Consider the following 230,686-nt stretch of genomic DNA (forward strand, 5'->3'; position numbering starts at 1 on the left):
GGGTCAAGCAGCTCATCGATCAACAACCTGAAGTCACCTTTCCAACGCAGTCGGTATCGGGGCCAGAGCGGCAAACCCAAGCCTCACTGCAACTGAGTGAAATCACCTTTACCTATCCCAATCAACCGATAGCCGTGTTGAACAAAGTGACCTTGAATGTGGCTGCGGGCGAACAAATTGCCTTGCTGGGGCGCACGGGCTGCGGCAAATCTACCTTGTTGCAACTCCTTACCCGTGCCTGGGATCCAGACAGTGGACAGATCCAACTCAATGGTCAACCGCTGAGCGCTTATGATGAGCCCACCCTGCGTGCCATGACCAGCGTGGTTAGCCAGCGAGTTCATATTTTCAGCAGCACATTGCGTGACAATCTGCGCATTGCCGCCCCTGATGCCAGCGATGAGGTTCTGAGTGATATGCTGCAACAGGTCGGGCTGGGTAAGCTACTGGCTAACGAAGGGTTGAATGCCTGGCTGGGTGACGGGGGGCGCCAACTCTCTGGAGGTGAACAACGCCGTTTAGGGCTTGCCCGCGCGTTACTGCATCAAGCCCCGTTATTGCTACTCGATGAACCTACCGAGGGGTTAGATGCCGAGACCGAGCAACAAATCCTGGCTCTGTTACGCCAGCATTGTGCTGGCAAAACCTTGATTTTGATTACCCACCGTCTCTCTGGATTGGAGTATTTCGACCGTATTTGTGTGATGGATGGTGGACAAATCGTCGAGCAAGGAAATCATGTTGAGCTAATGAGCCAGCAGGGGCGCTATGCACAATTTCAACAGCGGCTGGGGAATCTGCCCCTTTGATACGGCCTGATACTGACTGGATCTGTCCTTAATGACACTCAGCAACCTCGCTGTTACTTGAATAAACCGAGATTTATGCAACTTTTTACTCTGTCACCGCAATCCATACTGTTTCCATCCCCGGAGCACGCACTGCGTGACCCTAATGGCCTGCTAGCTATTGGTGGTGACCTGGCACCGCCTCGGTTGATCGCCGCCTACCAGCAGGGCATCTTCCCCTGGTACTCGCCAGGGGAGCCGATTCTCTGGTGGTCACCAGACCCTCGGGCAGTGCTGTTTCCCACGGAATACCATCTTAGCCGCAGTTTTAAGCGTTTTCTGCGCAGTAATCCGTTCCGTATCACGCTTAATCAGGCTTTTGCTCAGGTCATCACCGCCTGTGCGCAACGTCCTGATGAAGGTACCTGGATAGGTGATGAAGTCCAGCAGGCTTATTTGCAACTGCATCAAATGGGCTACGCACACTCAATTGAAGTGTGGTTAGGCGATAAATTGGTTGGGGGGTTGTATGGTGTCGCACAAGGGGCACTGTTTTGTGGCGAGTCGATGTTTAGCCTGGTGACCAATGCATCAAAATGTGCCTTATTGGCTTTTTGCCGCCATTTTGTGGCATATGGTGGAGAATTGATTGACTGCCAGGTACTTAACCCTCACACTGCCGGGCTTGGAGCGAAAGAAATCCCGCGCAACCATTTTTTGCAGCAACTTGCTATACTTCAGCGCCGGGTTTTAGCGCCAGAATGTTGGTTGCCACAAGATATCAACCCTGATTTATGTAAGCACCTCCTTAAATCAAATGGTGATGAATATGGCCTCACAGTAGGTTAATGACCTCTTTCAATCACTAATTTTACGGAAACGCTGCATTATTCAGCGGCATTTCTTTACATAATGTAGGTTTTTCGGCATTATCTTGCCGGTTAAAAACTAAGGTAGTAACACCTAGAGGACTCAATGGCCAAAGAAGACAATATTGAAATGCAAGGCACCGTTCTTGATACGCTGCCAAACACCATGTTCCGCGTTGAATTGGAAAACGGGCACGTGGTAACCGCTCATATCTCCGGTAAAATGCGTAAAAACTATATCCGCATCCTGACGGGTGACAAAGTCACTGTAGAGCTGACCCCGTACGACCTGAGCAAAGGCCGCATTGTCTTCCGTAGCCGTTAATCGGTTCATCCATCACCTGCCAGTGGTGATTGCGAGGATGTGATCCCTCTTAGCGATAATTCTGTTTACCTAAGCAGCAAGGTTCAGTATCAAGTTCTCTTGGTGCGGGTAAACTGAGAGGGGGCTTTTCCATTCCCAGCACTGATTAAATTCAGACGTAAAAAAAGCGATGTCTAAACATCGCTTTTTTGTGTTTTATGCCTACCTATCACTTAGTGCATGGCACTTTCATCCGCTTTACGCTTCTGAGCACTGAGGAAGCCGTAAGTGAGCTTGTTATTCTCTTTATCCAGTTCGACTTTCACCGAACCACCATCAACCAAGGAACCAAACAGCAATTCATTGGCCAACGGTTTCTTCAGGCTTTCCTGCATGACACGCGCCATTGGACGAGCCCCCATCGCACGATCATAGCCTTTCACTGACAGCCAGTCACGGGCTTCGGCACTCACTTCCAGCGATACCCCCTTGGCATCCAATTGCGCTTGTAGTTCGACGATAAACTTGTCGACCACCTGCTGGATCACCGCGGTAGACAAATGGTTGAACCAGATAATGTTATCCAGACGGTTACGGAATTCTGGCGTAAACACTTTCTTGATCTCTTCCATAGCATCAATGCTGTTGTCCTGGGCGATCAAACCAATAGATTTACGTTCTGTTTCACGCACACCGGCGTTAGTGGTCATCACCAGAATAATATTACGGAAATCCGCTTTACGGCCATTGTTGTCAGTCAGCGTGCCGTTATCCATCACCTGCAATAGCAAGTTGAACACATCCGGGTGTGCTTTCTCAATTTCATCGAGTAACACCACCGCATGGGGATGCTTGATCACCGCATCCGTCAACAACCCCCCTTGGTCGTAACCGACATAACCCGGAGGCGCACCGATCAAACGACTGACGGTATGACGTTCCATATATTCGGACATATCAAACCTCAGTAATTCAATATCCAGTGCCTTGGCCAGTTGTACCGTCACCTCAGTTTTCCCGACGCCGGTTGGCCCTGCGAAAAGGAAAGACCCTACGGGTTTATGATCCTGCCCCAAACCGGCACGACTCATTTTAATGGCTTCGCTCAGCGCTTCAATGGCAGGATCCTGACCAAATACCAACATTTTCAGGCGATCGCTCAAGTTTCTCAATACGTCTCGATCACTGGCTGAAACTGTTTTCTCTGGGATACGAGCAATGCGCGCAACCACAGACTCGATATCTGACACATTAACGGTCTTCTTGCGTTTATTGGCCGGCAGTAAGCGGCTACGAGCCCCGGCTTCGTCAATGACGTCGATCGCTTTATCAGGCAGATGACGATCATTGATATATTTCACTGACAGCTCAACCGCTGCGCGGACCGCTTTCGCCGTGTAACGCACATCATGGTGCGCTTCATATTTACTTTTCAGGCCATTGATGATCTGAATTGTCTGTTCTGGCGTCGGCTCAGTAATATCTATTTTCTGGAAGCGACGCGCCAACGCGCGATCTTTTTCGAAAATACTGCTGAACTCCTGATAGGTGGTGGAGCCAATCACCCGGATCTTGCCACTGGAAAGTAATGGCTTAATCAGGTTGGCGGCATCCACCTGCCCGCCAGATGCCGCACCAGCACCGATGATGGTATGTATCTCATCAATAAACAGGATACTTTTTTTATCCTGTTCAAGCTGTTTCAGCAGCGCTTTGAAACGCTTTTCAAAGTCGCCACGGTATTTGGTACCCGCCAGTAGTGAACCGATATCTAACGAGTAAAGTGTGCATTCTGCCATCACCTCTGGCACATCGCCCTGAACAATCCGCCAGGCCAACCCTTCGGCAATCGCGGTTTTGCCCACCCCCGACTCCCCCACCAAGAGTGGGTTGTTTTTACGGCGACGACACAGGACTTGAATCGTCCGCTCCAGCTCACTGTCTCGGCCAATCAGTGGGTCGATGCCACCGACACGAGCCAGTTGATTCAGGTTAGTGGTGAAGTTTTCCATACGGTCTTCCCCCCCTGACTGATCTTCATTACTGGCCGAATTCTCTTCATTCGGCGCCTGGTCGGGCTGATCTTTACGCATACCATGTGAAATGAAGTTCACCACATCCAAGCGGCTGACATCATGTTTACGCAACAGGTAAGCGGCCTGAGATTCCTGTTCGCTGAAAATAGCCACCAGGACATTAGCGCCAGTGACTTCACTACGGCCAGAAGATTGCACATGGAATACGGCACGCTGCAATACGCGCTGGAAGCTGAGTGTTGGCTGTGTATCACGCTCCTCTTCGTTAGCAGGCAACGTTGGCGTGGTCTGTTCAATAAAGGCTTCCAGTTCCTGACGTAATGCCGCCAGATCCACCGTACAAGCCTCAAGGGCTTCTCGCGCGGCAGGGTTGCTGAGTAACGCCAGCAACAGGTGCTCCACGGTCATAAACTCATGTCTGTGCTCACGCGCTCTGGCGAAAGCCATGTTGAGACTGAGTTCCAGTTCTTGATTGAGCATAAGCACCTCCCCAATAGATCGCCTGTTCAGGCTTTTTCTTTCGTACAAAGCAACGGAAACTCATTCTCCCTTGCATAACGGTTCACCTGAGCCACTTTGGTCTCCGCCACTTCAGCGGTAAAAACACCGCAGATAGCTTTGCCATGATAGTGAACCGTGAGCATCAATTGTGTTGCACGTTCAGTATCATAAGAAAAGAACTTTCGCAGAACGTCAATCACAAATTCCATCGGCGTGTAATCGTCGTTGTTAAGTATCACTTTATACATTGATGGCGGCTTTACCGCATCAATCTGTTTTTGTTCGGCTAAATGTTCAAGATCCAGCCAACCATTACTATTGCCCATTGCTGATCATCTTCTCTGGTGCTCCATCGTTCCTCCTCGTTTGGCTGCCTGAGGCTTCCATGGCCTGGTGACAGCAATTGACACGAACTTGAGTCTATATGGAGACATCTTAAGGTTGTTCAAAGTAGTATCCCTTGATACTTCTATTTTATCATCATCATACTGAAGCTGCTGCATCACCTACCGAATTATTTCGCAACTTATTTGTTACTAAATGATGTCGGCAATGTTAACCAGATCAAATTTTAGTAAACCACTGCCTGCTGTCAAAGCCGATATCTTGACGTGACGACCATTTGCTCTAGAGTGTAAATTCGTGAGTTGCTGCTCTTTTGACCAAATAACACTCACCTGAATCAGTTATTCATCTCATCTGAAAAATAATTATGTTGCGAGGGATGTAAAAGCATGGAAACCGGTACGGTTAAATGGTTCAACAACACCAAAGGGTTCGGTTTCATCTGCCCTGAAAGCGGTGGTGAAGATATTTTTGCTCATTATTCAACGATCAAAATGGATGGTTATCGAACGTTGAAAGCAGGTCAACAAGTCAGATTCGATGTGCATCAAGGGCCGAAAGGGAATCATGCCAGCGTTATTATGCCTGTGGAAAACGAGGCATTGGCCTGATTGCGCCACCAGCCCCACCCTGCACTGTCAAACTAAACTGTCAAACTAAATGCAAATGCCAGCGGTCATTCGGCTGGCATTTTACTTAATGAACGTAGGTCTCGTTTACTCACGCGCCAGCGCATCAATCGGGTTCAGTTTGGCTGCTCGCTGTGCAGGTAAATAACCGAATATCACGCCAATCGCTGTAGAGCAGAAAAAAGCGCTCAGCAGAGCCGCCATTGAAAAGCTGAACTGCCAGCCGGGTAGCAACCCTTGTGCCAGCAAGCAGATAGAGAACGACAACAACATCCCCACTCCACCCCCGATCAGGCACACCAATACCGCTTCGATTAAAAACTGCTGCATGATGTCACCAGAACGCGCCCCTACCGCCATACGGATGCCAATTTCACGGGTGCGTTCTGTTACCGAAACCAACATGATATTCATCACACCAATCCCGCCAACCACCAGTGAGATCACCGCCACCAGGGTAAGGAATAATTGCATCGTATAGGTGGTTTTCTCCACCGCTTGTACCAGGCTGTCCATGTTATCAGTAAAGAAATCTTTCTTGCCATGGCGCAATGTCAGCAGTCGCGTAAGCTGCTGCTCCGCCTCTTGGCTATTATAGCCATCGCGAATACGCACCGTAATCGAATCAAAATAGTTGTTGCCCATGATCCGATTGCTCATGGTGGTATAGGGAAGCCACACTCTCAGCGAGCTGCTACCACCAAACATTGACTGCTTTTCCTGCGCGACACCAATCACCGTCGCAGGCATATTGCCCACCAAAATCACCTCACCCACCACATTCTCTTGATAGGGAAACAAGCGGCGTTGCGTATTGGCGTCAATCACCACCACCTGCGCTTGCGATTGCACTTGTACGGCATCTATACCTGAGCCTTGAGAAAAAGCCATCCCGTAAACCCGGAAATACTGCTCACTGACGCCAGCAACATTGGCTGCCACGTCTGTCTTGCCAAAACGCACGCGCATGCTACTGCTAATATTGGGTGAAAGTGCACGGACGTAAGGCTGTTCACGCAGTGCCTCAAGGTCGTCATATTTCAATGCTTGCCGATAGATAGGGTCATCATCACCAAAATCCTTGCCGGGATAAAGCTCCACCGTATTAGTACCAATAGATTTGATATCTGCCAGCACCTGCTGTTGAGCCGCATCACCAATCACCTTGATTGAGGCTACCGATGCAATACCGATGATGATCCCTAACATGGTCAATGCGCTACGCATCTTGTTAGTCGCCATAGAGCGCCACGCCATCACCAGCGCCTCGCGCCAACGCCCGGCCATCTGCCGCCAAGAAGCAACGGAGGTGGTCAACTCAAGCGTTTTAACTGGCCGCTTGCCTTGAAGCCGCGAACCAGAATCAGCAATGATTTCTCCATCACGGAGCTCAATAATTCTTTCAGCTTGTTGGGCGACAGACAAATCATGCGTAACAATAATCACCGTGTGCCCCTGCTCGCGCAGTTGCTTGAGCACCAGCATCACCTCTTCCCCGGAGTGGCTGTCCAGTGCCCCGGTAGGTTCATCAGCCAGGATCACCTGACCGCCATTCATCAGTGCCCGGGCGATACTGACACGCTGCTGCTGCCCACCGGAAAGTTGGTTAGGCCGATAAGTAACGCGCTCCGCCAAACCTAGGCGCGTTAACAAAGCGATGGATCTGGCACTGCGCGCAGCCTTACCCAACCCAGCGTACACTGCGGGTACTTCAACGTTCTGTGCCGCACTCAGATAGGGCAGTAAATGATAACGCTGAAAAATAAAACCGAAATGCTCACGCCGCAATTCCGCGAGTGCATTACTATCCAGTGTTGCCACATCCTTCCCGGCAATACGGTAAGTGCCACCAGAAGGTTTATCCAGGCAACCGAGAATGTTCATCAGGGTTGATTTGCCTGAACCAGAAGCCCCCATAATGGCCACCATCTCCCCCGCGTCGATACGTAAACTGATACTTTTCAGCACATCTACCGATTGCCCCGCAGAAAGATAGCTACGCCGAATATCACTCAGCTCTAGCAATACCGCCATCAGTTATTGCCCTCCGCAGCGCCACGGCTGACAATCACCTCCTCGCCTGCTTGCAATCCGCTGAGAATCTGCACCTCCAGGTTATTACGTATGCCGATCGTCACTTCCCGTTTCACTTCTTGGTTATGCTGCAATATCGAAACGTAATAGCGGTTTTCGTCAATTTGTTCCCCCAATGCGGTGAGTGGTATCACCAAGGCATCGCTGACTTCATCAAGTAATATATGAACCAGTGCGGTCATTTGCAGACGAAGTAAACCTTGCGGGTTAGGCACTGCAAAACGCGCATAGTAGAAAATAGCATTATTGATTTTCTCGGGTGTGGGTTGAATATCTTTCAACACACCTTCAAAGCGTTTGCCGGGGTCGCCTAATATGGTAAACCAAGCTTTCAGGCCGGGTTTCAGGTGAATCACATCCGCTTCTGAAACCTTCGCTTTCACCAACATGGTGCTCATATCTGCCAGCGTCAGGATATTGGGTGCCTGTTGTGCGGCAATCACCGTTTGCCCCTGCAAGGTGGTGATCTGTACCACATCGCCGTCCATCGGAGCCTCAATGCGCGTATAGGCTAACTTAATTCTGGCAGTGTCCAGACTGGCTTGATTTTTAGCTATTTGGGCCTGGGTGGTTGCAACTTGCGCCTTTTTCACTGCCAGTTCAGTGGTGAGCTTATCCAGATCCTGGCGTGACACCGACTGGGATTTGACCAACTGCTGGTTACGTTGCAGGGTCAGTGTCGCCAATTGCAGTTCTGCGTGCATTTGCTGCAACTGAGCGTGCAACTGCTGCAACGTTGCTTCACCTTCACGAATGCTGTTTTGCTCTTGCTGTGGATCAATGGTGGCCAGCAGTTGGCCCTTCTTCACTTTGTCGCCAATTTCAGCCTTTAGGCTCTGCAACTGTCCACTGACCTGTGCCCCGACATCCACCTTGCGCATCGCATCCAGCTGTCCTGTCGCCAAGACGCTTTGTTGCAAATCGCGCTTCGTCACCTTCACGGTTTTAAAATCCACTGGCGCAGGATGTGAGAAATGCCAATAGCCAAAAATAGCCAGCAGCACCAGAATGGCCCCTGCCCCCCACCAATACTTGTTACGCCCAATTAACTGCATCAATACTCATTCCCACAAAGGTGACCTGCAATGACTGAATGCACCATATAGTAACGCGATGAAATTACCACTGTTGATTTTTAATTGCCTAATCCATACTTATCAGGCCACCAATGTGTGAAGTGTAAAATTTAAAACAGAACATTAACTTACTCTTAAAAGGGATGTTACTTCTCTTTAAGGTTATTAAAACAGCAAACAAGCATATATTGGGCAAACAGAGATTTGTTGGGTACAAAGCGGCAAAAACATAATTTTTGACTTTTTTGCCGCTCTCCTTATCCCCTATACTACGTTTTGCTACTGCAACTGACGCTGTAGTGGCAAAGCATACCTCGGTCCATCCTGTCTGCAGTTAGCAGGCCGGTGAGCAAAGTCCATGCATAGGCCTGCTCATCACGCCAAGCTCTCTGCAACCTGGCAGGCCGTGAGTATGCTCGACAATTTTGTTCATCTGGGATTGGTTAGCCTTACGCTGCTAACGCTTCTGGACCGTCGAAACGTAATGAAAATGCTTTTGATCTACTCATTTTTAGGGCGTTTTTTAACTTACCGTGCTTTTGTGCCGCTATACCCAAGTTAAATCAAGTTACCATCAGGGGGTAACGGGTATGGAGAGCTACACATGGTACATAAAAATAATAGATAGGTTATTGAATGAGCAAACACACACCAAGCACCACTCCGCCGACAGATGCGGATTTTATGTTTTCTCCTATTCCACTCTCTGCCCGCCGCCCCACCTGGAAACAGGTGCTGGTCTGGGTTGGCTTTGGTTATGTTGCCACCGGGTTATTTATTGGTGGTGCATTAGCCGGTGTCGGCGGTAAACCCGGCTTACCCTTTCCCCAAGCGTTAATGGCCATTGCCATTGGGATGAGTATTTTATTCGTCCTAACCTCGCTGCTGGGCATTATGGCGCAAAAAACCGGGTTAAGCCTGGCGTTGATCAGCCGTTACTCTTACGGTCGGTTAGGGGCTAATTTACCGATGATTGCCATGGGGTTATTAACCTTGGGATGGTTTGCCGCCATTACCGGTATGGTTGGTGATATCTGGGGCTCTTTCCTCGGTAACCCTTCCGGGATCACTGTGTTTGATCCTGCACTTCATGGTTTTCAAGGCAGTGCCATTACATTAGAAGTCTTTTTAGCCTGTCTCATTTCCGGTCTGCTGTTTACCCTCACGTCACTCTATGGCATGAAAGGGTTGGAGATCATTGCCATACCGGTTTCACCGATCATCATGTTGATTGCGGTGACCACCGGTATCGCCATGCTGAATGAAGGGGGAGGATTAGCTGAGTTTATCACCCGTTCAGATCAAAATAGCGGATTACCTCTCTCCACCGCGATTACCATGGTGATCGGTAGCTGGATTGCTGGTGCCGTGATGGGCGTGGATCTGTTTCGTTTCAATAAATCAGTCGGAGCCGTGTTATGGGGAGCCGCCGCCTGCTTTATCTTCACCAATCCGTTATTGAACATTGTGGGTTATATCGGCACGGTCACCGTGGGTATGCCTAACTATGTCACCTGGATGCTGGGTAAAAGTGTGATATTAGCCAGTATCGGGGTACTCACCTGGACATTGTCCCTGTGGACGACCAACGATGCCGAACTCTACTGCAATTCACTTTATACCGGCCCGGTGCTGGATTCTTGCGGGATTAAAGTGAATAAGAAAACACTGATATTGATTGCCGGGATCCTGGGTACGCTGCTGGGTTCTCTGGGCTTTTATCAAATCCTGTTCTCTCAGTTTATCAACTATCTGGGCGTTATGGCGCCACCACTGGCAGGCCCATTACTGGCGGATTACTATCTGCATCGTCGCGGTAACTACGCCCTTGATCAGTTGCACCAGCAGCCTCGCTTTAACTGGGCTGGGGTGATCAGTGCGGTTTTCGGTATGGGCATCGGGTTAGCCTTTTCACTGCTTAATATCTTGGCAAACTGGCCTACCGGATTATTGGCTCTGCTGATCACCATCGTCACCTATACACTCATCCAGGCAGTATTTGGTCAAAAACAGTGCGCCACCAATTGAACAGAAGGGAAAAAAGATGAAAAAAGTCATGCTCAATGAGTTCAGCACCGCGGAGTTGGAAACATTATTTCAGCAAAAGCAAATTGACAGTGTAATTGCTATTTTCGGTAGTTGTGAAAGCCATGGTGGGCATCTGCCCCTCGGCCCCGATCTGTTTGTGCCAACCGAAGTGGCCAAGCAAGCGGCACAACGCCTGGATCGCACTCTGGTGTTGCCAGGCGTTCCCTATGGAACCTCCATGCACTATAACGCCAACCCGATGGCCATCACGCTCCGTTTTGAAACGGTTATCGCCCTGGCGGAAGATATGTTTGAAAGCCTGATTCAATATGGCATCAAGCATATCTTTGTCCTCAATGGTCATGATGGCAATATTGCCGCCCTTGAAATTGCCCAGCGTAAAGTCAAGGCGCGCCATAAAGAGGTGGTATTTGCCTTTTTACCGGCTTGGTGGTCTATCCTTGGTGATCGTCTGGGGCCAGACTTTTTCGCCAGTTGGGATGGCTTGGGCCATGGTGGTGAAGGGGAATCATCAATTACCGCTGCCGTTTGCCCTGAGTTATGCGACCTGTCTAAAGCAGTGCGCCAAATGCCTGAAGATGCGCTGCGCTACAGTAAGCATATCCAGCTAATCTGGGATATCGCTGAAGTTTCAGCTACCGGTGCGACAGGCGACCCAACATTTGCCAGTATCGAAAAAGGCCAGAAAATGCTGGCGGCACTGGTGGATATCGTCGTAGAGAACATCCAGGAACTGGAGAAAACTGACTGGAATTATGACCGCCGCTGTGACTAAACAAGTGTAGGTTTATCAGTTATGCAAACGGCAAGGTGCTAGCACCTTGCCGTTTGATTAGCAGCTTGCTGAAGGCAGCATCGTGCCCCCAACTAAAACTTAATCTGCCCGCCCCCTAGCCAACCAAATGACACGGGAAAACAACTTTTTCAACAGCGGCGGTATTGAACTGGTACCCCACTCCCCCGCCTGCATCGCCACTTCAAGCGCCAGATCGGGTTTTGATGAGTGATGCACTGCTTTGATGATCACTTTGCGTGCTGGCATCTGAACTTTTAACGGTACCGAGGCCACCCGATGATAAACGGCACTGAACCCCTCACGATACATAAAATGCTCCATATCCAGCGCTGGCAGCGGCGTCAAACGGTCACGCTCACTATCTTCATGGCTATCCAGCAAGCTGCGCACGGTATTGGCATATTTCTTTCCTGCGTCATCACCGTCAACTAAGGCATGCCATTCAATACCCATGCGCCGGGCAAATTTCAGCAGGGGTTTTAAGCCACATTGGGCGAATTCGATCACTCTGATCCCTTCAGCTTCAAAGTGATAACCACACTGACGTGCCAATTCATTGAGCAACCAAACTTCCGTTTCCCCCTCTACCAACAGCCAGCAACGGGCAAACAACGACGCCGGGCGATTAAAACGGATATGGAAGGCAATACGCCGCCCATCTTCCACACTTAACCCCTGCGGCCCAAGGCGGTAGGTTGCCACACGCGCAGATTCACGCACCAGCCGGCATATGTTTTCTACCGGTACCAGTGAAACCAGCGCGCTGGAGTTGGTGGTGGTAATACGTTGCAATGGCATCAGGTTAAGCAGATTCCAGGCCACTGACAGCATAATGGGGTGCAGACGCGTTTCCGGATCCTCCACCAATAACAGTGGCCGGGTATGCGGATCGAGTTTTAAGTTACCTTTGGCTTGCACCAACGTAGAGAACATCCCTAACAAGATCAGCCGCATGCTACGGCTATTGGGTTCTCCAATCATGCGGTTAATGCTATCCAGCGAGCGCCATGCTTGCTGTTCAGACCGTTGCCGATGGCGATGCGTTCCAACCGCCTGCGAGCCCAGTTCAGCAAAATAGTGCTCAAGTAGTTGCTGCATGGCAGTCAATCCCTGACGCAGCTCTGAATTGGTCAATTTTTGTGGATTACGCACCAGTTCCCGTGTGAGTTGCTCTAGTTGTTGCATCAAAGCGCTATTATCGGCAGCAAGATGTTCATTCAGCGGGCTGGGGCGCAAACGTCGAATAAAGCGGGCATCACGCAAACGCAATACCGGGTGAATACGGATCAACGCATGAACCAACTGGTTGATATGATGCAAATGCAAAGCATTGCCACGGGTGTCGAGGAAACGACGCCAGGTACACACCGTGCCATCGTCCGCCAACTCGCCGGCACAACTGAAGTAAATACGGTTGAGGTTATCGTCCCCTTTCGACCAGAGTGGTGCAAGTTGGCGATAACGTGGCAGGTGGGCATGACCGATATCTTTTTCACAAAAGGTAAAGATAACCTGCAAATGACGCTCTTTTGCCGCTTCATCGCCGGGTGGAAAGTAAAAATCTCTGGCTTCAAAGTGATAAAGCGTCTGCTCCGGTGCCAGTAAAAAGGTCATGGCATCCAACAGGCTGGACTTACCCCAGGCATTCTCACCGATTAATACCGTGTTATCATTTAACTGCAATGAAAGCCGATTTATGCCTCGAAATCCTACAATTTCAACTCGTTCTAAGAACATCTAGCGGCTCCTGTGCACACCATGGTTATTGCCAATACTGCCAAGGTTGACGCGTTGGTGACCTACCTGCATCTTGCTGCACCTTAATGACCCAGTCTATGCGAGTTGCAGATAAGCGGCAAATTGAATGAACTTGGGTATAATCCGCCAGCCTCTGATAAACTCCTATCAAAATTACCAGGCTCGTATTTAATTATGTATTCAGGACTGCTGATTATTTTATTACCGCTGATCGTCGGTTACCTTGTCCCACTACGCAGCAACACCCTGATTCAGGTTATTAACCGTCTGCTCGGATGGATGGTGTACGTTATTCTGTTTTTTATGGGGATCAGCCTGGCGTTTCTGGAAAACCTGGCCATTAATCTGGTTTTGATCTTTCAATACACTGCGGTGTTTTTCCTGTGTATCTGCTGCGCCAATCTCCTGTTACTTTCTGTGTTGGAACGCTATCGTCCATGGCGGCACCCCAACAAACAGTTAAAACCCCCCTCTCGCCTGCATATGGCACTGGAATCACTGAAGCTTGGTGGCGTGGTTCTCGCGGGTTTTGCGCTAGGGTTAACCCAGTGGCACTGGCTGCAACTGGCGGGTAAAGGCAGTGAGTATGCCTTGATTTTCCTGCTATTACTGGTGGGGATCCAACTACGCAATAATGGCATGACCCTGCGCCAGATAGTGCTAAACCGTCGTGGTCTGGTGGTGGCGGTGGTGGTGGTAGTCAGTTCATTGGCTGGTGGCGCGTTAGCGGCACAATTGCTGGGGCTTTCGCTAAAAACCGGTTTAGCAATGGCATCAGGGTTTGGCTGGTATTCACTTTCCGGTATTTTGATCAGCGATGCCTACGGCCCGGTGATGGGCAGCGCCGCTTTCTTTAACGATCTGGCGCGGGAACTGGTGGCCATTATGCTGATCCCGACACTGGCTCGCCGCAGCGGTTCTACCGCCTTGGGATTATGTGGCGCGACATCCATGGACTTCACCTTACCGGTGCTACAACGCAGTGCCGGGCTGGACATGGTGCCTCCGGCAATTGTACACGGGTTCCTGTTAAGCTTGTTAGCCCCGATACTTATCGCGCTGTTCTCTTAATGATGCCGTTCAGCGCCGCCGGCGCTAAAAGAGAATGATTCCTGTTTTCAGGTTAATTTGTTCTAAATCAAATTAAGTTAATATTGCATTAAAAATGCCTTTTTAAGCCACGCCTGCCGATCTATGCTCATAAACAGGTATATAAAATGCAACTTTAAAAAGGAAGCGATCATGTTTTGTGTGCAATGTGAACAAACCATCCGGACATCTGCAGGCAATGGCTGTTCTTACGCTCAAGGTGTATGTGGAAAAACAGCTGAAACCTCTGATCTGCAAGATCTGTTGGTTGCCGTGTTACAAGGGCTATCTGCATGGGCTTTACAAGCGCGGGCGTTAGGGATTATCGATCATGACATCGACCATTTTTCACCCCATGCCTTCTTCTCGACGCTGACCAACGTCAACTTCGATTCTCAGCGCATTATCGGCTACGCTCGTGAGGCTGTCGCGTTGCGCGAATCACTGGCGGCACGTTGTCGTCTGCTTGATGCCAGTGTCCGGATTGATCACCCGCTGGCAGCACTGCAACTAGCGGGAGACGATATGTCCGCTCTGCTACAGCAGGCGGCACAGTTTGCACTCAATAGCGATAAAGCTGGCGTCGGTGACGATATTCATGGGCTGCGCATGCTGTGTCTGTATGGGCTGAAAGGCGCCGCCGCTTATATGGAACACGCTCATGTATTGGGGCAGTCGGATAGCCAAATCTATGCCGATTATCATGCTTACATGGCTTGGCTGGGCGCACTGCCGACCGATGTTGATACCTTGCTAAACAACGCCATGGGCATCGGCAAAATGAACTTTAAGGTGATGGAGATGTTGGATCAGGGGGAAACCCTGGCGTTTGGTCATCCACAACCCAGTTCGGTCAATGTTCGCCCTGTTGCCGGCAAAGCGATTCTGATTTCCGGTCACGACCTGAAAGACCTGCAACTGTTACTGGAACAAACCGCAGGCTCTGGCATCAACGTCTACACCCATGGTGAAATGCTGCCCGCCCATAGCTATCCAGAGCTGAGTAAATATCCCCATTTGGTGGGGAACTACGGTGGCGGTTGGCAGAATCAACAAGTTGAGTTCGCCAAATTCCCTGGCCCAATCGTCATGACCTCCAACTGTATTATCGATCCCAATGTCGGTAATTACGCGGATCGTATCTGGACGCGCAGCATGGTCGGCTGGCCGGGCGTTAATCACCTGGATGGTGACGACTTCAGTACCGTTATCAACCAGGCACAACAGCTTGCGGGTTTTCCCTACAGTGAGATTGAACAGCAGATCACCATCGGCTTTGGTCGTCAGGTGCTCCTCAATGCGGCGGATACCGTTATTGACCTGGTGGCACAGAAAAAACTGCGCCATGTCTTCCTGGTTGGCGGCTGTGATGGTAGCCGTGATGACCGCAGCTACTTTACCGATTTTGCCCGTAATATTCCGCAAGACTGCCTGATTATGACCTTGGGTTGTGGCAAATATCGCTTCAACAAGCTGGAGTTCGGTACGTTGGAAGGCTTGCCGCGCCTGCTGGATGTGGGCCAGTGCAACGATGCCTATTCAGCGGTGATGTTGGCGGTGAAGCTGTCAGAAAAACTCGGTTGCAGCGTCAATGATCTGCCACTCAGTCTGGTGCTCTCCTGGTTTGAGCAAAAGGCGATTGTTATCCTGCTGACGCTACTGTCACTGGGGGTTAAAAATATCCTGACCGGCCCCACCGCTCCGGCGTTCTTGACCGATAACCTGTTGGCGATCCTCAACGATAAATTCGCCATGCGCCCAATCACCAGCGTTGAACAAGATTTGCAAGGTATTCTCGGCTAATGCTGCTTCCCCGGGGCTGCCAGTTGCGGCCCCTCTATTTTTAAGGTGATTGAAGTGACCCAACCCAGCCCATTTTGCCCTAATCAGATGCAAGTACACTCCCTGCAACAGGAAACTGCTGACGTTTGGACACTGAATCTGATCACTCCCGGCGTTTATTCCTATCTTCCCGGCCAGTATGCCTTAGTCAGTATCCGTAATAGTGAAGAAATATTGCGCGCCTATACGCTCTCTTCCTCCCCTGGTTTAAGCCGTTTTATCAGTATCAGTGTCCGCTGCCTGCCAGACGGTACCGCTTCCCGCTGGCTGACTCAGGAGGTCAAACCGGGTGATCAGCTCTGGCTATCAGATGCTCAAGGGGACTTCAGTTGTGCGCTGTATCCCAGTGACCATTACCTGATGCTCGCTGCTGGTTGTGGCGTTACACCAATAATCTCTATGTGCCGCTGGTTAGTCAGCAACCGCGCGCAATGCGATATCCGCGTGATCTTTAATGTTCGGAGCCCATCTGAGGTCATTTTTGCCGATGAGTGGCAGAAATTAGCGGCTCAACACCCACAATTGCAGTTAACGCTGATGGCTGAGCAAGAGGCAACTCCGGGTTTTCTCACCGGCCGCATCAATGAGCAGGTGCTGCGACAAGTGGCACCGGATATTGCTTCACGTACCGTGATGACCTGTGGCCCCGAGCCTTATATGCAACAAGTGGCGCAACTGTGTCAGCAACTGGGGGTTCCGCCGGCTCAATTTCATCAGGAACAGTTCCATACTCCATCAGCACACACTGACCCACTGGCTGATCAATTGATACTGCGTATCAACCAGCCACTCCGTGAATTCCGTATTCCCGTGGGCAGCACCCTGTTGGCCGCCTTGGAGATGCATCAACTACCGGTCAATGCAGCCTGCCGCGCTGGGGTATGCGGTGCTTGCAAAATCCGCATTCTCAGCGGCAAATACAGCACCACCAGTACGATCACGCTAACGCCCAAAGAGATCGAAGCAGGTTATGTGTTAGCCTGCAGTTGCCTGTTGGAGGGTGATACCACACTGGCCTAATGCGTATCCGTCGTCAGGCGATTTGATAAGTAGGATCAGGATGCAACCACACCCTTTATACTCGTTATACTTCAAGCTGCCTGGGTGTTGGCTGCCCTCGTTCACCCTAGTCACATAGTTAGCTATGCTCCTAGGGATTCGCTCAGTTGCCGCCTACATGCAACTCGAATTATTTTGCGTATATACTTCAAGTGGCTTGGCTGTTGACGGCAGTTACTCTGCTCATCACTGAGGCTTAGCGCATCAGGGCCGCAGTAGCCTGATTAATGACGGCTAGACAACAGGTTGAATCAAACGGGCTACTGGCGTGCTTGCCGACATTTTCTTCACGCCAAACAAGAAAAAACCATTTTATTTTCTGCTTTTCCCTCTCGGCAATCGGGTTATTATAACTATTCACCCATCATCAAACGTTCAAGGTTCCCTATGTTCATCGATTTACGCAGTGATACCGTTACCCAACCCAGCGCAGAGATGCGTAGCGCCATGGCACGTGCCGATGTTGGCGATGATGTGTATGGTGACGATCCTACCGTTAATGCTCTACAAACCGAAGCCGTCAGGCTTTCAGGCAAAGAAGCCGCGCTGTTCCTGCCCACCGGAACCCAGGCTAATCTGGTGGCTTTATTGAGCCATTGCCAACGCGGTGAGGAATATATTGTCGGCCAGCAGGCACATAACTATAAATATGAAGCCGGTGGTGCCGCAGTCCTCGGCAGTATTCAGCCACAACCTATCGAAGCCGCGCCGGATGGTACGCTACCATTGGATAAAGTCGCAGCCGCCATCAAGCCCGACGATATTCACTTTGCCAGAACCCGTTTATTGAGCCTGGAAAATACCATCAGTGGCAGAGTGCTACCGTTAGCCTATCTGCAACAAGCCTGGCAATTCACCCGTGAACGGCAGTTAGCCCTGCACATTGACGGGGCGCGCATCTTCAACGCTGCCGTGGCACTGAATGTACCGCTAAAAACTATCACCCAATATTGCGATACCTTCACCATCTGTCTGTCAAAAGGCTTAGGTGCACCGGTTGGTTCGTTACTTTGCGGTAGCCAGGAGTTTATCCAGCGCGCGACTCGTTGGCGCAAAATGACCGGTGGCGGTATGCGTCAAGCCGGTATCCTGGCAGCGGCTGGGTTGTATGCTTTAGAACACAATGTTGAACGGCTAAAAGAAGATCACGATAACGCCAAATGGCTGGAACAGCAGTTACGTGCTATTGGATTAGATATTGCCGAACCCGGCGCACAGACCAACGTATTATACCTGCACCAATCGCCGGAACTGGCAGCCAAACTGGGGCCATGGATGCGAGAGCGTGGGGTGCTGATCAGTGCCGGGCCATTGACCCGTATCCTCACTCACCTCAACGTCAGCCGCCAAGACCTGCAAAAAGTGGTCAATCTGTGGCAGGAATTCTTGCAGCAACATGCCTAAAATCGCCTCAACCCGGCAAGTTACCGCGTAATTGCGGTAACTGGTTGCCAACTGAGCTAAGACGCCCTGATAAAATATCAGGGCGTGCTATTCAGCCGGTTATCGCCGCCACAAAGCGGCGGGTAATTTGCTGAGGGCGGGTGATCGCCCCCCCAACCACCACCGCATGAGCCCCTAATGCCAGACAACGAGCGGCCATTTCTGGCGTTTCAACATTCCCTTCGGCAATCACCGGCAAGTTCACCGCAGCCACCACCTCGCGCAGAAAACGGAAATCCTCTTGCGCCAGCTTTTTCCCGGCAGTTTCTTTGGTATAACCATGCAGTGTGGTTCCCACACAATCGAAACCTAACTCACTGGCAATTTTTGCCTCTTCCAAGGTGGCAATATCCGCCATCAGCAATAGCGCCGGGTATTTAGCACGAATGGCAGCTATCAAGGCCGGTAACTGCAACGCCCCTGGGCGTGGATAGAGTGTGGCATCCAAGGCAATCATCTGCGGCGCCACCGTCATCAATTGATCAATCTCCGCCAGGGTTGGCGTAATATAGACCTCACTACCCGGGTAATCCTGTTTGATAATGGCAATTACCGGTAACGCCACCGCCTGCATAATCGCTTTGACATCTGCTACGCTGTTGGCGCGGATCGCTGCCGCCCCGCCCTGCTCGGCAGCCAGCGCCATACGCGACATAATAAAATCACTGTGTAGAGGTTCATCTGGCAAAGCCTGGCAAGATACCACTAGCTTCCCTTTAATCTGCTGCAAAATCGATACGGTCATAACCCCAATAACTCCTCTACTTCATTTTTAATAATGGTGACATGGGGCCCATAAATCACCTGTACCCCATTGCCACGGATAATCACCCCGCGGGCACCCGAGGCTTTTAAAGCCGCTTCATCAATGTGATCACTCTGTTTAAGCGTGATACGCAAGCGCGTGGCACAACAATCCAATTCGACGATATTCTCTTTGCCCCCTAACGCAGTCACTACCTGTTGTGAACGGTCACTGGCGGGTTGAAGGGTTTCCGTTTCCAACTCATCACCGCGCCCTGGGGTTTTGAAATTAAAGCGAGCAATCGGAAGCGGAAAGTGAAGTAATAGAGGAAGAACCAAGGGATGCCGACCAAGGGGACGTACATCCAATGGGTTTTGGCTTCCCCTTGCAAAACACCGAACAGGATAAAATCGATAAAACCACCGGAAAACGTCTGGCCGATAGTAATGTGCAGGATATGCGCCAACATAAACGCCAAACCATCAAAGATGGCATGAACTACATACAATGCCGGGGCAACAAACAGGAACGAAAATTCAATAGGTTCAGTAATCCCGGTCAGAAAGGAGGTTAACGCCGCAGAAAGCAGCAACCCGCCAACACGTTTGCGGTTTTCAGGCTTGGCACTTTGATACATCGCCAGGCAAGCCCCTACCAACCCGAACATCATGGTAATAAAGCGGCCCGACATAAAACGTGCAGTACCAATGTAGAACTGTTGGGTATTGGGATCCGCTAACTGAGCGAAGAAAATACGCTGCGTGCCCTCAACCAGTTGCCCATTAACCACTTCACTTCCCCCAAGGGCTGTGGTCCAGAAAGGCAGATAAAAGATATGGTGCAAACCAAATGGGCCCAGCATACGCAGGACAAACCCATAGATGAACGTCCCCAGATAGCCGGTGGCATCCACTAACCCGCCGAGACTGAAAATCACTTTCTGGAAGTGCGGCCAAATTAGGGTCATCACCGCGCCGACGCCAATGGCCGCAAAGGAACTGATGATAGGAATAAAACGTGAACCGCCAAAGAACCCGAGAAACTGCGGCAAAGCAATTTTGTTATAGCGGTTATGCAGATACCAAGTCACCAACCCAATGATGACACCACCAAAAACCCCGGTTTCCAGCGTCTGAACCCCGAGGATCATGCCTTGACCTACGGCACTCGGGTTATCAATGGCCAGGGTGCCACTGATCTTCAGCAACGCATTAATCGTGGCATTCATCACCAAATAGGCAATTAACGATGCCAGCCCGGCCGTACCTTTATCACTTTTGGCTAAGCCAACCGCCACGCCAACAGCAAACAGCACCGCCAAATTAGCAAATACCGTCGCCCCGGCACTGGCCATTACCGTGAAGAGCCCCTGTAACCAGCCGATATTCAGAAAAGGGTAAGCTTCAACGGTGTTCGGGTTGGAAAGCGCGCCACCAATCCCTAACAGTAACCCGGCCGCCGGTAGTACGACGATGGGTAACATAAATGACTTACCAAAAAGTTGGGCTTTTTCAAACCAACTTCCTGATGTTTTTCCTCCTGGCCTTGACATAAATTTTCTCCTTTAATATTTATTTTAGATAAAAATTATTACCACAAATAAATATAAAGTATGAAAATAAAATTCAAAACAATGATGTGCTTCACAAGCTGCGGATTTTGCTGGCGGGAAGGGAAGATCTTCCGTCACAATAGGGCAGAGATAGCCAACTAGGTAACGTGATGAATACTGGAAATTTGTTATTACGTCTTAAGCAGAATTTGACGAGTTACAGTCCTACACTGCAAAAACTCGGCAATTTTGTTATTGAAGAGTCTTCCAGGGTGCTCTACTTTACCATCACTGAGTTGGCCCGTGAGAGTGGAGCCAGCGAAGCCAGTGTTACCCGCCTCTGCCGCCATCTGGGCTGCAAAGGCTACACCGAGTTTAAAATGGCGCTGGCACTGTGTGTGCAGCAAAATCAACCGGAAGTGGCGTCAGACCTCAGCTCAACAGAAAGTTTGATCGAAGAAAGCGTACAAGCGCTGCGTGATACCGGGGCGCTACTTGACCATCAGGCATTACAACTGGCAGCCCAAGCTTTGCACCAGGCAAAAGCCGTGCAAATTTATGGCGTCGCCGCCAGTGCGATCATTGGTGATTTCCTGCAATACAAGTTATTACGTGTGGGTAAACCGGCACTGCTTTTTAGCGATATGCATCGTGCCGCAATGAATGCCACCTCACTGGGCCCACAGGATGTGCTGATTGCCATTTCCAGTTCAGGCTCCACCAAAGATATTTTACATGCGGTCACCTTAGCCAAACAGCAACAGGCCCAGGTGATTGTTATCAGCAACACCCAACGCAGCCCTTTGGCTAAACTGGCGGATATTTTACTGGTAGCTGCCAAACCGGAAGGCCCACTCAACGCGGGCACATTGCCAGCCAAAGTGGGGGCGATGTTATTGGTGGAGTTTATGGTGGCAGAACTGACCAAACAGGCTGCGGGCTATAACCAGGCCATTGAGAATACCGCCCGTGCCACCTTCCCATTGCTGTTGTAAGGTCACACCACCATACGGCCATAAAGCCAATATCCTGCGGCCAACATCGCCAGCAGATTAACCACTACACTGAGAATAAAATACGTTTTAAAGGGCTGTTTTTGCGTTTTATGCCGGAAAAGCTGTTGCCCAAGAAAGCCCCCTATCCAGCCCCCCAGTATCCCAAACAGTAACAGGGTGAACTCTGGCAACCGTTGCCACCCCTTGCTGGCAGCCAGTTTGTCGCCACCATAGAGCAACAGGGTCAACACATTGACCAGCAACAGCCACCCCCATAATGGATGGGGAATAAACTGGCAGCCAATAAAAATCAGCAACAGCATCAAATAACAAAAATAATTGATTTTCATTGGCATAGGCTCAAATGGATGTAAGGTGTAATAAGGAACACATTGAAATGATAGCAAGTATAACTGCTGCAATTCATCAGCAAATTTGGCATTCTGTAACGACCGCTTATATTACTGACAAATTGACGACAAGGCAGCAATAATGACTCCCCAACGTATTTTGGTTCTTGGTGCTAGTGGCTATATCGGTCAGCATCTGATCCCCTGCTTGGCTCAACAGGGTCATGAAGTCACCGCTGCCGCACGTCGCATCGAATGGTTGGAGCAACAAAACTGGCCGCAGGTGAACTGCCGCTATGTTGATGTTTATCGCCCTGCCACCCTGCCCGACGCTTTATGGCAAATCGATACCGTCTATTACCTGATCCACGGAATGGGTGATGGCGAGCATTTTATCGAAAAAGAGCGTCAAGCCGCAGAAAACCTGCGTAATGCGCTGCGAGATTCTCAGGTCAAGCAAGTTATTTTCCTCGGTGCTCTGCAACCAACAGGGGAAAGCTCCCCGCACCTGGTGGCGCGTAAACTGACCGGTGAGATCCTGCGGCAAAGTGGGATACCGATAACAGAACTGCGCGCCGGTATTATTATCGGCCCAGGTTCCGCGGCTTTCGAGATTATGCGCGATATGGTTTACAACATGCCGGTCCTGACCCCGCCACGTTGGGTACGCTCCAAATCCTCGCCGGTCGCCTTGGATAATCTGCTCACCTACCTGACCGAGTTATTACAGCATCCTGCAACAGAAAGCCGGATTTTCGACGTTGCTGGCCCGGAGTACATCAGCTACCAAACCATGTTTGAACGTTTTATTGCCATCAGCGGTAAAAAACGTTGGTTGATCCCAGTTCCTTTGCCGACGCGCTTTATCTCAGTCTGGTTTATCAGCATGATTACCTCGGTGCCGCCGTCCATTGCCAAGGCCTTGATTCAGGGCCTTAACCATGACTTACCCGCTAATGGTCAACCGCTGCAAACGTTAATCCCACAGCCACTACAAACCTTTGATCAGGCAGTCACCCTCACCCTACGCCGCGAAGAAGAAGTTACCGACTCTGCAGACTGGGGTTACGCCCCTGAAGCCAGAGCCCGCTGGCGCCCAGGCTACGGCTTCTACCCCAAACAAGCTGGCTGCGCAGTGGAAACCGCCGCCTCCAGTGAAGCCTTATGGCATGTGGTTCAACAATTGGGCGGCAAAGAAGGCTATTTCTATGCCAATATCTTATGGGAAATCCGCGCCCGGATGGACGATATGCTGGGCAACGGTGTCGTCTATGGTCGACCACAGCGGGAAACCTTAGCGCTCGGCGATGTGGTGAATGGTTGGAAAGTGATCACGCTAAAACCGTTGCAACAATTAGCCTTGTTGTTCGGCATGAAGGCTCCAGGGCTTGGGCGCTTGACCTTCACCATCAAAGATCTGGGTGATCGTCGCCAACTTGATGTCCGTGCCTGGTGGCATCCTGCTGGTTTTCGCGGGTTGCTTTACTGGTTTGTCATGATGCCAGCCCATCTGTTTATTTTTCGTGGTATGGCCAAACGCATTATTAAGCTAGCAGAACAAAAAGATAATTTATCTCACTGAGATTGAGATGAGTTTGGTTTTTATTGGTGCAAAAATGAAAAACAAGTGGCGTCTGCTCTGCTCGACCGCACCATTTGCTGATACAGTTATACTCTTCATACTTCAAGCTGCTTGGGTGTTAGCTGCGCGCTGTCACCCCAGTCACATAGTTAGCTATGCTCCTGGGGACTCCATCGCTGGCCGCGTTACTCGCCCCAAGCTGGGCCTCGCCCTAAAGGGCCAGCGCAAGCGCTGTTCAAAACGCTCAGCGTTTTGTCAAGCAACTCGAATTATTTTGGGTATAGCTTCTTTCCGATTGCATAGCGCTTCAAATCACGGAACAATGGCGCACATTGGGTAATCGCCTCCGGCAAGCAAAACAACCGCTTGATTTTGGGTAAAATAGAGTTCGTTATGAAGGTATTGGTCACTGGTGCAAGCAGTGGGTTAGGCCGTAGCGCCATTGAATATCTTTGCCGTCAAGGCATCGCGGTACGCGCCACCAGCCGTAATCAGGCGTTGGGTTCTCTGCTGGAAAAAATAGGCGCGGAGTTTATTCATGCCGACCTTAGCAACCTGGTTTCTACGCAAGCTAAAGCCATGTTAGCGGGGGTGGATGTGCTATGGCACTGCTCTGGTTTTACCTCTCCGTGGGGGACTGAACAAGCCTTTGAACTGGCTAACGTCCGCGCCACGCGTCGTTTGGGTGAGTGGGCGGCGGCTTATGGCGTCTCACAGTTTATCCATATTTCCTCACCGGCAATTTATTTTGACTACCGCCATCATCACCATCTGCAGGAAGATTTCCGCCCACAGCGCTATGCCAATGAATTTGCCCGCAGCAAAGCAGCAAGCGAACAAGTGGTACAGCACCTGGCGTTATCCAACCCGCAAACTCACTTTACTATTTTGCGGCCCCAAGGGTTGTTTGGCCCACACGATAAAATATTGTTACCGCGCCTGCTGCAGATGATTAAGCAGTGCGGCAACCTGCCGTTGCCCCGTGGCGGTGACGCGCTGGTGGATATGACCTATCAAGAAAACGCGGTACATGCGATGTGGCTGGCAACCCTGAAAACAGACACCCCATCAGGGCGTGCCTACAATATCACCAATCAACAAGTGTGCCCGCTGAAGCATGTGATACAGCAATTCATTGATCAGCTCGATATAAAATGCCGTATCCGTTCAGTGCCTTATCCGCTATTGGATCTTATCGCCAGAGCCATGGAAAAGCTGAACAGCAGCAACAACAAAGAGCCACTGTTCACGCATTATGGCGTTGCTAAACTCAATTTTGACCTCACGTTGGATAACACGCGGGCACAACAAGAACTGGGTTATCAACCGCTGATCTCACTGGAAGAGGGCATTACTCATACTGCTCGCTGGCTGGCAGAACACGGCAAACTGCACGGCCTGTGATTAGCGCCCCTGCCCATATTTGCTGAGCAAGGCATCAATAATCGCTTCACTTTCGGCATCCGGCTTACCGCGATGATCGCCAGGTCGGAAATGCATCTGAAACGCCGCCACCAAGTGCTGCTGCTGATTTCTATCCCACGTGGGATCAACACCGTAACCATAGCGTTGCAGTTTGGCCAAAAACGGCGCCATCGCTACCGGGGCCTGCTTATCACGACCCGCCAGATAGTATTCAACCTGTTGCTTATCCGGCCAAGCGCCAATACCCGCCTGCGCCAATTGCTGCCAAGGGAACAGCGGCCCCGGATCCTGCTTGCGCTGTGGAGCAATATCACTATGGCCAACGATATCCATCGGCTGAATATCGTAACGCTTTATGATATCGCGGCTCAGTAGAATCAATAGCTCGATCTGTGCTGGGGAATACGGGGGCCAATGCTTGGCCTGCAACAGGTGACTAAACCCCGGGTTGACGAGCTCAATACCGATCGAAGTATCATTGAGATTATTGCGCCCACGCCAATAGCTGACGCCGGCGTGCCAAGCGCGCATCTCTTCCGGCACCAATTGGTAAGCCACGGGTTTGCCCTTTTGCAATGACGGCTGCTCAGGCAACAAATAATGAGCACTAACATTTTCATCTGTCAGTGTCTTCAACGACGCGTTAAAATCCGACGCAGTATAATGCATCACCAAAAAACGAATTCGCTGATCTGCCCCCCGGGCCTGATGCAAGGTTTCCAAGCGATAGCTGCCCTGCTCCATAATGGTACTGGCACTGGTACTGTGCTGCTGGGTTTGGCACCCGGCCAATAGTACACTTGCTAATATCACCGCTGCTCTGATACTCACCATCCCTCCAATATACCCTTCGCCATTCAAACTGCTGGGGCCATAATCGATGTTTGATGACTGGCGAACCTATGCCAAGAATCCCTCACCTCGCATACCTTCACCCCAAACACCCTCGATTTAAAAAGAATATCTATCAATATCACATACGACGAGGGAAACAACCGATAAGAATATCAATCTCACTATATTGTGCTACCTCCGTCGCGTTATCCTGCTCAGTGATAAATTTTAACTCACAAAGATTGCATAAGTATTCTATGGAAGTTAACATTCGCCGCATCAATGTCTATTCAACTCCTACGCATGAGTATTCAACTAAAAGATATCAATTGCTTTTACGGCGCACACCAGGCGCTGTTTAACATCACTTTGGATTGCCCTGCAGGGGAAACGTTAGTATTGCTTGGGCCAAGTGGTGCCGGGAAAAGCTCCTTGCTACGGGTACTTAACCTGCTTGAGATGCCACGTTCAGGGGTACTGAACATCGCTGGCAACCAGTTTGATTTCAAACAGGCACCTGGTGAAAAAGCCATCCGCGAACTGCGCCAGAATGTCGGCATGGTATTTCAGCAATACAATCTCTGGCCGCATCTTAACGTACTGCAAAACCTGATAGAAGCCCCTTGCCGTGTACTTGGCCTAACCAAGGCTCAGGCGATGGAACGGGCCGATAAGCTGTTAACGCGTCTGCGCTTGACTGATTTTGCTGATCGTTTTCCGCTGCATCTTTCCGGTGGTCAACAACAACGTGTTGCTATCGCCCGTGCACTCATGATGGAACCGCAGGTGTTGTTGTTCGATGAACCGACTGCCGCACTGGACCCGGAAATTACTGCACAAATTGTCAGTATCATCAATGAACTGGCAGGTACTGGCATCACTCAAGTGATCGTTACCCATGAAGTTGAAGTCGCACGTAAAACCGCCAGCCGAGTGGTCTATATGGAAAATGGCCGCGTCGTTGAACAGGGGTCTGCGCTTCATTTTGCTCAACCGCAAACCACAGAGTTTGCTAACTACCTGTCACACTAATACTTTTATTTGCTGTTTTAGGGGAATTTGCGATGAAAAAACTACTTATCGCCGCCGTTCTGGCTGGCATCAGCGTTTCTGCCACTGCCGCTGAAACTATTCGTTTCGCTACCGAAGCGTCCTATCCTCCGTTCGAGTTTGTCGCGGCAGATAATAAGATCCAAGGTTTTGATATCGATCTGGCTAATGCCCTGTGTAAAGAGATCCAGGCCGAATGTACTTTTACCAATCAAGCCTTCGACAGTTTAATCCCAAGCCTGAAGTTCAAACGCTTCGATGCCGTAATTGCAGGTATGGATATTACCCCTGAGCGTGAGAAACAAGTGCTGTTCAGCAAGCCTTATTATGATAACTCAGCGCTATTCATTGCTGAGAAAGGTAAGCTGGCTGACGTTGCCGCACTGAAAGGTAAAAAGGTAGGTGTACAAAATGGCACCACTCACCAGAAATACCTGACCGATAAACACCCGGAAATCACCACCGTGCCTTACGACAGCTATCAGAATGCAATTCTGGATCTGAAGAATGGCCGTGTTGATGCGGTGTTCGGAGATACTGCCGTGGTTAACGAATGGTTGAAGCAGAATGCTGCTCTGGCCGCGGTGGGTGACAAAGTGACCGATAAAGGCTATTTCGGCACCGGTCTGGGGATTGCGGTTCGCCAGCAAAATACCGAGCTACAAGGGAAATTCAACGCAGCTCTGGATAAAATCAAGCAAGATGGCACCTACGAAACCATCTACAAAAAATGGTTCCAACAGTAATCATCACCCATGAATGAAATTCAACCTCTAGCAAGCGCCGCCGGCATGACCGTTGGCCTTGCCGTTTGTGCCTTGGTGCTCGGGTTAATCCTGGCGATGCTGTTTGCCGTCTGGGAAACCTCCCGTTGGAAAGTGGTCAGTTGGCTCGGAACCGCTTGGGTGACGCTATTGCGTGGCTTGCCGGAGATCCTGGTGGTGCTGTTCATTTATTTCGGCTCATCACAGCTGTTACTGCTGCTGTCGGACGGCTTTACCCTAAACTTTGGCCTGTTCCAACTACCGGTACAGTTGGCTATCGATAATTTCGAGATCAGCCCCTTCATGTGCGGCGTCATTGCCCTCGCCCTGCTGTATGCTGCTTACGCCTCGCAAACCTTGCGTGGGGCGCTGAAAGCCGTGCCGCAAGGCCAGTGGGAATCGGGCCAGGCATTGGGGTTGAGCAAAGCGGCAATATTTTTCCGTTTAATCATGCCGCAAATGTGGCGCCATGCCTTGCCGGGGCTAGGTAACCAATGGCTGGTGTTATTGAAAGATACCGCACTGGTTTCGCTGATCAGCGTTAATGACTTGATGCTGCAAACCAAAAGTATCGCCACCCGTACTCAGGAACCGTTTAACTGGTATGTCATTGCCGCAGCCATTTATCTGCTGGTGACATTACTCAGCCAGTACATCCTTAAACGGATTGAACTCCGTGCCACACGTTTTGAACGGAGGCCATCCTGATGCTTGAGTTCTTACCTGTCATTCTTAAAGGATTACATACCAGCTTGACGCTGACGGTGGCGGCATTGGTGGTTTCCCTATTCCTGTCATTGTTCCTGACGGTGGTACTGACGCTAAAAACGCCGCTATTGACGCCGTTGGTAAAGGGCTATATTACGCTGTTCACCGGCACCCCCCTGCTGGTACAAATCTTCCTGATTTACTATGGCCCGGGCCAGTTCCCCGCCATCCGTGAGTATCCCTGGTTGTGGAGTCTGTTATCACAACCTTGGCTCTGCGCCATGATCGCCTTGGCGTTAAACAGTGCGGCTTATACCACCTTATTGTTCCACGGTGCGGTACGTGCTATCCCGGAAGGTCAGTGGCAATCTTGTGAAGCCCTTGGCATGTCGCGCAAGCAAACATTGCGCATTCTATTACCGTTCGCCTTTAAACGCGCCTTGTCCTCCTATTCCAACGAAGTGGTCTTGGTCTTCAAGAGTACCTCGCTGGCCTACACCATCACGCTGATGGAAGTGATGGGGTACAGCCAACTGATGTATGGCCGAACTTATGATGTGATGGTGTTTGGTGCTGCAGGTCTTGTTTACCTGTGTGTTAACGGGTTACTGACATTGATGATGCGCCTGATTGAACGCCGTGCGCTGGCGTTTGAACGCCGCAACTAAGCTAGCTGGCTAGCGAAACTGCTTGCTTCAAGCCCTGCCCTGCAGGGCTTTTTTATTCCACCAAATAAATTTTTAATCATTCATATTGCATATTAATTCACTAAATGGCATGTTTAGCGTCCTAGCCACTCACCATGCCGGCGTTATTGGCAGTAAAATCAAAGGTGGCGAAATAAAGAATCTCATTTTTGACAGGAGTATTACGCATGAAAAAGCTGTTACTTGCCGCCACCCTTCTCGCCGGGATGACCTTTAACGCCGCAGCGGCAGAGAGTATCCGTTTTGCCTCTTCTGCCACCTATCCCCCTTTTGAATCCCTGGATGCCAACAACCAAATCGTCGGCTTTGATATCGATTTGGCCAAAGCCTTATGCAAACAGATGCAGGCCGAGTGTACTTTCTCCAACCATGCTTTTGATAGCCTGATCGCCGCACTGAAATTCAAAAAATATGATGCAGTGATCTCCGGTATGGATATCACCGCAGAACGTAGCAAGCAGGTCTCTTTTACCCAGCCTTATTATGCCAACTCCGCTATCGTGATTGCCCCAAAAGGCAAATTCACCTCACTGGCTGATTTAAAAGGTAAGAAAATCGGTATGGAGAATGGCACTACTCACCAAAAATATATGCAGGATAAACACCCAGAGATTAATACGGTGGCTTATGACAGCTATCAAAACGCCATTCTGGAAGTGAAAAATGGCCGTATTGATGGTGTGTTTGGGGATACCGCGGTGGTGAATGAATGGCTGAAAAACAACCCGGATCTGGCCCCTGTGGGTGAGCATGTTACCGATGCCCAGTACTTTGGCACAGGTTTAGGTATTGCCGTACGCCAAGATAACCAGGCGCTGTTAGCCAAGTTAAACGCTGCGCTGGATGCCATCAAGGCTGATGGAACTTATAAAGCTATTAACGACAAGTGGTTCCCGCAGTAAGTGACGTGTCAGTGATCAGTGCTTAGGGCTTGAACCCTGCCCAGACCCATTCAAGTTACCACTTGAGTGCGATGGGCAGTTCGAGCCCTGACAATTTACGTGCTATTTATTTACGTACCAATAGCGTCAACACTTCATAATGTGCCGTATACGGGAACATATCAAACAACTGCACACGCTCAACGCGATAGTCAGGCAACTGGGTGATATCCTGCGCCATAGTCACCGCATTACAGCTTGAATAGAGAATATAGCCCGGTGCCATTGCATTAAGGTACTCACAAAGTTCTTTGCCAATCCCCCGGCGTGGTGGGTTAACCAGCACCAGTTGTGGTACCGCCCCTTCAGCAAGAGCAAAACCGGTGGAATCCAACGCTTGAAAATCAACCTGTTGTAAACCCAGTTTTTGGGCTGACAATTTGGCACAGGCGATCGCTTCTGGGTTAATTTCAATCCCGGTCAACCGTGTTTGCGGTTGCGCACAGTGCAGACCAAACCCCCCGACACCGCAGAAAAGATCCCACATACTGCTGATGCCCAATGCCTGCACCCAATCCCGTGCGGTAGCGTACAACTGCCCCGCTAGCTGTGGATTGGTCTGGAAGAAACTCTGGGGGCGAATATACAGCGGTACCTGATTAAATCGTTCCTCCAATACCTGCTGTTCGGTGAGCGGGATTTCACAATCGCTCTCCATAATCGCCATATGCACTGGCTGAATATTGGCAGAAATGACGGTCAACTGGGGTAATTGCTGCTGCAACCAGGGTAATGCCGCACGTAACTGAGCTAATTTCTTCTCAGAACGGAGCACAAAGCGCAGCATAAAACCGGCGCTGTGGGTACTTTCGGTTAATAACAGATACTTCAGTTCACCCCGTTTGCGGGCAACGTGATAAGGGGTCAACCCGGCACGAGGGATAAATTGCTTAAGTACAGCAAAGACCTCAGCAAAGCTGGCGGGGTACAGTGGGCAAGCACATAAATCAACCGGGGTTCCATCCCGGTGCAACATGCCAAGCAATGGGCGTTCAACGCTGCCGCTAACCACCATTTTTGCCTTGTTGCGAAATGCGCGTGGTTCACTCGCTACCGGCGCTAACCAATCGACCTGCGGGTGTGCCGCTAACAAGGATTGTAAGTGATGCTGTTTCTCAGCCAACTGCTGCGGATAGGGCTTTTCCAACCACTGACAGGAACGGCAGATATTCGCCTGATACAACGCGCAATGCATAAAGGGTAACCATCAAATCCGCAACACGAAGGGGGCAGATTGTAACACTTTACCGCACACCGTCGCTATTCAAGCTGCCGTTAGCGCTAGGATAAAGATATTTTCGTGGTGGTAAACGGAAACAGGAAATTGGAGGAGTTTGATCAACCAGTGAACACGATTTAATGCAACATCGGCTGACGGGTGACCACTGGCGCGGCTTCTTCTTCATCGCCCATAAACAGCAGATCGTTGGCTCGTGCTTCCAGGATCAGCATGGAAATCTGCTCTTCTCCCTGCTGCATAAAATGGGCAAACTGTTCATAAGTTACCCCGACAGCAATGCTCAGCACTTGGCAAACAATCAGCTTAGGCAGATTGTCGTCCTGAATATCAACGAATGCCTTGATGGTCAATGAGCTGGCATTAATCTGGCTCAGATCAGCCACCAAGGGGATCAACGCGGTGGGCTTGACCTCTGCCAAGGCAGAAAACAGAATCACACCATCAATCAGATCAATCTTGGCATCAAAGACACCATCAAAATTTTGCATATGTGGCAAGTGTAAGGCCTGACAAGAGTCACATTCAAAAAAAGAGACACCCAATTGATCCAGCCAACGTCGTAACAACGCCAAATCGGGGACAATGAGCGAATCCATAAATTACCAGCCTCACAAGCTTTAAAAACATAAACGGCGCATAGCTTACGGAATATTCAATCGATATGCCACGCCCAAAGGCGATAAATTCACAGATTTGATCATTTTTCTACGCCAACACGCCCAACTCGCCGCTGCGGTAACTTGAGCCAAACGTGCTTTAATTTCCTTTAAAACCACTAAATTCACTATATTTCAACCGCCTGACTTCAGGCAAAAGCCCGGGCGGCCACACTGCTCAATATATTCGACCATGATCCCGGCGATATCCAACCCGGTGGTATTTTCAATACCTTCCAACCCCGGCGAGGCATTGACCTCCATCACTAACGGGCCGCGATCAGCACGCAGAATATCAACGCCAGCCACATCTAGCCCCAGTGCGGCGACAGCCTTGATCGCCGTAGCACGTTCTTTGCTGGTGATCTGCACTCTGCGGGCGGTACCGCCACGGTGCAAATTTGAACGAAAATCGCCGGGTTTTGCCTGCCGTTCAATCGCAGCGATCACCCGCCCACCGACCACTAAACAACGAATATCACGCCCCTGTGCTTCGTGAATATATTCTTGCACCAAGATATGGGCATTCAAGCCACGGAACGCATCAATCACGCTCTCTGCCGCTTGGCGGGTTTCAGCCAAAACCACGCCGATCCCCTGCGTGCCTTCCACCAGTTTGACCACCAACGGTGCGCCCCCCACCAATTCAATCAAATCCCCGGTATCATCTGGAGAATGGGCAAAACCGGTAATCGGCAGATCAATGCCTTGGCTGGCCAACAATTGTAGCGAACGCAGTTTATCGCGCGCGCGGGTGATGGCCACCGACTCGTTCAATGGGTAACTCCCCAATAACTCAAACTGACGCAGCACCGCCGTACCGTAGAACGTAATAGCAGAACCGATGCGTGGAATAACGGCATCATAATGTTCCAGCTTACGCCCACGATAATGAATGGCTGGCGCTGCGGGGTTGACGTTCATATAGCAAGAAAGTGGGTCAATGATATCGATCTGATGCCCACGTTGCTCCGCCGCTTGGCGCAATCTTTTGCATGAATACAGCGAACCATCACGGGAAAGAATGGCAATTTTCACGGATCACTCCTGGAAACGTTGGTCAGTTACCCTGATCTTTTTTATCGTCATTGGGCAAAGAGCGCTGATCATGCTTGGGCGGCTTATCACCCAGCAACAGGAAGCTCCCACCATGTACCACACGCCAGACCAAAAATACCGCCGCAGGCACCATCAGGGCCACACCAAGAAAAATCATCCCTACCGCCGCTTGCTGCGATGCCAGCATACCCGGTAAATGCACCCAATCATGGATGCTCATATAAGAGAGCACCAGCAACACCATGCCTAGCGCTTCAAGCAATAAAACAGTACGTGGTAACTTGCGGATTGAACGCATATATCGTCTCCTGAATGGTTGCACTCAGTGTAGTGAATTTACCCTCTTGGCAATAGCCCCACTGATTAATCGGTTCGATAAATCGAATTAACAGGCAGAAGCTGCTTTTTTTTGCCACTGACAACAGGCATAGTAAACGGCAGTTTACTTTGCTAGATCTCAGTTATTACCCTAACAAACCAGGAGTATCATATGTTTGCTGTAATCTTCGGGCGTCCGAACTGTCCTTATTGTGTCCGTGCTAAAGAGTTGGCAGAGAAGTTGACTGAAGAGCGTGACGATTTTAATTTCCGTTACGTTGATATCCATGCAGAAGGTATCACCAAAGCCGATTTGGAAAAAACCGTCGGTAAGCCAGTTGAAACCGTGCCGCAGATTTTTCTTGATGAACAGCACATTGGCGGCTGCACCGACTTCGAAGCCTATGCCAAAGAGCATCTGGGCTTGTTTAAGTAATCGGCTGTTCTAAACTATTGCCGCTTTCGCTGACGCAACTGCTCCAACGTTTGCGAAATCATCCGGATAAACAGGTATAGCATGGCACCCAGCACGCACCAGAATACGGCACTAACGGCATAAGCCAGTTCCTGCCAGAGTGAATAGCCAGGCAACAACCCGATATAACGGATGATCAAACAGAGCGGCAATGCAATCAATGCACCCAGCAGCGGGCACAAAATGTGCTTATTTATTGAAAGATAACTGGCAATCAGCCCCGGTATAACAAACAGCAACAAGCCGATCTCGCTTTGATGCTCAACAGCAGAATGGTTGACCGTGACAGTTTTCTGGCTAAGAAAAACCAGACTAAACAGCAAGAAACTACTCACAATCCCCAGCCAATAGCGATAATTTGCCATGCCCTTCTCCCCTTTAAACCAGTCACTACACTGCAGAAAAACAGCCTGACCACCCATCAAGTCATATGCCGCCGGCGTGGGCTGGCTGCACTAGCTGAAACTTTTCCCTGGTAAAAAAAAGTGAAATACATTAGCCGTTAAAATGGACTACTTATCCCCTGGCTTTACCACTTAGCGTGCTCTTATTGAAACAACTCGGCTATACGCTGGCTGTTACTCATCATACCAGCTAGAATAAGCCCCGCTGTTCAATAGTTATACTCATCACTAATCGAGCGGCAGTTATATTGGCTAGCCTTTGCATCAATCTGGGTCGGTATCGGTTTTATCCCTATATTATAGGGTTAAATCTATACCTTAAAGTTTTCTATATCAATAATTTACTGGTAAACAATAAGTTATCCTCCGTGAATATAAACGTCGCTAGTTTGTTAAACGGTAACTATATTCTGTTACTGTTTGTGGTTCTCGCTCTAGGGCTCTGCCTTGGAAAAATCCGCTTGGGCTCCATTCAATTAGGTAATGCGATTGGTGTTTTGGTGGTTTCACTGTTGCTGGGCCAGCAACACTTCAACATCAATACTGAAGCATTAAGCCTCGGCTTTATGTTGTTTATTTTTTGTGTTGGTGTCGAAGCTGGGCCCAACTTTTTCTCCATCTTTTTCCGTGATGGCAAAAACTATTTTATGCTGGCACTGGTGATGGTCGGTACCGCCATGCTGACAGCCATCGGGCTTGGTAAATTGTTCGATTGGGATATCGGCCTGACTGCCGGTATGCTGGCAGGCTCCATGACCTCCACCCCGGTATTGGTCGGTGCGGGGGATACGCTACGTAATACCATTAGCGATGGCCCCACACTGTTGGCCGCCCAAGATAATCTCAGCCTGGGCTACGCCCTGACTTATCTGATTGGCCTCGTCAGCCTGATTTTTGGCGCTCGCTACCTGCCCAAACTGCAGCACCAGGACCTTTCGACCTCCGCCCAGCAAATCACCCATGAGCGTGGCCTTGATACCGACAGCCAGCGCAAAGTTTACCTGCCAGTGATCCGCGCCTATCGGGTTGGCCAAGAGTTGGTGGCCTGGGCTGATGGCAAAAATCTGCGTGAACTGGGCATTTACCGGCAAACTGGCTGTTATATCGAACTCATTCGTCGTAACGGTATTCTGGCTACCCCAGACGGTGATGCCGTCCTGCAAATAGGGGATGAAATATCACTGGTCGGTTACCCTGATGCCCATGCCCGGTTGGATCCCAGCTTTCGTAATGGTAAAGAAGTCTTCGATCGTGACCTGCTTAACATGCGCATCGTGACCGAAGAAATTGTGGTAAAAAACAGCAATGCGGTCGGTAAACGCCTGAGTCAACTGAAACTGACTGATAACGGTTGTTTCTTGAACCGCGTGATCCGCAGCCAGATTGAAATGCCAATTGATGACAGCATCGTGCTCAATAAAGGTGATGTGCTGCAAGTCAGTGGCGATGCTCGCCGGGTGAAAAGTGTGGCCGAGAAGATTGGTTTTATCTCGATCCACAGCCAAGTCACCGATCTGCTGGCATTCTGTGCCTTTTTTATCATCGGGCTATTAATTGGCCAGATCACTATCCAATTCAGTAATTTTTCGTTTGGTATTGGTAATGCCGCTGGGCTATTGATGTCTGGCATTATGCTAGGCTTTCTGCGTGCCAACCACCCTACTTTCGGTTACATCCCCCAGGGGGCACTGAATATGGTGAAAGAATTTGGCCTGATGGTGTTTATGGCAGGTGTTGGCCTAAGTGCCGGAGCCAGTATTGGTCACAGCCTGGGAGCCATTGGCGGGCAGATGCTGATTGCCGGGTTAATTGTCAGCTTGCTACCTGTGGTGATCTGTTTTTTATTCGGTGCCTATATTCTACGCATGAACCGCGCCTTACTGTTTGGTGCCATTATGGGTGCTCGCACCTGCGCCCCAGCGATGGACATCATCAGCGATACTGCCCGTAGTAATATTCCCGCTCTGGGTTACGCGGGCACCTACGCCATCGCTAACGTGTTGTTAACCTTGGCCGGTTCACTCATCGTAGTGATATGGCCGGGGATAATGGGGTAAAGCACGCACCAGAAAACACCCCTAAGATAAAATATTTATGACATTTCGATTATTAAGCAGAACTTTTCCAAATACTGATAGTCTGAGTTAGTGCCACTGCTTTTCTTTGATGTCCCCAATTTGTGGAGCCCGTTAATCCCGCCTTTTTAGGTTCAAGATTATCGGGTTTTTTATTGCCTAAAATTTATCGCCATAGTTATCAATAAACTCGACACTCCATCGCCCTCTGGATCCCTGTTTAGCAGGGGTGATAACTAACCTGAGCTCTGGATAAAAAATTGAACTAAGTGCCTGTTCCCAGATCCGAACTTTTGATGAAAAAACAAACGGATCAATCGAGCGGGGAACAGGCATGAACAAATTAGTAGAACTCTTCTGTGATGTGGATGATTTTTGCAGGGTCTTCATCCCATTATGGGAGCAGCAGTGTCTGGAGAACGGTAGCCGCAAACGCCGGCGCTCTTGCCGGATGAGTCCCAGCGAGATAATGACCATCCTTATCGCTTTTCATAAACCTGATCACTGGCATACGCAAGAACATGAAGGCAAAAGCCCTATCTTTATGGGACAAGCTGATGTTATCAAAACGCTTTATCATAGAGACTATCAATGATCAGTTGAAAAACATCTCACAGATAGAGCACACACGGCACCGGAGCTTGCACGGTTTTATGCTGAATATGGTGTGCGGACTGGTCGCGTACTGTCTCAAGGAGGATAAGCCATCAATCAAAGTGACCCGTTCAGAAATGACGTCGCTGATAATGGCTTAACCAGATCTCAGGTTAACTATCATTTTTACCACAATCAGTATTTTGGCATAGCTCAGCGATACCCGTTTTTTAGGTATGTTGTCATCTGTCATGGTGACGTCAGCGGCGTGTGCATATTTTTATGCTGAATATGATGTGTAGATTGACCGCATATTGTTTTAAGGGGGTTCAACATAACCCAGTTATAAACAGCAATCGTTTGCCCTGAAATTAGGTTATTTACGCTGTATCTTTTAAGCAAAAAACTGCTTAAAAAACCGATAAAAACCATAGAGTATGTGTGGATTATTTGCTATAACTTCCGTTCTATTAGCTATTAGTCTGCGTGTTCATGCAAGTTGCAGGTAAGCGACAACTAAGCGGATCTCTAAAAGCATAGCCAATTATGCGCCAGGGTGACGACAAATAGGTCAAAGGTTGGTTTGAACGCTACCCTGTCAGGGACGAGTACGCAGCCAACAACCCTGCAGTTTGAATGGGGACGGATACATTCAAAAGGAAATATGATCATGGCAAGTTACAATGCTGTATTACCAAGGAATATAGAGCACGCACCAAAAAGTATAGGTCCATATTCACAAACAGTTGCTTTTTCACATTATAATAATATTTCCGCACAATTACCTATTGATGCAAAAACAGGTCAGATAGTTACTGGTGGAATAACGCAACAGGCAGAACAATGCTTTAAAAACATAAAAGCCATTGTAGAGGGCATTGATCATCTGATGAGCGATGTTGTTCGGATCACTATATTTATCAAAAATATTAAAGACCTGGATGTTGTAGAAGGCATTTATAAAAGTTTTTTTCCAACTTATGTTCCTACTCTTACCACAACCGTTGTCGCTGCTTTGCCTATGGAGGCTTTAGTGCAAGTTGAAGCACTTATCTCTAATGGTGAAGGTACCATTCCTAATGCTCCACAAGCAGGCGATCTTATTAAACTTTGTAATAACACAGCTCATGCTCCCATGAGTTTATTATCTACCCAATCCGTCTCTTTTTCTCATTACAATAATATTTCAGCACAATTACCTATTGATCCTAAAACCGGTAGATTAGTCATTGGTGGTGTGAAAGAGCAAACGACACAATGTTTAAAAAATATTAAGGCAATTTTAGCAAGTATTGATGTTCCCTTTGATGATATTGTTAAAGTTAATATATTCCTTAAAAATATTTCCGATATTGATTATGTCAATCAGGTTTATAGTACCTTTTTCCCAGATTCAGCTATTGCCCGAACTGTCTCTTATCTGCCAGCACGAACAATCATAGCCTCTTGTGCGTTACCGATGGATGCTTTAGTGCAAATTGAAGCCGTGGTTTCCCATGGAGATGGCACACCGCCACAAGCGATTGAAGATCGACATGGGCTAATCATTGAAGCAAATAACACAGAAAAGGCACCTATAAGTGGTTTTTCTACCCAAACTGTTGCATTTTCTCACTACAATCATCTTTCCGCCCAATTACCTTATAATCCTGTCACCGGAAAAAAAGTTGAGGGCGGTATAAAAAAACAAGCCGAACAATGTTTAAAGAATATTAAAGAAATCGTTGAGAGCATTGATCATGCTTTGGAAGATGTAGTGAAAGTCAATATTTTTCTAAAGAATATAGCAGATATTGCTGATGTGGATGATGTTTACACAACATTCTTCCCTAAAGGTATTCCAGCACGAAGAACTGTGGGCGTATCTGCTTTACCAGAAGATGCATTGATCCAAATTGATGTTGTGCTCGGCAACGAAGAAGGAACACCGCCAATAATTTAACCGCAACAACAAAAAAGCATAAGAGCTTTCTTGTGCAACTGTCACTCTAGGGTTGAATTCTATTGTGTTTAAATATTAATCAAATAGCCATTCAGCCCTAAATTCATCGTTCCAATCAGCCCGATTTAGATTACCTGAGCTCCTCAGTTACACCCGCTTTTTAGTCGTCATGTCGTCGGTCATGGTGCCCTTATGTAGCTCTTTTTCGTCGATTAGGTGTGCGAACTGGTCGCGTACTGTCTGAAGGAGGATAAGCCATCAATCAAAGTGGCCCGTTCAGAAATTACGTCGCTGATAATGGCTTAACCAGATCTCAGGTTAACTATGCTGATGCTGACGCTCCTTCTCTAGCATAAATCCAACTCACCTAGTCACTTACATCCGCCAATAACCCCGGTTAACACATTGCTAGTAATTGATAAACCACCATCCACATGTAAACTAAATACACCTAACCGTTTAACTTCTGCTTCTAAGCAATAAACGCAACCACTCTCTGTGCTAATCTTGCCTGTATGGGCCAATACGATAATTTAACCTTTATGAAAGAGCATATAGATTTGGCTGGGTATATGCAGTTAGCCAAGCAACTTCAATCATTAACCGAATCTGAAACCGCCTTAAATGCTTTTATTATCAAGCACTTTGAAGAGCTCGCTTATTACGGCATCATTGATCTGGCGCAAAAAGCCAAAGTCAGTAAAGCGACAATTGGTCGCTATCTGAACAAGCTCGGCTTTACCGGCTATGCTGAATTTAAAACTGCATTAAAGAATAATTTGCGCACTCATAACATCATGATTGCGCCGATTGAAGCCAGCAGAGTGAAGAATCAAAGCCAGGATGACAGTATCCAAGAGACGGCGCTCCGTTACATCAGTAATGTCACTCAGCTGATTCAACAATTCTCCGATGAGTTGGATGGCGATGCTCTGAAAAAACTGGCTAAGATGATCGCAGAAAAGCAGCGTACTATTTACGTTGTCGGCTCAGCCTCATCACGGGCGCTAGCCACACATTTTTCAACATTGCTAAAATACAGCCGTACTGAAGTGGTGCTGCTTCCTTTAGACAAAGCAGAACTCCCTAAAGCGTTACTTGGCGTGTCACAACAGGATATTTTAGTGGCTTTTTCTTACTATCGCTTTAATCCAGTGGTTTTGGAAATAACCAAATATTTCAATAGTATAAAATCCAATGTGGTGGTGATAAGCAATACCCACTCCAATCCTTATGGTATCTATAGCGATATGCAGTTTATTTTGCCAAGTGATGTTGATTCAATCTTCCATAGCCGTACGATTGGCTTTTTGTTTATTGAGTTATTGCTGTATTTACTGCAAAAAGAGTGTCGAGATGATGATAATTTCGAGGATTTAGAAACGTTATTTAAATTCTTTGGTACTTACTCATGCACCGAATAGCTTAAATAGACGCTTACTCAATGGTCGTAACTATGCTTACTGATTGTCTGGTGATGAGCCAAGTTCTGCTCATCACCAGAGTGAATACTTTAAGCTGCCAGTTGCTGCAATATCCGCATTAGTAATCGAATTCGCGGCTCGATCGATTCGAGTAACAGGTACTCTTTATCACTGTGAAAATGGCCACCTATTGCCCCCAAACCATCTATGGTAGGTATCCCTAAAATCGCCATGTGGTTGGCATCGGAGCCGCCGCCAGCAGAGTGCCACTTGATATCAATTTCGAGCTCTTGTGCCAGTGTTTCAACCAGTTTCATCAATGATTCGGTGCGCGCAGAGGGCATCATCGCTGGCTTATACACTTCCCGCTCTACTACCACCGATACCCCATCAATAAATGGGTTGGCTTGCATGCGTTTCAGCGCTGCATCAACCTGTTGATATTCTTCGTTACTCCAAAAGCGAACTTCAACAGCAGCATCGGCATACTCAGCTACCGTATTACTATTTGTGCCACCTGACACAACCCCAACGTTTAACGTTGTACCCGAATCAAAGTTGGTCATCCCATTGATGGCGACAATCCAATGTGCCAATTCTGTAATCGCACTACGACCATTTTGCGGTTCATTACCGGCATGGGCAGCAACGCCATGAAAATTGAGTTGATAGCAAGCTCGCCCTTTGCGTGCCTTTACTAAACCGCCATCCGCTCGTGCCGCTTCAACCACCAATGCATGCTTGGCATGTTTAGCCACTGACTGAAGCCAAGCAACCGAATCTGCAGAACCGACTTCTTCATCAGGATTCATACACACGCAAATAGAACATTTATTGATCAAATCAGGCTCAAGATGACGTAGCGCATATACAATGTTTAGTAGCCCTGATTTCATATCAGCGACGCCAGGGCCATACGCTTTCTCATTATCATGAGACATAGGGCGCTGCGCCGCCGTGCCTTTTGCAAACACCGTGTCAAGGTGACCAACCAACATGATATCAATTTGTTCAGTATCTGGCTTATTGCGAATTTCCAGACCAACACCCGCTTTAGCACAATCGACACGTTTAACATACCAACCAGTCATGGCTTGAAATTTTTGTTCAAATTGACTGGCGACACATTCAATGCCTTCAAGGGTATAGGTACCGCAATCGACGTTGATCAGCGGTCGTAACTCTTCAAGATACTCCGCTAGATTAAATTTCATTATTCACTCCAAAATCCTAGATACGAGCTGTCACGGTGCGATATGGCTCTACAGTTTCATTGAGTAACGCATGATTACCACCAAAACAATAAGTAGGTTCACCAGCTGTATTAAGCTCATCTGCGGTTAATCTTGCTAAAACTGCAGGATGTTGTGGTCAAATTCCTCTCAAATCATCTTACTCAGTGGCATTTTCAACGGGGCCTTTACTTGATAATAGGCCGCTCTTCTCTACAGCAAACTTTTCTGCGGACTTTATCATCACCGCTTGCGACATAAGCACCTGAGGTGATGCTGAAGAATTAGCATGCATTCTTTCAGCATCAACGATTTGATGAGCAAGCAACCGCGCTGCCCGCTCTAGCCAAGTGACTACTGCAAATGAATCTTCAATCCAAGATGCATGTTAGCCCGGCCTATTAGTCGCCTTACGCCCCGATAAAAGTAATGATAAGTACCGTCAGCAACCCGCCTATCATCGGAATCGCGGTGCGTTTTACCAGTTCGAATGGCGGAATACCTGCCACCCCTGCACAAGCAATCACCACCCCAGCCACAGGAGAGAAAGAGCGGAAAATACCAGCAGAAAGTTGCATCGGTAACGCTAACGCAGCGGTGGAAACACCAACGTGAGCAGCAACATCAGGTGCTAAGTTAGAAAAACTAAAGAAGGCCGCATTGCCAGAACCTGACATAAGCGTTGTGATACCAATAATTGCCACAAGCACGATAACCATCATGATGTAGCCAAATCCAAGGTGGGCGGAGACACCCAACATGCCAGAAATAAAGCCTATCGCATCAAGACCAACCACAAAAGTTTGTGCAGCAATGATTAACGATACAACGCTAGCGAAGACATCCCCCATCCCTTGTAGGTAGACTTTCAACGAATCGGCTACTGCCTTGCCGTTTCGAGAATAAATAAAGTCACAGACCATTGCGACCGCAAGGCTAATAAACATCGCGGTGACCACGTCAATTTTAATCGAGGTAATCGCAAATTTACTGAATGTTAACAGCAATACCAGTGGCAAAACCGGTAAGATTGCAAACCACTGTGGTGCTTCGCGCGCGGTATCCTCTTTGGCTTGCAGCTCGTAAGAGACACCTTTAATCTGATCTCGTTTATCAAACCACTTCTGACAAACAAAATGCAGCACAGCAATAACAAGTGCCGAGCAAATGCCAACAAATAATTGGTGTTCAATAAAATATGAAGCGGCATCAATGCCAATCACTTCTGCCGCTTTGTTCGCAGCACCAGAAGCTGGGCCTAAATCTAAACATGCTGTGGTCGCCAATACCGCAGCAACAGAGGAGGGAGTGCAACCGATACCGACCAATACTGGATATAATGCAACCAGCAACAACATTGCTAATCCAACGGCACTTGGTATGAAAACGTTTAAAAACTGACCTAAGATGTACCCCAAGGCAAGAACTATATAGGGGTTTTTAATTGTAGAAAGCGGCTTAGTGGTCACTTTTACCAAAGCATTGGCTGCACCGATGTGCCCCATATACTTAGAAAAACCACCGACAGCCATAATAATCAGGCCTAAGTTGGCCAATGTTGAAGAAGTGATTGTCTGAATAACAAAGAAAAAATCTACCAATACCGAACCCGTTGGCTTTGTCCCTTTTGGCAAAAAATCAGGCTCAGAAAAAAGGACACCGATCATCATCATCAAGAGACCAGTCCCAAATAATACCGCTTGGGTGTTATATTTCTTTATAATTAAGTATCCCGCACCAAACACTATGGGCAAGGCAAGCAGCGCAACCATATGCTTCTCCATAAGAAAACAGTTAATAACGCCTATCTTGAATTTATCCAGCTTGAAACGACATGAGAAGTGATCTTTCCCTAAAAAAACTGTGATATAGCGTGTAGTAACCGCATTTTCATACTGGATTTACATCTCAAAACAATAATCACTCCAATGTCACCCTGATATGCAGAATTTAATCCCACAGCGTTACTAATCAGTACACTACTATGGTGCTGTGGTTGAAGGTTCAGTGTAAAAACTAGCATTTTGAGCTAAATCTAAGCGGTAATATATGGAATTGATTGAATAGTCATGAGAAATACCATTTCCCATTAACCGGTTTTAAATCACGACCCACACGCGGTTAACCATAAGAACGACCAAAACTCTATGGATGGCGTAGAAATCTGATTAGATACCTTACCAACCTGCCCATGCCTTATGGGCAGGTTTGCTTTACCCAGCGAGCATTATTTTATCACTGCACGACCCATCGTTTCACTGGCTGACCATATGCGGTAGCGCACTTCAACGTCTTTGGGGACATAAACCACGATAGGTAGGCGGCTGTTATAACGCTGCATGGCCTGTTCACCTAAATTGGCGGCAATAAACTCCTGGCGCTTGGTGTCGTCGGCACAGGCCATCATGCTGGACGCCAGCGGCGAAAGTTTGGTCAGGACAAAATAGTTATAACCCCATCCCTCCAATGTTTTACTATCCAGCGCTCCCCCCATCATATGGCGGTTACAATCCACTTCCAGCGTTTTACCAATCAGTAATTCAACCTTAAAGTTTTCTTCATTCTCCTTCTGGGGTAAATAGATGACCTGCCGAGTCATGCCTTTCTCAGCTTTAGGGAATGGCGCTACTTTTTCCAGCGGTTGCTGCTGAAGATCTTCCTGTGTGGGTGTTGCGGCAATAGTTGTTGCAGCAAGAGCATTAGCAGAAGCAGCCATCAGCAAGCTGCTAACAAGCAAAGAGATTTTGTTCATTTGTTATCCTTTTAAAACAGGGTGTCACATGCGTTCGATTAACGTAATTTATATCATAATAGCCTGAAACTGACAGATTGTTGTCTTCCCCCCCACGAAGCTCGTCATAGAGGAGCATCTGGTCATCTCAGCGACCGTCGCCGAGTCTCACTTGAATCAATCATCAACAACAATACAAATTATTACCCCGCCAAAGCAACATGACACTCCACTCGGATACGCTCACTTCGCCAGTGTTATTTAAATAACATTAAAGAGCAGGCCATGAAATCAACTGATAGAAAATAACCCTAATCAGTCGAAATACGGCGATTCAAGCACTATTAATCATCACCCCTCAATGTTAGGATAATAACATTGCTGATTGTTTCATTGCTTAAACCTGAGCCAAACAGGGTTATTGCGGCCACCAACTGCCGGCAAAAACCTGGCTATATCACTTCCTTTGAGGAACCAACATGACTGATTATGCTCGTTATATTGACCATACTTTACTGGCGATGGACGCGACCGAAAGCCAGATCGCCAAATTGTGTGAAGAAGCACAACAACATAATTTTTATGCTGTCTGCGTGAACTCAGGTTATGTACCGCTAGCAGCCCACCTGTTACAAGACTGCGAAGTTAAAGTATGCTCAGTCATCGGTTTCCCACTGGGTGCCGGTTTGAGCGTCGCAAAAGCTTATGAAGCCAAAGCGGCTATTGCTGCTGGTGCACAAGAAATTGATATGGTTATCAACGTCGGCTGGCTGAAAAGTGGCTTGCTGGATCAGGTCAGCGCCGATATTGCCGCCGTACGTGAAGTTTGTGCCGCCATCCCATTGAAAGTCATATTAGAAACTTGCCTACTCAGTGATGCTGAAATCGTTCAAGTGTGTGAAATATGTCGCCAGCTTGATGTCGCTTTTGTTAAAACCTCTACGGGTTTTAGCACTGGCGGTGCGCGTGAAGAGCACGTCAAACTGATGCGCGCCACGGTGGGCAGTGAAATGGGGGTTAAAGCTTCGGGCGCGGTGCGTGATCGGGCTACCGCAGAGAAAATGATTGCCGCAGGAGCTACACGCATTGGTACCAGCTCCGGCGTTGCCATTGTCTCCGGCGACAGTGCCAAGGCCGGGAGTTACTAATTTTCGCCCCCCGTGGGAACGCGGTTTATCGTGCCCCGAAGCGGAATGAAGCCCAAGGATGGGCAGAACAACTTACTCAATAGGCTGTGGCTTTAAGTAGCGATGGATATCACTGATGGAAACACCACGGGAAACACGCATTAACCAATTAACGCAAGCGTTAAAGCGTGCAGACAAAATCCATTTGAAAGAGGCCGCCATACTGCTAGGCGTTTCGGAAATGACCATCCGTCGTGACCTGAGCAGTGAACCTGCGGCAATCGTCTTGTTGGGGGGCTATATCGTCGCCGACCCACGGATCAATAACGTCAGCCAATATCTGGTTTCTGACCAACAAAACCGGCAGGTAACCGAAAAGCAACGCATTGGTATGTTGGCTGCCCCGCTGATCAACGAAAATGACACCGTGTTCTTTGATTGCGGCACCACGATCCCAGCGATCATCAACACCATTGACGATGCCCTGCCCTTTACCGCCATCTGTTACTCACTCAATACCTTTCTGGTACTGCAGCAGAAAGCCAACTGCAAAGTGATCCTGTGCAGTGGTGAATTCAAACCCAATAACGCTATTTTTACCGCCGTAGGCCAGCATAATGAGCTGGACCATATCTGCCCCAATATCGCCTTTATCTCTGCCGCAGGTGTTAGCTTGCAGCAAGGTGCCACCTGTTACAACTTTGATGAATTACAAATGAAGCACAAAGCATTAGCCAGGGCACAGCAAAAAATTCTGGTGGCAGATCACAGCAAATTTGCCCATACCAAACCTGCCTGCATTGGGCCGCTCACGCTGTTTGATCGTGTCATCACCGACCGCCAGCCTGAGCCTGAATTTATCCATTACTTCACTGAACAGGGGATTAGCTTGCGGTTTTAAATTTCCTTTATCGAATTGATGGCGCCCATTAATTGCATCAGGCAAATTAACAAATAGACTTGTCATGTCTCTGAATAACAAGAATTAAGATCTTATTAATAATGATAAGCAAACATGTCATTGATTCATAGAAATGACATCCTGCTTTTGCTGCACAATCAATAATTTATTTACCGATAAATCTCATTTTTGCCCTCTTCGATATCAGTATGATTCTGTTGAAAAATAAGCAAGACTATTTTTATCAGATAGCAAGATGACTATCTTCACATTAAACAGTTCAACCTCACCTTCTCTAATTCAACAAAAAATACCTTAAAAACAATATGTTATTAATAATGCATAAAATATAAAACGTGATCCAAGTCATCAAATTAAATTATTTCGATTTTTTAGCTAGATCAATCCATAAAGATAAAATATATTGCCACCCCTAATCACAGAGGCAGACGTTTATCTTGTAAAATCACCACAAAGCAACACAAACATTAAAATAACAAAAATCAAACAAAATGCACACAATGTTATTAATTATCACAATAATCGCACAAAACATGAGTCATAAGACAATTAATAGCACAATTCACGCATTTGAGAGTGAGATCACGGTAGAAAATGCTAACAAGCGTTATCTTGCCGCCAGCAAAAATCGATGGGTAGCCGCCTAACAGTGATAATAATATCTCGCAGCCATATAGCGACCAAGTTTCATTTAGCTGATACCGCTATTTATGCCTAATCGTTATCATCCTAACAAATAACCAAGGGGAAATTTGACTCTAACGACTTTCAATAAATTCAGGGTTCATCTCAACAGCTAGGCACCGCCCCGCACGGACACATCAGGCATAAGATTAATAATTCGCCAGGGACATAGAGATTAACGATGTAACTGGTGCAAACAAACATGCAGCTAAACCCATGACGACGTTCCAGAACATCCCAATTTATTGTGGATGTCATGTCTATTATTTCGCCCATGGATTTAACCTTACGTTTTATTGCAAATTTTAAATTAATTGCTTCACCTCGGAGATATTTATGGATTCTGTAGAAATTGGCACTGTAGCCTCTGCGGCATCGCCTTCCAGCAAAACCTGGCGCAAAACTGACACCATGTGGATGCTGGGTCTTTATGGTACCGCTATTGGTGCTGGTGTGCTTTTCCTACCGATCAATGCGGGTATTGGTGGCTTGATCCCTTTGATTATTATGGCGATTATCGCCTTTCCAATGACCTTCTTTGCTCACCGGGGCCTGTGCCGTTTCGTGCTGTCCGGCAAAAACCCCGGGGAAGATATCACTAAAGTGGTTGAGGAACATTTTGGTATCAGTGCCGGTAAGCTGATCACGTTGCTTTACTTCTTCGCTATCTACCCAATTCTACTGGTTTACAGTGTTGCCATCACCAATACCGTTGACAGTTTTATCACCCACCAATTAGGCATGACACCGCCACCGCGCGCCATTCTGTCACTGATCCTGATCGCCGGGCTAATGACGATTGTCCGCTTCGGTGAAGAAGCCATTGTTAAAACCATGAGTATTTTGGTGTTCCCGTTTGTCGGCGTACTGATGTTACTGGCGTTGTACCTGATCCCAAACTGGAGTGGGGCCATTTTCGAAAATGTCTCACTGGCTGGCTCTGGCGATGGCTTAAGTCATGGTTTTGTGATCACCCTGTGGTTAGCTATCCCAGTAATGGTATTCTCATTCAACCACTCGCCGATTATCTCTGCGTTTGCCGTCGCCAAACGTGAAGAATACGGCGTAGATGCTGAGAAGAAATGTTCACGCATCCTGGCTTATTCCCACATCATGATGGTGCTGACCGTGATGTTCTTCGTCTTCAGTTGCGTGCTGAGCCTCTCCCCAGCGGATCTAGCGGAAGCCAAAGCGCAGAACATTTCTATTCTCTCTTATCTGGCCAACCACTTTAACAACCCGATGATCGCCTACATTGCACCGGTGATCGCCTTTATCGCCATTACCAAATCGTTCTTGGGCCACTACCTGGGTGCCCGTGAAGGCTTTAATGGCATGATCAGCAAATCGATGAAGAGCCGTGGCAAAACCATCAGTACCCAGAAACTGAACCGCATTACAGCAATCTTTATGCTGGTGACCACCTGGATCGTTGCCACCATGAATCCAAGTATTTTGGGGATGATTGAAAACCTCGGTGGCCCAATTATCGCCATGCTGTTGTTCCTGATGCCGATGTATGCAATCCGTAAAGTGCCGGCCATGCGCAAGTACAGCGGCCCTATCAGCAACATCTTTGTGGTCGTGATGGGGTTGGTTGCGATGTCTGCCATTCTCTACACCTTGTTTAGTTAATCAGGTTTGGTTAATCAGGTTTAGTTAATCACATTCAGCCGATGCCCTAAGGGGCATCGGCATTCTCGAATCATTTCCCCTTTCCTCACCTAACCACTGCGACGCCCTATGTTCCAGGCAGTGGCGGATAAAAGGGTATTAACTTGAAGAAGGCAGCGAAACTATGGTCAGCGTTTTCGATATTTTTAAAATTGGTATCGGCCCATCCAGTTCCCATACCGTTGGCCCGATGAAGGCAGGCAAACAGTTTGTCGATGATTTGATTAATGCCGGGCAACTCCACACCACCACCAGAGTGGTGGTTGATGTTTATGGTTCACTGTCACTGACAGGTAAAGGCCACCATACCGATATTGCTATTATCATGGGGCTGGCGGGTAATCTACCGCACGATGTGGATATCGATAGCATTAGCAGTTTTATCCACAATATAGAACAGAGTGGCCGTCTGTTGCTGGCTAACGGCACACATGAAGTTGATTTCCCACCTTCTGGAGGGATGAACTTCCACAACAGCAATTTGCCACTGCACGAGAATGGGATGCGCATCAGCGCTTATGCTAGCGAGCAGTTACTGTATAGCAAAACCTACTACTCCATCGGTGGTGGCTTTATTGTTGACGAAGAGCATTTTGGTCAACCCGCCAGTGATAACCAAACTATCCCCTACCCATACCGCTCGGCACAAGAGCTACAACAGCACTGCAAAGAGAACGGGCTTTCCCTTTCCGGCCTGGTGATGCAGAACGAACTGGCATTACGTAGCAAAGAAGAGATCGAGGAACATTTTGCCAATGTCTGGCAGGTGATGCGCACCGCGATTGAGCGAGGTATGAACACAGAAGGTCTACTGCCTGGCCCAATGAAGATTCAGCGCCGGGCTGCCTCATTACGCCGTATTCTGGTCACGGGGGATAAAAACAATATCGACCCGATGAACGTGGTGGATTGGATCAATATGTTTGCCTTTGCGGTTAATGAAGAAAATGCCGCGGGGGGCCGAGTGGTGACCGCGCCTACCAATGGGGCTTGTGGCATTATTCCGGCAGTGCTGGCCTACTATGATCAGTTTATCCGCCCTTTGAACACCAACTCCTACAGCCGTTTCTTCCTCACTGCTGGTGTCATTGGTACCTTGTATAAAATGAATGCCTCCATTTCTGGTGCCGAAGTGGGTTGCCAAGGTGAAGTGGGCGTTGCCTGTTCTATGGCCGCTGCTGGGCTGGCTGAATTGATGGGCGGCAGCCCGGCACAGGTGTGTATCGCGGCAGAAATAGCCATGGAACATCACCTGGGTTTGACCTGCGACCCTCTGGCTGGACAGGTTCAGGTGCCTTGTATTGAGCGTAACGCCATTTCTGCCGTAAAGGCGGTTAATGCGGCCCGCATGGCACTACGCCGTACCAGTGAACCGCGCGTCTGCCTGGATAAAGTGATCGAAACCATGTACGAAACCGGTAAAGATATGAATGCTAAATACCGTGAAACATCACAAGGCGGTTTGGCAATCAAAGTGGTGGCCTGTAATTAATCTTGCCGATTATTAACCTTGCCAGTCTTTAATCTTTCCTGTCATTAACATTTCCTGTCATTAACAACGAAAAGGGCAGACCAAACTGTCTGCCCTTTTTTGCTAACTCGCCTCGCTAGCTGATTCAGCCAAAGATGCCGCCAAACCACTGGCTCAGTTTCATCATGACAAAATCCCATATACGGCTGAAGAAATTCCCTTCTTTGACTTCCTGCATCACCACCAGCGGGTACTGTGCAATGGTTTTACCATCCAGTTGGTAATCGATGGTGCCAACAACCTGATTTTTCGCCAACGGCGCTTCCAGTGTCGGCGGGTCAAGTTTGTAGCTGGCTTTCAGGTTTTTCATCTGCCCTTTAGGCAGAGTAACAGCAGCATCTGTCGCCACACCGAGTGGTACATCATTCACATCACCAAACCATACCTTTTGCGTTACAAATGCTTTATCCGCCTTGATAGGTATCGCCGTTTCATAGAAACGGAAGCCCCAGGTCAATAATTTTTCACTTTCACTAAAGCGAACACTGTCATTCGGTGCCCCTAATACCACTGAAATCAGGCGCATTGGGCCATCGACCGCCGAGGCCACCAAGTTATGCCCGGCACCACTGGTATAACCCGTCTTGATACCATCAACTGCCAGATTGCTATTCCACAACAGTCGGTTACGGTTTACTTGGCGAATTTTGTTAAATGTGAACTCTTTCTCTTTATGCAATGCATACTCGTCCGGTACATCACGGATCAGCGCCTGACTCAACAATGCCATATCGCGCGCTGTACTGTATTGCCCCTCCGCATCCAGGCCATGTACCGTTAGAAAGTGCGTATTTTGTAAACCTAAGGATTTGGCATAATTATTCATCAAGCTAACAAAGGCATCCTGGCTACCCGCAACAAAATCTGCCAAGGCAATGCTGGCATCATTACCGGATTGGATAACAATCCCTTTATTCAATTCAGAGACCGGCACCCGGTCACCCGGCTTGATAAACATTAACGATGAGCCACGTAAGGTCGGGTTCCCCGTGGCCCAGGCATCTTTCCCCACAGTAACCAGAGCGTCCGGTTTGATTTTACCGGCTTTCATCGCCTGACCAATCACATAGCTGGACATGATTTTAGTCAGGCTCGCGGGGTCCAGCCGGGTATCGGCATTACCCTCTGCCAGAATCTTGCCACTGCTATAATCCATCAGCACATAAGCTTTAGCATTAATTTGTGGAATTTCAGCAGGTTCTGCCGCATAGGCAGTGGGAGCTGCCAATAAGATGGCACCGACACTGAAGGCCAGTTTATAAAAAGAGACAGATAAGATTTTATTTCTCATAATGTTGCCAGAGTACCCATTAAACTCATGAAATAACTTTAATTTTCAAATAAAGCTATCCGTTCTATCAACCGACGAGAACGACCGAATGCCAACCCTCATCATCTATGTACCTGTTGTAGCCCCCGCCAACTTGAATGGCAATGGGCAGCGGCAATTGATTTTATTCTGGCAGGGGTCGGTCAAATTTTCTTAGTTTTTACATAACTGTACACAATCACCCGAACCTGGGTTGATATTCTCAGTTTGTACAATTTGCCGTGGGATAAGGCTAAAATGGTTAGCGCCATCAGGCTGACAGGTGACAAACCACATTTTCTAGCGTAGATAAGAGTCTATTTTATAAAATTGATGCAGGAGCACGTTATGCTAACCATTTGGGGCCGAAAAAACTCAAACAATGTCAAAAAAGTACTTTGGTGTGCTGGCGAGCTGGGACTGAATTTCACCCATATCAATGCCGGGGGCGCTTACGGTAAAGTTAATGAAGCCGCCTATCGAGCCCTCAACCCTAATGGGCTGGTACCCTTGTTGCAGGACGACGATTTTGTGCTGTGGGAGTCGAATACCATTGTTCGCTATCTGGCAGCAAAATTTGGTCAGCCCCCCTTTTACCCGCAAGATCTGCAAGCCCGCGCCGCTGCAGAAAAGTGGATGGATTGGCAAATTGCCCCGATTACGACCCCGTTCCGTACCCTATTTTGGGGCATCGTTCGTACCGAGCCGGCGCAACGTGATAATCAACAAATCGAAGCCGCCATTAAGGAAATGGAACACCACCTCGATATCGTGGAACAAACGCTGGCAAATCAACCCTATCTTTCAGGTGAAACCTTCGGCATCGGCGATATTCCGTTAGGCGCCTTTATTTATGCCTGGTTTGAAATGCCCATCAAGCGCCAGCCGCGGCCACATATGGAGCGCTGGTATCAGCAACTATGTGCCCGACCTGCTTACCAAAGTACGGTGATGCTGCCACTCAGTTAAGTGAATAGGGTATGGAGGAGTATACTCTAAATAATTCAACTGATTGCTCCATCACTGATCAATAGGTAATGAAATGGAAGCCCCAAAAATGGTTGTCAACAGCGTCGCTTACCGAGCGGGTAAACGCCTGAAAGATATTACGATCGATGATATCAGTGAAGTGGTGAAAGAACCGGATACCTTTGTCTGGCTCGGGTTATGGCAACCCGAAGATAGCTTTATGCGCAAAGTCCAGGAGGAGTTTGGCCTACACGAGCTGGCGATTGACGATGCGTTACATGCCCACCAGCGCCCCAAAATAGAAACCTATGGTGATTCCCTATTTATTGTGGTGAAAACCGCACAATGGATAAACGATGAAGTGGAATACGGTGAAACACATTTCTTTGTGGGTAAACATTTCCTGATTAGTGTACGCCATGGTGCATCTTCCAGCTATGTTCCTATCCGTGCCAAAGTGGAGGAGAACCCGAAACACCTCAGCCTAGGACCGGGTTTTGCCCTGTACTCGGTACTGGATTTTATCGTCGACAATTACCGCCATATTGTTGGTAAATTTGAAGAGATGATCGAAGATATCGAGTCCAGTATGTTCCGTTCTGATTTTGATGAAACCGCCATTGAGAACGTCTACACCTTGCGCCGCCATCTGCTCGGTCTGCGTAATGCAGCCCTCCCCATGGATGAGATCTGCAACCAGCTTATCCATCTGCATGAAGATGTGATCCCCAAAGAACTACGTGCTTACGTTCGCGATGTGCAGGACCATGCCCGGCAAGTGGTTATTACTTCAGACGATATGCGTGAAATGCTGACCAACGCCATGCACGTTAACTTGGCACTGGTGACGGTAAAACAGAACGAAGTGGTGAAAAGACTGGCGGGCTGGGGGGCAATTTTGGCTATTCCGACGGTGATTTTCAGCTTATATGGGATGAACTTTGCCGATATGCCAGAACTGAAATTCCCCTGGGCATATCACGCAACATTAGGTGTCACTGCAGTTGGCTGCATTTTCCTTTACCGGAAACTGAAACGAGCAGGTTGGCTATAGCCGGTTCCGGCCTGCCCACACAGGGCTATGGATGACCGAGCCCTGTGTTGCGCGCAGTATCCGACTTGTTTGGTAAAGACTGATTTGGTAAAGACTGATTTAGCAGGAACTGAAATTATTTCCTCCAGCAAGGGTAGCTAAATGTTTAAAAATATCTTGGCATTAGCGATAACAGTGGCTTTGACTGCCACATTATCCGGTTGCAAAACGGAAGAAGAAAAAGCGGCCATACAGGAAAGCCAGGACTACATCAAACAGTCATATTCAAAATATGTTCAATCATTTACCTTTGAAAACCTGGCCGCCTATACCCAGGTTGCTTACCTAGATGGCAAGCTGATGAGTAAGGCGATTTATGTCTGCGGGGAGTTTACTGATGAAAAAGGTCAGACTCGCCCATTTGTTTTCAGCAATTCAATTTTATGGCAAGGCATCAAAGGTTCTGGTGAAGGGGTTTTTATTGATAAGAACGAGGGGAATTACCCGCCTTTTATCAAAAATCAGAAAAATAGCTGTCGAGATAACCAAACCCAGATAAAAGTCGTTGATTGTAAACTGGGTCAAGAAAGTGAGCCCGCAGAGCCCGGTGTGGAATATATGTGCCAGGCATTATTAGACGATGAAAAAAATAAACGCTAGCCGTTGGGTGACGACGCCAGTTCATCTTGCAAACAACCAGTATCTACTCCCCTTGGGCGCGGTATAAGCGCGCAAACAGAGATAGCAGTACAAATTCCCTGCCAATCTCTGTAGAATCCCTGCCCTGAACACACCCAAACCGAATACTTTTTAACCTATGAATAATGTCACCCAACAGCCCAGAATCGGCTTTGTTAGCCTCGGTTGCCCAAAGAATCTGGTTGATTCTGAACGCATCTTAACCGAACTGCGTAACGAAGGTTACCAAGTCGTACCGCGTTATGATGATGCGGAACTGGTGATCGTCAACACCTGCGGATTTATTGATAGTGCCGTACAGGAATCACTGGAAGCCATCGGTGAAGCATTGAACGAAAACGGCAAGGTGATTGTGACTGGCTGCCTGGGCGCCAAGGAAAATCAGATCCGCGAAGTGCACCCCAAAGTGCTGGAAATTTCCGGCCCGCACAGTTATGAACAGGTTTTATCCCATGTTCACCAATATGTACCGAAGCCCGTGCATAACCCCTTTACCAGCCTGATCCCGGCTCAAGGGGTTAAACTGACACCGAAACACTATGCCTACCTGAAGATCTCCGAAGGGTGCAACCACCGTTGTACTTTCTGCATCATCCCTTCCATGCGCGGGGATCTTGATAGCCGCCCGATTGGTAGCGTGTTGGATGAAGCCAAACGCCTGGTTGAATCCGGGGTAAAAGAGTTACTGGTGATTTCACAAGATACCTCGGCCTATGGTGTCGATATCAAGCACCGCACCGGCTTCTGGAACGGTCAACCGGTGAAGACCAGTATGGTTAGCCTGTGTGAGCAACTTTCTAGTTTGGGTGCTTGGGTACGTCTGCACTATGTTTACCCTTATCCTCATGTCGATGAAGTGATCCCACTGATGGCGGAAGGTAAAATCCTGCCTTATCTGGATATTCCGCTGCAACATGCCAGCCCCAAAATTCTCAAGCTGATGAAACGCCCTGGCGCGGTAGAACGCACACTGGAGCGAATCAAACGCTGGCGCGAAATCTGCCCGGACCTGACGCTACGTTCCACCTTTATCGTTGGCTTCCCTGGGGAAAGCGAAGAAGACTTCCAGATGCTGCTCGATTTCCTGAAAGAGGCGAAATTGGATCGCGTCGGTTGCTTCAAGTACAGCCCGGTAGAGGGTGCTGCAGCCAATGAGCTGGCGGATCAAGTGCCGGAAGAGGTCAAAGAGCAGCGCTTCCACCGTTTTATGCAGTTGCAACAGCAAATTTCTGCGCAACGTTTGCAAGATAAAATTGGCCGCGAAGTATTGGTGCTGATTGACGAAGTGGATGAAGAAGGCGCAATTGGCCGCAGTATGGCAGATGCGCCGGAAATTGATGGTGCGGTTTACCTTAACGGTGAAAGTAAAGTTAAGGTGGGTGATATTGTCAAAGTGAAGATTGAAAACGCTGACGAGTATGACCTGTGGGGCTCTAAAGTCTGACGGACATGACCACCTGCCCAAGGTGATGCTTTGGGTATCAGCGCGGTTCGCATTTTAAGTGCTTTTAACACTAAAGGGGCATCAGAGCCCCTTTATCATACTCTTCACTTTTGAATACGCTTAACTGATTGGCATCCGTGTCGGGTCAGGATGTTGGTAGGCAAAACCCAACTCACGGCAGATACGGCTACCGTCCACCAGCCGCCCTTCCTGCTCCCCCTCATCTGCAAACTGTGGTGGTTGCAGGTGCAATTGCTTAGCCAGCAGCGGGTAGAACTCACGCTTGGTGGGATGGATTGGCGCGCAAATATTATAAACGTGCCCCCCGGTAGGCTGCTGGAGCAACAATTGAATGGCGGAAATCACATCATCCTGATGCACCAGATTCACCCCTTGTGCTCCCCCTTTCACCCCCACTTTACCGGCAAGAAAACGCCCAGGGTGGCGATCTGCCCCCACCAACCCAGCCAAACGCAGGATATCTACCGACGTATGCGGTAATTGATGCAGCCAAAGCTCCAGTTCTGCCAATACGCGCCCACTGGAAGTCACCGGATGCAGCGGTGAATCTTCATTCACACTACCGCTGGCCTCGCCATAGACCGAGGTCGAGCTAGTAAAAATAATACGCGGAACCGCATAAGCGATGGCGCTATCCACCAGCATCTGCACCGCATCAAAATAGCCGCGACTCCCTTCGACAGTACGGCTCGCTGGCAAAGTGATCACCAACGCATCCACACGCAATAACTGCTCTAGATCATCGGGCTGACAAAGCAGTTCTGGAACGACTTCAAGCTGATAACACTCAACGCCACTCATCCTTGCGGCTTCGACCCCGTCCGGTGTGGTTTTACTGCCAACCACTTTATAGCCACGGCTCATCAATGATAAAGCCAGCGGCATACCTAACCAACCCAGACCAATAATGGCGACTTTTTTCATCAGCTTCCTCTCAAGAAGATCATAGCGTTGACGTTTTCCCTTTATCGAGACACTGGCGCGTTCAGTATGGCTTATCTGCACGATAGCAGTTAGCGGGTAAATTTTAGCATAGCTCCAGCGGAAAGCCGTGTCTCAAATCCCCGCAGAGATAACCGAGCGTGACAACGCTCGTTGACTTGCCAAGAGCGATAAGGGAGTCATTATCAGGCTGAAAAACGAATATCTATGGCGATTATCCTGACTATTTAGCTTAAAGAGAGACAATAGACCTCACCTTGCAGTAGCTTATAAGATACAATGTACCCTATGAAGGTGATAAAGCACTACTTGACCCCAGACGGCAAAGACTTGTATGCCGAGTACTTCAAAACACTACGTGACTCGGTTGCTAAAGCCAAAATTGCATCAAGAGTTAACCGCATGGCTAGCGGAAATTTTGGTGACCATAAACCGTGCCGCGATGGTGTTTGGGAACTACGAATAGACCAAGGCCCAGGGTATAGAGTGTACTATAGCGTCGTTGATGGGGCGGTGGTGTTATTGCTCCTCGCGGGTGATAAACGTACTCAGAATGCGGACATTGACGAGGCAGTTCGCTGCCTTAAAGATTACTTAATAAGGTGATATATGGCTAAGGCTCGTTTACATGATGATGCGATGGTTGAAATCCTTCGCGAAGATCCTGCATTTGCTCAGGCCTATCTACATCAGGCATTTCTCGATATCGATGAGGAAGGGGGGCAAGAAGCCTTTTTGATGGCATTACGCCATGTTGTTGAAGCCCGAGGGGGAATGGCCACCATCGCACAGAAAGCGGGCGTCTCGCGCGAAACACTTTACCGGACGCTATCACCAGCAGGTAACCCAACACTGAAAACATTACGCCGTGTCATTAACGCTACGGGTTTTCAGTTTTCAACCCTGGCGATGGCTTGAGATCACGCTATCAATCATCAGATTAAAAATTTCATCTATAGCCGTCGCCATTCAAGCTGTATTTTTTTGCTTTTATCGTAAAAATTTCGGTCGCCATATGCTTTCCATCTTCTGAACTGATTGCGCCTGCGACCGAATTAGGGGTCCTTAATAACCCACGCCTTTGCCAAATCAGGCGGTTGTTGCGCGAGAGTTACTCGGCCCTCAGGGAAGAGGCGAATAACTGTGGTCAACAACCGAACAATTTGCAGTATGACAAGCATAAATTCACAAAAAATAGTTGCATGTGATAGCACAGATAGTTTAGCTTAATCAGCAGTCCAGCATTGGCTGGTTTAATGTAAAGAGAATTATCATGACACGCGTTCAGTTCAACCACCATCATCACCATCATCCTGACTAGTCTTTCAGGCGATGTGTGCTGGGAGACGGTTCTTGAATCTTCCAGTGGCGCGTAGAACGTAAAAAACGCAGGAGAAAGCCCTCGGAAGATATCTTCCGAGGGTTTTTTTTTGGTTTCAGACTGACATAAATAATTTTTTTACAACAAATTCAATTCATTAAGATTTATACAGAGGTCACTATGTTGGATAAAACACGTTTACGCATTGCCATGCAGAAGTCAGGTCGCTTGAGTGAAGATTCGCAAAAACTGCTGGCCCGCTGCGGTATCAAGATCAATCTGCAACAACAACGCCTGATCGCCTTCGCCGAGAATATGCCGATTGATATCCTGCGGGTGCGTGATGATGACATCCCCGGGTTGGTGATGGATGGCGTGGTTGATCTCGGTATCATTGGCGAAAACGTGCTGGAAGAAGAGCTGCTCAATCGCCGTGCTCAAGGGGAAGACCCGCGTTACTTAATGCTGCGTCGTCTGGACTTTGGTTCTTGCCGCCTGTCACTGGCAGCCCCATTGGATAGCGAATATAGCGGCCCACAATGTTTGCAAAATTCCCGCATCGCTACCTCCTACCCACACCTGCTTAAGCAATATCTCGATAAACAAGGGGTTAATTTCAAATCCTGCCTACTGAACGGTTCTGTGGAAGTCGCCCCACGCGCTGGCTTGGCAGATGCCATTTGTGACCTGGTTTCCACCGGTGCCACGCTGGAAGCCAACGGCCTGCGTGAAGTGGAAGTGATTTACCGCTCCAAAGCCTGCCTGATCCAACGTGATGGCGCAATGTCTGAGCCAAAGCAGCAGTTGATTGACCGTTTGATGACCCGTATTCAAGGGGTTATTCAGGCGCGTGAATCCAAATACATTATGCTGCACGCCCCGAGTGATCGCCTGGATGAAATCATCGCCCTGCTGCCCGGTGCCGAACGCCCCACTATTCTGCCATTAGCCGGTGCGGACAGCCGTGTTGCCATGCATATGGTGAGCAGTGAAACCCTGTTCTGGGAAACCATGGAAAAACTGAAAACCCTGGGTGCCAGCTCCATTCTGGTACTGCCCATTGAGAAGATGATGGAGTAACACCATGCAGAACTTCAATACGGTGGTCAATTGGGGCAGTTGTAATGCCGAGCAACAGGCTGAATTGCTGATGCGCCCGGCTATTTCCGCCTCTGACAGCATCACCCGCACCGTGCGTGAAATACTGGAGAATGTAAAAACCCGTGGTGACAGCGCACTACGTGAATATAGCGCCAAGTTTGACCACACCGAAGTGACTGCACTGCGTGTTACCGCCGAGCAAATCGCGCAAGCCAGTGCCCGCTTGGGGGAGGAAATCAAACAGGCAATGGCGGTGGCTGTCGCTAATGTGGAAAAATTCCACAATGCGCAACAATTACCCCCAGTGGATATTGAAACCTTGCCCGGCGTGCGTTGCCAACAGGTAATCCGCCCTATCGATTCGGTCGGGTTATATATTCCCGGCGGTTCTGCCCCGCTATTCTCCACCGTATTGATGCTGGCCACCCCGGCACGTATTGCGGGTTGCCGCCGCGTGGTGCTCTGCTCACCGCCCCCCATCGCTGATGAAATTCTCTACGCAGCACAGCTTTGTGGGGTGCAGGAAGTGTTTCAAGTGGGTGGCGCTCAAGCCATTGCCGCCTTGGCATTCGGCACCGATTCCATTCCGCAAGTAGATAAAATATTTGGCCCGGGCAATGCATTTGTTACCGAAGCCAAACGCCAGATCAGCCAACGCCTGGATGGTGCCGCCATCGATATGCCTGCGGGCCCTTCCGAAGTATTAGTGATTGCTGACGCGGGTGCTACGCCGGCATTTATCGCTGCTGACCTGTTATCACAAGCGGAGCATGGCCCAGATTCACAGGTGATTCTACTGACGCCCGATCAAGCCTTGGCCGAAGCAGTGGTAGTGGCGGTTGAACAACAGTTGGCACAATTGCCACGGGCGGCCACTGCGCGCCAGGCATTGGCCAGCAGCCGTTTGATCGTCACCAAAGATTTAGCTGAATGTATCGCTATCAGCAACCAGTATGGGCCTGAACACTTAATTATCCAGACCCGAGATGCACGCGCTTTGGTAGATAGCATCACCAGTGCGGGTTCGATCTTCCTTGGCGACTGGTCACCAGAGTCGGCCGGTGATTACGCCTCGGGCACCAACCACGTGCTACCCACCTACGGCTATACGGCCACCTGCTCAAGCCTGGGGCTGGCGGATTTCCAAAAACGCATGACGGTACAGGAACTGACACCGCAAGGCTTTATGACGCTGGCCCCCACCATTGAAACGTTAGCGGCTGCCGAGCAACTTATCGCCCACAAAAATGCCGTGACCTTGCGTGTCGCTGCGCTGAAGGAGCAAGCATGAATATTGAAGCATTAGCGCGTAAAAACGTGCGTGAACTCACCCCTTACCTGTCTGCTCGCCGTTTAGGGGGCAAAGGGGATGTGTGGCTGAATGCCAATGAATACCCACTGGCACCAGAGTTCCAACTGACCAGCCAGAGCTTAAACCGCTACCCAGAATGCCAACCCGCACAGGTGATTGAGCGTTATGCCGCGTATGCCGGGGTGGATAAAGAGCAGGTAGTGGTGTGCCGTGGTGCAGATGAAGCCATCGAACTGCTGATCCGTGCTTTCTGTGAACCAGGCAAAGACGCCATTCTTTATTGCCCGCCCACCTATGGCATGTATGGCGTCAGCGCGGAAACTTTTGGCGTGGAACGCCGCACCGTGCCAGCCAAGCAAGATTGGCAACTGGACCTGCCAGCCATTGCCGCCAACCTGGATAACGTCAAGCTGATTTATGCCTGCAGCCCGAATAACCCAACCGGTAATCTGCTGAACCCTGACGACTTGCGCCAACTGCTGGAAATGGCACAAGGCAAAGCGCTGGTGGCCGTGGATGAAGCCTATATTGAATTTTGCCCGCAGGCTTCCGTTGCTGGCTGGTTAAAGGATTACCCACACCTGGTGATACTGCGCACCCTGTCAAAAGCCTTTGCGTTGGCCGGTTTGCGCTGTGGTTTTGCCTTGGCGAACCCAGACGTCATCAACCTGTTGTTAAAGGTAATTGCCCCGTATCCCCTTTCTGCCCCAGTGGCGGATATCGCCGCCCAGGCGCTAAGTAGCGAAGGTATTGCGGTTATGCGCCAACGCGTGAGCGAACTTGCTGCCAACCGTAGTTGGTTACAACAGGTATTGCCGGAGTGTGCTGGTGTGGAGCAGGTGTTCCCCAGCGAAAGCAATTACCTGCTGGTCCGAGTCACTGCCGCCAGTAATGCGTTTAAAAGTTTGTGGGATCAAGGCATTATCCTGCGCGACCAAAATAAACAGCCTAGCCTGGCTAACTGCATACGCATCACCATTGGTACCCGTAGTGAATGCCAGCGCGTTGTTGATGCCCTCAATTGTTTGCCCACAGCCTAAGGAGCCGATGTGAGCCAGAAAATTCTTTTTATTGACCGCGATGGCACGCTGATTGCTGAACCACCGGAAGATTTTCAGGTTGACCGCCTGGATAAACTGGCGCTGGAGCCGGAGGTGATCCCTTCCCTGCTGGCACTGCAACAAGCAGGGTTTACCCTGGTGATGATCACCAATCAGGATGGACTGGGGACGGCCAGTTTCCCACAGGAAACTTTTGATCCCCCACACAACCTGATGATGCAGATCTTCGATTCTCAGGGGATTAAATTCGCACAGACCCTGATCTGCCCGCATAAGCCAGACGATCAGTGCGAATGCCGTAAACCGAAGATTGCCATGGTTAAAGGTTACCTGGAGCCGGGCGTGATGGATACCGCCAACTGCTACGTGATTGGTGACCGCCAAACCGATATCCAATTAGCCAACAATATGGGCATTCAAGGGCTGCTGTATCAGCGCCAAAGTTTGGGCTGGGCGGCCATTACCCAACAGCTGACCAAACGCGACCGCCATGCTCAAGTGACGCGAGTGACCAAAGAGACCCAGATTGAGGTCAATGTCTGGCTGGACCGCGAAGGTAACAGCAAGATTAAAACCGGTCTTGGCTTCTTCGACCATATGCTGGATCAGATTGCTACCCATGGCGGCATCCGCATGGATGTCCAGGTGAGTGGCGACCTGCATATTGATGACCACCACACCGTGGAAGATACCGCGCTGGCACTGGGTGAAGCCCTGAATAAAGCGTTAGGCGACAAGCGTGGGATTGCTCGCTTTGGCTTTGTGCTGCCGATGGATGAGTGCCTGGCCCGTTGCGCGATGGATATTTCTGGTCGCCCGCACTTGGAATACAAAGCTGATTTCAACTATCAGCGTGTGGGTGATCTCAGCACCGAGATGGTGGAACACTTCTTCCGTTCATTGTCTTATGCCATGGCTTGCACCTTGCACCTGAAAACCAAAGGCCGCAATGACCATCACCGGGTTGAAAGCCTGTTTAAAGCCTTTGGCCGCACCCTGCGCCAGGCGATCCGCGTGGATGGCAACACCTTGCCCAGTTCGAAAGGGGTGCTGTGATGAAAGTGGTGATCCTCGACACCGGCTGTGCCAACCTGGCCTCCGTCGCTTACGCGGTAAAACGGCTGGGTTACCAACCTGAAGTCAGCCGCACACCCGAAGTGGTACTAGGTGCTGATAAACTGTTCCTGCCTGGCGTAGGGACAGCGCAAGCCGCCATGGAACAATTAAAACAGCGCCAGTTAATCGACCTGATCAAAGCCTGCACCCAACCGGTGTTGGGCATCTGCCTGGGGATGCAACTCTTGGCAGAAAGCAGCGAAGAAAGTGGCGGTATTAAAACCCTAGGGCTGATTGATACCCCAGTAAAACAGATGACCGACTTCGGCCTGCCCCTGCCCCATATGGGCTGGAACCAGATCGTTTCGCACGCGGGTAATCCGCTGTTCCGTGGCATCGACAATGGTGCCTACTTCTACTTTGTTCATAGCTACGCGCTGCCAATATGTGCAAACACCATCGCTCAGGCGAACTACGGCGAGCCCTTCACCGCCGCCGTACAAAAAGACAACTTCTTTGGCGTGCAGTTTCATCCAGAGCGATCTGGCAGCGCTGGGGCCCAACTGTTGAAAAACTTTCTGGAGATGTAGCTAGCATGATTATTCCCGCTTTAGATTTAATCGACGGCAATGTAGTGCGCCTGCACCAAGGTGACTACGGTCAACAACGTGATTATGGCAACGATCCGCTACTGCGCTTGCAAGACTATCAGCAACAAGGGGCACAGGTGCTGCACCTGGTGGACCTGACCGGGGCTAAAGATCCCGCAGCCCGGCAAATTCCCCTGCTGCGCAAACTATTGGCAGGCATCAATGTCCCGGTACAAGTGGGGGGCGGTATCCGTAACGAGCAAGATGTAGCCGCCCTGCTGGCCGCCGGTGCCAGCCGTGTGGTGATCGGCTCAACAGCAGTAAAACAGCCGGAGATGGTACAGGGTTGGTTTGAGCGTTACGGTGCCGATGCCATGGTACTGGCGCTGGATGTGCGCATTGACGCCCAAGGCCGTAAACAGGTCGCCATCAGTGGCTGGCAAGAGAACTCTGACGCCACACTGGAACAAGTTATTGAACAGTACCTGCCTTTCGGCCTGAAACACGTGCTTTGTACCGATATTTCACGGGATGGCACGTTGAAAGGCTCCAACGTGGCGCTGTATCAGGAAGTGTGCCAACGCTACCCACAAATCGCCTTCCAGGCATCAGGCGGCATCGGTAACTTGGATGATATCGCTCAATTACGTGGTAGCGGTGTTGAAGGGGTGATTGTTGGGCGCGCCCTGTTAGACGGTAAATTCAGTGTTGAGGAGGCTATCGCATGTTGGCAAAACGGATAATACCTTGCCTGGACGTTAAAGATGGGCAAGTGGTGAAAGGCGTTCAGTTCCGCAACCACGAAATTATTGGTGACATCGTTCCGCTGGCTCAACGCTATGCCCAGGAAGGCGCCGACGAACTGGTATTTTACGATATCACCGCCTCTAGCGATGGCCGGGTGGTGGATAAAAGCTGGGTATCGCGGGTAGCAGAAGTGATCGATATTCCGTTCTGTGTCGCCGGAGGGATTAAAAGCGAGGAAGATGCCAGCCAGATCCTCTCCTTTGGTGCGGACAAAATTTCCATCAACTCACCAGCACTGGCAGACCCAACGCTTATCAGCCGCCTAGCGGAGCGCTTTGGCGTACAGTGCATTGTGGTGGGAATAGACACCTGGTTTGAAGCCACCACCGGCACATATCATGTTAACCAGTATACTGGCGACGAAACCCGCACCCGGGTGACGCAGTGGCAAACCCTTGATTGGGTACAGGAAGTGCAACGCCGTGGTGCTGGGGAAATTGTGCTTAATATGATGAACCAGGACGGCGTGCGCAATGGCTATGACCTGGAGCAACTGCAACGAGTACGGGAAGTGTGCCAGGTACCACTGATTGCCTCTGGCGGCGCCGGTACTATGGAACACTTCCTGGCGGCCTTCCGTGATGCCAATGTCGACGGCGCACTGGCTGCTTCGGTGTTCCATAAACAAATTATCAATATCGGGGAGCTGAAAAAGTTCCTGGCAAAGAATGGTGTGGAGATTCGCCTGTGTTAACAGAACAACAGAGAAGTAAACTGGATTGGGAAAAAACCGATAACCTGATGCCGGTGATCGTTCAACATGCGGTTTCTGGCGAAGTGCTGATGCTGGGTTATATGAACCCACAAGCACTGGCAGAGACCGAACACAGCGGCAAAGTCACCTTTTTTTCACGCACCAAACAGCGCCTTTGGACCAAAGGTGAAAGCTCCGGCCACTTCCTCAACGTGGTGAGCATCACGCCCGATTGCGATAACGATACCCTGCTGATCCTGGCCAACCCCATCGGCCCCACCTGCCACTTGGGCAATAATAGCTGCTTCCACCCGGCAAGCAGTGACTGGGGGTTCCTATATCAGCTTGAGCAGTTACTGGCCGAGCGCAAAAACGCCAGCCCAGACAGCTCTTACACCGCCAAACTGTATGCCAGCGGCACCAAACGCATTGCACAAAAGGTAGGGGAAGAAGGAGTAGAAACCGCTCTGGCTGCCACAGTGAATAACCGTGAAGAACTGACCAATGAAGCAGCAGACTTGATCTATCACCTGCTGGTGCTACTGCAGGATCAGGAACTGGATCTGAGTAAAGTGATTAGCTGCCTGCGGGAGAGGCATGAGAAGAAGTAGCGTTAGGAGTTGAGTTGTAGCAGTAATTGTAGCAGTAAGAGTCTATCCCATAGACTCTTACTGCATCGTTATACCCCCTAGGCGCCCTGCTTTAGAAAGTCCAATCATCTTGCTACTTTGACATCCTCCCCGCCCTAAAGGGCGAGGATCCCTACAGCGTTCAGGCCGAAGCCTGACTCGCCTCGGTGGGTTCCTGCTTCATCGAGCGGCCTAAAGCTGCCATCTCTCCACAGGCTAACGCGGCGTGCCCCGCCGCTAAAATATTACGAGCGCCGTTTATATCGGCGTTCTCTGTATATCCACATTCCAGACACTCGAACTGACTTTGTGACTGGCGGTTTTCTTTCGCTGTATGACCACAGCAAGCACATTTCTGACTGGTGTAGGCTGGATTAATCGCCAGCACCTGCCCACCGCGCCAGAGCTGTTTGTACTCAAGCTGGCGGCGAAGTTCGTACCACCCCTGATCTAATATCGAACGGTTTAAGCCTGATTTTGCACGGACGTTGCGCCCATGCCGGATTACCGTACCCGCTGCCGACTTTGACATGTTGGCAACTTTCAAGTCTTCAATGACGATCATTGCGTGGTTTTTGCTGATTGTCGTACTGACTTTGTGAAGGTAGTCGCGGCGAATATTTGCGATACGAGAATGCAGGTTTTGTACTTTGCGTTTTGCCTTCTTCCAGTTGTTGCTGAACTTCACCTTACGGCTCATTTCACGCTGAAGTTTGGCAACTTTCTTCTGATTGGTTTTAAAGCTGTTTACAGGCTCAAACACAGTGCCATCAGAGAGCGTAGCAAGTTTTGCTACGCCAGCATCAAGACCTACCATCGATGTTGAGGTATGAGCCGGTTCAGTGACTACGTATTCAGTCTGAATACTCATGTACCACTTACCGCATGACTGGCTAACCGTGACGTTTTTCACCTCGCCAACAACCTCACGGCTGTTGCGGTAGCTTATCCAGCCCAGTTTTGGCAACGATATACGGTTATTTTCCTGATCGAGCTTCACACCTTGCGGATAGCGGAATGAATCACTTTGACCACGTTTTTTAAGCCGTGGGAATGAGGCTCTTTTTTGGAAGAAGTTTTTATAGGCTCGCTCAAGGTCTTTTAACGCCTGCTGTAAAGACTGAGAAGGTGACTCTTTCAACCAGTGAGTTTCAGGTTCTTTTTTCCACTCAACCAGCCATGCGGCCATTTTTACATAGGGAAGGTATTTGTTTCCCGCCTCATGATTTTCATTCTGTAACGCCAGTGCGCGGTTAAAAACAAAACGACAAGCCCCAGAGAAGCGCCGCATATCACGCTCTTGCTGACCATTGGGTCTTAACTGGAATTTAAAGGCTTGCAGTCGCTTCATACCCACAATTATACTCTTGGCCTATGACAAAAGAAATTGATATTCGTCGAGGAAGACATTGTACTTTCCTGATGCATGTTCACTTGGTCTTTGTCACCAAGTATCGACGCAGAGTATTTGATCAGGATGCTATCGAGAAGCTACGAAATTACTTTGCCAGTGTATGCGCTGATTTCGAGGTTGAACTGGTCGAGATGGACGGCGAAGGCGATCACGTTCACCTGCTGATTAACTACCCACCAAAGTTAGCGGTATCAAATCTTGTTAACAGCCTCAAGGGTGTGTCTAGCCGATTACTTCGTCGTGATCGCCCTGACATTGCAGCTCAGTATTACTACAAAGGTGTTCTGTGGGCGCCGAGCTACTTTGCCAGTAGCTGCGGCGGATCGCCAATATCCATCATCAGGCAATACATTGAGCAACAGCAAACACCAAGTTAGGTAGAAAACCGTGCCTTATATCCTCGCCCTGAAGGACGGGGTTTTACGGCACACCGGATAAATCCAAACAATAAAGGCATGACTCTCCAGTACACTAAATTCTTTTTTTTCATAGGGATAAGCTGAAGCTTAAAACGACTTCATGTGTAAGAAAAGTGACTAGTGATATGGTCACCTGTATCAAATCCAACTCAGCGCGCCTCAAACAAAAAGGATATGTAATCAACTGAGTCAGACTGTTCAGCGTAACAACGTTCAAAATAGTACAATATTTGGTGAAGTTAACTTGATATATAGATACTATTGATATCTTAATTTTTTTTGCTGAATATACTTTTTTATCAAAAAATGTTTAAAAAAGTGAATGATATGCTATGAAAAAAAAGATTGTTATCGTAGGTGGTGGTTTTTTCGGCATGTATATTGCCGAATTTTTTGCAGAGCGGGGGCATGATGTCCAACTGTTTGAAAAAGAGTCAAACTTTATGTCTCGGGCATCATTTAACAATCAAGCACGCGTTCATAATGGTTACCATTATCCTCGTAGCATTTTAACCGCCTTAAGGTCTCGCGTATCTTTCCCTCGTTTTGTGGCTGAGTTTCGTGATTGTATCGACTCCGACTTCGAAAAGTACTATTTAATCAGCAGCAAACTAGGAAAAGTGACAGCTAATCAGTTCACCAAATTTTGTGAGCGTATTGGCGCATCTTGTGAGTCCGCCCCCTCCCACTTACAAAAGCTCACTAATCCGGCCATGATAGATGCCTGTTTTTCTGTTACCGAATATGCTTTTGACTCGTGGAAACTTCGCGATGCCATGCTAGAGCGAGTGAAAACATCCTTAGCCAATTATCAGACAAATGTTTCAGTCGATAAGGTATGCCAGCACCAAGACGGTTTAATGGTTACCTACACGAATACCCAGTCTGGTGAAATTGCAGAGATGTATGCTGATCATGTATTCAACTGCACTTACTCTCATATCAACTACATGTTGCAAAATTCTACTCTAGAGTTAATCCCTCTTAAGCATGAAATGACAGAAATGTGCCTTGTGGATGTACCGGATGAGTTGAAAAAAGTTGGCTTGACGGTGATGTGTGGTCCATTCTTTTCCGTAATGCCCTTCCCCTCTGCTAAGTTGCATTCTTTTAGTCACGTTCGTTATACCCCACATTATGAATGGTTCGACAAAGACCATATCACTTATGTTGATGCTCATAGAAAATTTGATGAAGACGAAAAAAATAGTGCTTGGCACTATATGAAGAAAGATGCCATGCGCTACTTACCCATTCTAGAAGATTGTGAGTATAAGCGCTCTCTCTGGGAAGTGAAAACCTTGCTACCTCGTAGTGAATCTGATGATTCGCGCCCAATATTATTTAGAGCTAATCATGGTTTATCTGGGTTCCACTGCATTATGGGGGGAAAAATAGACAATGTATATGATGTAATCGATGCGATTACTAAGCAGCATATTGTAGATTGATAGGAGTGTTAACGCCGTGAAAAGTGACTCTTTTGTTTCAGTAGTATTAAATATTGACCAACAGTTAGTTGGGATAGAAGAAAAAGTAAAACAAATTCAAGTTTATTTGGATAGCTTGTATTCTGATTATGAAATAGTCATTATAATTCAAGGGCCTTGGGTAACAAATAGCCCAGGATATGATATGGAAACGATGTTACGCCATATCCCCAGCGTTCGTTATATTCAACTTGCCGGCTACGTTCACAATGATGTTGCTTGGGCTGCTGGTCTTGAAAATGCCATCGGTGATTTTGTGGTACTTTTCGATCTTCAAACTGATCCAATCAGTGCTATTTCAGGTACCGTTGAGTGCTGCAAATCAGGTATGGATGTCGTAGTGGGTGTTGCTGAACAACCTATTTCATTAGCTTATCGCTTGTTTCGTTCAATCTCAGATAAAATCCTGCAAGCTATCGACTACCACTTACCGCCACAGGCAACCAGCTTACGTTGTCTTAGTCGGCGAGCGGTTAACTCAGTCACCAGTACCGGCCGTTTCCATCACCAATTTTATTTAAGAATACAAAAAACTGGCTATCCTAGTGGTTCATACTGTTACGTACTACAGCCAGACAGCTCGCAAAAAAAATCCTTCTGGTGTGGTTTTCGATACTTGGTGCGTTTGATGGTATTCAACTCATCTCGACCACTACGCTGGATGTCTGGAATCGGCATGATAGGAAGTTTAGCTGCATTCATTTTTGCAGTATACAGTGTGACTATCAATATTATTAGTGGCCACGTAGTTGAGGGGTGGACAACAACTGTTCTCTTTATGTCTCTGTTATTTATGCTACAATTTGTCATGCTGGCTTTTTTTGGTGAGTACCTTGGCCGCTTATTAGATGATCGCAGTGAGCAGGCTGATTACTCAATTGTATTCGAAAAGAACAGTGCTGTTATGGTCAACCAGGATCGTGTTAATGTTCTCAGCGACTCTAGCAGTACATACAAAAATAAAGTTCAAACGGGCCGTGACCGATAAACAATCGGCAACCAATAGCAAAGATAAGCAGGTGGAAGATAATGCAAAATGCCTTAATTGGTTTTTCTGGGTTTGTTGGTAGTACCCTACTGAAACAAACAAAGTTTGACGCACTTTATCGTTCTAACAACATTGGCGATATTGATAATAATATTTTTGATACCGTTGTATGTGCAGGCGCACCTGCGCAAAAATGGTTAGCCAACAAAGATCCAGAATCTGACCGTAAAAAAATAGACAGCCTGATTGCACATTTAAAAACAATAAAATGTAAAACGTTCATCCTTATCAGTACTGTGGATGTTTTTAAATCACCAATTGGCGTCAATGAGTCAAGTTTAGTTGACACCACCGACCTCCATGCTTATGGTCTTAATCGTTATCGTTTGGAGCAATTTGTCGAACATAATTTTGAACAGTTTTTGATAGTTCGATTACCTGGATTAGTTGGCCCAGGGCTACGCAAAAACATCATTTTTGATTTTCTTAATAGCAACAACCTACATTCAATCGATAGTCGCGGTGTATTTCAATTTTATCCGATGGTCAACTTGTGGTTCGATATACAAGCTTCATTGAAAGCCGAATTAAAGCTCGTTCACTTAACAAGTTCACCGCTAAGTGTGGCGCAAGTTGCTCAGCAAGGCTTTGGCATCAGTTTTGAACAGCAGTTTGACGGGGATGCTGCCACATATGATATGCAATCTCAATATGCATCTATACTAGGTGGCCAAGATAATTATCAATATAGTGTTCGTGAAACGATACAAGCGATTCGTGCTTATGCTCAGTCCGAACCTATCTCGATGAAATCTGCAACTGAGGAAAAAAATGAGATTATCCATTTCTAATATTGCTTGGGATGTAGCAGAAGATGATGCCATTGTAGAGCTTTTACATAAATATCAAGTAGATGCTATTGATATTGCACCTGGGAAATATTTCGCTGATCCTATTAGTGCATCAAGTACTGATATTGCTAAAGTAAAAAATTGGTGGGGTGACCACAATATTGAGATTGTTGGGATGCAGGCCCTATTATTCGGCACACAAGGGTTGAATGTATTCGGTTCTGAAGAGAGCCAGCAAGCTATGCTATCCCATTTAACTGCAGTTTGTCGTATTGCAGCGGGTTTAGGTGCAACTCGTCTCGTTTTTGGTTCGCCACGTAATAGAGACTGTTCAGGACTCAGTGAGCAAAAAACCATCGAAACTGCGCTATCTTTCTTTCAACAACTCGCGGACATTGCACAACAGCATGGTGTAATTATTTGTCTAGAACCAAACCCGACGCACTATGGTGCCAACTTTATGACCACCACTGCAGAAACAGCACGTATCGTTAAGTTAATCCAACACCCATCAATAAAAATGCAATTGGATACCGGCGCGATGGCAATTAACAGCGAAAATGTTAATGATCTACTGCCTTGTTATTCAGATTTAATTGGTCATATCCATATTAGTGAAGCTGACCTGCTACCAATTGGTGATACGACTACAAACCACAGCGCAATCCATCACGCATTAGCTCAATATTTGCCCATGCAGGTGGCCACTATTGAAATGGTAGCAACAGCAAGTGAGCCTCATTTATGCTCTATTGAACGAGCACTGCAACACACAATCACCAATTATCGCCCTGCATTGCAGGTGAATAACATATGAAATGGTTGATTCTATTGCTAGGTATCGCATCTAATGCATCAGCCAGTGTATTAATCAAGCTAGCCATGATGCCACCACGTAAATTTCCGAGTTTTACCGATCCGTTGGCTGCACTAACTAATTGGCCATTCTGGCTAGGATTAATTTTATATGGGGCAGCATTTTTACTTTATGCAGCGGCCTTAGCCTATCTTCCATTAAACGTAGCACATCCAATATTGACAACGGGTGCTGTTGCTTCCGTTGCGTTACTTTCAGTGCTCATTTTCAATGAACCATTACACTGGACTACTGGCGCTGGCATAGCTCTGGTTATCGCTGGAGTTGCACTGATCACTGCGCGCGTAGCTTAAAATAACAACAGAATGAAACTATTATGAATACATTGACAAAGCAGCAAGATTCATGGCAAGTCCCATCGTTCGATATTTCCTTATGGCTTGGAAAAAAGAGTGACTATTGTGTCATTATTCCAGTCATCAATGAAGGAGAACGAATTAAAAGCCTGCTCAGCCGTATGGCTGCACTGGCAATTGCTGATATGGCAGATATTATTATCGTTGATGGCGGTAGTAGTGATGGTTCTTTAGAACTGACCAGCTTGCGAGATTTGGGTGTTCGTGGGTTATTATTGAAAACTGGGGAAGGAAAATTAAGTGCGCAACTACGTTGTGCATATGCATTTGCCTTGAAACAGGACTATGAAGGTATTATCACGATCGATGGAAATGATAAAGATGATCCCGAAGCCATTCCAAATTTCATTACTGCATTAAAAAATGGATTTGATTTTGTTCAAGCCTCACGCTTTCTTAACGGTGGTATTGCAGAGAACACACCTAAATCACGTGATTTAGCCATACGCTTTATGCATGCTCCGGTATTAAGTATCGCGTCAGGTTTCAAATGGACAGATACTACCCAAGGCTTCCGTGCCTATAGTAAAAAAATGTTACTTGACCCGAATATGTCTATATTCCGAGATGTATTTATGACATATGAATTATTAGCTTACCTATCTTATCGCGCACCGAAGTTGGGGTACCGTTGCATTGAACTAGCAACAATACGCCGCTATCCTAAAGGAGAAGTACCAACTAAGATAAGTAGTGTAAAAGGTAATATTTCTGTTCTTCTCGTATTATTTAAGGCAAGTTTTGGCTTATATAATATAAAGTTAAAAAAATAATTAACATTTCCACATTAAAGCAATATAGGTTAGTAGGTGAGTTTTGATGTAAGTAAATATTCAATGATTCATTATTTCAACAGTCACAAACTGTCTCAGACAGTACTAGAGCTTAGAGATGATAATATGAAAGACGTAATGAAAATATTATTCCTATTCTTTTTGGGCTTTTCAATCCTATTTTTTCGCGAGCCCTATGCATTCCTAGATGCTAACGTTTATGCAGAAGATGGTATATGGACAGCAAAAGCATTGCGTGATGGCTGGATATCCACATTTTTACATGCACGCTCAGATTATTATGTTTTCTTCAACATTGCTTTACTTTTTATTTCCTCAAAAATTAGTTATATAGTCAGTGGCAGCCCTCTTTCTTTTTTACCACAAGCCATAGCGATAGTTTCATATTCTTTCTATTCTGTTGTTGCTATATTAATCTATAAATGCTTGAGAATTTATTCTAATCGTTTCTTTTCAATGGCAGGGTTTCTATTTTCTATATTAGTTCCCCTTGGCGGATCTACCAGTGAGAGTATAGGCACTTTAGTCCAAGTTGGATTTTACATGCCAATCATCTCGGTATGCCTCCATTTATTAAGAGGCGAGTGCAGGGTAAAATATTGCAAATACATTTTTGATATATTTATATTTCTTGCAGCTGCAACAAATCCAGTTTGTTTTGCTGTTACTGGCATTTATTTGGCTTTACGGATAAAATATTTTATAAAAAATAAACATGCCCTGCTTGAATTCCTGCCTTTAATTACATCATTATCGTTACTTTTTTTAATCATTATTCCTAATATGGATGGACACGGAGGCATATTAGGCACTCCAAATCCGAAAAATATTATTGAAATGGTTACGGCAAGATCTATATTATATAATTTCATATTCCCTTGGTACAGTGAATTTAATGATTTAGCCTCTATTTTGTTTAGCTTTCTATTCCTCTCAATGTGTATCTTTGCATATATAAGCACTAAAAATGATAAAGCTAAAAATGCTATAATATTTCTATTCTCTGTAATGGCAGTGTACACTATAGCCACTATAAGTGGGCGGTATGGATTAACGGGCATTCTTAATAATTATACGGCAACATATCCTGATAGATATTTTATGGGTATAAATGTAATTTCATCTACTCTCTTCGTTATAGTATTGTCTCAATTATCCAATATCTATTTTTTAAATAAAATTTCATATGCATTGGTTATAATTGTTTTAATTCTTCATATAATGAATGTACTGAACGGCTCCGTTATAAGTAATTCGACACTAAAATATAATTCTTCAAATAAATTTAAAAGTAGTTTATGTCACCCAGAAATAGCAACTGACGGGTTTTTATTAATACAAATTGAACCGCCTGTGCCTAAATTTAAAATGAAGGTACCAGCTAAATATATTAATGATATAAACTGTACAGATTAATACTCAGGGCAAGATTACGAAACACCGCCCCGCCAAGGACAGACGCTAGGTACTCAGTGTCTATCCTTGCTCGGTGCATCTTTTTTCGTAATCCTGCTTTAAACGACTTTTTTGCGTTAATATATTAACTACAATATATCTTATTTCTGATAAATTCTCTGCTATATTTGTAAATACAGAAACTTAAATTCCATGTTGTTATTAAGAATCCTACACTATAATTTCTCAGCCAATACTCTCTCTGTGTCAGATTGTTCAGCGATTGATAGAAGGATTACCTTGGTGTAATAATTACCACTTCGTGCAACGAAGTGGTTTAATAAATATAAAATAATGGATGCTAGATTCAAAAAGTATTGGATTTAATCCAGTGCAAATTAAATCCTCAGTTTAAGTTCACTTCATCCATTCGGTATGAAATACCCCGTCTTTATCAATACGCTTGTAAGTATGCGCGCCAAAGTAGTCACGCTGCGCCTGGATCAGGTTGGCAGGTAACACAGCAGAGCGGTAGCTGTCGTAGTAGGCGATGGCGGCAGAGAAGGTTGGCGTTGGAATGCCATTCTGCACCGCATAGGAAACTACATCACGCAGTGCCTGCTGATAATCATCGGCAATCTGTTTGAAGTAAGGCGCCAGCAATAGATTAGCAATGTCGGCATTTTCAGCATAAGCATCAGTAATTTTTTGTAGGAACTGAGCGCGGATGATGCACCCAGCACGGAAAATCTTGGCAATTTCACCGTAATGTAAATCCCAATTATTTTCCTCAGAGGCTGCTTTTAACTGAGAGAAGCCTTGCGCATAAGACACGATTTTGCCTAGATACAGCGCCCGGCGCACTTTTTCCGCAAACTCGGCTTTATCACCGCTAAATGGCGTTACTTTAGGGCCAGTTAGCACTTTAGATGCCGCAACACGCTGGTCTTTCAATGAAGAGAGATAACGCGCAAACACTGATTCCGTGATCAACGACAGTGGTTCGCCTAGATCCAGCGAGCTCTGGCTGGTCCATTTACCGGTACCCTTATTAGCAGCCTCATCCAAGATCACATCAACCAGGTATTTACCCTCATCATCTTTCTTGGTGAAGATATCCTTCGTGATATCAATCAAATAACTGCTCAATTCGCCTTTATTCCACTCGCTAAAGGTTTCCGCCAGTTGTTGATTGCTCAAGTTCAATGCTTGTTTTAGCAACGAGTAAGCCTCTGCGATCAGTTGCATATCGCCATACTCGATACCGTTATGCACCATCTTCACATAATGCCCGGCACCATCAGCGCCGATATAGGCAACGCAGGGCTCGCCTTCAGCTACAGCGGCGATTTTCTTCAGGATAGGAGCAACCAGTTCATAGGCTTCTTTCTGGCCGCCAGGCATGATAGAAGGCCCTTTCAAAGCTCCCTCTTCACCACCGGACACTCCGGTACCAATAAAGTTGAAGCCCTGAGCAGACAGTTCACGATTACGGCGAATGGTGTCCTTATAGTAGGTGTTGCCACCATCAATCAGGATATCGCCCTTTTCCAGATGCGGGGTCAAAGAAGCAATGGTCTTATCCGTCGCATCACCCGCTTTTACCATCAGCAAAATGCGGCGTGGCTTTTCCAACGATTCGACAAATTCTTCCACGCTGTAGTATGGCACTAAACTTTTGCCTGGATTCTCGGCAATCACTTCATCAGTCTTGTCACCGGAACGGTTAAAGATGGAAACGGTATAACCACGGCTTTCAATGTTCAGTGCCAGATTGCGGCCCATCACCGCCATGCCGACAACGCCGATTTGTTGTTTGGACATTAGGAACTCCTGTTTTAAAAAACTTTAACGTTGAAAACAAAAGAGATAATTGATTAAAGTTAATAAATATAAAACCATATCATAACGTGAAGATGAGTATTGTACAGATAAATTAGCGGGTCAGGGATTGTTCAGTGATGTGAGATCTTTGCGGAATAAATCGAATTTTTGCCGCGTATATACCCGCGATCTTTCAAGTTGATTAACCAATCTTGATATTAGGGAAAGGGTGTGTTGCGGCGTCAGCCACCGACAAATTTGCCAGAAGCGAATATGAACGACATTAAGTCAGTCCGTAGGTTGTGATACAGGGATGTATCTCATCATAGCCCCTCAGAACGATTGCCCAAGGTATCTCGGTCTTAACGAGCGTTTCAAGCAACTTGAAGTATGGCGGGTATTAATCAACCTTTTAATAGTCTGCTACTCATGTAAATAATCAGTGCTGTAGCCAAAAATTCAGTAAACACCAATGAATATGACGCTCCAATTGCACCGAACATGTATGTCGTAAAATAGATATGCATGCAATGAGTTGCAGCGCAACAGATGTAAATCCGTTGCAAAGTACGATCATGATGATTAGCCAGCAAGAACAATTGGGCTAGCACAATTGCCGGCGGGATAATCAACAGCATCATTGAAAGTACGGCAAGAATAGGGGCCGCTTCAATAAATTTTTCACCAAATAGTAAAGTAATAATTTGAGCTGAAAACTGGTTAATAAACCAAAAAGCGCAGACACCAAAAAGTGTGCTGAAGACAAGCACTCTTTTTATCAGTCGATTGCGCTTGACACTTTCGTTCTCGCGATAGCTGCAAATAATCGGATAAGCAGCTTGGCATAAAGGGGCCATCACTGCTAGACCAGAACGCACTAATCTTTCTGCTGCTCCGTATAACCCAGCAGAAACTGGACCAGCAATTATTCCCAACAAAATAGTATTACTGGCTGAGTACACCATCGTTATTGAATTGGCGATGAATACTGGCCAACCTTCACGTAAATTAGCCACAACACTTGGTATCACGAGTTTTGGGCAACCCAACTGATAACGTTTGATAACCCACATTAGCATAACGACTGCTGCCAAAAAATTGGGGAAAGCAAGCAGCAGTGCCGCGCTTGTAGCGGTGATAGGAAACAGCAAAAAAGTTACTAACGTGACAACCCTTGCCAACAGCGTGATCATCGCTCCCCAGGCCATCTTGCCCACCCCTTGCAATAACCAGTAAGGTGAAAGCATTGAGCCAACAATAAGTAACGAGGAGATCAGTATGTAATCACTCAATACTGCAAGTTTCTCCCAATTGAATGTCATCAATGAGATAACTAATAGGGCCACCAGTGTTAAAAACAGTTTACTAAAGGCTACCGCATAAAAGCTACGTGATAACTCATAGTGATTGTCCATTTTTGCAATAGTACGCACTGCTGAAAAGTTGAAGCCATAATCAACAAATATGGAAAGATAAAACGCTATCATGTAGCAGAACATGATATCGCCAAATAGAGCGACACCAATATTACGACCAATTATAGGAAAAACCAGCAGCGGGAAAATAAAATTCCCGCCCTGTACCATCAGCAGTGAAAGGTAGTTACGAACAACGGGGTGATTAACGTATTTAATCATCCGACGCTTCCTGCTTTATATGGCCACTCTGCGGGCTGGATATCTTTAAAATAGCTAACCAATCTCGGCGCATAAAACTCAAGAAGAGAAGTAAAATCACAACGTTGACGATTATCGTAGAATAATAGAAGTGATTATCAAAAATCATAAATACCGTTGCCATACAGAAATAACTATAAAATAGTGTGTTAGCCACTGTTTTCTGCTGCTGCATACGTTTATATAACGTCATGCCAATACTGGTAAATAATAACATAAAACCCGCCACCCCATACATACCAAAATCCATATATGGTTTTTGCATAAAGGTCATGATGTTGATCCAGTTATATCCTCCCATTTTTTCCAGATCAAGGGTTTCATCCTGCATGAAAAATTTAGTCGCAAAGCGGAAGGTTCCTGTTAATAACATGCGCCCATTACGGAAGTCTCCCGTATTATCAAGATAGATAACCAATTTATTAAAGGCATGCATCTCGGTACTCAAATTAATCCAAATGGACATTATTTTAGGCGGCAATACCATGGTGGGTTTGAATTCTTCCTTCTCTAACTCGGCCTCTAATTCTTTTGTGGTTTCTGAATCATGAGCTTTTGAATTTACCGCCACATCATTTAAAGGCTTACTATTTTGATTTGGAGTATTATAAATAGCCTTGTAATAATCTGTGCTGCTAACTCCCGGCTGTTGATTATTTAAATAAACCTGAGTTCTAAGGATCGGTATAGAAACCATCAGTATGACGACAGCCATTAAAGTTAAAAAGCCCGTAAACAAAAGTGATAGTTTATTTTTTTCAAAAAAATAATATTGAATAAGTATGTAAAATAGACTAGTCACCACGGGAATAAAAATATTGATGCGTCCACCCAGTAACAGCAGTAACAGCAAATAATATGCACTGAAAATAAGATAACCATATTTCCGTGTTTCGGTGACATATATTGTATTAAAAATAATAAAGAAAATAGGCAGCACTAGCAATACCATAAGATAGTTACTAATCACTTTAGGCATGATATTTGCGCGTGCATTGTCATCAAAAAGAGGTATTGCGCCAATTTTATCAATTGCAAACCAGTAAAGCCCAGTTTCCACAATAATACAGATTAGGTTAGCCCAGAACAGTGTCCTACCACAGATCCAATACTCACCATTCATCTTTTTACTATTTTCGATCCGCCTATAGCGCAGCATAAACCAGAATACCACTGCGTAAAAAACAACAATGACACTAATCAAGGCATTCCAAGTTGATTGGCTGAAACTATCCTGTTCAATTAGTGTCAGACGTGCTTGACTGCATCCGATCATAAATAAAAACATACTCATAAAGATGGATGGTAGATTATAAAAATTTTTGAAATAGTAGGTGAAAAATGCAAAATTAACTACTGCGGCTACTGCAAATGACTTACTGACAGCATTAACCGGCAATAATAAAATAGCAATTATAGAAATCGTACAAAATACAGCTAGAAAAGATTTATTCACAAATCCACTTGTCAACATTTTACTGATTTTCCTTTCTCACTTGAACAGTGATAGATGGTAATTGGTCCAAGCATTTTTTATTAATATTACTGCGTTCTGAATCAATGAACCATCCCCATTTATTAAAATAATGGATGGCAGATTGAATATGGTAGCCTAACAGTTTGTAGTTTTTATAGGAGCCTTTTGCGAAACCATGCTTCACCGTTGCGCCTGCGCAAAATATTGGCTTAGTGTACGCCAATACTTTACGACACAAATCAACATCCTCAAGGTACATAAAGTATCGTGAATCAAACCCTTGTACTTTCTTCAGTAAATCGGTTTGCGCAAATATAAAGCAACCGGAAATAAATGGGGCAAAGAAATTTTGTGTATCGTCGACACCATGCAGTTCATACTTTTTATCAAAAAATTTTGCAAAAAAAGGCACAAAGCGGCGTAATAAAAGGTTTGCTGGTGTTGGAAGCAGCCGGCAAACACGCTGTTTTTCACCGTTTGGGTAGATAACATTCGGTGCAAGAAAGGCATGTTGGTTTTGTTTGGCAAAACGATATAACGTCTCTACCGTGCCGACATCAAATTCAATATCTGGATTGCAGATAATAAAATATTCACATTTATCAAGGAAGGCAGCCATCGCTTGGTTATGGCCATGGCCAAATCCGCCATTTTTGTCAGACTTGATGTAAACGATACGCGGGTTATTGATGTGTGCTGCCCATTCACAATCAGCATTATCAACTAAAATAATGGTTTCTACTAAAGCTTCACTTAATAATGAATCTATTGTAGGTTGTAGCTCTTGTTGCGTATGTTTATACAACACAATAGACGCTACAACAGGCATTTTTTTTTCCATTTGATTCCCTTCACTCATTTTGTGCTTATTCCATCTTTAAAAGCACGATACCATGTTCTGAAGTGCGTTTTTTTATTTGGTTGGGACATAATCAATAGCAACTGGTGAATGGTGTTAAAAACGTTTTCACGAATTTTTACCAGCGGAGGAATATGCGGCATTCTGGTTAATAAAAAACCATTACGTATCCGATAATATCTTCTGAAATCAGAATGCATAGGAACATGCCAAGCTAAGACTTTCATCGTCCTATCACCAATAGCATGGGACATTCTTGCCGAAGTTGAAGCATAAATCTTGTAACCCATCGCGACGGCACGTAGACACCATTCGGTATCAACATAGTCAATAAAGAAAGATTCATTCATCAAACCTACGTCGCGCAATACACTGACAGGAATCAGCGAACCAGAAGAGATGAGCATACTGACTTCAAATGGGGCGTGTTGTGTCTCCGGCCGTAATTTTGTACGCCATCCCAATGCATTGACTTTGATGAGTGGATAGTGAAATCCATAACGTGAATCGGTAAAGATGGGGCCGATCGCAGCCAGTTTTTGGGTCGCGGCAATAACGTGGAAATCATGCGACAGATTTGCCATAAAACCATCATTCACATTGCTGTCTTGATCAAAAAATACAATCATATCAGCCTGATGGCATTGACATGCTTGCTCAATACCTATGTTCTGCGCCTTCGCAATCCCGACGTTTTCTTCAAGTCTGATAACGGTTGCCAAACGCGACAACTGCTCAACCACCTCTGGCGCTAACGTGCCATTATCCACCAAGACACAAGAAACTTGTTGCTGAGTTAGACTGTCGATCAGCCTGGTAAGGTTGCCTAACTCAGGGTGATAAGACACAATCACTGCAGAAATCTTATAATGCATAGGGGAAAATTCAGTTACGGAAGGGAGTTCACTACAAGTTTGTTGCTCTGACACTAACCACCCCAAATAGTAAGCAATCTAATGACACCAACAGAGCGAGATATCGACACTCAGCGCATCGTTTTTCGTAAGCCTGCTCTATACTCTTCATACTCCAAGTTGCTTGGTTATATAACAAATTTCTGCGAATGTAGACCGCAGCCAACCAACTCAAAGTATGACGGATATGGTCTTAGGGTTGCATGTTTGCGCGCACAATAGCATCAATTCTGTCTCGCCAGCAAGATAGAGCGATACCCTGTTGCTTAATTTTGTCACAGTTAAGTACTGAGTATTTAGGTCTTCTCGCTGGTGTTGGGTACTGCTCTGTCCCTATCGCTTTCACCACAGGCAATTTAGGCAATTGCTTCATCTTTAATGCAGATGTAAATATTGCCTCTGCAAACTCATTCCATGCGACTTGGCTGTCACCACAGAAGTGATAAATTCCCCCATCAGCATTCTTTTTTAATAATTCTATGATTGCTACGGCAATATCACCCGCATAGGTTGGGCAGCCGAACTGATCCGCCACCACATTTAACTCATCCCGCTCCTTCCCTAAGCGCAGCATGGTCTTCACAAAATTATTACCATACTCACTAAACACCCAAGCGGTGCGGATAATCAAGGCATCAGGTTGAATCTGGCTAACGGCAATTTCACCGGCTAACTTGGTTTTGCCATAAACTCCTAGTGGGTTAGTTATGGCTGTTTCTATATAGGGTGTATTGGCCTCACCATCAAAAACATAATCCGTAGAGACATGGACCAAACGAGCACCAACTTCATTCGCGGCTAATGCCAAGTTTTTAGGGCCAATTTCATTAATCAAGGTAGCAATTTGCTGGTCAGACTCAGCTTTATCAACCGCAGTGTAAGCTGCCGCATTGACAATCACATCTGGCCGATATTCAATTACCTGCTGTTTAACCTTAGCCAAATCTGTGATATCGAGAGTATCAACATCAGTTGCCAGTACATGCCACCCTGCCGGAAGGCGGTCACAAAAGCAATTACCTAATTGCCCTTTAGAACCGGTCAATAACACTTTCATTGGCCTAACTCCTTAAATAATCTACCCAGTTTATCTTTTTCAGACAGTGTCGGGCTCTTAATTGGCCACTCGATACCTACAGCAGGGTCATTCCATAGCAGGCACCCTTCATGTGCTGGGTTATAATAATCGGTGCACTTATACTCAAAATCTGCCATATCAGAAAGTACAACAAAGCCATGTGCCAAACCCGGTGGAACCCAGAACTGGGTTTTATTTTCTTCAGAAAGGAGCACACCCTCCCAAACACCGTACGTGGGTGAATCCTGGCGTATATCAACCACCACATCAAACACTTCACCACGCACTACTCGCACTAGTTTACCCTGGGGATTTACCTTTTGAAAATGCAGCCCACGCAACACACCATGGGAAGAGCGCGAATGGTTATCCTGCACAAAATCCAGTTCAATATTTAGCATTTCCTGATAGCGTTTTTTTTCAAAGGTCTCCAAGAAAAAACCGCGCGCATCGCCAAATACCTTTGGTTGAATAATCTTCACACCATCGATTTTGGTATCCAAGACTTGCATCCTACTTCTCCATAATTAGTTGTGATAGGTACTGCCCATACAGGGTTTTTCCAAGCAATTTAGCTTCAGCTTCAACTTGTTCTCGACTCAACCACCCTTTACGGTAAGCTATCTCTTCCAAGCAAGCCACTTTCAAGCCTTGGCGGCTTTCGATAGTATGAATAAACTGCGATGCTTCAATCAGGCTGTCATGGGTACCGGTATCCAGCCAAGCAAAACCGCGACCGAGCAACTCAACATTAAGTTCGCCTCTTTCCAGATACATTTGGTTGAGTGTGGTGATTTCTAATTCTCCCCGGGAAGATGGCTTAACCTGTCTCGCCAATTCGACAACATTATTGTCATAGAAATAGAGCCCAGTTACAGCCCAGTGAGATTTAGGTTTTACTGGTTTTTCTTCCAGTGAAAGTGCACGGAAATTATCATCAAACTCCACAACACCAAATCGTTCAGGGTCCATCACCTGGTAACCGAATATTGTCGCACCTTGGTTACGCTCCACTACGGTTGTTAGTTTTGGCCCAAAGCTCTGACCAAAAAAGATGTTGTCCCCCAGCACTAGGGCACAACTATCACCATTGATAAACTCTTCACCAATCAAGAAGGCTTGTGCCAAACCATCCGGGCTTGGCTGTTCTGCATAGCTTAACGAAATACCTAGCCTACTGCCATCCCCAAGCAGTCGCTTGAACGATGGCAAGTCCTCCGGGGTGGATATAATCAGAATGTCTCGAATTCCCGCCAGCATCAATACTGAAAGCGGGTAATAGATCATCGGTTTATCATATATAGGCAATAACTGCTTTGATATACCCCGAGTAATAGGGTAAAGACGTGTACCACTCCCCCCCGCTAGAACAATACCTTTCATTTTTATATCACCAAATTAGTGGGTTAAACCCAAACGCTCAGCTGCATATACTCATGATACTTCAAGTTGCATGTGTGTTGGCATTATTATGAGGTCCATCCATGGCCCTCGCCCCTTCGGGGCCGCCGCAAGCGGCGTTCAAATCCGCTCTAGGCGGATTTGTCGCTCCCCCAGTCACTTACCAGTGTAAGCTCCTGGAAATTGTCTGCGGTGCTGCCTTCCTGCAACTCGAATTATTTAGTGTATAGAAGCCATCTTTTACTCGATGCCACCAAGATTCATTAGCCAAGTACCATGTAATGGTTTTCTAATAACACATTCAAACACTTCCATAACCCCTAGGATTCTTACTCTGCCAGTTCCAGGTATCACGCATCATGGTGGCAATACCGCGGGATACCGCCCAACCGAGCTCTTTCTCGGCTAGTGTGGCATCCGCCCAGAATGCTGGCAGGTCGCCGTCACGGCGGGGCAAAATCTGGTAAGGGATCGTTACACCTGAGGCTTTTTCGAACGCATGAACCATTTCAAGTACTGAGTACCCTACCCCAGCACCAAGATTGTAGGCCTTAAAGCCGCTGATTTTGCGTAGGTGGTCCATCGCCATCAAGTGCCCTTCCGCCAAATCCATTACATGGATGTAATCACGCACGCCGGTGCCATCTTGGGTTGGATAATCACCACCAAAAATACCCAGCGTCTCCAATTTGCCAATAGCAACCTGTGAAATGTAGGGCAGCAGGTTGTTAGGGATGCCATTCGGATCTTCACCAATCAGGCCGGACTCATGCGCGCCCACCGGGTTAAAATAGCGTAAGGCAATAATGGAGAATTGCGGTTCAGCTTTGGCGAAATCCTGCAGGATCTGCTCAACCATCAGTTTAGATGTGCCATAAGGGCTGGTGGTACCACCAATCTGGGTGGTTTCAACATAGGGGACAGGGGCATTAGCGCCATACACCGTAGCTGAAGAGCTAAAGATAAATTTGTGTACACCGGCACGGCGCATTTCATTCAGCAGTACCAATGTCCCAGTGACATTGTTCTGGTAATATTCCAAAGGGTTGCGGGTTGACTCACCAACAGCTTTTAGCCCGGCAAAGTGGATCACGGATGAGATCCTGTGTCCATCAAAAATACGGTTTAAACATTCGGCATCTTGAACATCGCCTTGATAGAAGATCGTCGCCTTGCCGGTGAGTTGTTCTACTCGCCGCAGTGACTCTTCTGAGGAGTTAGAGAGGTTGTCCAGGACCACAACGTCCTCACCTCGTTCCAGCAATGCCAGAACAGTATGGGAACCAATATAACCTGCCCCCCCAGTGACTAAAATCGCCATTGTTACTCCTTAATCTCTCTTTCCGAGGTCTAGATGCAAGAACCTGTAGTGCCCTACGCCTAAGTGGAATCATGTTGTCGCCGGACAACCCTTTGAACCCACTTCGGCTAAAATTTTCCGTTTGCTCGTAAGCTTATACTGATTTTCACACGCTACCGCCCTTGGCTTTCAGCTACCAATGCGCTGTAGAAATATTTAATTACCGGCTTGTCATACAACAAGTTACATGTAGCCCATAAACAGCGTGAGATCCCCATTGTTTTGGCTGAGACCTATCGACCTGACACATGCAAGGCAATAAGTATATACCGTTCTTCGATTTAAGAAACTACGTTAGCTCAATATACAATGTTTCCGCCTGTATCTTGAGCGACAATGAGTGATATTCCACGTTTTTAACCACTGTCGTTAATCTGTGATTAAAAGTTGAAATCCCCGCCTTCAACCTCCATCATGCTGAGTGCGGCATTTGCCGTTTAACTGTTTACCGTTTAACTACAAGGTGAAATTAGGCGTATGGAATGGATCGCAGATCCAACAATTTGGGCTGGCTTAGCCACATTGGTTGTGTTGGAAATTGTCTTAGGGATTGACAACCTGATATTCATCGCCATTCTGGCGGAAAAATTACCCAAAAAACAACGTGATAAAGCTCGTGTCATCGGTTTATTACTGGCGCTGCTGATGCGTTTGGCGCTGTTGGCCTCAATCTCCTGGTTGGCTACGCTAACCAAACCACTCTTTTTTACTGTCGGCCACCATTTCAGTGGTCGCGACCTGATTATGCTGATTGGTGGGCTATTCCTGCTGTTTAAAGCCACTATGGAGTTAAACGAGCGGCTAGAAGGCAAAGATGATAACCACCACGGCCCACAGAAAGGTGCGCGTTTCTGGCCGGTCGTGGCACAGATTGTGGTGCTGGATGCAGTATTTTCACTAGATGCCGTCATTACAGCTGTCGGCATGGTGGAAGAATTGGCAGTGATGATGATTGCCGTCTGTATCGCCATCGGCTTGATGTTATTGGCCAGTAAACCACTGACCCGTTTTGTCAATGCTCACCCCACCATCGTTATTCTCTGCCTGAGTTTTCTGCTGATGATTGGCTTTAGTCTGGTTGCTGAAGGGTTTGGTTACTCTATTCCCAAAGGCTATCTCTATGCGGCCATCGGTTTCTCGGTAATGATCGAAGCATTAAATCAGCTTGCCCAATTTAATCGCCGCCGTTTTCTGTCAAAAGTGCGGCCGCTGCGTGAACGTACAGCTGAAGCCGTGTTACGGATGTTAAGTGGCAAACATGAAGAGGCAGAAGTCGACAACCATTCAGCTAACTTGTTGGCGGACAGCAACAGCGACAATGGCGAAATCTTTAACCAGCAAGAGCGCCATATGATTGAGCGTGTGCTGGGTATGGCCCAGCGTACTGTCAGTAGCATCATGACCTCACGCCATGATGTTGTGTATCTTGGACTAAACGATCCGCAAGATAAACTGACCAAACTGCTGGAAAAGAACCAACATACGCGCATTGTCGTCACTGAAAACCGTGCCAGAGATGAACCACTCGGGGTGATCCATACTATTGATGTATTAAAGCAGCAGTTGCAGCAACCTCAGTTGAATTTACGCACGCTGGTACGTCAACCGCTGATTTTCCCTGAACAATTGACGTTACTCTCCGCACTGGAGCAGTTCCGCCAGGCTAAAACCCATTTTGCGTTTGTCGTCGATGAGTTTGGCTCTGTCGAAGGGGTGGTAACGTTGACGGATGTGATGGAAACCATTGCCGGTAATTTGCCAGAAGCGGATGAAGAAATTGATGCCCGCCACGATATTCAACAAACCACCGAGGGCTGTTGGATTGCCAATGGGCATATGCCGATGGAAGATTTAGTGCTGTATGTTCCACTCCCCCTTGAAGAAAAGCGCGAATATCACACCCTGGCGGGGTTGTTGATGGAACACTGCCAACGCATCCCAAATAAAGGGGAACAATTCAAAATTGGTGATTACCTATTTGAACCGTTAGAAATTAGTAGTCATCGTATTGTGAAAGTAAAAATTACGCCGCAACTCCCGGTCAATGAAGACGAGGATCTTTGATCCTCCCCTGGGAAGGATAGGTATCTACACATCTCTAAGCTGGCCCAGTGCGCTTGCCGCTTGCTGGGTCAGCTCCCAGGTACACTCCGATAACAACCGCAACGTATTGAGCAAGCTTGATAAACCCGCCAGCAAGGTGAGTTGCCCGGATGTTTACAATTAGTATGCTCCATCTCTTTTCAAGACGACATTTATTGTTTTAAACAATATTGCAATATCATTCCATAAAGACCAATTCTTCACATACCAAGCGTCAAAATATACACGAGTGTCATAATCCACATCATTTCTGCCACTAACTTGCCATAACCCAGTCATGCCTGGTTTTACCATCAGGTAATAGTCTACATCGCCAGCATAGCGTTCCAATTCCAGTTCGATAACCGGACGAGGGCCAACTAAACTCATCTCACCTTTTAGGACGTTAAAAAGCTGCGGTAACTCATCCAAGCTGGTCTTCCGTATGAAACTTCCAACACGTGTAATACGTGGATCATTTTTCAATTTAAAATCTTTTTCCCACTCTAGTTGAGCCTCAGCATCATTTTCTAACAGTTTCTGTAATACTTCTTGAGAATTAGTAACCATCGAGCGGAACTTAAGACATTTGAATTTCTTTCTATTTCGGCCTATTCGTTTATGTCCATAAAAAGCCGCTCCACCATCTTTAGAAACTAAGTAAGTTAAAACAAGAAGAATTGGCGACAATAAAATAATAATTGAAATAGCCCCCAAAATATCAAACGATCTTTTTAAAAAGCGTGACGTTCTCTTAGCCAAATTATTATTAACACGTAGAATCATTACTTCATGACTGTAAATAAAAGACATTTCAGTTCAGTAGATAGGAACTCCTCGTAATGAAGGTATTACAGAAACAGAACGGCATGTACGGCTTGCCAGTTTCTTCAACCATAAATCCCGCAAGGCATGTTCTTCATACTCGAGTGCAACAATAAATTGTGTGGTTTCAGGATCACACTTATTCCATAGCTCATCTTCATCAGAAATTACTGGAAAACCAAAAATTTCATTTTCATATTTCCGCTGGCAGGCATAAAAGCCCCGAATTGCGAATCCAAGTACTTCTTCACTTTGAAGCGCAGAGTAAGCATCACGAGCATTTTTTCCTGAAGCAATAATTATGGTATATTTCTTCCACATTCCAAATTTATTTATCAACCTATTAACTATAGATCGAGAAAGAGGCACTAATATTAAGGCTGAACTCCACGTTAAGAACCAAACATAACGAGAGAATTCCCACTTTGAGAATGCGACTAAAGCTAGATCAAGAATTGAAAAAATTAAGAGTGTTCTAAGTATTTCTTTTAATTAAACCAGAAATGTTTTCTATAACTATAATGGCGTAGGTGAACCCAAAACCAAGTAACACAAAGTAAAGCAAGCATAACGTGGGTTAGTATTCGCGCTGGCATTTCAGATATTGGTAGATACTTATTTGCATCTGGTTCTAGCACATTAATAGTTACTATCGCTAAAACTAAAGATAATACAAAAAATATAAAATCTGATAGTACCAAAAAAAAACCTAACAACATTTAATTTCTTTGAGTTACTATGAGCACTCATATTGATATTCCTTTATAGAAATAATCAACCCCAATAACGCTTATGCATACTAAATGCTCGTCTTAATCTAGCTGGTAATCTAGTGTAATTCTGCCCTAGCTTATAACCCAATATTTTTGCAACATTATTGACTATCGCATTAGGTATAAATCTCGGAGAATTCTTTAATAAATATTTAAATTCAGAAATAATGAATCTTATCCCTTCACCACCAGCACTTCCAAATGACTCCCTTATCCATTTTTCATTGCAATGGAAAACACCAATATCAAAATAACGCTTAAACTCTTCTGCAAATGAGTAATTATGTGAATGACGTACTTCAGCATCGGCTATATAAGCTAATTTATATCCTGCCATGATTAATTTGGCAGCAAAAAACATATCTTCGCTAAGGATTGTGTTGTCCGGGAAACCACCAAGCTCTTTGAAAATTGAAGACCGGTAAGCTGAAAAAGAGTTAGATATAAAGGCAGCTTTAATACCAATAGTTGGAATGGACTTTTTCTCGCTTATATAACTATTTTCTTTATAATTAAACAAGCGCGCATGTGCAGCAATAGGAGTGGCTCCATGATGCGGTAATTGTCTGCCAAATGCTGCACCTACTTTTTCATCCTCAAAACATTCAACAATCCTGCTCAGTGAATCTGGGGAAGCTAAAACTGCATCTTGTGTTAAGAAAATAATTAACTCTGCGCGATAAGTATCGATACAATAGCGAGCTGCAATATTTCTCGTGCCACCATGGTTAAATTCTGTACGATTAACACCTAATACCTCTAAACCATACTTTTTGGATGTTTTTACCGTTGAATCAGTAGATTCTGAATCAATTGTAACAATAGATACACCTTCATTTTTGAGCAATGAGAGTTGTAATGCTGCTTCCTCCCAGATTTTTCCGCCATTACAAGTAGGCACAATGACGCAGATATTCTTAAACATAAAGCTTACACTTTTTTAAAAGTAAAAATTTGTAGATGCATAGGAAGATTAAAGCCAATACTTGGCCCACAGCCACACCATATACACCATAATAGTATGCACCTATTGGCATAATAGCCACTCCAATCACAGCAGCCCAAATGGAAGAAATGATTATTTTTTTATCTTTATCATTCGCATACAGCTCATAATGAGGTAACAATGAAAAACTATAGATAATACTACTTAACATCAGTATACCCAGTAGTGGGAAGTATTCCAGATACTCTGGCTTTTTTAGCCATAGCAACAGTACATAGACAGCTATCGGTAGTAAGAACAATAAAATCAAACTTAATATTGATACTGATTTTATAAATTTCTTTTTGTAAAAAATCAACCCATCAAAGTCATTTAGTTTAACAGAACTCACTATTTTAGGATATATTTGCATTATCACCACAGCATCAACAAAAGCGAGAAGCACATTAGCAAAGCTAGAATAAAAAGAATATATCCCAACAATAGAAAGATCACTAAAATAATTTAAAGAATATCGATCAACAAGATAAATAGAGCGTAGAGCCAATGTTCCAATAAGTAAAGGAGCAGCTATTTTTATCCCTTGCCACATCCATACATAATCAATCTTTCGCGCAACGACACATTTTCTTTGCAAGCGAAATAGCTCAGGAATAACCAGCAAGATCGATAAACTAGAACCTATCAACCACAACGTTAGTATTACAGATACATCACGTGAACCCTCATTAAAAAACATAATGATTACTGCAGCATACACCCAGATCCCTGAGCGGATGAAGAGTGATATATTTGCAAGAAATACTTTATTGAGTACAACCAGTAAGCGCATCGATTCTTGGGCCAAATGCTCTGCAATCAGAATCAAATAAAACAAGAGAATGTACTTCTTTGGAAGAATACCTAAATAAAAAAAACCATATATCAGTGGAAGTCCAATTAGATAGAATAATATATAAAATGCAAATTGATTCTTAACAATTCCATACCATAGCGACTTATCGACTGAAAGAATTTCTCTTGAAGAGAAGGTATAAAAATCCATTCCTACGAAAAACAATGCATAGGCGATCGATGTAGCAAATAATGAATAAGAGCCAAGTTCCTCAGCAGATAAAAACTTAGCAATAAAAATGACCAGAATGAAGCGACTAGCTAGCGTAGCTCCACGAATAAATAAGTTATATATATTCACAATTAAAGCTTAGATTTAGCAACCAACTTCGTTACTTCCAGAAAAGATTTCCCCATTTTCTCATCTGGTTCAAGATGACAACCCTCTGCCCACTCATTCCAGGCATTGATGAAAACAAACTGCTGGTCCTTATTGTATAACTCTGTAGATTTTACGGCATATTCAAGCCACTTCTGATAGTCTTCAGGATCATTATTTTGGATAACGGTAGGCGTTTTCCTTCGCGCAGTATTATCCCATGATGGAAATACCGCAGGATATTTCACATAGTTTGTTGGCCAAACCTGCGAAGTTTTTTCTGCAACTAACTGCTTATAGTTAATTCTGTTCACCGCAGAAACACGCCCTTTCAACGAGTGGTAAAATGACGCAGGAAGAAGTTTTCGTGCCATATCTACAAGCATTTGTGAAGATGATTTATTTTCTTTTGGAAAATCATTTCGATTAGGCTGAAAATCCATAATAGCATCAAATCCCAGTGATATAATCTCATCATCACTAAGTTCAACGAAGCCATTTTTTACCGCAACTAGGTGTAATGCAGGTATACCATTATCTGCTGCATACTTTCTGATAAGCTCTATATAGTCCTTCGGCTGTGGAATATTATCCACACGATATATTAAAAATACTGGTTTATCATTGACTTTGATATGACGCGGATCTGAAAAATAGGGGGCAAGGTATTTCATATGCGACTCAGCATCAGCATCAGAATAATTCTGCTCAATCAGGACTTCTTTCTCCATGCCATCCCAGGCTCGTGTCCAGTTCTCATTCGCCCAACATAAGCAAAATGGAAAGTCAGGCACACCAGTGCTCAACATCTCCTCCACCGGCTGTTCTAATAACAGTTCACCATTGAACCAGTAATGATAATAACAAAAACCATGAATACCATATTCTTTAGCCATTTGCGCCTGTCTGTTTCTCGTGTCTGCAAGGCGTAAATCATAATATCCTAGGTCTGCTGGGAGTTGCGGTTGATGATGACCTGAAAAACGAGGCTTTGCCTTAACAACATTATGCCATTCAGTAAAGCCTTCACCCCACCATTCATTATTCCGCTTTATTGGATGGAATTGAGGTAAATACATGGCTATTATCTTGTGCATTATTGAACCTTATTTTAGAAAAAAACACTAGCAGTAAAAAATAAATAATAAATTTCACATCGATTACATTAGATATATTACCCATATTAAAAGCATGCGTTTCGATCAGTAATACCTTAGCTGAAAGAAATAGAGAAATGATATTAGGATACTCTAAGGAACTCTTAATAAGAGATAGTGTAACACCGACTAGAACAGCAAATAATAAATTAAAAATATAACCAATGAAATATCCAACTGAAAAGATCAGTATAGATGGATATCCCATTGTAAATGTTATACCACGATCACAATATGAATCTACAAGACTAGTAGGAGCAATCTGATACATCAATGAATATAAACCACCAATTAATGTACAATCATTATTATCGGAATACAAATAAGATAGCCCTTTCCCTATCGGGTCATCTCTATCAATAGCCCACCACACCTCTCCCTGCAAATTAAGAATGCGAATTTCAATAAATGAATATACACTTCCTGATAACTGGTGTATATATTTATATTGGTAATACACTAAACCATATAGAAGCAAAGATATAATTACTATGAATAAAATCATCTTAAAATTTATTTTTCTTACACTTTTATAAAGTGCTAAAGTTCCAAATCGGCCAATAAAATAATATAAAAGAGTAAGAAAAACACCAGTAAATTTTTCACCATACAAAACGTTAAATAAACAAAATAAGAATACAATATAATTAAATAAAACCATCCCTGTAGAAGAATTTAATTTAGCCTTGGTATGATATACACCTAGAATAAAAGAAAGCATATATCCTTGGTACAATAAATTACGAATAGATGGGTAAGGATGAGCAGCCCAATAGTCGAATCTCTGGATCCCCATGAGTAAAGGACTTCCCCAAACTAGTAAACTTATAGCAAGAATAATAAAAATTATCATTAAAAATAAAATAAGAGCCAAATTTTCTAATCGCGTATAATCTCCTTTGACCCTTATAAAATATCTATTAGCCCGAAAGCTATTAATTATTTTACAAGTAAGTAATGCAATCATAAAAAATGAAAGTACAAAAAAAACTAAACGAGTAACTCCACCTGTTGCATGGGACATGACCTTCAGTTCTTCAATATACCCACCTGTTTCAATAGAGAAATTAGAAATGATAGCGGTAAAGTGAGGAAATATAAATGGCATTAACAAAAAAAAGAAATATTGCTCATGTTTATATAAATACATACAAAACATAAAAAAACACAAAAGACTAATTGCTCCCCAAAAAACATACCCTCCTGGACTAATGGCCACAATCATTACAGTTAGCAATGATACAATAAAAATTATTAATGGATGTAACCGGAAACTAAGATATCCCTTCACACGCTCACCATTGTAAGTTTTTTTATTTGACATACTAAATTGTTAAAATCAGGCATATTAGGTATCAAAGGCGTTTTTTTAATCATACTCAGAATATATTCTTCAACATCTTCACTTTTAATTGAGTAAGAGTATCCAAGTTTTTCAAAATTATCACATGCAAATTGTCTATCAAAAATCTGTATCGCAACCTTTCCAGCCATCGAAACTTCAAGTAATGCTGTTGATGTGAAAGAAATGAAAACATCATATTCCATTATGGCATCATTCATATTGCCATCAAATATGTTATCCATTAATCGAAGATAAGGAGCGTCCTTTTCCCAAGGATGTGGTTTAAAACTATACTCTACACCATTTTTCTTAAATTTATCTGAAAGAATACCAATAATATTTATATACTTTTCTTTATATTCATCTCCATATTTAAACCATGGCTGACCGAGAAAACATACTTTATTAAGCTTTACATTCGGCCTGTTATATTTACTTATTATTGGTTCATAAAAACCACCAACAATTATTTTTTCATATTTAATCCCGAGACCTGATATTATAGCTTCCTGATTAATGTCATAACAAATAAAATAGTCACATTTCCAGCCATCGATAATTTTTGCATCAGTCTTTGATTGAAATAATCCATGCTGGACACAAACGGTTTTAATACCAGCAGCATTAGCAATATTACAGAAAGCTCTTTGGATAGGTAAGGAATCATTCTCAACTACTAATAGTGATTGCGCAGATGGATCAGTTAAACTCATCAAATAATTTTTCATCTTAAATGATATTTTGAGTAACTTATTAGATATATCGAGATTGAATCCTAAACTTAAAATTTTCCAAAAATCACCATTAGGTATATATTTTAAATTATTTCTTATACAAAAAAACAACTGCCGTGGGCCACCAACAATGCAAACTTCTTCTTTAGGTAAAATTAATATTAAATGAGAAAATCTATTTCCCAAAAAAAAATACTTCACCTTTTTATTTGGGCGAAGCCAGAAAAAAACAAACCTAGATAAAATATCATAGAATGGCAAAACAAATTTTGCATTATTTTGATAAAGTTGTAAAATATTTCTTTTGAAGTTATGATCCTTCTGATTCCTCCCATCCACATATTCATATATATCATCTATCTTCAAAATTCCACCTCATAAAAACTATTTAATGAATTCAAACTTTAATGGCTCACCAAAATCAATATCACAAACAGACGTTTTACCAATAAATTGGTCATAGTACTTAGGTGCTACGCCATAACCAGGTCGAATACTTTTAATATTTCCATGTGTAAATACTTCACCAGCTTTAATGTCCTTAACCGCATAAAGCGAGCGACGAAATTTAACATTTCCTTTCTCGCTCTCTTTACGTTCATAGTTTACAAAACCTAATGCTCTCCAAGCAGTTTTTGTATCTCGGCACAGATCAGCCAACTCATTAGGTTCTAAAGAGAAGCTGTCATCAGGGCCACCGCCATTACGATCCAGCGTAACGTGTTTTTCAATAACATTTGCACCAAGCACCACAGAAGCTACAGCAGTAGTATTATCAATAGTATGGTCAGACAATCCTGTAATAACATCAAATCGCTCTGCTATATCAGGAATGGTTGCTAGATTATAGTCTTCAGCTGGTGCAGGATAACCACTTACGCAATGTAATACGACGAGTTCCTTGCAACCCCCTTCTCTAGCTGCAGTAATAGCTTCCTTGATTTCCTGCTCATTAGCCATCCCGGTAGATATGATCATTGGCTTCCCTGTCTTGGCAACGTACTTGATCAGCGGTATATCGATAGCTTCGAATGAAGCAATTTTATATGCAGGGGCATCTAACCTTTCAAGGAGATCAACTGCAGTAAAATCAAACGGACTACTAAAAATAGTGATCTCTAGCTCTTTAGCTTTCTCGAATAAAGGCTCGTGCCACTCCCATGGCATCTGGGCACCTTTGTATAAATTGAAAAGTGTTTTCCCATCCCATAGCCCGCCATGAATCTGAAAATCCTCACTGTCACAATCAATAGTGATAGTATCTGCACGATAAGTTTGTAACTTTATTGCATCTGCCCCTGCAGCTTTAGCTTCTTCCATGATTTTGAATGCGCGATTAATATCACCATTATGATTCGCAGAAAGTTCAGCAATAATATAAGGAGGATAGTCCTTACCAATTTTATGACCATCAATTACTATAAATTCATTCATTAATTTTTCTCACTAATATATTCACTGGGAGAAACCTTTAGAAATCCAAGGCGCTCAAATAACTGATGTGAAGCATGATTCTCTGGCAAGACGGTCGCCAATATAGTGATACCATTATGCAACATTAGTACTCTTTTTATAGCTGCACTAGCAATTCCATTACAATGATAATGAGCAGTCAGAAAAATCGAAATTTCATATTGTGCATAATTATGTTGGTGAGGATCAAGCCGCAGAACACCGCACCGATCATCATGTTCAATGATATAAAAAAAGGCCCCATCATCTTTTAATTTAAGCTGCATCCACTCAACATGTTCTTGATAGGAAGGAATGCCAGGATTGCGCGCATGCTGCCGGGTCTGAGGCTCACATTGAAGCTGATAAACAAAATCAATATCAGCGGAAGTCGCAAGGCGAAGGGTAATGTTTCTTCCATCTTTGGCTGGTATAAGTACCATTTCTTGAACATCTCTGGAGAGTCCCTGTCCATCGCAAATGCCCATTGCCAGGACACGCTGCTTATGATAGTTATTGATTAAATTATGCAGCGCATCGCAAAGCTGATCCTTACTAAAGTGCTCCGCATGTAAAACAATAGCACCACCTCTGGCGAGGTTTCGCGCGATGGTATTCTGGTTATCTGCAATCGCAATATTTACAGCAGGTAATCCCATTGCACAACGTTCCCAAGTAGTTCCCCCCATAGCGCCAATCGCAAAATCGTGCTCAAGCATAAGCTCCGCCATATTGGTAACATTAGTGAGCACATCGATGTTGTATTTAGTATTTGCTACAAGAGCATCTATTTCAGCGCTATATGAGTAAGCACTACCTAAAATAACTGTTATCTTTTCTATATTTTCAAAAAAAGAGTGCTCAAGATATTGTAGTACTTTGCCTGTGATGTTATGTGCATCAACGCCCCCCATAGTCAGCATCAAGGTCTTCGGAATAGCTAGTCCGGCTTTACGCTCTATTGATTTTTCTCTTAATTGTGAAAAAACTGGATCAAGTAAAGCAAATTTCGTCCCTACTAAAATTTTACCATTATTCTTATTCAAATAGGCATATTCATCCGCTCTACGCTGATATGTCTGATCAATCAATAGATCACAATTATGTGGACGGTTACACAGATCATCAATGACAACTAACTTTACATTTGGAAAGCTTGTTTTGACAAGGATTTCCCATTCACTGTCCATTGAGTAATGGTCGACAATGATAATATCAGGCCTATCACATAATTGTTTTACCAATGTGATAAACTGCCAAGCATCATCTTGCTGGTTACCATTTAGCCAATACTTTTCATCCCGAATATAATCATCTGACTCAGATGAAACAGTGATTATCTCAGCTGGAAAGTTCTCTTGCTTAATCTTTTCAAGGATATTACCTTGGTGATTCTTTGATATAAAAAAACACTGAGCCCCCCCCTTCTTAAGGCTTTTGCCAAATTGATACATCTAATAATATGACCAGAACCAATTGAAAGGGATGAATCAACCCGAAGAAACACTTTCATTTTTAAACTCCATGGCTTTAAACAACCACTCTGCTACTCGCCAGTCTTCTGGAGTATCAATATCCTGGACACGTTCACGAGGAAGCTCAATAGAATAGGAGTCCGCACTAAATATCGGCTTTTTATTCAACCATGCAAAAGATGTCCCCCAATAAAACTGCCCTGCATCGTGCCATGACTCTTCTAGATCCTGAGACCTTATATTGAACATCTCAGGTGAGAACATTCTAATATGCTGCCCTTGGCTCACTTTAAGTGCACGTTGAATCGGATAAGGAAATCTTGTCACAGTGAAAGCGTAATCACCTTTTTTTTCACATAATATCTTCAGACCACAAATAATATCTTCAGAACGGATAAAAGGTGCCGTTGCATAGATACAGCAAATATGCTCTGCAGCACAACCGTTATGCAACAGCCAATCAGTAGCATGGTGGATTACGGGGATCGTTCCAGCAAAATCGTTCGAGAGTTCTTCCGGTCGTATAAACGGTATTTCTGCACCATATTGGCTTGCAATCGCAGCTATCTCTTCATCATCCGTTGAAACAATGACTCGCTCAAAGACACCGCTCTGACGAGCGGCCTCAATTGACCAGGCAATCATTGGTTTCCCACAAAATTCTTTAATATTTTTTCGCGGTATACGCTTGCTACCACCACGAGCAGGAATGATTGCCACATTCATTTAAAAGAACTCCCGTATGCATTTGATAACGTAGATCTGCTCTTCATCAGTCAGCGTGGAATAAATTGGAATACTAATCGTGCGTGAATAATAATCCTCAGCAATAGGGTAATCCCCGACTTTATGCCCTAATTGCTCATAATATGGTTGCATATGAACTGGGATATAGTGGACGTTAACACCAATACCTTGTTCACGTAAGTGAGCAAACAGAGGCTCACGCCGCGAAGAATCGTTAACAGTCAGCGGATAAAGATGAAGGGCGCTATAGCCGCTTTCTGACTGCTGTGGAACTGAAACTGGGATACCATCAAATGCACTGTGATAACGTTTTGCCAGCTCATGACGGCGGTCAACGAAACCATCAATGCGTTTCAATTGGCTTACACCTAATGCTGCTTGCATTTCGGTCATGCGGTAGTTTAAGCCGAGTTCGACCTGCTGGTAATACCAACCGCCTTCAGACGTCTTGGTCATTTTATCGCAGTCGCGAGTGATACCATGACTGCGGAAGAGCTGCATTCTTTCAGCTAAAATATCGTTATTAGTCAGCGCCATTCCACCTTCAGCGGTTGTTATGATTTTAACCGGGTGGAAGCTGAGTATAGTAATGTCTGCAAATTTTGAACTACCAATTTTGGCGTTCTGGTAGCTACCACCTATCGCGTGTGATGCGTCTTCAATAATGGCGAAACCATACTCTTTTGATAGCTTATAGATAGCTTCCATTTCACACGACTGACCAGCAAATGCCACCGCCACAACCACTTTTGGCAGCACACCATTCGCTTTAGCAACAATGAGTTTTGCTTCCAATGCACTGATACTCATATTGTAAGTCTGCGGTTCGATATCAACAAAACTCACATTTGCATTGCAATAAAGCGCACAGTTTGCAGAGGCAACAAAGGTATTTGGTGAAGTCCAAAGCCAGTCACCATTCTTCAACCCTAATGCCAGACAAGCAATGTGGAGGGCTGACGTTGCGCTGTTTACCGCAACAGCATGCTTAACTGCAACATAATCAGCAATGGCCTGCTCAAATTGAGGCACGCAGGGCCCTTGAGTCAAGAAATCAGATTTGAGTACTTCCACTACTGCATTGATATCTTCATCGGAGATATCCTGCCGTCCATAAGGGATAAATTTCATTAAATATTGCCTACCTTTTCACGATTATCATCGATCCACTGACGCAGATCTTCAATGCTCATCCATTCAGCATTGCTGTCGCTTTCGTATATAAAACCTTCTGGTACTTTCTTACCATCTTTTATTCGTTCTGGAGAGTCACACCAGTTGTTGATCGCGGGCAGAATTTTATAGTGTTCGGGGTATTCATAGGTATAGTAGGCATCTTCAGCACTGATCATCTGTTCATGCAGTTTCTCACCAGGACGAATGCCGATCACTTTCTGAACAGCACCAGGGGAAACTGCCGTAGCAACATCAGTCACTTTCATCGAAGGGATTTTCTTAACGTAAATTTCACCACCAATCATATCATTGAACGCATTCCACACCAGTTCTACACCCTGTTCAAGCGTGATCATAAAGCGGGTCATACGATTGTCAGTGATTGGCAATTCACCTTTATCTTTAATAGATAGGAAGAACGGAATAACTGAACCGCGAGACCCCATGACGTTACCGTAACGAACAACAGCAAAGCGGGTTTTGGTTGCACCAGAATAAGAGTTAGCGGCTACGAAAAGCTTATCAGACGCCAGCTTTGTTGCACCGTATAGGTTTGCCGGGCTGCTTGCTTTGTCGGTAGACAGTGCGACAACACGTTCGATACCTTTATCAATACATGCGTCGATGACGTTCATGGCACCATTAATGTTGGTTTTAACACATTCGAATGGATTATATTCCGCAGTTGGTACAATTTTAGTCGCTGCGGCATGCACAACATAATCAACACCATCTAATGCGCGGTACAAGCGGTCTTTATCACGGACATCACCGATGAAGAATCGAATACGGCTTTCATCTTTAAAATGCTTCGCCATTTCCCATTGTTTCATCTCGTCACGGGAATAAATAATAATCTTTTTAGGATTATACTTTTCCAGAGTCATTCGAACAAACTTATTACCAAAAGAACCTGTGCCGCCTGTAACAAGAATTACTTTGTCATTAAACATGATATTACACTCTAATTAAAAATGTTAGCCGATTTACCAATAATCGATTCAATAAAAAAACTCGTTTTATTCCAAATAAGGTTACACTTGGCATTTTCAGTGAAATAAATTCACCGACAAAAAATCTCATTGAAAAATAATATAATTTTAAACTTCGATACTAGCCTACAATTTACGTTAATCTTCATGATCCTGGCAGGGCAAGATTACTAAACCCCACACCTCGCAAGGAGTGACGCGAGGTAATTTCTGTCCATCTAAGCTCGGCGCATCTTTCTTCGTAGCCCTGCTTTAAATGATTTGTTTTGCGTTAATATATACTCGTCATCCTTCAAGTTGCATGGGTGTTGGCTACATTCGCTCGCACCAGTCACATAGTAGCCTATGCACCTAGCGACTCTCGAACTTGCCGCCTGCATGCAAAACGAATTATTTAGTGTATATGCCCGTTATATCTTGAATGACTTAGGCATTGGCCAGTTCTGCCCATCAAATAGTTACTTAATACTCAGATATATTCTCAGGCTTACCATCTATAAGTAAACAGAATCATATTTTCTCCATTGGCTACATTTTAAATATTTTTATAACCTACTAGTATGCAGCTTTATTTACAAATCCTTTGAAAATAGTCAAGGTGATTATCTTTAGATCAAGCCATACGCTCCAATTTTTTATGTAAAAGAGGTCATATTCAACTCTTTTCTCCATTTTATCGAGTGTATCTGTTTCACCACGCCAACCATTTACTTGCGCCCATCCAGTTATTCCTGGTTTCATTTTATGACGAAGCATATACCCTTTAATCATCTTCCTGTACTGCTCATTATGAGCCACTGCATGTGGTCTAGGTCCAACGATTGACATATCACCTAGAATAACATTAAAAAATTGTGGTAATTCATCTAGTGATGTCCGACGCAAAAAACCACCAATTGGTGTGATGCGTACATCATTTTTTTGTGCTTGTTTTACTTCATCACCATTTTCCATAACAGTCATGCTTCTAAACTTCCACACTCTTATCGCTTTACCATCCATCCCATAGCGGGTCTGCTTAAATATAATCGGCCCAGGTGAAGTGGTCTTCACCAATAACGCTATTAACAATAGAATGGGAGAAATTAATATTAATATAGCACAAGAAAAAATAATATCTTCAATACGTTTTAAAAGCATATTAATGCCAGTCATTGGAGAATCGAATAATGAAAAAACCGGAATCCCATTTATCATTTCACCGTGTGACTGCAATAAATTATATGTAAACACATCAGGAACAAGCATCACTGTACAAGTAGTGTCTGATAACTCGGATAATATATGCTCTATTAAATTACTGTTCTCCATTTTTAATGCTATATATACTCTATCAAAAAGACCTTCTTTTGCATCCTTGATCAGATTATCTACTTGCCCGCGATACTGGATGTTGATGTAATTATTTTTCGATTGTCCTAGATTCGGAAGATAATAACCTACTAAATTGAAACCCAACCATGGTGCTTTAATAATGCTATTAGCCAAATGCAAAGCGGATTGACCATCCCCCATAATAACAATCTTACGTGTATTATAACCAAGAGTTCTTAGATACTTTACCGCTGAACGGATAAAAACCCGACTAAAAACAAACAAAACTATCGATACCACATACCATACTACATAATATGTATTAACGGAAAAAAAATTAAAAAAAGAAAAAACACCTGTAGAAAATATAATACTTAGCGTCCAGTTCCTAATAAAAACCTGTAATTCTAAATATATACTCATTCCTCGCCATGACCGATAAAAATCGGTAATGCCACCAATCATCTGAAAAATAACCAATACACTCAATGTGATAATGTAATGGGATTCATTAATATTCCCTTTAGTTACATAGACTGAAAATATCATGCCTATGAACATAATTAGAGTATCAGATAATCTTTGCGCAATGGAAATTAATGAGGCATTAGTTTGTAGAATTCCTTTTCGTAAAGTATTCATAATTTTATCTCTAATGATAGTAAATCTATCTTATCCTAATTAATTCTGCTAAGTTTTATTATTAACGTTTATTCTTAAGACACTTAAAGTTACTTGGATGTCAGCCCTGAAACATAGTTATCTATGTTTCAGGGGATTCCATCGTTTGCTACCGACAAGCAACTTGAATTATTTTGGACATAGAACCTATCGCACTAGGTCCTTAATATCAGGACTTATAACTATAATCATAATGGTCATAGCTATAATAGTTGGTGGCTTTCCTGATAACCCCATTTAAAATCACCCCTTTGATTTCGACGCCATTCTGTTCAAAACGTCTAATACTGACTTCAACTTCTTTTGGAGTATTTATTTCAAAGCGCGCCACCAGTAATACAGCACCGGCAAGTTTACCTATAATCGCCGCATCAGTAACAGCGAGAATCGGCGGAGTATCCACCAACACCAGGTCATAATTTTCTGATGCCTCATTGATTATTTCCGAAAAATGTTTATGCATCAATAATTCAGACGGATTCGGTGGTATTGTCCCGCGGGCGATAAAATCCAGCCCGGTCTGGGTGGTGTGTTGAATAACAGAAGCAATGCTAACTTTGCCGGAGAGTAGATCAGAAAGCCCCTTCCCTCCCTCCATACCAAGCAGTTGGTGTGCGTATCCCTTACGCATATCGCCGTCGATAAACAACACTTTCAGGCCTGCCTGGGCGACCACAGCAGCCAAGTTAGCGCTAACAAATGTTTTACCGATGCCAGGACTAGCACCAGAGATCATTATTATATTATTTTTGGCTTCAATCATCGCGAAGTGCAGGCTAGTACGCAGGCTGCGAATTGCTTCAATCGCTGAATCTGTCGGATTATGTAACGACAACAGTGAGTTTGAGTCAGTATTTGCTTTTTTACCTTTGGCCCTATTTTTAGATTGAAACTCGATATCTTTCTTTTGTTGCCACTCTGACAGCGGAATACTGGCGTAGACATTAATCCCTAAATCTTCCAACTGCTCTGGGTTTTCAATGCCGCGATGTAAGAATGAACGCAATAATACATAACCGATGGATAACATGGCTCCCAGCACCACACTGAGTAAAATCACCATCAGCCTTTTAGGTTGTATCGGCTTTATTTGTGTCACCGCCTGATCGATAATGCGCACATTACCTATGGTGCTGGCCTTGGAAATACTCAGCTCTTGTTCTTTATTCAACAACTGCATATACACTTGCTGCCCTGACTGAACATCACGACTTAAGCGTAATATCTCCTGCTGCGTTTTTGGCATCGCATTAACGCGCTTATTGAATTTGTCACGTTCTGTTTCCAGGATTTTACGTTTCTCAAGCAACGCTCGGTAGGAGGGGTGTTCCTTGGTGTACAGCTTGGAGATCTCAGCCTCTTTAAAGGTTAACTCATTAAGTTGAGTATCCACTGCTACAATCGAGTCCAAAACGGATTTAGCTTCCAGCGATAGATCCACCGAATCTTTCTGTTGCCGGTATTGATTGAGCTTACTTTCTGCAGCATCCAGTTCACTGCGCACTTTCGGTAATTGAATCTTTAAAAAATCCAGACTTTTCGCATCTTCTGCCGATTTTCTTGCTATGTTCTGTGTCAGATAGTTGTTACTGATAGTATTCAGGATATTTCTTATCAATACTGGATCGGCTCCGGTCAAACTTAAACCCAGCACTCCAGTATTTTTACCTTTATCCGCAACCTGAAAATTGTCGAGTAATTTAGTGATCGCGTCCAATTCATTGATTTTAGTGATTTTAAATTCAGTGCCTGGAGCAGCCTGAATATCACTAATTAATATGGAGAATCCGTCTTTTTCCAGCAAATTACCAATCTTGCCATTGGCATAATGCTCACCATCTCTTGAAATGATGTAACTATTATCCGTACCGACCCTGAGGGTAACAACCGGTTCATCAATCCAGGAAGAAGGTAATGCAAATTTCGAAATCACTAGGTTTCCAGGCGCCTGTTTGGTTAGACGCGCGAAACCCTTACCAAAAATTGGGAAATATTGCTGTTCAACGATGGTAGTGAGTGCCAAGTCCTCAATTGTTTTACCTATAATCATTCTTGATTTGAGTAATTCGATTTGCGGTGCTGAATCGGGCTGACTATCGGGTAACACCTGGCTAATGTTGTTAAGTAAAGAGTTACCACTATTTTGTTCCACCTGAATCAATGCATCAGCACGGTAAATCGGGGTGGCAAACAAAGAGTATAAGATCCCCAAGATCAAGAATGCTATCGTAACCGCCATAATTAGCCAACGGCTATCAATTAACTCCCTGATCAAACGCCCTAGATCAATCTCATCTGACCTGTCATTACTGGAATTATTGACTTTGTATTTTTCTGACATTAGTAATCCTGACTGATTAGCGGCTTAATGCTTGCACCCATTTTTGGGCAGAATCATTGAGTAGACGGTAGACAAACTCAAAGGCTTCACGACTCTTGCGGTAAGGATCACTAATTTCACTTTGCGCCAACCAGTGACCAAAAAGCATGGTTTTGCCCCTTACCTCCGGTGCTAACCGGCACACAGCATCTATATGTTTCTTTTCCATCACAAGGATCAGATCATACTGCCGGCACATAGCTGCGGTTAACTGTTTACCCTGATGCCCACTAAGAGATAGCCCATGCTGATTTGCTACCTCGATTGCGCTGGCATCCGCCGGTTTACCCACCAAGGCGCTGAGCCCGGCAGAGTCAATTTTCTTATCAGGCAGTGCCCGCTGCAACAGGCGCTCCCCAGTTGGGGAGCGGCATATATTGCCAATACAGACAACGAGTATCGAGCTAAACATCATAAAATCCTAAGGCCAGTTTCTTATACGTAAGATACCTTCAGTAAGTTCATTAAACCCTGAAATTGTAGGTACTAGCTGGCTAACTACACGGTTCCAACGCGTAACAGGCGCGGTTGTAACATACACAATATCATAAGGCTCTAAATGGAACTCGGTTCCCATCACTAATGCCGTTGCGTCAGAGGCATTTAGCTGATAGATGCTGGCCAGCTTGCTTCCCTCGCTGCCACGTAGAGGGCGAATCACAAATATTCCCGTTGCATCAGCGACTAACTGGTCTATACCGTCTGCATTTCCTAGGGCTTCAGTTAACGTCATACCGCTGCGGTCCATTTTCAAGGTCGCTTGTTTTTTAACTTCACCCATCACGAACACTTTTAGATCGTCGTTACGTGGAATGTAGAGAATATCACCTGGGTAAAGCAGGCGGTTTTGCTTCAAGTCGCCTTTTTGCAATAACGCCTGCAAAGAAATACGCTGCTCTTTGCCATCGTGTGTGAGCACCACGTTACGCCAGTCTGCATTTTCAGCAAGACCACCGGCATTATTAATAGCATCCATAACGGTTAGCGGCACGTTAGTGATTGGCTGCTGGCCAGATTTGGCAACCTCACCAGTTATATAGGCTTTTTGTGAACGGAAAGCTGCAATACTCACGTCCACCTGCGGGCTTTCGATATACTGCGCCAAACGGTCAGCAATATCATTACGTACCTGGCTTGCCGTTTTGCCAACGACGGACACTTTGCCAATATACGGATAAAAGATGGTGCCATCGGCATTAACCCAGTTACCGGTGTCACTGGCGCTGCGGTATTGGCCTGCAGGGGTGGTCAGCTCAGGGTGGTCCCAAACCGTAACCATCAGCACATCACCCACCCCAATGCGGTATTCATACTTCTGCAAGGCCAGTTCAAGTTCGGGGTTGTTCTGTGCTACTACCGGTTTTGGTCGCAATTTTTCAACCAGGCTCGGCGTCATAGGGTAGATATTCACCAGCTGGTTAAGGTTAAAATCGCTGTCGTCTTGGCGGATAACGTTTTTGCCGCTAGTAGAAAGGTTGGTACCAGGAACGACAGTACAACCGCTGATTGCAACGAACAATACCAGTAGTGGTATTCGTTTCCATTGTTTCTTTGCCATCGAGTTTTATCACTTCCAATGTAGTCAATCTTTAACGCTAAGCAACTGGCCGACCATGGTCGCCTAGTAACATGCTTAACAAATTTTATTTTGGGGTAGGTATGCCGTTATCTCCACACCTTTATATTCGTTATAATTCAAGTCGCCTGAGTGTTGGCTGTATACGTTCGCACCAGTTGTATAGTGGACCTTGCTTCTGCTGGCTCTCAGCCTCAGCGCCTAGATGCAACTCAAATTATTTTGAATATAAACACACCCATTGAGCAAACGTTAAGACTGAGCTTGCGAATATACTATTGTCAAAGTCGAAATGCATTGCCGCTTGCACTATGGCTGTATTCATATGTGGGTTATCTAGGTAGGTCAAAGACCCTCAGAGCATTTTCCGCAGGACCATAACTATAAAGATTATTTATTTTGATTGCAGCAAAAATTGCTAAAGAATTAGCCACTATCCCATTCTCGGAAGGCTTTGCCCCAGGTTGGCTGCCATAAACCATCGGTCACAGAGGCACGCAATTTGATACGTCTTCTTCCGGCACCGGCTCCACCATAATCTTGCTGAAACCAGTCCACACAAAACGCTGGATCATCCTGGTCAGGTTTTCTTTACTCAGCTCGGCAGTCGTGTCGTACAGCAATACATCCTGCAGCAACACAATAAAAGGGTGATCGCCAACCATCAGTTTGGCACATAGCATCGAATGACCAAGTCCTTTAGCTTGCCCCTGCCGCACTCATATTTTTAATCAATAGATTACCACTGTGTTAAAGCACTTCAGGCACGCTACCGCCCTTGGCTTTCAGCTACCAATGCACTGTACACGATGTTTGAATCAGAAGAATTGTGGCAATCACCACTAATGCAGATTAACCGGGGGTCTGTTCGGGATTTTACGAAAGACAAGCCGTGAAAGCTGTAATAAACCCGGATTTTATTGCTAAGAGAGGTTGCCAAAATAATATTATACCATTGTTCTAGTAAAACAAGCCTTAAATAGGCATTAAATGCTTTTTCAGAATAATATTACCTAGCGAATTTCGGGGCCAGGCATCACGGCCGGCTGCTACAGACATATGGACGTTCCCGATAAGGCTGCCTGTTATCCACAAATGCAATAGGCTGTCAGACCGAGAGCGCCTCAACCATCATCAAGGGCGGTGGTGATTACTTGTTGGCGGTTAAAGGTAACCACCCCACACTGCCTGATGCTGTGCGCACGGCATCAGGCAAGGTTCCAGTTGCATAACGAAAGGCAGGAATTTATCGCGAGTCAGTTTTTTTCAGGACCGTATTGCCATTGTGATCAACACCATAAAGCTGGAAAACATTTTTTGCCAAGTCGATACCGAGGGTAGATACTTTCATTTGGACGCTCCTTGTTTTGAGTTTTCACGCTCACATTTTGGCACTTTGATGCCGTAAAAGTTGGAGCGTCCATCTCATTATCTCTGGCGTTTTTACCTATGCTTCGTGCCTACGTTCGGCTCCTTCAATGGCGTCAACTGCCGTGCTCACCACAATAGTGGTCTTGTCTGCTGACCCGCTATGTTTGATAGTACTCCCTCAGGTTAGGTAAAAAACTTACTGCACTGGCACCAATAGCTCAGTCGCCACTACCACCACAATCAAACCCACAATTACCGGTACTGAAGTGCGTTTTACCACTTCGAATGGGGAGATTTTCGCCATCCCGGAAACCGCTACTACCACACCAGAAACCGGTGAAATTGTGCGGCCCAAGTTAGAAGCTTGCAGCATCGGGATCACCAAATAAGCCGGGTTCACGCCCATCTGTGTGGCCAGTTTTGGAATCAACTCCACAAAAGCATAGAATGGCGCATTACCGGAACCGGTCATCATGGCTGCTAGCATGGTAATCACCACCAATACCAACATCATAATGATGCCGCCGGTGCCAAACGACTGTGCAGTGTTAATCAGGGCACTGATAAAGCCCACGGTGCTTAGCCCTTGCGCGAAAACCCCAGCCGCAACCAACAACATCACCACGCTGGTAAAGGCATCTGCCATGCCACGGTAAGCCACTTCCAGCCCGGTAAACACCGTTTTGCCATTGAAGGTGCGGATAAATTCAATCACCGCCGCCAGGAACATGCAGATCACCAGTATGGTAATAATATGCAGTGAAGGCCCCCATTTACCGTCAAACACCAACACCCCAATAATCGGCGTAAACGGTAAAATAGCGTAGAAACCAGGCGCATGGGTGGTGATTTCACTCACGTCCATGATGTGGTGCTCTTCATTACTTTTCTTATCCAGATAACGTTGCCAAAAGAAATGAGCAATCGCCATGCAGATAATGGCCGCAATGGAAATGGGCAGTGTGGTTTTAAATGCGAAATCCACCAACGGCATTTCCGCCGCTTTGGCCGCCAGTACCACGTCACCCGAAGTCGGGGAAAGGATAATTGCCGCTGGTGAGGCGCAGATGGCTGCTGCCGCGCCACGGCTGATGCCCACATTCACCATCAGTGGGAACAGGGTCGCCATTAACAGCACCCCCAACCCGGTGGCAGAAGACACCGCCAATGACATCAGGCAAGCCACAAAATAAGCAGCAATCATCAGTAAATAGGGGGAGTTGATCATCTGCAATGGGCGTGATGCCAACTTGACAACCACATCATTGGCACCAATGTGTGACATATAGGCAGCAAAGCCACATAGCATCATAATCATCATGCCGAGGTCGCCACCGCGACTCATCAGCAGGATTTTAACGTATTCAAAGACATCGGTAACTCGCCAGCCAGTTGACGTGGCGCTGGCAGGTAATACGCTTTTGCCCATAATGGCGCTCACTGCCAACAGCAGTAATCCGCCAACCAGCAATACCCCTGTCGCTGAGTACCCTTTGATAATATATCGGCCTACGCCCACGGCCACCAGAGCACCGATTAGAAGTTCGATCATAATTCCTCTGCTTATTATTTATTTAAGTTCAATGCTTTTCTGCCCAATAACGCCATACCTTGCCGAAAGTCTGCATAAGATATTATGACATCAATCAAGGTCGCACGCGGCGTCATCAGGAAATAATTAAAATTTATGGCGGGAGTAACAGTTTCAGCTTAGGCAAAGTTGGGCCCATGCAAGTTGCAGTCTGTCTGCAACTTGCATGGCTATAAGTCTAAATAACAACGATTACAGCTTATCCAACAGCTTGTTCACATCACGGCCTGTCTGATTGGATTTATTTTTTTCCGCCCATTTATTCAGTGCCTCTTTGGCACGATCCTGCAACATTTTACGCAGCAGTTGATCGAGCTGTATCTGGTAATTGAGCTGTTGCCACGGGCCATAAACACGTAGTGGGATAGGTGTTTTAATCAGTTGGGCGATCAGGGCGTTATTACCTTGCCACCCCTCTTTTACCAACACATTCATCATGATGTCACACTGCCGACCCGCTATATCCAGCCGGCCCTCCCCAGTCAAGCTGAGCAATGGCGATTCTGCGCTCAGCGTACTGAGTGTCAGTGTTCCTTTACTCAAACTGCCTTTGGCCGTCATCTGTTTGATTTCGGTATGCCGTTGGTAGTTGTCTTGCCCACGTACACTGTTGTCATTACGTGCTACTGCTTGCTGGATCAACTGCTGAATATTAAATTGTTTCAGTTGGGCATTCTGCAAACTCAACTCTGCGGTGCCTTGCCAGTTATGCTCGAAAGAAGCAGCGTTTAATTGGTCTCCACTTAAATTACCTTGCATGCTGAATGCGCCAGTTAATGCCAAAGGCATATCAAACGCTTTAAGCAAATCACCTAACTCAATTTGCCGCAATACCGGCTGGACTTTGATCAATGGCCGGTTTGTTCGAGCATCTAACGAACCTGGCAGGGCAAAATCCCCCGCCGCCAACTTGCCAGACAGCACGTTTACTGTCAGTAACCCCTGCTGATTGTTGGCGTCCGCCACCAATTGAGTGATGTTCATTCCACGGTAAGTAACCTGATCCACCTGCAGGTTAATTTGTGCCTTGAAATTGCGTAATGCCCGCAGACTCTGTTGCGGCCCATCTATCTGATTGGCGATAACTGGTGCGGCGGCCACCGCTTGTTGCGGCGCCGTGTTATCAGAAACCGCAGTCCGCCAACCGGAAAGTGCATCCATATTCAGTTGCGCCGCGCTGAGGTTTAATTTATAGGCTGGTATCGGCCCAAACTGAGCACTGGCATCACCAGTCAGTTGGCTGTCATTGGCGCTGAGCAACAATTGGCTAAGCACCCACTGCTGTGTAGGCTGGTGATAAACCGCTTGTACGCTACCCTGCCCCTGGATCCCTGCAGTGGGAATATCTGCCCCCTCCAACTGGTAGTTGAACTGGCTAACCTTGGCAGTAATCTGCTGGGGGTACTGCAACAAATCAATATCTGCAGCCAAGGTAAAGGCCAAATCACGCTGGTCACGATTCACCCGGCTGGAAAGATCCATTTTTGCCTGATGCTGCCCAGTGCGTTGCAAGTTTAAATTAATGTCACGAACATTAATCTGCTCATTGTTGACTCGCTGCCAAATCAGCAAGCTATCGACAATCTGCAGATTATCAATTTCAAACTTCCACAGTGATTCACTGATTTCATCCAACTGATTTGCACCGGGGGCAACTGGCGCATTGGGCTGGTTCTGCTTTTCACTATCAGCGGTCAACCGGAACACTGCATTTTTAAGCATCACCTGTTTGATATCAAGCTGATGAGAAAGTAGCGGTAGCAAGCGGACATCCAGGCGCATATTGTCAGCACTGACCAGCGGTAGCGCAGCACCGGGCGCGGTCACCGTCATCCGCCCGGCAAGAATGCTTAATTGCGGCCAAACATGCCAACGCAGGTCACCCTCTAGCGTCAAATGGTAGCCACTGCGCTGCTCAACCTGCTTGACCATATAGGCACGAAAATCGTTCGGATTCACCAACAGCACCAATGCAGCCATCCCAGCTATCAGTACCACCAGCAAAATGGCCAATGTTGTTAGCAATCTTCTCATACCAACCTCTTGTCTATACTAATCTGGCTTACTTTCTGCATTTCTGCACTGTTAGTCCTTATCAATACGGCTGGCCACTGCCCCTTGCTGATCTTTATATTTCGCATCCTGGCGACGATTATAGGGGCGTGCTGCAGGCCCGGAAAGCGGCTCAAAACTCAGTGCACCAATCAGCATACCTGGGCGCAATGCTAACGGCAGCTTACCTGAATTATAGAACTCCAGCACAATTCGGCCCTGCCAGCCGGGATCAATTCTGTGTGCCGTTACGTGCACCATCAAACCCAGGCGTGCCAAAGAAGAACGGCCATCAAGCCAACCCACCAGATCGTCTGGCAGTGTCACCGACTCCAGTGTCACGGCCAAGGCCAGTTCACCGGGGTGCAGAAAAAAGGCTTCTCCCTCCGGCAGGACAATCTCATCGCTCATGACGCGATCAAGTGCCTCGCTAACTTCATCTTTTGGCCCGCTAAGATCGATAAATGCCGCGGTATGGCCACGAAATACACGAAACTGGTTGCCCAAACGGACATCTACAGTGGCCCCATTAATACGCTCCATAGGTGGGCGTGGGGAAATTACCAATTTGCCATTGTCCAACCAGGCTTCTATATCGCGGTCGCAGAGTCTCATTATTTTATCTCCATTCCATACTCTTCATCTTTCTTGAGTATGGGTGCGTAATCGGCTACAAAAACTGCCATATAATCACTAAAAGGTCTATGCCAGGTTGTAAATAACCCGTCGCCATTCAAACTGCAGCGGTGTTGGCTGCTCTCGCTCACCCGAATCACTTACTGGTGTAAGCTCATCGGGATTCTCTCGTTTGCCGCCTACCTGCAGCATGAATGTACTTGGGTATTATTCACCAAAGATCACTGAATTTTTAATCAGTTACTCAAAAAACTGGCTGATTTTAGCCTTCAAGATATCAATTGCAATGCGGTTTTTACCCCCGCGCGGGACGATGATATCGGCATACTGTTTGGAAGGTTCAATAAACTGCAGGAACATCGGACGAACCGTTTTCTGATACTGCGCTATAACGGACTCCATCGAACGTCCACGCTCATTCACATCACGCCTCATACGGCGCATCAGGCAGATATCTAATGGCGTGTCGACAAAAATCGAAAAGCTCATTTCCTGGCGTAAGCGGCTATCCGTCAATAGCAGAATGCCTTCCAGAATAATCACCCTTTTCGGTTCCAGATGGATAGTCTCTTTTTTGCGCGTATACTCGTTGTAGCTGTAGAGTGGTAATTCAATCGATTGACCTGCTTTCAACATTTGTAGATGCTGAAACAACAGATTGTGGTCCATGGAACTTGGGTGGTCATAGTTGGTTTTCACCCGTTCTTCCATGGTCAGATGCGTCTGGTCTTTATAATAACTGTCTTCCGGGATCACACCGATATGTTGATCACCCACTTGTTCACGCAACTCACGATACAAGGTACTGGCGATCAGGCTTTTACCCGAAGCCGATGCACCCGCAATACCAATAATGACACACTGATGTGACTGGTCAGTCATAACTTAACAACCTGATTTGATAGTCGATAATGGGCTCTTCAAGCTGCAGCCATCAGAACTGCAGCTTGATGACTTAAAGACAGTTACAGCGCGCGGAAAGCGATCTCCGTGGGGATCGTGTCCCCTAGCCAGTACATTTGCGCAGCAACGCGCCCAGCCAGTTGCCGGTAAATCTCGGCAAACTCGCTATCAGGGCGGCTGACCACCGTCGGTTGACCACGGTCGAGATCTTCACGCAGCGAAATATGTAACGGCATTTGCCCTAACAGGGTGCTGTTATATTTCTTCACCAGCTTATCGGCGCCGCCAGTACCAAAAATAGGTTCATGGTGGCCACAGTTGCTGCAGATATGCACACTCATGTTCTCCACAATACCCAACACCGGCACATGCACTTTCTCAAACATCACAATGCCTTTTGCCGCATCCAACAAAGCAATGTCCTGCGGTGTGGTCACCACTAATGCAGCGGTCACCGGGATGTTCTGTGATAGCGTCAACTGAATATCCCCGGTACCCGGCGGCATATCCAACACCAGGTAATCCAGGTCAGGCCATATAGTATCCTGCAACAGTTGTAGCAGTGCCTTGCTGGCCATTGGACCACGCCAAACCATGGCATTATCGTCAGTCACCAGATAACCAATGGAGTTAGTAGCCAGGCCGTGAACCATAATTGGGGCCATATGTTGGCCATCTGGCGAGGTGGGCCGCTGGTGCTCGGTGCCCAGCATATTGGGGATCGACGGGCCATAAATGTCCGCATCAAGAATGCCCACCTTGCTGCCCTCTGCCGCCAGTGCCAACGCCAGATTCACCGCCGTGCTGGATTTACCGACACCGCCTTTACCAGAACTAACCGCGATAATGTTACGTACGCCGTTAATACCTGCCTGTTCGTTGGCACGTTTTAAGGTGGCAATATCATGCTTGAGTTTCCAGTCGATAGCCTTGGCACCGGTCACGCGCAGCAGTTCATCGCTAACGCTCTCTTGCAAAGCGGCGAAACCACTCTGCCAGGCAAAAGGCATGGTCAACTCAATGTGCAATACATGGTCCAGCAACGCACAATGGTGGATGGCTTTCAGTGTGGTCAGGTTGTTTTTTAGTGTTGGGTGTTCAAAGGTGGCCAATACGCCGGTCACCAGGGCACGCAGAACTTCAGGATTGCTCTGCTCAGGGGATTTTGCGTTCATCCCGGCTCCTTGATTTTTTTATATGGATAGCATGATGACAAGCATAACAGAACTCAGTAGCAACTCGCGCATATAACAGCAAGAAACCACCCTAGCAGCAGACAGCATGATCAGGTAACATCAAAGACCCTTTTATTACTCACTACAGAAAGCAAGTTCTCACTATGGCTCAAGTCGCGAAAAAATTACTGGTGACGTGCGCGCTACCATACGCAAATGGTTCCATCCATCTCGGCCACATGCTCGAGCACATCCAGGCAGATATCTGGGTGCGTTACCAACGAATGCGCGGCCATGAGGTTCATTTTATCTGTGCGGATGACGCGCACGGCACCCCAATCATGCTGAAAGCACAGCAGATGGGGATCAAGCCGGAAGAGATGATTGCGGAAATGAAGCGTGAGCACCAGCAGGACTTCGCTGGTTTTGGCATCAGCTATGAAAACTATCACTCCACCCATAGCGAAGAGAACCGTGAACTGTCGAGCCTGATCTATCGCCGTCTGAAAGAAAACGGTTATATCAAGCAGCGCGTCATTTCACAGCTTTACGACCCGGAAAAAGGCATGTTCCTGCCGGATCGTTTTGTCAAAGGTACCTGCCCTAAATGTAAAGCACCGGATCAATACGGCGATAATTGCGAAGTATGCGGTGCTACTTATAGCCCAGCAGAACTGATCGAACCCAAATCGGTGGTGTCCGGTGCTACGCCGGTCATGCGTGACTCCGAACACTTCTTTTTCGATCTGCCCGCGTTCAGCGATATGCTGCAAGCCTGGACTCGTTCGGGTGCATTACAAGAGCAGGTCGCCAATAAAATGCAGGAGTGGTTCGAATCGGGTTTACAGCAGTGGGATATCTCCCGCGATGCGCCCTATTTCGGCTTCGAAATTCCGGATGCTTCCGGTAAATATTTCTACGTCTGGTTAGATGCCCCTATCGGTTATATGGGTTCGTTCAAGAACTTGTGTGACAAACGTGATGACCTGGATTTTGACGAATTCTGGCGTAAAGAGTCCACCACCGAGCTGTATCACTTTATCGGTAAAGATATCGTCTATTTCCACAGTCTGTTCTGGCCAGCCATGCTGGAAGGCAGCAACTTCCGCAAGCCAACTAATCTGTTTGTTCACGGTTATGTCACGGTGAACGGTGCCAAGATGTCAAAATCACGCGGCACCTTTATCAAAGCCAGCACCTACCTGCAGCACCTGGATGCGGACTGCCTGCGTTATTATTACGCCGCCAAGCTCTCTTCACGCATTGACGATATCGACCTAAGCCTGGAAGACTTCGTGCAACGCGTTAATACCGATATCGTCAACAAAGTGGTCAATCTGGCTTCCCGTAACGCTGGCTTTATCAATAAACGTTTTGCCGGGCAATTGGCTGACCATCTGGCGGATCCTGCGCTGTATCAGACCTTTGTTGATGCGGCGGAAAGTATTGCCCAAGCCTATGCCAGCCGTGAAACTAGCCGGGCCATCCGCGAAATTATGGCGTTGGCAGATCTGGCCAACCGTTATGTTGATGAGCAAGCACCTTGGGTTGTGGCAAAAGAAGAAGGGCGCGATGCTGACCTGCAAGCCATCTGCTCAATGGGGATCAACCTGTTCCGCGTGCTGATGAGCTACCTGAAACCGGTACTGCCTGCCTTAACTGAACGGACCGAAGCGTTTCTTAACTGTGAACTGAGCTGGGACAGTATCCAGCAACCGTTACTGAGCCATCAGGTTAATCCATTCAAGGCACTGTTTAATCGTATCGACCTCGATAAAGTTAATGATATGGTTAATGCGTCTAAAGAAGATATGGCAGCCCCCAAAGTGGTCACTGGGCCGTTGGCCGACGCTCCGATTCAGGAAACCATCAGCTTCGATGATTTCGCTAAAGTGGATATGCGTATTGCGCTGATCAAAAGTGCCGAATTGGTAGAGGGTTCCGACAAGCTGCTGAAATTGCAACTTGATCTGGGTGGTGAATCACGCCAGATTTTCTCTGGTATCCGTTCTGCCTACCCAGACCCAGCACAACTGGTGGGCCGTTTAACGATCATGGTGGCCAACCTGGCACCACGTAAAATGCGCTTTGGTGTTTCGGAAGGCATGGTGATGGCCGCAGGCCCGGGCGATAAAGAGATCTTCTTACTGAGCCCAGATAGTGGTGCGCAGCCAGGTATGCAGGTGAAGTAAACTTTATTCCTGTTACCCTAGTGATGGGCGCACCGGCGTGTGCGCCCATGGCTGATGTGCCGCTTGAAGTTGAATGGTGAAAGGTACATTTAAACAGGATGATTTATGAAAGGATTCCCCCCGCTCATTAAGTTCTTACTGGCCAGTTCATTAGTGCTGACCATTGGCCGTGGTATTACACTTCCTTTTATCACCATTTACCTCACCGAACATTTCCACTTGCTACCGAAAAGCGTAGGTGCAGTGCTGGGTATCAGCCTGGGTATTGGCATTATCAGCAGTTTTTATGGTGGTTATCTGGTAGATCGTTTCAATAAAAACTACCTGATACTGTTGGCCATTCTGCTATTTTCCCTGAGCTTTTTTGCTATTCCCTGGGCGCCAGGTTCAGTTGGCGTCATTATGGTGATGGCCATTCTGCACGCCGCTTATGCCATACTCGGCATCGCTATCAAAGCCTGTTTCGCCAGTTGGCTACCGGTCGCGCAACGTATCAAAGCGTTTTCACTCAATTACACGCTAGTCAATGTGGGCTGGGCGATTGGCTCATCACTGGGGATGATGGTCGCCGGTTATGGACTGTTGTTGCCTTTTTACTTGTCTGGCGGCCTGGCGTTACTGGTGGTGATCACGCTGAGTTTGCGTTTGAGATACTATCAGTCCCCTCCGTCAGCAGAAATCAGCGGTGCTCCGCTGACCATACCCAGTTTCCGCCAGACCATCGCTATTTTGCGTGGTGACCAACGGCTGATTTACTTCACCATTGGCGGCACCTTGGGGGCGGTGGTATACGGTCAGTTCGCCGGCTATCTGTCGCAATATCTGATTACGGTTGCCAATGCGGAGTTTGCCTATCAAGTGATTGGCGTGGTGATGATCGTCAACGCCGGTATCGTTATCACCCTGCAATATCTGTTCAGCCGTGGTATGCGCCAAGACAATATGTTTCGCTGGCTAATGCTGGGTACGCTGTTCTTTGTGCTGGGGTTGATCGGCTTTTGGCTGGCCGGGCAATCCATCCTGTTTTGGGCAGTGGCGATGGCGATTTTCAGCCTTGGGGAAATCATCGTTATTCCGGTGGAATATATGTTCATCGATTTCATCGCCCCAGCCCACCTGAAAGGCAGCTACTATGGGGTGCAAAGCCTCGGTAATCTTGGGGGAGCCATCAACCCGGTGATCTGCGGTTTCTTGCTCAGCTATAGCTCACCCGCAGTGATGTTTATGATGCTGATTGCCACAGCGTTACTCAGCCTGCTGTTTTTCTTTTTTGGCCATCGGTTGGCGGTACAGCAGCAACCCCTTGCCAGGCACAATACGGTGCAATCAGAAAACGCCTAGTACATGTTGTGGTGTGGCTCACAGTTTAATTGTATGATGAATGTTTCGCGTTAGCTGGGAAATACTATGGGCAACCTTCTTCTCGTGGGCTGGAAGTACATCAGAGCCATCGCACTGATCTACCTCTGTCTATTTATCGGTAATACCATCGCATCACTGTTACCAATCGCCATTCCCGGCAGCATTATTGGTATGCTGGTGCTGTTTGTCCTACTTTCCTGGCAAGTTCTCCCTGCCAACTGGCTCAAGCCCGGTTGTCATTTGTTTATCCGTTATATGGTGCTGTTGTTTGTGCCCATAGGTGTCGGCGTGATGAAATATTACAATCAGATCGTTGACGACCTGCTGCCATTGGTGGTCTCTTGCCTGGTCAGTACCCTGCTGGTGTTTGTGGTTGTCGGCTATAGCTCACACTATTTCCACCGGGAGCGCAGGATTAGCGGGCAATCCCCAAACCAGGGGGAAGAGAAATGATCCACACTATCTGGTGGTCTCTGCCACTGACATTGTTAGTTTTTTTCGCCGCACGTAAGTTATCACAATGGCTGAAGATATCCCTGCTCAACCCGTTGTTGGTTTCGATGGTGGTGATTATTCCCTTTTTACTGCTGACGGGTATTCCCTATGCAGACTATTTTCAAGGGAGCAAAATTCTCAATGACCTGCTGCAACCGGCGGTGGTTGCCCTCGCCTTTCCGTTGTATGAGCAGATCCACCAAATCCGCGCCCGTTGGAAGTCGATCATTACCATCTGCTTTATCGGCAGTATCACCGCGATGGTCACCGGGGGAGCTATCGCCCTGTTATTAGGAGCAAAACCCGATATTGCCGCCTCAATCTTGCCTAAATCGGTCACGACCCCGATTGCCATGGCGGTCGCCGACTCGATTGGTGGTATCCCGGCCATCAGTGCAGTCTGTGTGATATTTGTTGGTATGTTTGGTGCGGTTTTGGGGCACTCGCTGCTTAATCTGCTAAAAATCAATACCAAATCTGCACGCGGTCTGGTAATGGGTACCGCCTCGCACGCATTAGGGACTGCGCGCTGCGCGGAAATGGACTACCAGGAAGGGGCATTCAGTTCACTGGCATTGGTTATCTGCGGGATCATCACCTCGTTGACCGCCCCCTTTATATTCCCGGTGCTGCTGCGTCTATTTGGCTAATATACCCGTCGCCATGCAAGCTAAGCGCTTGCTGGCAGTCTGCTTAACGACAAAACCTGCGACAGCTCTCGCAATTACTGTTTTCATTGCATTAATTTCATTACAAATAAGATAAATGTCACATTTTGTTGTTAGCAAGCTGCCTAAAATGTTGCCTCGTCAACTTGTAGAGAGACTTGCTATGCACCCGCGCTTCCATGCTGCCTATCAGCAACTACCGTCTGTTTTGCAATCAGCTCTATTACCCTACCTTGATGCGGCAGATTTCTCAGCTATGTTCAAGGCGGACCAAGTGGCGACGCTCAAACAAGTTTGCGGGTTAAATGGCAGCACGTTGGCATTTGCCCTGCTCCCTTTGGCTGCGGCCTACTCATTAACACCCATTTCGCATTTCCAGGTAGGGGCCATCGCCCAAGGTATTAGTGGCAATCTCTATTTTGGCGCCAATATGGAATTTAGTGGCGCGCCTTTGCAGCAAACGGTGCATGCGGAACAATCAGCCATCATCCATGCCTGGCTGCGCGGGGAGAGCAAACTAAGTGCTATCACGGTTAACTACACGCCTTGCGGTCATTGCCGGCAATTTATGAATGAGCTAAACAGTGGCAGCGCACTGCAAATCCAGTTGCCGACACGGGCTGCTGCAACACTGGGTGATTACCTGCCGGACTCTTTCGGGCCGAACGACCTTGCCATTAGCAATTTGTTGATGGATCCGATTGATCATGGCTGCCAGTTGGCACTGAATGATCCATTGGTCAACGCTGCTCTGGACGCTGCCAACCGCTGTCATGCCCCTTATAGCGAAGCCTACAGTGGTGTCGCCTTGGAGGGTGAAGATGGCGCAATCTATGCCGGCCGTTATGCAGAAAATGCCGCATTTAACCCTAGCTTGCCGCCGCTACAGGCAGCACTGGTGCTGATGAATCTCTCCGGCGCTGATTGCCAAAAAATCCGTCGTGCCGTATTAGTTGAAGGCCAAAATGCGCTACTGTCACAATGGGATGCAACCCGGGCAACCTTGGCATCATTAGGCTGTCAGCAGGTAGAGCGGATCACTTTCTAGTACCATCATTAGCAATGGTTACAGGCAACCCCTTGCATTTTTAACAACGTATACGGCCTTAACTAACGGGGAAAGGTACTTTTCCAAACGCGACCCTGTATGTCTCCAAAACCGAAAATGACGACTGGCCGAGCGACGAAAAAATGTGCAAGACACCGGGCGTGATTAAAGTCACGTTTACCTTGGCACAAACGTCTATTGCTCCTTATACAACACAGGGTCGTCTGAAGTTTTATTTTCCAAATTCTACGTTGCTCCCAAGCATAGAAGTGCTTGCAACACCAAGATATACGCCAAGCCATACTGCACATCTGTTCATCTCTGAAGGTCAACATATTTTACTCTGGATAGAACTAGTGCATAATCGTGCGCTAACGTTTATCAAATCTGAGATACCACTTGAGTTCGGCTCCAACCGCAAACAAGCAGTCACCAGACGCTTAAAAACCTTTGCAGATCTCGCGCAAAAACAGCTATGGGTTGACGATGCACATTGGCTCGCCACCCCATTGACCAAGTCACTAAGCGTGAAAAAGACTATCGCTGGGTACGTATAGAGTACCCACCGTTCATGCTACCGTAACCGCGATCAAGCAGACGACCCGTTAAATAATATACCGTGGGCAGGTTCTTTACTCACGTTGACCTTAAAGGCCATAGTTATGGATGATATTCAAAATCAACAAAAAACTGATTCCCCGCTCTCATTCTATCGCGTCGGTGATGTAAACTTCCTGCTCACTGCTGGCCCCGACATGATTAATGAACATCTCCGTGAAGGGAAATTATGGGAGCCCGCCACATTACAAATATCACAGGTCTTAATTGAGGGTATTGAAAAGCCAGTAATTGTCGATATAGGGGCAAATATTGGCGCTTATGCGGTTCCTATGGGGAAGAGTATCTTAGCTCAAAAAGGGAAATTATTCGCCTTTGAACCTCAGCGTCAGGTGTTCTACCAACTCTGCGCCAATTTATTAAGCAACAATCTGAGTAACTGCTTTGCTTACCAGATGGCCATTGGGGATATTGATGGTGAGATTGAGGTCCCTGTACTGGATATTTTAACCGAGAAAAATCTAGGAGCACTGTCGCTGGATGCCAATATTCGCATGCAGCAAAATCTCCTCAGTTCAACTATTGAAGAGTACGAACAGGTAAAGATATCGACGCTTGATTCATTGTCATTACCCAAAGCAAATCTGGTTAAAGTAGATGTTGAAGGGCTAGAGCTCGAAGTCTTTAAAGGCGCTCGCAAATGGTTAGTCGAGTCGGGTCATCCAGCGATTCTCTTTGAAGTTTGGGGAGACTACATGAAAGATATGATAGCCAAACGTAACCGTTTAATGAATTTAATGACCAGAAACTTAGGTTACGAAGTCATATTGTTTGGTGAATTGTGTATCGCTCAACACCCAAGTAATAAACGTCTTGAAATCAACCGCACAGCGGAAGGGTTAGAGCTTCGTCGACTTTAAGTACAGGTTAGCTCATGGGGATGACGTCGCACATTATCCGGTCTTCCCCTCCTCAAGGGCATAGGTATTAATTATAGTTATACGCAAAATAATTCGAGATGAACCTCTCCGGCGCTGATTGTCAGAAAATCCGTCGAGCCGTATTGGTTGAAGGCCAAAATGCCCTACTGACACAATGGGATGCAACCCGGGCAACCTTGGCATCATTAGGCTGTCAGCAGGTAGAGCGGATCACTTTCTAGCGACATCCCTTTGCAACTTGCAGGTGAATATCCACCTGCAAGTTGAATAAATGTCACTATTACCCACAAATTTACCCACTCTTTACTAACAATTGCTGTACATATTTTTCGTATCTCTTAAGCTGTGCCCCTCAATTAGCGCTGAAGGTAGCCCGACGTTAGGTGTTTATCCTCGGATACCTGATCAGCACCAAAAAAACTATCTGATACGTTGAAGAGCAAAGTTGATGGAACTTGAACACGAAAGCAAACGTCCCCTCTATATTCCCTATGCTGGCCCCATTCTGCTGGAATTTCCCCTGTTAAACAAAGGCAGTGCTTTTACTGAAGAGGAACGTAGTCAATTCAACCTGCACGGCCTGCTGCCGGAAGCGGTAGAGACTATTGAAGAGCAGATGGAACGCGCTTATCGTCAATATCAGGATTTCACCAACGACAACGATAAACACATCTATCTGCGTAATATTCAAGACACTAACGAAACCCTGTTTTATCGGTTATTGGACAGCCACTTAAGCGAGATGATGCCCATCATCTATACCCCGACGGTAGGGGAAGCCTGTGAGCATTTTTCCGATATCTACCGCCGAGCTCGTGGCTTATTTATCTCTTATCCCAATCGTGAACATATCGATGATATGTTGCAAAACGCCACCAAGCAAAATGTCAAAGTGATCGTCGTTACCGACGGCGAACGTATTCTTGGCTTGGGTGATCAAGGTATCGGCGGTATGGGGATCCCGATCGGTAAGCTCTCGCTCTATACGGCTTGCGGGGGGATCAGCCCAGCTTATACCTTACCGGTAGTGCTGGATGTGGGGACCAACAATCCACAACGTTTAAACGACCCGCTGTATATGGGGTGGCGTCATCCGCGTATTTCAGGTGACGAATATTATGCGTTTGTTGATGAGTTTATCCAGGCGGTTAAACGCCGTTGGCCGAATGTGTTGCTACAATTTGAAGACTTTGCCCAGAGCAATGCCACACCACTGCTTAACCGCTACCGCGATCAATTATGCTGCTTTAACGACGATATCCAAGGCACAGCTGCCGTCACGCTGGGCAGTTTAATTGCCGCCAGTCGCGCTGCGGGTAGCCAATTACGCGACCAGACTGTCACCTTTCTCGGGGCTGGTTCCGCCGGTTGTGGCATTGCCGAGCAAATCATCGCCCAGATGAAATCCGAAGGGCTGAGCGAAGAAGAAGCCCGTGCCAGGGTCTTTATGGTGGACCGTTTTGGTCTGTTAACTGACAAGCTGCCAAACTTGCTCGATTTCCAAAGCAAGCTGGTACAAAAAAGCGAAAATCTGGCTGGGTGGCATACTGAGAGCGATGCTATCTCATTGCTGGAAGTGGTACGTAATGCTAAACCTACCGTTCTGATTGGTGTATCCGGTCAGCCAGGGCTGTTTACCGAAGAAATTATCCGTGAAATGCATCAGCATTGCCCACGCCCAATCGTGATGCCGTTGTCCAACCCGACCTCCCGCGTGGAAGCCCGGCCGGAAGATATTATCAACTGGACAGAGGGTGCGGCGCTGGTAGCCACCGGTAGCCCATTCCCGCCAGTTATCTATAAAGAGCAGCAATTCCCGATTGCCCAGTGCAATAACTCCTATATTTTCCCGGGGATCGGCCTTGGGGTGCTGGCATCAGGGGCAACACGGGTGACCGATGCCATGCTGATGGCGGCCAGCCGCGCATTGGCCAGTTGTTCACCACTGGCAACCGATGGCCACGGTGCCTTGCTGCCGAGTATCGAAAATATTCAACAGGTCTCCCGGTGTATTGCCATAGCAGTAGGTAAAGCGGCCCAGCTACAAGGCGTCGCGATGGTCACCTCGGAAAAGGCCCTCACCAATGCGATTGAACATAACTATTGGCACCCACGCTACCGCAACTATAAGCGGACTTCGTTTTAACTAGTCGCGGAGTCAATCCGCTGAATCTCTGGGCAGGCAATCGGTTCTGCCCGGAGAGATACCCAAGATTGCTGAAAAATAACGCATAACGCCCGCTGTCTGCTGCACATCGCTTGCGTCTACGGTACAGGTACAGTAGCCTTGAAATTATCCCGATAACCCCGCGCATAAGGCATCGATATGTTGAGACGCCTAATAATTGGCCTGTTAACCATCATTTCAATACTGATGCTGACAGCTTTTGCGCTCGATCGCTGGATAAGCTGGAAAACGGCCCCTTATATTTACGATGAACTGCAAGCGCTACCATCACGTCAGGTGGGTGTGGTTCTCGGTACCGCCAAATATTATCGCAGTGGTGTGATCAACCAATATTACCGCTACCGTATTCAAGGGGCGATCAACGCCTATAACAGCGGAAAGGTAAAGTACCTGCTGTTAAGCGGCGATAACGCTCAACAAAGCTATAACGAACCCATGACCATGCGTCGTGATCTGATTGCTGCCGGAGTGCCCCCAAGCGATATCGTGCTCGACTATGCCGGGTTTCGTACCCTCGACTCCATTGTGCGTACCCGTAAAGTCTTTGACACCAACGATTTCATTATCATTACTCAACGCTTCCATTGCGAACGCGCCCTGTTTATTGCCTTGCATATGGGGATTCAAGCGCAATGCTATGCGGTGCCCTCCCCCAAAAATATCATGACGGTACGTGCACGGGAGCTTTTCGCTCGCTTGGGCGCATTGACTGATCTCTATATCCTCAAGCGTGAACCACGCTTCCTTGGCCCGTTAATCCCCATCTCTGCTCTGCACGAGGTACCTGAAAATGCACAGGGCTACCCTGCCGTATCGCCGGAACAGTTAGTGGAATTAGAACAAAAACTAGCAGCAGAAAAGCAGAGCACCGCACCGGTAGAAAAAAAGAACTGAGCAGTTGATCCTTTATGGCTAGACTCTAATTGTCGGTATTATTAGCACGCATTGCGCCAGTTTTAATGGCAATGCTATTCCCCACCAAGGAGAGTGACTCTTATGACTGCACATAGCCAACCGGTACTGATTGTGATCGACTTACAGAATGATTACTTCCCACAGGGTAAATTCCCGCTGTGGAACACGGAAGTGGTATTGGAAAATATCAAAGCGGCCATCAATAAAGCCAATCAGGCAAATATTCCGGTGATTGTGGTACAACATATTGCTGATAGCAGTAAAGGGATTGCGCCATTCTTTAATGAAAATACCCCCGGTGCCGATAATCATGCTGAAATTGTTGCTGCGGCCCCTAATGCCATTGTGGTCAAGAAAGCCTTTGCCGATAGCTTTTTCGCCACGACGTTGGAACAAGAGTTACAAAAGTTGGGCGCAACAGATCTGTGGATTTGCGGCATGATGACGCAGAACTGTGTCACCCATACTGCCATTTCAAAATCAGCGGAAAAATATGCGGTTTCAATATTACCGGACTGCTGCACCACCGTCAGTGAAATACTGCATCTGATCGCCTTAAATGCCGTATCCACCCGGGTTCCGCTGGTGAATTCAACAGCACTGCTGTAACGTCATCCCCCGCTCTAAACATTGGGCGGGGCGTTTTGACGCGCCAAGCCAAAACATCCATGCATGCCATACTCCATCACATACCGACGCTTTTATTCCACTGTGGGCGCGCCGGGCTTCCCCACGGCCAGAGAAGTCAACTTTCGCCATAGCCACTCAACTGGCCCTTGCTTGAAATAGCGTAACCAGAATGCGGAAAACAACAGATTAACCAACCAGACCAAGGGCACGATCGCCAGCAGTTGTAAGCGGTCAAATTGCTGATAAAACCCTAAACGGTAGAACAGTGTGGTGCAGACCACGGTTTGCAGTAGGTAATTACTCAACGCCATGCGCCCAACCAGTGCTAACCCCGCGCTGATACGCAATTTTGATAACTTGGGCCAATAACCATAAATCAGTGCCAAATAGCCCATCGCCTGCAAGGGTGAGCCGAGCTCCCGGGGAACTTGCAGCAGAAAACCACTCCAACGGTAATCCCAATTTAACCGCCATTGCAACGCTACAGCGGGCAGTTGTAATAACAATGAGAGGGGAATCAGCCAAGCCGCTTGACGTAAATAGTAGGCTGGGGGATAAGCGTGACTCAGCCAACCACTGCGCATCAAAACGGCCCCCAGCAGCATCAGACCCGCTAGTTGCCAACCATATTGCACCCCCATCGCCAACAGGGTAGAAGAGAGCTGATCGAGGCGGTTGCGCCAGGCTTCTACGCCCCCTTGGAGTTTCCAGAATTTCTCATATTGCAATTCGGCAGCACTGGGCAACCAGAAACTACTCGGTTCACCGTGGGGCAGTAAACCCAGCAGCAACAGTAGTGCCACACCAATCAGATACAGCACTACAGCGGTTTTCAGCAGGCTATAAGTATCTGCGGCATCTCGCACCATCCGCCAGCACACTAGGCCAATCAGCCCATAGGCCAGCAGAATATCGCCATCCCACATAAAGATGCTGTGCGCCAAACCAAACAGCACCAACCAGGATAAGCGGGCACGGATCCACTGCTTACCCCGTGGCAGTAACAGTTGTAATCCAGCACCAAATAGCAGGGCGAACAAAGTCAGAAACTTGACCTGTACCAGCAGATCCAACACCGCCCAAGTCCAGGCATCAGGCGTTGAGGGGGTACCAAGATAAGCGGGATTCAGGTAGGCGGCTTTCGGTAAACCAAAGGCCGAGATATTCATCAATAAAATACCGAGCACAGCAATACCGCGTGCGTAATCCAGCGTGGCAATACGGGGGCGCGGAGGGATGGGGTTAGTGGTGTTCATTGTATACCGCGGTGCCAGGTTCACTAAAAAGGCGCCTATTGGCGCCTGACTTTATACCCTTATACTAGCATCATAATTAATGATGGCGTACCGCACGCAGAAATTCCTGCCGGGTATTTTGGCTGGACTTGAACAATCCGCCCAATGAGGTGGTGGTGGTGGCACTGGTGGCATCACGCACGCCTCTGGCTTTAACACAGTAATGCACGGCATCAATCGACACTGCCACATTGTTGGTACCCAACAGGGTTTGCAACGCCAGCAGGATCTGCTGAGTCATCCGCTCCTGCACCTGAGGGCGCTGCGCAAAGAACCGCACAATGCGGTTAATCTTCGACAAGCCAATCACTGAATCTTTAGGGATATAAGCCACCGTGGCTTTACCATCAATAGTAACAAAATGGTGTTCACAGGTGCTGGTCAGCGTAATATCACGCACCGTCACCATTTCATCCACTTTCATCTTGTTCTCGATCAGCGTAATTTTCGGGAAGTTGGCATAATCCAAACCGGAAAATATTTCATCAACATACATTTTCGCAATGCGCTTCGGAGTTTCAGCCAGGCTGTCATCGGATAAATCGAGATTCAGCAACTGCATGATTTCCGTCATATGCTCTTGAATACGGCGCTTGCGTGTTTCACTGTCCAGCATTTCCCCGCGCAGTGGGGTTTCCAACCCATGCGACTCAAGTGCAGCATGAACCAGTGCAGCTTCTTTGCTTAATAATGTCATGGCGATATCTCTCCAGCAGACGGCTTGACCCTACCTATACTCATTTCGATCCAAACTGTCTGCGTGTTAGTTCCATTTGAATTATTTGGGTATAGAACGTGAGCCCGATCATATTTCGTTCCACTCTAAATGAGAATGCGTCTTTTATCCAGTGATTGTATTTCATCCTGGAATGAAATTTCTGCAATCAGTTCACAGTAGATTGATATGAGCCCTTCTGATTGAATTGAATTCAATCAGGGCAATGTTGACTTGCATGCCATGGCACGTGTTGGTGTATTAATCACTAACAGACCAGCAATTACCAACCCAGCCACTGCCACATATAAGGCCGGCTCGAGGCTGTGGGTCAAGACCGTGGACAGTGCTGAAAGCATCGGACCCACCAGTTGCCCAACCGCATATCCCGTGGTTAGTAATCCAGCCATATAACGGGCATGATTAGGTGCCAATTCCCGGCCATGTTGAATCGCCAGTTGTACCACACTCATCATCCCTCCCCCCGTTAACAGCGCCCCCAGAACCAGGCCAGAGATCCCCGGTACAACCTCCGCACTCAACACTCCCAATGCCTGAACCCATAAAGTGATGGCCAAACGGGTTTGCGTGGTCAGTTGATGACGAGTCAGAACACCAATAATAATGCCCAACACCGCAGCAGCACCAAAAACTGGCCAAACAAACTGAGCAAACAGACTGCCAGGAAAACGAACCGTAGCCATTTGTGAGAGAAATGTCGCTGGCAAGATATAACCGAAACCCGCCAGACTATAGCTCCATACCAAGCGCTTCAGCGCAGGGGTCAATACCAGTGGAACTACAGGCTCATCAGGACGGTGCCACTCGCCCGCCCGTGGCAGATTAACGCTAATCATCCCCGCCAATACCAAAGCCAATCCGCCATAAACCAACCAGGCTTGTGAAGCACTCAGGGCCAAACTATGGATTGCTACTGCTAACATACCGCTGATAAAGATCCCGGTGCCAGGACCAGCGAATACCACAGCACTCAGCGCCGGATGACCATAATGAGCCAAGCGCTCGTTAGCCCAGGCAGCCACCAGTACCAGCGACCAGCCACTTGCCCAACCCACAGCAAAACGCACCGCACCATGCCACCACACGCCATCTATCACGGCAGAAAACAAGGTCAGCCCTACCGCTCCCCCTATCCCTAACCACAAACGGCGCTCCACATGATGACTGGCACGCATGGCGTCATAAGCCCCGAACAGATATCCCAGATAGTTCAGGGCCGCCACCAACCCGGCCCCCGTCAGGCTGAACTGATGCTCTGCAATCATCAACGGCACCTGCGGCGTAAAAGCAAAGCGGCCAATACCCATTGCCACAATCAATGCAATAAAACCACTCAAAGCAATTCTTAACGCCATGAATATCCCTAATCGGTTAAAAAAAGTTGCCGCCATCATGCCACAGCGCTAATTCCGCAAAAAATGAATCATGTTAGAGAGTGAAATACCTCACTATACCCTGCATACTTATCGCTTAAACCTGTTTTAGTTAGCGACCACAACGCCAAGCAACGTGAGTTGGTGTTTATACCCAAGTACATTACACAAGGAAATAAGAATGGACATGATCAAAACCCGTGCAGCTGTGGCTTGGGGCCCAAACCAACCACTGACAATAGAAGAAGTCGATCTGATGCCGCCGCAGAAAGGTGAAGTGTTGGTGAGGATTGTGGCCAGCGGTGTTTGTCACACCGATGCCTATACCCTGTCAGGCAAAGATCCTGAAGGCGTATTCCCGGCGATCCTCGGGCATGAGGGTGCTGGCATCGTCGAGGCGATTGGTGAAGGGGTCACCAACGTCGCTGTGGGTGATCATGTGATCCCGCTGTACACACCGGAGTGTGGCGAATGCAAATTCTGTAAATCCGGCAAAACCAACCTTTGCCAAGCGATCCGTGCCACTCAAGGTAAGGGATTGATGCCCGATGGCACTACCCGCTTCTTTAAAGATGGCAAACCCATTTTCCACTATATGGGCACCTCAACCTTCGCTGAACGCACGGTAGTCTCTGAAATCTCACTGGCAAAAATCAGCAAAGTGGCCCCGCTGGAAGAGGTCTGTCTGCTGGGTTGTGGGGTCACCACCGGGATGGGCGCAGTGCTCAACACCGCCAAGGTAAAAACAGGCGATACGGTGGCCATTTTCGGTTTGGGTGGCATTGGGCTTTCGGCGATCATCGGTGCTCAAATGGCCGGTGCCAGCCGCATCATTGGCATTGACATCAACACCAGTAAGTTCGATTTGGCTCGCAAACTGGGTGCCACCGACCTGATCAACCCGAACGATTACCCTAAGCCAATTCAGGAAGTGATCGTAGAACTGACCGACGGTGGCGTCGATTTCTCATTTGAGTGTATCGGCAACGTCAATGTGATGCGTTCCGCGTTGGAGTGTTGCCACAAGGGATGGGGTGAATCGGTGATTATCGGTGTCGCCGGCGCGGGCGAAGAGATCGCTACCCGTCCATTCCAACTGGTCACCGGGCGCGTGTGGCGCGGTTCCGCATTTGGCGGTGTGAAAGGCCGTAGCCAGTTGCCGGGTATCGTGCAACGTTATCTGGACGGTGAGTTCGCGCTAAATGATTTCATTACTCACACCATGGGGCTGGATGAAATTAACCACGCGTTCGAGCTGATGCATGAAGGCAAATCGATCCGTTCAGTGATCCATTTCGATAAATAAGCCATTTCGATAAATAAGCCAGGAGGCTGAGGGTGAACACATCACTAGAACTTCTTGAAGAGCACCGACTGTTCGGTGGCTGGCAACGACGTTACCGTCATACAGCGCAGAGTCTGAATTGTCATATGAACTTCAGCCTCTATCTGCCGCCACAGTATGATAATAGCCCAGCGCCACTGCTGTACTGGCTTTCTGGGCTGACCTGCAATGATGAAAACTTTACGCTGAAGGCCGGTGCCCAACGTATTGCCGCCGAGTTAGGATTGGTCCTGGTGATGCCAGACACCAGCCCACGTGGTGATGACGTACCCAATGATGAGAACTACGATCTGGGCCAAGGCGCGGGGTTCTATCTCAATGCCACCCAAGCTCCGTGGGATCGGCATTTCCACATGTATGACTACATCAGTGACGAACTTCCGGCGTTGATTAAGCAGCATTTCAACATCAGTGATCGGCAGTCGATTGCCGGTCATTCGATGGGGGGACATGGGGCGCTGATGATAGCCTTTCGCCATCCGCAACGTTTCCGTTCCGTGTCCGCTTTCGCCCCAATCGTCAATCCTTCTCAGGTGCCCTGGGGGCGCAAGGCATTGGCGGCTTATCTGGGGGATGATGAAAGCCAGTGGTTGCAGTACGACAGTTGCCATCTGCTGGCCAATGGTGCGGAGAAACTACCGGTGCTGATCGACCAAGGCGATGCCGACCCGTTTCTTACCGAACAACTGCAACCCGCCACGCTGGTTAAATTGGCCCAGCAGCTTGACTGGCCATTAACGCTACGCATGCAACCCGGGTATGATCACAGCTACTTCACCATCGCTACTTTTATCGAAGATCATCTGCGCTTTCATGCCAAGCACCTGATCAAATGATGGCGTTTCCCCTCTGCAAAGAGGGGAAATACAACAAATGGCTCACCCTTTCAATTTAGGATCCAACGCATCTCGCAAGCCATCACCCAACAAGTTGAACGCCAACACGGTAAGGAAAATTGCCAAGCTTGGGAAAATCGCCACATGAGGGGCAATCACCATATCTGCCCGCGCCTCATTAAGCATTGCACCCCATTCCGGGGTCGGTGGCTGAGCCCCCAGCCCAAGAAATGACAGACTGGCCGCAGTGATAATCGACGTACCGATACGCATGGAAAAGTAAACCACAATTGACGAAATGGTACCGGGCAAAATATGCCGCAACATAATGGTCCAGTCAGAAGCACCAATACTGCGGGCAGATTCAATATAGGTCAGGTGCTTCAACACCAAGGTATTACCACGCACCAAGCGGGCAAACGCCGGGATACTAAAGATAGCCACCGCGACAATCACATTTGCCATGCCGCTCCCCATAATTGCCACCACACCAATGGCCAGCAAAATACCCGGGAAGGCAAACAGTACATCGCTGATGCGCATCACGATACGATCCCACCAGCCTTCGTAATAACCCGCCAACAAGCCGAGCACGGTACCGATCACGCCCCCCAGCAATACCGAGAAGATACCGGCAGTTAAGGAAATTCGTGCCCCCATCAGGATGCGGCTGAAAATATCCCGACCCAATGAATCAACCCCCAGCCAATGGGCCAGCGAAGGGCCTTCGTTAAGCCGGTCATAATCGAAGTAGTTTTCCGCATCGTAAGGGGCCAGATAAGGTGCCAACAAGGCAGCAATAATCATTAACAGTACAAACACCCCCGCCGACATAGCCAGTGGCTGGCGCTGAAAACGACGCCAGAATTCGTGCCACGGTGTACGCACCCTATCAGGGTTGATAGTCGGCATCGCCTTAAGTGCAGCATTACGCCGCCAATACTTCATCATGCGGCCTGCCTATTGATAGCGAATTGAAGGGTTGATTGCCGCATACAGCATATCCACCAACAGATTGATCAAAATAAACTCCAGCGAAAACAGTAATACCTCCGCCTGAATCACCGGATAATCACGCATTTCCACCGAGTCCACCAGTAAACGCCCTAGCCCCGGCCAGTTAAATACTTTTTCGACAACAATCGAGCCACCAAGCAGAAAACCAAACTGCAACCCCATCATGGTGACTACCGGGATCATGGCGTTACGCAGCCCATGTTTGACGATCACCAACGACTCTCGCACCCCTTTGGCACGAGCGGTACGCATATAATCTTCCTGCATCACTTCCACAAACGAAGCACGGGTAAACCGGGCCATCACTGCCGCCACCGCCGCACCCAGGGTGATAGAGGGTAAAATATAATGCCGCCAGCTATCGGCCCCCACGGTAGGCAGCCAACCGAGATTAACCGAAAACACCTGCATCAACAGCATGCCCAAAGCAAAAGCCGGAAAAGAGATGCCAGAAACGGCCAGTGTCATCCCCAAGCGATCTGGCCAACGGTTTCGCCATACCGCAGAAACGATACCAATCGCCATACCCAGGATAACCGCCCACATCATGCTGGCCAGCGTGAGCCAGAAGGTTGGCATAAAACGCGAAGCAATCTCTTCACTCACTGGGCGCTTGGAGACCATCGAGGTACCAAAATCCCCTCGCACTATATTGGCCAGGAAATGCACAAACTGCTGGGGCAATGGCTTATCCAGCCCTAGATCCTGACGCACCAATTGGACCACGGTTTCATCGGCATCTTGCCCCGCCACCAAGCGTGCCGGATCCCCCGGCAGCAGATGCACAAACAAAAACACCAACACCGCTACGATCAACAGTGTTGGGATCAAGCCCAGCAGGCGTTTTATAAAATAATTAAGCATTACGCATATCCAGATTCAGGCCATCACTCCCTCTGGGCTTTCCAGCCCAAGAGGGAGTGCCCCGCGCTATTTCATATCTGCCTGATCAAAGTTGAATGAGGTATCTGGCATCACGTAGAAACCGCTCAACTGCTTGTTATTGGCCGAGAGCAAACGTTCAGTGACCAGGAATATCCATGGGGCATCAGCCCAGATATGATCCTGCGCATCTTTATACAGCGCCTGTTTTTGCGTGCGATCAGTGGTGGCCAAGGCATCAGCCAAATCTTTATCTACCTGTCGGTTACTGTAGAAAGCGGTGTTGAACTGTTTGGGTGGTGCCGCCTGGGTAGAGAACAGTGGCGAAAGTGCCCAATCCGCCTCACCGGTGGAAGCCGACCAACCGGTATAGAACATCCGCACCCCAGTATCCTTCACTCCTACACTTTCCACCTGTGCTGCGCGTTGACCGGCATCCATCGCCGTAACGCTCACTTTCACCCCCACCTGCGCCAGTTGTTGCTGGGCAAACTGCAGCACTTTCTGCGCGGTACTGTGGTTATGGGAGGACCATAGGGTGGTGGTAAAGCCATCGGGATAACCGGCCTCTTTTAATAGTTCACGTGCTTTGGCTGGGTCGTATGGCCAAGGCTGATAGCGGGTAGCAAAATCGATGGCCGGGGGCACTGGCCCTTCTGCTGGCACCGCATAGCCTGAAAAAGCCACTTTAATCAGTGCATCTTTATTGATGGCATAATTCAGCGCCTGACGTACTTTCGGGTTATCGAACGGTTTCTGCGTCACATTCAGGCTGATATAACGTTGCAGGATGGAGGGCGCGGCCACCAGATCCAACTTGTCGTTTTTCTCCAGCACCTTGGCCTGCTCATAAGGAATCGGGAAAGCAAAGGTGGCTTCACCGGTTTGCAGCATCGCCGCTCGGGTGTTGTTATCCACCACTGGACGCCAGGTGATGCTATCGAGCTTCGGCAAACCAGCTTGCCAATAGCCATCAAACTTTTTCACTTTGACAAAATCGGTCTGGTTCCAGGTTTCAAACTGGTATGGCCCGGTACCCACCGGGTGGAAACCGATCTCTTTACCATACTGCTGAAGGGCTGCAGGTGAAATCATCACTGCTGCCGGATGTGCCAGGTTGTTGATAAAGGCAGAAAATGGCGTTTTCAACACGATGTTCACCGTGCTGGGATCCACCACTTCGGTTTTATCAATCATTTTGAACAGATTGTAGCGCTTAAGGTGGTTATCAGGATTACTGGCGCGATCGAGATTCACTTTCACTGCGGCGGCATCAAAAGCACTGCCATCATGGAATTTCACCCCGGGATGCAACTTGACGGTGTAGGTCAGGCCATCGCTGCTCACCTGATAGCTGTCTGCCAGCACATTCACCAGTTTCATGTCTTTATCAAAGCCAAACAGCCCCTGATAGAAGGATTTGGCTACTGCCTGCGACAAAGTATCGTTAGCATCGTAGGGATCGAGAGTGGTGAAGTTGGACGCCACAGCAATGACCGCATCTTTGGCGGCCCAAGCTGGGCCTGCAGTCATCGCCAACAGTACCGTGGCTAGAAGATGACGCTGGAATTTTTGCTTATTCATAAGGCTCTTCCTCTTGAGCAAGGCTAAAATGCACCGGCGATAGGGTGCCGAGCCACAAAATGCCCGGGCCCCACCTGCACTAACGGTGCAGTAACGGGTTCATCCCCCAGCGCGCGGATCGGGCTGGGTATTTCATCCACCAGCAGTGGCTGGGGTTGACGTTCATAAGCCGGATCAGCCACCGGCACCGCCGCCATCAACTTACGGGTATAGGCGTGTTGTGGGTTATCAAACACCGCACGACGTGGGCCAATCTCAACTATCTGCCCCAGATACATCACCGCCACGCGGTGGCAAATACGCTCTACCACTGCCATATCATGGGAAATAAATAGAAAGGCAATCCCCAGTTCACGCTGCAAATCCAGCAGTAAATTGGCGATTTGTGCCTGTATGGAAACATCCAATGCGGACACCGCTTCATCAGCAATCACCACTTTCGGATTAAGCGCCAACGCTCGGGCAATGCAGATACGCTGGCGCTGCCCGCCGGAAAACTCGTGCGGGTAACGCCGCGCATGTTCAGGTTTCAACCCGACACGCTCCAATAACCAGGCGACGCGTTTTTCTGCACTCTCCCCCCGAGCAACGTTATGCACCAACAACGGTTCCATAATCGAAAAGCCCACCGTCAAACGCGGATCAAGGGAAGCGTAAGGGTCTTGGAAAATAAACTGAATATCACGCCGCAGATGCTGCAAGGCCGAACCTTGTAATTGATTGATCTGCTGACCATTGAAAATAATAGTGCCGTGCTGACTCTCAACTAACTTGAGTAACGAACGGCCGGTGGTGGATTTGCCACAACCCGACTCCCCCACCAACCCCAGGGTTTCGCCAGGGTAGAGATCAAAACTGACATTCTCCACCGCATGGACACGGCGTGTAACACGGTTGAAGATGCCGCTACGTAAATCGAAATGCGTGCTTAACGCTTTTACCTGCAGGATCGGCGTAGCACCAGCCGGTATGGTATCTTGCGGCTGCCCTGCCTGTTGGTCCCCCAGCAAAGGGAATTTTTCCGGAAAGTCTTTCTGCGCCATCGCCCCTAAACGAGGTACCGCCGCTAGCAGTTCACGGGTATAGCGTTGCTGGGGTGCGGCAAACAGCGAACCGACATTCCCTTGTTCCACCTTCTGCCCCTGTCGCATCACCAGGACGCGATCAGCGATTTCCGCCACCACCCCCATATCATGGGTAATGAAGATCACCCCCATCTGCATCTCTTGCTGTAATTCGCGGATCAACTGCAGAATCTGCGCCTGAATAGTGACATCCAGCGCCGTGGTGGGTTCATCGGCAATCAACAATACCGGTTTGCACGATAATGCCATGGCGATCATCACCCGTTGACGCATGCCGCCAGATAGCTGGTGTGGGTAACGATCCAGTACATTTTTTGCTTCAGGAATACGCACCAGGTCAAGCATATGCAATGCTTCTTGCCGGGCGCTACGGTGATTCATTCCCTGATGTAAACGTATGGATTCCGCAATCTGCTCGCCAACCGGAAATACCGGATTAAGTGACGTCATCGGTTCCTGAAAGATCATCGCCATATCAGCACCACGTAACGTCCGTAAGGTGCCTTGTTTTGCCTTGGCCAGATCCAGCACCTGCCCGTTACGACGGCGGAAATAGAGACTCCCTTGGGTTAACTCACCGCCACCCTGCTCCACCAAGCGCATTAATGCCAGGGAAGTGACCGACTTGCCGGATCCCGATTCACCGACAATCGCCAAGGTCTCCCCACGATCAACCTCAAAAGAGAGATCATGAACCGCCTCGACGATTTGATCTTCCTGACGAAATTGCACCCCAAGATGACTCACTGCTAACACGCGCTGTGGCGGTAATATCAGTTCACTGGTGCCCAATGGTAAAATAACGGTGTCGGTCATGTCCCTTTCCCGATAAACGTTCAGTGGTAGGTACCCATTACATGTATATCAATGAGAGCGCCAACGCGTTGGTCGTGAACGCCATGGCCAGGTTAAATGCCCTATGAGAAACAGGGAGATAATAATTATTCGCCGTTTTTCGACTATATTTAGCGCGGCAAGGGATGTAAAGCACAAACTTGTCAGCAAGGGTTAAAATGAGTCTACTTAGAATTTTTTGTGCATTGAAATAACTGAATAGAATAAAAACAACGTATTATCAGTCTGTTAATAAGCAGTCAACCTGGTTAGGCGCTGTAGCACCAACACCTCTCCCCGTTTGCACCCCCTCAAAAAAGTAGTTAGCCTAAGCATTAGTTCCGCCATCATCAACGTGAAGTTCAAAGGAAGTGACAATGTCAATATTATTAAATGATCTGAAAAAATGCATTGCCGATACTCAATTAGCCATTCCAGCTGAATTATCGCTCTTGTATCGCTGGATTGAAGACAATGGCGATATTCAATATATAGATGATGACATAACGGATGGCATGGCACATGGCCGAATTAATAAGGATTGGTCATTTAGTCCTGATGTCACATTCTGCCCGGTATCTAAAGAGTGGATGGTGATCGGATGGGTGACAAAACCCGCCCTGGTGGAAGAAATGACTCGCCGCTTACGTATCATTGCCGAGAGTGGGATGGATGGTTCGCGCCTTGGCTTATGGCTAAACGAAGAAGGGAAAACCGTTTTCATTCATCTTGGTTCAGGTTCTGGCTCAGATTTAGCCTGTGTGATAGCAGAGAATGGCATCGACTTTATGCGCCTGTTAGGTATTGGCTATTTGTCTTTAGGTGATGCCCATGATCTTAGTCAGCCGCCTCACTATACTGATGAAGAAAATAAAACCAACCCAGACTTTTGTCATTGGGTAGAAAAAACCTTCAACACCACAATACCGGAGACCGCTGCTGAGATTATAAAACACCCTAGCCATTTCTTATCTGACGACCCGCAAACCGATCCATTCTGCCGTTGGATAATCGATTTATGTAATCAAGAATATTCATAAGCAGGTTAAACCGTTAAAAACCCGACCCCGGTTGGCGCAGAAATTCCAGTTCCTCAGGCGTTGATTCACGGCCTAATATCGCGTTACGGTGGGGGTAACGACCAAAGCGGTCAATGATCGCTTTGTGGCGTATCTCATACTCCAACTGATTAGCATTATTTAATTGGCGAAAGAGCAATAAAGCCTGCTGGTGAATCAGCGCAGATTCAGAGTGCATAAACGGCAAATAGAGAAAACCGCGTTGTACATCAGGCAACGTGGTGTCTAATCCGCTGGAGATCGCTTCTTGCGCCAGCACCAACGCCATACCGTCACAGGAAAAGGAGCGCGGCGTGTTGCGAAACAAATTCCGACTAAATTGGTCAAGGACAATAATTTCCGCCAATCGCCCAGTAATAGTCTCACGCCAATGGGCCAGTTCCCCCTGCGCTGCCGCGTGCCACAACTGGCCGAAGCGCTGATGCAACAAGCGATCAAACTCATCATCTTTCTTAAACCACATGCGCGGGTCAATTTCTTCAAACCAAAAATCCAATACCTGCTTATGCTCCAATATCTGCTTATGCATAGTTGCTCCTGTTAGTTACTCTCACACAGTTATTGTCAGACAGTCATTGCCACACGGTTGTTGGCCTCACTTGGCTTATCTTACATTCTCCCGTTCGACGTTATCTGCCATAATAACGCCACTTTGCCGGAAAGTTCGCCTACGTTGATTACGGAGTCCCTGTTATGGATCATTGCACTACTTCTGACCTTATTTCTCTTGAGCAAGCCCTAGAGAAAATGCTCTCGCAGATTATGCCTTTGCAGCAGACTGAATCCGTCGAACTGACCAATGCCGCAGGGCGTATTACTGCCACGCCGGTGATTTCACCCATTGATGTCCCCCCCTTCGCTAACTCGGCAATGGATGGCTACGCAGTACGTGTTAACGAATTAAACGCTAATACAGCGTTACCCGTTGCAGGTAAAGCCTTTGCCGGTGCCCCATTCACCGAACAATGGCCAGCTAATACTTGCATCCGGATTATGACTGGTGCCCCTATTCCCGCCGGTGCTGATGCGGTGGTAATGCAAGAACAGGCGGAAGTGAGCGACCAGGGTGTCTGCTTTAATGCGCCAGTGGTCGCCGGGCAAAATATCCGCCTAGCGGGTGAAGATATCCTGCAGGGTGCCCATGTGCTGCCTGCCGGCGTAAAACTAGGGCCTGCCCAATTGCCATTACTGGCTTCGCTGGGGATAGCTGAACTTCAGGTAATACGCAAACTGAAAGTGGCGCTGTTCTCTACCGGTGATGAGTTGCAGCGGGTTGGTCAACCATTACAAGCCGGGCAAATTTATGACACCAACCGTTTTGCGGTACGCCTGATGCTGGAACAACTGGGTTGCAGCGTTATTGACCTGGGTATTATTCGCGATGATCAGGCGGCTTTGCGTGCCGCATTTATTGAAGCAGATCAACAAGCAGACGTAGTGATCAGCAGTGGCGGCGTTTCTGTTGGTGAAGCGGACTACACCAAAAAAATGCTGGATGAACTTGGTGAAATCAGTTTTTGGAAACTGGCAATCAAACCAGGTAAGCCGTTTGCTTTCGGTAAGCTTAACCATGCCTGGTTCTGCGGCCTGCCCGGTAACCCGGTTTCTGCCGCCCTGACCTTCTACCAACTGGTGCAACCTTTGCTGGCGAAACTGGCCGGTCACACTGAATGGCAGCTACCACCACGCCTGAAGGCTCGTGCCTTAACCCCACTGAAAAAATCACCCGGTCGCCTGGATTTCCAACGTGGCATTTTCAGCAGCAATGCCGATGGTGAGTTGCAAGTCAGCACCACCGGGCACCAAGGTTCCCATATTTTCAGTTCCTACAGCCAAGGCAACTGCTTTATCGTACTGGAACGTCAGCGTGACTCAGTAGCGGCGGGTGAAATGGTGGAGATTGAGCCGTTTAATGCCCTGCTGAGGAGTTGAACATGTTGCCGGAATTAACTGATGCGGAAACACTGCGCTATAACCGCCAGATTGTGCTGCGGGGGTTTGACTTCGAGGGGCAAGAAAAATTAAAAGCCGCCCATGTGTTGATTGTTGGCCTCGGCGGCTTAGGCTGTGCGGCCGCCCCCTATCTGGCGGCGGCTGGCGTCGGTCATCTGACCTTGGTTGATTTCGACACTGTCTCACTGTCCAATCTGCAACGCCAACTTTTGCACCGTGATGCACGTATTGGTATGGCCAAAGTGGACTCTGCATGCATCGAACTCGGCGCAATCAACCCACATATCCAGATTGATACACTCCATCATCAATTGGATGAGCAGCAGATGGCAGCGCAGATTGCCGCTTGCGATGTGGTGCTGGATTGTACCGATAACGTGCCCACCCGCGACCTACTCAACCGCCTTTGCCATGCACAACGTAAACCGCTGGTTTCAGGGGCTGCTATTCGCATGGAAGGGCAACTTAGTGTATTTACCTATCAGCCCGATGAACCCTGTTACCACTGCTTAAGCCGGTTATTTGGCGATAATGCGCTGACCTGTGTTGAAGCTGGGGTGATGGCGCCACTGGTGGGGACTATCGGTACCCTGCAAGCCATGGAGGCCATTAAGTTGCTGGCAAGTTATGGTCAACCCCTGTTGGGCAAGTTGTTGCTGTTTGATGCCATGAGTATGCAGTTTCGTGAAATCAAACTACCGAAAAATCCACAATGTGCGGTATGTGGCGCTAATAGCTGAGGCCCTATACTTTGGTTTATTCAAGCGGTACTGCAGATAGAGCGGCGACTGATTAGTCACCAGGCAGGATTAAATCATGGGCCATCAATAATGGCCCATGTTAGTCACCGTCAAATCAGACAATCCCTTGGCTACGCAGGTAGTCTTCATAGTTGCCGGTAAAATCGATCACCTTGTTTGGCGTCATTTCCAGAATACGGCTGGCCAATGAACTGACGAACTCACGGTCATGTGAAACAAAGATCAAGGTGCCTTCATACAATTCCAGCGCCATGTTCAATGACTCAATGGACTCCATATCCATGTGGTTGGTAGGTTCATCCATAATCAAAATATTCGGGCGGTGCATCATTAGTTTGCCAAATAACATCCGCCCCTTCTCACCACCGGACAGTACCTTCACCCGCTTTTTAATGTCATCCTGGCTAAACAATAGGCGGCCTAATATACCGCGCACGGCCTGCTCATCATCGTTTTCCTGTTTCCACTGACTCATCCATTCAAATACCGTCAGCGTCTCATCAAACTCGTATTCATGATCCTGAGCGTAATAGCCAATACTGGCATTTTCAGACCACTTAACACTGCCGTGATCTGGGGCTAAATCACCCACTAATGTTTTCAGTAAGGTTGATTTACCAATACCGTTAGCACCCAGAATGGCTATTTTCTCCCCTACTTCGACCATCAGGTTGAGTTTCTTGAACAACGGGCCATTGTCGAAGCCTTTGCTCAGTCCTTCCACTTCCAGCGCGTTACGGAACAGTTTCTTATTCTGTTCAAAGCGGATAAATGGATTCTGGCGGCTAGAGGCTTTAACCTCTTCCAGTTGGATTTTATCAATCTGACGGGCACGGGAGGTGGCCTGCTTAGATTTAGAGGCATTGGCACTAAAACGGCTGACAAATGACTGCAGTTCGTTGATTTGTGCCTTTTTCTTGGCATTATCCGCCAGCAACCGTTCACGAGATTGAGTGGCCGCGGTCATATACTCATCATAGTTGCCTGGGTAGACCCGCAATTCACCGTAGTCCAGATCCGCCATATGGGTACACACCATATTCAGGAAGTGACGGTCGTGGGAAATGATCACCATGGTGCTGTTACGCTCATTCAGCACCTGCTCCAACCAGCGAATGGTATCGATATCCAGGTTGTTGGTCGGTTCGTCGAGCAGCAGAATTTCCGGATTGGAAAACAACGCCTGTGCTAACAAAACACGCAGTTTAAAGCCGGGAGCGATCTCGCTCATCGGGCCGTAATGCTGTTCCTGTGGAATACCCACACCCAGCAACAGTTCGCCAGCGCGTGCTTCGGCGGTATAACCGTCCATCTCGCCATAGGCTACTTCCAGATCAGCCACTTTATAGCCATCTTCTTCGCTCATCTCTGCCAAGGCATAGATACGATCGCGCTCTTCTTTCACCGCCCACAGTTCGGTATGGCCCATGATCACGGTATCGAGTACGCTGAATTGTTCAAAAGCGAACTGATCCTGGCGCAATTTACCCAAGCGCTCATTGGGGTCAAGAAACACGTTACCCGCCGTCGGCTGCAAATCGCCACCGAGAATCTTCATCAATGTTGATTTGCCACAACCGTTCGCCCCAATCAAACCATAGCGGTTACCGCCACCAAATTTGATAGAGATGTTTTCAAACAACGGCTTACTGCCGAACTGCATAGTAATATTGTTAGTGCTTAACACAGCGCTCGCTCTTCATGTCATTAAAATGTGATTTGGCGCGCATTATGCCATAACCCGGCAGCGAGATGTGGGAAGTTTTGCTGATGATTTGCTCAACCTGAATGAAACCTGACCCGATGACTATCGGCGGCCACTAATACGATGTTGTTAAGTTTATAACTTGGTGGTCTAACCATGAAAATGGCGGCTATCAGTAGGAGCCTGTTCTCGCGGTTCCAGCCCATAATCACGTACCACCTCGGCTACCCGTAACCGATAATGTTTCAGGACCGTTTGCCGACCACAAGCCTGAGCCTGGCGGTGTTGTTCCAGGTTACGCCACTGCTCTACCGCAGCTTCATCGCGCCAGAAAGAGAGTGATAGCAACTTTTCTGGGTCATTCAAGCTCTGGAAGCGTTCAATGGAGATAAAACCGTCAATCTCCGCCAACAGTGGCTTTAACTGCGCCGCCAGCTCAAGATAGCTTTCCCGCTGCCCGTCTGCTGCCTGCAATTCAAAAATCACCGCGATCATCATTTGCTCCTTAAAGAAACCCTCCCCCAGCAGGTCACTTGGGGAGGGTTCATGATTACTTTATATCGACCTGATAAAAGATATGTTTGCCAAAGGGATCGATTTCATAACCAGAGACTTCTTTACGCACCGGTTCAAAAATCGTCGAGTGAGCAATCATCACTGCAGGCATTTGGTCATGCATCATCTGCTGTGCTTCTTTATACAACACCGCTCGCTGTTGCTGATCAGTGATGGATTTGGCTTTAGCGATCAATTGATCAAACGGCGCATAACACCACTTGGCCGAGTTTGAACCATTGTTGGCTGACTGGCAGGTAAACAGTGGGCCAAAGAAGTTATCTGGGTCACCGGTGGCGGTGGTCCAACCCATCAATGCCGCCTGGTGTTCCCCCTCTTTTACCCGTTTCAGATATTCGCCCCACTCGTAGGTGGTGATCTTGGTCGTCACGCCAATTTTTGCCCAATCGGTCTGGATCATCTCCGCCATACGTTTGGCGTTCGGGTTATAAGGGCGTTGTACCGGCATCGCCCATAAATCGATGGTCATTCCATCGGCGAAACCGGCCTCTTTCAACAGCTCTTTAGCCCTTTGCGGATTGTAATCGTAATCCTTCAACTCACTGTCAGCACTCCAGATACCTGGCGGCAACAGGTTTTTTGCCTCCGTACCGGTCCCGTGGAATACCGCTTCAATAATCGACGGTTTATTAATCGCCATCGCCAACGCCTGGCGCACTTTAACGTTATCCAATGGCGCTTTCTGGGTATTGAACGCCAGGAAACCGGTATTCAGCCCCGCTTTGCTCATCAGGTTGATGTTGGCATTCTCCTTGATACGCGGTAAATCCGCCGGATTGGGGAATGGCATCACCTGGCACTCGTTTTTCTCGAGTTTGGCATAACGCACCGAAGCATCTGGCGTAATGCTGTATATCAAGCGGTCGATTTTCGCTTTACCCTGCCAATACTCCGGGAACGCGGTAAACAGAATGCGCGAATCTTTCTGATATTGCGCCAATTTAAACGGCCCGGTGCCAATTGGGTCCATATCGACTCGCTCTGGTGTCCCCGCTTTAAGCATCGCATCAGCATATTCCGCTGACAGGATTGAGGCGAAGTACCATGCCAGATCAGCCACAAATGGTGCCTCTGCATGGGCCAGAGTAAAGCGCACGGTATGGTCGTCCACCTTGTCGATAGCGGTAATCAGTTTACCGAACTCGAGGCTTTCAAAGTTTGAGTAGTTGCCGTTAGAAACATTATGGTATGGGTGAGCGGGATCTTTCTGGCGCATAAACGAGAAGATCACATCGTCTGCATTAAAATCGCGCTGTGGCGTAAAATATTTATTGCTCTGAAACTTAACCCCTTGGCGCAAATGAAAGGTGTAGACCTTGCCATCTTCGCTAATGTCCCAGCTTTCCGCCAGGCTGGGCTGCAGTTCGGTCGTCCCTACCTTAAAATCCACCAAACGGTTATAGACCGGTACGGCACTTGCATCAACACTGGTGCCTGCGGTATAGAGTTGCGGGTTAAAGTTTTCCGGAGATCCTTCTGAGCAGTACACCAGGGTCTTCGCTGCGATAGTGGTGCTTACAGTAAGTGCAGCCATCGCCAGAGCAAGTGTGGTCAATTTGCTTTTCATGTCCATTTCCTGTTCTTATTAGTTCAGTCCCACATAAATAACATCAAATTTAATTTGCAACCAACTGATTTTATAACCAAGTTCAATGAAGTTGCAGATAGGCGGCGACGCAGCGAAGCCCCAGGAGCTTACACGAGTAAGTGACTGGGGTGAGCGAGGAAAGCTAACAACCCTGTAGCTTTATTGGCGCCGGGTATATTAATAAAGAAGGAATCACTATGAATACCCCACTCTCCAGTCAATTAACCCAACGCTTCTTTCGTTACTTGGCAATCAGCAGCCAAAGTAACGCCAGCGCGACTACGTTGCCCACCACTCCCGGCCAATTCGCCATGGCCCAAGCGCTGGCAAAAGAGTTGATGCAGTTGGGGCTGGAGGAGATTGTCATTGACGAGCAGGCAACGGTAACTGCGGTTAAAAAAGGGAATGTCCCCTCGGCACCACGGGTTGGCTTTATCACTCATATCGATACCGTTGATGTTGGGTTATCACCGGATATTTATCCACAAATTCTGCGTTTTACTGGGGAAGACCTCTGTCTCAATACGGAGCAAGATATCTGGCTACGAGTGGCAGAACACCCGGAAATTCTGGCCTATCAGGATCAGCAGATCATCTTCAGTGACGGTACCAGTGTGCTCGGTGCCGATAATAAAGCAGCGGTCACCGTGGTGATGACCCTGCTGGAAAACCTGACCGCAGAACAGCGTCATGGGGATATTGTGGTGGCGTTTGTCCCGGATGAAGAAGTCGGTTTGCGCGGAGCAAAAGTACTGGATATTGAGCAACGGTTTAATGTCGACTTTGCCTGGACCATCGACTGCTGCCAACTGGGTGAGATCGTTTATGAGAACTTCAATGCGGCGGCGGCTGAAATCCATTTCACTGGCGTCACCGCCCACCCCATGTCATCAAAAGGGGTACTGGTTAACCCGCTGTTAATGGCGACCGATTACATCAGTCATTTTGATCGCCAGCAAACACCGGAGCACACCGCCGGGCTTGAAGGTTATATCTGGTTTAATGGTATGGAAGCGGGGCAGAGTGAAGCGGTACTACAAGCCAGTATTCGTGACTTTGACAAGGCCAATTTTGAATGCCGCAAACAGCAGATTGCCGAGGTAGCAGAGAAAATTGCCCGTCAATATCCCACTGCAAAAGTGACCTATCAGATCGAAGATATTTATAGCAATATCAGCAATGCCATCGGTGAAGACCGCCGCGCCATTGACCTGTTATTTAAAGCGATGGAAACCCTGGGCATTACCCCAAAACCCACGGCCATGCGCGGTGGTACCGATGGTGCAGCGCTATCAGCCAAAGGTCTGCTAACCCCCAACTTCTTCACTGGCGCCCATAATTTCCACTCGAGATTTGAGTTTTTACCGCTGAAATCCTTCGAAGCCTCTTATCAGGTCGCCTTGCAGCTCTGTTTGTTGACGGCAAAAAATGATGTTTAGTTAGCTATTATAGGCCAGCGTTTATTAAAGGAACGCTGGCCTGGTAGGCTACAATTCCGCCCCTGTAAGGGCGGATTTATTTGTATAACAAGGCAGTACCATAAATCCGCTTTTCGCTCTCCGACTCCTGCAAGTATTTTCGCGATCAGTTCCCCAAGGCCTCACACAAAGTTAAATAAAATGTGATCACTCTGATGTTGGCGGTTGTGTAGACTGCAATAAGGTAAATAAAGAGCGGTGATATAGCATGCAAAAAACAAAACGTATTCTGATTGTCGAGGATGACGCTAATATCGCCGAACTTTTGCAATTACATCTGCGCGATGAAGGCTATGACATCAGTCATGCTGCTGACGGTAATCTCGGTATGGCGATGCTGGAACAAGGGGGCTGGGATGCCTTGATCCTTGACCTGATGCTGCCGGGCATTGATGGCCTGGAGATCTGCCGTCGCGCCCGCAATATGACGCGTTATACCCCGATCATCATCATCAGCGCACGTTCCAGTGAAGTGCATCGGATATTGGGGCTCGAGTTGGGGGCGGACGACTATCTGGCCAAGCCATTTTCTATGCTGGAATTGGTCGCCCGGGTAAAAGCGCTGTTCCGCCGCCAAGAAGCAATGACCCATAACCTACGCATGGAGGCAGGAACATTACGTTGTGCCGGGCTGACTATTGACCCTATCGCCCGCGAAGTTCATCTGAATCAACAGCAGATAGAGCTGACACCGCGTGAATTCGACCTGCTATACTTTTTTGCCCGCCATCCCGGCAAGGTATTTTCTCGTCTCAACCTGCTCAACCAAGTCTGGGGCTACCAACATGAAGGCTATGAGCATACGGTTAATACCCATATCAACCGCCTAAGACTAAAAATTGAACGTAATCCGGCAGAGCCCGAACTGATTATCACGGTGTGGGGCAAAGGCTATAAATTCGTGGCGTCACCGCAAGGATAGATGATGAAAAACCTCACACTAACACAACGCCTGACGCTGGTTTTTGCCCTGCTACTGTTACTTTGCTGTTCACTCTCTGGCCTGCTACAGGTGCGCAGCAGCACGCAATATAGCCATGCAGTGATCCAACAACTTTCGGGCAATCTGGCGCAACATATCGCCACCAGCAATCCGTTGTTAAGTTCAGAAGGCTGGAACAATAAATCCATACGTTCCCTGTTCGATCAACTGATGGCGGTGAACCCCAGTGTGGAGGTTTATCTTCTGGATAAACAAGGCAATATTGTGGCTGATGCCGCACCACAGGGGCATATAAAGCGCCAAAAAGTCGATTTGGCACCCATCCAATCGTTACTTGAGGGCGCACAACTACCGGTTTATGGTGATGACCCACGTAATCTGACCAATAGAAAAGTGTTTAGCGCTGCTCCATTAAAAGTGAATGGCGAGGTGGCCGGTTTCCTCTATGTCGTTCTGCTGGGGGAAGATTATGATGCGCTGGCCAATAACGCGCAGCTCAACGCCACCCTTTACTCGGCACTCTGGTCAATAGGATTAGTGGTGCTGTTCGGGTTGTTGGCGGGGGGTATTGCTTTCCATTGGGTCACCCGCCCTATTCGGCACCTGACTCAGCAGGTTAGCCTGCTCGATAATGAGGGTATCGTTGCTCTGCAAAATTATGCTAATACGCCCGCAGAAAAGCGCAATAACCACCGTGATGAAGTGAGTCTGTTACAACAAGCCTTCCGCCGTATGGCGCTACGTATTACTGAGCAGTGGCAAGCACTGTCACTGCAGGATCAACAGCGGCGCGAATTCATCGCCAATATCTCTCACGACCTGCGTACCCCACTCACCTCGCTACACGGTTATCTGGAAACCCTGTCGGTAAAAGCTGCCAGCCTGACGGAAAATGATCGGCAACGTTACCTGGATATTGCCTTGGCTCAGAGCCGTAAAGTGGGCAATCTGGCACAGGAGTTGTTCGAACTGGCTCGATTGGAATATGGCGTAGTGAAACCGCAGAAAGAACCCTTCTCTTTCAGTGAGCTGGTGCAAGATGTCTTCCAGAAATTTGAGCTGGCGGTGGAAGCGCGTGATCAACAGCTACGGGCCAATATTCAGCCCGGCCTGCCACTGGTCAATGCCGATCTGAGTATGATGGAACGGGTGCTGACCAATTTGCTGGATAACGCCATCCGCCATACCCCGGCAAATGGCCTGATCGAAGTTAAGTTATGGCTACAGGATGACAAAGTCATGGTGCAGATCAATGACAGTGGCCCCGGCATTCCACATGAATTGCGGTCGGACCTGTTTATTCGCCCGTCCATTCTCAGCAACACCCGTCGCCATGTGGGTGGTTTGGGGTTGATGATTGTAAAACGTATTCTGCAACTGCATGGCAGCGATATTATTTTGGTGGAGCAACAAACCGGCGCCTGCTTCCGTTTTCCTATCCCTGTTTATCGTTAGAGCGTTTTAAATGGCAGGTAGTAGGTTGGTTTGCCTGCTGCAATGCGGTGGTATATATCAGCACCAGAATGTACTTCCATCTGGAATAATTACCCCCTAGCAAAAATAATGGGTTGCTTTACACTGGGCAACTGTCGTCGTTGTTTTTACCCCCGAACGCCAAGAAGCAAAAGGTCAAAAAGGATGTCTTCACCTGCTGTCACCGCCAAAGCCTCTTCCACCTTGATACCGGTGTGTTTACTGATTATCGCCATGATCTCAATTCAGAGTGGCGCTTCGCTAGCCAAAACGATTTTTCCACTGATTGGTGCTCAAGGTGTCACCACCCTGCGTTTAGGCATTGGTACCCTGATACTGTTTATTATTTTCCGCCCATGGCGCATGAAGTTTGACGCGGGTAGCCGGTTGCCGCTGTTGATTTATGGCTTGTCACTGGGGGGGATGAATTACCTGTTTTACCTTTCGTTACGTACCGTACCCTTGGGTATTGCGGTCGCACTGGAGTTTACCGGGCCATTGGCGGTGGCGATGTTCTCTTCCCGCCGCCCGATTGATTTTGTCTGGGTGTTGTTGGCAATTGCCGGGCTGTGGTTTTTGCTCCCTCTCGGCCATAACATGGGTCAAATCGACCTTCTGGGTGCCCTTTGTGCGCTGGGGGCTGGTGCCTGCTGGGCCATTTATATTCTCTCCGGCCAGAAAGCCGGCGGAGACCACGGGCCAGGCACGGTAGCGGTTGGCTCATTAATCGCCGCGTTGGTGTTTTGCCCGCTGGGTGCCTGGCAAACCGGCAGTGCACTGCTGAATGTCGATGTGCTCCCCGTGGCCTTGGGGGTGGCCATTCTCTCTACCGCGCTGCCTTACTCGTTAGAGATTATCGCGCTACCTCAAATCCCGGCACGAACCTTTGGTACCTTGATGAGCCTGGAGCCTGCCTTGGCCGCCCTTTCGGGGATGATTTTCCTTAATGAACTTCTTACCCCAATACAATGGCTGGCAATGGCTGCCATTATGGTGGCATCGATGGGTGCCACATTGACCATCAAGCCGAAACCGACGATAGAGAGTCTCTCGTAGCGCTCTTCAAGTCGCAAGGTGATGCAATGGGCGCTGCGGCTTGAATAAATTTGGGTATATCCCCTTCGCCAATCAAACTGCTGCGGTGTTGGCTACACTTGTTCACCCCGGTCACATAGTTATCTATGCTCCCGGGGACTTACTCGTTTGCCGCCTAGCTGCAACTTGATTGCACTTGGGTATATACTCTTTACTGTTTTTGAATCACTATTTCATTTTTCATTATGGAGAATCAGGATGATATACGGCAGTTTAAGCAATCACCATTTCGAGCAAGCACTCTCACCAGTCCTGGTTTCGATTATCGAGAAAGTGCGTCAGTACGATTTTGCCAATTTGTCTTTGGGTCGCCATGACATTGATGGCGATAACGTGTTTATGAATGTGATGGAACTGACCACCAAGCCAGCAGAAAGTAACCGTGCGGAAATCCACCACAAGTATCTCGACATCCAGATCCTGATCAGTGGCGAGGAGCGGTTTGATTTTGGCCTACCTGGCTGTTGGGATAACAGCGATCCTTATAATGAAAGTAAAGACCTGCAAATGCTGGATATCGCGCGCGGCCAGCAAACACTGAACCTGACTCCAGGTATGTTCATCATCTTTTTCCCACAGGAAGCGCACAAACCGGGTTGCCAAGTGGCAGAAGCTCAAAGCATCAAAAAAGCGGTGGTTAAAGTTCGCTACGATTTACTGGATTAAACAGACCCGATTTCATTCAAGTTGCGCTCACTGGGCAACTTGAATGAATACCCCCCTTTTCTATCCCATCTCTTGCCAACCAACCTCACCATTTTGCACCAAATAGCCACACGTTATAGATTAAAAATTGGATTTGGTTATCAAAAATAGATTTTAATGTTAATTAAAGGTTGTTTTTTTATCTATTTCTTGATTAATGGTAAGTCTATTGCACCACTACTGGGGTTTTGCACTATTTTGGTGCCCAATGGTGAGGCGTCAGGATAGTAATTTTCACTCTGAATACAACATCACCACATAACCCTTTGCTTTTTAAATGATTGCAACCTTGGCACGATTCTTCCATGGCACAATCTGCAATATAAAAAATGGGTCATCAACAACCTATCAAGGAACTCCTGTTATGAAGTCTATTTTTAAAGTTTCGTTAGCTGCACTTTCTCTCGCCTTCGCCGTTAGCGCCAACGCCGCCGATAAACTGGTGGTCGCCACCGATACCGCTTTCGTACCGTTCGAATTCAAACAAGGTGACCAATACGTTGGTTTCGATATTGATTTATGGGCGGCGATCGCCAAAGAGCTGAAGCTGGATTACACCCTGAAACCTATGGATTTCAGTGGCATTATTCCTGCACTGCAAACCAAGAATATCGACCTGGCGCTGGCCGGTATCACCATTACCGATGAACGCAAAAAAGCGATTGATTTCTCTGACGGCTATTACAAAAGTGGTCTGTTGGTGATGGTTAACGCTGACAATGACAGTGTGAAAAGCATTAGTGATCTGGATGGCAAAGTCGTCGCAGTGAAAAGCGGCACCGGTTCAGTCGATTACGCCAAGCAACACATCAAAACCAAAGACCTGCGCCAATTCCCTAACATCGATAATGCTTATATGGAATTAGGTACCCAGCGTGCTGACGCCGTACTGCACGACACGCCAAATATCCTCTACTTTATTAAAACCGCCGGTGCTGGCAAGTTCAAAACCGTTGGCGAATCACTGGAAGCGCAACAGTATGGTATTGCCTTTCCAAAAGGGAGTGATGAGTTGCGGGGCAAAGTGAACGCTGCGCTGAAAACGCTGCATGAAAACGGCACCTATAACGAAATTTATAAAAAATGGTTTGGTACCGAACCTAAATAATTGATGAAAAGCTGATTCAAGCTGCGGTTGGTCAAGGCAGATCCTGGTATCTGCCCTGACCTTATTTAAGTCTGCGGCTTGAATAATGGCTAACTATGGGGCATCTGTTCCCACCCTGCTTTATCTGGCCCCCTTATTTGGGGCCCCGGGAGAAATACCATGCAGTTCGACTGGAGTGCCATCTGGCCCGCCATCCCTCTTTTATTAGAAGGCGCCAAAATGACCCTGTGGATATCCGTCCTCGGTCTGATTGGTGGCCTGTTTATCGGCCTGGTTGCCGGCTTCGCCCGTACCTACGGTGGCTGGATTGCCAACCATGTTGCGTTGGTTTTTATTGAAGTGATCCGTGGGACGCCCATTGTGGTCCAAGTGATGTTTATCTATTTCGCTTTGCCCATGGCCTTCAACAGTTTACGTATTGACCCTTTCAGTGCGGCAGTAGTGACCATCATGATCAACTCGGGCGCTTATATTGCCGAGATCACCCGTGGTGCAGTGCTATCTATCCACCAAGGCTTCCGCGAAGCGGGATTAGCGCTGGGGCTGTCACGGCGTGAAACCATCCGCTACGTCATTATGCCGCTGGCACTACGCCGTATGCTGCCTCCATTGGGTAACCAGTGGATCATCAGTATTAAAGATACTTCGCTGTTTATTGTCATCGGTGTTGCCGAACTAACCCGTCAAGGTCAGGAGATTATTGCGGGCAACTTCCGTGCTCTGGAAATCTGGAGTGCGGTGGCGGTTATGTATCTGCTGATTACTCTGGTGCTGAGCTTTGTTCTGCGTCGTCTGGAAAGAAGGATGAAAATCCTGTGATTGAATTTAAAAATGTCTCCAAGCACTTTGGTCCCACCCAGGTGCTACACAATATCGACCTGAAAATTAACCAAGGTGAAGTGGTGGTGATTATCGGGCCTTCGGGTTCCGGCAAATCCACTTTGCTGCGTTGCATCAACAAACTGGAGGAGATCACCAGCGGCGAGCTGATTGTTGACGGCCTGAAGGTGAATGACCCGAAAGTAGATGACCGCAAAATCCGTCAGGAAGCGGGGATGGTATTCCAGCAATTCTATCTGTTCCCCCATTTGACCGCCCTGGAAAATGTCGCCTTTGGCCCCATCCGGGTTCGTGGTTTAAAAAAGGCGGATGCCGATAAGTTGGCGCGTGAACTATTGGCTAAAGTCGGGCTGGCTGAGCGTGCCCATCATTACCCTTCTGAACTCTCTGGTGGGCAGCAGCAGCGGGTAGCCATTGCCCGGGCACTGGCTGTCAAACCCAAGATGATGTTGTTTGATGAACCCACCTCGGCACTGGATCCTGAACTGCGTCATGAAGTGTTAAAGGTGATGCAGGACTTGGCGGAGGAAGGCATGACCATGGTGATCGTCACCCATGAGGTTGGCTTTGCCGAGAAAGTCGCCTCCCGTCTGATCTTTATCGACAAGGGCCGGATCGCTGAAGATGGCAACCCCCATGAGTTGATCAATGACCCACCAAGCCCGCGCTTGCGTGAGTTTTTGCAACACGTGTCCTGATTGATATCACCCCATCCGTTGCCGCTAGAAAAGATGTGCTAAGCGCATTTTCCTCTTCGGCAATGGCTGGGGCACCATCCCTGCCGCCATTTTGGCTATATCCTTCATCCTTCATCCTTCAAGCAACACTAACAGCAAAAAAGCCAGCAAGCTGCTTGCAGCCAACAGTAAAACGGTCAAAATAAGACATTATTCCTGCTTGATAAAAACAGTTATGCATAGCAAACCCTATTATTACTACGAACCTGCCTCCGGGCATGGTCTCGCACACGATCCGTTAAACGCCATTATCGGCCCACGGCCAATCGGCTGGATCTCATCACTCAGCGCTAACGGCCAGCGCAATCTGGCACCCTATAGCTTCTTCAACTGTTTTAATTATCATCCGCCGATCATCGGCTTTGCCAGTGTCGGCTGGAAAGACAGTGTCGCCAACATTGTGGAGACCGGTGAGTTTGTCTGGAACTTAGCCACTCGCCCGCTGGCAGAAGCCATGAACAACAGTTCAGCGGCATTACCCCGAGGGGAGGATGAATTTGCTTTTGCTGGGTTGACCGCCATCCCTGGGCAAAAGGTCAAGGCAGAACGGGTGGCAGAAAGCCCGGTAAACTTTGAGTGCCGGTTAACCCAATGTATCCAGTTGCAAACGGCTAATAGGGAAAACCTGGAGACCTGGCTGGTGTTGGGGGAAGTGGTAGCCGTACATATTGCTACCCACTTACTGGATGAACAGGGTGTCTACCAGACCGCAGCGGCACAGCCGATATTCCGGGCTGGTGGCCCTACCGCCTATTACGGGATCTCTGAACAACACCGGTTTGATCTGGTACGCCCCGATGTACGTAAATCGTAAAACCATCGCTTAATAGCCCATAGCCGGTTTATCGACGCCACTGCTCAATCTCCGCCGCCAACTGCTGTTGTGCGGCATCACCCGCACCGAGTGCGGCGACCACCCCATTGATATCAGCACTATTGCGGTTCTGGCTCATTTTCCATTTACCCTCACGCCGAGTAACGGTGATTTCAACTCCGACAATCGCTTTCATCATGGCTGAAAGATAATCCGCTGGCGCATCTTCAACCTGCCAGGGTTGCTGCTGCTTCGCTTCCTGTTGCGCGGTTAACGCAACCAGTTGTTGGTGCAGCCAGCCTGCCTGTTCTATCACCTTGGGGATGCCCCACATCTGCACCATCGCATAATTCCAGGTAGGAACCACTTTCCCTGTCTGGCGTTTGGTTTCATACCAACCTGGCGAGATATAGCCTTGTGCCCCCTGAAATACCACCAGGCATTCCTGCGCTGATTGCAGTAGTTGCCAATGGGGATTGGCGCGTGATAGATGCGCTCGCAGTATGACCTGGCCTTGATCATCACTATCAACCAGAAAGGGAACCGGGTCTGCCAGCAACCCAAGAGAACTCTGATTGATCAGCAAACCTAAAGGATTGGCGCGCACTAATGCCAATTGGCTGGCTAAGTCGTCTTCACGGAATGCGGCTGGTTGATACATAGGGTGTCAATTCCTTAACGTTGTAGAGGATACTTAGGATGAGTCCCAATTTACCTGATGGTGGCAGTGCAGTAATATAGCGCGTAACTAGCCAATTTACGTCCATCACGCCCTCACCTAAATGAGCTGAGTAGAGAAATTTATCTCGAATTACATAGGTTAAAAAATGGAAATTTATATAGGCCTGGCTGTTATTGCCGTTGTACTTCTCTGGGTAATCATCACCTATAACCGCTTTATCTCCCTACGCCGTTTCAAAGACGAAGCTTGGAGTGGCATTTCAGTACAACTGAAACGCCGTCATGACTTGGCCCCTAATCTGCTCAGTTTGGTGAAGCGTTATGCGCAGCACGAAAAAGAGTTACTGGAAGAGATTGCTCGTCAGCGTAGTAATCTCACTGGCAGCCCGAGTCAAATTGCCGAAGATGAGCGGCAGTATTCAGGGACTCTGGGGCGTATCTTCGCGCTGGCGGAAGCTTATCCGGAACTGAAAGCCAATGAGAACTTTCTCTCTCTGCAACAGACCCTGGCTGAAATAGAAGAGCAACTGCAGATGGCTCGCCGCTATTTCAACGGTACCGTGCGCGATTTAAATATCCTGGTAGAGTCCTTCCCCAGTTTGCTGTTGGCCCGTTTGTTCAATTTTAAAACCGAAGCGTTTTTCGAACTCGACAACCCTGAAGATGCTAGCGTACCTAGGATGGATTAAAAATGGCAAGGTTGCCTGGTAAGTTATTATATGCTGTCTGCCTATTATGGAGCTTGGCCATTGGCTCAGTGTTAGCCAGTGACGTTCTTATCTCGGTCCCGGATAGGCAAACGGATTACACCACCACCATTCAGGCAGCGGATAGCGCTTCAGACTCTCAATCTGTCTATGAGCATATTCTTGCTTTTGATGCCCATGCTCGCTTAAACAGTGATGGCAGCATGGTGATGCGGGAAAATATTAAGGTGCAAGCCCTCGGGCAACAGATCCGTCGGGGGATTTTCCGTACCCTGCCATTACGCTGGGATCGGCAAGATGGCAAAATTTTCAGCGTTGACTATCACATAATCCAGGTGTTGCGTAACGGCGTTCCCGAACCTTATAGCGTGGAAAAATCGGGCGAAACCCTCACAGTACGGATTGGTAGCGCAGAGCAACTGTTGCAACCGGGTGTCTATGACTATGAGATCCAGTATCAGGTCAGTAACCATTTTAGCCGCTTCCCCGAGTGGGATGAACTTTACTGGAACGTCACCGGTAATGACTGGGCCTACCCCATCGATAGCGCTAGCTTCCACCTGGAATTACCCGAAGCCCGTTATTATCTGGATAATAGAAAGCGCGATGGCCGTCTACGCACCATTGATATCTATACCGGTGCGTTTGGGGAAAAACAGCATAATGCCCGCATCCTGCCTGATGGCAGTGTGGTCACCTCACAACCGCTGGCACAAGGTGAAGGGCTGACTGTCGCTTATACCTGGCCCCGCACTATTCTTGCCAATGCGCCGGACCCACAAGCCAGCTCCCCTGTCGCACACTTGCTGTTACCCACCGTAAAAACCTCTGCGCTATGGATACCGGTATTCTTATTGATCGGTTACTGCCTGTTTTGGTGGCGCAAAAATGTGACCGTTCCCGGGTTAAAAATGCCAGCGGTCGTGCCGCTGTTTGAGTTACCCACGGCGTTATCCCCGGGCTATTTACGCTATATCGCGCAACGTAGTTATGATGATATTGCGTTCAGTAGTGATCTGCTCAACCTGGTTGCCAAACGTGGCATTGCTCTTAGCCAAAAAGAGGGGAAATCTTCAGGTTGGGGATTTTTTAAACGGTTGGCAAAACCAGAGCAATGGCTATCGCTGTTACCTAATGCTGGCAATACGCAGTTAAATAACAACGATAAGCAATTGTTGAAAACCCTGTTTGCTGGTGACCACAAAGATATTAATCTCAGTGTGGCCTACCAACGCCCGATGCAGAATGCCCGTATCTGGCTAGAAGAGTGCTGTACAAAACAGAAACCGGCGCTGTTCACTCGATTAGCTAAAGCAGTACGGCGGGCTGTTTACATTCTATTGCTGATCCCTCTCATATGCGGCTTGTTGTTCAACCCTGGCCTCGCCATAGTGACCGCTTTCGCCTTATTAATTCTACTGTTGGGGTTAACCCTACTTTCTCTGCCACTGATGATGTTGTTCAGGCCAAGCTCAGTAATCAGCGATAGCAAAGGTCGCATCCTGTTTTTTATCTTCTTTACCATCTTCGGGCTGGGTCTTATTTTCGCCAGTGCTAACATGATGTTCGTCATGCTAGATACCACCCAATTTCCTGCGGGTTATATTGGTGCGCTGTTGGCGTCCATTCTGCTATGTCTGATCTTTTTCTGGTGTATCCCTCGTTATACGCAGAAGGGGTTAAATGACCTGGCGATAGCCAAAGGACTCAAACTCTACCTGGGTGCGGCAGAAAAGTACCGTTATCAATCCCTTTACCCGCCGGATCAGTTGGTATCGCATTTTGAAAGACTGTTACCTGTGGCCCTGGCCCTCGGCGTGGGTAAAACCTGGGCCGATACCTTTGCCCAGTATCTGATCACTACCGGCACCATGTCCGAGGTGTTTACCCCTACGGATCGAGATAACCTGCATAGGTTCAACCGAGATTGCAGTTCATCCTCCAAAGCGACACCCAGCCCTAGCAGTGGCTCGAGATCATCAAGATCCAGCTCTAGTGGCTCCGGCTCTTCGGGGAGGGGTTCTTCCGGTGGCGGCTCGGGCGGTGGCGGCGGCGGTGGCTGGTAATTGGCATTCCGCTCAGACGTTAACTGATTAAAATAATTGGGTGATATCGCCAAGTTGCAGACAGTAAACCATTTAAATAGCGCTGCAACTTGGATTATTTTGACGAGATGCCGCTTTAAAACTGCGGCTTTTTTCAAGCTTCAAGATGCCCAGTTAAACAGGATAGGTTAAAGAATGGCAGCATGGTTTAGTCAGTTATTATATGGTCTCTGCCTGTTATGCAGCTTGACCATTGGGCCAGCTTTAGCCGCTGATGTTAATATTTTGGCTCCACACAGCTCAATTCAGCCTCCCGAGAACGCGTCTAAGTCTAATTCGGGCTATGAACATATTCTCTCTTTTGACGCCCGTGCTCGTTTCAATCCCGATGGCAGCATGGTGATGCAGGAGAAGATTAAGCTACAAGCCCTCAGGCAACAGATCCATCGGGGGATTTTCCGTACTCTGCCATTACGCTGGAACCGGCAAGATGGCAAACTGTTCAACGTTAACTATCAGATAATCCAGGTGTTACGTAACGGTTTTCCCGAGCCCTATAGCCTGGATAGAACCAATGAAACGCTCACAATACGCATGGGTAGCGCGGATCGACTGCTGCAACCCGGTGTCTATAACTATGAGATCCAGTATCAGGTCAGTAACCATTTTAGCCGTTTCCCCGATTGGGATGAACTTTACTGGAACGTCACCGGTAACGGCTGGGCCTACCCCATCGATCAGGCCAGCTTCCATCTGGAATTACCTGAAGCCAGTGATTATCTGGATAAGAAAGGGCGTGATAGCCGCCTACGCACCATTGATGTTTATACCGGTACCAAAGGGGAAAAACAGCATAATGCCCACATCCTGGCAGACGGTAGTGTGGTTACCTCGCAACCACTGGCGCAAGGTGAAGGGCTGACTGTCGCTTTTACCTGGCCCGGTTCTATTCTGGCCACTGCACCAACCCCACAAGCCAGTTTACCTTTAGCACACTTGTTTTTGCCTACCCTAAAAACCGCAGTGCTATGGATACCCGCGTTATTACTGCTCGGTTACTGCCTGTTTTGGTGGCGTAAAAATGTGTCCGCTCCCGGGTTAAAAATGCCAGTGGTCGTGCCGCTGTTTGAGTTACCTGCAACACTATCACCCGGTTATCTGCGTTATATAACTAAGCGTGCCTATGATGATATTGCGTTCAGTAGTGATCTGCTCAACCTGGTTGCCAAACGAGGTATCGCTCTTACCCAAAAAGGGGACCCATCCGCCGCAAGTGAAGCTTTAAAAACCAGTTCAAATAACGAGCAATGGCTGTCACGTTTACCCGAGGAAGGCAATAAGCAGTTAGATAATAACGATAAGCTGTTACTGAAGATGCTATTTCCAGGCAAGCGTAAAAATCTTAATCTCAGTGTGGCCTATCAGCGCCCAATGCAGAATGCCCGTATCTGGCTAAAAGAGCGCAGCGAAAAACAAAAACCGCAACTTTTCAATCTAGTCGGTAAATCAGTACGACGCGCTATCTACATCCTATTACTGAACCCGGTTATTTGTGGGGTGTTTTTCGACCCGGGTATCGCAATGAAAAGCACGTTCTCCCTATTATTTCTACTGTTGGGGCTAGCGGTGCTTTCTGTGGCGCTGAAGATGTTATTCAGGCTCGGCACAATAATCAGCGACCCAAAAGGTAGCATCCCTGTTTTTATTCTTGTTCTTCTTGTTCTTCTTTTTATCATTTGTATGATCGTCGGGCTGAGTCTGACCTTCACCAGTGGTAGCGCGATGCTCGAGATGTTATCTCTCAGCCAACTTCCGGCGGGTTACATTGGCGCTCTATTGGTGTCCAGCATTCTGTGCGTGAGCTTTTACTGGTTTATCCCTCGTTACAGCCAAAAAGGGTTGAATGACCTGGCGATAGCCAAAGGGTTAAAACTCTACCTGAGTGCGGCAGAAAAATACCGTTATCAATCCCTTTACCCACCGGATCAGTTGGTGTCTCACTTTGAAAGGCTGCTACCGGTAGCCCTGGCGTTAGACGTCGGTAAAACCTGGGCTAATACTTTTGCCCAGTATCTGATCGCTACAGGAGCCATGTCCACCCTGTTTGACCCGACGAATTTGCATAGCCTGCACCATTTCAGCCAGAGCTGCAGTTCATGCTCCAGCCCAACACCCGGCACCAGCAATAGTTCAGATTCATCAGGTTCGAATTCATCAAGTTCAAACTATAGTGGTTCAGGCTCTTCGGATGGGGGTTCGTCCGGTGATGGAGCAGGTGGTGGTGGCGGCGGTGGTGATAGTGGCGGCGGTGATGGTGGCGGTGACTAATCATACCCGTGACGGCAATACGTTAAATGATTAAAATAATTGGGGAATGTTCCCAAGTTGCGGGCAATAACAGCTTTGAATTGCGCTGCAACCTGAATGTTTTTGACGAAATCACTTTTAAGACTACAGCTCTTTTCAAGCTTGCAGATACGCGGCTAAACAGGATGGATTGAAAAATGGCAGGATGGTTTAATCAGTTATTATGTGGTATCTGCCTATTATGGAGCTTGACCATTGGGCCCGCTTTAGCCACTGATGCGGCTGTTTTAGTTCCACGCAGCTCAATTCAGTCACCCGAGAACGCGTCTAAGTCTAATTCGGGCTATGAACATATTCTCTCTTTTGATGCCCATGCTCGCTTCAACAGTGATGGCAGTATGGTGATGCAGGAGAAGATTAAGGTGCAAGCCTTAGGGCAACAAATCCGTCGGGGGATCTTCCGTACCCTGCCATTACGCTGGGACCGGCAAGATGGCAAAATTTTCAGCGTGGATTATCAGATAATCCAGGTGTTACGTAACGGCGTCCCCGAACCTTATAACTTGGAACAAACGGGCAAAACCCTCACAGTACGGATTGGTAGCGCGGAGCAACTGCTGCAACCGGGGGTGTATAATTATGAGATCCAGTATCAAGTCAGTAACCATTTTAGCCGCTTCCCCGAGTGGGATGAACTTTACTGGAATGTCACCGGCAACGACTGGGCTTATCCTATCGACCGCGCCAGCTTCCATCTGGAATTACCCGATGCCAGCCACTATCTGGATAATAAAGGGCGGGATAGCCGTCTACGCACCATTGATGTTTATACCGGTGCGTTTGGGGGAAAAGAGCATAATGCGCGTATCCTGCTTGATGGCAGTGTGGTTACCTCGCAACCACTGGCACAAGGTGAAGGCCTGACGGTCGCTTATACCTGGCCCGGTTCTATTCTGGCCACGGCGCCAGCACCACAAGCCAGTTTACCTTTAGCGCACTTGTTGTTACCCACCGTAAAAACCTCTGCGCTATGGATACCGGTGTTGTTACTTATCGGTTACTGCCTATTTTGGTGGCGCAAAAATGTGACCATTCCAGGATTAAAAATGCCAGCGGTAGTGCCACTGTTTGAGTTACCTGCAACGCTATCACCCGGTTATCTGCGTTATATAACTAAACGTACCTATGATGATATTGCGTTCAGTAGTGACCTGCTCAATCTAGTTGCCAAACGTGGTATCGCTATTACCCAAAAAGGGGATCAATCCGCCGCAAGGAAGGCTTTTAAGAACAGTTCGAAAAACGATCTATGGTTATCGTGTTTATCCGAAGAGGGCAATACGCAGTTAGATGAAAACGATAAGCTGTTACTGAAGATGCTGTATCCAGGCAAGCGTAAAAATCTTAATCTCAGTGTGGCCGAGCAGAGCCCGATGCAGAATGCCCGTAGTTTACTGCAGGAACGCTGTGAAGAGTGGCAAGAAAACTTGTTCAATCGCTGGGGTAAACCCGTAAGGCGCAGTATCTACATCATGCTGCTGATACCGGCGATTTGTGCGGCATGGTTTACCCCTTTGGTGGCGATAGTTACCCTCTTTGCCTTATTTTTTCTATTGTCTGGTTTAGCACTATTCGCTTTGTTCCGTGGTTTGTTACTCAGTAGTGGAAAAGTAGGCATTCTCATTCCGATCTTTTTTTCCTCTACTGGCCTGTTGGCTATCTTTGCCAGCGGAATTTTTATGTTTGCTATGGTGCCATTAGCACAATTCCCCGCTGGCTATATGGGGCCGCTGTTGGTGTCCTGCATCCTGTGTCTGCTTTTTTTCTGGCGTATCCCTCGTTATACCCAGAATGGGTTGAATGATCTGGCGATAGCCAAGGGGTTAAAACTCTACCTGAGTGGGGCAGAAAAATACCGTTATCAATCACTTTACCGCCAAGATCAGATGGTGTCCCATTTTGAAAGGTTGCTACCTGTAGCCCTGGCGCTCGGGGTAGGTAAAACCTGGGCCAATACTTTTGCCCGGTATCTGACCTCTACCGGTGCCATCTCCGAGGTGTTTGACCCGACGAGTTGGCATAACCTGAGCCATTTCAGCCAATCCTGCAGTTCATCCTCCAGTTCAACATCCAGTAGTCGTTCTGGCTCATCAGGTTCTGGCTCTTCAGGTAGGGGGTCTTCCGGTGGCGGCTCGGGCGGTGGTGGTGGCGGTGGCTGGTAACAGCTGTTATGTCATTACAACTTAACGGCGGCGGCGAGCAAACGGGTTTTTACGCTTACTCTCTTTCTTCGCCGCTGCCGCAGCAGACTTCAGTGCTGCCTGATGCGCTTTATCCGCTGGTGGCACTTCACGCTGTTCGATGGGGAACACCGGGAGTGCCGCTAACAGTCGTGGGCCGTAGTTTTTGGTCAGCAAACGGCGATCATAAATCACAATTTCCCCATGGCACTGATTACTGCGGATCAAACGCCCCACCTGTTGGATCAGGTTAAACGAGGCACTAGGCAGGCTTTGTACTTCAAACGGGTAACGGTTAAGTGACTTCAACCACTCCCCTTCGGTGAGGATCACCGGGCTGTCGATAGGTGGAAAAGCGATTTTATGAATATGCACCTGGGTCAGCAGTTCCCCCTTTAGATCCAGCCCTTCAGCAAATGACTGTAACCCGACCAATACGCTGGCGGTGCCTTGCGCTACCCGCTTACGGTGTTCCTCCACCAATCGGTAACGCGGTTGATCCCCCTGAACCAACAACATCAGGCGCAGGTCAGTCACATAGCTGAGGAATGTCTGCATCGCACGGTGGCTGCTGAACAGGATCAGCATCCCTTTGTGTTTCCCACTGGCCTGCTCACCACGGAAAAACCGCGCCATCTCTTCCAGATGTTCTGCTTCATTGGCGATTGCCGGTTCAAAACGCATGGTGGGAATAACAATTTTGCCCTGCTCAATATGATTGAAAGGCGATGTCAGCAGTTCAAAACGATCCCCAGCGGCTTCGCTCAAGCCACTCATCTCCTGTAGGCGCGAAAAGCTATTGAGTGAACGCAATGTGGCGGAGGTAACCACCACATGAGGTACCTTGCGCCACAGTAACTTTTCCAGTTGGTCACTGACGCGGATCCCCACGCAGTGCAGATACAGATGTGTGACATTATCTCGCAGTTCACGGGTCACCCATTTAGAGATCGGCGCATTGGACGATTTCTCCATCGCCGCCAAGCGCCACAATTTACTCATCGCTTCCAGATAACCGTGGGTACGGCTCATTTGAATAATGGCTCGATGCAACCGCACAATATCGTGCTTACCGGTCTGTTCGCTGAGGTCGTTAAGCATAAACTCTGCTAACCCACACAATCCATCGGTCAATTTAAATAGGCGTGCGCAAAGCTCCACCAGCGGTGCGGGGAGTTGCCCCATCTCAAAACGATACTCGGCATTGCTGCTGTCTGGCGGCAGAAACGCACTGACCTGATGCTCAACGTTCTGAATCAGTTCGCGCAACTCTTCACAGTGATTCTTCAAGCGCTCGCTATTGGCTAATCCTGGTGGGTTCTTGGGTTGGTATTGGGCAATGCACTGTTCCACCTGGCGCATTATCATATCCAACTGCGAGTTATTCCACAGTGCGGTGATTTCGCCATCAATTTCCAGTGCATCCCGCGCCACCTCTGGTAAGTGGTGGCCTTCATCCAACACCAGCAGCAACTCTTTAGCGGGGGGTAATACTGACTCGGTTTCCAGCGCAGCCATCACCAACGCATGGTTAGCCACCACGACATCCGCAGTTTCAATCTCTTTACGGGCAATATAGAACGGGCATTCTCGAATGTAGTAACAATTACGCCCCAGGCAGTTGGCCTTATCGGTATTCAGCTTAGCCCACAGCAGATCATCTATAGATTGTTGATAATGGTCACGCAGACCATCCCACTCATGACGACTCAGGGCTTGCGACAATTTCTGGCATAAGGCCAGTTCTTCCCCATTGGAAGGAGCCCGTTCATCGTCATCCAGGTACAGCATCAGATCGCCCTGTTGGGCCACATCGGTGCTCATGGCGGCCAGATTGCGCGGGCAAACATAGCGCCCACGGCCAAATGCCCCGGTAAATTTCAGGTCGGGAATGATCTTTTTCAGTAAGGGGAGGTCTTTACTGTATATCTGATCTTGCAGGGCCACATTCGCGGTGCTGACCACCAGCGGTTTGCTTTGTGCTCGGCCAATGGCGATGCCAGGGATCAGGTAGGAGAGGGTTTTACCCACCCCAGTCGGCGCTTCAATAGCCAAGTGACGCGGATAATCACCTGCCAGTGTTTTAGCGACTTCCGCAATCATCTGCCGTTGAGGTGCACGGGAAATAAAATCCGGTATTTGCTGCTGCAGGGCTTTGTACCACTGGCTAATCTGATCTTTAATTGCGGAGGTGAGCGCCATTCAACACTTATCTAAACAAAATGATGGCGCTATTGTCCCATATAACACCCATGGCGTCAGCCTGAGTTGATACCCGTCGCCAGAACTATCTGGTCAGTTCTAACCCCCACCGCCATAACTGAATTTTTTCACCAATGTCAGTTCGCCCGGATTACGCATTGGCACAATCACCGTTTCCTGTTTCTCATTGGTGGTGCCCTCTTCTGTCACTATGGTGATCTGCGCGGTGGTCAGTATTTGGTCACCTGCACCACCATAATAGTTGACATAGACTAGATACTGCCCGCTTTGTGGCGTGGGTGAAGAGAAGATTTCTGGGCCGTAGCCGGTGGTGACATCAACATCCAATGCACCGCCATTGGTTAAATCGCGACCGCCATACCAGGCATGCCCCCCATCTGGGGTCACCACATGAAGGTCAAGGTCGGTATTATCGCTATCCCATGAGAGTACCACCCGCAAACGCGCCGGGATCGCGCCATGCTCTCTTTGTGCATAGAATTGCGTGCGGTGGCTGGCGGTTCGGTCTGGGCTGCGCAGTTCAACACCATTACTGCCCTGCGGAAAGATATACGGGCGACTAAAGCTGCCATCATCCTGAATTTTTATCGGCATACTGATGCCATTGACGATCAAACGCCCCGGTGGGGTTGTCGTGTTACTGGCCGGTTTAGGGAAATCTTTAATCTGCCCTTTAATCAGCGCTTGTGACGATTGCGTCACCGGTGAGTTGACCGATGACGCGGGATAATTAACCTGTTGTGAGAAATCCGCCCCCTCACCAGAAGTGCTATGCCATCCCGCCAGTGGGCTATCAATTTCAACACGCTGCTGGGCCACCACTGCCGTCGCGGTGACCATTAATAATAACGCGCCTGCCTGGCACAACCGATGAATCATCATAGTGATATCCTGAAAAACATATAAACCATTAAGCAAACCCTAGCGACCATTGCCCTATTCCAGTAACAGATGCCGAGCCAACTGCTCTACAAACTCTTCACTCTGCCCATTAGGGTGTGCCGCAAAGGCCAAATGTAAGTATTCATGAGCCAAATCCAACCGATCTTGCAACGAGTAAAGATCACGAACATAGATACGGCCATACATGCGATCAACATGGGGCTTGCCAGAAACCAGCCGACAGACGGTGAACTGTGTCAACGGTGTGTAACCCGTCTGGCTATCAAGCACCTCGCGCCAGCGTTTCTGTTGCGTTGCCAACCAGGCTTCGGCTTGCGGCATCGGTTGACAGGCTACTTCCGGTTTATCCCAACGTGCCAGATTGGCGCGTGGGTAGGCGTGAGCCAAAATGGCATCATAACGCATCCCCTGCTGGGCCTGAGCCACCGCCTGTTGCCACGACAAACGGTTCTTACCCGGTTGATCGAGATGATAAGTGACCGGTGCTCCCACCAGTATCAAATCGTTGCTCCAGCCGACCACGTCACGCATTGCTGCGGTGGCTGGTTGTGGCGCAACACGCTGGCTGGCACTGCTGTCACTGATGGCCAGGCACTCTCCGCTACGGCTGGCGTTTTGCAGCAGGTAACTGCGGATCACTACCGCCAACGCTTTTGCCGCCTCAACCGGTTGGGCTGCTGCCTCACGCTGCAGCACCCTGGCGACATACTCCTCCCGCTCCAGGTGGGCCAGTAAGGTCAATTTCCCCTGTTCTGTATGTAGGTAAAGTTCCCCCTGGCTCTCAATAGCGAGGCGATTACCATTACTAAATTCAACCTGATAGCGCCCTTGCAACCTGCCAGGTGTCACCGCAGCTTGCTCACCACTTCTGCGTATCGCCGCTATGGGATAACGCTCAAACATGTTGACTTCAACACAACCTTGCGAGTCTATCGGTTGTGCCTGCGGCAAAACATTATTCAGCACCGTGGCGTAATTTTTCAACACCGTCTTACTGGTACCCGGAGCTTGCGCCCATACCGGGGTTCCATCGGTCAACCAGCCAGCAAATCCCCCCTGACGCAGTTGTGGATCATGCTCATCCCGCCAGCTCCAGGTTTTTATCCGTAAGCGGCCTCCCAAAGCACCAATCAGTGGATCCTCCTGATTGAGGAGGACATCCAACAACAGATTGCGTGCCTGCTGCTGAGCCGGCAAGGTGGCTAAAACCTGTAATAATTCAACCACCGTGACCCGAGTGTCGGGCTGCAACTGGGCCAAATCCTGTAACCAGGCCGGGCTATGTTGTGTTTGCCAATAATTCGCCCATTTTTGCGCATCAAGTTGCAAACGCTGAGGCGCAAAATAGAGACTGCAGGAGCGCACTAACGCCTGGTCGCGGGTCACTTTTTTACCTAGATCACAGCAATAAATCTCTTCCTGTGGCTGGCTACCGTCACAGCGGTAATCTGGCTCATGTTGCTGGGTATCCACCAGATACACATAGACAAAAAGCTTCCAGATGCTCCCCAGTGGTGTGGTGACTGTGGTAGATAACGGCTGCCGGGCAAGCTGCTGTTGCTGGTTAAGCAGCAGCAGTTGCCCCTGCTGATCCTGCTGCAGTGCCAGTTGCAACCGTGGCTCAGCCCCAAGCGCAACAAACGGCAACAGTAGCAACCAGCACCAGCGCCACATCTATTCCACCGTCACTTTCTTCAGACCACGGCTATTTTCCAACGCCGCATCCTGTGGGGCATACATGCGCGAATAACGTATTGGCGGCAGCAAGAACTCCCCTTTCTGCGAGAAACGCACCAGATGCCGATAAACCTTGCTCTCCACCAACTCATCTACCGGCACCATATAGGAAAGCTGCCCCATCTCATTGCGGGCCTTTTCCAGCGGTATTGCGTTATTACCCGCCAAACCGGAGACGCTGATGCCCCAAGTGGTTCGCTCAACATCTGCCCCTGGCGGTAATGGCACCTCAAGCTGCATATAATGTTGTGGCGTGTCACTTTTGTTGGTCAGTGTCACTTCATCCAAATAGAGCAGGTCGCTGGAAAGAGGTTCATTCGGGGCTACAGGCAGCGCACTGAACTCAAAAGCTTTATCCCCAGGGACCAATTTCAATAAACGATGGCTGATGCTGACTGGCAGCGGTTGTTTGGCCATATCAGCACCCGTGGCATTAACGGGCAAGCTAAAGTTAACCGATACCTCTATGGGTTGAGATAATTCAGCGGGTAGCTCAAGGGTCGACACTGGCTGCTTGCCATGCCATTGCCAATAGCGCTCACCCAGGGTGCCTTGTAATTCAGCCCATCCTTCTCCGGGGTTAAATTCCACCGGTGGTAAGGTATTCCCCAGTGAATTATAGAGCCAGGTCAACGCCAAGGCGCGCTCCGGGCCCGCTTGTGATGGCAGCAATTGCGGCAGTAACCAAGCGACTTGCGCCGCATCCGCCCCACTGGTCCGCCAAATTGCCGCATAAGCAAACGGGTGCTGGCTCTGGGCGATAAATTGCTGGCTTTGCTTTAATGCCTGCAACTCCCACTCCTGCAACCGATATCCAGGTGTTTGCTGTAACAGCGAATAGGTCAGCACCCGTGCCACCGCTAACCCCAGTTTTGAATTCGGGGCAGACATAATCAGGCTGTCATCTTCTGTCAGCGCACTGCCCTCAGTCGGTTGAGTATTCGGCAGTGAATCTGCTAACCCTTGCAGCAGGCTGGTGACTGGCAAATGCATCTCCTGGGCAAATGACAGCACCAAGGCACGATGTAGCGCAGGCATCTGATCTGCCTGTTCAGCATAGATATCCAGCAATCGTTGCCAATGGTCTGCTGGCAACGCCACCCCCAGCGCCTGGCTGGCATACCAATCCGCATAATAGGCATACGCCGTCAGGAAGGCATCCGGGTCGCCCTCGCCCCCCCACCAAGTGAATTTGGCTCCAGGCCCCGCCAGTTGCATCAGGCGTTGGCGGTTATTCTGCATAATCTGCCGCATGGTATCGGCTAACTGAGCATTGTCCTTAGCCAAGGTGTTGTAAGCCACGCTCAAAGGTAACAACCGGCTGGCGGTATTGATAACGCCACCAAAGGGTTCATTAAGCAGAGAGTCCAGGCTACTGCGGAACAGTGCTGGGGCATCACCATTGAGGCGCAAGCGGATATCATAAGCCCCTGCCGGCAGGTTGAGGTTATTGCTGCCAGCATGCAAGCGAATATCCCGCTGTTGCGGTACTGACCAGTTATCCGCCACAACGTTCAAGTCAACGCTCAAGGTATCCAGTACCCGACCATTTTTGACTACCTCAGAGATCCAAGGGCCAGAATGTAGTGCATCTATCGGTTGGCTGACGTAGTTGGCCCCTTCATGCAACGTGACGGTCTGGATCAGTTGTTGATCACCGTAACGGGTGCGCAACTCCACCGTGGTCGGTTCTTTGCTCTGGCTAAAGATAAATAAACCCGGCTGTGGGCGATCCCCTTGGCGGAATTGTGTAGCGCCACTCCATTTCAGATACAGCGGTTTTTCTGAGCTGGTAAAGGCCTGTTTCTGCCCCACCTGCCCTTGCTGATTCTGTGCACGCACGGTAATGCGCCAACGCGTCAGTGAGTCTGGCATCCGGAAGCTGAAAGAAGCCTTACCGTTGGCATCCGTGACGATATCGGGCTGCCAAGCGGCGGTATCCACATCCTCACGCCGTGGCCGCTCCAACACTTTCACACTGCGATCACTACGGTTAGCACGCCCTGGGGCGGTTACCGAACCAGACAGTGCCAGATCATAAGCAATAAAGGACAGACTGGCGCTGGTACGTACATTGTTACGCCGCGGGTGATAGAAGAACTGGTCAATCGTTGGGGCAATCTCTGGCTGCAAAGCATAGATCATCTCATCCACCACGCTGACGGTCAGATGCGCAGGCACTGGCTTCCCGTCAAAGCGGGTATCGAGCATCACCTGCACCTGATCCCCCGGCTGATAAACCGCTTTATCGGTCTTGATACCAATATCAATACTGGGCATCGCTACCTTGATACCGGCATTCTGGAAACTGTATTGCCCACCTTTACTGTACAGCACGGAAAAAGTGAGATTAGGGGCAAAGTTTTTCTGCACCGCAATGCGCGCCAGATATTGGGTCTCATTCAGGCGTTCTAATTTTATCCAATCCGCTCCCTTAGAAAGTAGAGCGGTCTTCTCCACCTGATCACGCTCCAGGGTCAGTAAGGCCTGTTCCACTGGCTCCGGGAAGGTGATTAACGCCTGAGCCACTTCCCCTATCTGGTATTGGCCTTTGTCCATCACGATGTCGACACTGCCAGGCACCGCTTTCTCACCCGGGCCACTGACGGTATGGCTGGTCGCCCCGAGGATCATGCCCTGAGCACTGCGCAAGGTGACAGTATAAGTACCCGGTTTCTGGAACGTGATGGCAAATGGCTGCCCCACCGCCGATAACGGTGCCGAGGTCAGTTGACGATCCTCTAAACGGAGCCATTCATAACTGGCTGCCGTTGACTCACCACCTTGGATATTGCGATAACTGAAGGTGACTTCATCGCCAACCTGGCTAAAACGCTTAGGCGTAGTGACTTCATAACGTGATGCCCCGCGTTCCACCAGGATCTCGCGGGTGGTCTTCACCCGGAATGCGGCACCATCGCTGGCAAAAATGGTTAATAGATAGCGGCTCGGTTTATCTACCGCAGGCAGCTCTAATCTGGCATGGCCTTTATCATCGGTGGTCAGTTGTGCCGTTTTAAGCTCAACCGGGAATTTACCCTGATACTGCAGATCGTTACTCACCATCGACAGTTGTTGGCTATACAGGCTGAGATCAAGACGCGCGTTAACCACCGGTTTGCCGTCCGGGTAGAGCAGCACGATGTCACCCACCACCGGCTCATTGGTGCGGAAATCATTCTTCTCCATCGCCAAGGAGATTTCAAAATGCGGCTTCTGGTAACTGGCGACACGGAATGAGCTGCTGTAGATCTGGTTGTTATAGGCAGAGCGAATTTCATATCCCCCTGCTACTGCATTTTCCGGCAACTGAAAACGTGCCTGCGCCCCAGACTGGCTATCAATCGACAGGTTTAAGGTCTGCAATGGCGAACCATTGGCATCCACTACCGTCAAGGTCATGGGGGCCGATTTGATGGCAACAGAGTCCAACGCGTTATTAAACTCACGCCCTAATAGTTTGACCTCAACCCAATCCCCCGGCCGGTAGAGTGGCCGGTCAGTAAAGGCGTAGAGTTTGGTGTCATAGATTTCGCTGTCGTAATAGAAGTTTTCAGAAACAAATACCCCGCCTTCACTATCTTGCCCCAGCAAATAAGAGCGTTCTGGCGAGATATGGCTCAATTTCAGCAGGCCATGACTATCTGTTTCGCCACTGGTCAGAATACCGACCCCATCGGTCCACAGAATCTGGCTCCCTCCCGCAGCCTGGCCGTTCTGCCTGTTGGCCGTCCACACCAACAAGTCATTACCCGAAATTTTGCTCACCGCCACAGTATTGGCAACAAAAACCACCGTGGTGGCGCGATAACTGCCAATCAACGCCTCCACCAAATACAACCCTGGCCGTAACTTGCCCAATGGGATGTAAACATTGCCGGGTTGCGGCTCAACAAAACCGCTGGATGAACCCTCCATGCTCACCTGCTCCGGTGGCTGGATCAGCTTGGCATCCCACAGCGGATAACGGAACTGGTTAATTAGTGGCAAATTTTTCAGTGGCGCAAATTGCGGTTGAACCGTGAACCGGGAGGGCGCAGTCAAAACATTGCCCACTTTCAGTTCTGGTAAGGCGGTGGTCACTTCCTGGCGGGCATCATAGGAAAAGACCCGTTGCATCACACGACGGGATTTGCCATACCAGTTATCCCAAAGATAGGTCAAGGTGTTGGAAAGCCCTTCCCCCTGATATTGGCCTTCCAGCACGATGCGATGCAGATTCTTCTGTTTCTTTAAAAACTCCATCGGCCGTTCGATGCGGTATAAGCGGATATCCACCCCGCCATACTGCTCGGCCTCAAACCGCCGATAGTCACGGCCAGGGGCCTCCAGACGCACGGTGGCCATTTCATTACTGGCAAAGGTACTGTCAGAAAGCAGAAAAAAGGATTGCTTGGGAATCGAATAGTTACTGTCTGGCAGGCTTTCTTCAGCCTGTAGCTGGCTGAACGGGAGTAACAGCGCCACCCCCAACAAATATTGCCGACATTGGCGTCGCAGCTTATTCATCGTGACAGAAAACCCAGGCGATAAATGCCAATAAAGTTGGGGTTCGATTCGTCGGGTATCCATCGGGTATCCTTCCATTTCATCAATTGTTGCATACTCACTGAACGCATCCCGTTGTCGGTTGGGGTAGTCGTGCCAGTGTGATAGGCGATATAACGCCCCATCCAGATCATAAGATGCTGTTCATCACCCTGATCAAAAAACAGTAAATCGCCAGCTTGGGCCTGGTTGATATTGCGACCCACCAGTTGGCTATTAAATTGAATCAGCTTGATGGCGTCCACATAAGGGCCCTGCTTGCCGCCACCTTGTTGCCAGCGCTGAGCAAATTGACGCTGCTGCGGGCTAATCACTAATTCGGGTGGTAGATAGCGGTTAGATACCCCATTGGCGCGCAACCATTTACTGTCATGAACTTTCAGGGCTTCATTGGCAGCAAAACGCACTAAGCCTGCACAATCTTGTTGATACCAACGGGCACTTGGCCCCCGGTCCAACTGCTCTTGCGCAATACGCAAAAACCAGGCGCGGAATACCGCTGATTGTTGCGGATCAAGAGGGGGCACTGTCACTTCTGCCTGCCCCCGCCCAACCAGCAACAGCAGCAGAACAGCGAGTAACCCGGTACGGATCCCGGCTATTGTCATAGCCCCTGCCATTTCAGTGGCAACCACTGCCAGTCTTCTTTTACTTCAATATTCGCGGGCAAGACCAACGCATAGGGCTGTTGGCCCGCTAAAGCGGTCAACTTGGGTAGCAACAGTGTTTGCGCCGCATTATAGAAGATCGGCTCCTGGTTTTTAGGCAAGCTGGCGAACGCTTCCTGCTTAAATAGCCCAGACAAGGCATCCGGTGCCATATAAAGCGGAACTATCGCCTCTGCAGGCAACACATCCGCGATGGGGGGAAAGTTCTTATCCAGCGTTTTTAATGCTTTATCAACCAACTTATCATCCAGAGAAAACAGTACCGTTTGACCATGACGTGCCAGACTGACGCGGAAGAAATTGCTACCCAGCAGACGTTGTGGGGCCGAAGAGTCACTGACTGGGTATTGACCATAGCGCGAGCTCACTTCCCGTTGCCAGACGGTCCCTTGCGGGATAGCACGAGAAACCATCTCTACCGGCTCACGCTCTTTGGCTCTGATGGTGGTGTCAAACAGCACCCCAAGCTTGCCATCTATCTCGGCACCTGCGCTGTTCTCCAGACTGCTGACAACCAGTGGGGTATAGAGATGGGAGTCAGGATACCAGCACAAGCCGCTGTTACCACTGATAGCCAAAGGTTGAGTGTCCGTTTTGCTAACAACCTCGGTTTGCTCGCTGATAGCCGCTACCCGTTGCAGCAGGTATTCCGGCACACTTTGCGAAACCGGCAACGCCAGACAGAAACTGGCCCCCATGGGCATACTTTTCCACACTGGCCTGAAATCAAAAGAGGCATTTTCCGCTGTTGATGAACCATTCAGGGCAATGTAGCTGGCCCAGCCCTGGGGTTGCATCTCAAAACGCACACCGGCAAAAGCTGGAACAAAGCGCTGATAGCCAAAACCGAGATAATTGGCACTGACTGAAATTCGATGAGGGATCTTATCCGCTGCTGTCGACTTCTCATCCCCACTGCCATCACGCGCTTTCAAACCAAAGCTCTGCGACCAAAGCGGCGTTCCACTCAGCAATGCGCTGGCGGTCTGGGTGGAATCTGGTGAAGGAGACTCCTGGTCATACAGCATGGCAATATCGGAAAACAGCAGCAGGTTATCGCCATGGCTGGCAAAAAACAGGGGTTTGCTAGCATGATACTGCAATTGGTAAACCGTAATGGTGTCATTGCCTATTTTAAACGGAGCGAAATCCATGCGCTCAAGTTGCGTATCATCCGCAGCCACCTTGGCCAAGGGCTCCAGCAGGCGCGCCAAACCACTTAACTTAAACACCGCCATATAGTGATCCAGCCTGCCACGTTGGTCATGCCAGAGAGCAATATTGGCTGGTTGGTCAAGTAGCATTTCCAACAGGTTGTCACGCAGTGTCAACTCATGTTCAAAAATAATGCGCCGCAGACTACCGGTAATCCCCAGGCGATCTGCATTATTCTGGTAATAGAACACCAAATCTTCCGTCAGAGTATTGCGCAAAAACGGGATAGCCAGCAGATCTTTCGGCAACTGACTCAGGGATTGGCTTTCGATTAATACATCAGGATGGGCTAGATCGATCTGCAGATCATTATGCCAGACCAATTCTTTAGGCGGGGTAATTTGATGAGGCGCGATTAAAAAATGATGAATACCCCATGCAGCAGCAGAAATTACTACAATAACGCCCACTGCCAAAAATCCGTATTTACTGCGGCGCGGTTTCACCACCGGAGTCACCTTATTGTTATCAATAGTCATTATGGCTGTTCCACACCAGGCATAAACAATTCCCTTGAAAAATAACGCATTCTAGATAGCTGCGCCTAATCGTGCTACAGATGGGTATGATATAGGTTAGCTGACCGCCCCGCGCATAAATAATGAGATGGTCGCTCCAACTTTTACGGCATCAAAGTGCCAAAATGTGAGCGTAAGAACTCAAAAGGAGCAGCGTCCAAACGGAAGTATCTACTCTTGGTATCGACTTGGCAAAAAATGTTTTCCAGCTTCATGGCGTTGATCACAATGGCAATACGCTCCTTAAGAAAAAACTGACTCGATAAAAATTCGTGCCTTGCGTTATGCAGTTGGAACCTTGCCTTATCGGGATGCTGGCCTGTGCGCGCGGTGGCGGACACTCCATTACGTTGAGCGAGCTTAAGTACTTCTTCACGAAAGGCGGGCCTGTGTTGTTTACGGGGATTGTTTTTCGTTGTTGATGTTTTAGTCATGAGTCATCTCTGGGTTAAGAGTTTGCTCACTTAGTGCCGTGTCCACTATTGCTGGGTAAGATCAGCTATACAAAAAAGCCCACAGTGTTTCCACTGTGGGCTCCCTATTTATTGGTTAGACAATAATTTGGTTATTGCTTAGACAATAATTTGGTTATTTTGCAACAACGTTTCCAGATCAGTATGGACATTAGCCAACGTAATGGCACTGGTAAAGACGTTCGCATTGCCTGAACCATCGCGATCAATACTGATCACCGTGTCATTGCCGACGTTCTCCACCTTCAGGTACTTAAGAATACCTTGGGAAGAGTAGTCCAATTCCATATTGCCATCATCCTGGAAGAAGGAGATTGAGCCGTTGTAGTCCAGCAGATCACTCAGGTCAATCAGGTCCGCATCACCGTCAGTCACCACGTCACCCACATGGAAGCCATGGATAGTATCGCTGCCATTACCGCCGGTGCCGTCAGTTTCCATCCCTGCCAAGACCTTATACATCAACGTATCGTTACCACCGTTAATCAGGTAGAACGTATCGTTGCCGCCGCGGCCTTCAAACAGGTTGTTAGCCGAGTTATCAGTAAAGGTGTCCGCCTGGCTAGAGCCAATCAAGCCTTCGATACTGATCAACTTATCAGAGCCTTGGCCTGTGGCCGTACCTTCCCACAAATTAGCCGTAATGGCCGCAGAAGAACGGCTGTAATCAACGATATCCATCCCCGCTGTCTCACTCCAGACTGCCTTACCACTGACAATCTGGTTCCAGCCACCACTCCCGTTGTAGGTATCGTCACCCGCTGAAGCAAAGAAGGTATCGTTATAGCCGGTACCGACAATGCCCGTTGCAGTGGTATTGGTGGCAGCAGTATCACTTTCCGCCGTCAGTACATACGCATCATGGGATTTACCGGTGGTTAAGCCACCCCAGTTCTCATTAACCGTGCTATTGGTGTAACCGCCTTGGCTACTTTCTGCGCCAACATGGTTGGTCTGGCCATTGGTAATACGCAACAACTGCACCGAGTAAACTTCATTCGGATCCAACCCGAAGAAGCTTACCAGACCCATACTGTTGCTCGAGCCCGAGGACTGTGGGTTAATCAACTGCGTTGCCACCAACTCACCCTTCGAGTTATACAGCTTGACGGTATTGCTGTAGAAGGTATTGATGCCTTGGCCATCAACAATACGGATCTGCAGGCTGGTACCATCAGCGGCAATGTTGGTGTTTTTCACCAGCAAGGTCGGTGCAGCATTATCACTCGACACCACTGCGCCATCTGCACCTGAACGATACAGCACCAGGTCCATTGAACCATCCCAATCATAATCCAGGGCGACTGCACCCGTCAGATTACTGTAGGTTGTTGCTGTCAGAGCAATGCCGGCAGCCGACCAGTTGTTAGTGCCAGTGTTGAGATAGAGTGCAGGGCTAGCGGTAACACCCGAGCGTGGCACTTCAACGATGTCCATTTTACCATCATGGTTCCAGTCAACCGCCAATGAAACACCACCATCCAAGTTGTCACCAAACCATAATGCCTGAGCGTCTGTAGCATTCAGATTACCCGTGCCATCGTTCAGATAGATACGGCTTTCATCAGTGTTACCAACAGTAGCGCCTTTAGAACCACGGCTCAGGAACAGATCCAACCAACCATCACCATTGTAATCGGCATAGGTCATGGAAATGGCCCTATCACCGGCATCTTCATGGCCGTCATTGCGGAACACATTGGAATAAATATCTACTTTGCCAAAGTTGGTCTGGTTGGTACCTGTGGTCTGGTTATACAAGACAGCAAGACCGCGCCCGAGGTTACCTCCGTTCGACGTAAGTGTGTTGAAGTCGACATGGCCAGTAATATCAATGGTACCGTTATTATCGATATCCACCGCCCCAAGTTCGTGCATAAAGCTCAAGCCAGCAGGCAGCGCACCACCTGGATTACCATTTGTGCCGTCAGCACTCAGTACACCATTTTCGTTCTTAAGGAACGATATAGAGTCTGCTTCCGAGTCCGCCAACACAAAGTCCAGATAGCCATCACCGTGACGGTCATAGGCTATCACCCCCCCTAAGTGGTTAAGGCTGCCTTGGTCTACTGATTTCGCCGTGTAACTGCCATCGGCATTCTGCATCCAGTAGGCAGTACGTCCACCGTTACCATAAGAGCTGACCTGTGACATCACATCAGTCAAACCATCTCGGTTAATATCCGCAAAGGTCGCCGAGTTAATAAAGCGGCCATAACTTCCCTCGGTTACATCGCTTGGTTGTGCCAGGTACTTGGAGTTGTAATCCTCCAGGTTTTGCATATTGTAGACTCGCCCAGCGTTAGCGGTACCTGTGCCCGTTGCAGCACGCGCACTCTGGAAGAATGACCACAAGCCATTTGTCCCAATGGTCACTGCTGCCGCATTCACGCCAAGGCCTTCCCCATCGGTCGTCCCCCCCACTTCTGCACGATCAGCGTATTACCATCACCCTCAGTGACCCCGATACTGGTGGAGGCACTTAACGAAGAACGGTTACCAGCCTCATCCCACACCATAAAGGCCAGATTATGTGCCCCGGCTGGTAGTGTGCTGCTAATTGACCAGTTACCCTCATCATTGGCTCTGGCAAAACCGATAATCTGATCCAGCCCTTCCTGGTAGGTCCCATTACCGTTGACATCACTCACCAGTGAGACAATCGTCCCCGCTTCAACTTTACCGTATTTGGCATCATTGAAGGTGTAGGTGGTGGTACTGTTAACAATTTGCGGTACCTCAGGTGCACCAAGGATCGCATTCGGTGCCTCCAGATCAATCACAACCTTATAGTTGCTATTGAAATTGACGTTAGTGCCCAGGTTACCGGCCGCATCAATCACCCGCAGTTGGTAGTTAAACGTGGTGCTCTGAGTGACCGCAGCCAACTGATGACTCCAGTTAGTCCCGGCTTCAGACAACAGCGTGGTCCAGTTACTCCCATTATCAAAGGAGATCTGCAGATACTGGTCGTTCTGCAGCGCAGCGCTCAACGCCCCCTTGATGGTCACCGTACGGTCGCGGGTGTTCATATCGCTGTTTACCGCTGTCGCACTGTGGCTGAACAGATCGCCGGTGGTCAAACCGTTCGAGGTATCGGTGGTAATACCCGCTGTGGTGGTCATACCATTCAGGTTCGGTGCCACGGTGCTCACGGTCAGCGCATGTGCATCGGTGTCACCAATATTACCCGCCTGATCAACCACACGCGCCTGGATGGTATAGTCAGCTGACGTCAACGGCTTGCTTTGCAGATCTACCGTCCAACTGCTGGCGGTCGTGCTGCTCGCTTTGGTCCAGGTTTGGCCGCCATCAACACTCACTTCGACCCACTCGTCTGCCAGCAGGGCCTTGTTCAGTGAACCGTTAATCAACAACGTGCTATCGCTGGTGTTGAAGTCGGTATTGCTGATACCCAAGTCATCACTGATTGAGGTGATGGTAATTACCGCATCAGAAATCGTCGCATCAATGGTGATGGTTTGAGTCGCACTCGGCGCACTCTCCTGATCTGCATCGTTGGTCCCCGTCACTTTGAAGTTGTAAGTACCGTCTGCCAATGCCGGGTTGGGTGTAAAGCTCCAACTACCACCTGGGCCTGCAGTAGTCGTACCTACCACAGTTTTATCGTTATAGATGGTAATCGTATCGCCTTCAGCCACCGAAGAGGTCCCGCTCAAGGTTGGCGTATTGTCCTTGGTCAAACTACCGCTAGCCAATGGCATACGGGTAGCGCCGGTATCATCAATAATACTGTCGATAACCGGAGTGCCTGGGGTCAATGACATAATAACGTCATAGCTGGTGCTCGGCTTGGCGCTATTACCTACCTTGTCAGTCTCTTCTACTGTCAACGTGTTTTTACCGTCATACAGTGAGCCCGTCGCGGTCAACGTCCACTGGCCATTGCTGCCTACGGTGGTGGTACCCAGTACTTTGGTCAGCCCATTGCCATCGGTGCTGTATACCGTGATGGTGTTACCCTCTTCAGCACCGGTACCGTTAATCAACGGATTGCGATCATCCAACACGTTACCCTTGCTGACCGGGCCTGTCACCAAACCATACTGATCGACGACTTCAGTGATCGCCACCTTGCTCACATCCGGTGGCGTGAAGTCCAGCGTCAGGGTAAAGATTGCCGATTGTTGGCTGACGTTACCCGCCTTGTCGGTGGACGTGACGTAAAAATCATGCGTGCCTTCATTCAGGCTACTGATTGGCTTGAACGTCCAGACACCGCTGTCATTGGTTTTCGCTGAGCCTAACAGGCCGGTTTGGTCATACACCATCACCACACTGTTGACTTCCGCACGACCTGTCAGGACCGGGTAGGGGTCATCTGTGGCACTGCCGCTGAGCATGCCTTGCGGCTGTGGCGCACCCACATTGTCTGCGGCCGAGTCGATAAACGGCACGTTCGGCGCCACCGTGTCGACGGTAAACACCCAGGTACCGCTGGTGCTGATATTCCCTGCCGGATCTTTGGCGCTGGCGCTCCAGGTATGCTCACCCTGGTCCATATCCGCATTTGGCGTAAAGCGCCATTCACCGTTGCTTTCGGCAGTGGTGCTGCCCAGTGCTACGCCATTTTCATCGCTGACGGTGACCACACTGTCCGCCTTCGCGGTACCAATGAGGGTCGGACGCAAATCATTCGTCACCCCGTTCTGGGCTATCTGCTCCACCTTACCGACCGGGTCATTGCCCTGGTTATCTTCCAGACCGGTCAGTAGTACCTTCGTTAGATCCACATCCACTTTGAAGATCAGGTGTTGCCCTTCATCGCTGGTGTTACCGGCCTTGTCGGTCACGGTCGTGGTCAGGTCATGTTGACCATTACCCAATGGGTCGTTCGGCTTAAAGCTCCAGTTCCCTTGGTCATCCACCGGCGCGCTACCGATTTCCTTATCGTTATCATAGATATGAACCACACTGCCCGGTTCAGCCTTACCACTGATGACTGGCGCGCTGTCGTCGGTAGTTTTGTTAGCAAGGATATCGCCTTGCTCGGCACCCATCTTATCTTCCACCTTCAAATTGGTGGCCGGTGCTGGTGCCTGCGTATCGACGACAATATTGAAGATACCGGTTGGGTCACTGGTGACACCGACACTGTCGGTCACCGTCGCCGTCAGGTCATGCTTACCCTCACCCAGTGCAGGCTGTGGCGTAAAGCTCCACTTACCGTCGTCGTCTACCTTGGCCGTACCGAGTTCATTCTTACCGTCGTAAACCGTCACCGTGCCGCCTGGCAACGCAGTCCCGTTCAGTGTCGGGGTGTTGTCATTGGTGACATCCCCTGGCTGCAATGCCACCGATTCTGGTCCTGGCCCCTGATTATCGATGACCGTCCCCAGCACCGGTGGTGCCGGTGGGGCTGTACTGACGGTAATACTGTAAACCGGTGACTTATCGGTGGTGTTGCCGACCGGATCGCGCTCTGTTGCGGTCAACACAACCACACCATCCACAAGCGGCAGGTCCGGCTGCATCGACCAGGAGAGATCACTCTTCACAACCGCCGAGCCAATCATTTGGTCACCGCGGTATACCGTAATGATGTTACCCGCTTCCGCACCGGTCCCACTGATGGTTGGACGTCTGTCGTCAGTGGTGCCGCCTGAGTTCACATTGCCGGTCTTGCCGCCCACCTGATCGTCCACACCGGTGATCGCCACTTTGCTGGCATCGGGTGCTGAGTAGTCAGTGGTCAACTTAAAGACGTCGGATGGCTCACTGGTGTTACCCGCCTTATCCGTCGCCGTGGTGGTGATCTTGTGCTCACCTTCCACCAATGGGGTGGTTGGGGTAAACGACCAGGCACCATCATCGCCGGCAGCAACTGAGCCCAACAGTTTTCCATCATCATAGACATTGATGATGCTATTTGGCTCTGCCGTCCCTTCGAAGGTCGGGTTGGCATCGTCAGTAGCACTGCCGTTGGTCAATGGACCACGGTTATCGCCTACGTCATCAATGGCGTTACCCATCACCGGCTGCTCTGGGGCGGCGGTATCTACCTTCAGTTCAAAGGCGGGAGAGGTTACCTTCTTACCGGCGGCATCTTCTGCCGTCACGGTCAGGCTGTGGTTACCCTCGATCAGATCGGTCTCTGGCGTAAAGCTCCAGCTACCATCTTTCTTGACGATAGTGGTGCCCAGCACATCATCCCCATCCTTCACGGTGATGACACTGCCTGGCTTGCCGCTGCCGTTCAGTTCTGGACGTGCATCGTCGGTGACCTGACCGGGTTGCAGGTTACCGGTTACAGACCCTACGTTGTCATTGACTGACCCCAGCTGTACCAGCACCGGGGTATCGTCCACCACAATCTTGATATCCGGGCTTGGCTCACTCACGTTGCCCGCCGGATCAGTCACGGTGGTATTGAGGGTGTGCTCGCCATTATCCAGCGGCTCACTTGGGGTAAAGCTCCACGTGCCATCATCATTGATCTTGGCGGTACCGATTTCCTTGCCGTTATCATAGATGGTGACTGTACCGCCTGGTTCGCCCGTACCGTTCAGGTTTGGTGAGCGGTCATCGGTGGTATCATCCGGTTTCACTTCACCGGTCTTCTCACCCACGTTGTCGGTGATAACGATATTGCCAGCCGGGTTAGGCACGGTGGTGTCAACATGAATACCGAAGCTGCCGCTTGGTGCGCTGACGTTATCTGCCGCATCCGTTGCGGTGATGGTCAGACTATGGCTGCCATCTTTCAGGGCCACATCGGGGGTAAAGCTCCACTCACCCTTGCCATTGGCCGTAGTTGAACCGATCAGTTCACCGTGATCGTAGATCTTGACCAGGCTGTTGGCTTCTGCACTCCCACTCAGGGTTGGGGTGCTGTCGTTGGTGAAGTCGTCCTTCTGCAATGGACCCACGTGTGGCTCTGCGTTGTCCACCACGCTGGTGATTGCTGGCTCGGCAGGAATAGTGATGTCTACATTGATGTCATAAGACGGCGTGCTTGGCGTGGTCTTGTTACCCGCCGCATCGACCGCCACGATGGTCAACTGGTTGTTGCCTTCCACCAATGGGGTGGTTGGCGTCAGTGACCAGGTGCCATTATCGAGTACCTTGGTGCTGCCAATCGGGTGATTACCTGCCGCATCAGTGGTGTACACAATGATGATATCGCCCTTGGTACCAATACCGCTGATCAGCGGCTGGCTGTCATCGGTGCTGTTTCCTGATGCAACGTTACCTTTCTCATTGCCCACACGGTCTTCCACACCGGTGATCTCCAGGAAGCCTGGCCCAATTGGCGAAGCAGTGTAGTCGGTAGTCAACTTAAAGACTTCAGATGGATCACTGGTGTTACCCGCCTCATCCGTCGCAGTGGTGGTGATCTTGTGTTCACCTTCCACCAATGGGGTGGTTGGGGTAAACGACCAGGCACCATCGTCGTCGGCAGCAACCGAGCCCAACAGTTTTCCATCATCATAGATATTGATGATGCTATTTGGCTCTGTCGTTCCCTTGAAGGTCGGGTTGGCATCGTCAGTAACACTGCCGCTGGTCAATGGACCACGGACATCACCTACGTCATCAATGGCATTACCCAGCACTGGCTGCTCTGGCGCGATGGTATCTACCTTCAGCTCAAAGGCAGGAGAGGTCACGGTCTTACCGGCGGCATCTTCTGCCGTCACGGTCAGGCTGTGGTTGCCTTCGCTCAGATCCGCATCTGGCGTAAAGCTCCAGCTACCATCTTTCTTGACGATAGTGGTACCCAGCACATCATCCCCATCCTTCACGGTGATGACACTGCCTGGCTTGCCGCTGCCGTTCAGTTCTGGACGCGCGTCGTCGGTGACCTGACCGGGTTGCAGGTTACCGGTTACAGACCCTACGTTGTCATTGATTGAACCCAGCTGTACCAGCACCGGGGTATCATCCACCGCAATCTTGATATCCGGGCTTGGCTCACTCACGTTGCCCGCCGGATCAGTCACCGTGGTATTGAGGGTGTGGTCGCCATTATCCAGCGGCTCACTCGGTGTAAAAGTCCATTTACCTTCATCATCGATCTTGGCAGTACCGATTTCTTCACCGTTATCATAAATAGTGACCGTGCCGCCGGGTTCGCCGGTACCGTTCAGGTTTGGTGAACGGTCATCGGTGGTATCCCCCGGTTTCACTTCACCGGTCTTCTCACCCACGTTGTCGGTGATAACGATATCGCCAGCCGAATTAGGCACGGTGGTGTCAACATTAATACCGAAGCTGCCGCTTGGTGCGCTGACATTACCTGCGATATCCGTTGCGGTGGTGGTCAGATTATGGTTGCCATCTTTCAGGGCCACATCGGGGGTAAAGGTCCACTCACCCTTGCCGTTGGCCGTGGTTGAACCGATCAGTTCACCGTTATCGTAGATCTTGACCAGGCTGTTGGCTGTTGCACTCCCACTCAGGGTTGGGGTGGTGTCGTTGGTGACTTCGCCCTTCTGCAATGGACCCACGTGTGGCTCTGCGTTGTCCACCACACTGCCGATAGACGGTTCAGTAGATACCGGGATGTACAGCGTAACGTCATAGCTCGGAGAGGAGAAATTACTGCGGTTGCCTGCAGGATCCTGAGCAATAATCACCAGTTGGTTGCTGCCTTCTAACAATGGCAGTTCTGGTGACATGCTCCAGGTATTATTGTCTTGCACGACTGCGCTACCAATCAGATGCTGACCAGCAGCATCGGTGGTGTAGACAAATACCGTATCACCCGCAGTACCAATACCGCGGATCAACGGTTGGCTGTCATCAGTCACCGCACCCTTGGCCACCGCACCCTGGCTACCGCCCACGCGGTCTTCGACGGAAGTAATCGCCAAATGGGCAGGGTCATCTAACGGAGACGTGGTGTCGACAGTAAAGTTCAACGGCTCAGATGGCGCACTTTCATTACCCGCCGGATCGGTTGCCGTGGTGGTAATACTGTGATTGGTTTCGTCGAGTGGTGTCTCAGGCGTAAAGCTCCATTTGCCGTTATCCCCAACTACCGTTGAACCAATCTTTTCACCGTTATCATAGATATTGATAATATCGCCAGGTTGGCCGCCACCGCTGAATTTAGGTTGAGTATCATCGGTTGTACCGCCATTCTTGATTGGGCCGGTGATAGCACCAACGTCATCCTGGGCATTCGACACATCAGGTTGCCCTGGTGCTGTGGTATCAACCACAATCACAATAGGATCAGAAGGTGTGCTGGCATTACCCGCCGGGTCAACTTCACTGACTGTCAGGCTATGGTTGCCTTCAGCCAGGGGCTCTTCAACCTGATAGCTCCATTCACCTTGACCATTAACAACCGTTGAGCCAATCGGCTGACCATTGTCACTAATAATAATGACATCACCAGGTTGCCCCACGCCTTTCAGTTCAGGTTGGGTATCATCCGTGGTGCTGCCACTGGTCAATGGGCCGGTCAGGGCACCGACGTCATCGATAACGCTCCCAATAGCAGGCTTAGAAGGGGCTTGTGTATCGACGTTAAATTCCCAACCGCCGCTCTGCTTACTCTCATTACCCACAGGGTCGGTTTCAGAAACCGTGATGTTGTGCTTTCCATCAGTCATCGGTGTCTCTGGCTGGAAAGACCAACGACCATCTTCATTGACGGTGGTCTCACCAATCACATTACCGTTGTCATAGATAGTCACTTTGTCACCTGGCTGACCGCTACCGGTCAGGACAGGACGTGGATCATCCGTGGAATCACCCGGTTTTATTTCACCGACAACGTCCCCCGTTTTGTCCATGACATGCTGCATACCAGGGACATCCGGCGGTGTAGTATCAACCGTGAAGTTCAGAGGATCAGAAGGCGAGCTGACATTACCAGACGGATCAGTCTCGGTGATCACCATTTGGTGAGTGCCGTCACCCATTGCTTGATCAGGGGTAAATGTCCAGTTGCCATTGCCATCAATGACCACGCTGCCAATGGCACTACCGTTGTCATACACGGTGATGATGTTACCAGCGACACCTGTACCACTTAAGGTAGGATGAGATTCATCTGTCTGGCCGCCGTTCTTAATTTGGCCCTGAATAGAACCCGTATGGTCAAGTGCACCGCCAATCGCCGGTTTTGCCGGAGGGGTCGGTTCAGGATTATTATCATCTTTACTACGGTTATGATAGGCAACCGCGGCCCCAGCGCCGATCGCTGTCGCTGCCGCCAGAAAACCCAAAAAACCAAACAGCGCATCATGATTATCATCAGAAGCGACAAAAATGCCTTCACCACTGCCTTGAGATGGGCCGCCTAATGCTGCAGGCGATGACTCACCATCAGTAAAGAGATAGCCGTGCTCATAGCCTTCCCCGGACAAGGGAACATAGGCATACAGCTGGCCATCTTCAGCCATTCCCAGTAACACCGGGTTGTTGGCTTCACCATTAAAGTAGTCTTCAATAATAATACTGGCTTGTGTGTCCCCTTCCTGGATCACGTGCAACGCCTTGCCGACACGAACTAAAGTCACGTTCTCCGGAGCAAAATCATTGCCTAGATTCTTTAAGACGTATTTATTACCGTGAATTAATTTAACTTTAACTGCATTGTTGGCATTCGCGGTTAATAAACGGGTTTTCCCTTCGCCATTGTTAACAGCCAAAACTATCGATTTTTCCATTACTTCTTAACTCCATTTGATACTTTAATGATGTTTTAACCTTTGCTCCGTGATGGTTCTCTGGCATCCCTTGGTGGAAACAGATATCGCACGCCATGTGGAGAGTTGGTCAAAATATAGACATCGGACTAGTGAGATTACCGCTATTATTGATGAAAAAAGAAACATAGTGAATAAGAATATTCCTAATAGCTTAGGGCTATTGATCTTTAGTGGTGGATTATTAGGCGGCATGACGGACTGGTATAATTACTTTCGCCAAAAACTAACCATGACAGTACAATATGCCAATAACGATATCAACAGATGAATACTGGTCAACGCTAATCCTCTTGATGCTAAGAACAGGTCGCGTCTATAGCAAGCCAGAACCCAGAAATACGGTGGAAGGTATTTTGTATCGAATGCAGGTTGGCTGCCCTTGGCGTGATGTCCCAGACGCTTTTGGACATTGGCGTGCCATCTATCGGCGGTTTAACTTGTGGTCAAAGAAAGGCGTTCTTAATGCAGCTCTTTGTCGAGCTTAGGCAATTGGCTGATTTAGAAGACGGTAGCGTCGTTAAAGCCCATCAGCTACTCCCAAAAACCAGGCAACACCACCTGTTTGCTCAATGTTTTTCGCTCTCCTCTCCATTCTCTCTCTGATTGGGTTCTCAACCTGAAAAAACATTGCGTAATCACTGCAGCTTAAGGTTTACTGAATTTCCTAACCTCTTTCATCCTATCGAATTAAGCCGTATGTTGAGCAAAAAAAATCGTCATCTCCTGCCGTTAATCGGTGCTCTGTTCACATTATATATTGTTTGGGGATCAACCTATTTTGCCATACGGGTTGGGGTTGAAAGGTGGCCACCGTTGATGATGGCCGGTGTTCGCTTTCTGGTCGCCGGTTCTTTGCTGTTCGTTTTGCTGTTGCTGCGCGGTTACCCGCTGCCCACGCTGAAACAGTGGATGGCAGCGGCGGTTATCGGCATCCTGTTGCTGGCGGTAGGCAACGGGCTGGTCACCATTGCTCAGCACCAACAGGTTCCTTCGGGTATAGCTGCCGTAATGGTAGCAACGGTTCCGCTATTTACCCTGGGATTCAGTCTATTTTGGGGAATGCGTAATAGCAGACTCGAGTGGACCGGTATCGCGCTGGGTCTGCTGGGCATTGTACTGCTTAATACCGGGAACAATTTGGTGGGTAACCCTATGGGAGCGCTGTTGATCTTGCTGGCTTCCGCCAGTTGGGCCTTTGGTTCGCTGCTCAGCGCAAAAGTTTCTTTGCCCGCTGGCCCAATGGCGGGGGCTGCAGAGATGCTGGTTGCCGGGGTGGTACTGACCATTATCAGTCAATTGAGTGGTGAGCATCTGGATAAGATGCCCAGTTTCAGCGCTTTTATGGCTCTCGGCTATCTGATTGTTTTTGGTTCAATGCTGGCGATCAGCGCCTATATGTTTCTACTAAAAAACGTGCGCCCGGTGGTGGCCACCAGCTATGCCTATGTCAACCCGGTGGTCGCCGTGTTACTGGGTGTCGGTTTTGCTGGCGAATCGCTAACCCTTCGTGAATGGGTGGCCTTGGTCATCATTGTTGCAGCGGTGGTTTTGGTGACCCTGGGTAAATATCTGTTTCCCAAACCGGCAAAAACAGGGCGAGTCAGTGAATAGTCTGGCTGTTGTTTGCCGGGGGAAATCGCTTATACTCAGTTTCGTTTATAGGGCTGCGGCTCAAATTATTTCCGGCGAAACAACCATTATGTTGAAAAAAGTGTTGGTCATCGTTATCACTTTATGTGCCTTGGGTTCTCTAGGCGGCGTTTTCCTAGCTGGGTTGAATATATATACCCGTGCCACCGTACCACAGGAAAAAGTGGTAACCACTAGCGATCAGGCAAATACGGCTAACGGGAATACCGCGCACTGATGTTCCCGCTTGCTTGAATAATCAAGGCGAACAATTAATTAGGTTAGGGATATGAAAAAAACCATTTTGGCATTAACGTTACTGATATCTGTACCTGCTTTAGCTGAAGACGCTGCCACTATTAAGGATGGCGTAAAAGGTTTTGTCTCCGGTTTGGTATCTACGGGCAAAGACACATTAAGTGGTGTCAAAAGCGGCATTGATGATGGGCGAAAAACTGGTGAAAGTGTTGATAGTGCAACCATTATTACCGAAAAAGAAGGGTTGAATAAATTTATTGAGGCCTCGGTGCTCTCTGCAACCAAAGTCGGCGAAAAGGAGAGTAAAGAGTACGAAGTGACCTTGGCGTTGCGTAATAAATCAGACAAACCAGTACGGCTGACTAACCTTAATGAAGCTAATTCATTAGTGTTACTCGATGCGAGTGGTTTTGCTTCACTATTGAAAACGTCATTATCACCGAGTGCGGCTGAAGTAATGGTCCCTGCCAGTGCCGCGGTAAAAGTACGTTATACCTTCACTAATGTTGAAGATGCACCTACTTTATTACGTCTTTATGGTGTCAATATCACAGTCCCTCAAGCTGATAAAAAGTAGTCGCTGGTGATTTAATTAGCGCAGAGCAGTTAACCCTCTACCTTGCCTTTTCAAGTTGCAGGGGCCACTGCAACTTGAACTCTGACGGGTATATGATGACACTCTCCTACTGCTTACTCATAGGCGCACACTAACCATGAACTCACCTTTTTTAGTCTCTGCACAATGGCTTGAGCAACATATTGACGATGAAAATCTGGCGATAGTGGATGTACGGATGTCTCCGGTAGGTCAGGTCCCCAAGAAGGATATGCTGGCTGAGTTTGAACGAGGCCATATTCCTGGTGCGGTTTATTTTGATATTGATGATGTGGCAGATAAAAACACCACCCTGCCACATATGCTCCCCAGCGCCGAGGATTTTAGTGCTGCGGTGAGCAAGCTGGGCATCAATGAACAACATACCATTGTGTTCTATGACGAAGGCAATCTGTTCTCTGCCCCACGTGGCTGGTGGACCTTCCGTAATTTTGGTGCGCCGAATGTTTTGGTGCTTGATGAAGGTTTGCAGGGGTGGCGCTCGCGGGGTTATGCCCTGGAAACAGGTCCAGCACAACCGGTACCCGCGCACTTTCATGCCCACTTTAACCCGGAAGCCGTAGTGAATATGCCGCAGGTGGAACAGGCAATAAATAGCGAATGGCAAATTCTGGATGCCCGCTCGGCTGCACGTTTTCACGCCCAAGCACCGGAACCGCGCCCCGGTCTGCACTCAGGTCATATTCCTGGCAGTATTAACGTTCCTTATGACGAACTGTTGGAAAAGGGGTGTTTTAAATCATTAGCAGCACTAGAAGCCACATTCCGCGCTAAAGGTGTTGATCTCCAGCGGCCAACCATCGTCAGTTGTGGCTCAGGTGTCACCGCAGCGGTATTGGCGCTGGGGTTGCAATCTCTGGGGACCAAGCAAGTCAAGTTGTATGATGGAGCCTGGAGCGAATGGGGCCAGTTAAGTGGCAAACAACCTATAGCCCAAGATTAACCGTGAGGGGCTAACGGCCCCTTCGACTCATTGCGGAGTTCGTGCCCACAAGACGCCCTCGGTTTAAGCGCCGCGGATACGCAAGGCTAACCCTTTCAGAAAGTAACGTAACATCTGATCACCGCACGGGCGGTAGTTTTTGTTATCCGGCTTGCGGAATAACGCACTCAATTCCGGTTTGGAGATCCGGAAATCAACGGCAGTAAAAATCTGGTGCAAATCAATATCTTTCAGTTCAAAGGCGACACGTAATTTTTTCAGTACCAGGTTATTGGTAATCGGCAGTTCTAATGCCGGCGCTGGAAATTTATCATCCTTGCCGCGTTTAAAGAACACCAAACCATTCAAGAAATGGGCCATGACTTCGTCCGGGCATTTTTCGAACCCCTCTTCCCCTCTTTAACCGTATAAGCCTTCATGGCTGCAGCGTCGACGTCAAAATCGTCCAGTTTGACGATTGCCGCCATTTTTACGTCATTCAACGCCAGTATGTAACGCACACTGCGCAGCACATCATTATTAATCATGGAATTACCTTTGGTGTTTCAATCAGGGAAGACATATCGCGGTGATAATATCCTTAACGCAATACAAACTGCAAAATGGATAGGGGCAAAGCAGTACATTTTGCTGGCACTGCAAGTATAGGGTGCCAGGAAGGGGTTCTCAATCTAATTTGCATGGACCAACCCACGTTGGTCCACCGGCATCCGCAATAAGTCGTTATACGATTATTTGTCGATCTGTTGCAGTGCAGCACGCATTCCGCGCTGCAGAATAACCTGCAAGTCCTGCGTTACCGCTGCGGTCAGCCCGGGTACCTCATTCAGATCCTGCCCCCAGTGTGCTTTATCGGCCAGCACACTTTCTACTAACTGCACGAGTGTCAGTTTATGGCTGTTTACCCCACTCCACAGCGTTTCAAACTGTGTTAACCAATGGGCATCATCCTGCAACGGATAACTTCCCGCTGGCCGCTCACCGCGATAAAAGGCAATCAGTGCCGCCAGGGCAAAAGTCAGGCGTTTTGGTAACTGCCCACTCTTGTGCTGACCGACCAGTAACTGCGGCAGAATACGCGTGCGGAATTTGGTCATGCCATTAAGTGCGATGGATAACAGTTGGTGTTGAATAAACGGGTTACGGAAGCGGTTTTGCACGGCCTCAGCAAAAGGTTTCAGTTCCTCTTGTGGCAGGTCAAGCACCGGAACAATTTCCTCTGCAATCGTGCGTGCTACATAGCCACCGATTTGCTCATCGCTCATGGCCTCACCCACCGTATTCAAGCCAGCAAGAAATGCCACTGGCACCAATGCGGTATGCGCGCCATTAAGAATAGCTACCTTGCGCTCTTTATAGGGTTTGATGTCATCAACAATGTGAACGTTAAGCGCCAATTGATCCAGATGTAGCTCTTTTGCCAACCATTGCGGGCCCTGAATCACAAACAGGTAGAAGTGCTCCGCAGTATCCAGGAAACTATCACGGTAGCCCAACTGCTGCTGCAACTGTTCTTCTTCACCGCGCGGGTAACCGGTAACAATGCGGTCAACTAGTGTGGAACAGAAGGTATTGCAGTTATTTAACCAATCGATGAATGAGTGCGGTAGCTGCCACTGCTGTGCATAAAGCAGCACATACTCTTTCAGGGTTTCGCCGTTGTAGTCAATCAGCTCGCAAGGCAACAGTACCCAGCCCTTATCTGCGGCACCGGAAAAATGGGTAAAGCGTTCAAACAGTAGACGTGTCAGCTTAGCCGGGAAACTGGTGGCGGGGGCATCGGTTAATTTATCTTCTGGCAGATAAGTGATACCCGCTTCGGTGGTGTTGGAGAAGACAAAACGCATCGCCGGATCATGGGCTAACGCCAGAAAATCTTCGTATTGGCGATACAGGTTCACTTCGCGATTAACCGAACGAATCAGGCGTGGTTCACAAACCGCCTCGCCACTCTCATTCAACCCACGAATAATCGTGGTATAGAGCCCATCCTGGGTATTTAAAGATGGCGGTTGATCACTGTCTATGGGGCGCACCACCACCACGCCTGCATTCAAGCCGGTATGCTGGTTTAACAAGTCAATTTGCCAATCGATAAAAGCGCGCAGGAAGTTACCTTCACCAAACTGGATAATACGATCAGGATATTGTGCCCCAGGGAATTCGCTACGATTTAATGTTTTCATCTTTTGTCTTACTCCTTGCATCTGGTGGTGCCCATCGTGTTTGAAACCGCAAACTGGGGCTAAAAATTCTTGGTTGTCGTTATCCGGTATAAAAGCGGTTGGGGTTTAGCTCACGCAGGAATTTTGTGATGCGGCGCAAAATAAATGGCTTTAAATGGGTTTTAAATAGATAAAAAGGCATAACAGCGGAAAAGAACCATGAGTAGAACGCAGAACCTGCGGCAAAATGTGGTGAATCAGATGATTGATAGCATCATCAATGGTCACCTCCACTCACCACTGCCCTCGCAGGCTACTCTGGCGGAAATGTATAACATCAGCCGTACCACGGTGCGTCACACCTTGGCCCATCTGCATCAGCGTGGCGTATTAGAAAAGGTCAATGGTGATTATGTGATCCTGCGGCGCCCCCTCGCGGAAGATGGCTTTGACTGCATCACCCACTCGCTGGATGAACAGACCCAACGCTTTGAACAGGCGTTCTACCAGATGATTAATCAAAGACAGTTACGTGCTGGGGACTCATTTACTGAATTGCAACTGGCTCGTCAGATTAACGTCAGCCCAGTGGTGGTGAGGGAATTTCTGCTGCGGTTCAGCCGTTATGACCTGATTGATAATGTCCGACGCGGGCAGTGGCGGATGAAAAAACTCGATCAACACTATGCCGAGCAACTGTTCGAACTGCGGCAAATGCTGGAAACCCACGCGCTATCGCGTTTTATCAATTTGCCGGTAGAGGATCCCCGTTGGTTACAGGCCAAAGAGCTGCTGATCCAACATCGGCAATTGCGTGACACCATCGCCACCGATTATCGCCTGTTCTCTCAGTTGGACCGCAATTTCCACAGTCTGCTGCTCTCCGCTGCCAACAACCGATTTTTCAATCAGGCAATGGAGGTCATTTCGGTTATTTTTCATTTCCACTATCAATGGGATGAAACCGATCTCAAGCAACAGAATATCATCTCGATGGAAGAGCATATGGCGATTCTCAGTGCGCTACTCTGCCGCAATGATCAGGTGGCAGCGCGAGAACTGCTCCGCCATCTTGAAACCGCCAAACAGGCGATGATCCGCTCACTCAAGCTGGACCTCGCTTAAATGAGACCTGCTTTTTATCAAAAAAAACCACTTGATTGCCGCATTTAATCCAACGCAAAAAAGTGTAACCCTAATGCGGCGTTAACTTGCCCCAAAATGGCCTGTGTTACTTGATGGGCACGCAAGGTGCCCGCCTGCAGGATGCGCAGCAACTCAAATTATTTTGAGTCTATTTGGGGAAATACTTATCTGGTTAGGCTACTGCCAGCGGCTATCAGTGTTGAACATCACAATCTGCTTCAAACTGGATCTCTGCGCTCGGCAGCGCGCTGATTAGTACGCCAAAGCTTCGGATATTCGATAATGTGGCATTATGATGAGCGCGGATCTGTAAACCACTGGCGTGCGGTTTATCATGGCTGGTATGCGCATCGGCTGCCAGCACCACCGGATAACCCAATCCGGCCGCCCGGCGGGTGGTGGTATCAACACAAAACTCGCTTGAATAGCCACAAATCACCAATTGACTGATTCCCCCGGCGATCAGCAATTTACCCAAATTAGTCGACAGAAAACTGTCCGGGGTGGTTTTATCTACCCGATAATCGCCCTTCGCTACGCTTAAATCGGCATGAATTTGCCAACCATGGCTACCGTAAGCCAGTTCCTGCTGAGGCGTTTGATGCTGAATAAAAATCACCGGTGCCCCTGCCTGCCGAGCGCGCTCAGTCAGTTGATTAATCCGTTCAATCACCTCAACCGCCTCTGCTGGCGGTGGCGTAAACAGGCCTTGCTGTACATCAATCACTAACAATGCTGATTTCATCACCACTCCATCTGATCCCTGAGGATTGAATACTGAGCCCCTACCTTGAGTAAGGCGTTCATTCAGTAACTAAAACAGATATACTATACCCAAAATCATTCGAGTTGCGGATAGATGGCAACCTGAATGACCACCGAGACAACGTAAAGTCGCAAACACAAACAGAACATTTACACCAGAGCCGAATTAGGATACAAGGCTGCATGAAAATTCCAAAACGACTCCAGCCATTGGTAGATGATGGCTTAATCGATGATGTCATCCGCCGTTTAAAAAGTGGCAAAGAAGCCGACGTATTTATCGTGCGTTGCGGTAATGAGATCCGCTGCGCCAAAGTGTACAAAGAAGCGGATAAACGTAACTTCAAACAAGCAGTAAACTATCAGGAAGGGCGTAAAGTACGAAACAGCCGTGACGCCCGCGCGATGAAAAAGGGCTCCAAATTTGGTCGCCAACAACAAGAAGAGTCTTGGCAGAATACCGAGGTAGATGCCTTGCACCTGTTGGCTAAAGCGGGCGTTCGTGTGCCACAGCCGGATATCTGTCTGGATGGGGTACTGCTGATGGAGTTGATCACCGACGAAGAGGGCCTGGTGGCACCGCGTCTCAGTGATGTTACGCTGACGCCTGAGCAGGCACTGCATGACCATGCTTTAATGATGAACTACGCAGTACGGATGCTTTGTGCCGGTTTGGTACACGGGGATTTATCCGAATTCAACGTATTAATGGATAAAGACGGGCCGGTTATCATCGATCTACCGCAGGTGGTCGATGCCGCAGCCAACAACCATGCCCAAAGCATGTTCGCCCGTGATATCAACAATATGACGCAATATTATGGTCAGTATGCACCACAACTGCTTGGTACCCAGTACGCCAAAGAGATTTGGGCGCTCTATCAGGAAGGTAACCTGACACCAGCCAGTGTGCTGACAGGCAAATTCAGTGAAAGCAATAAACGCGCTGATGTCGGTTCCGTGCTGGAAGAGATCCAAGCCGCCAGCGATGAACATCAGCGGCAGTTACAAGCACGTCAAGAGGACTAATCTACCCGCCCCCCGATCTGCCACATCGGGGCCATAATTTAAAGCCAGCGCCTTACCCGCTGGCAATATGCCGGGTACTCTGCGCTAAAGCGCTGGGTGAGAAAACGTTCTTCTCGCGGAACCTGCACGTAGTCGAGATAAACAAAAAACAGCAACCACCCGAGCCAGACCAGCCAACTCCCCAAAACCAAGGCCCACGCCGCCAATAATAGTAGTTGCCCCAGATAGATTGGATTACGGCTAAAGCGGAAAATACCGTTAACCATCAGTACATTAACCTGCTGAAATTTTTGCGGATGTACGGTGGTATTGGCACGGTGAAAAGCCAAACTGGTGCTGAGCATCATGGCAAAGGAAAGCACAACCAACACCGTAGCCAAACTGAGAATAAAGGTGTTCCCCTGCCAGCCCCCGCCGGACAACCAATGAATAATCCACATTCCTACTCCGCAAACCGCCAACACCACCGGTGGCAAAAGTAACCCGTTTAAGGACTTTGTTATTTTTAGTTTTGGCGTAACCATGATGATATTCTCGAGGTGGTTTGAAATCGTTTAATGGCTGTAATCTGAACAAATTTGAGTATATATTCAACATTGGCAACCAGGAAAAAATAATGAACAAGGATATTCCACAGTTTTGGCGTGACGAACGCCTGCCGTTTGTTGAAGCCCGAGCCATTGAAGATGGCCGTCGCATACATTATGCCATGCACAGCCATGAGTTTTTCTCTATTGGCGCGATTACTGCGGGCCATAGCCATTATCTCAACGGCGATCAACAACTGCAGGTTAAGACTGGCGATGTGGTTATCATCAACCCGCAACAAGCTCATGGCTGTAACCCAATTAGCAATCAATGCTGGTCCTACATCATGTTTTATATCGACCCGCGATGGTTGGCAAAATTACAGCAAGAAAACAGTGAGGACAAAAGCCCGGGTTTTAGGCCTTTTGCTGATATTGTGAGCCATGATGCCACACTGTTTAATGGTCTGAATCAGTTATATCGCATTTTAACCACCCCAAGCTGTTGTCATCTGGAGAAACAAATTGCGCTAGTCGATTACTTTAGTAACTTGCTGCAACAATTAGGGGTTACGTCCCCTTCCCTGTTTGACCACTCGCCGAAGTTAGCAACAGCAGCCAGGTTTATCCGTCATCACTGTACAGAACCCCTGACACTGGAAGCCATCTGCCAGGCATCGGCGCTTTCCCCCTCTTACCTGATCCGCTCATTTAAAAAGCACTATGGTATGACCCCCCATGCTTATCTGGTTAATCAGCGTATTCAGTATGGTCATCGATTACTGAAACATGGCTTGCCCATCGCAGCCGTAGCGCACAAAAGTGGTTTTGCCGATCAAGCTCACTTTCAACGAACGTTTAAACAGTTGTTAGCCGCCACACCCGGTCAATATCAAACCCCTTCCACCACCAAATAGCTGGCACTGAGTACCAACAACAGCGCCATCAGCCGGTTGAAGTACCGCACAATATGTGCACGCTGCAAGAAACGACTCAGCATGCTGCCTGCGCAAACCCAAATGGCAACTGAGGCATAACAAATCACAAAGTAGATCAGAGCAAACTGCCATAACAGGCCCTCGCCGCTATCACCAACAAATGCGCCCATACCTGCCGTTGCAGCCAACCAGGCTTTCGGGTTCAACCATTGCAACCCGGCACCATACCAATAAGACGGTCTCTTGGTGTGTTGGTCCTGTTGCCATTGCCCACTATCAACAGCAAGCTGGTAAGCCATATACAGCAAGAAAACCACGCCAGCCCACAAAATCGCCGCAGTCAGCCCCGGCCACCGTATCAGTATCTGATTGAGCCCCAAGCCAACCAGTATCAGTAATAAGGTGAAAGCCACTGTCGCACCGGTAACATGCCGCAAGCTGGCGTAAAAACCAACCTGGGCACCATTGGCGAAAGCCACAATATTAACTGGCCCTGGTGTAATGGACGTTGCCAAGGCAAAGGCGGCCATAGAGAAGTAAATTGTCATTGCTAAGTCCCCATATAATATTTTGTGAATCAAGTGACTGGAGGAAGGCTGATTGATAAGACGTTCCTCACGAATCAGCTCTACCTGTCGTTGGCTGATTGGATGGCCGGTGACAAATTTGAATAAACTGGGATACAGGGACTAGCCTGCCTGAGGAACAACCGCGCGTATTGAATAAAATTACCCAATATCAGTCACTTTTTACGTACCGAGGATAATGGAATAGGGGCTAGGTAAGAGGTCTGCTGACAGGATACTGAGACTACTGCAGTGCACAGTTTTCACGAAAGTTATGGTATTATTCTGCGCGATATTATTCTAATTTCGTAGGCATACCATGGCATACATTCCTAAAAACTATGCAAAGCTCGAAGTCGGTTATCGTGAGAAAGCGCTGAAACTTTTCCCGTGGGTATGCGGGCGCTGTTCACGGGAGTTTGTTTATTCCAACCTGCGTGAGCTCACCGTGCATCACATCGATCATGACCACAGTAATAACCCGGAAGATGGCAGCAACTGGGAAATGTTGTGCCTGTACTGCCATGATCATGAGCATTCAAAATACACCGAAGCCGACCAGTATGGCTCTACGGTGGTTGCAGGTGAGGATGCCCAGAAAGACATCGGCGTGGCAACCCACAACCCGTTCGCCAACCTCAAGGCAATGCTGAAAAAATAGTCTATTTTGGTTTCTGGGGCAGACCCACCACTGACGTGGATTTGCCCCTGAATAACCACACGATGGCAAAAATCATCCGGTACCGTATCACTATTGGCTATTTTTGCGTAACTCCGTTACCGGTACACCACCGATTCCCCAGTTATCAGTGTCGACCTCATCAATCACTACCACGGTGGTTTTCGGGTTTTTATTTAGCACATCAACCAGTAACTGGGTGACGCCGGCAATCAACTGCTGTTTCTGCTCGGCAGTAGCGCCTTCACGGGTAATTTTAATATTAACGTATGGCATATCGCCCTCTGGTTACGAATAAATTGAGCTGAATATTAGCGGTTAATGGATCTGGCCATGCGGGTATAAGTATGGCGTACCCCACGGATCGCCACACTGTAGGCAAAAATATTTTCCGGTAATGCCAAACCAAGATAGCCAGTATCGCCGATATGGTGCAGGTCGGCACCGGCCATTTTACTCATCAGCGCAATTTGACGGATGGTTTGTACATCGGCCCCTTCCTGAGAGGTGCCAATCGCGGTCATGGCCAATGCCCCTTATTGCTGTGTAAAAGCAATCAATGCGGCTACCTTTTCAGCAACGCTACAAGCGGGACGAGGTTAAAGTGATGGCAGCACACGCCGCGCGACATCTTTCATTGTGGCCATAAATATTCCATAGTTATCTGGATTCATTCTCCTTGCGGGCAGAGAACACCTTGAATGAACCTCGAACCCACTTTATGATAATGTGAATCATTGCTATTTAAGGTGTATTTGTGCAGATGAAAATTGGGAAATTGACGCTAGTGATGTTGTTAGCCTCAGTAGTAGGATGTAGCAATACACCACCGCTCAGCCCATCGAGAGCCGCTAAACCACCCGTAGCAGAACCCCAGAAGATGGCAATAACGATGAATAATTATACCGTAAACAAACTACAGTCCCTACTGGCCCTACATAATGCGCTTCCCCAGGCGGATAAAAGCCAGATGATCGCGTTACTCTCCCAGGCTTTTCTTGATACGCCCTATGTAGCTAACCAATTAATTGGCTCAGCCAGTACACCAGAACAATTAGTGATTGATTTCAGTGGATTGGATTGTTTTACCTATCTGGATTACGTTCAGGCACTGAGAACCGCCAGCAACGAGAACGAGTTGGTAGAAAATGTCATCCAGACACGCTATATCAACGGGCGTATCGATTTCCAGCATCGCAAACACTTCTTTACTGACTGGGCACAGTCCGAGCATATATTGGCTAGCGATATCACCACGCAGCTCAGCCCACATGCGGTGACGGTCAGTAAACACCTTAACCGCAAAGCGGATGGCAGCCTCTACCTGCCGGGCGTGCCAACCGTTGAACGCCCTATTAGCTATATTCCCAGCGAGTTTGTTGACGATAATGTCATTACCCAGCTACAAACGGGCGACTATATCGGTATCTATAGCAAACTACCGGGGCTGGATGTCACCCATACCGGGTTCTTTATTATCACCCAACACGGGCCGGTTCTGCGCCATGCCTCCTCAAGCAAAGAGAGCATGAAAGTGATGGACTCCCCTTTTGTCAGCTATGTCAGCCATACCTCCGGTATTGTGGTACTCCGCCCACACTAATCGATGCGGAAGAGATCGCCTCACCTTCTGATAGGCAATAAAAAAACCGCCGCAGCGGTTTTTTTATTGGTATCACGATCAGATTTTGCAACCCTCACAATCCGCCTCATCCTCAAGGATTTCGGGGACTTCTCTCTCTTTTTGCGCCGCTTTCTGTTCAGCTTTCGCTAATTCGGCATCAATATCAAAATCAAAAATATCATCACTCATCGTAATACCCTCAAGCTACCCCATTTAGGGGCAATTATAACCAACATCCACTCGGACGCGATCCTTTCAATTCGCTACGGACAGCGTTGCGGGCAGATTATCCCGCCTGTTTGGATACGCGAGAACGTAAACATCATAAAAATCGATCTCGCCCTTATTAGCGATAATTTCCTGCATCTGAATTTTTAATGCCATTCCGACAGCAGGTTCATTAAGCAGTTCCTGCACGGCTTGCGGCGACAACGCGCGGGTAAAGTACCACTCCCCGTTGTAGCAGACGCGTAAATCCAACACACCAATATCTTCAAAACGGTAAACCGGCTTAATCTCAAACAACAACATGATAAACATCATCAGCACAAAAGCCGTGAAACCAAAAAACGCCAGCAACCCCAAGTAAGGCACCGGGTACATAACGGCAACCACGGCCAAATAGCCAGCCAACATCGCAAAACACAGATAGCGGTGGTTACGAACAAACTCACTGTTAAAACGTGGCTTGCCGTCACGTCTCTCACGCTGGTTAATCTGCTCGATTTCTTTCACCAAGATATTTTTGATCGTATCCATTGCGACCACCTTATATACACTAAATAATTCGAGTTGCAGGAAGGCGGCAACGCAGAGAATCCCCAGGAGCTTACACCGGTAAGTGACTGGGGTGAGCGAGGAAAGCCAACACACATGCAGCTTGAAGTATGACGAGTATACATCAGTCCATCATTACACTCGCCAATACCTATCACGCTAACACAACGCCGGTTTAACAAGATAGTACAAAAACGATAACTTCATTAACCCGCTATAAACCGGCGACGCTATCGGTATCGGCATCTATCGCAATCTATCGAGGTGAGATTGTAGAGCAACAGGCAAGCTCTCAGCTTGAATGATTTTGGCTATATCAAGCCCTATTCCGTTTCACTGTTCTTGGCCAAATTAGCATCTTTTTGGCGGCGATAATCACGGGCCGCTGGCGGGATAGGGGTAACTTTTCCGGTTTCAATCCAGGTGCGTAAACGGTTGGCATCAGCAAAGTGGGTATATTTACCAAAGGCATCCAACACCACTAATGAAACTGAGCGGTTACCGATCATGGTCCGCATAACCAAGCAATGCCCAGCCTGATTGGTAAAACCAGTCTTAGTCAGCTGAATATTCCATTTGGGATTATAAATTAAATGGTTGGTATTCCTGAATGGTAAGCTGTAATCAGGATCTTTAAATGTCGCGGTCTGAGATGCGGTGGTACTCAACTGACCAATCAATGGGTATCTTTTACTCGCCAACAGTAATTTGGTTAGATCACGGGCGGTAGAAACATTATGCATCGACAAGCCTGTCGGCTCGACATAACGGGTATTGGTCATGCCTAACGCTTTAGCCTTGGCATTCATCGCTTTGATAAAGGCTTGATAGCCCCCCGGGTAGTGATGTGCCAGACTGGCGGCCGCGCGATTTTCTGACGACATCAATGTCAGCAGCAACATCTCTTTACGGCTTATCTGGCTATTTAAGCGCACACGGGAATGCACCCCTTTCATTTCCGGTGTTTGGCTGATATCCACTGACAGCATTTCATTAAGGGGTAAATGGGCATCCAGGGTCACCATTGCCGTCATCAACTTGGTGATCGAGGCAATCGGCACCACTTTATCGGGGTTACGGGCATAAATCACGTTATGGGTTTGCAAATCCAGCACCATGGCACTACCAGAAGCCAACTCCGGCTGGGTCGCGTGTGATGCACCAGCCTTCTCACTGGCCAGTGCTCGCGGCACTAAACCGGCTCCCATCTGCCAAGCAAGCAGAACTAGAATCAACACTCGGATTTTCACAGATATTTCTCTTTAATTAAAATCGCCACCAACTTATTGCTCTAAATTATAAATGCAGATCATTGAATTAGCACTGTGATTGTGAGCTACTATTTGTGACAAATTCTGTCATGGTATAAGACGTAAAAGCCGCAGATAAACGGCTCTGTAGCCTGACCACGTAAAAGTGACAGGGTTAATGGCCTGATAAGAGCGACGGTAAGGAACAAATATGGCTGATTTAGCCCAATACATTACACAATATGGTTACTGGGCACTGCTGATTGGCTGCCTACTCGAAGGGGAAACCATCACCATGTTAGGTGGTATGGCGGCACACAACGGGTTGTTACACCTGCCGCTGGTGATTGCCGTGGTAGCGATTGGAGGCTCCTTGGGCGATCAGTTACTCTATTTTGCCGGACGCCACTTTGGCGGTCGGGTGATTGCACGCATGAAGAACCAACAAGCACATATTGAACGTGCCCAAAAACTGATTGCCAGTCACCCGATCTTATTCGTGATTGGTGTCCGTTTTATGTATGGCTTTCGTATTATCGGCCCTGTGCTAATCGGTGCCAGCAAGCTCCGCCCCGCGCTCTTCATCCCACTCAATATTCTGGGAGCGATAATATGGGCACATATTTTTGTGTTTATCGGCTATTTTGGTGGCCAGGCGATCAACCGTTTTCTCGGTGATACCGAGAATAAACTGTACAGTCTGTTATTGTGCGCGTTGCTACTGGTTGCCTTTCTGGGGATCCGTCACTGGTGGCACCGACGCCACCAGCGTTGAGGCTAAACCGTCTATGCGATTAGCGCTTATCTATCAGCCAGGGAACTAAAGCCTAATTCATTACGCTAAATTAATGGCAAATCGCCCGTGCAATATCCTGCGCATTTTTCAGTGTGCGGATTTCGGTAAACAGTTCGCTGGCTTCCTGATATTCCTTGCGCAGATAATTCACCCACTGCTTGATCCGTGCTACATGGTACAAGCCATGGCTACCCGGATTTTCCAGCGCCAGATATTTTTGCAGTAACTGTGTGACCTGCGGCCAAGGCATCGGGGGATGATTATATTTAATCACCCGGCTTAGGTTGGGAATATTCAGCGCCCCGCGCCCTACCATCAGCGCATCACATCCGCTGGCTTGCCGACATGCCTGGGCACTTTGGTGGTCCCAAATTTCGCCGTTGGCAATCACCGGAATCGTCAGACGCTGGCGGATCTCGCCAATCTTCTGCCAGTTGATACGCTCGGCTTTATAGCCATCTTCCTTGGTACGACCATGTACAGTAATTTCGTCAGCACCCGCTTGTTGCACCGCATCAGCGATTTCAAAGCAATGAGCGTCTGAATCCCAGCCTAAACGGACTTTCACCGTGACGGGCAGTTCCACAGGTACCGCTGCCCGGATGGCTTTGGCCCCTTGATAAATCAATTCAGGATCTTTAAGCAAGGTGGCACCGCCGCCGCTGCCATTGACATGTCTGGAGGGGCAACCACAATTTAAATCAATACCATAAGAGCCTAACTCAACCGCCAATGCGGCATTTTCCGCCAACCACTCAGGGTATTGACCCAGCAGTTGTACGCGCACCGGCGTACCTGATGCGGTGCGGCTGGCATGATACAGTTCTGGGCATAAGCGATAGAAGACTTTAGCCGGTAGCCGTTGATCGACCACCCGCAAAAATTCGGTGATACAGAGGTCGTAATCGTTCACCTCGGTGAGTAATTCCCGTACTAGAGAGTCGAGTACTCCTTCCATCGGAGCCAATAAAACGCGCATACCATCCCCTGCTTTAAAAGAGGCGCAATAATACGGGGAAGAAGGCTGAGCAGGCAAGTGTATACCTGTTATCAATCAAGCTGCAGCCCTGTTGGCTGCAGCTTGAAGGAACGGTTAATCACTCTGTGGGTTTGCGATTACCAGAGCGGCGCATAGGAGCACCTGAACGCGGTTTACCTTCACCTTGTGGGCGACCTTGACCACCACGATTTTCACGTTGCCCAGCACCACTACGCTGAGCACCGCCAGAACTACGTGGAGTGCCATTATGGCTGCGTGGCGCACCACCACCTCTAGCCTGGCGACCATTGATGATCGGTTCAGCTTTGATGCTAGGGTCTACTTCATAGCCCGGCAACGCAATACGTGGAATTTCACGCTTCAGTAAGCGTTCAATATCACGCAGAAGTTTGTGTTCATCCACACAGACCAGTGAGATAGCCTCACCGGTGCGTTCCGCTCGCCCAGTACGGCCAATACGGTGTACATAATCTTCCGGTACGTTAGGCAGTTCGTAGTTCACCACATGAGGCAACTGATCGATATCCAAGCCACGGGCAGCAATATCAGTGGCCACCAACACGCGAATCTTACCCGCTTTAAAATCTGCCAGTGCTCTGGTGCGAGCGCCTTGGCTTTTGTTGCCATGAATCGCCGCTGCGGTGATACCATCTTTATTCAATTGTTCAGCCAGATGGTTGGCACCATGTTTAGTACGGTTAAATACCAATACCTGTTTCCAGTCACCTTCGCCAATCATCTGGGAGAGCAGTTCCCGCTTGCGCTTCTTATCGACAAAGTGAACGCTTTGTTCAATCTGCTCAGAAGCGGTATTACGGCGCGCTACTTCAACAGAGGCCGGGTTGTGCAACAATTTGCTGGCCAGTGCCTTAATCTCGTCAGAGAAGGTGGCAGAAAAGAGCAGATTCTGGCGCTTGACTGGCAGCTTGGCCAAGACACGGCGGATATCATGGATAAACCCCATATCCAGCATGCGGTCAGCTTCATCCAGCACCAGAATTTCAATTTTAGACAGGTCAACCGCGTTCTGGTGCTCCAGATCCAACAGACGGCCCGGTGTTGCCACCAGAATGTCGACACCACCACGCAGTTTCATCATCTGCGGGTTGATGCTCACGCCACCAAATACCACCAGCGAACGCAGGCGTAAGTGTTTGCTGTATGACTCAACATTCTCGCCAATCTGTGCCGCCAGCTCACGGGTTGGCGTCAGGATCAACGCCCGTACCGGGCGGCGGCCTTTAGCCGGATGATCATGGCTGCTGAGTAACTGTAATAACGGCAGGGTAAAACCCGCAGTCTTACCAGTACCAGTCTGGGCGCTAGCCATCAGATCACGGCCTTGTAATACCACCGGGATAGCCTGGCGTTGAATAGGGGTAGGTTCACGGTAGCCCTGCTCTTCAACAGCGCGCAAAATTTCAGCACTTAAGCCGAGTGTTTCAAATGACATAGTAGAGAAAAACTCCAGATCCCCCCTAACCTAAACTAAAGTTCGGTGCAGTTTCCAGGGAGGATTAATCAGACGGGGCATAAGGAAGTGCGCACGCATGTTGTGCAGCCTATTTTCAGCATGACCTCGAGGAATTGGCACAAACTGCAGTGCACCAAGCGACGCAGTGTAACAGATATCCTGCAAGAAAAATAATTTTACCTAACAAATTGCCTGTTACCGTAGCAACGTCCGGTTGCGTAACAATAATTATCCCACCTATTTACAGGCTATCTCTTTAAGCCTAAAGTTAATCATATGATTGATTAATTTTGACCGGTACGCTGATGTCATCAATAAAAAATCCCCCCTCAAGCAGCTCGCCCCGTGGTGAACAGGCGCGCCAGCAGCTGATCAACGCCGCGATTGAAGTGTTTGGCGAGTATGGCCTCTCGGGTGCAACGACACGGGAAATTGCCCTGCGAGCTGGGCAAAACATCGCCGCAATCACCTATTACTTCAATTCCAAAGAAGGGTTATACCTCGCCGTCGCCCAATGGATTGCCGACTTTATTCAACAAAACTTCCGCCAACAAACGGAAGACGTTGAGCGCTTCTGGCTGCTCCCCCCAGAACAACGCCAACCGGAACATCATCTGTATCATCTCAAAGTAGGGTTACTGGCTTTCAGTACACTGATGACGCAACCACAAACCCTCAATATCAGCAAAATTATGTCTCATGAGCAGTTGTCCCCTACCGAGGCCTATCCACTGATCCACCAACAGGTGATCGCACCACTACACCATACCTTGTGCCGCCTGTTGGCTGGCTGTACCGGTCTTGATCCGCACTCGACAAAAATAGTGCTGCATACCCATGCCTTGATTGGCGAGGTGCTGGTGTTTCGGGTCGCACGGGAAACCCTGCTACGCCAGGCAAATTGGCAACAGATAGGTGCAGAAGAGGCAACACAGATAGACGTTATGCTGGCCGAGCATATTGAGATCCTGGTGGATGGGTTGTACCAGCGTTACGGTACAAACCCGCTGTTACACGTCACAACATAAACACTCTGGCAGGGCGTATTATGAACAAGAAGAGAATGACTATCCTCGGGGCGGCAGTGATTTTGATTGCCGCTGCAGCCTATGGATTCTGGTATTACCAACAGCAGCAAGCAAAACCGCTGACGCTGTATGGCAATGTCGATATTCGCACCGTTAACCTGGGTTTCCGCGTTAACGGGCGGTTAGCTACGCTGGCAGTGGATGAAGGGGACCCAGTGCAGCCAGGGCAATTACTGGGCAAGTTGGATGATGCCCCTTATCGCAATGTCTTGCAGCAGGCACAGGCGAATGTGGACAGTGCCAGTGCTAACCTGGCGTTGTTGCAAGCGGGCTACCGTGATGAAGAAATAGCCCAGGTCCGTTCGCAGGTTGCCCAGTTGCTCGCCGCCTTTAGCTATGCCGACAGTTTCTACCAACGGCAACAGGGATTATGGGCGAAAAAGGCCACCTCGGCCGATGCACTGGAAGATGCACGCACCTCACGTAATCAGGCACAAGCCAATCTGCAAGCAGCAAAAGATAAACTGGCGCAATATCTCAAGGGTAATCGCCCACAACAGATTGATGAGGCCAAAGCCAACCTGGCTCAAGCCGAAGCAGTTTTAGCGCAGGCTCAGTTGAATCTACAGGATACCACCCTGCTATCCCCCTCAGCCGGTACTGTGATGACGCGGGCGGTAGAGCCAGGCACCATGCTCAATGCCGGGAATACGGTGTTGACACTATCGCTAACGCACCCGGTATGGGTCCGCGCCTATATCAATGAAACCAGCCTGGGCAAAGCCGTTCCGGGCAGTGAAGTCTGGGTTTATACCGACGGCCAACCCAGCAAACCTTATCACGGCAAAATCGGCTTTGTTTCCCCTACGGCAGAATTTACCCCTAAAAGCGTAGAAACAGCGGATCTGCGCACTGATCTGGTGTATCGCCTACGGATCATCATTACCGATGCCGATGAGGCATTGCGCCAAGGGATGCCAGTTACCGTGCGTTTTTCACAACCGTAAGGAAGCGTGATGACACAGGGACAGACAATTGAACTGGAAGGGGTGGAAAAACGCTTCCCGTCATTGGAAAAACCAGCGGTAGCAAGCCTGACAGCCACTTTGCGCAGTGGTTCGGTCACTGGATTGGTTGGCCCGGACGGTGCGGGTAAAACCACCCTGCTGCGGATGCTGGCGGGCTTGCTAAAACCCAGCAGCGGTAAACTGACCGTTGCAGGGCTGGACCCTATTACTCAAGATCGTCAGTTACATGCCATTCTCGGTTATATGCCGCAGAAATTTGGCTTGTATGAAGATCTGAGTGTGATGGAAAACCTGACACTCTACGCTGACCTGCGTGGCGTCACTGGTACTTTGCGCAAGCAAACTTTTGACCAGTTGCTGACATTTACTGATTTGACCCACTTTACCGAGCGGTTGGCGGGCAAACTTTCCGGCGGGATGAAACAGAAGCTGGGGTTAGCCTGTACCCTGGTGGGGCAACCGCAGGTGTTGCTGCTGGATGAACCGGGCGTGGGTGTTGACCCGATTTCTCGCCGTGAATTGTGGCGTATGGTGCATGAATTGGCTAACGACGGCATGTTGATCCTCTGGAGCACCTCTTACCTGGATGAAGCCGAACAGTGCCGAGACGTGTTGTTGATGAACCAAGGGAAACTGCTGTTCAGTGGCGCACCGCAAGAACTGACCCAGCGTATGGCCGGGCGCACAATATTAATTTCCGCCCCAACTGGCAGCCACCGCGCCCTATTGCAACGGGCCGTCTGTTTACCCGCTGTCAGCGATGGGGTGATCCAGGGGAAGTATCTGCGGCTTATCGTTAAACCTGGGCAGCAGCACCAGCCTATTTTACAAGCATTGGCTATCCCCAACGCAGAATTAAATGAAACCGAACCCCGCTTTGAAGATGCATTTATCGATCTGCTGGGTGGCGGCCCAAACAGTCAATCCGCATTGGCAGAGATCATGCCTACAGTGGCGGGTAACCATTCAGAAACAGTGATTGAAGCGCAGGAGCTGACCAAAAAATTTGGTGACTTCATCGCCACCGACCAGGTGAATTTTAAAGTAAAGCGTGGTGAAATATTTGGTCTGCTCGGCCCTAACGGCGCAGGTAAATCCACCACCTTTAAAATGATGTGTGGCTTGCTGGTCCCCAGCTCAGGTAAAGCCCTGGTGCTAGGTCTGGATTTGAAAACCAGCTCAGGTAAGGCGCGGCAGCATCTCGGTTATATGGCGCAAAAATTTTCGCTGTACGGTAACCTCACCGTGGCACAAAACCTGAAGTTCTTCTCCGGTGTCTACGGGCTGAGTGGCCAGCAACAGCGGGATAAAATCAACGCCATGTCGGCAGCATTCAACTTTGGTCCGATCCTCAAACAAACACCTGATTCATTACCCCTGGGTTTTAAACAGCGCCTGGCCTTGGCCTGCGCCCTGATGCACGAACCGGATATTCTATTTCTTGATGAACCCACCTCGGGTGTTGATCCACTGACCCGGCGTGAGTTTTGGCTGCATATTAATGGCATGGTGGATAAAGGCGTCACCGTGATGGTCACCACCCACTTTATGGATGAGGCTGAATACTGTGACCGCATTGGGTTGGTCTATCACGGCAAAATTATCGCCGCTGGCACACCTGACTCTCTAAAACAGCAGGTCGCCAGCACTGATAACCCCAACCCCTCAATGGAACAGACGTTCATCACCCTGGTGCAAGATTATGATCAGGAGGCAACCGCATGAATAATCAAAGCGCTTTTTCCTGGCGACGTTTGCGGGCCCTGTGCCTCAAAGAAACCCGGCAAATATTGCGCGACCCCAGTAGCGGGCTGATTGCCGTTGTTATTCCCTTGATGCTGTTATTTATCTTTGGCTATGGTATCAACCTGGATTCCAGCAAATTACGGCTGGGGATCCTGATGGAACAACAAAGTGCTGATGCCCGTGATCTGGCGAATGCTTTTGCCGGGTCACCCTATATTCAACCAACGATCAGCGATAACCGACAACAGTTAATTCAAATGATGCAGGCGGGCACTATCCGTGGCCTAGTGGTGATCCCCAACGATTTTGCCGAGCATCTGGCACGCCCCACTGACCCAGCGCCGCTACAAGTTATTACTGATGGTAGTGAACCCAATACGGCCAACTTTGTACAAGGATATACCCAGGGGGTCTGGCAAATCTGGCAGCAGCAACGCGCCAGTGATCAAGGGCAGACTACCCAGCCGCTGATCGATATTCAGATGCGTTTCTGGTTTAACCCGGCGGCCATTAGTCAGCACTTTATTATTCCCGGCGCCATTACCATTATTATGACGGTGATCGGGGCGATTCTGACTTCACTGGTTATTGCCCGCGAATGGGAACGCGGCACCATGGAAGCGTTGCTTTCAACTCAGGTGACGCGCAGTGAACTGCTACTCTCCAAACTAGTGCCTTACTATTTTCTGGGGATGGGGGCCATGGTGCTGTGCATGGTGGTGGCGGTGTTTGTGTTAGGAGTGCCGTTCCGCGGGTCACTGCTGATGTTGTTCCTGATCAGCAGCCTGTTTCTGGCCAGCACGCTCGGCATGGGGTTATTAATCTCCACCATTACCCGCAACCAGTTTAATGCTGCCATGGTGGCCTTGAATGCCGCTTTTCTACCTTCGATTATGCTCTCCGGTTTTATTTTCGAGATCGACAGTATGCCTGCGGTGGTGCGCATGGTGACCTACATCATTCCTGCTCGTTACTTTGTCAGCACACTGCAAACGCTGTTCCTGGCAGGCAATATCACCACGGTATTGATGATTAATCTGCTGTTTTTGATCGCCTCTGCCACGGTGTTTATCGGCCTGACAGCCTGGAAAACCCGGCGGCGGTTAGATTAAGGAGAATGAGAGCTATGTTTCACCGTCTGTGGACGTTGATCGTCAAAGAAATGCAATCACTGCTACGCGACCCGCAAACACGGGCCATTCTGGTGATGCCCGTGCTGCTGCAGGTGTTGTTATTCCCCTTCGCCGCCACGCTGGAAGTGACTAATGCCACTATCGCCGTCTACAGTGAAGACAGTGGCCCTCACTCCATTGAACTGACTCAGCGCTTAGCCAAAACCCAAGCCTTTTCTCAGGTTTTGTTGCTACGTAATCCTCAGCAGATCAGAACTACCATCGACAACCAACAGGCGCTGTTGCTGGTGCGTTTTCCTGCGGATTTCTCGCGCAACATCGCCAATGGCCATTCAGCATCACTGCAGTTGATCCTGGATGGGCGTAACTCTAACAGTGCGCAAATTGCTGCTAACTATGTGCAGCAGATTGTGCAAAATTATCAGAATGAATTGCTCGGTTCACAGCTCAAACCCAATAACAGCGAATTGGTGGTGCGTAACTGGTACAACCCGAATCTGGATTACAAATGGTTCGTGGTACCTTCATTAATCGCCATGATCACCACCATTGGCGTGATGATCGTTACTTCACTGTCAGTGGCGCGTGAACGTGAGCAAGGTACATTGGAGCAGTTGCTGGTTTCCCCGTTAACCACTTGGCAGATTTTTATCGGCAAAGCAGTACCCGCACTGGTTGTGGCCACCTTCCAGGCTTCTATCGTGCTGCTTATTGGGATCTTTGCCTACCAAATCCCGTTCGCCGGTTCACTACTGCTGTTTTACGCCACTATGCTGGTTTACGGGCTTTCACTGGTGGGGTTCGGGCTGCTGATTTCTTCACTGTGTGCCACACAACAGCAGGCATTTATCGGGGTGTTTGTCTTTATGATGCCAGCCATACTGCTTTCCGGTTATGTCTCGCCGGTGGAGAATATGCCCATTTGGCTGCAACATTTTACCTGGGTAAACCCTATCCGGCACTTCACCGACATTACCAAACAGATCTATCTGAAAGATGCCAGCTTTTCCATTATCTGGCATAGCTTATGGCCACTTTTGGTGATCACCGCCACCACTGGCAGTGGTGCCTACGCCCTATTCCGGCGCAAAATTACGTAACACAGGGGCATTAGCGACAAGCGCAACAAGATTTAAAGCATAAAGGGAATAACGAGGGGTTAATGCTGGCTCCAGTCTTCAATAGTCAGCCCCGGAACTCGCTCAAATTCACGCTTATTATAGGTCACCAAGATAGCCCCCACGGCCAGTGCATGCCCGGCAATCGCCGTGTCATTGGGCCCAATCGGCTTTCCCGCTGCTGCCAATACGGTCTTGACCTCCGTGGTGGCATCAACGGCAGCCTGGTCCCACGGCAGCACCGCATCAAGGCGGGCACAAAAGGCATCAACCAATTTTATATGCCGAGGAGACGCTTTTTTGCCGATAGCACCAAAGCGCATTTCAGCATAGGTAATGGCCGATACCACAATGCGGTGACGCCGCAGCACCGTCTGTTCAAGACGTTGCAAGAGTAAGTCCGGTTGCTCGCGCATGATAAAAGAGCAAATGTTGGTATCCAACATGTAGGTTCTACTCATAACTCAATGCGTCCTTGGTCACTGATAATATCCTCACGATCCGCCATAAAGTCTGAGTCGGCGATTTCTTCCTGCGACAACGAACTCCAGGTCGGTCTGACAGGTCGTAAGATAATAGCGTCCCCTTCCCGGATAATCTCTAACTCGTTAACGCCTTCAAAATCCAGATCGCGGGGAAGACGAATAGCTCGGTTATTACCATTTCTAAATACAGATACTGTTCGCATTTTCCTCTCCTGCCCAGTTGAGCGTTATTGTCATTGATTGCATGATCTAGATGCAGATGCCTGACATATGCATAGGTAAAGTATATGCTGATAATTGACCGATGTACACCTAGGACAGGTTAAAAAGGTAACAACGGGAATTATGCGGTTAGGACTGGCGATACTGGCAGGAGGAGATAAAAGGATAAGGCGCTGCTCGCAGCGCCTTCGGTGAGCATTAGCGGCGATTGCCGAAAATACGCAATAACATCAGGAACAGGTTGATAAAATCCAGGTACAGGGTTAATGCACCCACAATGGAGTACTTACGGAAGTTATCTCTATCATCCGGATTCAACTGTTCACCCAACGCTTTCAATTTTTGCGTGTCATAAGCCGTCAGGCCGACAAAGATCAACACGCCAATATAGGTGACCGCCCACATCAATGCCGGGCTTTTCAGCCAGATATTAACCAAGGAAGCCAGAATAATGCCGATCAACCCCATAAACAGCATGCTGCCCAAACCGCTCAGATCACGCTTAGTGGTATAGCCATATAGGCTCATGGCACCAAACATACCGGCGGTGACTACAAACGTTACTGCTATCGACTCGCCGGTATATTGCAACAGAATCATCGACAATGTTAACCCGGTTAATGCCGAATAGAGCATAAACAGCCCGGTAGCCATGGACCCACTCAAGCGATTAACCATGCCGGAAATAACAAATACCAACCCGAGTTGCGCGATAACCAGACCAAAGAAAGTGAGCTGACTTGAAAAGATAAAACTGATAATTGCTGGCGTACTTGCTGCATACCAAGCAACAAACGCCGTTAACAGCAAACCACAGGTCATCCAGCCATAGACTTGCGCCATATAAGCCTGAATGCCACTGTTGGCACGTTCAACAATTGAACCATTACGTGGATATCGGTCCATGACGGTTACCTTTAAAGTTAAGCCAAGTTATGGGGAATATCCCCGGTCATTGATAAGCGTATCACAGAAATTGCAACACTAAACCAGCATCAGCCAGGTATATTTTGCTTATGGCACACTCAATTACCAGCGCTTGGCGGCCTGTTGATCGGAGTCACGGGCTTCTACCCAGCGCTCACCCTGCCCGGTCGCCTCACGTTTCCAGAAAGGTGCACGCGTTTTCAAATAATCCATAATAAACTCAGCGGCATCAAACGCTTCACTGCGGTGTGCGCCACTCACCCCAACAAACACAATTTCATCGCCGGGGAACAGATCACCCACCCGGTGGATTACCGTTACTCGCTGCAATGACCAGCGAGAACGAGCTTGAGACACAATCTCGCCCAGCGCCTTTTCTGTCATGCCAGGGTAATGTTCCAGCGACAAAGCGCTCACCTGATCGCCGAGGTTATGATTACGCACCTTGCCCGTAAAGGTGACAACGGCACCGTCATCATTACATTCGGCCAACCATGGGTACTCTTCGCCGACACTAAAGGGTGCAGTGCCCACACGGATACGCGTATTATCCACTGTTAACCCCCGGTAACCGGCGGGAAGAAAGCCACTTCATCCCCAGCTTTCAACGGGTGTTCCGGGCCCACCAGCGACTGATTAACCGCCGTTAATAATTTGCCAGGCTCAAGGGCCAAAGCCCAACGCTCTCCACGTTCACATAGCGACTGGCGCAGGTCTTCCACCGTAGTGTATTGCGCAGGTACACTCAGCGTACTGGTGCCCACAAGTTCCCGGACCTGAGCAAAAAACAGAATGTTAATCATGCTCCCGCCTTAAAATCACCGGATTTACCGCCACTTTTCGTCAGCAACCGCACCGGGCCAATCACCATGTCTTTTTGCACCGCTTTACACATATCATAGATAGTCAACGCCGCTACAGATGCCGCCGTCAGCGCTTCCATTTCTACCCCGGTTTTCCCGGTCAAACGGCAGCAGGTTTCAATACGCACACGATTAAACTCCACCTGGGCCTCAAGCTGGACCTCGACCTTACTCAACATCAGCGGATGACACAGGGGGATCAGTTCCCAGGTACGCTTCGCTGCCTGAATGGCGGCAATACGGGCGGTAGCAAATACGTCCCCTTTATGGTGGCGTCCATCAACAATCATCGCCAGCGTGGCGGCCTGCATTTCAACATAGGCCTCGGCACGGGCTTCGCGCACCGTCTCCGCTTTAGCTGAAACATCCACCATATGCGCTTCACCAGCAGCATTAATATGTGTTAACTGCGTCATAAATTACTTCTTCAAATGGGGTAAAAAATTACATGGGCGATGGCGTGCGTCCAACTGCTCGGCAATGATGCGTTGCCAAGCAGTACGGCAGGCACGAGTGGAACCCGGCATGGCGAAAATTACCGTATTGTTGGCCATCCCCGCCAATGCACGCGACTGAATCGCCGCCGTGCCAATCTCTTCAAATGAGAGCGCGCGGAACAGTTCGCCAAACCCTTCTACCTGGCGATCAAACAGGGGCACTAACGCCTCGGGGGTATTGTCGCCACCCGTAAAGCCGGTGCCGCCATTGATCAACACCACCTGCACTTCATCGCTGGCAATCCACACACTCACCAGCGCACGGATCTGATAGATATTGTCTTTCACCAAGGCACTCGTCACCACGTGATGCCCCGCCTGTTCTGCGGCTTCCTGTAGATATTGACCGGAGGTATCTTCCGCTTCAGTGCGGCGGTCGGTAACGGTGAGAATGGCAATGTTTGCCGGAATGAATTCACTACTGACCTGGCTCATGGCGAGTTTGCTCCCCTGACGTAAATAAGCTGCATGTTAAATCAACTTGAGCTTAGGTGGCGTTCAACCGCCAATAAACGATAAATTCGGTGTGATACCGCTGTTACCCTGATGCAGGAAGTGACTCTGTTTTTTGGCTTGCAAACCACTGTGAATGCGCATTTTCAACTGAGTCAGTTGGCTGTCATCGGCCAACAAATCACGCAGCGGGATACCTTGTTCACCAAATAAGCACAAATGCAGATTGCCAATGGCTGAAACCCGCAAGCGGTTACAGGTAGTACAGAAATCTTTTTCATAGGGCATGATCAAGCCAATTTCACCCTGATAATCGGGATGGCTAAAGACCTGAGCTGGGCCATCATGAGTGCCCCTTGGCTGTTGCTGCCATCCCTGTTGCTGCAGTTGCTGGCGGATGATAGCGCCGGAAATATGGCGCTGGCGGAACAACTGGCTACCTTCGCCGGTTTCCATTAATTCAATAAACCGCAGTTGGATCGGCCGATCTTTGATCCAAGCAAGGAAACTGGCCAACTTTTGGTGATTAATATCGCGCATCAGCACGGTATTCACTTTTACCCGCTGGTAACCCGCCGCAAAGGCGGCATCAATGCCATCCATCACCTGGCGAAACTTGTCCTGACCGGTAATTGCCTGGAACTGACGCGGGTCAAGGCTATCAACACTGACATTAATTGCCGTGAGGCCGGCATCACGCCAACTCGCCACATCACGCGCCAAACGGTAACCATTGGTAGTTACCGCCAAGGTGCGAATTGCCGGGTTTTCACGCACAGCGGCAATGATCTCGGTAAAATCACGGCGTAAAGAGGGTTCGCCCCCTGTCAGGCGGACTTTTTCAGTCCCCAACTCAGCGAATACACGGCTGACACGGCGGATCTCATCTAAAGAGAGGAATGTTTTCGGGCTACCACTGGGTTTATAACCCTCGGGCAAGCAGTAAGTGCAACGAAAGTTGCATACATCGGTGATCGACAGACGCAAATAGTAAAATTTGCGCTCAAAAGCATCTATAAGTTGCGGTACCATAACACCTTCCAAATACGGGAGATGCGAGCGTTTCCACTCTGCACCCTGGTGGCTGACATCGCCACGGCCAAGATACCTTATTGCGTGTAAAACAACTTAGGTAGCAAGGCTAGGAGTTTGAGTTCCCTTCCATTCACTGCAAATATAACTGGAACGAAACCGTGGTTTTTTCAGGATTCTAGCGCTAAACAGCGGTGATACCAATGAGTAATTTCGATATATAGCTGTTTACACAACGCTTTTTTAGCTTCCCAAACACTGATAATCATCATAACCGGTTGTTAGCAGGATGAATTGACCGGAATCACGCAAATCGCACTCTAGATCGTGTTTTGCAGCCAAATCCGCTACCCTATGCAGGTTGTTTCTCTCCCCAGAGCTAAGGAGTTTTATGCGTAACCGTACCCTCGCTGATCTTGACAGAGTCGTGGCACTCGGTGGTGGTCATGGTCTTGGCCGTGTCATGTCAGCGTTGTCGTCATTAGGCTCCCGCTTAACCGGTATCGTCACCACCACGGATAATGGCGGGTCTACTGGTCGTATCCGTCGTTCTGAAGGGGGGATTGCCTGGGGAGATACGCGTAACTGTCTCAATCAACTGATTACCGAACCGAGTATCGCGTCAGCCATGTTTGAGTATCGTTTCAGTGGTAATGGCGAATTGGCTGGTCATAACCTAGGGAATTTGATGCTAAAATCCCTCGATCACCTTAGCGTGCGTCCATTGGAGGCGATTAATCTGGTACGCAACCTGTTAAGGGTGGATGCCGCATTAATCCCCATGTCAGAGCAACCGGTAGATCTCATGGCCAATGACCATGAAGGCCACCCAGTGTATGGTGAAGTCAATATTGACCAACTGACTCAGATGCCACAAGAGTTACTGCTCTCCCCCCCGGTACATGCCACACGCGAAGCGGTAGAAGCCATCGCGCAAGCAGATTTGATCCTGATTGGCCCCGGTAGTTTTCTCACCAGCCTGATGCCGCTATTGCTGCTTGATGAACTGACACAAGCCTTACGGCGCAGTAGTGCCAATATGGTCTACATCGGTAATCTGGGGCGGGAACTCAGTGTGGCTGCCGCTGCCCTGAAACTGCAAGATAAACTGGTACTGATGGAAGAGAAAATTGGCCGTAAAATGATTGACGCGGTGGTGGTTGGCCCAGCAGTGAATACCGACCAGGTCCAGGACCGCATTGTCATCAAGCAGCCTCTGGAAGCCAGCGATATCCCTTACCGCCATGATCGCCAATTACTGCGCCAAGCTCTGGATCAGGTTTTAGTGCAACTGGCGGCTCGCCGTTAATCTCTAGGTAGCAGGGCGAACTGCCCCCCTGCTACCTGCTACCTGCTACCTGCTACCGGCGTCAAGCTGGCAAGCAAAATCACGACAGCGCAATAAATTGCGCGCGCAACTGGTGAATTTCATCACGCAGTGCGGCAGCCTGTTCGAACTCCAGGTTCTGTGCATGGGTATACATGCGGGCTTCCAGCACCTGGATTTTTTGTTCCAACGCTTTTGGTGTGAGATGTTGATATTGCGCACTGCTCTCTGCCGCCTTGTTTTTCCCTTTGTTCTTGCCCCGTGTACTGGGCTGCCCCAACTGTAAAATATCGCCAATTTTTTTGTTCAACCCGGTTGGCACAATGCCATTGGCTTGGTTGTGGGCTTGCTGTTTGACGCGCCGACGCTCTGTTTCGCCAATCGCTTTCGCCATGGAGTCGGTTATTCTGTCACCGTAAAGGATCGCCTTACCATTAAGATTACGTGCCGCACGGCCGATGGTCTGAATCAAAGAACGTTCAGAACGCAGGAACCCTTCTTTATCCGCATCCAGGATCGCCACCAATGACACTTCGGGCATGTCCAGCCCTTCCCTCAACAGGTTGATGCCCACCAGCACATCAAACTCCCCCAAACGCAAATCACGAATAATTTCTACGCGTTCCACCGTATCAATATCTGAATGCAGGTAACGTACGCGCTCACCATGCTCTTCAAGATAGTCAGTTAAATCTTCCGCCATCCGCTTGGTGAGTGTGGTGACCAGCACCCGTTCATTGACAGCAGCACGCAGACGAATTTCTGAAAGCAGATCGTCAACCTGAGTCGTAACCGGGCGAACTTCCACCACGGGATCGAGCAACCCGGTCGGGCGCACCACTTGATCGATAATGTCACCGCCGGATTTTTCCAGCTCATATTTACCCGGGGTCGCAGAAACATAGATTGTCTGTGGTGCCAGCGCTTCAAACTCTTCGAAACGAAGTGGCCGGTTATCCAGTGCTGAAGGCAAGCGAAAACCATATTCCACCAAGGTCTCTTTGCGTGAGCGATCGCCTTTGTACATGCCGCCAATTTGCGGAATGGTGACGTGAGATTCGTCCACCACCAGTAAGCCGTCCGCGGGCAGGTAGTCGAACAGTGTGGGGGGAGGATCACCTTCTCTCCGCCCAGAGAGATAACGTGAATAGTTTTCAATACCCGAGCAATAGCCCAATTCGTTCATCATCTCCAAATCAAACTGGGTACGTTGCGATAAACGCTGCTCTTCCAGCAGTTTGTTATTCGCCAGCAACACCTTGCGCCGCTGTGCTAATTCCAGTTTGATCTCCTCCATGGCCTGCACAATGCGTTCCCGGGGGGTAACATAGTGAGATTTGGGGTAGATGGTGAAACGGGGTACGGTTTGTTCAACCTGACCGGTGAGCGGGTCAAACAGTGACAGACGTTCGACCTCGTCATCGAACAACTCCACCCGCAACGCCAGCTCATCGGATTCCGCAGGGAATATATCAATCACTTCCCCACGCACCCGGAAGGTGGCTCGCTGGAAAGCCTGATCATTACGGGTATATTGCAATTCCGCCAGCCGCCGCAGAATCGAGCGTTGATCGATGATCATCCCTTTGGTGAGGTGCAGCATCATCTTCAGATAAAGGTCAGGATCCCCCAGGCCGTAGATCGCAGAAACGGAGGCCACCACCACCACGTCACGCCGCTCAAGCAGCGCTTTGGTGGCCGACAGGCGCATTTGCTCAATATGTTCGTTTACCGAGGCATCCTTCTCGATAAAGGTATCAGAACTCGGTACGTAAGCTTCCGGCTGATAGTAGTCGTAGTAGGAGACAAAATACTCCACTGCATTCTCGGGGAAAAACTCTTTCATCTCACCATAGAGCTGCGCCGCCAGCGTCTTGTTCGGTGCCAGCACCATGGTGGGGCGGTTGAGATCCGCTATTACATTGGCAATGGTGAACGTTTTGCCCGAACCAGTTACCCCCAGCAACGTCTGGTGTGCCAAGCCATCTTCCAGCCCCATTTCCAGCTTGCGGATCGCTTCCGGCTGATCACCGGCTGGTTTGAATTCTGAATGCAGTTTGAAATGTTTGCTCATATCCCCTTCATCTTTCAATTTGCCAAGGCCACAACATGCCGCCAGCAATCAGCTGTCACTTACCCATAATACTGGATATAAAAACAGCCTCCAACACATTTATCTTTAAGTGCATTCCAGTCACTGACAAGGTAGGAACTTTCTGATTGTCAATCGTCATGTTATCCCCAGAACATATCATAAATTAACATTTCTACTACAAGGCAGCGTAAAATCACTCGCGGCACTCCCCTCCGTCAACAAGTGTCTTGATTTTAGTTAATTTATTGATATTAAATACTTTTAATTAAAAGCTGAGAATAACGGCAACCTTGTTGAAACCCGCGCCCTTGCTCTATTTACCCTACTTTTCTAGCTATAATGCACATGGTTATCCACAGGAATAGTGGATAACTCGCAGTACCCCATAAGGGGCGGGAGTTAGGCAAAGGACACTTTTCCGTTTGCAGTGGCATTGCAGTCATTTTTTTAGTTACTTTTTCACAAATATTTCGCATCGCTTATACCAATTAATGCTAAAAAAGTGCATCAAAAAAATGATATTTCGGACTGTTGACAAAGTCCCTTTTTAGCTTAAGCGGACAGGGGTTTACAGCACATCGAATAAACGATCACTGACTCACTTGGCAAGCTGCGTCAAGTCAAGATATTGCGCTAGTGGCTGTTGCTCAATCTGCGGTAAATGGGGAATTTCCCCCAACAACGGGGCTGGCAACATACGGCAAAGCGTCGCAAGATACTCCTGATGGCGTTTTCCCGGTTTAATGACCTGATTGGCTATCCAACCTGCCAAGGGCAACCCCGCTTGCTGAACGGCCTGAGCGGTAAGCACTGCATGGTTGATACAACCCAGTTTGATCCCAACCACCAGAATCACCGGCAAGCGTTCCTGGCGCACCCAATCGGCAAGCGTATAGCGTTCGCAAAGTGGGGTAAACCATCCCCCGGCCCCTTCCACCAGCAACCACTCGGCCTGTTGTTCAAGGTGACGTAAACCACTAGAAAGTCGAGCCAGAGAGATGGGGATCCCTTCATGTTGGCTGGCAATATGGGGTGAGGTTGGCTCAGCAAAGGTGTATGGATTCACATCGGTATAATCCAGCGCCATACTGCTGTTTCTCTGCAAAGCCAATGCATCACTATTACGCCACCCCTCAGCGGTCATTTCACTGCCTGAAGCCACTGGCTTATAACCAGCACAGCAAAACCCTGCCGCTTGAGCCGCCTGTAACAGAGCACTGCTGGCGACCGTTTTCCCCACTTCCGTATCCGTTCCCGTCACAAACCAACGTTTAATCACGATAAATGACTCCATAAACCAGATGATAACTGAGAGGGTACTGCCCCTGTTGGCAGGAGTAAGCCGCTTGCAATGCCGCTAAACGCTGGCGAGAAAGCAACCCGCTATCACGGCCCTGATGTAAATGGGTGGCACCAATCCCCTTCAATGAGCGCATCAGTGTCATAACATCAGGGTAATGCAGGGTTTGCCAGGCAGGTTGCAGTTCATGACGATAGTGCTGACAAGCAGCACTAATCTGTGCGACAGGCAGGAAATCATTCACATGGCGTTCACCATCTACCTGCTGCCAGGCATCTGCCAATTCATGTAATGTGCCCTGTGCCAAGGTAGCGAATAAAATCACCCCACCCGGCCGTGTCACCCGGTACAGTTCCGCCAATACCTGAGGCAGAGAGCTGCACCACTGCACCACCAGGCTGCTAAAACAGATATCCACAGAGGCATCTGGCAGCGGGACATTCTCGATATCCCCCAGTAAGTAGTGATCAGCCACCTGCTGCTGGCGGGCAAAAGCCAACATACCCGGCGCCAGATCCAGCGCAGTCACCTGCTTACCCAAGTTGCGCCAACGACGGCTGAAATAACCGGTGCCACAGCCAGCATCCAATACCGATTGGCCAGGGTGATGAGCCGCCATCGCGATTAAGCGTTCTCCTACCTCCCGTTGTAACACGGCCGCCACATCATAACTTTTTGCTGCCCGGCTGAAGGCCGCGGCCACCGCCTGCTTGTTCACCCCCTCAAACACAGATGTCATGTAACACCTCTAGCAAACGTTCGATATCTTCTGTTTGGTGCGCCGCAGTCAGTGTAATGCGCAAGCGCGCGCTACCCGGTGGCACTGTTGGCGGACGGATAGCGCTAACCCAAATCCCCTGCTCACGCAGACGTTGGGCCAAAACCAGCGTTTGCTGGTTATCCCCCACCACTAACGGTTGAATTGCGGTGTCTGAGTCCGTTAACTTCAGTGGCAGGCTGGCAACCCCGGCGCGAAAGCGTTGGATATGGCGCTGTAATTGAGCCCGTAACTCGTCCCCCTGTTGGACACAATGTAATGCGGCCTGCAAGGCACAAGCCTGGGCCGGGGGCATCGCCGTGCTATAAATCAGATGGCGTGCAAATTGCAGCAAGTATTCTGCCAAGGGTTCATCACATAACACCGCCGCACCACTGACACCAAAGGCTTTGCCAAAAGTGACCACCAAGATCTCCGGGCGTACCCCCTGCTGCCAGCAACTACCGCGCCCTTGTGCACCACGCACGCCAATACCGTGCGCATCGTCCACCATCAGCCAGCCCCCCGCTTGGTGGGTTAAGTGCTGTAATTCCACCAGCGGTGCGCTGTCACCATCCATACTGAAGATCCCTTCGGTGATCACCAGTTGTTGGCCTGTACAGGCTTTTTGCAGTAACGAGGCTAACGAGTGTGGCTGGTTATGATGAAAACGCCGCAATTGTGCGGGTGAGTGCATCGCCGCTTCTAACAGTGAGGCATGGCTGAGTCTGTCGGCTAACAGGCAATCGCCAGCCTGCATTAAGGCCGCCAGGATCGCCTGATTAGCGGCATAACCGGAGATAAACAGCAAAGCGCGTGGATACCCCAGCCACTGGGCCAGTTGCTGCTCTAATTCATGGTGAGCCTGGCTAAACCCGGTCACATGCCCAGAGCCGCCACTCCCCACACCATAGTGCGCCGCACCCTGCTGCCAAGCAGCAATCACCTCAGCATGTTGGCTGAGCCCAAGGTAATCATTACTGGAAAAGTTGAGATACTGCTGACCATTGCATTGCAGGTAGCGCCCATTACCGCCCTGATTGACCTGCCGTTGTCGATAAGCGGCATGCTGCCGCCGCTCATTCAGCGCCTGTTCAATACGTTGTTGCCAGCTCATCAGCGTGCCGCGTTGTAAAATTCGGCGGTATCGGCGCTGAGCAGTTGTTCTGCCAAGATCTGCTGCTGTTGCTTGTCACCCTGCTCAATGGAGGTTTGCTGCGGGTTAAGCCCCAATTTGCGGAACAACTGCCGATCTTTATCTTCTTCTGGATTGGGCGTGGTAAGTAATTTACAGCCATAGAAGATGGAGTTGGCCCCAGCCATAAAGCACATAGCCTGAGTCTGTTCACTCATCTGCTCACGACCCGCTGACAGGCGGACATAAGAGCTGGGCATCATAATCCGCGCAATAGCGATAGTGCGGATAAAATCAAAAGGATCGACATCGTCGTTATCCGCCAGTGGTGTCCCCTTCACCTTCACCAACATGTTGATTGGCACACTCTCCGGTGGGGTTGGCAAATTAGCTAACTGCACCAGCAACCCGGCGCGGTCAGCGACGGTTTCCCCCAAGCCGACAATGCCGCCGGAACAGACTTTGATCCCGGCATTACGTACGGTGTCTAGTGTATCCAGGCGCTCTTGGTAGCTGCGCGTGGTGATGATGCTGGAGTAAAATTCTGGCGAGGTGTCAAGATTATGGTTGTAGTAATCCAACCCGGAGTCAGCCAAGCGCTCGGCCTGACTAGGGTCTAGGGTACCCAGCGTCATACAGGTTTCCATCCCCATGGCTTTTACCCCCTGTACCATCTGCTGCAGATAAGGCATATCACGCTCGTGCGGGTTCTTCCAGGCGGCACCCATGCAGAAACGGCTTGACCCGGCGGCCTTGGCCTGACGCGCCGATGCCAAAACCTGCTCCACCTGCATCAACCGTTCAGTCTCCAGGCCGGTTTTATAACGCGAACTTTGCGGGCAGTATTTACAATCCTCCGGGCAGGCACCGGTTTTTATCGATAACAGCGTACTGACTTGAACTTGTTGTGGGTCAAAATGTTGGCGGTGAACGGTTTGCGCTTGGTATAGCAATTCCAGCAGCGGTTTATCAAACAGGGCTTGGGCTAGCCCCACGGTCCAGTGGATACGATCGGCCATTGACTGCAACTCCCAATATGAAAAGTGTCGCCAGTGTAAATATTGCGGCTATACTGTCAACCATTCTATTTATTTTTGGTTTACGGTTAATGTCTCTCTCCCCCTGCGATATTGAATTTGATCGACGCCATATCTGGCACCCCTATACCTCCATGACTCAGCCGCTGCCCTGCTACCCGATTACCGCCGCCAGTGGCGTGGAATTGCAACTGGCCGATGGCCGGCAACTGGTGGATGGCATGTCTTCATGGTGGGCCGCCATTCACGGTTACAATCATCCGCAACTCAATCAGGCCGCAACACAGCAGTTGCAGAAAATGTCACATGTGATGTTCGGGGGTATTACCCATCCCGCTGCCATTGCCCTGTGCCGTAAATTGCTGGCGATGACACCCGACGCGCTGCAATGCGTATTTCTGGCTGATTCAGGTTCCGTGGCGGTGGAAGTGGCGCTGAAAATGGCGCTGCAATATTGGCAGGCCCGTGGAGAGCGGCGACAACGTATTTTGACCCTACGCCAGGGCTATCATGGTGATACCTTTGGCGCGATGTCGGTATGCGACCCAGATAACTCCATGCATAGCCTGTATCAGGGGTATCTTGCACCGCATCTGTTTGCCACCGCGCCTCAATGTCGCTTCGACGCCCCTTGGGACGAGCAGGACATCGCGCCATTTAATACCCTGCTAGAGCAACATGCGGGAGAGATTGCTGCGGTGATCCTCGAACCTATCGTTCAAGGGGCGGGGGGGATGCGTATCTATCACCCTAACTATGTTAAACGCGTGCGTGAACTGTGCGACCAGCACCAGATTTTGTTAATAGCTGATGAGATTGCCACCGGGTTTGGCCGTACCGGCAAGCTGTTTGCCTGTGAACATGCGGATGTCGTGCCTGATATTCTCTGTTTGGGCAAAGCGCTGACTGGGGGATATATGACCCTTTCTGCTACCCTCACCACCCGCCATGTGGCAGAAACCATCAGTGAAGGTGCCGCAGGCTGTTTTATGCATGGCCCAACCTTTATGGGAAATCCTCTGGCCTGTGCGGTTGCCTGCGCCAGCCTGACACTGCTCGAGGATAATCTTTGGCAACAGCAGGTGAGTGACATTGAAAACCAGCTAAAGCAGCAGTTACTCCCTCTCACAGCTCTGCCCAAGGTGGCGGATGTCCGGGTGCTTGGCGCTATTGGCGTGGTAGAAATGCGCCAGCCAGTGGATGTGGCGGCACTACAACGTGGTTTTGTCGAGCGAGGTGTGTGGATCCGGCCATTCGGCAAACTGATTTATCTGATGCCGCCTTATATCATCACCCCAGAACAACTTTCGCGTCTAACTGCAGCCATTGCGGCCGCGGTGGTGTGAGAAAATGTGAGTATAGAACCACACCGTGATCGGCATAATGATTGCGGTGCGCAGGATTACCCACTGAATAAAGCACAATTTTTGCGCATTGCAGTTTTGACCACAGCCAAAGTTAATTCTATAATATTGTGAATTAAGAGCAAAAAAGCCACATAAGGCACAACATATTGGATTTAAGCCTAAGAAAACCCGATGAGATCGTTAAGCGGATCTGTGAGCGTCTGCGCACTGAGCGGTTAGCCCTACAGATGACGCAGGCTGATGTCGCGGCACGCGCCGGTATTAGCAGCAATACCGTGTCTAATCTTGAGGCAGGGTGCAATGTCGGGTTCGAAAATCTAGTCCGTGTAGCGATGGTTCTTGGGCGCAGCCAGGAACTCGAAGCCTTGTTCCTACCAAAATTGGACAGCCTTGAAGATATTTTCCGCTACGAAAACAGCGCGAAACGTCATCGTGTCAAGAGGAGGTTCGACAATGCTTGAGCAAGTCAATGTCTACTACAATGGCTGGGGTGAGCATTGGCACTGGGGCTCGCTGGTTTCGACGACAGTGATCACCGGCCGCCCACTGATTCTGTTTGAATACAGCCAGGAAGCGAAGCAGAAAGGGTTGGAACTGTCGTCTTTTAAGCTACCATTGGCAGGAACGCCGTTACGCAGAGACTTTCCGCCCCATCAGTTTGGGCTACCCGGCCCCGTCTATGATGCTCTCCCTGACGGTTGGGGGATGCTGCTAATGGACCGCTTGTTCAAACGCCGTGGCCTCAATGCAGCACGTATCGGGCCACTGGAGCGGCTGACTTACATTGGCAACCATGCCATGGGGGCCATGTCATTCGAGCCTGCCGCACCCGAGGGGCTGGAGATGGAAGGGGATATCTCCATTGATCGGCTTGCGGCAGAAGTGCAAGAAGTCCTCAAGGGTGAAGGTGGGGCATTCCTGCAAAAATTACTGTTGGTAGGCGGCTCTCCACAAGGTGCCAGACCCAAGGCTTTGGTCTATCGCGACCCCCAAACCGGCACTTTTACCACTACGTCTACGCCAGGCTTTGAAGCTTGGTTGATCAAATTTCCTGCTCAACAAGAACATCCCGAAGTCTGTGCCATAGAGATGGTCTATGCCGAATGCTTACGCCTGTGTGGCATTCAGACGCCTGAGACGCACTATTTCAGCCTGCCCAATGGGTTAGCGGCCTTCGCGACCAAACGCTTTGATCGGCATGGGGCTTTGCGCGTGCCTATGCAAAGTCTTGCCGCCTTTACTGGTGCTGATTTCACCACACCTGGTTCGTTGGATTACGTTAATTTCTTGCGGGCCACCCAAATGTGCACGAATGATGTGCGGGAGAAAGCACTCGCATTTGAGCGTGTGGTTTTCAATGTGGTGTTCAACAACCGAGACGATCATCCCAAGAATTTTTCCTATCTTATGTCACCCTCTGGTGAGTGGAAATTGGCACCAGCGTATGACGTCACTTTCTGTGAAGGCCCAGGGGGGTATCATCAGATGGATGTGATGGGCGAAGCACTGGAAATTCACCGTGAGGCTATGCTCCGGCTTGCCGAAGAAGCCGAGATGCCAGCCAATATAGCGAGTACCCTGATTGACCGATTTTGCGATGTGGCGGGCCAGTTTGCCACTTTAGCCAAGAAGATGTATCCCCAAGCGATCACCCCAGGCACGTTGCAAACTATCCAGCAGCGAATCGATGAGAATATCAACTTGCTTGGTCGCTAAAAACCACTGACTTGGCTATATATTCTTGTCGCAAAACAATCTAGGCTGACTGATTTAAAGAACGATATGGGAGAGTGGTTATGACGTTTCGTTTATACAGTAATGATCTGCAGAATGGGGCCAAAATGCCTGAACTACAGGTATTTAACGGCATGGGCTACCAAGGGGTCAACATCTCCCCTCACCTGACTTGGGATGGCGTACCCGCTGGCACCAAAAGCTTTGCTATCACCGTATTTGATCCCGATGCCCCTACCGGCTCTGGCTGGTGGCACTGGGTGGTGGCCAACATTCCGGCAACCGTAACCGAACTGCCACAGGGTGCCGGTTCTGGCAAACCTGGGCTACCCAAGGGAGCGATACAGACCCGTACCGATTTTGGTAAAGCCGGTTACGGTGGTGCGGCTCCGCCACAAGGAGAAAGCCACCGTTATCATTTCACTGTTCACGCACTGGATGTGGAAAGTATCCCGGTGGATGAAGAAGCCAGTGGCGCCATGGTCGGCTTTAATATTCACTTCCATAGCCTTGGCAAAGCGACGCTGACCGTGACCTACTGTTAATCCATCGCCCAGGGCAGGCACCAAGGCCTGCTCTGGTCTTGCTATAGATCAGTGAGCCAGCACACTCACCCACATTGGGCCTTGCCCTACCGGGTAACGCCCCAGAGCCGATAACTGACCATGATGCGGATCAATGCCATAAACCGTGATATGACCTGATTTCTGCCCTGCAGCAATCAAAAAATGGCCGCGGTGGTCGATATTAAAACCACGGGGCTGTTGTTCCGTTGCCTGATGCCCAACTAAGGTAATGTTATCCCCTTGCGGCGAAACGGCGAAAATCGTCAGGATACTGGCGGTACGATCACAGGTATATAAGAAGCGGCCATTAGGCGTGAGATGAATATCCGCCCCCCAACGAGTACCGTTGAAATCAGCAGGCATCATATCCAGGGTTTGCACTAGGGTGTAAGGGCCCCCATGCTCACCACAGGCCAAAACATCAACAGTGCTATCCAGTTCATTGAGACAATAAGCGAACTGCCCATTAGGATGGAATGCCATATGTCGTGGCCCGGCACCAACCGCAGTGGCAACCGCCTCCGGAGTCTCAGGGGTCAATACGCCGTCCTGATGCAGATTAAAAAGACGAATACGATCTTCTTTCAAGCAGGGGATCAATAGCCGTTGATTGGTCGAGTCAATATTGGCTGAGTGCGGGGCGGTCAAACCATCAACCTGCTGAATGGGAGCCCCCACCACACCCTCATGACCAATGGGGCTGACGGTGACGCAGTTGTCGTTATAGGAAGCAGAAAACAGGTAACGGCCTTGCAAATCGGTGGCGATATGGGTCGGGCTGCCAGGTAATGGGGCCACCCCCGCCTCCTGCAGTTTACCATCCGCATCAATACGGTAACTGACGATACCCAATGCCGGGCGTACCCCAATATACAGGTGGCTATTATCCGGGTGAATGGCCATCGGTTGCCCCTGCCCTGGTACATCCACCGTCTGCTCTAACGTCAACGCGCCCTGAGAGTCTAACTGCCAAACATGGATCTGCTGGCTTTCCGGGCTAGCGACATAAACGATTTGCTTCATTTGCTTTCCTTAATGAGAAAGAGTAACCGATTGTGTTCTTTAGCTTACCTGACATTGTTGACATGACAACCCCCGTCTAACACCGGGTTTTGTCAAACCGCCGTTAGGTGTACCATCGGTATTATCGCTTTACTTACCTCATGGGGTCACGATGAACTACCGTATTATTGCCCTCGATTTAGACGGCACACTGCTAGATAAGCAGAAACGCATTTTGCCACAATCACTGGCTGCCTTGGCGCAAGCCCGCGCCGCCGGCGTCAAGGTGGTAGTGGTCACGGGTCGCCATCATGTTGCTATTCACCCGTTCTATCAGGAATTGCAACTCGATACCCCGGCTATTTGCTGTAACGGCACCTACCTGTACGATTTCCAGCAAAAAAAAGTGCTAACTGCCGACCCCATGCCGAAGGAGCAGGCCCGGCAAGTATTACAACGGCTGAAACAGAGTGATATTCACGGCCTGCTCTATGTTGATGATGCCATGCTGTATCAAACCCCCAGTGGTCATGTGCTGCGCACCCAAACCTGGGCGAAAAGTTTACCGGAAGCACAACGCCCTACCTTGTTGCACGTCAATAGTCTGCAGCAAGCGGCTGATGACGCGCAGTCCATCTGGAAATTTGCCGTCTCACACGGAGATATCTCTGTACTGCGCCAGTTTGCCGAAACGGTGGAGAACGAGTTGGGGCTAGCTTGTGAATGGTCATGGCACGATCAGGTAGACATCGCCAAAAACGGTAACAGCAAAGGTAAACGGCTGCAGCAGTGGGTGGAATCACAAGGATTAAAGATGGAGCAGGTGGTTGCCTTTGGCGACAACTACAATGATTTAAGTATGCTTGAAGCCGTCGGGCTCGGTGTTGCCATGGGTAACGCAGATGACGCAGTCAAAGAACGCGCTGATTTGGTGATCGCCGACCACTTACAACCGGGTATTGCAGAAGTGATCCATACCCGAGTTCTGAGTTAATCCTTAAGGCGGAGAAGTGTGTTGCCCCCTTCTCCGTCTGCTTTCAACTCCCTTCACGGCTCATGGATACACTCTTGACCTGTGCATAAAGCCTTTGACCGGGTTTGATAGCCAAATCATCACGTGCCCAAGGAGTAATACGTGCCCAGAGAATATGCTCCCCGATGGCTAGCTTCACCTCAACCTGGCCATCCACATCCAGGCATTCCAGCACTTTAGCCGGTAAAATATTGCGAATGCTGCTATTGGTGGGGGGTTGTAGAACCAATGAGACATCGTCAGCGTTGATGCGAATACGCAACCGGGTACCGACGGGGAGATCAATAGCACTAACCCACAGCAGTTGATCACCGAGCGCCAAGGCACTCATGGCATAATGTTCATGCCGTTTGATGACACTCACGCTCAGCACGCTACTCTGGTCTTCACGCTGCAACCAAGGGCGCAAGGCACTGCTGGCCCAGACTTCCTCCACCCCACCCACTGCACGTACCTGGCCATTATCCAACACCATGACTTGCTGCGCTAAGCGTAAGATTTCATCCATGCTATGGCTAACGTAGAGGATCGGGATATTCACCTGTTTTGCCAACCGTTCCAGATAGGGTAACAACTCGCGTTTGCGCGGTATATCGAGAGATGCCAAAGGCTCATCCATCAACAGCAATTGCGGTGCGCTAAGCAACGCCCGGCCAATCGCTACCCGCTGTTTTTCTCCGCCGGAAAGTGTCAACGGCAAGCGGTTAAGTAATGGATCAATCCCCAGCAAGGCGACAATATCATCAAACTGACCGCGACTGCTGGCTGCCATACCGTATTGCAGGTTGCCACGTACTCGATAGTGCGGGAACAGGCGTGCATCCTGGAACACATAACCTATGCGCCGTTTTTCCGGTGCAAGACAGACTCCGTTGGTGGTATCGAGCAGAGTATGTCCATTAAGAACAATGCGCCCCTGTTGTACCGGCGTCAAACCAGCGATCGCATTAATTAATGAGGTTTTACCCGCGCCAGAAAGCCCAAAGATGGCAGTAATCCCTTGAGCGGGCAGATTAGCCTGTATCTTGAGATTAAGTGCACCCAGTTGCTGGCAGAAATCCAGCTCTAACATCTATAGCCCCATACGCTTGCGGCCCCAACGGGCCAGCCATTCCGAGGTCATCAAAGCAGCCATCGCCAGCACAATAGCAATCACACATAAACGGGCAGCCGCCGCTTCAGCACCAGGTGTTTCTATCAAGGTATACATCGCCAGCGGAATAGTGCGGGTCTCACCCGGAATATTGGAAACAAAGGTGATAGTGGCACCAAACTCACCCAAAGAGCGCGCAAACGCCAGCACCACCCCGACGATCACCCCCGGTAAGGAGAGCGGTAACGTGATGGTAAAAAATACCCGCCAAGGATTGGCCCCCAGGGTGCGGGCGGCTTGTTCCAGGCGAATATCCACCGCTTCCAGCGCCAAACGAATGGCACGCACCATCAGCGGAAAAGCCACCACAGCCGACGCCAGAGCCGCACCACGCCAACTGAAGCTAAAGCTGAAACCAAACCATTGGTACAGCCATTCACCAATAAACCCACGTCGCCCCATGGCGATCAGCAACAGGTAACCCACCACCACTGGCGGCAGAACTAAGGGCAGATGAACAATACTGTCCAACAAGGATTTACCCGGGAAGTGACAACGCACTAAAACCCAGGCCATCAGAATGCCCAGCGGCAAACTGCAGATCACCGCCAAGCTAGAGACTTTCAGGCTGAGCTCAATGGCCTGCCATTCATATTCGCTTAATATCATTTACGCGCTGTAAATCCGAAACGTTCAAAAATAGCCGTGGCTTGCGGCCCCTTGAGATACTCATAAAAAGCGGTAATAGCGGGTGTCTGGCGCGGTTTGACAATTGCCATCGGGTATTCAACAGGTTGGTGGCTCTGTTCAGGGAAGATCCCCACCACTTTCACCTTATCGCTGGCGACAGCATCAGAACCGTAGACAATGCCCAACGGCGCTTCCCCCCGTTCAACCAGCACCATCGCACTACGCACATTATTCGCTCGGGCTAATTGAGGCTCTAACGCCCCCCAAGCTCCCAGATGTTGCAGCGCTTCTTTGGCGTAGATACCGGCCGGGACGTGATCAGGGTCACCCACCGCTAAGCGGCTACCGTTTAACAATTTAACCCAATCGGTTTGCTGATTGATGTCGATTTTATCTTGCTTGGCGGACTTAGCGGCAATCAGCACCAGTTCATTACCGAGTAGCGTGTAGCGCGTCTCGGCGACCATCAACTGTTTGCCGATGGCGTAATCCATCCATTGCTGATCAGCGGCGATAAATATATCCGCGGGTGCGCCTTGTTGAATCTGGCGCGCCAGGGTCGAAGAGGAAGCAAACGAAGAGACCACCTCAATACTTTGTGTTTTCTGATACTCGGTGGCGATCTCTTGTAGCGCATTGGTTAACGAGGCCGCGGCAAAAACGGTGATTTTCTCTGCCGCCACCGCCGGCATAGTCAGACCAGAAGCCAACGTGATACCTGCGATCCACTTGATCCATTGCTGTTTCATGGTTGATTTTCCCATCGGTTAATCTCATCGTTATGTAAATGATGATATAGCGATAGACCCAGAATTGTCATGAGGTTTATGGGTAAAACGAGAGGTATCGCGAAGTTAAACGTAAAAACCCCGCCAACATCATCAGCGGGGAGAGAAGATTAGCGGTGATCTTCTTTAGGATGACCCAATTTGGAGAAGACGTTGAACACCTCACCCAAGGCATAGATGAGCCCCAAAATAACGGCCATCACCACCGGCACCATGACCACAGCAAACACCAGACTTTTCAATAACTCTAACATGGGGACCTCACTTAACAACCTTGCAAACAGTGCTACAAAGGTTACTGTAAACCAAAATGGTCAAAAACGCGCTTATTTTAACGGCTCCCAGGGCAGGATAAGCAGCTAAACGTGCTCTGTTGGCAGTATTGAGCAAATCAGCGACAATAGACAGGTTGTCATCAGGCGAACCATTGGAGTTCATTATGCAGGCCGAGATCCTTCTCACCTTAAAGCTTAAGCAAAAACTGTTCGCTGACCCACGCCGTATCGCCCTGCTCAAACAAGTGGTACAGACTGGCTCGATCAGTCAAGGGGCCAAACTGGCCGGGATCAGCTACAAAAGCGCCTGGGATGCCATTAATGAAATGAACCAATTGGCGGAACAAACCGTGGTGGAACGAGCCACTGGCGGCAAAGGGGGGGCGGCGCACAGGTGACACACTATGGGCACCGTTTGATCCAGCTTTATGACTTGCTAGGTCAGATCCAGCAAAAAGCCTTTGATGTGTTGCAACAGGATAATTTGCCGCTGGATAGCCTACTGGCAGCCATTGCCCGTTTCTCGCTGCAAACCAGCGCCCGCAACCAGTTTTTCGCTACGGTGATTGAACGCGACCATCGACAGGTCCAGCAAGCTATCCACCTGCTGCTGGCAGACGGCCACACCCGACTGACTGCCGCCGTGACACAGCAAAGTGCCGAACGGTTGCAATTGACCCCGGGCAAAGAGGTACTGGCGCTGATTAAAGCACCTTGGGTAAAAATCAGTACTGACGCTGCGTTGCACGGCTTGGCAGACAATGTTCTGCCAGGCACAGTGGCCAATATTCAACCAGGCAATGATCACAGTGAAGTGTTGCTCACCCTCACCGGGGGAGAAACGCTCTGCGCCACAGTCAGCAACCAAGAGTTAGCCCAATTGAAACTGCGCCAAGGGATGGCAGTCCATGCGCTGTTCAATGCCGACCGCGTTATTGTCGCTACGCTGTGTTAGCCGCTACGTAGCGTTAGTCACTATATTGCGTTAACGGCAATATCACGTTGCATTATTGCCGATTGACATCTCTTTCTGATGCGAATATTTCTAAATCTAATCAATACCCAATAGAGAATAAATAATGCCCTCGTTGCAAATTTCGCAAGCTTTATTCCGGTTAAGCGACACTCGCACTTTATCCTTGCCTCAACTGAATATTCAGTCAGGTGACTGCTGGGCTTTTGTCGGTGCTAATGGCAGCGGGAAGTCAGCCCTGGCGCGGGCGCTGGCTGGCGATCTGACCTTATTGAACGGGGCATACCGCCATGATTTCCGCAATGTGGTACGGATCTCCTTCGAGCAATTACAAAAACTGGTCAGTGATGAATGGCAGCGCAACAATACCGACCTGTTAAGCCCCGATGAGGACGACACTGGTCGCACTACCGCAGAAATCATTCAGGAGGATATTCAGGATGATCAGCGCTGCACACAACTTGCCGCACAGTTTGGCATCGCACCGCTGTTGGCGCGCCGCTTCAAATACCTCTCTACCGGCGAAACACGCAAAACGTTATTATGCCGTGCTCTGATGCCAGCCCCTGATTTATTAATTCTTGATGAACCTTTTGATGGATTGGATAACCAGTCACGTGCCCAGCTTGCCACCTTGCTAGGAGAACTGGCCCAACAGGGGGTGACGCTGGTGCTGGTCCTTAACCGCTTTGATGAAATCCCGAATTTTATTCAACAAGTGGGGGTATTGGCAGATTGTACCTTAACCAGCCAAGGGCCTCGGAAACAGGTGATGGCTGACGCGCTGGTGGCCCAATTGGCACACAGCGAAAATCTCAGCAACCTTTCGTTGCCTGAAACCGAAGATCCCACCCTGAATATTCCCCTGCCAACAACCAACCCATTGATTGTCTTGCGTGATGGTATCGTCAGCTATAATGATCGCCCAATTCTCCATCGCCTCAGTTGGCAGGTTAATCCCGGCGAACACTGGCAGATCGTCGGCCCCAATGGAGCCGGTAAATCGACATTGCTCAGTCTGATTACCGGTGACCATCCTCAAGGTTATAGCAACGACCTGACGCTGTTTGGCCGTCGGCGTGGCAGTGGCGAAACCATTTGGGAAATCAAACGCCATATTGGATATGTCAGTAGCAGCCTGCATCTGGATTATCGTGTCAGCGCCAGTGTACGTAACGTTATTCTGTCGGGCTTCTTTGATTCCATTGGTATTTATCAAGCCGCATCCGAACGCCAACAACAGTTGACCTCACAGTGGTTACAGTTACTTGGATTCAATGAGGCATTGGGTAATGCGCCTTTCCATACACTCTCCTGGGGGCAACAGCGGTTAACCTTGATTGCTCGCGCACTGGTTAAACACCCGGCGTTGTTGATCCTGGATGAACCTTTGCAAGGTCTAGACCCGCTTAACCGCCAACTGGTCCGGCGCTTTATTGATGTGCTGATCCAGCAAGGGACGACTCAGTTGCTATTTGTTTCCCACCATAGTGAGGATGCACCGGAGTGTATCACCCACCGCTTGACCTTTATTCCAGATGGTGAAGGTTATCGCTATCAGCAAGAGGTCCTGATTGATAGCTATGCAAATGCCAGCAACAGCTAGTGGCAACGATCATCAATTAAGGGAGTAATAAGCATTGTTTAGACTCAGGGCTTTGCATCTGCAGGCTTGTGCTACTATCCCTTGTATGTCTGTAGTGAATCAAGTTACTGGCACTGAGTGTCATAGGCTTATTTTTAGGGATAGCGATTATGTGGGGTGTACTTTCGGCTTCGTTGTTTTTTCTGCCATTTAATCGGCTGATTGCCTTTATTCTGTTGGTGGCAGC

At 48.5% G+C, this 230,686-nt stretch carries 198 protein-coding genes, 12 pseudogenes, 1 riboswitch and 1 other annotated feature (2 of these 212 cut by a window edge); of the genes and pseudogenes, 107 read left to right on the forward strand and 103 right to left on the reverse strand.

The window, feature by feature from the left end; translation table 11 throughout:
• The 3 genes from cydC to infA form a co-directional block, all read left to right on the forward strand.
• On the forward strand, positions 1 to 809 hold the 3' end of the coding sequence (gene cydC, locus ACX9GV_RS11035; RefSeq protein WP_473195548.1) for a heme ABC transporter ATP-binding protein/permease CydC. It extends 937 nt beyond the left edge of the window; the window shows 809 of its 1,746 coding nt (coding positions 938-1,746); its start codon lies beyond the left edge, outside the window; the stop codon is at positions 807 to 809.
• 75 nt (positions 810 to 884) lie between these two features.
• On the forward strand, positions 885 to 1,637 hold the full coding sequence (gene aat / locus ACX9GV_RS11040; protein WP_473195549.1) for a leucyl/phenylalanyl-tRNA--protein transferase: 753 nt from the start codon (positions 885 to 887) through the stop codon (positions 1,635 to 1,637).
• A gap of 126 nt (positions 1,638 to 1,763) precedes the next feature.
• Complete coding sequence (gene infA, locus ACX9GV_RS11045) at positions 1,764 to 1,982, forward strand: translation initiation factor IF-1 (RefSeq protein WP_002211347.1); 219 nt, start codon at positions 1,764 to 1,766, stop codon at positions 1,980 to 1,982.
• A 212-nt stretch (positions 1,983 to 2,194) separates the two neighbouring features.
• Here the strand turns inward: infA and clpA are convergent, their stop codons facing one another.
• Positions 2,195 to 4,477 carry an ATP-dependent Clp protease ATP-binding subunit ClpA gene (clpA, locus tag ACX9GV_RS11050; protein ID WP_023491935.1) on the reverse strand — a complete coding sequence of 761 codons (2,283 nt, stop codon included), beginning with the start codon at positions 4,475 to 4,477 and terminating at the stop codon, positions 2,195 to 2,197.
• A 26-nt stretch (positions 4,478 to 4,503) separates the two neighbouring features.
• On the reverse strand, positions 4,504 to 4,824 hold the full coding sequence (clpS, locus tag ACX9GV_RS11055; protein WP_473195550.1) for an ATP-dependent Clp protease adapter ClpS: 321 nt from the start codon (positions 4,822 to 4,824) through the stop codon (positions 4,504 to 4,506).
• Positions 4,825 to 5,232: 408 nt separating this feature from the next.
• Here clpS and cspD point away from each other — a divergent pair, with 408 nt between their 5' ends.
• Positions 5,233 to 5,454 (forward strand): cold shock-like protein CspD, encoded by a 222-nt coding sequence (gene cspD / locus ACX9GV_RS11060; protein WP_023491938.1) that lies wholly within the window; start codon positions 5,233 to 5,235, stop codon positions 5,452 to 5,454.
• A 105-nt stretch (positions 5,455 to 5,559) separates the two neighbouring features.
• Here the strand turns inward: cspD and macB are convergent, their stop codons facing one another.
• Positions 5,560 to 7,506, reverse strand: coding sequence for a macrolide ABC transporter ATP-binding protein/permease MacB (gene macB / locus ACX9GV_RS11065; protein WP_473195551.1), 1,947 nt, complete (start codon positions 7,504 to 7,506; stop codon positions 5,560 to 5,562).
• Positions 7,506 to 8,621, reverse strand: coding sequence for a macrolide transporter subunit MacA (macA, locus tag ACX9GV_RS11070; RefSeq protein WP_473195552.1), 1,116 nt, complete (start codon positions 8,619 to 8,621; stop codon positions 7,506 to 7,508). The genes macB and macA overlap by 1 nt, the downstream gene beginning before the upstream one ends.
• Before the next feature lie 657 nt (positions 8,622 to 9,278).
• Between macA and ACX9GV_RS11075 the strand changes: the two genes are divergently transcribed.
• Together ACX9GV_RS11075 and ACX9GV_RS11080 are read left to right on the forward strand one after the other, a co-directional pair.
• Positions 9,279 to 10,670: a purine-cytosine permease family protein gene (locus ACX9GV_RS11075; RefSeq protein ID WP_473195553.1), complete on the forward strand. Its 1,392-nt coding sequence runs from the start codon at positions 9,279 to 9,281 to the stop codon at positions 10,668 to 10,670.
• A gap of 16 nt (positions 10,671 to 10,686) precedes the next feature.
• On the forward strand, positions 10,687 to 11,466 hold the full coding sequence (locus tag ACX9GV_RS11080; protein ID WP_023491946.1) for a creatininase family protein: 780 nt from the start codon (positions 10,687 to 10,689) through the stop codon (positions 11,464 to 11,466).
• A 99-nt stretch (positions 11,467 to 11,565) separates the two neighbouring features.
• Here the strand turns inward: ACX9GV_RS11080 and ACX9GV_RS11085 are convergent, their stop codons facing one another.
• Positions 11,566 to 13,224 (reverse strand): ATP-dependent endonuclease, encoded by a 1,659-nt coding sequence (locus tag ACX9GV_RS11085; protein ID WP_473195554.1) that lies wholly within the window; start codon positions 13,222 to 13,224, stop codon positions 11,566 to 11,568.
• A gap of 195 nt (positions 13,225 to 13,419) precedes the next feature.
• Between ACX9GV_RS11085 and ACX9GV_RS11090 the strand changes: the two genes are divergently transcribed.
• The 4 genes from ACX9GV_RS11090 to ltaE all read left to right on the forward strand — a co-directional run bounded on the left by ACX9GV_RS11090 (position 13,420) and on the right by ltaE (position 18,639).
• Positions 13,420 to 14,316 carry a LysO family transporter gene (locus ACX9GV_RS11090; RefSeq protein WP_023491948.1) on the forward strand — a complete coding sequence of 299 codons (897 nt, stop codon included), beginning with the start codon at positions 13,420 to 13,422 and terminating at the stop codon, positions 14,314 to 14,316.
• A gap of 171 nt (positions 14,317 to 14,487) precedes the next feature.
• Positions 14,488 to 16,137, forward strand: a complete 1,650-nt coding sequence (hcp, locus tag ACX9GV_RS11095) for a hydroxylamine reductase (RefSeq protein WP_473195555.1) — start codon at positions 14,488 to 14,490, stop codon at positions 16,135 to 16,137.
• Positions 16,138 to 16,191: 54 nt separating this feature from the next.
• On the forward strand, positions 16,192 to 17,196 hold the full coding sequence (gene hcr, locus ACX9GV_RS11100; RefSeq protein WP_473195556.1) for an NADH oxidoreductase: 1,005 nt from the start codon (positions 16,192 to 16,194) through the stop codon (positions 17,194 to 17,196).
• A gap of 426 nt (positions 17,197 to 17,622) precedes the next feature.
• The gene (ltaE, locus tag ACX9GV_RS11105) at positions 17,623 to 18,639 is read left to right on the forward strand and encodes a low-specificity L-threonine aldolase (RefSeq protein WP_473195557.1); all 1,017 of its coding nucleotides are present in this window, start codon (positions 17,623 to 17,625) and stop codon (positions 18,637 to 18,639) included.
• A 91-nt stretch (positions 18,640 to 18,730) separates the two neighbouring features.
• On the opposite strand, the gene ACX9GV_RS11110 is transcribed toward ltaE, so the two are convergent.
• Entirely contained in the window at positions 18,731 to 19,423 is a 693-nt protein-coding gene (locus ACX9GV_RS11110; protein ID WP_473195558.1) for an N-acetylmannosamine-6-phosphate 2-epimerase, read from the reverse strand.
• Positions 19,420 to 20,975 (reverse strand): annotated as a pseudogene (locus tag ACX9GV_RS11115) (maltose/glucose-specific PTS transporter subunit IIC). Before ACX9GV_RS11115 ends, ACX9GV_RS11110 begins: the two are co-directional and overlap by 4 nt.
• A 167-nt stretch (positions 20,976 to 21,142) precedes the next feature.
• On the opposite strand from ACX9GV_RS11115, the gene ACX9GV_RS11120 reads away from it, so the two are divergent.
• The gene (locus ACX9GV_RS11120; RefSeq protein WP_473195559.1) at positions 21,143 to 21,970 is read left to right on the forward strand and encodes a MurR/RpiR family transcriptional regulator; all 828 of its coding nucleotides are present in this window, start codon (positions 21,143 to 21,145) and stop codon (positions 21,968 to 21,970) included.
• Between the two features lie 2 nt (positions 21,971 to 21,972).
• On the opposite strand, the gene ACX9GV_RS11125 is transcribed toward ACX9GV_RS11120, so the two are convergent.
• Positions 21,973 to 22,320: a DUF1294 domain-containing protein gene (locus ACX9GV_RS11125; protein WP_473195560.1), complete on the reverse strand. Its 348-nt coding sequence runs from the start codon at positions 22,318 to 22,320 to the stop codon at positions 21,973 to 21,975.
• A gap of 142 nt (positions 22,321 to 22,462) precedes the next feature.
• Between ACX9GV_RS11125 and ACX9GV_RS11130 the strand changes: the two genes are divergently transcribed.
• Both ACX9GV_RS11130 and ACX9GV_RS11135 read left to right on the forward strand, forming a co-directional pair.
• The gene (locus ACX9GV_RS11130) at positions 22,463 to 23,902 is read left to right on the forward strand and encodes a DUF2867 domain-containing protein (protein WP_473195561.1); all 1,440 of its coding nucleotides are present in this window, start codon (positions 22,463 to 22,465) and stop codon (positions 23,900 to 23,902) included.
• A 393-nt stretch (positions 23,903 to 24,295) separates the two neighbouring features.
• Positions 24,296 to 25,306 carry an NAD-dependent epimerase/dehydratase family protein gene (locus ACX9GV_RS11135; RefSeq protein ID WP_473195562.1) on the forward strand — a complete coding sequence of 337 codons (1,011 nt, stop codon included), beginning with the start codon at positions 24,296 to 24,298 and terminating at the stop codon, positions 25,304 to 25,306.
• Here the strand turns inward: ACX9GV_RS11135 and ACX9GV_RS11140 are convergent, their stop codons facing one another.
• A complete protein-coding gene (locus tag ACX9GV_RS11140) occupies positions 25,307 to 26,161 on the reverse strand; it encodes an N-acetylmuramoyl-L-alanine amidase (protein ID WP_037386134.1) in 855 nt (284 codons plus the stop codon). It abuts the gene before it with no gap.
• A gap of 303 nt (positions 26,162 to 26,464) precedes the next feature.
• Between ACX9GV_RS11140 and artP the strand changes: the two genes are divergently transcribed.
• The 5 genes from artP (at position 26,465) to ACX9GV_RS11165 (ending at position 30,292) form a co-directional block, all read left to right on the forward strand.
• Positions 26,465 to 27,193, forward strand: coding sequence for an arginine ABC transporter ATP-binding protein ArtP (gene artP, locus ACX9GV_RS11145; RefSeq protein WP_473198022.1), 729 nt, complete (start codon positions 26,465 to 26,467; stop codon positions 27,191 to 27,193).
• A gap of 32 nt (positions 27,194 to 27,225) precedes the next feature.
• The gene (gene artJ / locus ACX9GV_RS11150; protein WP_023491962.1) at positions 27,226 to 27,957 is read left to right on the forward strand and encodes an arginine ABC transporter substrate-binding protein; all 732 of its coding nucleotides are present in this window, start codon (positions 27,226 to 27,228) and stop codon (positions 27,955 to 27,957) included.
• A gap of 9 nt (positions 27,958 to 27,966) precedes the next feature.
• Positions 27,967 to 28,683, forward strand: a complete 717-nt coding sequence (gene artQ, locus ACX9GV_RS11155) for an arginine ABC transporter permease ArtQ (RefSeq protein ID WP_023491963.1) — start codon at positions 27,967 to 27,969, stop codon at positions 28,681 to 28,683.
• The gene (artM, locus tag ACX9GV_RS11160; protein ID WP_473195563.1) at positions 28,683 to 29,351 is read left to right on the forward strand and encodes an arginine ABC transporter permease ArtM; all 669 of its coding nucleotides are present in this window, start codon (positions 28,683 to 28,685) and stop codon (positions 29,349 to 29,351) included. The genes artQ and artM overlap by 1 nt, the downstream gene beginning before the upstream one ends.
• 206 nt (positions 29,352 to 29,557) lie before the next feature.
• Positions 29,558 to 30,292, forward strand: coding sequence for an arginine ABC transporter substrate-binding protein (locus tag ACX9GV_RS11165; RefSeq protein ID WP_473195564.1), 735 nt, complete (start codon positions 29,558 to 29,560; stop codon positions 30,290 to 30,292).
• Between the two features lie 106 nt (positions 30,293 to 30,398).
• Here ACX9GV_RS11165 and rlmC read toward each other — a convergent pair whose 3' ends face one another.
• The 4 genes from rlmC to ACX9GV_RS11185 form a co-directional block, all read right to left on the reverse strand.
• Entirely contained in the window at positions 30,399 to 31,526 is a 1,128-nt protein-coding gene (rlmC, locus tag ACX9GV_RS11170; RefSeq protein ID WP_473195565.1) for a 23S rRNA (uracil(747)-C(5))-methyltransferase RlmC, read from the reverse strand.
• A gap of 161 nt (positions 31,527 to 31,687) precedes the next feature.
• Positions 31,688 to 32,167, reverse strand: coding sequence for a YbjN domain-containing protein (locus tag ACX9GV_RS11175; protein ID WP_473195566.1), 480 nt, complete (start codon positions 32,165 to 32,167; stop codon positions 31,688 to 31,690).
• A gap of 195 nt (positions 32,168 to 32,362) precedes the next feature.
• Positions 32,363 to 33,265 carry a 30S ribosomal protein S6--L-glutamate ligase gene (gene rimK / locus ACX9GV_RS11180; protein WP_473195567.1) on the reverse strand — a complete coding sequence of 301 codons (903 nt, stop codon included), beginning with the start codon at positions 33,263 to 33,265 and terminating at the stop codon, positions 32,363 to 32,365.
• Positions 33,266 to 33,287: 22 nt separating this feature from the next.
• Positions 33,288 to 33,584: a DUF1418 family protein gene (locus ACX9GV_RS11185; protein ID WP_023491971.1), complete on the reverse strand. Its 297-nt coding sequence runs from the start codon at positions 33,582 to 33,584 to the stop codon at positions 33,288 to 33,290.
• 192 nt (positions 33,585 to 33,776) lie between these two features.
• Between ACX9GV_RS11185 and ACX9GV_RS11190 the strand changes: the two genes are divergently transcribed.
• Entirely contained in the window at positions 33,777 to 34,040 is a 264-nt protein-coding gene (locus tag ACX9GV_RS11190) for a GrxA family glutaredoxin (RefSeq protein WP_023491972.1), read from the forward strand.
• Positions 34,041 to 34,054: 14 nt separating this feature from the next.
• Here the strand turns inward: ACX9GV_RS11190 and ACX9GV_RS11195 are convergent, their stop codons facing one another.
• A complete protein-coding gene (locus tag ACX9GV_RS11195; protein WP_473195568.1) occupies positions 34,055 to 34,444 on the reverse strand; it encodes an inner membrane protein YbjM in 390 nt (129 codons plus the stop codon).
• A 407-nt stretch (positions 34,445 to 34,851) separates the two neighbouring features.
• On the opposite strand from ACX9GV_RS11195, the gene ACX9GV_RS11200 reads away from it, so the two are divergent.
• From ACX9GV_RS11200 to ACX9GV_RS11215, 4 genes and pseudogenes are all read left to right on the forward strand, one after another.
• On the forward strand, positions 34,852 to 36,540 hold the full coding sequence (locus ACX9GV_RS11200; protein WP_037386208.1) for an aspartate:alanine antiporter: 1,689 nt from the start codon (positions 34,852 to 34,854) through the stop codon (positions 36,538 to 36,540).
• Between the two features lie 352 nt (positions 36,541 to 36,892).
• Positions 36,893 to 37,313: pseudogene (locus ACX9GV_RS11205) on the forward strand (transposase).
• A gap of 509 nt (positions 37,314 to 37,822) precedes the next feature.
• Entirely contained in the window at positions 37,823 to 39,094 is a 1,272-nt protein-coding gene (locus ACX9GV_RS11210) for a RidA family protein (RefSeq protein ID WP_473195569.1), read from the forward strand.
• Between the two features lie 542 nt (positions 39,095 to 39,636).
• The gene (locus ACX9GV_RS11215) at positions 39,637 to 40,518 is read left to right on the forward strand and encodes a MurR/RpiR family transcriptional regulator (RefSeq protein WP_473195570.1); all 882 of its coding nucleotides are present in this window, start codon (positions 39,637 to 39,639) and stop codon (positions 40,516 to 40,518) included.
• Positions 40,519 to 40,607: 89 nt separating this feature from the next.
• On the opposite strand, the gene ACX9GV_RS11220 is transcribed toward ACX9GV_RS11215, so the two are convergent.
• The 3 genes from ACX9GV_RS11220 to eco all read right to left on the reverse strand — a co-directional run bounded on the left by ACX9GV_RS11220 (position 40,608) and on the right by eco (position 44,502).
• Positions 40,608 to 41,732: a M20 family metallopeptidase gene (locus tag ACX9GV_RS11220; RefSeq protein ID WP_473195571.1), complete on the reverse strand. Its 1,125-nt coding sequence runs from the start codon at positions 41,730 to 41,732 to the stop codon at positions 40,608 to 40,610.
• A 428-nt stretch (positions 41,733 to 42,160) separates the two neighbouring features.
• A complete protein-coding gene (gene dcuC, locus ACX9GV_RS11225) occupies positions 42,161 to 43,522 on the reverse strand; it encodes a C4-dicarboxylate transporter DcuC (RefSeq protein ID WP_473195572.1) in 1,362 nt (453 codons plus the stop codon).
• Between the two features lie 455 nt (positions 43,523 to 43,977).
• On the reverse strand, positions 43,978 to 44,502 hold the full coding sequence (eco, locus tag ACX9GV_RS11230; protein WP_473195573.1) for a serine protease inhibitor ecotin: 525 nt from the start codon (positions 44,500 to 44,502) through the stop codon (positions 43,978 to 43,980).
• A gap of 458 nt (positions 44,503 to 44,960) precedes the next feature.
• Between eco and deoC the strand changes: the two genes are divergently transcribed.
• From deoC to ACX9GV_RS11250, 4 genes are all read left to right on the forward strand, one after another.
• Positions 44,961 to 45,629, forward strand: coding sequence for a deoxyribose-phosphate aldolase (gene deoC, locus ACX9GV_RS11235; protein ID WP_023492681.1), 669 nt, complete (start codon positions 44,961 to 44,963; stop codon positions 45,627 to 45,629).
• A gap of 115 nt (positions 45,630 to 45,744) precedes the next feature.
• Positions 45,745 to 46,509, forward strand: coding sequence for a DNA-binding transcriptional repressor DeoR (deoR, locus tag ACX9GV_RS11240; protein WP_473195574.1), 765 nt, complete (start codon positions 45,745 to 45,747; stop codon positions 46,507 to 46,509).
• A gap of 1,041 nt (positions 46,510 to 47,550) precedes the next feature.
• Positions 47,551 to 48,849: an HAAAP family serine/threonine permease gene (locus ACX9GV_RS11245; protein ID WP_023492684.1), complete on the forward strand. Its 1,299-nt coding sequence runs from the start codon at positions 47,551 to 47,553 to the stop codon at positions 48,847 to 48,849.
• A 163-nt stretch (positions 48,850 to 49,012) separates the two neighbouring features.
• Positions 49,013 to 50,380 carry an L-serine ammonia-lyase gene (locus ACX9GV_RS11250; RefSeq protein ID WP_473195575.1) on the forward strand — a complete coding sequence of 456 codons (1,368 nt, stop codon included), beginning with the start codon at positions 49,013 to 49,015 and terminating at the stop codon, positions 50,378 to 50,380.
• Between the two features lie 124 nt (positions 50,381 to 50,504).
• Here the strand turns inward: ACX9GV_RS11250 and ACX9GV_RS11255 are convergent, their stop codons facing one another.
• Positions 50,505 to 51,710: a serine hydrolase gene (locus ACX9GV_RS11255; RefSeq protein WP_473195576.1), complete on the reverse strand. Its 1,206-nt coding sequence runs from the start codon at positions 51,708 to 51,710 to the stop codon at positions 50,505 to 50,507.
• A gap of 366 nt (positions 51,711 to 52,076) precedes the next feature.
• Between ACX9GV_RS11255 and ACX9GV_RS11260 the strand changes: the two genes are divergently transcribed.
• The 4 genes from ACX9GV_RS11260 to rimO all read left to right on the forward strand — a co-directional run bounded on the left by ACX9GV_RS11260 (position 52,077) and on the right by rimO (position 55,873).
• Positions 52,077 to 52,697: a glutathione S-transferase family protein gene (locus tag ACX9GV_RS11260; protein WP_473195577.1), complete on the forward strand. Its 621-nt coding sequence runs from the start codon at positions 52,077 to 52,079 to the stop codon at positions 52,695 to 52,697.
• 73 nt (positions 52,698 to 52,770) lie between these two features.
• Positions 52,771 to 53,751, forward strand: coding sequence for a magnesium and cobalt transport protein CorA (locus ACX9GV_RS11265; protein WP_473195578.1), 981 nt, complete (start codon positions 52,771 to 52,773; stop codon positions 53,749 to 53,751).
• 141 nt (positions 53,752 to 53,892) lie between these two features.
• On the forward strand, positions 53,893 to 54,390 hold the full coding sequence (locus tag ACX9GV_RS11270) for a hypothetical protein (protein ID WP_473195579.1): 498 nt from the start codon (positions 53,893 to 53,895) through the stop codon (positions 54,388 to 54,390).
• A gap of 157 nt (positions 54,391 to 54,547) precedes the next feature.
• Positions 54,548 to 55,873, forward strand: coding sequence for a 30S ribosomal protein S12 methylthiotransferase RimO (rimO, locus tag ACX9GV_RS11275; RefSeq protein WP_473195580.1), 1,326 nt, complete (start codon positions 54,548 to 54,550; stop codon positions 55,871 to 55,873).
• Positions 55,874 to 55,993: 120 nt separating this feature from the next.
• On the opposite strand, the gene ACX9GV_RS11280 is transcribed toward rimO, so the two are convergent.
• Entirely contained in the window at positions 55,994 to 56,818 is an 825-nt protein-coding gene (locus tag ACX9GV_RS11280; RefSeq protein ID WP_473195581.1) for an SDR family oxidoreductase, read from the reverse strand.
• A gap of 306 nt (positions 56,819 to 57,124) precedes the next feature.
• On the opposite strand from ACX9GV_RS11280, the gene ACX9GV_RS11285 reads away from it, so the two are divergent.
• The 11 genes from ACX9GV_RS11285 (at position 57,125) to hisIE (ending at position 65,389) form a co-directional block, all read left to right on the forward strand.
• Positions 57,125 to 57,442: a type II toxin-antitoxin system RelE/ParE family toxin gene (locus tag ACX9GV_RS11285; protein ID WP_473198023.1), complete on the forward strand. Its 318-nt coding sequence runs from the start codon at positions 57,125 to 57,127 to the stop codon at positions 57,440 to 57,442.
• A gap of 3 nt (positions 57,443 to 57,445) precedes the next feature.
• Positions 57,446 to 57,754 (forward strand): addiction module antidote protein, encoded by a 309-nt coding sequence (locus tag ACX9GV_RS11290; protein ID WP_473195582.1) that lies wholly within the window; start codon positions 57,446 to 57,448, stop codon positions 57,752 to 57,754.
• Between the two features lie 355 nt (positions 57,755 to 58,109).
• Positions 58,110 to 58,157: a his operon leader peptide gene (hisL, locus tag ACX9GV_RS11295; protein ID WP_100396937.1), complete on the forward strand. Its 48-nt coding sequence runs from the start codon at positions 58,110 to 58,112 to the stop codon at positions 58,155 to 58,157.
• Positions 58,133 to 58,268, forward strand: a sequence feature (His leader region). Its footprint overlaps the gene before it by 25 nt.
• A 69-nt stretch (positions 58,269 to 58,337) precedes the next feature.
• On the forward strand, positions 58,338 to 59,237 hold the full coding sequence (hisG, locus tag ACX9GV_RS11300; protein ID WP_023492260.1) for an ATP phosphoribosyltransferase: 900 nt from the start codon (positions 58,338 to 58,340) through the stop codon (positions 59,235 to 59,237).
• A 4-nt stretch (positions 59,238 to 59,241) separates the two neighbouring features.
• Positions 59,242 to 60,549, forward strand: coding sequence for a histidinol dehydrogenase (gene hisD / locus ACX9GV_RS11305; RefSeq protein WP_473195583.1), 1,308 nt, complete (start codon positions 59,242 to 59,244; stop codon positions 60,547 to 60,549).
• Complete coding sequence (gene hisC / locus ACX9GV_RS11310) at positions 60,546 to 61,610, forward strand: histidinol-phosphate transaminase (RefSeq protein ID WP_473195584.1); 1,065 nt, start codon at positions 60,546 to 60,548, stop codon at positions 61,608 to 61,610. Before hisD ends, hisC begins: the two co-directional genes overlap by 4 nt.
• A 9-nt stretch (positions 61,611 to 61,619) precedes the next feature.
• The gene (gene hisB, locus ACX9GV_RS11315; protein WP_023492263.1) at positions 61,620 to 62,687 is read left to right on the forward strand and encodes a bifunctional histidinol-phosphatase/imidazoleglycerol-phosphate dehydratase HisB; all 1,068 of its coding nucleotides are present in this window, start codon (positions 61,620 to 61,622) and stop codon (positions 62,685 to 62,687) included.
• Entirely contained in the window at positions 62,687 to 63,277 is a 591-nt protein-coding gene (gene hisH, locus ACX9GV_RS11320; protein ID WP_023492264.1) for an imidazole glycerol phosphate synthase subunit HisH, read from the forward strand. The genes hisB and hisH overlap by 1 nt, the downstream gene beginning before the upstream one ends.
• 5 nt (positions 63,278 to 63,282) lie before the next feature.
• Positions 63,283 to 64,020, forward strand: coding sequence for a 1-(5-phosphoribosyl)-5-[(5-phosphoribosylamino)methylideneamino]imidazole-4-carboxamide isomerase (gene hisA / locus ACX9GV_RS11325; RefSeq protein ID WP_116728356.1), 738 nt, complete (start codon positions 63,283 to 63,285; stop codon positions 64,018 to 64,020).
• Positions 64,002 to 64,778, forward strand: a complete 777-nt coding sequence (hisF, locus tag ACX9GV_RS11330; protein WP_023492266.1) for an imidazole glycerol phosphate synthase subunit HisF — start codon at positions 64,002 to 64,004, stop codon at positions 64,776 to 64,778. The genes hisA and hisF overlap by 19 nt, the downstream gene beginning before the upstream one ends.
• A complete protein-coding gene (hisIE, locus tag ACX9GV_RS11335) occupies positions 64,772 to 65,389 on the forward strand; it encodes a bifunctional phosphoribosyl-AMP cyclohydrolase/phosphoribosyl-ATP diphosphatase HisIE (protein ID WP_023492267.1) in 618 nt (205 codons plus the stop codon). The genes hisF and hisIE overlap by 7 nt, the downstream gene beginning before the upstream one ends.
• Before the next feature lie 160 nt (positions 65,390 to 65,549).
• Here the strand turns inward: hisIE and ACX9GV_RS11340 are convergent, their stop codons facing one another.
• Positions 65,550 to 66,758 carry an RNA-guided endonuclease InsQ/TnpB family protein gene (locus tag ACX9GV_RS11340; protein WP_473195585.1) on the reverse strand — a complete coding sequence of 403 codons (1,209 nt, stop codon included), beginning with the start codon at positions 66,756 to 66,758 and terminating at the stop codon, positions 65,550 to 65,552.
• Between the two features lie 23 nt (positions 66,759 to 66,781).
• Between ACX9GV_RS11340 and tnpA the strand changes: the two genes are divergently transcribed.
• From tnpA to ACX9GV_RS11380, 8 genes are all read left to right on the forward strand, one after another.
• Positions 66,782 to 67,198, forward strand: coding sequence for an IS200/IS605 family transposase (gene tnpA / locus ACX9GV_RS11345; protein ID WP_023492913.1), 417 nt, complete (start codon positions 66,782 to 66,784; stop codon positions 67,196 to 67,198).
• A gap of 374 nt (positions 67,199 to 67,572) precedes the next feature.
• Complete coding sequence (locus ACX9GV_RS11350) at positions 67,573 to 68,691, forward strand: FAD-dependent oxidoreductase (protein WP_037386142.1); 1,119 nt, start codon at positions 67,573 to 67,575, stop codon at positions 68,689 to 68,691.
• A gap of 16 nt (positions 68,692 to 68,707) precedes the next feature.
• The gene (locus ACX9GV_RS11355; protein ID WP_473195586.1) at positions 68,708 to 69,718 is read left to right on the forward strand and encodes a glycosyltransferase family protein; all 1,011 of its coding nucleotides are present in this window, start codon (positions 68,708 to 68,710) and stop codon (positions 69,716 to 69,718) included.
• Between the two features lie 41 nt (positions 69,719 to 69,759).
• Entirely contained in the window at positions 69,760 to 70,569 is an 810-nt protein-coding gene (locus ACX9GV_RS11360) for an NAD-dependent epimerase/dehydratase family protein (RefSeq protein ID WP_473195587.1), read from the forward strand.
• Positions 70,550 to 71,386 carry a sugar phosphate isomerase/epimerase family protein gene (locus ACX9GV_RS11365; RefSeq protein ID WP_473195588.1) on the forward strand — a complete coding sequence of 279 codons (837 nt, stop codon included), beginning with the start codon at positions 70,550 to 70,552 and terminating at the stop codon, positions 71,384 to 71,386. The genes ACX9GV_RS11360 and ACX9GV_RS11365 overlap by 20 nt, the downstream gene beginning before the upstream one ends.
• On the forward strand, positions 71,383 to 71,739 hold the full coding sequence (locus ACX9GV_RS11370) for an EamA family transporter (protein WP_023492830.1): 357 nt from the start codon (positions 71,383 to 71,385) through the stop codon (positions 71,737 to 71,739). The genes ACX9GV_RS11365 and ACX9GV_RS11370 overlap by 4 nt, the downstream gene beginning before the upstream one ends.
• A gap of 23 nt (positions 71,740 to 71,762) precedes the next feature.
• The gene (locus ACX9GV_RS11375; protein ID WP_473195589.1) at positions 71,763 to 72,575 is read left to right on the forward strand and encodes a glycosyltransferase family 2 protein; all 813 of its coding nucleotides are present in this window, start codon (positions 71,763 to 71,765) and stop codon (positions 72,573 to 72,575) included.
• Positions 72,576 to 72,611: 36 nt separating this feature from the next.
• Positions 72,612 to 74,012, forward strand: coding sequence for a hypothetical protein (locus ACX9GV_RS11380; protein ID WP_473195590.1), 1,401 nt, complete (start codon positions 72,612 to 72,614; stop codon positions 74,010 to 74,012).
• Here the strand turns inward: ACX9GV_RS11380 and ACX9GV_RS11385 are convergent.
• The 10 genes and pseudogenes from ACX9GV_RS11385 to galE form a co-directional block, all read right to left on the reverse strand.
• Positions 73,987 to 74,180: pseudogene (locus tag ACX9GV_RS11385) on the reverse strand (hypothetical protein); the annotation flags it as partial. The gene ACX9GV_RS11380 and the pseudogene ACX9GV_RS11385 overlap by 26 nt on opposite strands.
• 228 nt (positions 74,181 to 74,408) lie before the next feature.
• Positions 74,409 to 75,815 (reverse strand): NADP-dependent phosphogluconate dehydrogenase, encoded by a 1,407-nt coding sequence (gndA, locus tag ACX9GV_RS11390; protein ID WP_473195591.1) that lies wholly within the window; start codon positions 75,813 to 75,815, stop codon positions 74,409 to 74,411.
• A gap of 404 nt (positions 75,816 to 76,219) precedes the next feature.
• Positions 76,220 to 77,452 (reverse strand): oligosaccharide flippase family protein, encoded by a 1,233-nt coding sequence (locus ACX9GV_RS11395; protein WP_473195592.1) that lies wholly within the window; start codon positions 77,450 to 77,452, stop codon positions 76,220 to 76,222.
• A complete protein-coding gene (locus tag ACX9GV_RS11400) occupies positions 77,445 to 78,965 on the reverse strand; it encodes a hypothetical protein (RefSeq protein WP_473195593.1) in 1,521 nt (506 codons plus the stop codon). Before ACX9GV_RS11400 ends, ACX9GV_RS11395 begins: the two co-directional genes overlap by 8 nt.
• A 1-nt stretch (position 78,966) precedes the next feature.
• Positions 78,967 to 79,827, reverse strand: coding sequence for a glycosyltransferase (locus ACX9GV_RS11405; RefSeq protein ID WP_473195594.1), 861 nt, complete (start codon positions 79,825 to 79,827; stop codon positions 78,967 to 78,969).
• A complete protein-coding gene (locus ACX9GV_RS11410; RefSeq protein WP_473195595.1) occupies positions 79,824 to 80,756 on the reverse strand; it encodes a glycosyltransferase family 2 protein in 933 nt (310 codons plus the stop codon). Before ACX9GV_RS11410 ends, ACX9GV_RS11405 begins: the two co-directional genes overlap by 4 nt.
• 178 nt (positions 80,757 to 80,934) lie before the next feature.
• Positions 80,935 to 81,798: a dTDP-4-dehydrorhamnose reductase gene (gene rfbD / locus ACX9GV_RS11415; RefSeq protein WP_473195596.1), complete on the reverse strand. Its 864-nt coding sequence runs from the start codon at positions 81,796 to 81,798 to the stop codon at positions 80,935 to 80,937.
• On the reverse strand, positions 81,795 to 82,331 hold the full coding sequence (gene rfbC / locus ACX9GV_RS11420) for a dTDP-4-dehydrorhamnose 3,5-epimerase (RefSeq protein ID WP_473195597.1): 537 nt from the start codon (positions 82,329 to 82,331) through the stop codon (positions 81,795 to 81,797). Before rfbC ends, rfbD begins: the two co-directional genes overlap by 4 nt.
• 1 nt (position 82,332) lies before the next feature.
• Positions 82,333 to 83,202, reverse strand: a complete 870-nt coding sequence (gene rfbA, locus ACX9GV_RS11425) for a glucose-1-phosphate thymidylyltransferase RfbA (protein WP_473195598.1) — start codon at positions 83,200 to 83,202, stop codon at positions 82,333 to 82,335.
• A 319-nt stretch (positions 83,203 to 83,521) separates the two neighbouring features.
• Complete coding sequence (galE, locus tag ACX9GV_RS11430; RefSeq protein ID WP_473195599.1) at positions 83,522 to 84,541, reverse strand: UDP-glucose 4-epimerase GalE; 1,020 nt, start codon at positions 84,539 to 84,541, stop codon at positions 83,522 to 83,524.
• 516 nt (positions 84,542 to 85,057) lie between these two features.
• Here galE and ACX9GV_RS11435 point away from each other — a divergent pair.
• Positions 85,058 to 86,644: a TerC family protein gene (locus ACX9GV_RS11435; protein WP_473195600.1), complete on the forward strand. Its 1,587-nt coding sequence runs from the start codon at positions 85,058 to 85,060 to the stop codon at positions 86,642 to 86,644.
• Positions 86,645 to 86,803: 159 nt separating this feature from the next.
• On the opposite strand, the pseudogene wbaP reads toward ACX9GV_RS11435, so the two are convergent.
• The 16 genes and pseudogenes from wbaP to ACX9GV_RS11515 all read right to left on the reverse strand — a co-directional run.
• Positions 86,804 to 88,206, reverse strand: a pseudogene (gene wbaP / locus ACX9GV_RS11440) (undecaprenyl-phosphate galactose phosphotransferase WbaP).
• Between the two features lie 55 nt (positions 88,207 to 88,261).
• Positions 88,262 to 89,185 (reverse strand): glycosyltransferase family 2 protein, encoded by a 924-nt coding sequence (locus ACX9GV_RS11445; RefSeq protein ID WP_473195601.1) that lies wholly within the window; start codon positions 89,183 to 89,185, stop codon positions 88,262 to 88,264.
• Positions 89,178 to 90,401, reverse strand: coding sequence for a lipopolysaccharide biosynthesis protein (locus tag ACX9GV_RS11450; RefSeq protein WP_473195602.1), 1,224 nt, complete (start codon positions 90,399 to 90,401; stop codon positions 89,178 to 89,180). Before ACX9GV_RS11450 ends, ACX9GV_RS11445 begins: the two co-directional genes overlap by 8 nt.
• Positions 90,402 to 90,403: 2 nt before the next feature.
• Complete coding sequence (locus tag ACX9GV_RS11455) at positions 90,404 to 91,498, reverse strand: glycosyltransferase WbsX family protein (protein WP_473195603.1); 1,095 nt, start codon at positions 91,496 to 91,498, stop codon at positions 90,404 to 90,406.
• A complete protein-coding gene (locus tag ACX9GV_RS11460; protein WP_473195604.1) occupies positions 91,461 to 92,900 on the reverse strand; it encodes a DUF6418 domain-containing protein in 1,440 nt (479 codons plus the stop codon). The genes ACX9GV_RS11455 and ACX9GV_RS11460 overlap by 38 nt, the downstream gene beginning before the upstream one ends.
• Entirely contained in the window at positions 92,864 to 94,021 is a 1,158-nt protein-coding gene (locus tag ACX9GV_RS11465) for a hypothetical protein (RefSeq protein ID WP_473195605.1), read from the reverse strand. The genes ACX9GV_RS11460 and ACX9GV_RS11465 overlap by 37 nt, the downstream gene beginning before the upstream one ends.
• An 18-nt stretch (positions 94,022 to 94,039) precedes the next feature.
• Entirely contained in the window at positions 94,040 to 95,089 is a 1,050-nt protein-coding gene (gene pseI, locus ACX9GV_RS11470) for a pseudaminic acid synthase (RefSeq protein WP_473195606.1), read from the reverse strand.
• A complete protein-coding gene (gene pseG / locus ACX9GV_RS11475) occupies positions 95,089 to 96,561 on the reverse strand; it encodes a UDP-2,4-diacetamido-2,4,6-trideoxy-beta-L-altropyranose hydrolase (RefSeq protein WP_473195607.1) in 1,473 nt (490 codons plus the stop codon). Before pseG ends, pseI begins: the two co-directional genes overlap by 1 nt.
• Positions 96,562 to 96,597: 36 nt before the next feature.
• Complete coding sequence (pseF, locus tag ACX9GV_RS11480) at positions 96,598 to 97,308, reverse strand: pseudaminic acid cytidylyltransferase (protein WP_473195608.1); 711 nt, start codon at positions 97,306 to 97,308, stop codon at positions 96,598 to 96,600.
• The gene (gene pseC, locus ACX9GV_RS11485; RefSeq protein ID WP_473195609.1) at positions 97,309 to 98,460 is read right to left on the reverse strand and encodes a UDP-4-amino-4,6-dideoxy-N-acetyl-beta-L-altrosamine transaminase; all 1,152 of its coding nucleotides are present in this window, start codon (positions 98,458 to 98,460) and stop codon (positions 97,309 to 97,311) included.
• Positions 98,460 to 99,458, reverse strand: coding sequence for a UDP-N-acetylglucosamine 4,6-dehydratase (inverting) (gene pseB, locus ACX9GV_RS11490; RefSeq protein ID WP_473195610.1), 999 nt, complete (start codon positions 99,456 to 99,458; stop codon positions 98,460 to 98,462). The genes pseC and pseB overlap by 1 nt, the downstream gene beginning before the upstream one ends.
• 594 nt (positions 99,459 to 100,052) lie before the next feature.
• On the reverse strand, positions 100,053 to 101,453 hold the full coding sequence (gene wcaJ / locus ACX9GV_RS11495) for an undecaprenyl-phosphate glucose phosphotransferase (RefSeq protein ID WP_473195611.1): 1,401 nt from the start codon (positions 101,451 to 101,453) through the stop codon (positions 100,053 to 100,055).
• A gap of 208 nt (positions 101,454 to 101,661) precedes the next feature.
• A complete protein-coding gene (gene wzc / locus ACX9GV_RS11500) occupies positions 101,662 to 103,833 on the reverse strand; it encodes a tyrosine-protein kinase Wzc (protein WP_473195612.1) in 2,172 nt (723 codons plus the stop codon).
• A 16-nt stretch (positions 103,834 to 103,849) separates the two neighbouring features.
• On the reverse strand, positions 103,850 to 104,284 hold the full coding sequence (locus ACX9GV_RS11505; protein ID WP_473198024.1) for an arsenate reductase/protein-tyrosine-phosphatase family protein: 435 nt from the start codon (positions 104,282 to 104,284) through the stop codon (positions 103,850 to 103,852).
• Between the two features lie 9 nt (positions 104,285 to 104,293).
• Positions 104,294 to 105,430, reverse strand: coding sequence for a polysaccharide export protein (locus tag ACX9GV_RS11510; protein ID WP_473195613.1), 1,137 nt, complete (start codon positions 105,428 to 105,430; stop codon positions 104,294 to 104,296).
• Positions 105,431 to 105,951: 521 nt separating this feature from the next.
• A pseudogene (locus tag ACX9GV_RS11515) lies at positions 105,952 to 106,167 on the reverse strand (UTP--glucose-1-phosphate uridylyltransferase); the annotation flags it as partial.
• A gap of 357 nt (positions 106,168 to 106,524) precedes the next feature.
• Between ACX9GV_RS11515 and ACX9GV_RS11520 the strand changes: the two are divergent.
• Positions 106,525 to 106,656, forward strand: a pseudogene (locus ACX9GV_RS11520) (ISAs1 family transposase); the annotation flags it as partial.
• Here the strand turns inward: ACX9GV_RS11520 and ACX9GV_RS11525 are convergent.
• From ACX9GV_RS11525 to apbC, 6 genes and pseudogenes are all read right to left on the reverse strand, one after another.
• Positions 106,655 to 106,799 (reverse strand): annotated as a pseudogene (locus ACX9GV_RS11525) (IS110 family transposase); the annotation flags it as partial. The pseudogenes ACX9GV_RS11520 and ACX9GV_RS11525 sit on opposite strands and share 2 nt — an antisense overlap.
• Before the next feature lie 216 nt (positions 106,800 to 107,015).
• Positions 107,016 to 108,371, reverse strand: a complete 1,356-nt coding sequence (gene dcuC, locus ACX9GV_RS11530) for an anaerobic C4-dicarboxylate transporter DcuC (RefSeq protein WP_473195614.1) — start codon at positions 108,369 to 108,371, stop codon at positions 107,016 to 107,018.
• 231 nt (positions 108,372 to 108,602) lie between these two features.
• Complete coding sequence (asmA, locus tag ACX9GV_RS11535) at positions 108,603 to 110,444, reverse strand: outer membrane assembly protein AsmA (RefSeq protein ID WP_473195615.1); 1,842 nt, start codon at positions 110,442 to 110,444, stop codon at positions 108,603 to 108,605.
• Positions 110,445 to 110,495: 51 nt separating this feature from the next.
• Positions 110,496 to 111,077 (reverse strand): dCTP deaminase, encoded by a 582-nt coding sequence (dcd, locus tag ACX9GV_RS11540; RefSeq protein WP_023490069.1) that lies wholly within the window; start codon positions 111,075 to 111,077, stop codon positions 110,496 to 110,498.
• Positions 111,078 to 111,338: 261 nt separating this feature from the next.
• Complete coding sequence (gene udk / locus ACX9GV_RS11545) at positions 111,339 to 111,980, reverse strand: uridine kinase (RefSeq protein ID WP_023490068.1); 642 nt, start codon at positions 111,978 to 111,980, stop codon at positions 111,339 to 111,341.
• An 83-nt stretch (positions 111,981 to 112,063) separates the two neighbouring features.
• The gene (gene apbC / locus ACX9GV_RS11550) at positions 112,064 to 113,176 is read right to left on the reverse strand and encodes an iron-sulfur cluster carrier protein ApbC (RefSeq protein ID WP_473195616.1); all 1,113 of its coding nucleotides are present in this window, start codon (positions 113,174 to 113,176) and stop codon (positions 112,064 to 112,066) included.
• Positions 113,177 to 113,340: 164 nt separating this feature from the next.
• On the opposite strand from apbC, the gene metG reads away from it, so the two are divergent.
• The 11 genes and pseudogenes from metG to ACX9GV_RS11605 all read left to right on the forward strand — a co-directional run bounded on the left by metG (position 113,341) and on the right by ACX9GV_RS11605 (position 124,152).
• The gene (gene metG / locus ACX9GV_RS11555) at positions 113,341 to 115,368 is read left to right on the forward strand and encodes a methionine--tRNA ligase (RefSeq protein WP_473195617.1); all 2,028 of its coding nucleotides are present in this window, start codon (positions 113,341 to 113,343) and stop codon (positions 115,366 to 115,368) included.
• 105 nt (positions 115,369 to 115,473) lie between these two features.
• Entirely contained in the window at positions 115,474 to 116,709 is a 1,236-nt protein-coding gene (locus ACX9GV_RS11560) for an MFS transporter (RefSeq protein WP_473195618.1), read from the forward strand.
• Between the two features lie 66 nt (positions 116,710 to 116,775).
• Entirely contained in the window at positions 116,776 to 117,183 is a 408-nt protein-coding gene (locus tag ACX9GV_RS11565) for a CidA/LrgA family protein (RefSeq protein WP_473195619.1), read from the forward strand.
• The gene (locus tag ACX9GV_RS11570) at positions 117,180 to 117,875 is read left to right on the forward strand and encodes a CidB/LrgB family autolysis modulator (protein ID WP_473195620.1); all 696 of its coding nucleotides are present in this window, start codon (positions 117,180 to 117,182) and stop codon (positions 117,873 to 117,875) included. Before ACX9GV_RS11565 ends, ACX9GV_RS11570 begins: the two co-directional genes overlap by 4 nt.
• A 181-nt stretch (positions 117,876 to 118,056) precedes the next feature.
• Positions 118,057 to 118,941, forward strand: a complete 885-nt coding sequence (gene cdd, locus ACX9GV_RS11575) for a cytidine deaminase (RefSeq protein WP_473195621.1) — start codon at positions 118,057 to 118,059, stop codon at positions 118,939 to 118,941.
• Between the two features lie 161 nt (positions 118,942 to 119,102).
• Positions 119,103 to 119,498, forward strand: coding sequence for an MBL fold metallo-hydrolase (locus tag ACX9GV_RS11580; RefSeq protein WP_473195622.1), 396 nt, complete (start codon positions 119,103 to 119,105; stop codon positions 119,496 to 119,498).
• Positions 119,499 to 119,603: 105 nt separating this feature from the next.
• Positions 119,604 to 120,419: an FkbM family methyltransferase gene (locus ACX9GV_RS11585; protein WP_473195623.1), complete on the forward strand. Its 816-nt coding sequence runs from the start codon at positions 119,604 to 119,606 to the stop codon at positions 120,417 to 120,419.
• A gap of 98 nt (positions 120,420 to 120,517) precedes the next feature.
• Positions 120,518 to 120,661, forward strand: a pseudogene (locus ACX9GV_RS11590) (cytidine deaminase); the annotation flags it as partial.
• 227 nt (positions 120,662 to 120,888) lie between these two features.
• Positions 120,889 to 122,586, forward strand: coding sequence for an NAD-dependent malic enzyme (locus ACX9GV_RS11595; protein WP_473195624.1), 1,698 nt, complete (start codon positions 120,889 to 120,891; stop codon positions 122,584 to 122,586).
• 180 nt (positions 122,587 to 122,766) lie between these two features.
• Positions 122,767 to 123,522: an outer membrane permeability protein SanA gene (gene sanA / locus ACX9GV_RS11600; RefSeq protein WP_023490058.1), complete on the forward strand. Its 756-nt coding sequence runs from the start codon at positions 122,767 to 122,769 to the stop codon at positions 123,520 to 123,522.
• Positions 123,523 to 123,624: 102 nt separating this feature from the next.
• Entirely contained in the window at positions 123,625 to 124,152 is a 528-nt protein-coding gene (locus tag ACX9GV_RS11605) for an isochorismatase family protein (RefSeq protein ID WP_473195625.1), read from the forward strand.
• Between the two features lie 92 nt (positions 124,153 to 124,244).
• Here the strand turns inward: ACX9GV_RS11605 and yeiB are convergent, their stop codons facing one another.
• The 3 genes from yeiB to ACX9GV_RS11620 all read right to left on the reverse strand — a co-directional run bounded on the left by yeiB (position 124,245) and on the right by ACX9GV_RS11620 (position 127,559).
• The gene (gene yeiB / locus ACX9GV_RS11610; RefSeq protein WP_473195626.1) at positions 124,245 to 125,429 is read right to left on the reverse strand and encodes a DUF418 domain-containing protein YeiB; all 1,185 of its coding nucleotides are present in this window, start codon (positions 125,427 to 125,429) and stop codon (positions 124,245 to 124,247) included.
• A gap of 76 nt (positions 125,430 to 125,505) precedes the next feature.
• Positions 125,506 to 126,165, reverse strand: a complete 660-nt coding sequence (folE, locus tag ACX9GV_RS11615) for a GTP cyclohydrolase I FolE (RefSeq protein ID WP_023490055.1) — start codon at positions 126,163 to 126,165, stop codon at positions 125,506 to 125,508.
• Positions 126,166 to 126,401: 236 nt separating this feature from the next.
• Positions 126,402 to 127,559: a YbfB/YjiJ family MFS transporter gene (locus tag ACX9GV_RS11620; protein WP_473195627.1), complete on the reverse strand. Its 1,158-nt coding sequence runs from the start codon at positions 127,557 to 127,559 to the stop codon at positions 126,402 to 126,404.
• A 199-nt stretch (positions 127,560 to 127,758) separates the two neighbouring features.
• On the opposite strand from ACX9GV_RS11620, the gene ACX9GV_RS11625 reads away from it, so the two are divergent.
• Both ACX9GV_RS11625 and fghA read left to right on the forward strand, forming a co-directional pair.
• Positions 127,759 to 128,883 (forward strand): S-(hydroxymethyl)glutathione dehydrogenase/class III alcohol dehydrogenase, encoded by a 1,125-nt coding sequence (locus ACX9GV_RS11625; RefSeq protein ID WP_473195628.1) that lies wholly within the window; start codon positions 127,759 to 127,761, stop codon positions 128,881 to 128,883.
• Positions 128,884 to 128,915: 32 nt separating this feature from the next.
• On the forward strand, positions 128,916 to 129,758 hold the full coding sequence (gene fghA / locus ACX9GV_RS11630) for an S-formylglutathione hydrolase (RefSeq protein ID WP_473195629.1): 843 nt from the start codon (positions 128,916 to 128,918) through the stop codon (positions 129,756 to 129,758).
• Positions 129,759 to 129,800: 42 nt separating this feature from the next.
• On the opposite strand, the gene gsiD is transcribed toward fghA, so the two are convergent.
• The 4 genes from gsiD to ACX9GV_RS11650 all read right to left on the reverse strand — a co-directional run bounded on the left by gsiD (position 129,801) and on the right by ACX9GV_RS11650 (position 135,142).
• Positions 129,801 to 130,706 (reverse strand): glutathione ABC transporter permease GsiD, encoded by a 906-nt coding sequence (gene gsiD / locus ACX9GV_RS11635; RefSeq protein ID WP_473198025.1) that lies wholly within the window; start codon positions 130,704 to 130,706, stop codon positions 129,801 to 129,803.
• 12 nt (positions 130,707 to 130,718) lie between these two features.
• On the reverse strand, positions 130,719 to 131,639 hold the full coding sequence (gene gsiC / locus ACX9GV_RS11640) for a glutathione ABC transporter permease GsiC (protein WP_473195630.1): 921 nt from the start codon (positions 131,637 to 131,639) through the stop codon (positions 130,719 to 130,721).
• 66 nt (positions 131,640 to 131,705) lie between these two features.
• Positions 131,706 to 133,241, reverse strand: a complete 1,536-nt coding sequence (gene gsiB, locus ACX9GV_RS11645) for a glutathione ABC transporter substrate-binding protein GsiB (RefSeq protein ID WP_473195631.1) — start codon at positions 133,239 to 133,241, stop codon at positions 131,706 to 131,708.
• Positions 133,242 to 133,264: 23 nt separating this feature from the next.
• Entirely contained in the window at positions 133,265 to 135,142 is a 1,878-nt protein-coding gene (locus ACX9GV_RS11650; RefSeq protein WP_023490048.1) for a dipeptide ABC transporter ATP-binding protein, read from the reverse strand.
• A 395-nt stretch (positions 135,143 to 135,537) separates the two neighbouring features.
• Here ACX9GV_RS11650 and ACX9GV_RS11655 point away from each other — a divergent pair, with 395 nt between their 5' ends.
• Positions 135,538 to 136,200 carry a hypothetical protein gene (locus ACX9GV_RS11655; RefSeq protein ID WP_473195632.1) on the forward strand — a complete coding sequence of 221 codons (663 nt, stop codon included), beginning with the start codon at positions 135,538 to 135,540 and terminating at the stop codon, positions 136,198 to 136,200.
• Positions 136,201 to 136,213: 13 nt separating this feature from the next.
• On the opposite strand, the gene ACX9GV_RS11660 is transcribed toward ACX9GV_RS11655, so the two are convergent.
• Positions 136,214 to 136,768, reverse strand: coding sequence for a DUF924 family protein (locus ACX9GV_RS11660; RefSeq protein ID WP_473195633.1), 555 nt, complete (start codon positions 136,766 to 136,768; stop codon positions 136,214 to 136,216).
• A gap of 164 nt (positions 136,769 to 136,932) precedes the next feature.
• On the opposite strand from ACX9GV_RS11660, the gene moeA reads away from it, so the two are divergent.
• Positions 136,933 to 138,171: a molybdopterin molybdotransferase MoeA gene (gene moeA / locus ACX9GV_RS11665; RefSeq protein ID WP_473195634.1), complete on the forward strand. Its 1,239-nt coding sequence runs from the start codon at positions 136,933 to 136,935 to the stop codon at positions 138,169 to 138,171.
• 2 nt (positions 138,172 to 138,173) lie between these two features.
• Positions 138,174 to 138,932, forward strand: coding sequence for a molybdopterin-synthase adenylyltransferase MoeB (gene moeB / locus ACX9GV_RS11670; protein ID WP_473195635.1), 759 nt, complete (start codon positions 138,174 to 138,176; stop codon positions 138,930 to 138,932).
• 115 nt (positions 138,933 to 139,047) lie between these two features.
• On the opposite strand, the gene ACX9GV_RS11675 is transcribed toward moeB, so the two are convergent.
• From ACX9GV_RS11675 to ACX9GV_RS11685, 3 genes are all read right to left on the reverse strand, one after another.
• On the reverse strand, positions 139,048 to 140,640 hold the full coding sequence (locus ACX9GV_RS11675; protein WP_473195636.1) for an ABC-F family ATPase: 1,593 nt from the start codon (positions 140,638 to 140,640) through the stop codon (positions 139,048 to 139,050).
• A 168-nt stretch (positions 140,641 to 140,808) separates the two neighbouring features.
• The gene (locus tag ACX9GV_RS11680; protein ID WP_473198026.1) at positions 140,809 to 141,153 is read right to left on the reverse strand and encodes an antibiotic biosynthesis monooxygenase family protein; all 345 of its coding nucleotides are present in this window, start codon (positions 141,151 to 141,153) and stop codon (positions 140,809 to 140,811) included.
• 55 nt (positions 141,154 to 141,208) lie between these two features.
• Positions 141,209 to 142,801 (reverse strand): ABC transporter substrate-binding protein, encoded by a 1,593-nt coding sequence (locus tag ACX9GV_RS11685; RefSeq protein ID WP_473195637.1) that lies wholly within the window; start codon positions 142,799 to 142,801, stop codon positions 141,209 to 141,211.
• A gap of 218 nt (positions 142,802 to 143,019) precedes the next feature.
• On the opposite strand from ACX9GV_RS11685, the gene pepT reads away from it, so the two are divergent.
• The 9 genes from pepT to ACX9GV_RS11730 all read left to right on the forward strand — a co-directional run bounded on the left by pepT (position 143,020) and on the right by ACX9GV_RS11730 (position 152,015).
• On the forward strand, positions 143,020 to 144,261 hold the full coding sequence (pepT, locus tag ACX9GV_RS11690; protein WP_473195638.1) for a peptidase T: 1,242 nt from the start codon (positions 143,020 to 143,022) through the stop codon (positions 144,259 to 144,261).
• 247 nt (positions 144,262 to 144,508) lie between these two features.
• Positions 144,509 to 145,222 (forward strand): winged helix-turn-helix domain-containing protein, encoded by a 714-nt coding sequence (locus ACX9GV_RS11695; RefSeq protein WP_473195639.1) that lies wholly within the window; start codon positions 144,509 to 144,511, stop codon positions 145,220 to 145,222.
• Positions 145,223 to 145,225: 3 nt separating this feature from the next.
• Positions 145,226 to 146,698, forward strand: coding sequence for a sensor histidine kinase (locus ACX9GV_RS11700; protein WP_473198027.1), 1,473 nt, complete (start codon positions 145,226 to 145,228; stop codon positions 146,696 to 146,698).
• Between the two features lie 183 nt (positions 146,699 to 146,881).
• Entirely contained in the window at positions 146,882 to 147,772 is an 891-nt protein-coding gene (rhtA, locus tag ACX9GV_RS11705) for a threonine/homoserine exporter RhtA (RefSeq protein ID WP_037386193.1), read from the forward strand.
• 237 nt (positions 147,773 to 148,009) lie between these two features.
• Positions 148,010 to 148,477, forward strand: coding sequence for an N-acetylneuraminate anomerase (nanQ, locus tag ACX9GV_RS11710; RefSeq protein WP_023490037.1), 468 nt, complete (start codon positions 148,010 to 148,012; stop codon positions 148,475 to 148,477).
• Between the two features lie 403 nt (positions 148,478 to 148,880).
• Entirely contained in the window at positions 148,881 to 149,624 is a 744-nt protein-coding gene (gene glnH, locus ACX9GV_RS11715) for a glutamine ABC transporter substrate-binding protein GlnH (RefSeq protein WP_473195640.1), read from the forward strand.
• Between the two features lie 159 nt (positions 149,625 to 149,783).
• The gene (gene glnP / locus ACX9GV_RS11720; RefSeq protein WP_473195641.1) at positions 149,784 to 150,443 is read left to right on the forward strand and encodes a glutamine ABC transporter permease GlnP; all 660 of its coding nucleotides are present in this window, start codon (positions 149,784 to 149,786) and stop codon (positions 150,441 to 150,443) included.
• Positions 150,440 to 151,162, forward strand: a complete 723-nt coding sequence (gene glnQ, locus ACX9GV_RS11725) for a glutamine ABC transporter ATP-binding protein GlnQ (RefSeq protein WP_473195642.1) — start codon at positions 150,440 to 150,442, stop codon at positions 151,160 to 151,162. Before glnP ends, glnQ begins: the two co-directional genes overlap by 4 nt.
• A gap of 214 nt (positions 151,163 to 151,376) precedes the next feature.
• Positions 151,377 to 152,015 carry a flavin reductase family protein gene (locus ACX9GV_RS11730; protein ID WP_473195643.1) on the forward strand — a complete coding sequence of 213 codons (639 nt, stop codon included), beginning with the start codon at positions 151,377 to 151,379 and terminating at the stop codon, positions 152,013 to 152,015.
• A gap of 28 nt (positions 152,016 to 152,043) precedes the next feature.
• Here the strand turns inward: ACX9GV_RS11730 and ACX9GV_RS11735 are convergent, their stop codons facing one another.
• Entirely contained in the window at positions 152,044 to 152,676 is a 633-nt protein-coding gene (locus tag ACX9GV_RS11735; RefSeq protein WP_473195644.1) for an FMN-binding negative transcriptional regulator, read from the reverse strand.
• Between the two features lie 166 nt (positions 152,677 to 152,842).
• Between ACX9GV_RS11735 and ACX9GV_RS11740 the strand changes: the two genes are divergently transcribed.
• From ACX9GV_RS11740 to ACX9GV_RS11755, 4 genes are all read left to right on the forward strand, one after another.
• The gene (locus ACX9GV_RS11740) at positions 152,843 to 153,385 is read left to right on the forward strand and encodes a LemA family protein (RefSeq protein WP_023492706.1); all 543 of its coding nucleotides are present in this window, start codon (positions 152,843 to 152,845) and stop codon (positions 153,383 to 153,385) included.
• Positions 153,386 to 153,387: 2 nt separating this feature from the next.
• Positions 153,388 to 155,469 carry a DUF2207 domain-containing protein gene (locus tag ACX9GV_RS11745; RefSeq protein WP_473195645.1) on the forward strand — a complete coding sequence of 694 codons (2,082 nt, stop codon included), beginning with the start codon at positions 153,388 to 153,390 and terminating at the stop codon, positions 155,467 to 155,469.
• A gap of 174 nt (positions 155,470 to 155,643) precedes the next feature.
• Positions 155,644 to 157,776 carry a DUF2207 domain-containing protein gene (locus ACX9GV_RS11750; RefSeq protein ID WP_473195646.1) on the forward strand — a complete coding sequence of 711 codons (2,133 nt, stop codon included), beginning with the start codon at positions 155,644 to 155,646 and terminating at the stop codon, positions 157,774 to 157,776.
• A gap of 176 nt (positions 157,777 to 157,952) precedes the next feature.
• Positions 157,953 to 159,977, forward strand: coding sequence for a DUF2207 domain-containing protein (locus ACX9GV_RS11755; protein WP_473195647.1), 2,025 nt, complete (start codon positions 157,953 to 157,955; stop codon positions 159,975 to 159,977).
• Between the two features lie 21 nt (positions 159,978 to 159,998).
• Here the strand turns inward: ACX9GV_RS11755 and dinG are convergent, their stop codons facing one another.
• From dinG to ACX9GV_RS11785, 6 genes are all read right to left on the reverse strand, one after another.
• Entirely contained in the window at positions 159,999 to 162,197 is a 2,199-nt protein-coding gene (gene dinG / locus ACX9GV_RS11760) for an ATP-dependent DNA helicase DinG (protein WP_473195648.1), read from the reverse strand.
• 99 nt (positions 162,198 to 162,296) lie between these two features.
• A complete protein-coding gene (locus ACX9GV_RS11765; protein ID WP_473195649.1) occupies positions 162,297 to 163,100 on the reverse strand; it encodes a YfaP family protein in 804 nt (267 codons plus the stop codon).
• A gap of 54 nt (positions 163,101 to 163,154) precedes the next feature.
• Positions 163,155 to 164,795: a DUF2300 domain-containing protein gene (locus tag ACX9GV_RS11770; RefSeq protein WP_473195650.1), complete on the reverse strand. Its 1,641-nt coding sequence runs from the start codon at positions 164,793 to 164,795 to the stop codon at positions 163,155 to 163,157.
• Positions 164,796 to 169,430: an MG2 domain-containing protein gene (locus ACX9GV_RS11775; RefSeq protein ID WP_473195651.1), complete on the reverse strand. Its 4,635-nt coding sequence runs from the start codon at positions 169,428 to 169,430 to the stop codon at positions 164,796 to 164,798.
• Positions 169,364 to 169,999, reverse strand: coding sequence for a DUF1175 domain-containing protein (locus tag ACX9GV_RS11780; protein WP_473198028.1), 636 nt, complete (start codon positions 169,997 to 169,999; stop codon positions 169,364 to 169,366). Before ACX9GV_RS11780 ends, ACX9GV_RS11775 begins: the two co-directional genes overlap by 67 nt.
• An 11-nt stretch (positions 170,000 to 170,010) precedes the next feature.
• Positions 170,011 to 171,768, reverse strand: coding sequence for a DUF2138 domain-containing protein (locus ACX9GV_RS11785; RefSeq protein WP_473195652.1), 1,758 nt, complete (start codon positions 171,766 to 171,768; stop codon positions 170,011 to 170,013).
• 221 nt (positions 171,769 to 171,989) lie between these two features.
• Here ACX9GV_RS11785 and ACX9GV_RS11790 point away from each other — a divergent pair.
• A pseudogene (locus tag ACX9GV_RS11790) lies at positions 171,990 to 172,133 on the forward strand (IS110 family transposase); the annotation flags it as partial.
• Positions 172,134 to 172,379: 246 nt separating this feature from the next.
• Here ACX9GV_RS11790 and ACX9GV_RS11795 read toward each other — a convergent pair.
• Together ACX9GV_RS11795 and ACX9GV_RS11800 are read right to left on the reverse strand one after the other, a co-directional pair.
• Positions 172,380 to 174,671, reverse strand: coding sequence for an FG-GAP-like repeat-containing protein (locus tag ACX9GV_RS11795; protein WP_473195653.1), 2,292 nt, complete (start codon positions 174,669 to 174,671; stop codon positions 172,380 to 172,382).
• Positions 174,668 to 182,926: an Ig-like domain-containing protein gene (locus ACX9GV_RS11800; RefSeq protein WP_473195654.1), complete on the reverse strand. Its 8,259-nt coding sequence runs from the start codon at positions 182,924 to 182,926 to the stop codon at positions 174,668 to 174,670. Before ACX9GV_RS11800 ends, ACX9GV_RS11795 begins: the two co-directional genes overlap by 4 nt.
• Before the next feature lie 73 nt (positions 182,927 to 182,999).
• On the opposite strand from ACX9GV_RS11800, the gene ACX9GV_RS11805 reads away from it, so the two are divergent.
• The 5 genes and pseudogenes from ACX9GV_RS11805 (at position 183,000) to sseA (ending at position 186,414) form a co-directional block, all read left to right on the forward strand.
• A complete protein-coding gene (locus ACX9GV_RS11805) occupies positions 183,000 to 183,236 on the forward strand; it encodes a hypothetical protein (protein ID WP_473195655.1) in 237 nt (78 codons plus the stop codon).
• Positions 183,211 to 183,499 (forward strand): annotated as a pseudogene (locus tag ACX9GV_RS11810) (transposase); the annotation flags it as partial. The gene ACX9GV_RS11805 and the pseudogene ACX9GV_RS11810, both read left to right, overlap by 26 nt.
• A 165-nt stretch (positions 183,500 to 183,664) precedes the next feature.
• Positions 183,665 to 184,579 (forward strand): drug/metabolite exporter YedA, encoded by a 915-nt coding sequence (gene yedA / locus ACX9GV_RS11815; protein WP_473195656.1) that lies wholly within the window; start codon positions 183,665 to 183,667, stop codon positions 184,577 to 184,579.
• A gap of 307 nt (positions 184,580 to 184,886) precedes the next feature.
• The gene (locus tag ACX9GV_RS11820) at positions 184,887 to 185,432 is read left to right on the forward strand and encodes a hypothetical protein (protein ID WP_473195657.1); all 546 of its coding nucleotides are present in this window, start codon (positions 184,887 to 184,889) and stop codon (positions 185,430 to 185,432) included.
• Positions 185,433 to 185,568: 136 nt separating this feature from the next.
• On the forward strand, positions 185,569 to 186,414 hold the full coding sequence (gene sseA, locus ACX9GV_RS11825; protein WP_023492066.1) for a 3-mercaptopyruvate sulfurtransferase: 846 nt from the start codon (positions 185,569 to 185,571) through the stop codon (positions 186,412 to 186,414).
• A 63-nt stretch (positions 186,415 to 186,477) separates the two neighbouring features.
• On the opposite strand, the gene ACX9GV_RS11830 is transcribed toward sseA, so the two are convergent.
• The 3 genes from ACX9GV_RS11830 to ACX9GV_RS11840 form a co-directional block, all read right to left on the reverse strand.
• On the reverse strand, positions 186,478 to 186,774 hold the full coding sequence (locus tag ACX9GV_RS11830; RefSeq protein ID WP_473195658.1) for a YehS family protein: 297 nt from the start codon (positions 186,772 to 186,774) through the stop codon (positions 186,478 to 186,480).
• Positions 186,759 to 186,941 (reverse strand): DUF1456 family protein, encoded by a 183-nt coding sequence (locus ACX9GV_RS11835; protein ID WP_473195659.1) that lies wholly within the window; start codon positions 186,939 to 186,941, stop codon positions 186,759 to 186,761. The genes ACX9GV_RS11830 and ACX9GV_RS11835 overlap by 16 nt, the downstream gene beginning before the upstream one ends.
• Positions 186,942 to 187,145: 204 nt before the next feature.
• Positions 187,146 to 188,600, reverse strand: coding sequence for a tagaturonate reductase (locus ACX9GV_RS11840; protein WP_473195660.1), 1,455 nt, complete (start codon positions 188,598 to 188,600; stop codon positions 187,146 to 187,148).
• A gap of 198 nt (positions 188,601 to 188,798) precedes the next feature.
• Between ACX9GV_RS11840 and ACX9GV_RS11845 the strand changes: the two genes are divergently transcribed.
• Positions 188,799 to 189,704: a GntR family transcriptional regulator gene (locus ACX9GV_RS11845; RefSeq protein ID WP_473195661.1), complete on the forward strand. Its 906-nt coding sequence runs from the start codon at positions 188,799 to 188,801 to the stop codon at positions 189,702 to 189,704.
• A gap of 214 nt (positions 189,705 to 189,918) precedes the next feature.
• Here the strand turns inward: ACX9GV_RS11845 and ACX9GV_RS11850 are convergent, their stop codons facing one another.
• Positions 189,919 to 190,470, reverse strand: a complete 552-nt coding sequence (locus tag ACX9GV_RS11850; RefSeq protein ID WP_473195662.1) for a cysteine hydrolase family protein — start codon at positions 190,468 to 190,470, stop codon at positions 189,919 to 189,921.
• Positions 190,471 to 190,673: 203 nt separating this feature from the next.
• On the opposite strand from ACX9GV_RS11850, the gene ACX9GV_RS11855 reads away from it, so the two are divergent.
• Complete coding sequence (locus tag ACX9GV_RS11855) at positions 190,674 to 191,519, forward strand: PA4780 family RIO1-like protein kinase (RefSeq protein WP_473195663.1); 846 nt, start codon at positions 190,674 to 190,676, stop codon at positions 191,517 to 191,519.
• A 38-nt stretch (positions 191,520 to 191,557) separates the two neighbouring features.
• On the opposite strand, the gene ACX9GV_RS11860 is transcribed toward ACX9GV_RS11855, so the two are convergent.
• On the reverse strand, positions 191,558 to 191,959 hold the full coding sequence (locus ACX9GV_RS11860; protein ID WP_473195664.1) for a methyltransferase family protein: 402 nt from the start codon (positions 191,957 to 191,959) through the stop codon (positions 191,558 to 191,560).
• A 176-nt stretch (positions 191,960 to 192,135) separates the two neighbouring features.
• On the opposite strand from ACX9GV_RS11860, the gene ACX9GV_RS11865 reads away from it, so the two are divergent.
• Positions 192,136 to 192,963, forward strand: coding sequence for an AraC family ligand binding domain-containing protein (locus ACX9GV_RS11865; RefSeq protein ID WP_473195665.1), 828 nt, complete (start codon positions 192,136 to 192,138; stop codon positions 192,961 to 192,963).
• Here the strand turns inward: ACX9GV_RS11865 and ACX9GV_RS11870 are convergent.
• On the reverse strand, positions 192,939 to 193,532 hold the full coding sequence (locus tag ACX9GV_RS11870; RefSeq protein ID WP_473195666.1) for a LysE family translocator: 594 nt from the start codon (positions 193,530 to 193,532) through the stop codon (positions 192,939 to 192,941). The two genes, ACX9GV_RS11865 and ACX9GV_RS11870, sit on opposite strands and share 25 nt — an antisense overlap.
• 337 nt (positions 193,533 to 193,869) lie before the next feature.
• Here ACX9GV_RS11870 and yajD point away from each other — a divergent pair, with 337 nt between their 5' ends.
• On the forward strand, positions 193,870 to 194,211 hold the full coding sequence (gene yajD, locus ACX9GV_RS11875) for an HNH nuclease YajD (protein ID WP_473195667.1): 342 nt from the start codon (positions 193,870 to 193,872) through the stop codon (positions 194,209 to 194,211).
• Positions 194,212 to 194,301: 90 nt separating this feature from the next.
• On the opposite strand, the gene ACX9GV_RS11880 is transcribed toward yajD, so the two are convergent.
• Complete coding sequence (locus ACX9GV_RS11880) at positions 194,302 to 194,505, reverse strand: 2-hydroxymuconate tautomerase family protein (protein WP_023492078.1); 204 nt, start codon at positions 194,503 to 194,505, stop codon at positions 194,302 to 194,304.
• A 35-nt stretch (positions 194,506 to 194,540) separates the two neighbouring features.
• A pseudogene (locus ACX9GV_RS11885) lies at positions 194,541 to 194,804 on the reverse strand (DUF7916 family protein); the annotation flags it as partial.
• A 194-nt stretch (positions 194,805 to 194,998) separates the two neighbouring features.
• Here ACX9GV_RS11885 and ACX9GV_RS11890 point away from each other — a divergent pair.
• Positions 194,999 to 195,832: a DUF1460 domain-containing protein gene (locus tag ACX9GV_RS11890; protein ID WP_473198029.1), complete on the forward strand. Its 834-nt coding sequence runs from the start codon at positions 194,999 to 195,001 to the stop codon at positions 195,830 to 195,832.
• Between the two features lie 78 nt (positions 195,833 to 195,910).
• Here ACX9GV_RS11890 and ACX9GV_RS11895 read toward each other — a convergent pair whose 3' ends face one another.
• The 3 genes from ACX9GV_RS11895 to pbpG all read right to left on the reverse strand — a co-directional run bounded on the left by ACX9GV_RS11895 (position 195,911) and on the right by pbpG (position 197,886).
• Positions 195,911 to 196,042, reverse strand: a complete 132-nt coding sequence (locus ACX9GV_RS11895; RefSeq protein WP_023490093.1) for a hypothetical protein — start codon at positions 196,040 to 196,042, stop codon at positions 195,911 to 195,913.
• Positions 196,043 to 196,108: 66 nt separating this feature from the next.
• Entirely contained in the window at positions 196,109 to 196,612 is a 504-nt protein-coding gene (locus ACX9GV_RS11900) for a YlaC family protein (RefSeq protein ID WP_473195668.1), read from the reverse strand.
• Positions 196,613 to 196,953: 341 nt separating this feature from the next.
• Positions 196,954 to 197,886, reverse strand: a complete 933-nt coding sequence (gene pbpG / locus ACX9GV_RS11905; RefSeq protein WP_473198030.1) for a D-alanyl-D-alanine endopeptidase — start codon at positions 197,884 to 197,886, stop codon at positions 196,954 to 196,956.
• 205 nt (positions 197,887 to 198,091) lie between these two features.
• On the opposite strand from pbpG, the gene ACX9GV_RS11910 reads away from it, so the two are divergent.
• Complete coding sequence (locus tag ACX9GV_RS11910) at positions 198,092 to 198,655, forward strand: DedA family protein (RefSeq protein ID WP_473195669.1); 564 nt, start codon at positions 198,092 to 198,094, stop codon at positions 198,653 to 198,655.
• 70 nt (positions 198,656 to 198,725) lie between these two features.
• Here the strand turns inward: ACX9GV_RS11910 and dusC are convergent, their stop codons facing one another.
• Both dusC and rhlE read right to left on the reverse strand, forming a co-directional pair.
• Entirely contained in the window at positions 198,726 to 199,655 is a 930-nt protein-coding gene (gene dusC, locus ACX9GV_RS11915; RefSeq protein ID WP_473195670.1) for a tRNA dihydrouridine(16) synthase DusC, read from the reverse strand.
• 118 nt (positions 199,656 to 199,773) lie between these two features.
• Positions 199,774 to 201,129 carry an ATP-dependent RNA helicase RhlE gene (rhlE, locus tag ACX9GV_RS11920; protein WP_473195671.1) on the reverse strand — a complete coding sequence of 452 codons (1,356 nt, stop codon included), beginning with the start codon at positions 201,127 to 201,129 and terminating at the stop codon, positions 199,774 to 199,776.
• A 326-nt stretch (positions 201,130 to 201,455) separates the two neighbouring features.
• Here rhlE and ACX9GV_RS11925 point away from each other — a divergent pair, with 326 nt between their 5' ends.
• Genes ACX9GV_RS11925 through ACX9GV_RS11945 form a run of 5 tightly spaced genes read left to right on the forward strand, consistent with a single transcriptional unit; the run spans position 201,456 to position 207,185 of the window.
• Complete coding sequence (locus ACX9GV_RS11925) at positions 201,456 to 202,178, forward strand: CerR family C-terminal domain-containing protein (protein WP_473195672.1); 723 nt, start codon at positions 201,456 to 201,458, stop codon at positions 202,176 to 202,178.
• Between the two features lie 20 nt (positions 202,179 to 202,198).
• Entirely contained in the window at positions 202,199 to 203,185 is a 987-nt protein-coding gene (gene hlyD, locus ACX9GV_RS11930; protein ID WP_473195673.1) for a secretion protein HlyD, read from the forward strand.
• A 9-nt stretch (positions 203,186 to 203,194) separates the two neighbouring features.
• A complete protein-coding gene (locus ACX9GV_RS11935; RefSeq protein WP_473195674.1) occupies positions 203,195 to 204,931 on the forward strand; it encodes an ATP-binding cassette domain-containing protein in 1,737 nt (578 codons plus the stop codon).
• The gene (locus ACX9GV_RS11940) at positions 204,928 to 206,064 is read left to right on the forward strand and encodes an ABC transporter permease (RefSeq protein WP_473195675.1); all 1,137 of its coding nucleotides are present in this window, start codon (positions 204,928 to 204,930) and stop codon (positions 206,062 to 206,064) included. Before ACX9GV_RS11935 ends, ACX9GV_RS11940 begins: the two co-directional genes overlap by 4 nt.
• A gap of 14 nt (positions 206,065 to 206,078) precedes the next feature.
• On the forward strand, positions 206,079 to 207,185 hold the full coding sequence (locus ACX9GV_RS11945) for an ABC transporter permease (protein ID WP_473195676.1): 1,107 nt from the start codon (positions 206,079 to 206,081) through the stop codon (positions 207,183 to 207,185).
• A gap of 59 nt (positions 207,186 to 207,244) precedes the next feature.
• Here the strand turns inward: ACX9GV_RS11945 and ACX9GV_RS11950 are convergent, their stop codons facing one another.
• The 8 genes from ACX9GV_RS11950 to moaA all read right to left on the reverse strand — a co-directional run bounded on the left by ACX9GV_RS11950 (position 207,245) and on the right by moaA (position 211,682).
• The gene (locus ACX9GV_RS11950) at positions 207,245 to 207,664 is read right to left on the reverse strand and encodes a type II toxin-antitoxin system VapC family toxin (RefSeq protein WP_473195677.1); all 420 of its coding nucleotides are present in this window, start codon (positions 207,662 to 207,664) and stop codon (positions 207,245 to 207,247) included.
• Positions 207,661 to 207,891 carry a type II toxin-antitoxin system VapB family antitoxin gene (gene vapB / locus ACX9GV_RS11955; RefSeq protein WP_473195678.1) on the reverse strand — a complete coding sequence of 77 codons (231 nt, stop codon included), beginning with the start codon at positions 207,889 to 207,891 and terminating at the stop codon, positions 207,661 to 207,663. Before vapB ends, ACX9GV_RS11950 begins: the two co-directional genes overlap by 4 nt.
• A gap of 217 nt (positions 207,892 to 208,108) precedes the next feature.
• A complete protein-coding gene (locus tag ACX9GV_RS11960) occupies positions 208,109 to 208,816 on the reverse strand; it encodes a Bax inhibitor-1/YccA family protein (RefSeq protein WP_037386489.1) in 708 nt (235 codons plus the stop codon).
• Between the two features lie 123 nt (positions 208,817 to 208,939).
• Entirely contained in the window at positions 208,940 to 209,392 is a 453-nt protein-coding gene (moaE, locus tag ACX9GV_RS11965) for a molybdopterin synthase catalytic subunit MoaE (RefSeq protein WP_473195679.1), read from the reverse strand.
• A gap of 2 nt (positions 209,393 to 209,394) precedes the next feature.
• Positions 209,395 to 209,640 (reverse strand): molybdopterin synthase sulfur carrier subunit, encoded by a 246-nt coding sequence (gene moaD, locus ACX9GV_RS11970; protein ID WP_023489227.1) that lies wholly within the window; start codon positions 209,638 to 209,640, stop codon positions 209,395 to 209,397.
• Positions 209,637 to 210,116, reverse strand: coding sequence for a cyclic pyranopterin monophosphate synthase MoaC (gene moaC / locus ACX9GV_RS11975; protein WP_023489226.1), 480 nt, complete (start codon positions 210,114 to 210,116; stop codon positions 209,637 to 209,639). Before moaC ends, moaD begins: the two co-directional genes overlap by 4 nt.
• Before the next feature lie 3 nt (positions 210,117 to 210,119).
• A complete protein-coding gene (gene moaB, locus ACX9GV_RS11980; RefSeq protein ID WP_473195680.1) occupies positions 210,120 to 210,632 on the reverse strand; it encodes a molybdenum cofactor biosynthesis protein B in 513 nt (170 codons plus the stop codon).
• A 63-nt stretch (positions 210,633 to 210,695) separates the two neighbouring features.
• Positions 210,696 to 211,682 (reverse strand): GTP 3',8-cyclase MoaA, encoded by a 987-nt coding sequence (moaA, locus tag ACX9GV_RS11985; RefSeq protein ID WP_473195681.1) that lies wholly within the window; start codon positions 211,680 to 211,682, stop codon positions 210,696 to 210,698.
• A riboswitch (molybdenum cofactor riboswitch) is annotated at positions 211,669 to 211,810 on the reverse strand. (Overlaps the previous gene by 14 nt.)
• A gap of 263 nt (positions 211,811 to 212,073) precedes the next feature.
• On the opposite strand from moaA, the gene yvcK reads away from it, so the two are divergent.
• Positions 212,074 to 212,991, forward strand: coding sequence for a uridine diphosphate-N-acetylglucosamine-binding protein YvcK (gene yvcK, locus ACX9GV_RS11990; RefSeq protein ID WP_473195682.1), 918 nt, complete (start codon positions 212,074 to 212,076; stop codon positions 212,989 to 212,991).
• 79 nt (positions 212,992 to 213,070) lie between these two features.
• On the opposite strand, the gene uvrB is transcribed toward yvcK, so the two are convergent.
• The 5 genes from uvrB to bioB all read right to left on the reverse strand — a co-directional run bounded on the left by uvrB (position 213,071) and on the right by bioB (position 219,315).
• Positions 213,071 to 215,083 (reverse strand): excinuclease ABC subunit UvrB, encoded by a 2,013-nt coding sequence (gene uvrB / locus ACX9GV_RS11995; RefSeq protein ID WP_473195683.1) that lies wholly within the window; start codon positions 215,081 to 215,083, stop codon positions 213,071 to 213,073.
• Between the two features lie 619 nt (positions 215,084 to 215,702).
• Positions 215,703 to 216,383: a dethiobiotin synthase gene (gene bioD, locus ACX9GV_RS12000; RefSeq protein ID WP_473195684.1), complete on the reverse strand. Its 681-nt coding sequence runs from the start codon at positions 216,381 to 216,383 to the stop codon at positions 215,703 to 215,705.
• Complete coding sequence (bioC, locus tag ACX9GV_RS12005; protein WP_473195685.1) at positions 216,376 to 217,143, reverse strand: malonyl-ACP O-methyltransferase BioC; 768 nt, start codon at positions 217,141 to 217,143, stop codon at positions 216,376 to 216,378. The genes bioD and bioC overlap by 8 nt, the downstream gene beginning before the upstream one ends.
• Positions 217,127 to 218,278, reverse strand: a complete 1,152-nt coding sequence (gene bioF / locus ACX9GV_RS12010) for an 8-amino-7-oxononanoate synthase (RefSeq protein WP_473195686.1) — start codon at positions 218,276 to 218,278, stop codon at positions 217,127 to 217,129. Before bioF ends, bioC begins: the two co-directional genes overlap by 17 nt.
• The gene (gene bioB, locus ACX9GV_RS12015) at positions 218,278 to 219,315 is read right to left on the reverse strand and encodes a biotin synthase BioB (protein WP_473195687.1); all 1,038 of its coding nucleotides are present in this window, start codon (positions 219,313 to 219,315) and stop codon (positions 218,278 to 218,280) included. The genes bioF and bioB overlap by 1 nt, the downstream gene beginning before the upstream one ends.
• Before the next feature lie 89 nt (positions 219,316 to 219,404).
• Here bioB and bioA point away from each other — a divergent pair, with 89 nt between their 5' ends.
• The 4 genes from bioA (at position 219,405) to ACX9GV_RS12035 (ending at position 222,979) form a co-directional block, all read left to right on the forward strand.
• Positions 219,405 to 220,679, forward strand: coding sequence for an adenosylmethionine--8-amino-7-oxononanoate transaminase (gene bioA, locus ACX9GV_RS12020; protein WP_473198031.1), 1,275 nt, complete (start codon positions 219,405 to 219,407; stop codon positions 220,677 to 220,679).
• Between the two features lie 164 nt (positions 220,680 to 220,843).
• Entirely contained in the window at positions 220,844 to 221,161 is a 318-nt protein-coding gene (locus ACX9GV_RS12025; protein WP_473198032.1) for a helix-turn-helix domain-containing protein, read from the forward strand.
• Positions 221,154 to 222,416 carry a type II toxin-antitoxin system HipA family toxin gene (locus ACX9GV_RS12030; RefSeq protein WP_473195688.1) on the forward strand — a complete coding sequence of 421 codons (1,263 nt, stop codon included), beginning with the start codon at positions 221,154 to 221,156 and terminating at the stop codon, positions 222,414 to 222,416. Before ACX9GV_RS12025 ends, ACX9GV_RS12030 begins: the two co-directional genes overlap by 8 nt.
• Before the next feature lie 80 nt (positions 222,417 to 222,496).
• Entirely contained in the window at positions 222,497 to 222,979 is a 483-nt protein-coding gene (locus ACX9GV_RS12035) for a kinase inhibitor (RefSeq protein ID WP_473195689.1), read from the forward strand.
• A gap of 48 nt (positions 222,980 to 223,027) precedes the next feature.
• On the opposite strand, the gene pgl is transcribed toward ACX9GV_RS12035, so the two are convergent.
• Positions 223,028 to 224,023 carry a 6-phosphogluconolactonase gene (gene pgl / locus ACX9GV_RS12040; RefSeq protein ID WP_473195690.1) on the reverse strand — a complete coding sequence of 332 codons (996 nt, stop codon included), beginning with the start codon at positions 224,021 to 224,023 and terminating at the stop codon, positions 223,028 to 223,030.
• Positions 224,024 to 224,174: 151 nt separating this feature from the next.
• On the opposite strand from pgl, the gene ACX9GV_RS12045 reads away from it, so the two are divergent.
• Positions 224,175 to 224,996: a pyridoxal phosphatase gene (locus ACX9GV_RS12045; protein WP_473195691.1), complete on the forward strand. Its 822-nt coding sequence runs from the start codon at positions 224,175 to 224,177 to the stop codon at positions 224,994 to 224,996.
• 43 nt (positions 224,997 to 225,039) lie between these two features.
• Here ACX9GV_RS12045 and modC read toward each other — a convergent pair whose 3' ends face one another.
• The 4 genes from modC to ACX9GV_RS12065 all read right to left on the reverse strand — a co-directional run bounded on the left by modC (position 225,040) and on the right by ACX9GV_RS12065 (position 227,860).
• The gene (gene modC, locus ACX9GV_RS12050) at positions 225,040 to 226,107 is read right to left on the reverse strand and encodes a molybdenum ABC transporter ATP-binding protein ModC (protein ID WP_473195692.1); all 1,068 of its coding nucleotides are present in this window, start codon (positions 226,105 to 226,107) and stop codon (positions 225,040 to 225,042) included.
• A complete protein-coding gene (gene modB / locus ACX9GV_RS12055; protein WP_023489210.1) occupies positions 226,108 to 226,797 on the reverse strand; it encodes a molybdate ABC transporter permease subunit in 690 nt (229 codons plus the stop codon).
• Positions 226,794 to 227,567, reverse strand: a complete 774-nt coding sequence (gene modA / locus ACX9GV_RS12060) for a molybdate ABC transporter substrate-binding protein (protein WP_473195693.1) — start codon at positions 227,565 to 227,567, stop codon at positions 226,794 to 226,796. The genes modB and modA overlap by 4 nt, the downstream gene beginning before the upstream one ends.
• A gap of 149 nt (positions 227,568 to 227,716) precedes the next feature.
• Entirely contained in the window at positions 227,717 to 227,860 is a 144-nt protein-coding gene (locus ACX9GV_RS12065) for an AcrZ family multidrug efflux pump-associated protein (protein WP_023489208.1), read from the reverse strand.
• Between the two features lie 185 nt (positions 227,861 to 228,045).
• Here ACX9GV_RS12065 and modE point away from each other — a divergent pair.
• The 3 genes and pseudogenes from modE to ACX9GV_RS12080 form a co-directional block, all read left to right on the forward strand.
• Positions 228,046 to 228,836: pseudogene (gene modE, locus ACX9GV_RS12070) on the forward strand (molybdenum-dependent transcriptional regulator).
• Positions 228,837 to 228,960: 124 nt separating this feature from the next.
• On the forward strand, positions 228,961 to 230,460 hold the full coding sequence (modF, locus tag ACX9GV_RS12075; protein ID WP_473195694.1) for a molybdate ABC transporter ATP-binding protein ModF: 1,500 nt from the start codon (positions 228,961 to 228,963) through the stop codon (positions 230,458 to 230,460).
• Positions 230,461 to 230,609: 149 nt separating this feature from the next.
• A protein-coding gene (locus tag ACX9GV_RS12080; protein ID WP_473195695.1) for a lysostaphin resistance A-like protein crosses the window boundary here: on the forward strand, positions 230,610 to 230,686 show its 5' portion. 745 nt of this gene lie beyond the right edge of the window; only the first 77 of its 822 coding nucleotides appear in the window; its start codon is at positions 230,610 to 230,612; the stop codon falls past the right edge of the window.

This window comes from Serratia sp. 25CWL12 (genome assembly GCF_055790885.1).

Coding starts and splice junctions, on each gene's coding strand:
- aat (WP_473195549.1), top strand. CDS start 885: ATGCAACTTTTTACTCTGTCACCGCAATCCATACTGTTTCCATCCCCG.
- infA (WP_002211347.1), top strand. CDS start 1,764: ATGGCCAAAGAAGACAATATTGAAATGCAAGGCACCGTTCTTGATACG.
- clpA (WP_023491935.1), bottom strand. CDS start 4,477: ATGCTCAATCAAGAACTGGAACTCAGTCTCAACATGGCTTTCGCCAGA.
- clpS (WP_473195550.1), bottom strand. CDS start 4,824: ATGGGCAATAGTAATGGTTGGCTGGATCTTGAACATTTAGCCGAACAA.
- cspD (WP_023491938.1), top strand. CDS start 5,233: ATGGAAACCGGTACGGTTAAATGGTTCAACAACACCAAAGGGTTCGGT.
- macB (WP_473195551.1), bottom strand. CDS start 7,506: ATGGCGGTATTGCTAGAGCTGAGTGATATTCGGCGTAGCTATCTTTCT.
- macA (WP_473195552.1), bottom strand. CDS start 8,621: ATGCAGTTAATTGGGCGTAACAAGTATTGGTGGGGGGCAGGGGCCATT.
- ACX9GV_RS11075 (WP_473195553.1), top strand. CDS start 9,279: ATGAGCAAACACACACCAAGCACCACTCCGCCGACAGATGCGGATTTT.
- ACX9GV_RS11080 (WP_023491946.1), top strand. CDS start 10,687: ATGAAAAAAGTCATGCTCAATGAGTTCAGCACCGCGGAGTTGGAAACA.
- ACX9GV_RS11085 (WP_473195554.1), bottom strand. CDS start 13,224: ATGTTCTTAGAACGAGTTGAAATTGTAGGATTTCGAGGCATAAATCGG.
- ACX9GV_RS11090 (WP_023491948.1), top strand. CDS start 13,420: ATGTATTCAGGACTGCTGATTATTTTATTACCGCTGATCGTCGGTTAC.
- hcp (WP_473195555.1), top strand. CDS start 14,488: ATGTTTTGTGTGCAATGTGAACAAACCATCCGGACATCTGCAGGCAAT.
- ltaE (WP_473195557.1), top strand. CDS start 17,623: ATGTTCATCGATTTACGCAGTGATACCGTTACCCAACCCAGCGCAGAG.
- ACX9GV_RS11110 (WP_473195558.1), bottom strand. CDS start 19,423: ATGACCGTATCGATTTTGCAGCAGATTAAAGGGAAGCTAGTGGTATCT.
- ACX9GV_RS11125 (WP_473195560.1), bottom strand. CDS start 22,320: ATGAAAATCAATTATTTTTGTTATTTGATGCTGTTGCTGATTTTTATT.
- ACX9GV_RS11130 (WP_473195561.1), top strand. CDS start 22,463: ATGACTCCCCAACGTATTTTGGTTCTTGGTGCTAGTGGCTATATCGGT.
- ACX9GV_RS11135 (WP_473195562.1), top strand. CDS start 24,296: ATGAAGGTATTGGTCACTGGTGCAAGCAGTGGGTTAGGCCGTAGCGCC.
- ACX9GV_RS11140 (WP_037386134.1), bottom strand. CDS start 26,161: ATGGTGAGTATCAGAGCAGCGGTGATATTAGCAAGTGTACTATTGGCC.
- artP (WP_473198022.1), top strand. CDS start 26,465: ATGAGTATTCAACTAAAAGATATCAATTGCTTTTACGGCGCACACCAG.
- artJ (WP_023491962.1), top strand. CDS start 27,226: ATGAAAAAACTACTTATCGCCGCCGTTCTGGCTGGCATCAGCGTTTCT.
- artQ (WP_023491963.1), top strand. CDS start 27,967: ATGAATGAAATTCAACCTCTAGCAAGCGCCGCCGGCATGACCGTTGGC.
- artM (WP_473195563.1), top strand. CDS start 28,683: ATGCTTGAGTTCTTACCTGTCATTCTTAAAGGATTACATACCAGCTTG.
- ACX9GV_RS11165 (WP_473195564.1), top strand. CDS start 29,558: ATGAAAAAGCTGTTACTTGCCGCCACCCTTCTCGCCGGGATGACCTTT.
- rlmC (WP_473195565.1), bottom strand. CDS start 31,526: ATGCATTGCGCGTTGTATCAGGCGAATATCTGCCGTTCCTGTCAGTGG.
- ACX9GV_RS11175 (WP_473195566.1), bottom strand. CDS start 32,167: ATGGATTCGCTCATTGTCCCCGATTTGGCGTTGTTACGACGTTGGCTG.
- ACX9GV_RS11185 (WP_023491971.1), bottom strand. CDS start 33,584: ATGCGTTCAATCCGCAAGTTACCACGTACTGTTTTATTGCTTGAAGCG.
- ACX9GV_RS11190 (WP_023491972.1), top strand. CDS start 33,777: ATGTTTGCTGTAATCTTCGGGCGTCCGAACTGTCCTTATTGTGTCCGT.
- ACX9GV_RS11195 (WP_473195568.1), bottom strand. CDS start 34,444: ATGGCAAATTATCGCTATTGGCTGGGGATTGTGAGTAGTTTCTTGCTG.
- ACX9GV_RS11210 (WP_473195569.1), top strand. CDS start 37,823: ATGGCAAGTTACAATGCTGTATTACCAAGGAATATAGAGCACGCACCA.
- ACX9GV_RS11215 (WP_473195570.1), top strand. CDS start 39,637: ATGAAAGAGCATATAGATTTGGCTGGGTATATGCAGTTAGCCAAGCAA.
- ACX9GV_RS11220 (WP_473195571.1), bottom strand. CDS start 41,732: ATGAAATTTAATCTAGCGGAGTATCTTGAAGAGTTACGACCGCTGATC.
- dcuC (WP_473195572.1), bottom strand. CDS start 43,522: ATGGTTGCGCTGCTTGCCTTGCCCATAGTGTTTGGTGCGGGATACTTA.
- eco (WP_473195573.1), bottom strand. CDS start 44,502: ATGAACAAAATCTCTTTGCTTGTTAGCAGCTTGCTGATGGCTGCTTCT.
- deoC (WP_023492681.1), top strand. CDS start 44,961: ATGACTGATTATGCTCGTTATATTGACCATACTTTACTGGCGATGGAC.
- deoR (WP_473195574.1), top strand. CDS start 45,745: ATGGAAACACCACGGGAAACACGCATTAACCAATTAACGCAAGCGTTA.
- ACX9GV_RS11245 (WP_023492684.1), top strand. CDS start 47,551: ATGGATTCTGTAGAAATTGGCACTGTAGCCTCTGCGGCATCGCCTTCC.
- ACX9GV_RS11250 (WP_473195575.1), top strand. CDS start 49,013: ATGGTCAGCGTTTTCGATATTTTTAAAATTGGTATCGGCCCATCCAGT.
- ACX9GV_RS11255 (WP_473195576.1), bottom strand. CDS start 51,710: ATGAGAAATAAAATCTTATCTGTCTCTTTTTATAAACTGGCCTTCAGT.
- ACX9GV_RS11260 (WP_473195577.1), top strand. CDS start 52,077: ATGCTAACCATTTGGGGCCGAAAAAACTCAAACAATGTCAAAAAAGTA.
- ACX9GV_RS11265 (WP_473195578.1), top strand. CDS start 52,771: ATGGAAGCCCCAAAAATGGTTGTCAACAGCGTCGCTTACCGAGCGGGT.
- ACX9GV_RS11270 (WP_473195579.1), top strand. CDS start 53,893: ATGTTTAAAAATATCTTGGCATTAGCGATAACAGTGGCTTTGACTGCC.
- rimO (WP_473195580.1), top strand. CDS start 54,548: ATGAATAATGTCACCCAACAGCCCAGAATCGGCTTTGTTAGCCTCGGT.
- ACX9GV_RS11280 (WP_473195581.1), bottom strand. CDS start 56,818: ATGAAAAAAGTCGCCATTATTGGTCTGGGTTGGTTAGGTATGCCGCTG.
- ACX9GV_RS11285 (WP_473198023.1), top strand. CDS start 57,125: ATGAAGGTGATAAAGCACTACTTGACCCCAGACGGCAAAGACTTGTAT.
- ACX9GV_RS11290 (WP_473195582.1), top strand. CDS start 57,446: ATGGCTAAGGCTCGTTTACATGATGATGCGATGGTTGAAATCCTTCGC.
- hisG (WP_023492260.1), top strand. CDS start 58,338: ATGTTGGATAAAACACGTTTACGCATTGCCATGCAGAAGTCAGGTCGC.
- hisD (WP_473195583.1), top strand. CDS start 59,242: ATGCAGAACTTCAATACGGTGGTCAATTGGGGCAGTTGTAATGCCGAG.
- hisC (WP_473195584.1), top strand. CDS start 60,546: ATGAATATTGAAGCATTAGCGCGTAAAAACGTGCGTGAACTCACCCCT.
- hisH (WP_023492264.1), top strand. CDS start 62,687: ATGAAAGTGGTGATCCTCGACACCGGCTGTGCCAACCTGGCCTCCGTC.
- hisA (WP_116728356.1), top strand. CDS start 63,283: ATGATTATTCCCGCTTTAGATTTAATCGACGGCAATGTAGTGCGCCTG.
- hisF (WP_023492266.1), top strand. CDS start 64,002: ATGTTGGCAAAACGGATAATACCTTGCCTGGACGTTAAAGATGGGCAA.
- ACX9GV_RS11340 (WP_473195585.1), bottom strand. CDS start 66,758: ATGAAGCGACTGCAAGCCTTTAAATTCCAGTTAAGACCCAATGGTCAG.
- tnpA (WP_023492913.1), top strand. CDS start 66,782: ATGACAAAAGAAATTGATATTCGTCGAGGAAGACATTGTACTTTCCTG.
- ACX9GV_RS11350 (WP_037386142.1), top strand. CDS start 67,573: ATGAAAAAAAAGATTGTTATCGTAGGTGGTGGTTTTTTCGGCATGTAT.
- ACX9GV_RS11360 (WP_473195587.1), top strand. CDS start 69,760: ATGCAAAATGCCTTAATTGGTTTTTCTGGGTTTGTTGGTAGTACCCTA.
- ACX9GV_RS11365 (WP_473195588.1), top strand. CDS start 70,550: ATGAGATTATCCATTTCTAATATTGCTTGGGATGTAGCAGAAGATGAT.
- ACX9GV_RS11370 (WP_023492830.1), top strand. CDS start 71,383: ATGAAATGGTTGATTCTATTGCTAGGTATCGCATCTAATGCATCAGCC.
- ACX9GV_RS11375 (WP_473195589.1), top strand. CDS start 71,763: ATGAATACATTGACAAAGCAGCAAGATTCATGGCAAGTCCCATCGTTC.
- gndA (WP_473195591.1), bottom strand. CDS start 75,815: ATGTCCAAACAACAAATCGGCGTTGTCGGCATGGCGGTGATGGGCCGC.
- ACX9GV_RS11395 (WP_473195592.1), bottom strand. CDS start 77,452: ATGATTAAATACGTTAATCACCCCGTTGTTCGTAACTACCTTTCACTG.
- ACX9GV_RS11400 (WP_473195593.1), bottom strand. CDS start 78,965: ATGTTGACAAGTGGATTTGTGAATAAATCTTTTCTAGCTGTATTTTGT.
- ACX9GV_RS11405 (WP_473195594.1), bottom strand. CDS start 79,827: ATGAGTGAAGGGAATCAAATGGAAAAAAAAATGCCTGTTGTAGCGTCT.
- rfbD (WP_473195596.1), bottom strand. CDS start 81,798: ATGAAAGTGTTATTGACCGGTTCTAAAGGGCAATTAGGTAATTGCTTT.
- rfbC (WP_473195597.1), bottom strand. CDS start 82,331: ATGCAAGTCTTGGATACCAAAATCGATGGTGTGAAGATTATTCAACCA.
- rfbA (WP_473195598.1), bottom strand. CDS start 83,202: ATGAAAGGTATTGTTCTAGCGGGGGGGAGTGGTACACGTCTTTACCCT.
- galE (WP_473195599.1), bottom strand. CDS start 84,541: ATGGCGATTTTAGTCACTGGGGGGGCAGGTTATATTGGTTCCCATACT.
- ACX9GV_RS11435 (WP_473195600.1), top strand. CDS start 85,058: ATGGAATGGATCGCAGATCCAACAATTTGGGCTGGCTTAGCCACATTG.
- ACX9GV_RS11445 (WP_473195601.1), bottom strand. CDS start 89,185: ATGTTTAAGAATATCTGCGTCATTGTGCCTACTTGTAATGGCGGAAAA.
- ACX9GV_RS11455 (WP_473195603.1), bottom strand. CDS start 91,498: ATGTATTTACCTCAATTCCATCCAATAAAGCGGAATAATGAATGGTGG.
- ACX9GV_RS11460 (WP_473195604.1), bottom strand. CDS start 92,900: ATGTCAAATAAAAAAACTTACAATGGTGAGCGTGTGAAGGGATATCTT.
- pseI (WP_473195606.1), bottom strand. CDS start 95,089: ATGAATGAATTTATAGTAATTGATGGTCATAAAATTGGTAAGGACTAT.
- pseG (WP_473195607.1), bottom strand. CDS start 96,561: ATGTATCAATTTGGCAAAAGCCTTAAGAAGGGGGGGGCTCAGTGTTTT.
- pseF (WP_473195608.1), bottom strand. CDS start 97,308: ATGAATGTGGCAATCATTCCTGCTCGTGGTGGTAGCAAGCGTATACCG.
- pseC (WP_473195609.1), bottom strand. CDS start 98,460: ATGAAATTTATCCCTTATGGACGGCAGGATATCTCCGATGAAGATATC.
- pseB (WP_473195610.1), bottom strand. CDS start 99,458: ATGTTTAATGACAAAGTAATTCTTGTTACAGGCGGCACAGGTTCTTTT.
- wcaJ (WP_473195611.1), bottom strand. CDS start 101,453: ATGAATACTTTACGAAAAGGAATTCTACAAACTAATGCCTCATTAATT.
- wzc (WP_473195612.1), bottom strand. CDS start 103,833: ATGTCAGAAAAATACAAAGTCAATAATTCCAGTAATGACAGGTCAGAT.
- ACX9GV_RS11505 (WP_473198024.1), bottom strand. CDS start 104,284: ATGTTTAGCTCGATACTCGTTGTCTGTATTGGCAATATATGCCGCTCC.
- ACX9GV_RS11510 (WP_473195613.1), bottom strand. CDS start 105,430: ATGGCAAAGAAACAATGGAAACGAATACCACTACTGGTATTGTTCGTT.
- dcuC (WP_473195614.1), bottom strand. CDS start 108,371: ATGATCGAACTTCTAATCGGTGCTCTGGTGGCCGTGGGCGTAGGCCGA.
- asmA (WP_473195615.1), bottom strand. CDS start 110,444: ATGAGAAGATTGCTAACAACATTGGCCATTTTGCTGGTGGTACTGATA.
- dcd (WP_023490069.1), bottom strand. CDS start 111,077: ATGAGACTCTGCGACCGCGATATAGAAGCCTGGTTGGACAATGGCAAA.
- udk (WP_023490068.1), bottom strand. CDS start 111,980: ATGACTGACCAGTCACATCAGTGTGTCATTATTGGTATTGCGGGTGCA.
- apbC (WP_473195616.1), bottom strand. CDS start 113,176: ATGAACGCAAAATCCCCTGAGCAGAGCAATCCTGAAGTTCTGCGTGCC.
- metG (WP_473195617.1), top strand. CDS start 113,341: ATGGCTCAAGTCGCGAAAAAATTACTGGTGACGTGCGCGCTACCATAC.
- ACX9GV_RS11560 (WP_473195618.1), top strand. CDS start 115,474: ATGAAAGGATTCCCCCCGCTCATTAAGTTCTTACTGGCCAGTTCATTA.
- ACX9GV_RS11565 (WP_473195619.1), top strand. CDS start 116,776: ATGGGCAACCTTCTTCTCGTGGGCTGGAAGTACATCAGAGCCATCGCA.
- ACX9GV_RS11570 (WP_473195620.1), top strand. CDS start 117,180: ATGATCCACACTATCTGGTGGTCTCTGCCACTGACATTGTTAGTTTTT.
- cdd (WP_473195621.1), top strand. CDS start 118,057: ATGCACCCGCGCTTCCATGCTGCCTATCAGCAACTACCGTCTGTTTTG.
- ACX9GV_RS11585 (WP_473195623.1), top strand. CDS start 119,604: ATGGATGATATTCAAAATCAACAAAAAACTGATTCCCCGCTCTCATTC.
- ACX9GV_RS11595 (WP_473195624.1), top strand. CDS start 120,889: ATGGAACTTGAACACGAAAGCAAACGTCCCCTCTATATTCCCTATGCT.
- sanA (WP_023490058.1), top strand. CDS start 122,767: ATGTTGAGACGCCTAATAATTGGCCTGTTAACCATCATTTCAATACTG.
- ACX9GV_RS11605 (WP_473195625.1), top strand. CDS start 123,625: ATGACTGCACATAGCCAACCGGTACTGATTGTGATCGACTTACAGAAT.
- yeiB (WP_473195626.1), bottom strand. CDS start 125,429: ATGAACACCACTAACCCCATCCCTCCGCGCCCCCGTATTGCCACGCTG.
- folE (WP_023490055.1), bottom strand. CDS start 126,165: ATGACATTATTAAGCAAAGAAGCTGCACTGGTTCATGCTGCACTTGAG.
- ACX9GV_RS11620 (WP_473195627.1), bottom strand. CDS start 127,559: ATGGCGTTAAGAATTGCTTTGAGTGGTTTTATTGCATTGATTGTGGCA.
- ACX9GV_RS11625 (WP_473195628.1), top strand. CDS start 127,759: ATGGACATGATCAAAACCCGTGCAGCTGTGGCTTGGGGCCCAAACCAA.
- gsiD (WP_473198025.1), bottom strand. CDS start 130,706: ATGAAGTATTGGCGGCGTAATGCTGCACTTAAGGCGATGCCGACTATC.
- gsiC (WP_473195630.1), bottom strand. CDS start 131,639: ATGCTTAATTATTTTATAAAACGCCTGCTGGGCTTGATCCCAACACTG.
- gsiB (WP_473195631.1), bottom strand. CDS start 133,241: ATGAATAAGCAAAAATTCCAGCGTCATCTTCTAGCCACGGTACTGTTG.
- ACX9GV_RS11650 (WP_023490048.1), bottom strand. CDS start 135,142: ATGACCGACACCGTTATTTTACCATTGGGCACCAGTGAACTGATATTA.
- ACX9GV_RS11655 (WP_473195632.1), top strand. CDS start 135,538: ATGTCAATATTATTAAATGATCTGAAAAAATGCATTGCCGATACTCAA.
- ACX9GV_RS11660 (WP_473195633.1), bottom strand. CDS start 136,768: ATGCATAAGCAGATATTGGAGCATAAGCAGGTATTGGATTTTTGGTTT.
- moeA (WP_473195634.1), top strand. CDS start 136,933: ATGGATCATTGCACTACTTCTGACCTTATTTCTCTTGAGCAAGCCCTA.
- moeB (WP_473195635.1), top strand. CDS start 138,174: ATGTTGCCGGAATTAACTGATGCGGAAACACTGCGCTATAACCGCCAG.
- ACX9GV_RS11680 (WP_473198026.1), bottom strand. CDS start 141,153: ATGATCGCGGTGATTTTTGAATTGCAGGCAGCAGACGGGCAGCGGGAA.
- ACX9GV_RS11685 (WP_473195637.1), bottom strand. CDS start 142,801: ATGAAAAGCAAATTGACCACACTTGCTCTGGCGATGGCTGCACTTACT.
- pepT (WP_473195638.1), top strand. CDS start 143,020: ATGAATACCCCACTCTCCAGTCAATTAACCCAACGCTTCTTTCGTTAC.
- ACX9GV_RS11695 (WP_473195639.1), top strand. CDS start 144,509: ATGCAAAAAACAAAACGTATTCTGATTGTCGAGGATGACGCTAATATC.
- ACX9GV_RS11700 (WP_473198027.1), top strand. CDS start 145,226: ATGAAAAACCTCACACTAACACAACGCCTGACGCTGGTTTTTGCCCTG.
- rhtA (WP_037386193.1), top strand. CDS start 146,882: ATGTCTTCACCTGCTGTCACCGCCAAAGCCTCTTCCACCTTGATACCG.
- nanQ (WP_023490037.1), top strand. CDS start 148,010: ATGATATACGGCAGTTTAAGCAATCACCATTTCGAGCAAGCACTCTCA.
- glnH (WP_473195640.1), top strand. CDS start 148,881: ATGAAGTCTATTTTTAAAGTTTCGTTAGCTGCACTTTCTCTCGCCTTC.
- glnP (WP_473195641.1), top strand. CDS start 149,784: ATGCAGTTCGACTGGAGTGCCATCTGGCCCGCCATCCCTCTTTTATTA.
- ACX9GV_RS11730 (WP_473195643.1), top strand. CDS start 151,377: ATGCATAGCAAACCCTATTATTACTACGAACCTGCCTCCGGGCATGGT.
- ACX9GV_RS11735 (WP_473195644.1), bottom strand. CDS start 152,676: ATGTATCAACCAGCCGCATTCCGTGAAGACGACTTAGCCAGCCAATTG.
- ACX9GV_RS11740 (WP_023492706.1), top strand. CDS start 152,843: ATGGAAATTTATATAGGCCTGGCTGTTATTGCCGTTGTACTTCTCTGG.
- ACX9GV_RS11745 (WP_473195645.1), top strand. CDS start 153,388: ATGGCAAGGTTGCCTGGTAAGTTATTATATGCTGTCTGCCTATTATGG.
- ACX9GV_RS11750 (WP_473195646.1), top strand. CDS start 155,644: ATGGCAGCATGGTTTAGTCAGTTATTATATGGTCTCTGCCTGTTATGC.
- ACX9GV_RS11755 (WP_473195647.1), top strand. CDS start 157,953: ATGGCAGGATGGTTTAATCAGTTATTATGTGGTATCTGCCTATTATGG.
- dinG (WP_473195648.1), bottom strand. CDS start 162,197: ATGGCGCTCACCTCCGCAATTAAAGATCAGATTAGCCAGTGGTACAAA.
- ACX9GV_RS11765 (WP_473195649.1), bottom strand. CDS start 163,100: ATGATGATTCATCGGTTGTGCCAGGCAGGCGCGTTATTATTAATGGTC.
- ACX9GV_RS11770 (WP_473195650.1), bottom strand. CDS start 164,795: ATGTGGCGCTGGTGCTGGTTGCTACTGTTGCCGTTTGTTGCGCTTGGG.
- ACX9GV_RS11775 (WP_473195651.1), bottom strand. CDS start 169,430: ATGGATACCCGACGAATCGAACCCCAACTTTATTGGCATTTATCGCCT.
- ACX9GV_RS11785 (WP_473195652.1), bottom strand. CDS start 171,768: ATGACTATTGATAACAATAAGGTGACTCCGGTGGTGAAACCGCGCCGC.
- ACX9GV_RS11800 (WP_473195654.1), bottom strand. CDS start 182,926: ATGGAAAAATCGATAGTTTTGGCTGTTAACAATGGCGAAGGGAAAACC.
- yedA (WP_473195656.1), top strand. CDS start 183,665: ATGTTGAGCAAAAAAAATCGTCATCTCCTGCCGTTAATCGGTGCTCTG.
- ACX9GV_RS11820 (WP_473195657.1), top strand. CDS start 184,887: ATGAAAAAAACCATTTTGGCATTAACGTTACTGATATCTGTACCTGCT.
- sseA (WP_023492066.1), top strand. CDS start 185,569: ATGAACTCACCTTTTTTAGTCTCTGCACAATGGCTTGAGCAACATATT.
- ACX9GV_RS11830 (WP_473195658.1), bottom strand. CDS start 186,774: ATGGCCCATTTCTTGAATGGTTTGGTGTTCTTTAAACGCGGCAAGGAT.
- ACX9GV_RS11835 (WP_473195659.1), bottom strand. CDS start 186,941: ATGATTAATAATGATGTGCTGCGCAGTGTGCGTTACATACTGGCGTTG.
- ACX9GV_RS11840 (WP_473195660.1), bottom strand. CDS start 188,600: ATGAAAACATTAAATCGTAGCGAATTCCCTGGGGCACAATATCCTGAT.
- ACX9GV_RS11845 (WP_473195661.1), top strand. CDS start 188,799: ATGAGTAGAACGCAGAACCTGCGGCAAAATGTGGTGAATCAGATGATT.
- ACX9GV_RS11850 (WP_473195662.1), bottom strand. CDS start 190,470: ATGAAATCAGCATTGTTAGTGATTGATGTACAGCAAGGCCTGTTTACG.
- ACX9GV_RS11855 (WP_473195663.1), top strand. CDS start 190,674: ATGAAAATTCCAAAACGACTCCAGCCATTGGTAGATGATGGCTTAATC.
- ACX9GV_RS11860 (WP_473195664.1), bottom strand. CDS start 191,959: ATGTGGATTATTCATTGGTTGTCCGGCGGGGGCTGGCAGGGGAACACC.
- ACX9GV_RS11865 (WP_473195665.1), top strand. CDS start 192,136: ATGAACAAGGATATTCCACAGTTTTGGCGTGACGAACGCCTGCCGTTT.
- ACX9GV_RS11870 (WP_473195666.1), bottom strand. CDS start 193,532: ATGACAATTTACTTCTCTATGGCCGCCTTTGCCTTGGCAACGTCCATT.
- yajD (WP_473195667.1), top strand. CDS start 193,870: ATGGCATACATTCCTAAAAACTATGCAAAGCTCGAAGTCGGTTATCGT.
- ACX9GV_RS11880 (WP_023492078.1), bottom strand. CDS start 194,505: ATGCCATACGTTAATATTAAAATTACCCGTGAAGGCGCTACTGCCGAG.
- ACX9GV_RS11895 (WP_023490093.1), bottom strand. CDS start 196,042: ATGAGTGATGATATTTTTGATTTTGATATTGATGCCGAATTAGCGAAA.
- ACX9GV_RS11900 (WP_473195668.1), bottom strand. CDS start 196,612: ATGGATACGATCAAAAATATCTTGGTGAAAGAAATCGAGCAGATTAAC.
- ACX9GV_RS11910 (WP_473195669.1), top strand. CDS start 198,092: ATGGCTGATTTAGCCCAATACATTACACAATATGGTTACTGGGCACTG.
- dusC (WP_473195670.1), bottom strand. CDS start 199,655: ATGCGCGTTTTATTGGCTCCGATGGAAGGAGTACTCGACTCTCTAGTA.
- rhlE (WP_473195671.1), bottom strand. CDS start 201,129: ATGTCATTTGAAACACTCGGCTTAAGTGCTGAAATTTTGCGCGCTGTT.
- ACX9GV_RS11925 (WP_473195672.1), top strand. CDS start 201,456: ATGTCATCAATAAAAAATCCCCCCTCAAGCAGCTCGCCCCGTGGTGAA.
- hlyD (WP_473195673.1), top strand. CDS start 202,199: ATGAACAAGAAGAGAATGACTATCCTCGGGGCGGCAGTGATTTTGATT.
- ACX9GV_RS11935 (WP_473195674.1), top strand. CDS start 203,195: ATGACACAGGGACAGACAATTGAACTGGAAGGGGTGGAAAAACGCTTC.
- ACX9GV_RS11940 (WP_473195675.1), top strand. CDS start 204,928: ATGAATAATCAAAGCGCTTTTTCCTGGCGACGTTTGCGGGCCCTGTGC.
- ACX9GV_RS11945 (WP_473195676.1), top strand. CDS start 206,079: ATGTTTCACCGTCTGTGGACGTTGATCGTCAAAGAAATGCAATCACTG.
- ACX9GV_RS11950 (WP_473195677.1), bottom strand. CDS start 207,664: ATGAGTAGAACCTACATGTTGGATACCAACATTTGCTCTTTTATCATG.
- vapB (WP_473195678.1), bottom strand. CDS start 207,891: ATGCGAACAGTATCTGTATTTAGAAATGGTAATAACCGAGCTATTCGT.
- ACX9GV_RS11960 (WP_037386489.1), bottom strand. CDS start 208,816: ATGGACCGATATCCACGTAATGGTTCAATTGTTGAACGTGCCAACAGT.
- moaD (WP_023489227.1), bottom strand. CDS start 209,640: ATGATTAACATTCTGTTTTTTGCTCAGGTCCGGGAACTTGTGGGCACC.
- moaC (WP_023489226.1), bottom strand. CDS start 210,116: ATGACGCAGTTAACACATATTAATGCTGCTGGTGAAGCGCATATGGTG.
- moaB (WP_473195680.1), bottom strand. CDS start 210,632: ATGAGCCAGGTCAGTAGTGAATTCATTCCGGCAAACATTGCCATTCTC.
- moaA (WP_473195681.1), bottom strand. CDS start 211,682: ATGGTACCGCAACTTATAGATGCTTTTGAGCGCAAATTTTACTATTTG.
- yvcK (WP_473195682.1), top strand. CDS start 212,074: ATGCGTAACCGTACCCTCGCTGATCTTGACAGAGTCGTGGCACTCGGT.
- uvrB (WP_473195683.1), bottom strand. CDS start 215,083: ATGAGCAAACATTTCAAACTGCATTCAGAATTCAAACCAGCCGGTGAT.
- bioC (WP_473195685.1), bottom strand. CDS start 217,143: ATGACATCTGTGTTTGAGGGGGTGAACAAGCAGGCGGTGGCCGCGGCC.
- bioF (WP_473195686.1), bottom strand. CDS start 218,278: ATGAGCTGGCAACAACGTATTGAACAGGCGCTGAATGAGCGGCGGCAG.
- bioB (WP_473195687.1), bottom strand. CDS start 219,315: ATGGCCGATCGTATCCACTGGACCGTGGGGCTAGCCCAAGCCCTGTTT.
- bioA (WP_473198031.1), top strand. CDS start 219,405: ATGTCTCTCTCCCCCTGCGATATTGAATTTGATCGACGCCATATCTGG.
- ACX9GV_RS12030 (WP_473195688.1), top strand. CDS start 221,154: ATGCTTGAGCAAGTCAATGTCTACTACAATGGCTGGGGTGAGCATTGG.
- ACX9GV_RS12035 (WP_473195689.1), top strand. CDS start 222,497: ATGACGTTTCGTTTATACAGTAATGATCTGCAGAATGGGGCCAAAATG.
- pgl (WP_473195690.1), bottom strand. CDS start 224,023: ATGAAGCAAATCGTTTATGTCGCTAGCCCGGAAAGCCAGCAGATCCAT.
- ACX9GV_RS12045 (WP_473195691.1), top strand. CDS start 224,175: ATGAACTACCGTATTATTGCCCTCGATTTAGACGGCACACTGCTAGAT.
- modC (WP_473195692.1), bottom strand. CDS start 226,107: ATGTTAGAGCTGGATTTCTGCCAGCAACTGGGTGCACTTAATCTCAAG.
- modB (WP_023489210.1), bottom strand. CDS start 226,797: ATGATATTAAGCGAATATGAATGGCAGGCCATTGAGCTCAGCCTGAAA.
- modA (WP_473195693.1), bottom strand. CDS start 227,567: ATGAAACAGCAATGGATCAAGTGGATCGCAGGTATCACGTTGGCTTCT.
- ACX9GV_RS12065 (WP_023489208.1), bottom strand. CDS start 227,860: ATGTTAGAGTTATTGAAAAGTCTGGTGTTTGCTGTGGTCATGGTGCCG.
- modF (WP_473195694.1), top strand. CDS start 228,961: ATGCCCTCGTTGCAAATTTCGCAAGCTTTATTCCGGTTAAGCGACACT.